Consider the following 230,686-nt stretch of genomic DNA (forward strand, 5'->3'; position numbering starts at 1 on the left):
CAAACCCGTATAACTACCGCCATTCAAATAAGCCTTAACAAGCCTAAGCTTAAAATTCAAACTGTGTTTTTTGTAATTAACCATAAAAATGCCCCCAAGAAGTGTCTAACTTTTTGGGGGCAGTGCACCGATAGGGGCGGCTCTTCTTTTATTTGTATCTTTGCGGAAATTTTGATTCATCAGAATCGCTGAAATCAGTATCTCAATTCTACATGAGTAATATAGAGGAAATAAAAAAACGCCGCACATTTGCGATCATCAGTCACCCGGATGCTGGAAAAACAACCCTCACGGAAAAGCTGCTTCTGTTCGGAGGCGCAATACAGACTGCGGGGGCGGTGAAGTCCAACAAGATCAAGAAAACGGCTACTTCCGATTTTATGGAAATCGAGAAGCAAAGAGGTATTTCGGTCGCTACGTCCGTGATGACCTTTGAATATAAAGACCTGCTGATCAATATCCTGGATACGCCGGGCCACAAGGATTTTGCGGAAGATACTTACCGGACTTTGACGGCTGTCGATAGCGTAATCCTGGTTGTGGACTGCGTAAAAGGTGTGGAGGAACAAACTGAAAGGCTCATGGAAGTGTGCCGGATGCGTAATACGCCGGTTATTATTTTCATTAATAAATTAGATAGAGAAGGCCAGAATCCATTTGAATTGCTGGATGAATTGGAAAGCAAGCTAAGTATCCGCGTTCGTCCGCTCACGTGGCCGATCAATATGGGTGCTAATTTTAAAGGCGTTTACAGCTTGTACGAACAAATGCTGTACTTCTTCAAAATCAATAAAACGAAGATTGAAAGCAACGTCGCGAAAGTAAGTTTGGACGATGAAAGCCTCGCGGAACTGGTTGGTGAAAAAGACGCTGAGCAGCTCACAGAAGACGTGGAGCTTGTTGAAGGTGTTTATGACGTATTTTCAGAAGAAGCTTACCAAAAAGGGGAGCTGGCGCCTGTATTCTTCGGTAGTGCTATTAATAATTTTGGTATCAAGGAGTTACTGGATACATTCTGTGAAATTTCACCTATTCCGCAGCCCCGCCCGACCGACGTGCGTGAAGTAGCTCCGACGGAGCCAAAGTTCACCGGTTTTGTTTTCAAAATCCACGCGAACCTCGACCCGCGTCACCGTGACCGTATTGCGTTCCTGCGCATTTGTTCGGGGAAATTCGAAAGGGGAAAATTTTATAAACACGTCAGATTAGGCAAAGACGTACGTTTTTCAAGTCCATTTACATTTATGGCTTCGGATAAAAGTGTGATGGACGAAGGTTTCCCCGGCGATGTGGTTGGTTTATACGATACCGGCAGCTTCAAAATCGGAGATACCCTGACAGAAGGCGAGCTCCTGCAATTCTCAGGTATCCCAAGCTTTTCTCCTGAGATATTTAAGGAATTGATCAATATGGATCCGATGAAATCCAAGCAATTGGAAAAAGGTATCCAGCAGCTGACCGACGAAGGTGTAGCGCAACTATTTACATTGGATTTGGGAAACAGAAAAATAGTAGGAACAGTAGGAGAGCTTCAATTCGACGTAATTCAATACCGACTTGAACACGAATACGGCGCGAAATGTCGCTGGGTGCCTATGAGTACTTCACGCGCCTGCTGGCTTACCGCCGACGAAAAACCGGCCATGGACCAGTTTATCAGATTAAAAGGAAACCAGATCGCGTATGACAAAGACCGCAACCCGGTTTTTCTTGCAGATTCCGAATGGATGATCCGCATGAACCGCGAAAACAACCCCGCCATACATTTCCACTTCACCTCGGAGTTTAAGACGGAGATGGCGGTGTAGTGGAATGATTGAATGATTGAATGACTGAATGAGTGAATGTTGAAACTAATATTCGCTCACTCACTCATTATTACTATTCAATCATTCGATCATTCAATCATTCAAAATTAATTTTCCCTCGGTTCCCGCTCGCCTCTTCCTCCCGCTCCCCTCCGATCTTCCAGCATCGTCTTATACTTCTCCTGCTGCTCTACGGTCAGGATTTTTGCGATTTCAGTGTTGAATGTTTCCATTGATGCGCGCATTTCTGAGCGGTCGCCGTTTGATTTTTCACGCAATTCCTGCATTTTTTGAGCTCTGGCCAGGCTTAGGTTGTAAACTTGCTTTTTCTGGTCTTCGGATAAGTTCAGATTTTCAGTCAGCGTTTTCGTTTGGTTTTCGGCGCGTTGCTCCGCTGTCATATTCCCACCGCCGCCCTGCCGCTGCGCAAATGCAGTTACTGTGGCGAAAGTCAATAAAAAGACAAACAGTATTTTTTTCATGGTCATCAGGTTTTGATACTCCGGTTAGAGTATGATTTTGGGATTTAGTTTAATCGTTTCTCTGAGATTTCAATAAAACATCCGCACCATGAGCGCAATAGCGATTGCGCAAGTGTAGCTCATCAGTGTTCCTACCAGTACATATTCTGATTTTTTACTGATGTAGGCGGGAGAAGTTTCGGGTGCTGGTGCCTTGTCGTTGTACCTGAGCAGCGATTTGGCGGCGATCAAAAATCCGATCGCTGAAAATTGGTTAGCCAGTACGAACACAAAAATCAGCAGCCTTTCCGACATTCCGATCCAGCGGCCGGCATTGGCAAGATTGTCGTCGGCTTCCGGCGCTAGCTTGCTCAGTTCTTCACGCCACGGGCGGGTGAGGATACCAACCAGAAATGAGACGGGTGAAAGGGAAGTTAATGCGCCTGCCATTGTTGCCAGGGTTTTGGGAGTATCCAGCCACGTTAGGAATTGCTTGAAACCAGGTTCGATAGTATTGGTAAGGAGCAGTGCTGCAATAGCAATAGTGAGAATGTGGGCAATCTGGTCGGTGATAAACCAGGCGAGCGAACCTTTTTTGTCGAATGAGATTTTGACTACATCAATAATCCCGTGTGCAAGTCCCAGGAGCAATGCGGGCATCGGATTGTCCCATTGGTGTAGTATTACGTAAGAAACCACAATTACCAGCAGGATATGCCAGTAGAGGTATTTTGATCTGAAAGACTTTTTCTTCTTGTCTGTTACCCAGCTGGTTGGCTGCCAGTAGAAATCTACTAATACATGAGCAAGGAGCAGCAGCAGAAATTCAGTCATCAGAAGTTAGCGTTTTGTGTATAGTGATAATTGCTTTGGAAAAGTACTAAGAAAATTTTCAATCGCCCACCATTTGGCGGCTGCAATTCGCTGGCTCGCCGCTGACTGGCTGATCGATAGCTGCTCGGCTATCTGGGTCACTGTTTTTTCTTGCAGCAACGCCGTGATTACCTGGCTTTGCGACATCGTCCAGCCTTCTATCAATGTTTCGAGCAGCCCAAGTGTAGCAGTCAGCGGCTCTGAGGGTATAGGCAGTGCAATTGCAATGCGGGCTTTTTGCTGACGAATTGTGTCGGCAAGGCGGCCGGATAACCGAAACGCTTCTCCGTCGGAAGTGCCTGCCCGCTCGGTCAGCATTTCAGTTTGCCCGATCCCTATCGCAATGCGCAGATCTGCATTTGGTGCGTGAGAACGCATGATAGCACGGGCTAAAATAGCTACGCGCGCCGCCTGATCGGCATTTTTGAGTACTCCCTGAAAGCTGTCGCCCCGGTAAATTTCAGGTTTCAGCAACCACTTAAATGACTGATGGTCCCGTAAAGTTTGTGTCAATTCTTGCAGCCACAGTGCAGTGTCTTCTCGCGTAAAGCTGGTCGAATTGACCATATCGGCGGTAAAAACGGCGTGATGCTTTTTCATTTATATAAGCTTTTTACCTTATAACAGGTGAATATAAGGAAAAAACCTTATATCTGGCACATATAAGGTAAAAGCCTTATATATTTCGGGGGTAAAAATCGAAAAGATATGCTCTTTCCTCGTCAAAAGATCCATTAAATACCTCTGAACCAGCGCGTTTATACCAGTATCCTGCATTCCAGGTGTCACCCTCTACCCGGTGTAAATAGGCGTGTAAACGATCATAATTTCGGGTGCCTTCTGCACTCTGTGCGATATTGTGCGCCGCTTCCCAATCGCCTTTTGCGTCGTACCAAAGTGCTTTTATGAGTTCAGGAAGGCCAGTTGGCGGAATTTTCAGTGAAAGAGATTCTTGAAATTGGTCGTAAGTCATAGGTCTGAATTGCTGTTAAAGTATTTGAAAAAGTACCACAAAATGTGAAAAAAACAAGCAACATGAAAATTCGCAGCGGCAATTGTAACTTCCGGAGAATATCATGCCTGCCGGGCGTTTTGCTGATTTTCATTGTATATTGTAAAGTTGAATCTGAACCATTAACCGATATATGTTTAAACAATTATCAACCTTATTTTCAGGGCTGGTTGTTAGCATTTGCTGTCAGGCGCAGCAGACTTTCCCACAAAATGGCGCTTACGATGAAAGACCAGGAAGGTATGCATTCACCAATGCCACCATCGTCGTCGATCCCAAAACAACTATCGAAAACGGTACTTTACTGATTGAGAACGGACTGATCAGCCAGGTTGGGAAACAGGTGAAACTGCCCGCCGGGACTGTGGTCGTGGACTTGAAAGGTAAGTACATTTATCCTTCGCTCATCGACCTGGATTCTGATTACGGCATGCCGGAAGCAAAGCGCGACAGGCCGGCGGGCGGCAGACAAACGCCGCAGCTGGAATCCAATAAAAAGGGCGCATTTGGCTGGAACCAGGCGATACAATCGGAAAATGACGCCAGTCTGATCTTCACCCCGGATGCTAAAAAAGCGGCTGATCTGCGTAAAATCGGTTTCGGTACTGTGCTTGTGCATTCACACGACGGGATTGTAAGAGGAAACGGCGCGCTGGTCACGCTGACTGACGAAGCCGCCAACAAAGCACTTTTGAACAGAAAAGCTTCCGCACATTTCTCTTTTAGCAAAGGTATTTCCTCGCAAACGTATCCTTCGTCCACAATGGGCGTGGTGGCGCTTTTGAGACAAAATTATTACGATGCAGAATGGTATGCCCGCACTCCGAAAGCAAAAGAGGCTAATCTGTCGCTGGACGCATTTAACCAGATCAAAACACTGCCTTCTTTCTTTGAAACCGGTGACAAATACAGCGTATTGCGGGCTGATAAGGTAGGAGATGAATTTGGTGTTCAATATATTATCAAGGGCGGAGGTGATGAATATCAGCGTATTAATGAAATAAAAGCGACCAAAGCTACGCTGATTTTGCCGCTCCAATTTCCGGAAGCTTATGATGTAACCGATCCCTGGGACGCAGATGTGATCAGTATGGCGCAGTTGAAGCACTGGGAACTCGCGCCTGGAAATGCTTCGCTAGTAGCTAGGGCGCAGATTCCGTTTGCATTTACTTCGGCCGGAATGAAGAACAAGGCTGACTTTTGGAAAAGCATTAAAACCGCAGTGGAATATGGTCTCCCAAAAGAAAAAGCACTGGAAGCGCTCACGACTCTGCCGGCCAGCCTGATCAAAGCGGAAGGCCAGATAGGAAGTTTGAAACCCGGTTTGCTCGCCAACTTCATTATTACTTCGGGTGATCTTTTTGATAAAGACAATATCATTTATGAGAACTGGGTTCAGGGAAAGAAATTTATCCTTGCGCCGATTAATGCACCGGATATTCGGGGTACCTATTTGCTGACAATCAATAATCAGCCTGGCGGAAAGCTGGAAATCGCCGGCTCGCCAGAGAAGCCGGAATATAAAGTGATTGTTCAGGATTCAGTGAAAATCACTCCCAAGGCTATCCTTTCCAATGAGTTATTGACATTAAGTTATCAGGCTGACAAAAAAGTCACAGGTACGACCCGCCTCACAGGCTGGCTGACTGGAACTACCTTATCCGGGGAAGGCATTTTGCCTAATGGCGCCGCAGTGCCATGGAATGCAACATTGACCCAGAAATTCCAGCAAACTGCTGCTGCCGATACTACTACCATCAAACCAAAAGAAACAGGGCCGATCCTGTATCCTTTTGTAGGTTTCGGGAACGAGCAGCTGCCTAAATCAGAGACGCTACTGATTAAAAATGCGACTGTTTGGACGAATGAAAAGGAAGGTATCCTGCAAAATGCAGATGTAATTGTTCAGAATGGAAAGATTACCAAGGTTGGGAAATCGCTCGCTGCGCCTTCCGGAGCGAAAACCGTTGATGGTACAGGCAAGCATTTGACCAGCGGTATTATTGACGAGCATTCGCATATTGCGCTTTTCACGATCAACGAAGGTGGTCAAACGAGCTCGGCGGAGGTGAGGATGAGCGATGTAGTGAATCCGGACGATGTCAATATTTACCGCCAGCTCGCGGGTGGGGTTACTGCTTCGCATTTGCTGCACGGCTCGGCTAATTCGATCGGTGGCCAGAGCGCGATGATTAAATTGAAATGGGGCGCCAGTCAGTCGGAAATGGTACTGCCGGATGTGAAGACGATCAAATTTGCATTGGGTGAAAATGTGAAGCAATCCAACTGGGGCGATGTGGCTAGAGTACGTTTTCCACAAACCAGAATGGGCGTGGAGCAGGTATATTTCGACCATTTTCTTCGCGCAAAGGAATATGCAAAGAGCTGGAAAAGTTTTAACTCAACCTCTAAAAAGGTGGCTGCAAATGCGCCGAGAAGAGATATTGAGCTGGACGCACTGGCCGAGATTCTCGACAACCAAAGATCCATCACCTGCCACTCTTATGTACAGTCGGAAATCAATATGCTGATGCATGTAGCTGATTCACTGAAATTTAAGATCAACACATTTACCCACATTCTGGAAGGTTACAAGCTGGCAGACGGAATGGCAAAACGGGGTATCGGCGGTTCTACGTTCGCGGATTGGTGGGCTTATAAAATGGAGGTAAAAGAAGCGATTCCTTACAATGCGGCATTGATGTATCACCAGGGCGTGACCGTCGCGATCAATTCTGATGATGCTGAAATGGCGCGTCGGTTGAACCAGGAAGCTGCAAAAACGGTCGAATATGGTGGCGTGCCGGAAGAAGAAGCCTGGAAAATGGTAACACTTAATCCGGCCAAATTACTGCACGTAGATAACAGAATGGGCAGTATCAAGGCTGGAAAAGATGCGGATCTGGTACTCTGGAACGCACATCCGCTGTCTATCTACGCCCGTCCCGAATTCACGATGGTGGAAGGTGCGGTGTATTTTGACAGAAAAAAAGACGAGGAAAAGCAAAAATCAATGCAGCAGGAAAGAGAAAAGCTGATCCAGAAAATGCTGAATGATAAAGCAGAAGGAAAGCCTACTCAAAAACCGCAGGCGGCGCAGCCCAAAATGTGGCATTGTGAAGATATAGTGGGTGTGCACACCGAGCATGAAGGACACAGATAATAGCTATGACATTTTACCAAATGACGATACATCATTCATTTTCCAAGACATTTCTGTTTCTGATCTCGCTTTTTGCAACAGCAGAAACTTTTGCCCAAAACCCGGCTCCTGCGTTGCCGCAAAGCCGCCCGGTCGTGATCACCGGCGCCACAATTCACGTGGGCAACGGGCAGGTAATCCAAAATGGCGTAATTGCTTTTGACAAAGGTTTGATCACCTATTTGGGCGCGGCAGGTTCTAATCCTACGGGTGCAAATGCAGAGACGATCGACGCGAAAGGAAAGCATATTTTTCCGGGTATAATTTCGCTGAATACCACGGTAGGTTTGCAGGAAGTTGCTTCCGTGCGGGCCACGCTCGATTTTAATGAAGTAGGAGAGATCAATCCGCACGTTCGCGCGCTGGTGGCTTATAATACTGATTCTGAGGTAATACCAACTTTGCGGGGAAACGGGATCCTGGTTTCTCAGGCTGTTCCACAGGGTGGTGTGATTTCTGGTTCGTCTTCGGTTTTTTACAGCGACGGCTGGAATTGGGAAGATGCCGTTTTGAAAAAAGACGATGGTATCTGGCTCAGCTGGCCGCCATTTCTGGCCAGTACCTTTAATTATGAAGATTTTTCTGTTTCGGTTAAAAGAAATGAAAAAAGACAGGAAACAATCGATCTGATCAAATCCACTTTCTCTGAGGCCAAGGGTTATATGGAAGTGGCGGAGCCTGCGGCTGTAAACCTGCGACTGGCTGCAATGAAGCCACTCTTTGCCGGCACAGCCAATCTTTACATTCGTGCGGATTACGCAAAGGATATTGTTGAAGCTGTGAAAACGGCGCGGGAGGCCGGTATCAAAAGAGTAGTGATCGTGGGCGGTGACGAGTCTTACAAGGTTGCTGCTTTCCTGAAAGAGAACCAAGTTCCGGTGGTTTTGAACCCCACGCACAGACTGCCTGGGCGCGTTGATGAGAATGTGTACCTGCCTTATGAACTGCCAAGTATGCTTCACAAAGCTGGCGTGAAAGTGGCTATTACTTACGCGGACGAATGGTGGCGGACAAGGAATCTGGCTTTTATGGCAGGTACTTCGTCAGGATTCAGCGACGTTTCTCCGGAAGATGCACTTCAATTTGTAACCAAAAACGCTGCCGAAATTATTGGTGCCGAAAGGGAAGTAGGGACGCTCGAAAAAGGCAAACACGCCTCACTGATCGTTTCCCAGGGCGATATCCTCGATATGCGTGGCAATTCAGTTGAAATGGTATTCGTAAAAGGCGGGAAAGTGAATCTCGACGACAAGCAAAAGCGGCTTTATGAGAAGTATAAAACGAAATACGGGAAGAATTGATCTTCCCGTATTTTAATCCGAATTCACCAAATATATCCCATCTTCCGCAATCCGGATCAGGCCTTGTTTGTAGAGGCCGCCGATCGCTTTTTTGAAGACTTTTTTGCTGATTTGCAGTTGTTTATAAATATCCTCCGGCGAGCTGCTGTCTGACAGATTCAGGTAGCCTCCGCCCTTTTGAACCAGCTCCATAATTAGTTTGCCCGATGGCTCGATCGTTTCTGCAACGCTTTTTTGGAGGCTGATATCCAATCTGTTGTCTTCCCGGATCCTTTTTACAAAACCTTTCAGACTGTCTCCAACTTTCAGTTCCCGGAACACTTCGTTTCCGTAGATCAAACCGCGGTGAAATTGGTTCACGATCGCATTGTAACCCAGATCAGTTTTGTGGAAAATCAACAGATCCACTTCGTCTCCTTCCTTAACGGTCAGCCTTTCATTATCAAGAAAACGGTCAATTTTTGTGGAGGCCAGCAGCCTTGAACTTTTCTGGTCGAGATAGAGAAATACCACGTGCCACTCACCGATTTCCATCGGCGTGATCTGCTCGCGAAAAGGCACGAAAAGATCTTTTATCAAACCCCAATCCAGGAAAGCACCATATTCCGAAACGTCCTTCACTTCCAGGAATGCAAATTCGTTGCGAATGATCTTTGGAGTTTGTGTAGTAGCCACCGGCCGGTCTTCCGAATCCAGGTACACGAATACCCTGATCTCGTCGCCAACCTGCATTTCGTCTGTAAGATATTGGTTGGGCAAAAGCACTTCTTCACCTTCTACGTCGCTGAGAAACATGCCGACGCTTGTTACTCTTTCAATAGTGAGGTGATTATATTTTCCGATAAAAAGCATTATGATTGTTCAGTTGTAAGTCGCAAAGGTAATGTTTTCGTCGCGACTATCAGTCTTCGTCACCGCCACCGTCGCCTTGTTTGTCCAAACTCGGCCTTTCTTTCGAGCGGTTGAGCCGGTAAGATATCGTCACCAAAAACTGCCTCGGGCGCCATTGGAATTCCGATCTTGAATAGTATCCGGCATTTTCGATGATACTCCGGCGCTTGTTGGAATTGAGCAGATCACGGACGCTGGCCGTAACCGTTCCCCTGCCTTTGAGAATATCCTTAGAAAGCCCCAGATCGATGAAATAGATCGATAAATCCCTTCCCTGAGTAGTACGACGCGGCGCGCGGTAGTTGAAAGAAGACTGGAAATCGACCGATTTGAATAGGGTAAGCCGCGAAGAAAGCCGACTGGTCCACGAATATGTGTCGCTTTCATACAACTTGTCATTATAAAAACCCTGGTTCATCGCCCGGAACACATTCGCATTGGCGGTCAGTTTCCACCAGGGGGCGGGATCGTACGTAAGGTTGAATTCAAATCCGTAAGAGTCTCCGGTTGAGAGGTTGATCGGAGTTACTGTTGTAAATCCTGTCGAATCTACCGAGGTTATATTCTCTACCACACCAAGCCGGTGGCGGTAATATACACTCGACAGCAACGTGCCTTTTTCCATATTCAGTAAATGTCCCGCTTCAAATGAATGCGTAAATTCCGGATTTAATAGGGGGTTACCCGAGCGAAAAACCCTCGAATCGCTGAAATTTGAGAAGGGAAGCAGATCCCGGAAATTAGGGCGGCTCAGCCGGTAACTATAACTCAACTGCAAAGTCTGCGCATCTTGGAGCTTGTAGGAAAGGTGAAGGCTAGGGAAAAGGTTAAAGTATTTTCTGTGATTGGTTACTGCCGTTTTTTTGAGTTCAGTCAAAATGTCCGTGTATTCTCCGCGCAAACCCGCCTGCACGAAAACCTTCCCGAACTGGCTGCTCGCCATCGCATAACCCGCGTGTATCCTTTCATCGTAGGCCAGCATGTTGTCGAAATTGGGCAGGATAATCCAGTTCATTTCTTCGTTTTGCTGATGCACTGAAAAATCGTTGTCTAGCTGGCGAATGGAGCTTTTTAGCCCTACTTCCATTTTTCCATCTTTCCCGAGCGGGTGAATGTAGTCGAGCTGCGCCAGGAAATTTCGTTCGTCTTCCGTATTGAATGCCCGCTGTACGATCCGCGTCGCATCGTTATCGGAAAATTCATTGTATTTGGCTGCTTCCGTTTCGTCGCTCAATATGTATTTAGCATCAAAAGAGAGACTTTGTCCTTTTCGTTCGAAAGTCTTTTTGTAGTTCAATGCGGCCTCGATATTAGTTCTGGGCTCAGTTTCCCGTTCTTCCCGTACCACGGTGCTGGTGAGGATATTGTTAAAATCAAAATCCCGGTATTGCAGGGTAGACCTGTTGTCATTCTGCGAGTTACGATAGGAGAGGGTTCCAGTTAGTGTGTTGAAATTGTTGATAAAATAATCCATTCCTACCATGACACTATTCGAGTAGCCCGACCTGTTCCTATTGGTATTGGATTCATAAACAAAACTGGTATCGGCGCTGCTGTATTCCTGGCGGGAATTTCCCCGGCCCGGGCCGTCGCGGTACATTAAGCCGTAATTCGCGATGAAATTGACTTTTTTGCGACGGTAATTAAGGTTAAAGGATCCGCCAAAATTGGAAGGATAACCCGCAGTTCCCGTGAAAGAACCGTTGAGACCATACCTGATATTTTTCTTCATCACAATATTCAGAATCCCCACTTCACCTTCCGCATCGTAGCGCGAAGAAGGATTGGTGATGATCTCAATGCTTTCGATCAGGTCGCCTGGTATCTGCCGCAATGCTTCCGCCGGATTCAGCCCCACCATCCCAGATTGTTTACCATCGATCAGGATCCGCACATTCTGGCTCCCGCGCAATGCCACGTTACCTTCCACATCCACAGTCACCGAGGGCATATTATTAAGGATATCAGACGCATTGCTACCAATATTGCTCAGGTCTTTTCCCACATTAAATACACGTTTGTCCAGTTGCAGGTCCATCTGACTTTTCTCACCTCTTACTACCAGCTCTTCCAGATTTCTGGCATCAGAAACCATGGCAACCACACCTACGTCCACGCTGTTTCCGGCCACATTAATATTCTGAACCAACTTTTCGCGCAATGCAAGAAATGTGATCTTGATGAAGTAATTCCCCGGATCAGCCGCGATTTTGAATATCCCGTTTTCATCGGAGGTACTTCCCCCAATCAATGTAGAATCCTTAGTTCCGTAAAGCGCAACGTTTGCAAATGGAACGGGACGTTTGTCTGCGTCCTCCAATTTGCCGGAGATCGTGAATGCAGCAGGCTCTTCCTGCGCGTACCCGACGTAAGCAAAAAGCGTCAAAAGGAGAATAGGGAGCAATGATCTTAGCATAACGATGGAATTAGTGCGACAGCAAACAAGTGCCGCCACTCAGTAAGTTGAAAGTGGTAATTGAATTAGATAAGAAAATTGCGTGGAGGTTTAACAGAAAATTTAATCCTGTTGAATTTTACTGTTAAAAAGCTATGCCAGAGAAAGTTAGAAGCCCCACTATTCAGCAGTAACTGAATGCGGGGCTTCCTTATTAGCTTTTATTAAAAGGTTATTGAAGATTATTGCTCAGTCTTTTTAGCTCGATTTCTGCGGCTTTAGCTGCATAGTTCAGATTGATAAGACGATATCCCGCGTCTTCAAAACTACGTTGGGCTTCTCTTACGTCGATAATAGTAGCTTGAATCAGCTCAAACCGCTGTAATGTAAGATCAAGCAGTTGCCTGCTGAGCGCATAATTTTGCTGTTGCGTTTCGAGTTGTTGCAATGAGCTCAGGTAAGTCTGGTACATTTTGACAACACCCGCATTATAATCTCTCAAAATTACATTCTTCTGAATCTTCGCAGTGGAAGTGTTGATCTCCGCAGCCTGCTGCTGTCTTTTAAATGAAGATCCGTTGTAAATGGGAATTGCCAGGGTAACACCGGCATTGGGTCCGAGCGAGCGGTTAAGCAAGGTAAAACCTGCCGCTGTCTGGTTGCGGGAGTAGTTGTAAGCCGTATTCAAGCGCACGGAAGGATAACGCAGCGCCGCAGTTTCGCGCACGATCAGCTCGTTAATCCGGATCTGGTGGTCGGCAGCTTTTACGTCCGCATTCAATGCAAGCCGGTCAAGGATCGGTTCAAGTTTAAGATTGAGGTCGACCGTGATCGTATCTCTGATCGTCACTGCTGCTTTGGTATCCAGGGTCAATATGCGTAGTAATTCCGTTTTGGCAACCTGAGCGATCATTTCCTGATCCCGGAAGGTCTGATTAAGGGTATTGACGTCAATCTGCGCTTGAAAAATATCTGCATTGTTGGCCATACCTGCCTCTTTTCTAACCTGCAAAATCTCTAACCTCTTTTCGGAAGCCTGAATGGAGGCGCGTAAAGTATTCAGGTAACTCAACTGACGAACCACATCGTAGTAGCTTGTCATTACCATAGCTATCGTATTCTGTATCTGCGAGTTAAGTAGCTCCTGGCTCTGGTATTGCAGCTCAGCCAGACGCTTTTTGGTAGAACGAACCCTTTTTCCATTATAAAGTAAAATACTGGCCGACACGCTCGCCTGCGTATTGTTACCCGCCGCCGCACTCCGGTTGATCTCCGTACCGTTGTTCAGTTTTTGGTTAACCTCCGTAATTTGTTCCGTATTAGAGGCATTCGCTGCTACCAGCGGCAGCCCGCCGGCGACACCGTAATGGTTCAGTACCGTATTTACTTCCACATTGTTTTTTGCAATCTCAATCTCATAACTGTTTTTCAGTGCAGTAGCGATCGCAGCGTCTAGTGTAAGCGACAGACTATCAGGCGACTGGAAACAAAATGCGTTGCTTCCGCAAAGCAGGATACCAATCAGAAGATGCGTTTTGTTCTTAAAAATTTTGAGCGGGTTCATGCAAAAACAAATGGATTTTTATAAAAAGGAATAGGAAAATAGCCCGGAACTAGACTGCCAGCTCTTCGGCCATTTTTTCTTCTTCGGTCTTTTTGTGTTTTTTGGGTGAGATGAAAGTGTAAACGGCGGGGATCACAAACAGCGTCAGGATCAGTGAGAACATCAAACCGCCCACGATTACAACCCCCAGCGGTATCCGGCTGGTAGCAGCAGCTCCAAGACTTAATGCAATAGGCAATGCACCGAATGCAGTCGCAAGGCTCGTCATTAAAATTGGCCGCAAACGTTGCGTAGCCGATTCGACCGCAGCCGCCATTCTTTCCATTCCCTGTTCCCGTTTCTGGTTGGCAAACTCCACGATCAGGATCCCGTTTTTGGTTACCAGACCAATCAGCATGATCATCCCGATTTGAGAGAAGATATTGATCGTTAACCCAAACAAATACAAGCTCAGTAATGCACCTGCAAGTGCAAGCGGCACGGTGATCATGATGATGAACGGATCTGTAAAGCTTTCAAACTGACCTGCCAATACGAGATAAACCAATAGCAGCGCGAGACCAAATGCGAAACTGGTATTTGAAGAGCTTTCTTCAAAGTCACGCGACGGTCCGGTCAATGAAGTCTGGAAAGATTCGTCCAGCAACTTATTGCCGATTTTTCTCATCGCCTCCACGCCGTCGCCGATCGTTTTGCCTTCGACCAGAGAAGCCGAAATCGTGGCGCTTTTGTATCTGTTGTAGTGATAAATAGTTGGCGGGCCGCTCTCTTCCTGCATTTTTACAACGGCAGTCAAAGGAATATTCTCTCCACGGTTATTTCTAACATACAGTTTTTCAATGTCAGCCGGTCTGTCCCGCTCCGATTTTTCAACCTGCCCGATCACCTGGTACTGCTGCCCGTTCATGATAAAGTAGGCTAGCCGCCGGCCGCTGAATGCAGATTGGATTGTGGCAGCGACGTCGGTTGTGGAAAGACCCAAGTCGCGCGCTTTTAGTCTGTCAATGGTTAATCTGATCTCAGGTTTATTGAATTTCAAGTTGACATCCACATTCTGGAAAGTCGGATCCTGTCTTGCTTCTTCGAGGAACTTGGGAAGTACATCGTAAAGTTTTTCAAAATCAAGGTTTTGCAAAACAAACTGGACAGGTAAAGAACCTCTTGAACCAATACCTACCGAAATAGTCTGTTCCTGCGTTCCGAATATCCTTGCGTCATTAAATCGGCTGAGCTTTTTGTTGATATCCTGCGCAATATCATTCTGGCTTCTGATCCGCTCGCCGGCAGGAACCAGCCCGATACGGCCGGTAGCACTATTCATCCCTCCACCTCCAAAACCGGGCGTCGCTGAAAATGTAAACGCTTTTTCAGGGACGGAATCGTTCAGGAAGTTGCCAAGTTCATCGGAGATCTGCTGCATCTGGTCGAAACTGGTCCCTTCCGGTGCAGAGAGATTGAAACGAATACTGTTCCTGTCTTCCATCGGGGCCAGCTCACTTTGCAGATTGGTATAACTAAACCAGATAATAACCCCGCAGGCTACTACCAATACCCAGGCTGCCCATCTAACCCGCATAAATGCTTTCAAGCCCCGGTTGTAACCATTTTCCATTCCTTCGAAAAACGGTTCCGTCTTATTGTAAAACCAGCCGTGACCTGAGTTTTTCCGGTTTAAGAATACGTTGAGAACTGGTGTGATCGTAAGTGAAACGAATGCAGAGATCAAAACGGCAGACGCTACCACGATACCGAATTCACGGAAAAGGCTTCCTACAAAACCTTCCAGGAAGATCACAGGTAGGAAAACGACCGCGAGTGTGAGGGAAGTTGAGATAACCGCAAAGAAAATTTCTCGGCTACCTTCCAGCGCAGCCTGCCTGATCGGCAGTCCGCTTTCAAGCTTTCGGAAGATATTCTCCGTCACAACAATACCATCATCGACCACCAAGCCGGTCGCAAGTACGATTCCCAGCAGTGTCAAAATATTGATCGAAAACCCGAAAAGGTACATGACGAAGAACGTCGCGACCAGGGAAATCGGAATATCGATCAACGGACGAACTGCGACGAGGAAGTTTCGGAAAAAGAAGAGAATTACGATCACCACGAGCCCAAACGCAATGAAAAGCGTTTCTTCTACTTCTTCAATGGACTGCCGCACCAGCCGGGTGTTATCTATTAAAACACTGAACGTAATATCCGATTTGTTGGATTTCTGAATCTCCGCAAGCCGCTTGTTGAATTCATCGGAAATTTGAACATAGTTGGCGCCCGGCTGCGGAATTACCGCCAGCCCGACTGCGTAAACGCCATTGTATTTCCAGCTTTGTTCTTCATTTTCAGGACCTAACTCAACTTTCGCGACATTGCCTAACCGCACGAGCCCGGAGCTGTCATTTTTAATTACCAGGTCTGTGAAATCCTTCTCGCTGGTAAGCCGCCCCATGGTGCGGATCGTCAATTCGGTATTGTTACCGTAAATTTTTCCGGCAGGAAGCTCTACGTTTTCAGAAGCCAGCGTGGCAGAAATATCGTTGAAGGAGATATTGTATGCGCTCATTTTGTCGGGATTAAGCCAGATGCGCATTGCATACCGCTTTTGCCCGAAAATATTGATAGCACTTACCCCGTCGATGGTTTGCAAACTTTGCTGCAATACATTTTCTGCATATTCACTGAGTTCGAGAAGACCTTTTGACGGGCTCTGCACGGCCAGCAGCAATATAAAATCACTATTCGCATCAGCTTTACTCACGACAGGCGGCGCGTCAATATCCTGCGGGAGGTTCCGCTGCGCCTGGCTTACCTTATCGCGTACATCATTTGCGGCACCTTCGAGGTCCGATTCGAGGTTAAATTCGACGGTAATGTTGCTGGAACCGATCTGGCTGGAAGAGCTGATACTTTTAATACCCGGAATACCATTGATACTCTTTTCGAGCGGCTCGGTAATCTGACTTTCGATGATATCCGCATTTGCGCCTGTGTAGCTCGTTCGCACATTGACGATAGGAGGGTCAATCGCGGGATAGTCGCGTAAGGAAAGAAAATTGTAACCTACTATCCCGAAAAGGATGATCAGCAGGTTCATTACAACCGCAAGAACGGGCCGTTTTAAAGATAATTCCGATATATTCATAACGTGGGTTTCGAATAGTCAATTTGAACCGCTACTTAACTCCAACTTTCAAGTTCCTTACACTTCTCACTTTCACAGGAGCATCGGGACGGGCAAACAATACACCCGAAACAACCACAGAATCACCAACATTTAAGCCGCTGGTAACCTCAACCACATCAGCAAGGCGGTCGCCCGTAACAACAGTCACAAATACCGCTTTGCCATTTTTAACCACCACCGCCTTCTTACCCTGCGCCTCAGGAATAATACTGTTGGTAGGGATCATAATGCTGCTTTTATTCGAATTGGTCTTTAAATACACCTTCGCAAACGAGCCGGGACTGGTATCGCCGGAATTAAGCACGGCACGCACGGTGATGTTTCTGGTAGTCTGGTTCACCTGTGGTTCAGTCGCGATCACGCGTGCGGTTACGAGCTTTTTGCTGTTTTGATCCAGCAAAACGTCCACGTTCTGGCCTTTGGTAATGTATTTTTGATAAGTTTCAGGAAGAGTAAAATCGATGCGCAGATTAGAAAGCTGCTGCATGGTAGCAATAATGCTATTTGGGGAAACGTAAGAGCCGGCACTCACTTTCCGGAGTCCGATCACACCAGTAAAGGGCGCGCGGACGATGGTTTTGTCGATAAGTGCTTGCGTGTAAACCATATCTGCTTTGAAGGTATTGACCTGATTGGCAGCGAGATCGTAGTCAGCCTGGTTGATACCGTTGATTGCGACCAGTTGTTTTAATCGCTTCTCAGTTGTTTCAGCAAGTTGCAGCTGGATCTTTATTTTGTCGAGTTGGGCTATCAGATCTGCATTATTGATCCTCGCGATCACCGTTCCCTTTTGAACTACTTTCCCCTCGGGAACATCCAGAAAGGTAAGCAGGCCGCTGACTTCAGGCCGGAGTTCGGCAAATTCGTTGGCGACGATTGTTCCATTCACTTCCACTTTATCACTGACAGCTTCTGACTTTGCAATAATCACGTCGACGGTAACAGGCCCGCCGCCACCTTTCTGCTGAAAAGTGTCTTTTTTTTCACCGCAGGAAAGCATTAGGAAAATCGTACCCGAAATTGTTAATAGAGAGAAGGGATTAACTAGGAAGCGGTCTGAGCGCGCAGACTTTTTGATAGAATTCATAAGTAGGTAAAATCCGGACTTGGTGGTTTAGGGGTTATTCGGATCTATATATGTGCTTTATGTGCACTTTCAAAATTATATATTAAATCTCAAACGGATTAGACTTTTTTATATTAAGAAAGTTTAATTATTAAAAATATTTTTTATAAACCCCGCTCGATCACTTTCAGGAGCGTGTCACATTTCAGCTCGGTTTCTTCCCATTCTTCACTAGGAATTGAATCTTCTGTGATCCCGGCTCCGGCGAAGAATGTAGCTTTACCGTCTTTGAACCGTACCGTGCGGAGGTTAACATACAAGCTGGTCGTTTCGCCGATTTGTGCAGGTCCGATAAACCCGCTGTAAAAGGAGCGATCGTAGCCTTCGACATCTAAAAGGAATTGCAGGCTGGGTTCTTTGGGTACGCCGCACACCGCGGAGGTAGGATGCAGCAGTTTCAACATTACGGAACCGAGTTCGGGGAAATTGGCAGAGTCGGTATCTACCTCAAAATCAGTTCTCAAATGGTACAAATTGCCAGCCAGAACCGTTTTTGGCCCCGTTTCTGTGTATTCGCGGAGCCGGATCTTTTTAAAACACTCCACAATATACCGGCTTACCAATGCATGCTCTTCGATCTCTTTTTCACCCCAGCGGATTTCATACTTAGGTATCAGTTCGCCGGAAGCTGTTCTTGCGCGCTGCGTACCGGCCAGCGACATTGTTCTGAAAACGCCCTGCGCATTCTGCTCGACAAGCAGCTCTGGACTCGCTCCCAGCCACATTTCATTGAATTCCGGCAGGTTGACAAGCGATACAAATGCGTGCGGATATAGTTTCGAAAGCTCACAAAATGCCTTTGCAGGCTGGAAATTTTCGGAAAACAGAAGGTCTTTGCTTCTTGATAAAACCACTTTCTTAAACTGCTTCTTGCGAATCGCCGATACCGCAAGTTCGACTGTCCGCTCAAATCGTTGTCTGGAATCGAAGTTATCGACTTCTGTCACGAGCGAAGTTGTATTGACTGAGGTTGGAGCTGTTTGATTTGCGTCGATTTCTCCCGCCAGTTTCAAAAGTCGTTTTACTTCAATATGCTCTTCTCCGGCAGTATTGATTGCGTCTTTTAGTTGGGTTTCAGGTCCGAAAGTCAGGATAATATCTCCTTCCAGAAAAAGAACATCCTGGTCGTCTTTCCAATGGAAACTACTTACTATAAATCCCGGGGAAAGTTTTTCAAGTTCAGGCTGACATTTTCTGATTTCCTCGCGAAGAGAAATAAGCAGTTTGATCTCATTGGTATGTGGCAGCCGCCAAAGTGCCGATGGAAAACCCAACTGCCTGGCTGCGGCCCATAGTTGCTGGATCTGCAAGCCTTCAAATACTGATAGTGAGGTGCTGGTTTCTACTGAAAGCATTTATTGAGAATAACGATAATTCGTGTTAGGTTGATTGTTATGCAAATTAATGTCAGCGGTTTGCATTCACAATAGCGACTGTAAGCCTGCTGATGCATACGAGCTTCTCTTGCTCATTCGTAATTCGTATATCCCAGATATGCGTTGTTTTACCCAAATGAATCGGCCTCACAGTTCCATAAACAAAACCTTCTTTGACGGGCCGCAAATGGTTGGCGTTGATTTCCAGACCTACCGCATGTTTCTCATCCGAATCGGGCAATGTAAGAAAGGAAGCGATGCTGCCCAGCGTTTCGGCAAGTACCACCGAAGCGCCTCCGTGCAGAATGCCGAAAGGCTGGTGTGTCCGCTTGTCGACAGGCATTCTGGCAGTTACAAAGTCGGGGCCAACCTCGATAAACTCGATTCCAATGTGTCCTGCTATGGTGTTCTCACTAAGCGATTTAAGTTGCTCAATCGTGGCTGTTTTAACAAACATATCTAAAAATTGTATAAATTTGTTAGTGCTTTAAAAGCTCAAAACAAGGTATTTGTAAAAATAATATTCAAATAATCCTATTACGTTGAAAAGAAAATCTATATACATCATTCGCCACGGCGAAACGGATTTCAACCGCAGGGGAGTAGTACAGGGCAGTGGAGTTGATTCCTCGCTTAACGAATGGGGCGAAGCTCAGGCAGCTGCTTTTTTCAATTCTTATCAACATGTACCTTTTGATAAAATATATACCTCTGACTTAAAGCGAACACACCAAACTGTTCGCGGGTTCATCAAGCTGGGCATCCCGCATGAAAGTTACTCGGGCCTCAATGAGATTTCCTGGGGAGCTCGCGAAGGACGCGAGCCTAATACCGGCGATAACAACTATTACAGAGAACTCGTAACTGCCTGGCGCAATGGGCAGACCGAACTTGCAGCCGAGGAAGGCGAGAGCCCGGTCGAAGTTCGGGCAAGGCAGATCCCGGTGATCGAAACGATCCTTTCGCGCCCCCACGAGCGCAATATCCTGATCGCTATGCACGGGCGGGCAATGCGCGTGCTGCTGACCACACTTTTCAAGCAGCCGCTGGTCAATATGGACGATTACGAGCACAGCAATCTTTGTTTGTACAAAGTCAATTACTCCTACGATCTTCAAAAATTCGAGCTGGAAGTTTCCAACGATATTACCCACCTGCTCTCCCTCGAAATTCCGCAAACTTTATAAAAGCCGTTTGTGTAGGTTCGTTTCCATTGATGTATTTATGCGGAAAGGTTAATTCCGTGTAAATACATTTGTAATTTTCGGAACAATCAACGCAGCATTACTTCATGTCCAAAAAACGAATTTATTGGACTCTTCAAATCCTGGGCTGGACATTGCTGATCATGTTCGAGTATGTTCCTTATGTACTTGAATACGGTTTTGAGATCGGCGAATTTTACACAGCGCTGGCTAATATCCTTCTTGGGATCGTTTTAACGCACGTTTACCGGCTGGTTATCCGCAAATGGAACTGGTCTTCGCTGCCGCTTCCGAGGCTTGCGTTGCGCGTGATCGGTTCCGTACTCTTACTCGGTCTTATTATGGCGATGATCAATCAGCCGATGGACCGCGAAATGCTGGAACATAACCTGCTGAATCAACCACTGGTCTTTTGGAGTTACTACGCAAACTGGTGTAAAAACCTGCTGGCCTGGATATTGTCATACACTGTTTACCATTATGTAGAGCAGACACGCCTTGCGAGTTACGAGAAGATCATGCTGAAAATGTCAATGCGGGAGGCGGAAGCTAAGGTTTTAAGGTCGCAGCTGAACCCGCATTTTACCTTCAATGCATTAAACAGCATTCGCGCGCTGGTGTTCGAAGATCCTTCAAAAGCACAGCTCAGTATCACGCAGCTTTCCAATATATTAAGAAATTCCCTTCTTGCCGACAGACGGAAAACGGTTGATCTGCAGGAGGAGCTGCGGACTGTGGAAGATTATCTTGAACTTGAAAAAGTACGGTATGAAGACCGGCTCCGATACAGCATAACTGCCGATCCGCAGGCTATGTACTGGCAGGTACCTCCCATGATGCTGCAAACTTTGGTCGAAAACGGCATTAAGCACGGCGTTTCCAAAGTAATGGGTGGTGGATTTACCGATGTAAAAGCAGAAATTGCTAATGAACTGCTGGTAATTCATATCACCAATTCGGGTAACCTCGGTTCAACCGAGTCGGGTGGGGTAGGGTTAAAAAATACAGCGGAGCGGCTTTCGATCCTTTACGGAAAGGCGGCGACTTTCAGGATTTATCAGCAGAGCGATAATATCGTGTGCTCGGAAATTAAAATACCAATGCTTTCGGAAGGAGTTTTGATGGCGGGGCAGGAATCGGGAGCAAGCAATTGACAACATTTTAGTCCCCGGACTGAAGTCCGGGGCAATTGATTTCATCGAATAAAAAAACTTATAACTTTTTCCTAACTGATCTGCCATGAGAACTCTTATTGTTGACGACGAACGTCTTGCCAGGAATGAATTAAAGCGGCTGCTTGAACCTTACACCAAAATTGAGATCATAGGCGAAGCCGCCAATGCGGAGGAAGCGCTGGTGATGATTGATGAATTGCAACCGGAACTGCTTTTTCTGGATATTCAAATGCCGGGTAAAAACGGTTTCGAGCTGCTCTCCTCCATTGAGGGGAAAACGCCGGAAGTGATATTCACCACTGCCTACGACGAATATGCTATCAAGGCATTCGAATACAATGCGCTCGATTATCTGCTCAAACCTATTGATAATGAACGGTTGAAAGAGACTATTCATCGGATCGAAGAAAATCAGGCGCAGCCGGAAGCGCCGGCCCAAACGCACGAAAGAGCAGAGAAGGTGTTGGGAGGAAATGATCAGGTTTTTGTCAAAGACGGAGAGAAATGCTGGTTTGTAAAATTGGGCAAAATCCGCCTTTTCGAATCAATGGGCAACTATGTGCGACTGCATTTCGACGATCAGAAACCGCTGGTACTTAAATCTCTAAACAATCTGGAAGAGCGGCTCGACCCTAACACCTACTTCCGCGCCAACCGGAAGCATATTATCAATTTGGGCTGGATCGAAAAGATCGAACCATGGTTTAGCGGCGGTTTGCTGGTAACATTGCAAGGCGGCGATAAGATCGAAATTTCACGTCGGCAGGCGATCCGGTTTAAAGAACTGATGAGCCTGTAATTCAACTTATTCAATATATGATGCTTATTCGGAAGGGATTATTTTTGATTGCAGGGCTGGTTATCTACGGTTGCACGCAGTCTTCCAAAAATGAACAGGAGGCGGAAACATCCCGGTTGACCAAAGGAAGTATTGAAAAGCAGTCTTTTGGCGGTTGCGATACTGTCGGCTATGGAAATGGAGTCGCAGTAAATGTAGCTGTCTGGAAGTCGCAGGATTCGAGCCGGGCTGGTATTGAGATTAATAAAATTCTCTCTGAAAAGCTTATTAACCGCGTCAACCAGCACGGCGACTCCGCACATATTGCGTCCGACCCAGCTGCATCGAAGAGCCTTCAAGGCGCATTCAACCTGTTTCAGAAAGACTATACCGGTTTCAAAAAGGACTTTCCCGACGCGCCGGGATGCTGGGAAGTCGACCTGAAAGGAGATACGGTGATGGTCACTCCCAAAGTGCTTTTTTATCAGCTCGATCACATTTACTTCACCGGCGGCGCGCATCCAAATAGCTTCCGTTCCTTCCACGCATTCGACGCTGCGACTGGGGCTGAGGTGGAAATGGAAAAGTATATAGCCGATTCGTCAGCACTTTTGAAACTGGTTGAAACGCATTTCCGTAAAACCGAAAAGCTTTCTGCTGAGATTAATCTAGAAACAGCCGGCTACTTTTTGTCAGATCACCGGTTTTTCCTGCCAGCAAATTATGTTTTCACACGTGAAGGGTTATTCTTCTACTATAATCCCTACGAAATAGCTGCCTACGCACGCGGCGCGGTCAAGTTCACGATCCCGTATGCTGAGTTAAAAAGCATTATAAAAGAGTCGGAAGTATTCTGATCACAGCTCGCCGGAATCTTTGAAACTGTAAAAGCCCGCGTCTGTAAATATCATGTGATCCAATATTGGCATATCCAGCAGCCGCCCCGCGTCCCGGATCTGCAAGGTCAATATCTTGTCGGCGTGGCTTGGGGTTAGCTGGCCGGAAGGGTGATTGTGAACGAGTATAATGGAACTTGCCAGATTTTCCACGGCAATTTTTAGGATCAGCTTAACGTCCACAGAAGTCCCGGAAACACCGCCTACACTCACCAGTACAGTACGTAATAACTCGTTTGCGCGGTTCAGTAACAGTATCCAGAATTCTTCTGTCGGTTTATCAAGAAGGTATTGCCGCATTTCTTCATAAACCGATTCCGGGCCGGTGATCTTCTTTTTCTTCAAAGGCTGGATATCGCTCCTCCGCCGCCCAAGTTCCAGCGCGGCCACTATTGAAATAGCTTTCGCTTTTCCCATACCCTTGTATTTCAGGAAATCCTTGAAGTCCAGCTTGGCCAGATCATGAATACTGTTTCCCGCGCTTGCCATAATTACTTTCGCAAGATCCAATGCCGACATTTCCGTCGTGCCGGCCCGGATGAGAATAGAGAGTAGTTCCGCATCGGAGACAGCTAATCTGCCCTTCATCATTAACTTCTCGCGTGGCCGGTCTTCTTCTGACCAACTCTTGATTTTTCTCGGATTTTCTGGTTTTGTGTTTTCGGGCATTTTGATTTTGTGACAGCGTCTGCTTTTTTAGACGCAGACTTGTGCAAAAAGTCACAAATTATTCTCCCAAATCCGTAAGTGCAGCTCTCGCTTTATTATCGATACTGTTTTTGTATTCGTGCTTTTTGAAAAGCATTGCCTTTTTAAAGTAACTAGCAGCCTTTTGCTTTTCTTTTTTATCAAGATAAATATATCCCAATTGCAATGCAGAAGAGGCGCCGAAACCAGGGCTAGTATTCCCAGAAAGTTGCAGGCAACGCTCAAAGTAATGAATTGCAGGTACAGTCTGCCCGGTTTTATGCATAATCCGGGCTTTTCTGTAATTGAACTCTGCTTTTTCAGCCGGGATTTTAAAAGTGCTTTCTGAGACATTTTGTAAAACTTCCGTCGCTTCTTTTAAATAACCTCCGTCGAAAGCATATCTGGCTTTGTATAATATTTTTTGCTGCGCCCCAATTTTCCCTGCCAAATATTCTTTGCCAATTCGCTCTGCCAGCTGGTCGGCCTCTATGATCGTTTCTCCCGTGCTGCCGATCTTTTTCGCAAATGCGGTAGCCTCCGCATCTTTCCCTGCGAGCCAGCGGCACATGAAAAGCTTGAAATTTGTATCCTTGACATAATTAAAGCCACGGTATTCCTTTTGAAAAAGCAGGTATTGTGCAGCGGCGCCGTCGTACTGACCTTTTTGAAGTGCTATTTCACCTTTCAGGTATTTCAAAAAAGGAAAATCAATGTAGGCGTCGCCTGCTGGCGCATTGTTCAGATATTGAAGTACCTCTTCACTTTGGCCTTCTTTCATCAAAACAGTTGTGGCGAAGAAATGGAGGAGCAGATTGTCTGGCTGTTCATTTGGCCACTGACGGATCTTTTTTTGCTGGTCAGGCGTCAGTTTCAGGGTGTAAGCGTGGATCAGCAGATCGATCAATTCTGCTTCCTGTTTAAAAAACGGTTCTTGTTGCTGTACTGTCCTGAGCTCCCGGATCCCGTTCTGAATGTTTCCTCTCAAACCTACGATTTTGGCGACCCACGCATAATTGTCCGGAATAGAGCCGATCAGAATGTGTAGTAAGCCGAGCGATTTGAGCGTCGGAATAAAGTCAGGAAACTTCTTTCTGTTCTCTTCCAGCAGTTTGTATGCCTTGATAATTTCCCATGAACCGCTCGCCTGGTCTCCGTATTTCAATTTGGCAAAAGCCCAATGAAGCCGGATTTCCGCAAGCAGGAACCGTTTGTAAGGCGATTGGTCCGACAACTTCGCAACCTGGTCGAGCCGTTTGCTTTCCTGAGAAGACAGATTTTTATACGCCGCTTTATCTTCCGCGATCAGCAGGTAATGCAGGTCGGCGTAATTATCCAGATACTGAATAAATGCATTGTCCGGGTTTTCCTTCCTTTCGATTTCAATCAACTTACGAGCCGCGGGAAGCCGCAGTTTTTGTATTTCAAAATACGCTTTCTGCAACCTCGGCGTGAAGTCTATATCCGCTGTCAGATCATTTTTGGGCGCGGCAAATGCAATAGAAGCGAACAGGAAGACTGGTATCCAAATCGACAACAGTAAATTTCCGTTTCGCTTTTTAAGAATTTTGAGCATAGTAAAGGCATAAAAAAAGGTTGCCTTCATCAGACAACCTTTTCAAATTCATTCAATGATATTAGCGGCGCTGATGAACTGGTTCAACGCTTTCAACGTCTGCCAGAATTCTTCCGCAATGCTCGCAAACGATCAGTTTTTTACGCTCCCGGATATCTGCCTGGCGCTGTGGCGGAACAATGCTGAAACAGCCTCCGCAAGCTCCTCTTGATACGTGAACAACTGCCAGACCGTTCATTGAGTTGTCGCGGATTTTCTGATAAGATTTCAGCAGACGATCCTCGATTTTCTTAATGTGTTTCTCGCGCTCAGCGATCAATCCTTTTTCATCCGCTTCGCTTTCGCTTGTGATGACAGACAGCTCGCCTTTTTTCGCTTTCAAATCTTCATTTCTCTCGTTCAGAACCGATTCGGCGCGATTTGCATCCTCTTCGATCAAACGGATACGGGCTCTGGCCTCATTGATTTTCTTATCAGCCAGTTGCATATCAAGCTCCTGTAATTCAACTTCTTTGGTGATTGCATCGTACTCGCGGTTATTGCGGACGTTCATTTGCTGATCCTTATATTTCTTGATCAGCTTTTCACCATCTTTTTGTGCGTTTTTGAAATTGTCAATTTCAGTATTCAAATTCGCAATTTCACTCTTAAATTTTCCCAAACGGGTCTCAAAACCGATGATCTCATCTTCCAGGTCTCTTACCTCTTCAGGAAGATCACCGCGTGTTTTAAGTATTTCGTCAAGGCTTGAATCAATTTCCTGCAACTTCAGGAGAGCATCTAATTTTTGAGCGATTGTGTTTTCCATGTATGTCTTTAATGGACTTGTTTCAATGCGTAATAAGTGAAGGCAGTCAGCCGAGGATCTTCAATAGTGACCGGAGAATATTTTGATTTACACTAATATTAAACAAAATATCGAACCGGATTGGTATTGACCTGCGACAAACAGAGTGCAAAATTACTAAATTTTCCTGACAAATATTTATATAGTAGATTTTTAGTATACACTTCGCTTTCATAATGCCCGATATCGCAGATCATAATCTGACCCTCAGCATCAAAAAATTCGTGGTATTTGTAATCGGAAGTTACAAAAACATCTGCGCCCGCACGAATCGCATCTTTTAGTAAAAAGCTTCCAGCTCCTCCGCAAACGGCTACTTTCTTCACTTTTTCTACACTTTCCGTGTGTTTGATCACTTTTAAATGCATTTGGCTTTGAAGGTGACGCAGGAATTCATCAGCTGTCATTTCAACTTCCAGTTCTCCCACCGCGCCTGCACCCACTTCCTGATTTTCATTTTCAAGCGTCGTGAGATAATAGGCTACTTCTTCGTAAGGATGCATTTTGCGCAGTACCGACATCATTTTGGATTGCAGGTAAGACGGAAACATCACTTCTGACCGATGTTCAGCTACTACCTCCTGCGTGCCTCTTTCGCCGATCACTGGGTTCGCTTGCTGGTTAGGCATAAATGATCCCATACCTTCGGTCCGAAAGCTGCAATTTTCATATTGCCCGATCCGACCGGCTCCTGCCGCAAAAAGTGCATCCAGTATTTCCTGCGTATTGGCGACGGGCGAGAAGAAAGTCAGTTTGGTTAAAATCTGCGATTTGGGAGCTAGCACGCGCAAATTGTTGAGACCCAGCAATTCTGCGATCTGCCAGTTTACTCCTTGCGGTACGTGATCCAGGTTGGTATGCGTCGCATAGATCGCAATATCGTTTTTAATAGCCTTGATCACGGTCCTTTCCACATAATTGCTCCCATTCAGCTTTTTCAAACCCTTGAAAATAATAGGGTGGTGAGCGACGATCAGGTTGCAGTTTCGCTCTATCGCCTCTTCTACTACTTCTTCGGTCACGTCAAGCGTCAGTAGCACGCCGGTGACGGGTATATCGGGAGAACCTACCAGTAAACCTGCATTGTCGTACCCTTCCTGGTAAGCAAGTGGAGCGAGATATTCGAGCTCCTGAATTATTTCTTTTACAAAAGTCATTATAAGTCTGGCTACAACTATTTCATTTTCAGAATTTTCCTTTTGCAGGATATTCTTTTCACAAATAAAATAACTAAATTGAAGTCTCAGCTATTGTTATGGTAAATAATAATACTAGTTTTGCACCACGTTTTCAGTAAATGTACTGGAAATTATACCTTGGTTTGGTAGTTCAGTTGGTTAGAATACATGCCTGTCACGCATGGGGTCGCGGGTTCGAGTCCCGTCCAGACCGCGAAAAAGCTCAGAGAGATCTGGGCTTTTTTTTGTTTTAACCATTACAAAGAAAAACCGGCCCTTGAATAGGACCGGCTTTGTCAGGACTATATTGCTTAAACAAATTATCAGAACCCAGGATTTTGCTTCATATTCGGGTTTCCTTCCATTTCTCTGGCGGGAATAGGCCAGAGGTAATCTTTCGCTTTAAATGTGCGCGTTTCCACGTTTACCGGCTTTTTGGTTCTCGGGTCAATAGCGCCTTCCACTACACCGTTCATCACCTTCTCCGCGATCTTCCAGCGACGGATGTCAAATAGCCGGCTGCCTTCAAACGCGAGCTCAACGCGCCTTTCACGCTGGTAAAGCTCACGCATTTTGGCTTCGTTGTTGTAGACTTTAATATCAACATTGGGCATTTTAGCTCTGTTGCGGATCATATTGATGTATTTGATCACGTCCGGATTGTTCCATTGTCCGCTTTCCACCAATGCTTCCACGTACATTAAAAGCAGGTCACCATACCTGTAAACCATATAATCCAGCGAGCCGCGGCCTCTTCCTCTGTCAGCCAGATCAACGTACTTTCTCAGCCAGTAACCGGTTTTCGAAGAATAGTTAGCTGCAAGCCTGTTCGGATTGTTAGGCGAATCGTCCCATGGATTCAGGTCCCCATAAAACGTAGAGCCGGGATAAGCGATCGTCAACTCCATTCTTGGGTCGCGGTTGGATCTGTAATTCGGGCTGGCTTTGTAAATAGCGGCGCTGTCGGGTGAGAGTTCGGCCAGCGTTTTGCCCTGCTTTGTTTCGTATGTATTCACCAGCGAGCCGGTTGGGTTAAGGCAGGCATTTCCACCAATATAACCCGGCGCACTTCTGTAAAAGGTATCGTCATTTCCACTCTGACGAATGAAGATCCGCTCCTCGTTTACTTGTCCTTCGTAGTTGAAAAGCGCGGCGTAGCTGGGATGGAGCTTGTATAAATTCATATCAATCACCTGTTTTGCAGCTTTGGCGGCCTCGGCATATTGCAGGTTGTTGAGCAATGCTACGGTTTTCATCGTGTAGCAAGCGCCCCTCGTGATCCTTTTGATATCATTCACGGCGTATAGATTCGGCAGATCGGCAGAAGCTGCGTCGAGTTCGGCGAGCACAAAGTCTACAACTTCCTGCTTTGTGTTTTTCACCAGATCGGTTTCTGTCGGCAGTACCACGGTGGTCACGATCGGTATCTCTCCATAATAAAGCATGAGGTCCAGATGAAACCACGCACGCAATGCCCGCGCTTCGGCGAAGTAGCGCTTTTTGAGAGCCGGCTCGATCAATGCTTTGCCTGCATGTTCCAAAAAGCGGTTCGCACGTCGGATCGCCGTATAGTTCTCCTGCCAAACAGGCTGAATCGCGGCCCACTCCGTCGCCCGCATTTGCGAATTGGAGTTACCAAGTGCAATGGTATTTACCTCCCCAAAAAAGTTGGCATACCAAACTGCATTGTCGGTCATTCCCTCAAACGTAATGCGGGTATTGTTCTGGTAGCGAAAGCCACCGGTTGGTACCTGATCATACAGGATATTCAGCGCGGTATTAATTTCGCCTTCGGTGTTCCAGAAGTTGAGGTCGGTGGTGGCCGTTGGATGGTCCCTGGTCAGAAATTCTTCCGCGCAGGAAGAAAGAAAGAATGTGCTTATTGCTAATATAATGATCTTCTTCATGGTCGTGGATTTAGAATTTAATGTTCAGCCCTGCTGTGAATACCTTCATTAGTGGATAGTTAGCCTCACTTCCGCGCGTCTCCGGATCGAAATATTTCATTTTACTGAAGGTGATCGCGTTTTGCGCATTCACGAAAATCCGAAGGTTATTCAGCTTGATCTTTTTCACCAGTTCAGGGCTAAAATTGTAGCCCAGCTGAATATATTTCACTCTCAGGAATGCCGCATTTGTGAGCCAGTAGTCAGAAGGTAATGCATTGTTACCAGGTGAAGGTGCCAGTCTCGGGAACATTGCATTCGGATTCTCCGGAGTCCAGTAATCCGTTTGATATTGCATCGGGGTTCCGCCGTCGAAATTTGAGGTAACGTTCAGCACAGTCTGGTAGCGACCAGTGTAATAAGCCAGACTTTGGGTGAAACCATTCAATTGCGTTTCAAGACTGAATCTTTTGAACACAAAATTCAAATTGGCAAAGTAGCTGCCCTGCGGATTCGGGTTACCCATGATCTGCTTGTCTGCTTTATCAATATTTCCGTCACCATTCACGTCAATGTATTTGATATCTCCGATTTGCTGTCCGGGTAATAGTGGAATCCCGCCGTCGATATCGGCCTGCGTTAGCAAACCCGCTGTTTTGTGCAGGTAGTAGCTATTAATAGGGTAGTTTATTTCGTTGATATCCAGACCGCTTCCTCCGATGTAAGGTCCGCCGCGGAGTGAGATGATTTTATTGTTATAGTAGGAATACCCCGCACTTCCGCTGATCTCCATCTCTTTTCCAAGCGAGCGGGAGTAATTGACCATGAACTCCCAGCCTTTATTTGATACCGATCCTGAATTCACAGGCAGCGAATTGACGCCTGACGAAAGCGAAAGTGGTGGAGAAAGGAGAATATCGTCCGTCGTTTTGCTAAACCAGTCAATCGTAATTCCCAGGTTATCAAATAGCCTGATATCTGCTCCAATGTCCAGCATCTTAACCGTTTCCCAGGTTATTTCAGGATTACCTATTGTAGTTTCAACGCCATTGCCACCATCGATCAGACTTTGGTACCGATAACGTTCCACATTACCGTTGTTACCCATAAGTCCGTAAGAACCGCGAAGTTTAAAGCTGGTAAGGAAATTCACATCTTTCAGGAATTCTTCATTGTGTATATTCCATCCAACTGCCACGGAAGGAAATGTGCCCCATTTTCTATCTGGTCCGAATTTGGAAGAACCATCGGCGCGCACAGTACTTTCGAGCAGGTATTTGTTGTTAAAAACGTAGTTGAACTTCACAAAATAGGAAGCCAGTGTCATCTGGTCGAAGTTGGAAGGGTTATCCGCTTCACGCGATAATCCGGCAATTCCGTATACAAAGTGTTTTCCATAGGTTTGAGAGAATTCCAGATTTGATGCCAGGTAGTTGTAAGTGCTTCTACCTACGCTCGAGCCTTTGGAATTCCCATAGGTAAACACCAGGTTTCCAGTGTAGTAGTCGAGAAAATTGTAAGAGTCGCGATTGTCAAGAAACCCATTCGAGTTAATCCGGTACAAATACTGGCCGCGAATTTTGAGCTCAGGGGTAATCTGCCAGGTCGGCTGAAAGTTGATATTGATCTGGTCGGATTTGTTTTGCGCATAACCGCCTCTTTCAAGTTCTGCCATTGGGTTCATCATCTCTCCGAAGTTCCCGTAAGCCTGGTACCCGTCGTCTTTGACAGGATATTTCGGTACTATATTGGGCGGAGTGGAATAGATCAGGTGAAGCGAATTCCCGAAGCGAACCAGCTCTGATCTGTTTCTCCCTCTATTCGCAACAAGGTCAAGTAGCATGGATACATTTTTCGTAAGCGTCACCCCCGTATTGGCGCGGAACGAAAATCTTTCATAATCCCGTTTTGGAGTAAGTCCATCCTGATATAAATAGTTACCGCTCACAGCAAACCGCGCCAGCTCGTTACCTCCTGAAATACTCACAGAATGACTATGGATCGCTGCATTTTTATTGAGCATAAGCTCCGACCAGTTCGTGTTTGGATACGAAATGGGATCACTTCCTTCCCGCGTTTTCTGAATCGCCTCGTCGCTGTAAGGTTCCAGTCCGCCAATGTTTGAATAGGCTTCGTTGACCATTTCCATGTACTTCGGCCCGTCTACGAATTTGGGCAGGTAAGTGGCATTCTGCACACCGGCGTAACCGTCATAGGTAACCGATAATTTCCCCGGAATACCTCGCTTGGTGGTCACCAGGATAACCCCGTTTGCCGCCCGCGCACCGTAAATGGAAGCCGCCGCCGCATCTTTCAGAACCGTAATACTCTCCACCGTAGTTGGATCTACGGAGTTGATATCAAATGGAACACCGTCCACGAGCACGAGCGGTGAAGAGTTACCGATCGTGGAAATACCGCGGATCAATATATTAGACCGGTCTTCGCCCGCCATGCCGCTACCCTGGGTTACCGTTAGTCCGGTAACACCGCCTTGCAGCGCCTGCGAAAGCTGGGTGATCGGCTTATTGGCAACCGCAGCTTTTACGTCCAATTTTCCAATCGCATTGGCCAGGTTACGCGCTTTTTGCTCTGAATAACCCGTTACAACCACTTCGTTCAATGCATTATCTTTCTCTTTGAGAGCTACTACCATGTTTTTAGTACTCAATACGGGCAGCTCTTTAGGATCCAGTCCTACAAAACTAAAAACCAGTGTATCACCCAGGACTGCCCTAATTTCAAAGTTTCCGTTGGGATCGGTGGTAACACCGCGGTCTGTTTTCTTGACCTGCACCGTAACACCCGGCAATGCTACCGGCGGTTCGCTGCCATCAAATACCTGCCCCTTCAAACTGAGGGTATCGGCCGCAAATGCAGATGGTTGTGGGTTAATTGAATTAAAATTACTTGCTGATGCTGTGCCGATGAGCAGAAAAAGGGCTGAGCAGAATGCAACGAGGAAAGCGCCCGGCTGCACACCGGGCGGACTGATTAGTCGCTGTTTTTTCATACTTTTGAATAAGGATTAGGCTTGTTTAAGCAGTGAGTTTATTCCTTTTGTGTTTGCTCGAAACTGGTTTACCAGACCAGTGAACGAGCTCATTCTCGGATCGACGGTGTTACCAGCATCGTCGATCTTTTTTTGTAAATGGATCAGGTCATAGGCATTTCGTGAGCATGAGTTGTAGATTAAATTCGATGAATGTGCTACGATGAGTAGGAGGCTCGAAATTAGTACCCATGACCTGAGCAAAAAATTTGCATTCTTTTGCTACTTTTTGTCATTATATCCTCAGCTATATCCGGTTACGGTGTAAAAAAAATAGCAGGTTCAGTACAAAGCCTGACCTGCGAAGTAACTGATTTTCAAAAATGAACCGGGATAAAAGGTGCCTCCGGGGGAGCCAAATAGCGGATGAGTACGGAGGAGAATTGAGGCTTTAAGGCTGGGGAGTTGTTGGTGGTGGCTGTAAAATAAAAACACGCAGGTTTCAAAATGAACCCGCGTGTCAAATTACACTTCATCAACAAACTAAAAACCAAATAAAACTAACACGAAAAAATTCGCTTGTCAAGTTTTTTTTGCTGTAGGAGGGGGATTCGAACCACCCACGGTGCGGTTAGCTACGGTACAAATACTGTTGGTGGTCCACCCCAGTCGACGTTAGTCGGCATTATGCCGCGTTTATCCCTTATTCACCACCCCCGAGACAGGAGGGCATGGCTGCCAATTTCATCACCCTACAATAGTGATTACCAAATTAATTATGGAACATATTAACGGTTCCTTCCTTGATTTGGTTCTGCAAAATTATATTTTCCAGATTTAATTATAAAATATTTTCATTAAAAATTGTCAAAATTTACAATAATCTCATAATTTGGTCAGTAAGATTGCGAAAAATTCAAACTTTCAGACTGAAATGCAGAAATATTCAGATATTGACAGCACCGATTTGCGTATACTTTCCCTTCTGATAGAGAATGCTGCGTTACCGTACACGGAGATAGGCAAACGCGTTTTTGTTTCCGGAGGAACGGTTCATGTACGCATGAAAAAGTTGGAGCAAATGGGCATTGTGAAGGGTTCACAACTTGTAATTGATCCCGCAAAACTTGGTTGGGATATCAGTGCATTTCTGGGTATCTATCTCGATAAAAGCTCACTCTACGAGCAGGTCGCTACTGAGCTGGAAGGTATTCCGGAGGTCGTCAACATCCATTATACGACGGGTATTTATAGTATTTTTTTAAAGATCGTTTGCCGCGACACCGGACATTTACGCGAAATCCTTCATGACAAAATTCAAAAGGTAAATGGGATCCAGCGGACAGAGACCTTTATTTCACTGGAAGAGCGGATCAGCAGGTCAATTCCCCTGACAGAAAGTTAAATTTCGCATTTCGGTTGACTTCGGAAAAAACTTCTCCTACTTTTGTATTGTATATATAAAAAACTTATATATATTCGCTTAATCAAATTTTAACTCATGGATAATAACACAACAAGTAACGAATATGTCCGGGGCACCCTCAAAACCATAGTGCTGAATTTGCTGGCCGAACACGATCGGATGTACGGATATGAGATAACCCAGGAGGTAAAAGAGAGAACAGGCGGCGCCATTGCTTTGACGTTCGGCGCGCTTTACCCTGTTTTACATAAATTGGAACAGGAGGGAATGTTGCTAACCGAGTCGGTGGAAGTCGATGGTCGCCTTAGAAAATATTATTCACTGACCAGCCCGGGAAGTGAAGCCGCGCGTAATAAAACCAATGACCTTGAACGTTTTATAGACGCTGTCAGACTCTTACTCGCTCCTAAAAATCTAGCAACGGAATAAATTTGTTACATGGCTGAAATCTAAACAGATGGTTCTATGAAACGCCTTCACGAAGACCGGATCGATTTAATTAAATCATACCTGAAGTCAAGAAAATTAAGTCCGGAATTGCTCCCGGAGATACTTGATCATTTGGCTTGCGAGGCTGAGGAGCGGCTGTGGGACGGGAAACCGTTCGAGCAGATATATAGCAGCATTGTTGAAACCGCAGATAACGAGGTAGTTCTGAATCTGAATGCGGATCATAAGAATCTGTTAGCCATGGAAAAATCCCTCAATGACATTGTGTTCGAGGGGAGAAACAAATTGTACGGAGCGTATGATCTTCGGAAATCATACGGGCAGACTATTCAAAAATCCGTTTTAATGGGCGTCGCATTGTTTGGAATGATTGTATTTTTCCCAAACCTGTACGCCCGGCTTGTCCCTGATCCGAAGCCCGGTGATATTGCTTATATCGTTGAGGCGAGGCCGATTGATATCACAAGGGAGCTTCCGAAACCAGCGCCGGAAAAGCCAGAACCTGCGCCGGAAGCTAAAACGGTGCGCTCGCTGCCTCCGGTGGTCATGCAGGATGATGAGGTGGCAATGGAAAACCTGCCCCCTGTATTAAAAGAGCTGGAAAACGCTGCTCCGGCGGCGAAAACGCTGGAAGGAATCGAAGACCTTGAAATCATCGTGCCCCCGGCAGCGGAATTCGGCAATGCGAAAACAGCAGCCGCGGATGTGAAAACGAGAGAGGAAAGTATCTTTTTACACGTTGAGCAAGCGCCGGAGTATATGGGAGGGGTTCAGGCAATGGCGGCTTTTTTACAGAAGAATTTAAAATATCCCGTTGCTGCTGCGAGGGCCGGTATTCAGGGAAGAGTATTTGTGCAGTTTACTGTGGGATCTGATGGAAAAATTGAAGATGTAACTGCGTTGAAGGGAATTGGTTTTGGCTGTGACGAGGAAGCTGTGCGGGTGGTGAAAATGATGCAGAACTGGATGCCAGGCCGTCAGGCGGGAAATCCGGTGCGCGTAAAGTTTACATTACCGATCGCATTTCAGATCAACTGACACTGAATGTCATTACGTAAATTGCCTTCCGCTATTGGAAAATCCTCGCTTCGGTGAGGATTTTTTTGTTTTTTTGTTTTGTTAAACTCAAAAATACTTCAGAAAAGCGGTTGCGTAAAAAGGCAACTTGATAAAGATACATGTACGCAATCGTTGATATTGAAACTACCGGAGGAGGAGGCGCGGCGCGGATTACTGAGATTGCAGTTTTCAGGCACGACGGTCTTAAAACGGTCGATTTTTTTCATTCCCTTATCAATCCTGAGATTTACATCCCACCCTTTATTACGAAGCTGACCGGGATAGATAACGAAATGGTAAAGGATTCTCCAACATTCTACGAAGTTCAGGATGCAGTGCGGGCCGTGACCAAAGACGCTTATTTCGTCGCACATAATGTGCGTTTTGATTATGGATTTATAAAAAGGGAATTCGGGGCTTTTGACGAATACTTCCAGCGTGATCTGCTTTGTACCGTGCAGCTTAGCCGGAAGATATTTCCCGGCTTGAAATCGTATTCCCTGGGAAATCTTTGCCAGAGCCTGGAAATAGGTATTGAAAACCGCCACCGCGCACACGGCGACGCAGAGGCGACGGTGAGGTTATTTGAAAAACTCCTGGTCAATGATAGGCAGAAGCTGATCCCGATTGATTTTTACCAATAACAGCCTACTTGCTGGTTTGGAATGATTTTTTAAGTTATTACTTCAAAGTTTTCAACCTAAACAGTACTTTCCATGAAAGCCTACCTGAGTTACCTGATTGTTTTCCTCCTGACATTTTCCCTGACAAGCTGCGAAGTAGTAGGCGGCATTTTCAAGACCGGTATGTGGGCAGGTGTGATAGTTGTAGTAGCGGTCATTGCAGTTGTAATCTGGTTACTTTCCAGAGTATTTGGCGGTGGCCGGCGATAATATGTCAATCCAGCGACTGGCGATATAAAATTCCTGCCGGGCTTGTTTATCATGATTCTCCGTTTAATCTTTGCACTCGCTGAGCGCCTACTCAGATTGAACGGGGGATTAGCTCAGTTGGCTAGAGCGCTTGCATGGCATGCAAGAGGTCGTCGGTTCGAATCCGATATTCTCCACAAACTTATTTTAAGCTTAAAAACCTTCCACACCGGAAGGTTTTTTTGTGTTAGAACCGTGCTAGTATCTGACCAACTCTGTTTGCCAACTTTTTACACTGGTTAAAAGTTGTTCGGAAGCCTCGATTTCTAATTTTCTCGCAGAGACACTCTCAATATTAAAACCGAACGGGACATTCTTTTGCCGACAGAATTCCGCGATATCCCTTGCAATATCAAGACAGATATGAATGGATTTTTCCAGCATGTTTTCACTCTGGCTGAGCTCTTCGGAAAGATGATCGGGAACATTAATTCCGAGCCAATTCAGGAACTGAAGGGTTTTGCCCGAGCCACAAGGTGTTAATGTAAATATCATATATGGTACCTGCTGTCCCCTTGTTTCGCACTCGGCTGATAAATCAGTGACGAGTTTTCGCATATATTCCAGGTTATAGACGCACTGGGTTATGAAATAGGAGCAGCCTTCAGAGGCTTTTTTTAGCAATCGAATATGCTCTGCGTTATCGGATGAATGTCTTTCTGCAATTGCTACTCCTCCCAGCACTCCTCCGGTCCGAGCTTCATTCCAAAGGTTATACGCGTCTTTCAAATGCATAACAGCCTTTTCTTCCCGGGAGGGAAGGCCAACGAGGACAAGTGAATCGGCTGCGGATATTGACGACATGATATTCCGCATTTGCTCTGGATTACGCTTGCCTACTGAACAGTAAACAATCTTGGAGATTCCCGATATGTGAATGTACTGATCGGCAAATGTCCATGCATCCAATGTTGGTGTGAATGGGAATGGGCGTTGCTGCGAAGTCCGGGATGTTTCATCCTGCAAATCGTAAATGATAAGTCCATCGGCACCAAGCGCCATAACCCTGTCACTCTGCACTTTACCAATTTCACTGATTCTCTCTTCCGGACTTTCCAGTCTTGGAGGTGTAATGCCGTACAGGATAATTCCAGATTCCCGATTGGCTAATTTGGTTATAAACATTGCATAAAATTTAGTCATGCAATTTAACCCGGGAGGTCGGAAAAACCTTGGAAGTGCCTGTTAGGTTCGATTTTGAGGCTCTCTTGGCAGTGAGAAATGTGCGTCTAAATACGTCTGGAATCGTTCGAAACGGGGTAACGTATCGCCCTTTTCCAGACATAGGACAAGCTGTTTAAGTGCAGCGGCCACTGGCTGAGGTCAGTCGGTTTTACCATATAAGCGTTCGCATAACGTTGATAGCATGCATTAATATCTTTTTTGTCAGGCGAGTTGCTAAAAACGATTATCGGGGTTTCGGGAAGATTGTTGATGGAAATAAAGTAACGGATCGACTCGAGTAAAGTCAGCCCTTCTTTTCTGGTGGGTAGGTATAGATCCAGCAGGATCAGCTGCGGAGCGGGCCTCAGTTCCTTGTAACATTTGTCAAGAAATTCAAGCATGCTGCTCTTATTTCTAAGCCTGATCAGATTCAGGGTGGGCCTGCTATATTTAAATGCTTCGTTCATCAACGCCCAATGATCATCACTGTCTTCAATAATGATGATCGTTTCTGATTGATTGTTTGGAGCTACCGGAGGGAAGTGCGATATATTTAAATAGTTAAGGAAGCACAGATTCACTGCCTGAGCTGCCAGTTCGTATTCAGCAGGTGTAACCGGCTTTTTAATGAAAGCATTAACCCCAAGCCTGTACGCTTCGCCAACCAACTCCTGTCCGAAGAAGTGGACATCATGACGACCGGTATCATCCTATTGTCAAGGTCTTGTTTTAGCGATGAAAGCACGGCTAGTCCGTCTAACCCTGGCATATTCATGTCAAGCAATATCAACGAAGGCTTTTCGAGTTCTGCGCTGGATATTAGGTTCAAAAGCTCGAAACCGTTGCTGACTTCTCTGATCTCCAGGTAATCTATCAGGCCCAACAATGACTGTGAGATGAGCATTCGGTCATCTTCATCATCATCGACCAGAAAAACAATAGCCTTTTCCATATTTGAAGTTATTTGCTGTAATACCTCCTCTACACATGATGTATTCAGTCAGCTTGCCAAACCCAGACTTCAATATATGATAAGAAATGCCAGGGGGGCCTTTAAAATTATGCCAAACGTTTAATAAAGCCACATTTTCATCTGTATGCTGGCCCAGCAAGCAAACGCGCGAACGATAGTTTAACGGCCAGGCAGTCGCACGCCCAGCCTACCTGCAACCGCTTTGGAACGGTTTTAATAAAACCGTGCGCTTCATGCAAACACGGTTTAAGCCTGAAAAAAATATGACAAATCCTTATGTAATTGTGATAGGTTCTTCTGCAGGGGGCGTTGCTGCGCTGCAACAACTGGTAGCCGGCCTGCCTTCGGATTTTCAGGTACCGATTTTTATCGTCCAGCATGTTGCTGCTGATTCAAAGAGTCACCTGCCTGATATCTTGACCAGGACTGGGCCTTTACCTGCGCGGCATCCCAAAGATGGACAGCCCATATTGCCAGGCAACATTTACCTGGCCCCACCGAATCAGCACATGCTCATTGAAGACGGGCGTATCCTGGTCAAACATGGCCCAAAGGAAAACCGGTTTCGTCCGTCCATTGATGCCCTGTTCCGGTCTGCCGCTTACAGTTATGGAACCGGGGTGATCGGTGTCGTGCTGACAGGTATGCTCGACGACGGGACCTCAGGCATGTGGTCGGTGCAGCGAATGGGCGGGGTTACTATCGTGCAAGAGCCTGCCGACGCACTGTACGCCAGTATGCCTTCGAGCGTATTACAATATGTCAATGTTGATCATGTAGTACCGCTTGACCAGATCAGTGCATTGCTGGTTGAGCTAACAACAAAAGCAATGAGAACAGAACAATCTGCGAGTCAAGAGGAAAAAGAGCGGCTTAAATTGGAGACAGACATTGCTGCCCAGGATAATGGGTTTGAAAAAGGCGTTCTAAAGACCGGAGAGCCATCCCATTTCAGCTGCCCGGACTGCGGCGGGGCTATGGTTCAAATCAATGAAGGGAAAATTATGCGGTTCCGCTGCCATACGGGACACGGTTACTCGTCAGGGTCGCTTTTACATGAAATAAGGGAAACAATTGAAAAGAAATTATGGCAGTCTGTTCGGAGCCTGGATGAATCCATCATGCTGCTCAATCTGACTGCAAATAACCTCGCCCGGGAAGGGGATATGTCGGCAGCTACTGAGTTACAAGCGAAGGCACAATTGGCCACTAAAAGTGTAAATGGGCTGAGAGCTTATATCTATGAGCAGGTATTCGAGCAGGGCAGTGCTGACAATGCGCCAAGCGACAGAAATTCCCAGGACGCTGCGTAAGAGAAAACGGAGGCTGTGATAAGTTGCTTTCATAAATATGCTGCGTTGATAACAGAAATGAGGCGGCTAGTGAACCCAGCCGCCTCTGCGCTAAATGGACTGAAACAAACTAACCTGTGATAATGTCTTTCACTTTATCCAGAAAGTCTGCGTCAGGCTTTACACCTTGCTCAATTTGTCCATGAATCTCCTTGTCAGCTGGCGCCAGCATAGGTTCGCCTCCGGTAGGGACCGCTTTTTCCAATGTAAATATTCCTTTTCCGTCGATAGAAGTGCCTTCCGTCCACCGTCCGCTGGCCGTGGTGCCGTCCATGCTTGTGCTAATGAAGCTGTAAGCCACGTTTTCATTTTGCAAATTCGCCGGGAAACTGTTCGGAATGGGGTGGGTATCTGGTCCAAGCTCTTCCAGTACCGCCATCCATTGGTTCTGGTGCATGGTGTCACGTGCAATCAAAAACGAAAGCATATCCTTCATACCTGCGTCGTCGGTCATTTCATACAGACGTGTTGCAAGCACCCTTCCCGTCGCTTCGGCCATTACATTTGCGTGCATATCGGCTGCGATATTCCCGCTGCTTACGACCCAGGAACCATTGAATGGAACACCATTGGCATCCGACGCCATTGCGCCCAAGCCGGCAGACAGGATATGTCGCGGGTCGCGTCCGCCCATTACAGCTTCCACCATCGGGTTACTCATCGCCATTTCGTCTTTCAATGCACTGGACGAGCCTTCCAGGTTCAGGCATACAGCCGTGGCCAGCATTTCAATATGCGCAATTTCTTCGGTCCCTGTTTCCAGGAGCATGTCCCTGTACTTCTTGGGCCCCCGCGAATTCCATGCTTGAAATAGATACTGCAGGCATACACGCATTTCGCCTTCTATCCCTCCGATAGCTTGCTGAAGAAGTTTTGCAAATTGAGGGTTTGGTTTGTCAACCCTTACATTGTACTGAAGTTTTCCATCATGATAGAACATACAAGAAAAAATTTAGGTGAGAAATGGCGCGGGCTACATAAAAATTGTACCAGTGTCCCTCAGAGTGCTCATTTCTCTTTTTTTCTTTTAATTAAATTTATGACGAGCTGAACCGCATAGAGCAGGAGCAAGCCGATGATGATGAAATTGAATACCTTTCCCACCGTGTCAAAAGCTCCCTGGTATTTGTTCCCAAAATAAAAAGCGGCGAAAAAGACGAGCGACGACCAGATGAGCGTACCAGCAAAGGTGTAAATCAGGAACTTAACAGGTTTCATCGCTACCAATCCTGCGGGGATCGATATGAAAGTTCTGAAAGTTGGTACCATTCTTCCCCAGAAAACCGCCGCGGTGGCGTGCTTGTCGAAGAACCGGAGCGCTTTTTGGTAGGATTCTTCCGAAAGTCCGACCCACATACCCTTTTTGCTGATCCACTTTTCCAAACGATCATGGCCAACTTTATTTCCGACCCAATACCAGAAACCTGCACCCGCCAATGAGCCGATAGTCGCGGAAAGGACTGCGAGAAACGGGTTTAATTCATCCTGAGCTGCGGTAATGCCGCTGATTGACAGTATGATTTCTGACGGCAGCGGAGGGAAAACGTTTTCCAGAAGCATCAGGAGAAAGATTGCTAAGTAACCTGCTTGGTTAATAAACTCTTCGATCAGGGAGGTCATATTTGGGAGCGATACAAATTTCAAAATGGTGCCTGATTTAAAAATGGTGCCACTTGCATTTTCGACTATGTATAATTTTATTCATCAAATTGAGAACTATTGCTGCCCGCCTGGCCTTGCATAGTTACGTATCCATATAACAAGTATGTTCTGGTGATAATTAACAAATCATATATAAGCCTGGTTACTGCGCTGCTGGCGTGGCTGCTGTGGACACCCTGTATAGGGCAAAAAAAGTATGAACGTGAGTTCAGCATTAAGTCGGACGCAGTTCCGCAAGCAGCAGCCGATTTCGTTTCTTCTGTGTTCAAGAAATCAAAAATCCACTGGTACGGGGAAGAAAGTCTTACTGGGAAATCGATAGAGGCGAAGCTGAAATATGCGGGCAGGCGGTATAGTATCGAATTCGATGAATCGGGGAATATTCAGGATGTTGAAATATTGTCGGGTATCAATGAAATGCAGCCTGATAGTCGGGAGAAATTGAAGGAGAACCTGAATAAGGAATTTTCGCATTATAAAATCGTGAAAACCCAGCTTCATTGGAAGGGACCGGTGGAAGCATTGAAAGAATCGGTGATTCAAAACATCGCTGCAAAGGGTGTGATGACCAGATATGAGCTGGTATTAAAGGGCTCCAAAGATAAAACAGAAACTTATTATGAAGTACTGGCTGAGGAAAACGGAATAATTGTAAGTGTCCACGAGATCGTTCAACGCAACACTGATAATCTGATTTTTTGATGTACAGATCTGGTATTCCCTCTATTTTGCTTCTGCTTATATTACCGGTAGCCGTATTTGGTCAGGCCAATTTCCGCACCGGTACGATTCCTCAATTGAATGTGAATATAAAAATTGCAGAGAGCTGGAAGCTGAACACAAAACTGGAAGCCCGACAAATATTTTTCGAAAAGGAGCCCGGATCAGCCACCAGCCGCCAATTACGATACGAAAGGACCGATTTGAGCACGGTACTCACCAGGAAGGTCTCGGCCGACAACACTGTCGGGGCGGGCTATCTGGTCAGGCGGGAAGGCAGCGAATTTACTCACCGCCTTATTCAGCAGTTCAGTAATGTCAAAAACTTCGAAGTAATAAGCCTAGCGCACCGGATCGTGACCGATGAAACGTTCAGTCCGGCCGAACCGGTGGAATTCCGGGCGCGGTACCGTTTGGGGATAGAAATGCCGCTGAACGGCCGGCAGATCGACCCCAGGGAATTTTATAGTAAAGTTAACAACGAGTATCTCGGGTTGTGGTCAGATGGCGAAGCGGACCTTGAAATCCGGGGCTTACTTGCTTTGGGATACAATGCCACCGACAGCAATAAAATAGAGCTGGGTTTTGAATACCGGGTGAATGAGTTCGATAATCCGGCAAAGGCCCAGCAGTTCTGGCTGACAATCGGATGGTTTGTTAGTATTTAAATTAAGCCCGAAGAAAATGCAGAAGGATGTAGGCGAGAAGAAATTGATGAAGATAAGTCTATAAAATCAGTAAGCCCGGTCGTAGTTCGGCCGGGCTTACTGGTTATGCGTCTTTTCTGATTTTAGTCATTTGTGGTACCTGCACCACTTCCGGTATTGCTACCTTGTTTGTTCTTCCGTTTTTTCGATTTTTTAGAATCATCCGTGGTTCCTGTTCCTCTGGAATCCTGGCCCACAGTACTCTGACTGCCAGAAGTTCCCGATGTTCCTGCGCCAGAGGTACCGGTAGTGCTACCTGTCCCTGAGCTGCCGGTGGAGGTTCCTGATTGGCTCTGACCGCCAGTAGTTGATGAACCTGTACTGCCCGATGTTCCGGTTGTACCCGAAGTTCCGGTAGTTCCTGTTCCCGAGCTGCTAGTGGAGCTACCCGACTGGCTCTGACCGCCGGTAGTTGATGTACCTGTACTGCCCGATGTTCCGGTTCCGGTAGCGCCAGAAGTTCCTGTAGCTCCGGTTCCCTGTACCTGGCTGCCGCCGGTTTGTCCGGTTCCCGAAGTGCTGCTGGAACTTCCTGTCTGGCCCTGACTACCCGTAGTACCTGATGTTCCGGTAGTACCTGATGTGCCGGTGTTACCTGATCCCTGGACCTGGCTGCCGCTGGACTGTCCGGTTGTTCCGCTGGTAGATGAACCGCTCTTGTTTTTGTCTGTACCTTGCGTCGAACTTCCGCCTTGATTTGTTGTCTGGTTCTGCTGAGAACTTGTTCCGGTCGATTGTGCGTAAGATGTGCCCGCTGCAAGTAACAGGAACATTGAAACACTTAGGATTACCTTTTTCATTTTCTTTTAGTTTTTGATGTGACGAATACGCTTCAAACTTGAAGCGGCAACGCATTTATAAAAACTGTTCCCGCAAAATCTGTGGATAAAAATCTCATCGCAGATTTATCTTTCTCGCATTCATCCTATTGTAGAAAACCTGAGACCAGGTATCTGCTTCTAAAAAGAAAAATTATAACGCATCGAAAACGCTCTGCCCGGCAGGTTATAACCGCGTTTTTCGTAGTAATTCTCATCCGTCAGATTGGCGATTTTCAGGCCTAGTGAATGATGTGCATTGACTTTGAATGATGCCGCAAAATCCATCACGGCATAGCTTGGATATTCAATTTCCGGGTTGATCGGGTCGGTGTAGTCAATGTCTTTGCGCTGGCCGACCGATCTTCCGGAAAGGCGCAATTGCAGCCATTTCCGATTGTCATACTGAACGCCGTAGTTGAATGTATTTTTAGCCACATTCTGAATGTCACGTTCCACCGCAGAAGCGTCTGTTCCAACGATCAGTTCCTTCGCTTTTAGCAAGGATGAGCCCGTAACAAATGCTTTGAATGAATAGCGATAATCCTGAAACACACCAAAATCAAAAGAAACTTCCGTCTCAATTCCCTGGATCGCCGCGTCCGCCGCATTCACAAATGTTGCTCTCGAAACAATGACCTCGCCATCGCCCTGCGGCTCATTAACCACATTAATAATCTTAGCGATTCGGTTGTTAACCTTCGTTGAAAAGTAAGTAAGCCCTGCTGCGAGCCCGGAACCTGGCTTGCTATATTGAAATCCAAAGTCCCAGCTCAAACTGCTTTCATTTTTCAAATCCGGATTCCCAGCCGTGACCGCGATCCTTCCTTTGGCATCTTTAACCTCATTATAACCCGCCACCGAGTAAGCGTCCGTAGTGACGAATGCTCTGCCCGTTGCCACTTTCAGCCGAAGATCTGAGGTAAGCGCATAGGTGATTCCCAGGCTCGGGCTAACGAATGGCGTCGTTTTTTTGCCAGCCTGATAAGTGGGCAAAAGCGCTGTTTCCTTTACATTGAATGTAATGTTGTCATAGCGCACACCCGGTTGCAGCGTCCATTTTTTATAGTTCAAAAGCGCTTGTGCGTAAAAAGCCGACGAAGTGATTGAATAGGCAGGCTGCGTCGGCGCCCGCTCGGTCGTGTCATTGCTCCATCTTCGGCTGCTCGTTTGGGCGTTCAGATAGTCATACCCCAGCATGATCGTGTGCTTCCCGATCTTCCAGGAGTCCTTAATTTGTGCCCCAGTCCACTGGTTTTCTCCTTCGGCCGAGCGGAAAGGCGTTACCGGTTTTCCCGCAACATTCAGCGTGAAGTTTTTTGTATTTTCCTGTGCATGAAAGACTTTTACGCTTGGCTCATGATTTCCGATTATGCCTGAAACAGCCACGTCAACCGCATTTCTGTCATTATTTTTTTTACTCGCCTCCGCACTTCCGGATGATATTTCGCCGGGAGATTCCACGTTTCTCGCAACAAAATTTTCTCCGCTTACATCCACCCGCCAGTTTTTGCTCAATTGATAGCCCAGCCGCGCCCGGCCCGTGTAATAATGCAGGTTTGTAAATGGCCTGCGCTGTCCGTCCATAACCGTTTCATCCACCTGCTCGACCGGAATATCCGTGTAATTTTTCTGTGCATTTTCAAACCCAAACAGATCCCGGAGCAGATTATTCTTTCCTATTTTATAATCCTTCGCACGCTTAAAATATGCGAACGAAACATCATAGTCGAGCTTTTTGGTCAGGTTACCGCCTGCATTAAGCCCGGCCTGCATGGTCGTAAAACTGCCATATTCTACAAATGCATTTCCCTTGGTTGGGCCTTGTGATTTGGTGCGGATAATGTTGATCACCCCGCCCATTGCCTGCGAACCATACAAAGAAGATGCAGGCCCTTTCAGCACTTCAATGTGCTCGATGCCATTCAAATTGATCTGCGATAAATTAGTAACACCCGCCGGACGGCCATCGATCAGCAGCAATGTCCGCTGATTTAATCCTGAAAATTGCGGCCGGAATCCGCGGATCCCGATGCCGGAAGACAAGTTTGGATATTGAATCACGTCAACGGCCGCCAGCTTGCGCACAATGTCGGTAATGTCAGCGGCCGGGGTGAGTTTTAAGTCTTCACTGGAAATGATCGTAAGCTGCTGCGCGAGATTTTCCTTCCGCGTTTCAAAGCGTGTTGCCGTGACAACGATGGGATTCAGCAAATTGGTTTTGCTTGAATCTGCAACTGGATTCTGTGCTTTTGCACAAAGCGAAATCGTCAGCAATGCTGCGATCTGGTAAGTAAATGTTTTCAATATTAAAATGAATTGGAGAGCGTGATTGCTCCGATGACAATAGAAAAAGCGCCTACGAGATAATTGACGATCCTGAAAAACTGCTCACGTTTGGAGACATACCGGCTGATTGATAAAGCAAAAAAATAGCCATAAGCGGACATGGAAAGAATGATTCCCAAACTTTGAATGATGATGATCCAGACAGCAGTCCGCGCATCACTCGCCGCCAGGGTAAGCGCCACCGCACAAGCCCCGCCCGTGCCAGCGAGCCCATGCACCATGCCCACCCAAAAAGAGCGGCTAACCCGCTGCGGCGGATTCCTGTAAATTCGTGCGTCCCGCGGCAAGAAATTTCGCCTGATCGCCACAATCCCCAGCCAGATCATCAAAGGCCCGACGAGCATTTCGACTTTTCCGGAGACTTCAAGCGAAAGCTGAGATTTAAGCAGCAGCACCAAAACCGCAAACAAAATGAGGCTCAAAGAATGCCCCAGCGCCCAATGCATCGACCGCCAGATCAGCTTCCAGCGCCGCGCCGGACCCTGCTTTTCGTCGATGGCCAGCACAGAAACGGCCGCCATATGATCGGGTTCAAAAGAATGCTGGATGCCTAAAAGAAGGGAATCGACAAGTAAGTAATTGACCATAACAATCGAATAAGGTTTCGCCCAAAAGGCACTGAACTTATCCGGATTGGAAACAGGAGCATACAAGAGGAGGGGCAAAGACGCACACGCCCTGCCAACATCCTATCGCCTTTCTTCCCGAAAGCAAAACGGATATTCTCAACTGGCAGGTCTTCTGGCTCGTTCAACTTCTAACGCCTTCCCAGGTCAATTTTGAATTTTGAATGAGTGAATGACTGAATGTTTTTATTCATTCATTCTATCATTCTATCATTCAAAATTGCACCCCAGTGGCATTATGTCAGAAGCTTGTAAATTGAACTTACAGCAGCGGGAACTGCTCCGGAATTACACCGGATTCCCTTTTAATTCCGCCAAAGGCGGACACCAAATGAAGCGGCAAAGCTAGATCTTTTTAATCTACTTTGTTAACATTTACCATATCTTTGGCCCAATAACGAGTTCTTTACATTCTTTTTTCCAACAGAAACAGGTTTTACAAACCAGTAAATTAATAGGGAATCGTGTGAGAATCACGAGCTGTCGCGCAACTGTAAGTAACGCAAACAACTGCCGTTCATAAGCGTCCACTGGAATAATAAATGAATGAATGACTGAATGATTGAATGATTGAATATTCAGTCATTCAGTCATTCAATCATTCAAAATTCTGGGAAGGACGAACGTCAGGTTACAAGCCAGGAGACCTGCCTTTTTCAAAGTTGACGATGCTTTCGCGAGATGAAGCAAGTCGGTCCGGATATCTGTTTTTCGTGGTTTTAACAACCCGGAACTGCAACAGGCGTGCTCCTGCACGACATGCTGGCTTCCTCTTCTGATCGCATCGTGAAAATGATGCAAGGAGCTTTTAACACATTCAATGTCAGTTAAAAGAATGGAAGCAACGGCATGAAATCACACTTTCTGATCTCAGCACCATCAAGCAATTCGGGTAAAACGACGGTTACCCTGGCACTGCTGCGCGCGCTGAAAAATCGGGGATTAACCGTGCAGCCCTTTAAATGCGGCCCGGACTACATCGACCCGACCCACCACGCGCATGCTTCGGGAAATATCAGCATCAATCTGGACACATTCATGGCTTCTGAAAGTCATGTAAAGGAACAATATCAGTCCTATTCCCAAGCTGCGGACGTATCGGTTACCGAAGGCGTGATGGGTTTGTTTGACGGGGCCGACAAAATGAGAGGAAGCAGTGCGGAAATTGCCGGGCTGCTCGACATTCCCGTAATCCTCGTGATGGACGCAAGATCCATGGCCTATTCTGTTGCGCCGCTTCTTTATGGATTAAAAAATTTCAGAAAGCAGATCAATGTTGTCGGTGTGATCTTCAATTTCGTAAACACAGCATCGCATTATAGTTTTTTGAAAGATGCCTGCGCAGATGTCGGCATTGAGCCATTGGGTTATTTGCCAAAAAATGAAGCGCTTCAAATTCCTTCCCGGCATTTAGGGCTACATATCTCATCAGAAACTGATTATGAAGTAATTATCGAAAATGCAGCGCACGCGATTGAAGCAACCATTGATATAAAACGCCTGCTGGAAATCACTCAATATTCAAAGCCTGACACACATTTTAAAACCACTTTTTTACCAAAACAAAACTTGCAAATAGCAATCGCCCGCGACGAGGCATTTGCATTTACTTACCACCAGAACATTCAGGTGCTTTCCACTTTTGGCCAAATCAAATGGTTTAGTCCGCTGCACGATGACACAATGCCGCCGGCTGATTTTCTGTATTTGCCCGGTGGCTATCCGGAGCTTTATTCAGCGCAGCTCAGCAATAATCACAGCATGCGTGAAAGCATTAAGGCATACTGCGAAAGCGGCGGACTGACTTACGCTGAATGTGGCGGGTTAATGTATTTAGGGGAAAATTTAACAGATAATAATGGACAAACATTTGCTATGGCCGGCGCGCTCAAATGCAGCACGACCATGCAAAACACGAAAATGACATTGGGTTACCGCACTGCCATTTGGGAAGATTTTTCATACAAAGGACACGAGTTTCATTACTCAGATTTTCACACCAATGAGCTGGAAAAACTGCCCGTCCAGTTCCTAAATGCAAAAGGAATTGAAACACACACCCGGCTTTACAGACACAAAAACACCTTCGCTTCCTATATGCACGTGTATTGGGGCGAGAACGAACATTTCATCAATAAGCTATTGAAAATGAAAGGCTTGACGCGGTTATGAAAGAAATCAAACGCCAGCGGATTACCCGCGCCGACGGAAAGTCGATCAACCTCGTGCAGCGCCGGGGACATTTATCCTATTGCTATAATGCGTGCTGCTGCGGGCGGGTGGATAGGGGATATGCGCCCGTTCCGGTGGAGCTTTACAAAACCGAATGGCTGAAACGTAAGCTTCGCAACAAGGTCCACATGACCAAAGGCGGCTGCCTCGGACCGTGCACGCTGGCTAATGTGGTAACGCTGCTGTTCGACGGACATTCAGTCTGGTTTCATTCCATTAATAATGACTGGCAGATCCTGGCCATTTTTGATTACATCGAAAGCATGGTTCAGGCCGATCGCTATCTCGTGCCACCTGCTGACCTAGCCGAATATGTGTTTCAATTTTACACCTGGAAAGGCTCCGAAAATGCAACATTGGCCGGCATTGTCGCCCAACCCACAGAAGGCATTGTATTCCTGACCCACGCTGACACTGACCTGCTGGCCCTCGACCGCACGATTCAAATTTTACCCGAAGATTTTCCCAAAACCATGGGCATGAGCCTGACCGGGATCAGAAGTGAAGAACAAATGGCGCAATTGCTGGAACGTGAACTGGCTGAGGCAAAGATCATTGTCGTCCGCGTTCATGGCAGGCTAAGCACGATTCCAGGGTTCAGTCAGCTCGTCCATCTTGCCAATCAGCGCGGGCAATATCTGATCGTCGTCAGCGGGACAGGCGAATTCAACCCCGAATTTGCCGCCGTATCCACGGTTACGCCTGATGTTTTGCAGGAAACATTGCATTACCTGAATGCAGGTGGTTATGCCAATTTGTATTCGTTATTATGCTATCTGTCAGACCATTTGCTCATCACCGGCTTTGGTGCGGAGCCGCCGGCAGCATTGCCTGAGCACGGTATTTATCATCCCGATTTGCCCGAGAACGCAGACATTTCTGACTGGCTGAAATATCACGATTACGCGCTCCCGACGGCCGGATTAACATTCTATCGTGCACATTGGATTAGTGGAAACACCGGTTTTGTGGATGCCATGATCCGCTCGCTGGAAGATCAGCGGCTGAATGTCCTTCCCGTTTTTACATCATCATTAAAATCCATAGATCCGAACACCGGCAAACCGCAGGCCTTTCAATATTTCGAAAATTCCGTGAAGCTGGATGTGCTGGTGAATACAATATCTTTTGCCATGACGGACTTACAGCCTGCGGGGACGGTCAGCAAACCGCAATCGTCCCTGACAGCGCTGGACGTGCCGATCTTACAAGCCATTACGAGCGGCATGAGCCGCGGCCCCTGGGAAACTTCCTCGTGCGGATTGAATCCATTGGACACCGCCATGAACGTCGCTATTCCTGAATTCGACGGCCGCATTATCACGGTTCCGGTTTCTTTTAAGGAAAAAGGCATCACAAATAAAGGTTATCAGGCCGTTGAAAACCGTGTTGACCGCGTTGCAGGGCTGGCGGCCCGATTTGCAAGATTGAGACATTTGCCCAACAGCAAAAAACGTATTGCTTTTATTTTTACCAATTCAAATACAAAAGCTTCGCAGGTTGGTAATGCAGTCGGGCTCGATGCGCCGGCCTCTTTAATGAATATCCTGAATGCCATGATGGCGGAGGGTTATCAAATTTCGAATCTCCCCGAATCAGGAACGGCGTTGATCCACGAATTGATCGACCGCTGTTCGTATGATGAAAATTATTTGACGCCGCAGCAGCTTGCGCTCGCGCCGGGCCGTGTTGCAATTGATCAATATAAACATTGGTTTGAAGAACTTCCCGAGCAGGCGCGACAGAAAATGGTCAAACAATGGGGGCCGCCGCCGGGCGAAACTTATGTGCATAACATGCACATTGCATTGGCCGGACTGGATCTGGGCAATGCATTTGTGGCTTTGCAACCGCCCCGCGGCTACGGCATGGATCCCGACGCCATTTACCACCAGCCCGACCTGCCGCCAACGCACCATTATTATGCATTGTATCGCTGGCTGCGCGATGACTGGCAGGCTGATGCAATCGTGCACGTAGGCAAGCATGGCACATTGGAATGGTTGCCGGGCAAAGGAATTGGCTTGTCCGAAAATTGCTTTCCGGATGCATTTCTGGCGGATATGCCACTTTTTTATCCGTTTATTATCAACGATCCTGGCGAAGGTTCACAGGCCAAAAGACGTGCCCATGCAGTCGTGGTTGACCATTTAATGCCGCCTATGACGTCTGCGGACACCTATGGAGAGCTCGCGCAGCTCACCCAGTTGGTGGACGAATATTATCAGGTTGAAAGTCTGGACCCTGCCAAGTTGCCATTGCTGCAAAGGCAGATCTGGGAACTGATCAAGCAAACCAATCTGGACGCAGACCTTTCGGCGATGCTCAGCCGCGATCATGGCGATCACAAACACGATTGGGATGATGAAATGACGCCCGAAGGCGTGCCGGTCAGCATTGCCGAAATGGATGGAAAAGATGTAGCGCATTTGATCGAAGACATTGACGGCTATTTGTGTGAACTGGGTGCTGCACAGATCAGAAATGGTCTGCATACGCTGGGTGAAATGCCTTTGGATCAATCACTTGTGGATATGCTGCAAGCGCTGACGAGGTTGCCTAATGCCGACGTGCCAGGTTTACAGTCGGAGCTGGCCGCATGCTTTAACATTGACCTCGAATTGATTCTGGCAAGAAAAGGCGAGCGACTCACGCACGTTTCTCCACAATTACAGGAACTCGCAGGCCGCCCGGTTTTGACGGGCTCAGATGCGCTGGAAACATTTGACGAGCTGTCGCAGCATTTGTTTACCTTATTAATGAAATACGGATTCCAGGTTCCTTCGATTAACCAGACATTGTTTGAAACATTCAACATTCCCCCCGCAGATCGCAGACTTTCGGGCATTTATCAGATCCTTGAATTTGTTTGTAAACATTTGGTTCCTAATCTCGCGCAGACTGAAAATGAGATCAATAACCTGCTGCATGGACTGAGCGGTGGTTATGTTCCTGCTGGTCCGAGCGGGGCGCCTACGCGGGGAATGGCGCATATTTTGCCGACAGGCCGCAATTTCTACGCAGTCGATCCACGGGTTTTGCCTTCCAAAGCCGCGTGGGAAGTGGGCCAGCAGCTCGCAAAAGAAGTTCTTGACCGGCATTTAAAAGAAACAGATCGCTATCCCGAGCGTGTGGGCATCAGCATATGGGGCACAAGCGCCATGCGGACACACGGCGACGACGTGGCCGAAGTGCTTGCATTGCTGGGCGTAAGGCCGGTTTGGCAGGCCGAAAGCCGCAGGATCACGGGTGTAGCAATGATCCCGCTTTCCGAATTAGGCCGTCCGCGCATTGATGTTACGATTCGCATTAGTGGCTTTTTTCGGGACGCATTTCCGCATTTGATCGAGCTCATGGACGAGGCCGTGCAAATGGTGATCACAGCGGATGAGCCGCTTTCTCAAAACTTTGTAAGAAAGCATTATTTCGACGATCTTCTTGCATTGCAAAAGGACAATAATCTCTCAACCGACGAAGCCGAGGAGCGCGCTGCTTACCGGATTTTTGGCGCAGCTCCCGGAAGTTACGGCGCTGGAATTCTGCCACTTATCGATGAAAGGAACTGGGAATCAGATGCTGATTTTGCCAAAGCTTATCTCAACTGGGGCGGTTATGCTTATTCGCGCAGTGCGGCCGGCGTTGATGCGCGGGCGGAATTCAGCACGCAGCTTGCGGGTGTCGAAATCGCCTTGCATAATCAGGATAACCGTGAGCACGACATCTTCGACAGCGACGATTATCTGCAATTTCATGGCGGCATGATCGCCACCATCCGCAACCTGACCGGGAAGCAGCCGCGCCATTATTTCGGCGATTCGCAAGATCCCGCCCGGCCGGTTGTCAGGGATTTGAAAGAAGAAACATTGCGCGTTTTCCGCACCCGCGTAGTGAATCCCAAATGGATTGAAAGCATCAAAAAACACGGTTACAAAGGCGGCCTCGAATTGACGGCAACGGTGGATTATCTTTTCGGTTACGACGCCACAGCCAAAGTTGTGGATGACTGGATGTATGAAAAAGTGGCCGAAAGCTATGTATTGGACGGTTCTATGCAGGATTTTCTAGCCGAAAGCAATCCGTGGGCGCTCCATGCGATCTCGGAGCGATTGCTGGAAGCGGTCCAGCGCGGCATGTGGGCGGAGCCTTCGGAAACGGTTTTGGAAGGGTTAAAAGATTTGTATTTAAAAAGTGAGGCGGAAGTCGAAACGAGAACAGAATAATGCAGCATTATCCATTTACGGCCATTGTCGGGCAGGAAAAGTTGAAGCAAGCATTGCTGCTTTGCGCGGTCAATCCGGGCATAGGCGGCGTGCTCATCAAAGGTGAAAAAGGCACGGCCAAAACAACGGCAGCACGTGGTTTACAGTCGGTTATGCCGCTGGTTAGCGAACTCGAAACAGCGACTTCAGTGCCTTTTGTTGATCTGCCCATCGGTGCTTCCGAGGACCGCGTATTGGGCAGCCTCGATTTGCAGGCCATTCTTTCGGAAAAAAAGAAACAGCTGCTTCCGGGGTTGCTGGCGGCTGCACATGGCGGCATTCTTTACATTGACGAAGTGAATTTGTTGCCGGATCATCTCGTCGATATTTTGCTCGATGTGGCTGCTTCCGGCGTGAATACGATTCAGCGGGAAGGCCTTTCGGCAAGTCATCCTGCGAAATTCATTTTGATTGGGACGATGAATCCCGAAGAAGGCAACCTGCGTCCTCAGTTTCTGGACCGGTTTGGTTTAATGGTGGAAGTGGGCGGGGACTTTGATGTGCTGTCAAGAATTGAAGTCGTCAAGCGCAGAATGGCTTTTGAAGCAAATCCGCATTCTTTTTGCCAAGATTATGAAAATGAGCAAAATGTGCTGAAAGTCCGGATAGCAAACGCTCAAAACTTGCTGCCGAGTGTTGAAATGCCCGACGGACTACTTTCACTAATTAGCCAATTGTGCATTGAATCGGGCATAGCGAGCTTACGTGCTGACATTGTGATGTACAAAACGGCCATTACAATTGCCGCGCTCGAAAATCGCTTGCTTGTCAATACGGCGGACATCACTCAGGCAGCGGCGCTCGTGCTGGCGCATCGCAGATCTAAAAGAATGCAGTCTCCAAATCCAGGAAGCCAGTCGCCCAATGGTGAAAGTGAATTGCAAAATTCTGATAATCAATCTGCTAATCCCAAGAACAATAATAAACCGAAAGAGGAATCTAATGTCAGCCCTGAAAGTGAGCCGGGCAACGACGAATCGAGCATAGACAAGTCAAATGCTGAGGGCGAATGCGGTGAGGGGAAATGTGCCGACTCTCCGGACGAAAAAATATTTGGAATAAATGTCAATGTGGAGGCGCCAGCGCTGCAAGTAAAACCAGCCGGCAATGTCAATGATTGGCTTGAAGGGCGAAGAAGCAAAGCGTCGGGCACGCCACAAGGATTTAAGATTCGCACGGAAGCGGGTTTTGCTGGAAAAAATATCGCTCCGACGGAAACTTTGCTGAACGCCATTATTCGTAATCCGGATAACATTTCAATTAAAAAAGAAGATGTGCATTATGCCATTAAATCTGGTAAAACAGGGCATTTGATCCTGTTTGTAGTGGATGCATCGGGCTCGATGTCAGCGGGAAAGCGGATGGAAGCTGTGAAAGGAAGCGTGCTGAGCTTGTTAAATGACGCTTACCAAAAACGAGATGCTATCGGCGTCATTGCGTTTCGGGGTGTGGAAGCAACTGTGTTATTGTCGCCCACTTCAAGCACGGAAATGGCCGAAGCGGCATTAACAAATCTGCCAACCGGCGGCCGCACGCCGCTCGCCCACGCATTGCAGCTAGCCAGTGACATATTGCAGCAACACGCAAGAAAATCGGATTCAAAGCCTTTGCTCATCCTACTTAGTGACGGAAAAGCCAATGTCCCGCTTCCGGGCGGTGGCGACGCATGGGCGCAGGCGCTGGAATGCGCAGTTGCGATCAGAATGTCAGGTGTTGAGGCGATGGTGATGGATACGGAAAACGGGTTTTTACGGATGGGCAGGGCGGCGGAATTGGCTGCTGCATTGGGTGCGGAATGCGTGTCGCTGGACACATTGTCTGAGCAGAATTTGACCAAGAAAGTTTCTTCCAAACTCAATCTGCAAGCCAAATGAATGAAATAAGCGCTAAAAATAAAGATAGAAAGCTGCGGCCGATCATGTTTGTCGGGACGGGCTCTGATGTAGGCAAAAGTGTCATAGCAGCAGGATTTTGCAGAATTTTTAAACAAGACGGGTTTAGTCCAGCACCGTTTAAAGCGCAAAATATGTCCTTAAACAGCTATGTAACTGCGGAAGGACTCGAAATGGGACGTGCGCAGGTGGTGCAGGCAGAAGCCTCGGGCATCCCGTGCGAATCGGATATGAATCCGGTGCTTTTGAAGCCCACAAGCGATCAGTCTTCTCAGGTGATTTTGAATGGAAAACCGGTGGGCAACCAGTCTGCCCATGCCTATTTCATGGCCAATGATCGTCACGAATTATTCGCTGCCGTGAAAGCCGCATTTGACCGACTTTCGCAAAAATATCACCCAATTGTTCTCGAAGGCGCAGGCAGCATTTCAGAGCTGAACCTGAAACATCGGGACATTACCAATCTCAGAATGGCCGCCCACGCCGGAGCCGCGACTTTCCTGGTCGCTGACATTGATAAAGGCGGCGTTTTTGGAAGCGTTTACGGAACGATCGCATTGCTTTCAGCGCAGGAGCGCGCGCTGATGCAGGGAATTATCATCAATAAATTTCGGGGAGACAGCCGCCTTTTTGAAGACGGCAGACGCATGCTGGAAGAGCTGACAGGCTTGCCGGTCGTAGGCGTGTTGCCTTACTTTCGGGACATTCACATTGAAGAGGAAGATTCAGTTTCGCTTGAAAAAAAATACCGTCTGGCAGCAACAGGCAAAGTAAATGTGGCCGTCATTCTGCTCCCCCGACTTTCCAATTTCACGGATTTCGACAGGCTGGAAAGTGACGAGCGGGTCACTTTATTTTACAGCCAGGATCCGGCCGAAATTGAAAAAGCAGACATTATCATCATCCCCGGCAGCAAAAACACTACCGAGGATATGCTGGCCATTAAGAACAATGGCATTGCCAGCGCCATTCTGAGATCGCACAAATCTGGCAAAACGGTGGTGGGCATTTGCGGTGGTTATCAAATGCTTGGCGCTGAAATTTCAGACCCGCAAGGCGTGGAAGGCAGCATTGCCTCGATCCCGGGATTGGGCATTCTCCCGCTGACTACTGAGCTGCAAACCAGAAAAACCACAATGCAATGTTCCTTTTCATTTTTAAACAATCCGGCCAAATGCACAGGTTATGAAATTCACATGGGCACGACGAAAATTCATGGCCAGCCATCACCTGTGGCCGTTTTCGAAGACGGTCGCCAGGATGGTTTTTTATTGAATGAAAAAACGTGGGGCTGCTACATTCACGGCATGCTCGACAATGATCATATCATTGATTATTTGCTAAAACCATATGCCGCCAGCCTTGAAAAACCACGCATTTCCATTCATGATTTTAAAGAAGAACAATACGATAAGCTGGCGAACATGATCCGTCAGCATGTTGATATAAATTTGATTTACAATAGTTTATATAAAGAACCACGCGTATGCTGACAGGTCACGGAGACGATGCTTACCGATACGAACGCGAAATCATCGCAGATTTCAGCACCAATGTCTGGCATGGCGGAGCACCGGCTGGGTTGAAAGCATATCTGTTTGAAAACATCGACCGGGTTGAGCGCTATCCGCAGGTTTTATCAGAAAACCTCACTCTGAAAATAGGAAATCACTACGAACTCCCAGCCAGTAACGTGCTCGTTTGCAACGGAACCACCGAGAGCATTTACCTCATTGCACAACTGTTTTCGGACAGCAAAACCACCATTATAACACCCAGCTTTTCTGAGTATGAAGATGCATGTCAGATTTTCAATCACGAGCTGACTTACCTGCCTTGGCAACAGGCACTGGTAATGCCGCAGCTTCGGTCGGACGTCGTTTTTATTTGCAATCCCAACAATCCCACAGGCAGCTATTTTCCTGATTTGCAATTCTGGATTAAGAGAAGCCCCGGTTGCATTTTCGTCATTGACGAGGCATTTATTGATTTTACAATGGGCATCGAAAGCGCGATAGATCTGGTGAAAAAGTACCGCAATGTCATTATCCTTCGCTCGCTTACTAAAACCTATTCGATCCCTGGATTGCGGCTGGGTTATCTGCTGGCCAACGATGAAATCGTCGCGCAGCTGACTGCTATCAAGCAACCCTGGACGGTGAATGTAATGGCGCAGGCGGCGGGGGAATTCATTTTTGACAACCTTAATGTATTGCAGCTTCCTATTTCGGCAATGTCGAATGCAAAGGAAGATTTTGTCAGACAACTTAAAGAAAATGACGCCCTTGCCATACAAGATAGCGCGACGCATTTTTTCCTCTGCAAAACATTGGTAAGGAATGCTGCACAGCTCAAAGATTTCCTCATTCAACATCACGGCATTCTGATTCGCGATGCAGGTAATTTCCGCGGATTAACAAGGCAGCATTTCAGACTCGCAACGCTGACTCCCGAAAAAAATCAACTCCTTATCGACGCGCTCAAAGCATGGAACAAGCTGCATTACTGATCGTTCCGCTGCTGGCCGGATACGCGCTCGACCTTTGGCTCGGCGATCCCGAAACTTGGCCACACCCGGTAAAAGTCTTCGGAAACCTGATCGCCTGGGGCGAAAAGCGACTAAATAAAGGTTCATTCAAATTCATAAAAGGAGCCATCTTGACGGTAATTCTTGTTGGGGCTGTTTTAATTTTTTTTTATTGTATTCGTGCCTTATTTGCGGCCGCCGATGCGGCTCATTCGTGGCTAGAAATTGCATGCAACACAATCCTAATCTGGTACGGCCTTGCGAACAAAACCTTAATCCAGGAAGGCAAAGCCGTATTCCACCAACTCAACAAAAACGGCTTAACCGCCGGCAGAAACCAGCTCTCACGCATAGTTGGCCGTGAAACCAAAAATCTCACAGAAAACCAAATCCGCATCGCGGTCCTGGAAACAATGTCCGAAAACCTGAGTGACGGCGTCGTCGCACCGCTCTTCTATTATATGCTAGGCGGCGTCCCAGCCATGATGGCCTACAAAATGATCAACACGCTCGACTCGATGATCGGTTATAGCAGCACCCGTTATGAGCAATTTGGAAAATTTGCAGCCAGGCTGGACGACCTCGCAAACCTCATTCCAGCCCGGTTAACTGCATTATTAATGGTTTTGGTCACATTCAGCGGACGCGGAATGCAGCACATTTTCAGGTTCGGGAACAAGCACAAAAGCCCAAACGCCGGTTACCCGGAAGCTGCACTCGCAGGCATTCTGGATTGTCGTTTTGGTGGCCCGAATGTGTATTACGGCATGTTGGTTCAGAAGCCTTTTATAGGTGAAAATGAACGTGAGATTGAACCCCACGAAATTGAATATGTCAGTCGCATTAATCACCTGGTTTGTCTGGCAATGGTGTTGATATGCTGTTTATGGTTTGTATTAAAATATTCGTAATGCCCTCATTTATAATCACCGGCGGACCAGGATCCGGAAAAAGCACATTGTTGAATGCACTTGAAGCATCGGGATTTCAAACCATTCCGGAAGTTTCCCGCGAGCTGATCCGCGCGGAAGTGGGTGCTGGCGGAATGTGTCTGCCCTGGATCGATTTGCCCTGTTTTGCCCGGAAATGTTTGGAGAAAATGCAGGCTGATTTTCTTGCTATTAGCACAACTGAACCAGTCTTTTTTGACCGCGGATTGCCCGATATCATTGCCTATTTAAATGTTGGAAAAATCACCGTCGATCCCACGCTGCTCGAAGTCTGTTCGACTCATCGCTACAACACAAATGTCTTCATCGCGCCGCCCTGGGAGGAAATTTATGTCAACGACGACGAGCGCTGGCAGACTTTCGCGGAAGCCTGCACATTGTACAAAGCCATTAAAGTTGCATACACAACGCTGGGTTATCGGCTGACTGAACTTCCCAAAGTTTCCGCAGCGGAAAGGGCCGATTTTATCATTAAACAAATAGCCGGATGAAATTGAACTTGCAGATTTTGCTCTTCCTGCTCACGATTCTAGCCGGTTGCAGCAGTTCTTCGGCGCTCTATGAAAAAAATGAACTGCGCAGAGAGGGCAATGCGACATTCAAAGAGCGCGTGCAAATCAGGCACGCCAAAGGGTTTTTGATCACTTATCATAAAAATTATAAGCTGCTCCAAATCATTAGTCCTTTTGAAAAACAGGCTGATACTGCCACTTATCTACTCGTTCCGCGCGGTAATGCGCGACCGAAAGGTTATCCCGAAAGCCAGGTGATCGAGATTCCGGTCAGGAGTTTGGTGGCCATGTCTTCGATGCACATTGGGCTCATCGGGTTTCTGGAAGCCGAAGATGTGCTGACGGGATTGGGCAATGTGCAATATGTTTCTTCACAGCGCGTGCTCGACCGCATCAAGGCAGGGAAAATTAAGGAAGTAGGGAAGGATCAGGGACTTAACGAAGAATTGCTGCTGACGATGCAGCCCGATCTGGTGATGGCGACAGGGACTCCGGTTTCTAAAATGGACCGGTTCAATGGGCTTAAAGCTGCGAAAATTCCAATCCTGGTTAATTCTGAATGGGTGGAAACGACGCCGCTGGGACGGGCAGAATGGGTGAAGCTGATGGGCGCGCTGCTTAATAAGGAAGACGAAGTGAACAGGCGTTTTGATAAAATAGAAAAAGAATATAATCGCCTGGCCGCAGTAGGCACAAATGCAGCCACAAAAACAAGTGTGATCACCGGGATGCACTCGCGTGACGCATGGTTTGTACCGAATGGAAACAGCTATGTCTGCCGGTTTTTGAAAGATGCGGGTGCAAGTTATTACTGGGAAAAAACAAAGGCAATGGGCAGTCTGCCGCTCAATTTTGAAACTGTATATCCGGTCGCGCTGGATGCTGATTTTTGGCTGAATGTGAGCATTAGTAATGTGAAATCCAAGCAGGAGTTGCAGGCCAAAGACAGTCGTTATGCCGATTTCAAAGCATTTAAAACAGGAAAAGTTTACGGTTATCACCTCCGGGCAAATGACCAGGGCGCCAATGATTATTGGGAGTCCGGCGCCGTTAACCCGCAGGATGTGCTGGCCGATCTGATCAAAATTTTGCATCCGGAGCTTCTTCCGGATCACGAACTCATTTATTATAAACAGCTGAAATGAAAATTTACACCAAAAAAGGAGATAAGGGCACAACGGGGCTGTTCGGCGGGAGCCGGGTCGATAAAGATGACGTTCGCGTGGAATGCATGGGCACGCTGGATGAAGCGAATTCGACCATTGGTTTGCTGCGCGTCAAGCTTGGCGTGGAACATGAATGGCAGGCTAACCTGCACAAAGTTCAGAAGGATCTGATGGATATGATGTCACATCTGGCCCGGCCGTCTGATGCCAAAAAAGAGAACAAAAACCCGATGCCGGTCGACGGCGCTGAATTTTGTGAAAACTGGATCGATGTGCTGGAAGCGGGCATGAGCTCGCCTTCGGATTACTTTCTCTTGCCGGGTGGAAATGAAGTTTCCGCGCTTTGCCACGTTGCCCGGACCCAAATGCGGCGCGGCGAACGAAGACTTGTTTCGCTCATGAAAACCGACGAAGTCCACGAAGCCATTCCGGCTTACATTAACCGCCTATCCGACCTGTTTTTCACCCTCGCACGCGGTGAAATGGACAAGGCAGGCGTGGCGGAGGAAAAGTGGCAATTGTTTTTGTACAAACGTTTTAAAACGGCCGAATAGATGATCATTTATGTCAGTGGTGGCGTCAGGAGCGGTAAAAGCCGATTTGCGCAAGAGCTTGCATTACAACGAAGTGCAAATCCGGTCTACATCGCCACCGCCAAAATCTGGGATGATGATTTTGCAAAACGCGTGCAAATGCACCGGAATGAGCGCGGGCCGGAATGGACGCTTTTTGAACGGGAACGGGATCTGCATTTATTGCCGCTGGAAAGCCGCAATGCCGTCATTGATTGCGTAACGCTTTGGCTGACAAACCTTTGGATGGAGCATGGTCAAAGCATTGAGCAAACATTAACTGCATTCAAATCCGAAATTGATGCGCTTTCCAGAATTGACGCTACGCTCATCATTATATCCAATGAAATCGGGATGGGCGTGCATCCGGAGACGGAAATGGGAAGAAAATTTGCGGATCTGCAAGGGTGGGCCAATCAATATGTTGCCGCCAAAGCGGATCAAGCGGTTTTTATGGTTTCCGGGCTGCCTCTTCAACTTAAATAATGGTTATGTCACAAACAGATCTCGAAGCTCAGATTCAGCAGAAAATTGATTTTAAAACAAAGCCGGCGGGTTCGCTGGGAATGCTGGAACACATTGCTTTCCAGATTGCAAATGTTCAGCAAACGCTGTCTCCCGAACTCAGTAAGCCGCATATCGTCGTTTTTGCAGGCAGTCACGGCATTGCCAAAGAAGGCGTGAGCGCTTATCCTGCCGAAGTAACCGCACAAATGGTTCTCAATTTCCTGAACGGGGGAGCGGCCATCAATGTCTTTGCCAGGCAACACGAGATTGAGCTTGTTATCCTAGACGCTGGGGTTGACTTTGTTTTTGAGAATGATAAAAAACCGGTTGACGCAAAAGTAGGCTTTGGCACGCAAAGCTTTCTGGCGGCAGAAGCAATGACGGCGGAACAATGTGCCGAATGCTTTACCAGTGGAGCCGCGATTGTGAAAGACATTAGAGAAACGGGCTGTAACGTCATTGGATTTGGTGAAATGGGCATCGGTAACACGTCTTCCGCCGCAGTCATCATGAGTAAATTGCTCGACCTTCCTATTGCGGAATGTGTGGGAAAAGGAACAGGATTGGATGCGACGCAATTGGAAAACAAGCTTTCTGTTTTACAAAATGCTTTAACATTTCATGAGCAAGTCGGAAATGATCCGATGCAGATTTTGCGAACGTTCGGCGGATTTGAAATTGCGATGATGTGCGGTGCGATGCTGGAAGCGCACAGGCAAAATATGATCGTGCTGGTCGACGGGTTTATCGCTTCCGTCGCGTTTTTAGCTGCATTTAAAATGAATAATAAGATCATCGAAAACGCGGTTTTTTGCCATCAGTCAGACGAAAAAGGGCACAGGCTTTTGCTCCAAAAGTTGAATGCAAATCCGGTGCTGCAACTCAATATGCGGCTGGGCGAGGGGACCGGATGTGCGGTCGCTTACCCATTAATAAAAAGTGCCGTGGCTTTTTTCAATGAAATGGCCAGTTTCGACAGCGCGCAAGTGAGTCAAAAAACGGCATGATGAAAAAGCAACTGACCTTGTTTTTTGCGGCGTTGCAATTTTACACGCGGATTCCCATTCCTGCTTACATTCAACATGATCCTGATAATCTCAATCCGGCAACAAGGTTTTTGCCGCTTGTGGGCTGGATCGTCGGCGGCGGGGCTGCATTGGTTTGGATGTTGATAGCGCTCGTGGATGTGCAGGTTGCGATTATCTGTTCCATGATCGCTTCCGTGCTGATCACCGGCGCTTTGCATGAAGACGGATTCGCGGATTTCTGTGACGGATTTGGGGGCGGGTGGACGAAAGAGAAAATCTTGCTGATCATGAAAGACAGCCGGATCGGAGCCTATGGCGTCATTGGATTAATTGGAATGTTAGCCTTGAAATTCAGCCTTTTAAATGCACTTTCTAATTCTACAAATGCTGCAATTATTGGTTTCTGTATGATTACAGCACATGCATTAAGCCGGTTTATGTGCGTCATAATCGTTTATTATTTTTCCTATGCGCGTGAAACGGAGGATAGTAAAGCTGCATTTGTCGCTAAAAGAATGCTTGTTTCGACATTCGCTGTTGCAGGTCTATTTGGTGTAATGCCGCTTTTTTTTCTTGCTTTTACATTAAAATCTGCTGCGGTTTTCATGGTCATTCCGGCGCTGGCAGTGGTAACGTTGTTAATGGGGGGCTATTTCAAAAAATGGATTGGCGGTTACACCGGAGATTGTCTTGGGGCCGTGCAGCAGGTTTGCGAAGTATTGTTTTACTTTTTCCTGTTGATCGTATGGAGGTTTATCTAATCAGACACACCAAACCATTGCTTACACCCGGACTGATTTACGGACATTTGGAAGTGGAGCTTGCAGCGGGATTGGAAACGGAATTAGACAACATCAGGTCGCAGCTTCCAATCCATTTCGACGCCGTTTATTCAAGTCCGTCGACGCGGTGCACGCTTCTTGCCAAAGCCATTAACCCAAATTATCGAGTCGATGAGCGGTTACGCGAGCTGCATTTCGGTGATTGGGAAGGGAAAACGTGGGATACGGTTGATCAGGCGGATCTGAAATTTTGGATGGAGGACTTTGTAAATGTGCGCATTCCGGGCGGTGAAAGTATGCTGGATTTAAAAGGTCGTGTTGAAGACTTTTTTACAATACTCAATCATAGTCCAGATGAGAAAATTGCAATCGTTACCCACGGCGGCGTGATCCGGCTATTACTCACATTACTAGCTGATAAACCCCTCCATCAATGCTTTGAAATGAAAGTCGATTATGCATCGGTTTTTAAAATAGATAGGTTGTCAACTGATCGCATTTACAGCTCTAATGCAAACAGGGTTTAAGAAAGACCATTAAAAGCTTATCCCGCAGGCGATTTTCCCTTATTATTGCACTGACTTTATTTTAGACGAATTTATGATGTCAGATAACATATTCGATTTTGGAATGATAGGGTTGGGCGTTATGGGCCGCAACTTTTTGCTGAACATGGCCGATAACGGCTTTTCAGTGATCGGTTTTGATAAAGATGCAGCCAAGAATACTGCGCTTGAAGGCTCCGCCACTCCCGGTACCACCGTGAAAGGTGTTTCCGAACTATCCCAAATGATCAGCCTGCTGAAAAGGCCGCGTAATGTCATGATGCTGGTGCCTGCGGGACAGCCTGTTGACGACGTAATTGCCTCACTATTACCGCTTCTTGAAAAAGGCGACGTAATTATTGACGGTGGTAACTCGCATTATACGGATACCCTCCGCCGCGTGAAGTACCTGCGTGAAAAAGAGATCCATTTTATGGGAATCGGGGTTTCGGGCGGGGAAGAAGGAGCCCGTCGCGGACCTAGTATCATGCCGGGCGGGGATTTGGCAGCTTATGAAAATGTGCGGCCCATGCTGGAAGCAGTCGCTGCGAAAGTAGACGGTACTCCTTGTGTGGCGTATCTGGGAAAAGAGGGCGCCGGGCATTATGTCAAAATGGTCCACAACGGAATTGAATATGCGATCATGCAATTGATCAGCGAGTCTTACGCGATCCTGAAAGCGGCAGGTTTAAGCAACCAGCAGCTGCATGAGACTTTCAAGACGTGGAATGAAGGAAAACTGAAATCGTTCCTGGTTGAAATTACAGCCGATATTTTCCTGCAAAAAGATGATAAAACCGATGCGCACCTGGTTGACGTGATTTCTGATAAAGCGGGCTCAAAAGGTACCGGTAAATGGACTTCTCAGGATTCGATGGAACTTCCGGTTGCCGTGCCGGTGATCGATACTGCGGTTGCAATGCGCACATTATCAGGTTACAAGGATGAGAGAATCAAGGCTGCTGCGCTTTACAGTACAACAACAGCTGCCCAAATCGTACCAACCCAGGAACTGATCGATAAAGTTTACGACGGACTGTATTTCGCGACCATATTGAGCTACGCGCAGGGACTGGCCATGTTGTTTCAGGCTTCCAAAGATCTGCAAATGGATATCCCGCTCCCCGAGGTGGTAAGTGTGTGGAGAGGCGGCTGTATTATCCGTGCTTCGCTGCTGCCGGTGTTTGTAAATGCCTACAAGCAAAACCCGGAATTGTCTAATATTTTGCTGAACCAAGAGGTAGCTGAACTCGTTAAATCAGCGGAAGGTAATACGCGTGCATTGATCGCGCACGCTGCCCAGGCTGGTATTCCGGCCGCAGGTTTAATGTCATCACTTGCCTACTTCGATGCATACAGGTCGGAGCGCATGCCGACGAACCTGATACAGGCTCAGCGTGATTATTTTGGCGCACATACTTACCAGCGTATCGATATCCCCGGTACTTTTCATACAGAGTGGGGTCAACAATAAATCAGAAGTTTTATGCAAACCAATAAACGTCCTCCCGCCTCAGTCCTTTTTATATTCGGAGGGAGTGGGGACTTGAATTACAGGAAGTTAACTCCGGCGCTCTATAATTTATTTTTAGATAACTGGATGCCCGACCAATTTGCGATAGCCGGAATTGGAAGAAGTCCGTACACCAACGAGGCTTACCACGAGCATTTGCTGGACGGAGTTACCAAATTTTCAAGAAGGAAGGGGAAACAAAACGGGCACTGGACGGAATTCGCTCAGCACGTTTCTTACCTGCAAATGGACGGCGACGATGCCGCTGCCTATCATAAGATCACGGATCTTGTGAAGCAGAAAGAGGAAGAATGGGGCGTACATCCCAACGTTATATTTTACCTCGCGGTAGCTCCCCAGCTTGTTCCTTCGATCGCTCAGAAGCTCGGTGCGCTTAAAATCTGTTCGGATAAAAGTACAACCAGGATCGTCGTGGAGAAACCTTTTGGTCACGACCTGGAAAGTGCGCATAAACTGAATATCCTGCTTTCTGAAATGTTTGCCGAAGAGCAGATCTTCCGCATTGACCATTATCTGGGTAAAGAAACCGTTCAGAATATCCTGGCGCTGCGTTTTGCAAATGAGATATTTGAGCCGATCTGGAACCGTAATTATATCGACCATATTCAGATCACTGCTGCTGAAAGTGTAGGTCTGGAAGGTAGGGGAGGCTATTTTGAAAATGCGGGTGCATTGCGGGATATGGTTCAAAATCACATTTTGCAGATCCTTTGCATGATCGCGATGGAGCCGCCGGTTTCCTTTGATGCCAACGAAATACGTAATAAGAAAGTAGACGTACTGAATGCGATCCGCCGGATTACGAAAGATCAGGTTCACGATTTTGCTGTTCGCGGTCAATACTCGGGAGGCTGGAAAAAAGGTGAAAAAGTAGTGGGTTACCGCCAGGAGCAGGGAGTTGATCCCCAATCGGCGATTGATACCTTCGCTGCTGCGAAGTTCTATATTGACAACTGGCGCTGGCAAGGGGTACCGTTCTACGTTCGGACCGGTAAGTACCTCAATCAGAAAGCGACGCATATTACATTACAATTCAAGCCCGCTCCGCATTATGCTTTCCCTAAGGAAGCCGCGGAAACCTGGCGCTCAAACCGGCTGACGATCAGTATCCAGCCAAATATGGATATCAGTATCCGTTTTCAGGCGAAACGCCCTGGGCAGACGATGACGCTTGATCCGGTGGATATGACCTTCGATTACGACGCAGTAGCCGGCGAACACGCTCCCGAAGCTTATGAAACTTTGCTGTTGGACGTGATGGAGGGCGACGCTACACTATTCATGCGGAACGACCAGGTGGATGCTGCCTGGAAGGTAATTATGCCGATTCTGGAAACCTGGGAGGCAAGGTCACCGCAGGATTTCCCTAATTATGCACCCGATTCCTGGGGACCTGACGAAGCCGATGCATTGATCGCGCGCGACGGTCATACCTGGATTAACCTGCCACCGGCACCCTGATCTATGGAAATACACATTGAAAAAGATGCAAAGCAGTTGAGCGAAAAACTCGCAGCGTGGCTGGCAGATTATATTCACGAAGTGGTGGCTAAAAAAGGCCAGTTCACATTTGTTCTTTCCGGCGGAAGTACGCCTAAGCAACTGTATGCGCTGCTAGCCGAATCGCCTTATCGCGAGTCCATTCCGTGGGAAGACGTAATCTTTTTCTGGGGCGATGAACGCGCAGTACCATTTGAGGATTCGAGGAATAATGCGAAAATGTGTTATGAAGAATTGCTTGACAAAGTGCCTGTGCGCGAGGATAATATCTTTATCATGCGTACCGACGTCGATCCGGAATCGGCAGGGGGCGAGTATGACGATATCCTGAAAACGCATTTCGAAGGTCTGGACGAAACATTTGACTTTGTACTATTGGGAATGGGCGACGATGGCCACACGCTTTCATTGTTCCCCGGTACCGAGGTAATACATGAAGAAGAGAAATGGGCGACTTCGTTTTTCCTGCCCGAACAGGATATGTACAGGATTACGCTTACGGCCCCTGTTGTAAATCAGTCGGCGTGTGTTGCTTTTCTGGCGGTAGGAAGCGGAAAGGCCGAAACGTTGAAGCATGTACTTGAAGGCGAGCGGAATATCGACCTGTATCCTTCACAGATTATCCAGCCGCTGCAAGGTCAGTTGCACTGGTTTGTAGATGAGGCTGCGGCCGCATTATTGACAAAATAGCAGGACTTAAGTCTTGAATCCAGAGCGTCCCGTCTAGCGGGGCGCTTTTTTTTGTGTATCAAATTCTCGCCTTTAAAATGTCGGGTAACCATTTGATAAAAATAATCGAGTGTTTGCAGATGCTGCGATTACATTTATCCCAACAAACCTCGATCAAATCATGCAACACATCCTTAAAGTACTCGCGGCGATCGTTGTGATCACCTATTCGCTTCACCTAGTCAATGCCGAGAGCGATCTGCTGGTTTTCAGCGGGCTAGCGGTAATCTTGTCGGCGCTTTACTTCCTCTTTCGGGAGCTTGACCTAATTTTCGAACAACTTAAATCTAAACTATAATCAGAATGAGAAGAAACATTTTACTTGGCCTGGGCGGTTTTATCCTTCTGACAATTATCATCGTCGTACAACCTTTCAGCTTCGAGAATATTGACGCGGGTAATGTGGGTATCCGTATTAATCTCTATGGAAGTGACAAGGGAGTTGACAATATTACCATGGTAACCGGGCGCGTCTGGTATAATGCGTGGACAACCAAAATCATCGAATTTCCGACCTATACGCAGAGTGTGGACTACGATTCATTTGTGATCACGACCAAAGATGCGGCGGAATTTAAAGTGGATCCGAAGTTGAACTATCACATTAATCCTGACAAAGTCCCGCAAATCTACCGCCAATACAGGCGACCGTTAGGCGAAATTCAGCAGGGATTTATGAAGAATACCATTTACGACGCCTACCGGATCGTTGCCAATTCATTTACTTCCGATAGCGTAATGTCCAACCGGGAAGTTTTTGAAGACCGCGTCCAAAATGTATTGACCAAAACACTTGGCAAAGACGGTTTTATTTATGATCAGCTAACCTCCGCCATTACTCCGCCGCCTTCACTCCGACAAATGATCGACGAAAAGAATACCTCGATCCAGGCCCGGTTGAAAGCCGAGAATATGGCAAAACAGGCGGAAGCTGAGGCGAAAGTAATTATCGCCCGCGCCGAAGGTCAGGCGAAAGCTACATTGATTAAAGCAAGGGCCGAAGCGGAAGCGAATCAGCTGCGCCAGAAAACGTTAACGCCGCTGCTGATCCAGCAGGAATGGGTGTCTAAGTGGAATGGCGTGCTACCGACAACCAACGCAGGCGGAAGCACGAGCCTGATGCTGGGGATCAAGTAATTGAGCTTAAAACGTAATTAAATTTAGCATCCATTTCTCGCGGTTGAGTCGGAGAAATGGATGCTTTTATTTTAAAGAACAGACTTATCAATCAGGCTGCCGGGCAGGTTAATGTGCGCCGAACTGTCCACCTTCATTTTAAAGGAGCCGATTATATCCTTTTCAATGGTGAATGTGCTGTTTTGTTTTACTTCAACAAATACTTCTCCCAGCTTATTTTTCTCATCGATTTTAGTCCAGGCTGTTCCCTTTTGGCTCAGCTGTAAATTGCGGAATTCATTTCCGGAAAAGAGCACTGCTCCGTCTGTAATATCAACCGATAACTGATCCGAATCCCAGTTAGCCACTTTGCAATTCACGTCGTTTACTTTAAGTCCCACCAATTTAGGGGACATAATATAAAATGAAGGCATACTGCGTATTTCGTATTCTGCCGCAATATCATCTTTTGGCCAGTCCCGGTGGTAAGTGAATATGATGGTATCCGATTTCATTTTCCAGCTCAGGTATCTTGCATCCGGCATGATCCTCAATTCGTGCGTTTTGCCGGGTTGGATCTGCGTTACACCAAATGCATCGCCTTCGAGTTTGATGTGGTTGAAAGCAGGTAATGCTTCTTTCCGGTGCCCGGCGAGCGCGTCATTTTTATCGAGTTTGTCGTATTCTGCCTTTAAAATCAGGTTTGCGCCTACTGTTACAACCAGGATCAGGGCGAGTAAGGCTGTTAAAAATATACTGCTTGGTTTCATAAACGACTGCTATTTGATGACGGGAAAGTGTTCAGCAATGAATTTTTCATATCGCACACCCAACTCTTCCATACTGATATTGAGAATGTGAAGTGTGCGAAAAACTTCGGGCATTTCGATTTCCAGAAACCGTTCTTTCCGATAAGCCAAAATTTTGGCCAGTGCATTTTCATCAGCTGAATATCCGATTCCCCTTTTATTATAAATGATCTCTTTGTTCTGAAGAAAATCATAGGTGCGCATGACGGTATTCGGGTTTACTTCCAGCATACCCGCCAGGTCGCGCACGGAAGGGATCCGTTCGCCGGGCGGCCACTTGCCAAGCAAAATCTGCTCGCACAGGTAGTCGGCTATTTGAAGGTATATCGCCTGTTTATCTTTAAATTCCATGGGATATTCGGTTAAATTTCCTTTTCACGAAGTCTGAGAAAAGAAGCAATCCAGAGTACAAGAACGATGACCGCGGGGAAGCATTGAATGAGAATAAAAATGGTTGGAGGGAAGTCTACCGTGAAGTAAGTCGCCGCCATTGCCGCGCCCTTTCCACTCACATCGCCGTGTGTCCAGACCTGCCAGTTGGAGATCGGAAAACTGACGACTTTGGCAGGATAATCAGTGAAATAGGAGGCCAGCGAAATGTGGATAATGCCGGTTACCAGGTACAGACCGACCAAAGTCGAAGCTGTTTTTACATAAGATGCTTTTTGAAAAAACAATGAGCCCAGAAAGGCAGCGCCATTGATGATAAAGTAAAAAAGGAATGAATACCTCAGCGGCATTTCGGGTATCGTGTGAAATTTCCGGGAACTTGCCGGAAGCTGCATATTGGCATATTCAATTGTCCACACATGCATTTTATAAAACAGCAATGCGAATGGGACGACAAAAATGAGGTTTAAGAATAGTGAGCTAAGAAACTTCTCGGTCGCCGACGCTGGTACCATTATCGCGGCAATTCCGGTGGCAGCCGAGGCATACTGGCTAAATGCGAAGCTGCTATACAGGCTTGAACCGAAGAGCACGATCATAAAAAGCGCCAGAATATGTAACAGCTCTTTGATATTGCTGTATTCGGTAGAAAGTCCCACCGGCGCCATTAGTAGCAATAGTAAAACAAGCAGGAGCGAGGCGATAAGCAGATAGTTCCTGCCTTTTTCGGCAATTTCCAGCTGGACCGTGAGCACAAAACGGTGAAGGTCAAAAGTCTGATTCATCTTGTTAAAAAGTTTGCATGGCTAATAGTTGAATATCTTCTGAATGCGGTCCGGATTTTCCATCACGGCATTGAACAATTGTTCCAGATCTACGCGACTTTCTTCGTGCCCGGAGTTCTCGAAAACTGCTTTATAGCCGCGCAGCGAAGGTTCTGAGTAAATAACCCGGTCGTCGTAAGCGATGGTGGAAAGCGTACCGAAGCAAAGCCGCTCGGTCACTACATCCAGGCTGTGTTTTAATAAGATCCGGCTGTCTTCGAGGATAATAATGGAATCGATCAGATTGTCGAGGTCGCGGACCTGGTGCGTGGAAATCAGGATCAGCCGGTCTTTGTTCAATGCGCAGGAAACGAGTTTGCGAAACTGGCTTTTCGAAGGAATATCCAGCCCATTGGTTGGTTCATCCATGATCAGAACCCGGGTATTGGCGGCTAATGCAAATGCGATCAGAAACTTCTTTTTTTGGCCAAAAGACATTCCGGTAAGCTTATTGTTTTTCGGCAGGTCCATTTCTGAAATGTGTTCCCGGAATTGGTGTTCATCAAACTTCGGATAAAACGGCGCGAGCATTTGAAGGTATTTCTCGATGGTAACCGAAGGCAGATAAATTTCTTCGGGAATAAAGAAAACATCCTGTAAAAATGCCGGAAAGCGCTTCCGGGGCTCGAATCCTGCTACTTTAATTGTACCTGCCAGCGGAAAAAGCAAACCCACCATATTGCGCAGCAAGCTGGATTTGCCAGCCCCGTTTTTGCCCAGCAACCCATAAATATGCCCCGGCAAAAGCTCCATACTCAGGTCTTCGAAAAGCAATTTTTGTTTACTATAACCAAAAGAAACACGGTCGAGGTGGATCATATTCTAAATTGTTTTAGTGTTCTAGTTAAATAGTACACTGCAAATGTAGACGCGCAGATTTAGAATCCAATACTTCCTGGATTTTATTTTCTAAAAAAGATAAAAACGGTTGAATCAGCTCGTTCTGAGCAGGTTTTGGTAATCTTCCTGCGTGTCGATATCGACAGTTCCGAGTGGAAATGGGAGAGAGTGTACTTCGGACTTGTGCGCCACGATCAGCTTTTTAGCACCTTCGGTACCTTTTAGCTGCAACAGTTGCTCGAAGTAAGTTTTCGTAAAAAATACGGGCGTCCCAATGGTATTTCCGTAGGAGGAAGCCACGATCGCGGCACCGGATTGTGCCCCGACAATGAGATCCTGGAATAGCTCAGCAGTAACAAAAGGCTGGTCGCTCACTGCGAGGATACAGCCAGTAATATCAGGGTAAGTTTCTTTTAATAAAGTAACTCCCTTAACAATCGACGACGCCATTCCTTCCTGCCAATGTCCATTGTAGATATGCTGGCAGGGAAGTCCGGCAAGCTCATTTTCGATCAATGCAGCCGAGGAGCCGGTCACAACGATCACTTTTTCACCGGCAACTTCCACCGCAGTTTCTGCAATATGCCGGATCAGGGTTTTGTTCTGGAATGTCAATAATTGCTTGGGTTCGCCGAGGCGGGAGGAGTTGCCGGCGGCAAGGATAATGATGCCAACGTTCGGTTTGCCGGTTTCCATCAGGTGGTTACGGGTTGTATAGCGCAAAGAAATTCTTCCTTTTCATCCTTACTATATTCAATTGGCTTTACGGCGCGATTGTGGATCGGTTCTACTTTCTCCCTCAGTGAGTTACCCGACTTATCATTCAATACCGCTTTGATCTCGGCCAGCACCGACAATGCAATTTCTTCCGAAGTCTCGGCGCCAATATCCATTCCCACCGGCCCGTAAATCCTGGCTTTTTGCGACTCACTTACTTCAATACCGTCTGCCAGCAGATCGGCAAACATTCGTTCAAGCTTCTTTTTGGGCCCTAATGCACCGATGTAGCGATATTGATCCTCAATCAAAAGGCTTTTTAAAAGTGCGAGATCGTAATTGTAGTTATGCGTCATCAGCAGAAAAAACGTTCTGCTATCAGTTTGCACGTGCTTTAAAACGTCATCCGCTTTGGAAACAAGTACCTTGGTCGCTTTTGGAAAACGTTGTTTCGTAGCGTGACTTCCGCGACCGTCCACCACAGTGATTTCCCAGCCCAAAACGGCCGCCATATCTACCAGCGGTATCGTATCGTTTCCAGCGCCGGCGATTACCAGGGAGGGTGGTGTATTAAAATACTCAATAAAGCCTGTCAGCGGTTGTCTGTCAGACTCAAAAAGCTTGAAAAATGAGTCTCCGATTTGGTAGGCCAGTTTTGATTCGGCCAGCAGCGTTTCAGCAGTTAAGAGATCCTGCCCATTATTTATGAGAATTTCATCGTCCTGCAAATGCAGAAAACATGTACCAGGCTGCTTTCCTGTTCGGGATAGTAATGAAAACAATGTAATCACCACGGCGTTCTGCCTTTTTACCAAAACCTTTTTTAATAACTCGATCGGATTGTCTGGCTGCGTCGCATTAATAGGTTCGAAAAGAATATGAATAATCCCATTACAGCCCAGCTGTACGCCCAGTGTGGTGTCGCTTTCGTCGGTGGTATCGTAGGTGACAAGCTTATTTTTTTGCTGGGAAATCGCCAGTAATGCTTTTCGCAAAGCGTCGCCTTCTAGACAGCCGCCGCTGATCGCGCCCGTTAACTGCCCGTCGTCGGTTACCAGCATCCGCGCGCCCGGCCTCCGGTACGAAGAACCTTCCACGTGCACGACCGTCGCCAGCGCCATTCTTTTTCCCTCAACAATTGCCTGCTGGTATGATCTGATGATTTCAGTTATTTCTTTCACCGCGATGCGCATTTACAATTTTGGATATTACCAGGGCACTGTGCCTCGCCTGATCTTCCGTGGAAAACCGGCCGAAACTAAAACGAAAAGAGCTGTGGATCAATTCATCCGGCAGCCCCATTGCTTTGAGTACATAGCTGGGTTCGAGCGTGGCAGAAGTACAGGCCGAGCTTCTGGAAAAGGCGACATCATTACCAGCCTCAAATATCATTTTCTCTCCATCCACACCTTCAAAGGCGATATTGGTCGTATGCGGCAGCCGGAGTTCGCTGGTCCCATTGACGCTGATCCCGGTCAGTTCCAGCAGTTCGGTTTCAAACTGGTCCCGGATTTTCGCCAGCCGCGCCGATTCAGTTTCCATTTCGTCCTGACATAGTTCGCACGCTTTTCCAAGTCCAACAATCCCAGGTACATTCAATGTGCCGCTGCGCATATTCCGTTCGTGTCCGCCCCCGTCGATCTGCGCTGCCAAAGATACGGCCGGGTTCTTTTTTCTGACATATAATGCACCTGCACCTTTTGGTCCGTACATTTTGTGCCCGCTGAATGCGAGCAAATCAATACCATCGTCGTGCACATTGATCGGGATCTTGCCCACCGCCTGCGTCGCGTCGGTCATAAACAATATATGGTGACGTTTTGCGATGGAAGAAATCTCGGATACCGGATGCATAACGCCGGTTTCGTTGTTTGCATACATTGCACAAATCAGTACGGTATCTTCTGTGATGGCGGTTTCCAGCGTTTTCAAATCAATATTTCCGTCGTTTCCAACAGGTAAATAAGTTACATGAACCAGCTCGCTTTCCACGCGCCGGCAGGTATCCAGTACGGCCTTATGTTCTGTGCAAATGGTAACAATATGCTTTCTTGGCCGCTGATCGGCTTCCAATACACCTTTGATCGCCAGGTTAACTGCCTCGGTGGCACCCGAAGTGAATACGATCTCGGTGGGATGTGCGCCTATCAATGACGCTACCTGTTCGCGCGCGATGTCCACAGCTTCCTCGGCTTCCCAACCGTAAGAATGTGTTCTGCTGGCTGCATTGCCAAATTTTTCGGTAAAATAGGGGAGCATTTCTTCCAGGACGCGCGGGTCCATTGGCGTGGTTGCATTATTATCAAGGTATACAGGCAGCCTGACAGCCATAGTTAGTTATTGATGAAGGATCGAATATTTCCTATTAACCAAATTAAACAAAAAACCATCCCATTTTACGAGGAGCGGCATCGAACAGTATAAAACCGTTCCACTCTGCTTCGAAACATGTTGCCTGAACTGAAACTATTTGCTTATTTTTGTGTTAAACTCTATAATATCAGTAGATTAAAATACTGTCCACTTAAACTTAAAAACTATGTCACTTCGACTTGGAGATATTGCCCCTGACTTTGAGGCAAATACTACACAGGGACCTCTTAAATTTCATGAATGGTTAGGCGATAGCTGGGGTTTGCTTTTCTCTCACCCGGCAGATTTTACTCCGGTTTGTACGACTGAGCTTGGCAAAACGGCACTTTTGCAAGGTGAATTTCAAAAACGCAATGTGAAAGTGCTGGCAGTAAGTGTAGATGATCTTGACTCTCACAACCGCTGGATCCCGGATATCAATGAAGTAAATGATACAGAAGTTAACTTCCCGATCATTGCTGACGAAGGTCGCAAAGTGGCTCAATTATATGATATGATCCACCCGAATGCGAGTGAGAAATCAACCGTTCGCTCGGTATTTGTGATCGGACCTGATAAAAAAATCAAGCTGACATTGACTTATCCTGCTTCGACAGGCCGTAATTTCAATGAAATCCTGCGCGTTGTGGATTCGTTGCAGCTTACTGCCAACTATTCAGTCGCTACTCCGGCGGACTGGAAAGATGGTGACGATGTGATCGTGGTACCTGCTGTGAGCACAGAGGATGCAGAGAAGAAATTCACAAAAGGACTGAATATCGTGAAGCCGTATCTGCGGTATACGCCACAGCCGAATAAGTAATCTTATCAGGCTTAATATAAACGAAACGAGGCCGTTGCATTGCAGCGGCCTCGTTTCGTTTATTAAAATATCAGTCTTCCTCCTGTATTATTTTCTCCGGAATTATCTTTTCCTCCCCGTAATACGTCATGTGACGCGCGCCTTTGTAGTAGTACCAGATAGACGCGGCCATCGCTATGTGGCTGATATCGTTATAGTTGAACCACGGGCCAAAACTGAATTTGAGTGCGTGAAGTCCAGCGGCAAGCGCGCCCATGAATGTGGCAATGAAAATATTCACGCTCCCCGGATCTTTCTTTTTCCGGTACACATATACTTCAATCGAAAACAACATCAGGAACAACCCGTAGAAAGCGTGGATCTCGACGATCAGGAAGTTGAGTGTGATAAAGGTCAATATAAAGAATACGGTCAGCTCAATATAATTTAACCAGCCCAGGATCAGTCCGTTACGTTTTTGTAGCAGGGGCTTAATATGCCAGATTGCGGCTCTTTCAAAGAGTGCAACTGCGATCATACTGGCAAACCAGCCTGGAATCTTTCCCTTCTGCCCCGTCAAATACAGGAAGCCGTGACCTAAAACGCCACCTATCGCTGTCGCGATCGCCATAAAAAGGAAGAAGTACTGGATCTGCTTATACATTCTGTGCGCCCGGCCCAGTTTGTTGAGATGGATAAATGCATAAATGCAAATGGCAGTCATCGCCAGGCTGGATAATACCGTGGAAGGTTCGAGGATAGTAATGCCGAAAACTTGTATCTGGTGGACTTTACTAAAATCAATTACAACATCATTCATGAATAGAAGAGCGTTTGGTCGCGGATGGAGTGAATGTCATCTGATGATATTCAATGCCCAAAGTAAACCACAAATGGCTTAAAACGGATACGAAATCAATATTGAAACTCACTTTACCAAAATTATACCAGTCTTTCCCCGGAGTTTGGAACGGACAAACCGGGCAATTCGACGATGAAAACCGCCCGGCTGTCTATTATCACTTTGGATGTGCCGGTTATACTTTTCCTTTGTATCAGTAATTATAATTTAAACAGGAAAAATCACTCCGGCTCTCTTTTTATACCGTGTTCTGAAATCATGAAAAAATCTACGCTGTCACTTATCAGAAATGCCTCATTATCGCTACTTACATTGTTTTTGGTTCAAAATGTGAATGCGCAGGTTGGTGCTCCGGCAGGCGGGCCGATCTTGGAAACCGCTCCAAAGGGGAATTCTAAAATATCCGGAATTGTACTGGACTCAGCTGCTGCAAAAGGAGTGGAGTTTGCAAGTATTGCATTATTCAGTGTCGAGGATAATAAAGCGATCGACGGAACTACGGCGGACGAAACGGGGAGATTCTCGATCACCAAAGTGGCTCCGGGAAACTACAAACTGCTGGTCTCTTTTATCGGATTCAAGGACAAATCGATTGATAATATCAAAATTGAAAAAGGCAGGGATATTGACCTGGGTTCGGTTCAGCTTGCTTCCACTGTGCAGAATTTGCAGGAAGTGACCATTACGGGTGAAAAGTCGCTGATTGAAGAAAAAGTGGACAGGCTCGTTTTTAATGCTGAAAAAGATATTACTTCCAAAGGCGGCGACGCGGCAGACTTGTTGCGTAAAGTGCCAATGCTTTCGGTTGATCTGGATGGAAACGTCTCGCTGAGAGGAAGTTCTAATATCCGTGTACTCATCAACAACAAACCTTCGACGATCATCGCCAGCAACGTGGCGGATGCATTGAAACAAATACCAGCCGATATGATCAAAACGGTGGAGGTGATCACTTCTCCCTCTGCGAAATATGATGCCGAAGGCTCAGGCGGTATTATTAATATCGTTACCAAAAAGAATAATCTGCAAGGTTTGACCCTCAATATCGATTCCGGCGTGGGTAACCGCGGAACGAATTTAGGCTTGAATGGAAGTTACCGCAAAGGTAAAATGGGTTTTACGCTGGGTGGATTTGGCCGCGCTTTTTATAATAAGGCTACCTCTTCATTAGATCAAACAACTTTTTCAGAAGGTTCTTCATTTTTAACCAAACAAACTTCTGACGCGAAAGACAGGGGTTTGTTCGGTCAATATTCGTTGGGCTGGGATTATGACCTGGGTAAAAATCAGGCACTGTCGGCTGGTCTGAGATATGGGACCCGGAATTTTATCCAGAAGCAAAACCTGACGATCAATCAATTTGAAAACGATGTGCTGGATCTTACCTCGCAGCGCAAAGTGAACCGCAAGGATCTTTCAGGAACGGTGGATTTCAATATTGACTATATCCGGACTTTTAAGCCGCAGCAGGAGTGGAGCATTTCTACGCTTTACAGCCGGACCGGTTTGACCAATAATTTCAATACCGATCTGCTAACAGAATCGAATGCAGTGGCCAGCACATTAAAAAATGAGAATAAAAATCGCAATTCCGAGTTTACGATCCAGACCGATTACCAGACTCCGATCGGTAAAAACCAGTTGATTGAATTTGGTGCAAAAGGGATATTCAGGACAGTGGACAGTGATTTCAGATATCTTACTTCGACTGAATCGGGTGATTTTATATTGAGTCCTGCAAATCCTTCCGGCGTTTTGAATTACAGCCAGAATGTTGCGGCGGGTTATGTTTCCTATACTTTGACCACTAAAAATAAATATACATTCAAGGCAGGTACACGCTACGAATTCACGGGAATTACGGCGGATTTGGGAGAAGAAGGGGCGGTAAGTATCCCGAATTATGGAAATCTGGTGCCGAGTATCAATGTTTCGAAAAGTATCTCAGGCAGCACAACGTTGAAAGCCGCTTATAATCGCAGGATCCAGCGGCCTGGAATTCAGCAGCTTAACCCAAATGTAAACTTGTCTAATCCGCAGAGTATCAGCACAGGTAACCCCGCATTGAGCCCGGAACTGACTGACAATTTTGAGATTGCGATGAGTACCAATATCAAAAAAACTTATCTGAACATTTCTGCATTCGCCCGCCAGACCAATAATTCGATCACGCAGGTCAGGAATGCGGTGGATACTTTGCAGGGAGCTATTGTGACCACTTTTGACAATATCGGAAAACAGCGCGCATACGGGATGAATGTGTTTGCAAACGTATATCTTACTCCGAAATGGACTGTAAATGGTAGTTTGGATATTCTACACAGCTACCTCGAAGGCCAGACTACCAGCCTGGAAGGAACTTCGGTAACAGCCAGTAACTCTGGGTTTAATTATGGTGGCCGGTTAATGTCACAGGTTACACTTCGCCAGGGTTGGGGAGTGCAGGCTTTTGGTTTCTATCGCGGAAAGGAAATCCAGCTGCAAGGAACCCGGACAGGCTTTTACATGTATTCGCTGGGCTTTAAGAAAGATCTGCCGAACAAGAAGGGAAGTATCGGATTCGCTGCGGAGAATTTCATGACAAAAGGGGTAAAATTCACTTCTGACCTTACTTCTCCACAATTTAATCAGGTTTCCCAAACCCAGCTTTATAACAGGAATTTCAAGATCACATTCAACTATGCGATCGGTAAAATGAGTTTTGACGCGCCGAAGAAAAGGACGAAATCTGTTAATAACACGGACGTAATAGGCGGCGGAGAGCAGAAGTAATATTCAAAGATTTTAAGAGAAACCGATGCAACCTCAGCGTCGGTTTTCTTGTTTTGCTTAGAGTGGGATATTAAACTGTATCTTTGTTACGTTAATTTGAAAAGATATTATAGCATTATTGCTATATTGATTTCGGTTGACGAAGTGTATAAACCTCATGAGATGAAATGGACTTTTGTAATTCAGAGAAAGTTTAGGGCTGCGGCTTTGCTTGGTGGTATTATGTTGGTTGTGATCCTGGGAACGGTACTTTTGCAGCGGAATGCACAGGGGATCGACCAATCGTCAGCTTCAATCTATAACGACCGGCTGATCCCGGCAACTACGATCCTTTACATTACTGAAAATTTGTACAGTAAGCGGCTGACTCTTGAAAATCACCTGTTTACGAGCGAAGGAACCAGCGAACTTCCGGTTTCTGAGCAGCTTAAATCGTATGATAAGAGCATTGATTCGCTGATCCGCGTTTTTGAAAAAACCTACCTGGTAGCCGAGGAAGAGAAAAGCCTGACTGCATTTAAAGAGCAGAATAGCAGATATGTGCATTTGGAGCAGGAAATACTAAACCAGTGCGCGGCGGGCAACGTGGAAGGAGGGAAGCGGGTATTTGCACAAAACGGCGCGTTGAAGTTCAAGGAAGCGGTAGCTAGTCTGAATGCGCTGACGAATATTCAGTCGGACGTGGGCAAGGATTTGATGAAGGAATCGAAAAGTAATATGGCCAGTTTCGGCGTGATCACCTCGCTGCAAATCGGACTGGCAGTGATTATAGGATTGATGATCCTGGTTTTGATCTACGACTCCAAGATTATCGAGAAGCCGGCATTAAAAGATAAAAGCCAATATTTTAACCTGAACTGATAAGCAACAAAAAAGGCCAGCATTTGCTGGCCTTTCGCTTTATATGCTATTTCTTATTGACCAACTTTCCGGCCCTTCAAGGTTTCTCTTGAATTTTTAACCTGCTTCAAAAGGTCTTTCTTAACAAACAGCCGCGCTCCGTTACCACTCTGCAAATCGAAAGTACGCTCCTTGTAATCGAATTTATTGTTAGGAAGCACATCCAAAAAGTAATTCTGACCGCTGAGGTTGAACTTCATTCCTTTTGTATCCTGCTGAGTATCATCCCACGAAACGCTGATCGAGCCGGATTCTGAGCCTAATGCAACGCCGGGAGTGAATGGCAGCACGTTGATTGTCTGGATGGATTTTCCATTGCTCATCGTAATCTGACCTTCCGGATTTACCTTGATATCGTTCGGATCGGAAACTTCTCTTCTGATATTGATCGCTTTATCATTGAAAAACTGCACTTTTTCCAGCGGGATACTTGCCGCTTCCAGATCGCGCCGCAAATCCTCTGTGAAAACTGTGTAATTGGACAGAGGTACCGAGTTCATGGTGGTACAAGCCGAGATTGTGCAAAGGAAAAATGCTCCCGCAAATGCTTTTTTAATGAGATTCATGTTTGAAATTGGTGTTCGTGTGGAACGGTTTTGAGATTCTAGCTGGGTTGTTTACCAATCGCAATATTAAGAAAAAAGCCATTCACATACCAACCGGATAGTTAAAGGCTTTTATCGGTTCACAAACTGACAATGTGTCAGCCAGCGCGTATTTTGATTGTAGTTGGAACGCATATTTCAGTCGGGTATTGCAACAGCCGAAAACAATTCTAAAAATATAAAAACAAAAAATAGACTATGGAATCAGTGATTCAGGAAAAAGGGAATCTTAGCATCCACACCGAGAATATCTTTCCGATTATCAAAAAATTCCTTTATTCGGACCACGAAATCTTTTTAAGAGAATTAGTTTCAAACGCAGTCGACGCGTCTCAGAAAATCAAGAAACTGGCATCTTACGGCGAGTTTAATGGCGAACTGGGCGAACTGAAAGTGGTAGTGAAGCTGGATAAGGAAGCGAAAACGATCACGATCAGCGACAACGGTATCGGTATGACGGCCGATGAGATCAAGAAATACATCAACCAGATTGCATTCTCCGGTGCGACTGAATTTGTTGAAAAGTATAAAGACAAAGGCGAGGACGGAAAAGGTGATAAAGGCATTATCGGCCACTTTGGTCTTGGTTTTTACTCGGCGTATATGGTTGCCCAAAATGTAGAGATCATCACAAAATCTTATAAGGAAGGTTCCGAGGCAGTACGCTGGCAGTGCGATGGTTCGACGGAATTCGAACTTTCTCCGGCTGAAAAAGAGAGCCGCGGATCAGATATTATCCTGCATGTAGCCGCAGATTCAGAAGAATTCCTGGACGAGCACAGATTGCGCGGGATACTTGAAAAATATGGCAAATTCCTGCCGATCGCTATTGAATTTGAGGAGAAAACGATCAACAATCCAAACCCTGTCTGGACTAAAAACCCTGCGGACCTGACAGACGAAGATTACCTCTCATTCTATAAAGAACTATATCCTTACAGCGAAGATCCCCTTTTCTGGATCCATTTGAATGTAGATTATCCGTTCAATCTGACGGGCGTTTTGTATTTCCCAAAACTGAAAAACGATTTTCAGGGACAGCGTGAAAAGATCCAACTGTACAGCCGCCAGGTATTTATTACGGACGAAGTGAAGGATATTGTTCCTGATTTTCTTCAATTAATGCATGGTGTGATCGATTCGCCGGATATTCCTCTGAATGTTTCGAGAAGCTATTTGCAGGCGGACGGAAATGTGAAGAAGATCAATGGATATATTACCCGCAAAGTGGCTGATAAGCTTTCGGAGATATTCAAGAACGACCGAGAAGGTTTCGAGAAGAAATTTGATGACATTGGTTTGTTCGTAAAATACGGGATTATCAGCGACGACAAGTTTTACGAGAAGGCGAAAGATTTCTGTTTGCTGAAAAATACAGATGGTAAATTCTTCACTTTCGAAGAATACCGGACGCACGTCGGCGAAAATCAGACAGACAAAAACGATACCCAGATCTGGCTCTATACTACTGACGAGAAAAAGCAGGATGCGTTCATTCAGTCTGCCAAAAAACGCAGCTACGATGTATTGGAACTTTCGAGCATGATTGATTCGCATTTCATAAATGCATTGGAACAAAAGCTTGAAAAGATCAATGTGAAGCGCGTAGATGCGGATACACTAGATAAGCTGGTTGAAAAAGATGTGCAGCTGGAAAGTATTCTTTCAGCAGATGATCAGGAAAAAGCGAAGAAGATTTTTGAGGAAGTGGCAGGCAGCAAAAGTGCAAATGTACTGGTTGAGCCAATGCCGGTTGATGAATTGCCGGTTGTAATCACTTTCCCTGAATTTATGCGCCGGATGACGGATATGCAGGCATCTTCTGGCCAGCGCTCGATGTTTGGCGATATGCCTTTGATGTACACGGTTTCACTCAATTCGAATCACCCTGTAATTGGTCGCATTTTGTCGACGGAGGATGAAACGGCTCAGAAATCACTTGCAAAACAGGTTTATGATCTGGCATTGTTGTCTCAGGGACTATTGTCTGGAAGCGATCTGACGCAGTTTATTCAGCGCACCGTTACAACTTTGTAATAGGATTGATATAAGTCTTAAAGCAGAAAACCCGCCATCGAGCGGGTTTTCTCTTTTTATATTGGAATAACACTAACCTTTCCGTGAAGCAAGTTTGCCTATAAACTGTTCCAATTCTTCCCATTCCTGATTTTTCGCCAGTTCCGCTTGTTTTGGCCATGAAGACGGATCCTGAATTTGAAACCTCGGCCCGGCTTTTTTTAAGATACCTACCATCCTGATCACAGAAGTTTCGGACAGCTGCTCGTAGGTGTGGATTCCTTCCTTATTGAAAAGCTCCTCTATTTTCGGGCCTATTCCGTCAATGCGTTTCAGGTCATCGGGCGCGTGATCGGGGCTGGTGACAGGATAAACCGTTTTGGAAGCATTTGTTGCTACTGGTTGGTGGTTATTGTTTTCCATTGAAGTTCGAAATTCGGTCAATTCATATTTTTTTTCTTCCAGCAATATACGCATTCTCCTAATCCGCGTTTTCACGATCGTTTTCGCCAACCACCAGCCAAGTATCGCGGAGAGAAACAGCAGGGAGGCTATTTCTCCGATAGCAATTGCCAGGCTCTGAGATTCTATCGGAAAAGACAGCTGATTCATTGTTTCGATTTTGAAAAAGCCAGTTCACGGCTGATCTGATTTAGCTTATATTTCAATTCCCGCGTTTTCCTCGTTTCATAACTGCGTGCTGGGAAAAAGCCCAAAACGAATGTGACCAGCAGCATAATGGAATACTGGATCAGCAAATTAATGTTGATCTGAAATTCGCCGGCGCTGACCCTCGGGCCCGTCAGATTGTACGAATATAATCTCTCAGAAAAAATGCCGGTAGCAGGCAATTGATCACAAAGCTGCTTGATCTGGCAAATGTGCCAATATATAGCGCCCAAAATCCAGATAGCCAGACAAGTCCACCAAAGCGGTTTGCTTTTCAACATATATGCATTGGTTAGCTATATAAATTGGAATATTCTAAAAGTAGCTTTCGGGAGGGGAATTTGCAATATGGGGGAACATGAAAAAGGGTCTGAACGTTGATTCAGACCCTTTCTTATTTATCGGTTCATCGAGATCAGGAACTCTTCGTTGTTCCGTGTCCCTTTCATATGTTCGAGCAGGAAATCCATTGATTCCATCGCATTCATATCGGCCATGTGCTTTCTTAGTATCCACACTTTTTTCAGTGTTTCTTTGTCGATCAGCAGATCTTCGCGACGGGTACCGGAAGCGACAACGTCGATAGCCGGGAACACACGCTTGTTGGAAAGCTTGCGATCCAGCTGCAATTCCATGTTACCGGTTCCTTTGAACTCTTCAAATATAACTTCGTCCATTTTAGAACCCGTATCGATCAGTGCAGTAGCGATAATGGTCAGAGAACCGCCGTTTTCGATATTTCGGGCAGCACCAAAGAACCGTTTTGGTTTGTGCAATGCATTCGCATCCACACCACCTGAAAGGATCTTACCGGAGGAAGGTACCACTGTGTTGTAAGCACGCGCCAAACGTGTGATCGAATCAAGCAAAATCACTACATCGTGGCCGCATTCAACCATTCTCTTAGCTTTTTCCAGAATAATGCTGGCAACTTTCACGTGACGGTCGGCCTGTTCATCAAAAGTAGAAGCAATTACCTCCGCACGTACGCTGCGCTGCATATCGGTAACTTCCTCAGGACGCTCGTCGATCAGCAGGATCAGCAAAAATACCTCAGGGTGGTTACGCGTGATCGCATTTGCAATTTCTTTCAATAAAACTGTCTTACCGGTTTTAGGCTGCGCCACGATCATACCGCGTTGTCCTTTTCCTATCGGAGCGAAAAGGTCAAGAATACGGGTTGAATACTGGTCCGGTCGGGAGCTCAGTCTGAGGCATTCGTCTGGGAATAGGGGAGTTAGGTATTCAAAAGGAATACGATCCCTGATTTCTTCCGTCGTTTTGCCATTTACAGTTTCAACCCGCAGCAATGCAAAATATTTCTCGCCTTCTTTCGGAGGACGTATCTGACCTTTCACGGTATCGCCCGTTTTAAGACCAAAAAGCTTGATTTGCGAAGGAGAAACGTAGATATCGTCGGGACTGGCGAGGTAGTTGTAATCAGCAGAGCGCAAAAAGCCGTAGCCTCCATCCTGCATAATTTCCAATACACCTTCATTAGTGATCAGCCCGTCGAATTCTCTTACGTAATTATTATAGTTCCGTTTAATTTTTGTAGACGGATCTTCACGTGGCGGTTGTGGCGCAGATTGTGGCTGGCGCTCAGTATTTTCGTTATTCTGGCGTGCCGGTTTTTCTTCTCTCGGAGCTGAAACTACATCCTGAATATCAGTAACAGTGGTTTCTTCCGTATTCTCAGGAGCCGAGGCTGGTTCGTTTTGAGCCTGTGCCACCACTTCTTCCCGACCAAGATCATTCAGTGTATCATTGTCTGAATCGTCTTCGTCGTTTATATCTGTATTATTGGTTTTTGGTCTTTCGTCAAATAACCGCGGGCTTTCGCTTTTCTCAGGGGTATTGAAAAGGGGAGTTTGCGAGCTGCGCGGCGAGTTATCTTTTTTACCCTTCCCAGACCTTCCGTTGCCCGCCTTTACGGTAACCGGAACAGGTTCAGCTGGTCTGCGCGCCCTTCTCTTCTTGGGTTCGTCGCCATCTTCCGAAGAATTGTCGTCTGAACCGGAATCCGTCGAAGTGGCTTCCACAGAAGTAGCACTTTCCTGGGTAGCTCCTGAAAATGCAGGTTCTGAAACTTGCGCAGGTGTTTCCTGTGTATTCAGAATCCGGTTAATTAGTTCTTTTTTAGAGAGTTTAGTATGGTCAGGTACGCCCAGGCTACCTGCTATTTCTTTAAGCTCGGAGAGGAGCTTAATGTTTAATTCATCAATTGTAGGCATAAAAAAGGAAGTAAAGTGACACTTTACCGGTGGGATAATAAGTTGTGAATGTGTTTGGATTAAATTCGGGGATAGGCCGAAGTCATGTGATGGTCATTGATATTGGAATAGGTATATATTGTAGAAGCCCTGGAAAGTGACTTTACTAACTGAAAGCTTTGATGGATCAATCGTGAAAATTTGCAACTTGATAATACAGAAGTATTGACAATAATAAATCGGCAAGATTTGTAAACCTAGGTAACGCAGGGAATGGTGGTTACCGATAGATGGATTCTGGATTTAAAAGTCGATACTGACTTAGATGGACGAAGGTGCAATTTTTTTAGTATAAATGCAAATAATTGGAAATAAAAACATTTTAAACTTGATAATGTTCAGATAGTCAAGTGTTTATCTGTGAGTGCGGACAAAGAAAGCTACCTGATTTGAATGCGTATTTCATTTTATGATATTTGCAGCCAGTTATTAACGACCCTCATTTAAGTTTTAATATGAATATTGTCATCGACTCCGGGAACACCTATTCGAAGGCTGGCTGGTTTGAAAATGAAAAACTGTTACGCTATACGACAGGTTTGAGTTTCGATGAACTGATCCGGACGATCCGCGAAGAGCAGCCTGAGCATATTCTGTTTTCATCTGTAAGTTACACGGAAGCAGAATTTATAGAAGCGCTTCAAATGCCTGTTCGCGTGCACAGCCTGTCGCCACAAACCCCTCTCCCTATATCTAAATGCTACGATACGCCCGAAACACTTGGAGCGGACAGGATCGCAGCGTGTGCAGGAGCCAATTTTTTGTTTCCCGATGAAGATATTCTGGTGATAGATATGGGTACCTGCATTACCTATGATCTGATCGATAGCAGTGCTGCGTTTCAGGGCGGATTAATTTCTCCTGGTGTAAGAATGCGATTCAAAGCAATGCATTCGTTCACTAAAAGGCTTCCTATGATCGACCCCGAAACAGTGTCGGAACTGGTAGGTAAAAGTACCAGGACAGCAATGCTCAGCGGGGTGATGAATGGCACTCTCGCAGAAATTGAAGGAATTATTCAAATGTACCGACACAAATTCCCCGAATTGCGCGTAGTAATATGTGGTGGAGATATTACTTTTTTTGAAAGTAGCTTGAAACCACCCATCTTTGCGGTGCCGGAATTGGTTTTAATAGGCTTGAACAGAATTTTAACATATAATGTCTCATTACAGTAAAGTTTTATTACTTACACTTACAATTACACTGGGATGGAGTTGTGACGGCCTTTTGGCGCAAGGTCTTGGTAATTCGCCTTATTCCTCGCTCGGTATGGGCGAATTTTATGGCGACGCATACTCCGATAATTCAGGAATGGGACAGTCGGGAGTCAGTACTGCGAGCGGGTTTCAGGTCAATAATCTTAACCCGGCACTTTGGGTACGAAACCGGTTTACTACACTGGATATCGGTCTGATCGGGCAATATAAAAACATCACTTCTGGTCAACAATCTCAGCGGAACGCCGGAGGAAATCTGGGCTACGTTTCTCTCTCTTTTCCGGTAAGTTCAAGGTGGGTGATCGGAGCGAACCTGAAACCGTACAGCTTTATCGATTATGAAAATCAATCGTCGCGCCCGGTTATCGGAACAGCTGCAAATGCAAGGTATATCACTTCGGGAAAAGGCGGAATCAACAAAGCGTCTATTACAAACTCTGTGCAGATTCACAAATATCTCAGCCTTGGGCTTGAAACAAGCTATTTCTTCGGCAATGTGCGCAGGGCTTCGGAAGTTACGGTTGAGAATGTGCCGGGTACCACTATTATTAGTGAAGAAATGGTTAGTCTTAACCAAAGAACAACTTATTCTGATATTGCTTTCCGTGCAGGTGCGGCAGGTCGCATTCCGCTTAGAAAGGATAACAAACTGAACCTGAACCTGGGCGGTGCTTACAGTTTTAGCACCAGGTTGAATGCTGCCAGTACCACTTCATTTGATCTGACACAGAGCTCATTTCCTATCACAACGGATACCCTCGAAAATAACCTGAACGGCGGGCTGACAATTCCTGAACAGTTCCAGGTAGGCGCCAGTCTTGAGTGGCCTTTCAAACTGATCTTATCAGCAGATTACAGCCGCCAGAATTGGTCGGGTTACCGCAATTTCAGCAACTCGTCGGAAGGTCTGACAGATGTGAACCGGATTCACTTAGGCGCCGAGTATTTGCCCAAGTTTACTTCACTCAAATACTTTGACCTTGTCAGATATCGCGTTGGTTTTAGCTATGGAAATACACCTTACGTAGTAGGTGGGACTAATGTAAATGATGCTAATATCAGTCTCGGATTTACGTTCCCGATGGGACGGGGTTATCAGAACTTCCTTTCTGTTGCGTTAATTGCAGGGCAGCGGGGAAGCTCAGGATCCGGCCAGATCAAAGAACAGTATGGTCGCGTGGTGCTCGGGATAACTTTATTGGAAAGATGGTTTATTAAACAAAAACTAGACTAATTCCTTACGAATGAGGGTTTTAATACTAGTACGGTATATTTTAAAAGGAGATAAAATTTTATCTCCTTTTTGTATTGTAGCCCTGCTGGCGGTCCTTTTATCATCTTGCGAGGATAAGAAAAATAAGGTAGGCGCCTTGTACACAGGCCCGGTGGAGATAGTTAATGATGTGCAGGTTAAATACAGCGAGCAGGGGAAAATGAAGGTATTGATGAAAACGCCCAGATCGCTGCGGTTTCAGAACGAGACACAGATTTTTCCCGACACCGTAAACATCAGTTTCTTCGATTCGCTGAGTACCATCGTAACGAGACTCAGGTCCGACTCAGGCAGGTACGACAAGAGTTCGGACATTTATATTGTGAAAGGAAATGTCAAGGTGGTAATGTCCGAATCCAATCAGATCATGTACACCTCTGAGCTTAATTGGAGCCCGCGAACCAGGAAGATTTTCACCGATAAACCTGTTGCTATCCGCAAAGTAGGCAGCCCGGAAGTTACTAACGGAGTCGGACTGGATGCCGAGCAGGATTTTACAAGCATCAAGTTCAGAAAAGGTACGGGCGTTTACAAATTGAACCCGTCTTCACAATAGCGGGGCGCAATTCTGCAAAGATTTTTGCACCGATTCAATGGAGGTGTAGGTACTGTCTTTTCCCCATTTTATCGTCACGTAAGTCACAAGTTCAGCTAGCTCAATATCCGTAAGCTTTGGATTTCCGGGCATCGGTCTGCTGAATTCTTTCCCTTTGACCATAATCGTATCATTCATTCCATTCCGGATAATACAGGGAAGCAGTTCTTTTTTGCCGAGCGAGGCAGCTCCTTTGAGAGGCGGATACAAATTGGATAGACCTTCTCCACCCGGCTGGTGGCAATTTGCGCAGTTGGTAGTATAAAGCTGAAAGCCTTCCGCGAAGTATTGCTCCGTTTTAAGTTCGTCTTTAGTACTACAGGAGGCAAGGGAAATATAAAGCGCCAGTATTGCAAGCTTGTTACTTTTCATACTCTTTCAGCAACGTCGCAATATCTTTCATGAGCTCTTCTGTTCCCTCTTCGGTGGTTCCGTCGTACATACCCCTCACATGCTTTTCTTTATCTACCAGAATAAATGCGCCGCTATGTAAAAATCCTCCGGCAGCTGCACTATCTTCCTGAACCACAGCCATATATTTTTTCTGACCGATATCGTAGATCTTCTCTTTTTCTCCTGTCAAAAACTGCCACTGGTTCCCTTCCACACCCAGATCTTTTGCATATTTGTTCAATACCTGCGGTGTATCATGCTCAGGGTCAATAGAATGTGAGAGAATCATGAACTCCGGGTTTCCTTTATATTGATTGTAAATTTTAGTCATTTGCCGCTTCATAACCGGGCAAATAGTAGGGCAGGTGGTAAAGAAAAAATCAGTCACGTAAATTTTATTCTCGACGATTTTCTCGGTTACAGTTTCTCCGTTTTGATTCACAAAGGAGAAAGGCGGAATGGTGTGGTAAATCGTATCGACTACTTCTTTGCCATTCACAGTCTTGGTAACCCAGTCACGTTCGCCCATAATAGGTAACTTGTTGTCACCACAACTCATAAGCGCGAGGAGCGCGGATAACGTCAGGAACGGAGTAATGTATTTTCTGAAATGCATAAGTTATTCTAAGAATTTTTTCGCTTCCTGCAAAGACCTCAAAGTCAATTGCTTCACTTGGAGTATCTCATCTTTTTCTGCTTCAAAATAAAGTACTGCCTGCTCGGATTGCAACTTCTTGGCAGAATCACCTTTGTATCCGTGCATCCAGTCCATCATCGACTTGTCGGACTCATTGAGTTTGTTATTTATATCAATTGCTTTAATGCGTTGTTCGGCCAGGGAGTTGCTGCTCAAACCGATATTGTCAAGACTGTCGATCTCTTTTATTTTCGTCGACAGCATTGCTTTCAAAGTCATAATGCTATCCATTTTCGGCATGATCTCGTCGTGTATCGCCAGCACTTCCGTTTCCAGACCGGTAACCTTGTCTTCTCCCGCTTTTTTTTCACAACCTAAAAAGACTGTGGCCAAAATTGCTGTTAGTAAGATTTGTTTCATGATTCGGGAGTTGTTGTTTACGTTTAGAAATAATATTTAAAGATCAGCCTTTCAGGATCAGTTCTCTCGCATTGAGTAATACCGCCTTAGAAGGATTGTGGCCGCCGATCATTTGGGCTACTTCCTGCACACGCTCGTCAATGGTCAATTTTTTGATCTTACTCACGGTTTTGTCCGCCGAATGATCTTTATATACAAAGTAATGCGCGTTGCCGCTGCTGGCAATCTGATGCAAATGCGTGATAGCGATGATCTGGTGGTTCTTGGCCATATTTTGCATCATTTTACCCATTTGTTTGGCAATCTCGCCGGAAACGCCGGTGTCGATCTCGTCAAAGATAATAGTAGGAAGCATGCGTTTGTCGGCCAATATGTATTTTATTACCATCATCAACCGCGAAAATTCCCCTCCTGATGCAACCAGGCGCAGTTCCTGGGGCGTAATGCCCTTATTACCACTGAAAAGGAATGCGACCGCATTTGTCCCGTTGGGAGAGGGGGCAGTATCGGAAAATTGAATGGACAAGGATGCATTTGGAATGCCCAGCTCAACCAATCGTTCCAGAATCAGTTTCTCGATCGGCTCGGCTACCTTCTTCCGGCTTTCAGACAGTATCTCACTGCTTTTAAGCATTTCCTGCTTTGTCCGGATCATCTCGTTTTCAGCAGCCAGCAAATCGTCGTCCAGGTTCAGAACTACATTTAGTTTCTCCTGAAGTTGATTTTCGATAGCGAGCAGTTCGTCAACGGAAGTTGCCTGATGCTTTTTTAATAAACCATAAATCAGGTCCAGCCGCTCCTGAACTTCCAGGCTCCTGCCCGCATCAACATCCACTGAATTGTTAACCTGATCAATTTCGTCAGCGAGATCCCTAAGCTCGATCAATGCACTTTGGGCCCGCTGCCGCAACGCTTCGTACCCGCCCACAAGTCGTGCAGCCTGCGAAAGTGCGGCTGTGGTATTTTTGAGAAGATCCAGTACCGATGTCTCGGGATTATCCAGGTAAGTGTAAGCAAGTTGCAGGCGCTCCTTGATTTCTACTGCATTCTCAAGGATCGTAAGTTCTTCTTCCAATTTTTCCTGCTCACCCTGGCGAAGGTCTGCTGTATTCAATTCCTGGAATAAAAACTGATCGTAATCGAACTCTTTGCGAAGCTGAGCTGCCTTTTTTTGAAGTTCATCGAATCGGGTAGCTGCCTGACGAAAAGCCTGATAATGTTGTGAATATGTTTTAAGGATAGCTGCGTTTTTAGCAAACGAATCAATTACTTCCAATTGAAAATTATTGTTACCCAATAAGATCGAATCGTGCTGTGAGTGAATGTCGAGCAGCTGGCTGCCAATCTTTTTTAATGTATCGAGATTGACAGGTGTATCATTGATAAATGCGCGTGACTTACCTGAGACTACAATTTCTCTTCTGATAATGCATTCATCGGCGAAATCCAGATTTTCATCTTCAAAGTTCGGACGTAAGTCATAGCCAGCCAGATTAAAGCTCCCTTCTATCACGCATTTTTCGCCGGAATCGTACAACGATTTCACATCCGCACGGTTTCCCAGCAACAGGCCAATCGCACCAAGCATAATGGATTTTCCCGCTCCGGTCTCCCCGGTAATGATGTTGAGACCAGGATCAGGCGACATTTCCAGTTGCTTGATCAATGCGTAATTCTTGATAAGTAAATTAGAAAGCATGTGATTTGGAGAGCGGTCAGGTTTTAATTAGCGAAGCGGAGTTTGCGTCATAGACGATCTCATATAATTCAGTGAATGCAAGCGTATGTTCGTGCCTGCGAGGATCTTGAATAACCAGTTGGCTGGTTGTAAACGAAATCAAAACGCCAAAATACGTTTTGCCATTATTCAGTACACCATGGATTTCGTGTTTCAATAATCCTGTCAGTTCCTGATCGGACAGCCGGGAAGATGCGATGCGGGTCAGTCTTTTGCTCATTATAAAGAAAGGCGCTGGTACAGCTGCGTCTTGGTTGGATCCAGGCTCACAAGCAACGTATATGCCTTAGCGCGTTCATCAGGCTGGGCTTCAATTAGTATTTTAAAAAGCTCCTCAGACTTGGCATCGAAAAATGAATTGATCACGACACTCGCGGGCCTAAGCTGATTTACTTCCTTCAAAGTGGTAAGAAATTCCAGCACTTTCGCCCTTGTCTCGACTGGGTTTTCAGTTGCTACGTCCAACCCTTGCCGGTAGTATTTATACATTCCTTCCCGAAAAGGCGTGAATTGCTGACTCATGAGATTTTCAATCAACCAATACCGGTTCCGGGATTCACCGCCCGAGTCCCAGCCCCGTTTGTTTGGAGATGAATTCCTAGCCTGGTTAACGAGATTAAAAGCCCGCTGCACGTAAGGAGACCCGCCCATTTTACTGAAAGAGTCATAATCGAATATCAGCGCTACATTCGCATAAAAGGCGAGAATATAAGGTAGCTCCTCGGTGTAGCTGTTTTCGTTAAAATATAACTGGGTATTAGGTAAATAAGTAAAAGTGAAGTTCTTATCTACATATGTGAACAGTACCGATTCGTAATTTGAGTTGTAAACCGGCCTCGAAACAACCAGCTGTGCATTACCCTCGTAGCTGCCCTGTGCCAGCGATCTGGTCAGATTGACATTCAGCTTGCACTTAATTTTCTCTTCTTTCGCAAACTGGTCATTCGTCCATCTGGTATTATTCAAAAACTCATTCATGTAGTTTTGAAGCTGGTTCATGGACTGCGGGTCAGTTTTCTGCTGCGCCACAAGCTGCTCATAATTCAAATTGACAGTAAATTGCAGCTCCTGCGCGAAAATGCTACCAGCATTTAAGGTCAATAAGAGAATAAAAATTGCGGCAAGTTTTTTCATACCTTTTTCCATTGATCAATCACAATTTCCAGAATATCCTGCGCGACTTCTTCTTTTGATTTTAATTCGAAGAGCCGCTTATTTCCTTTCCTGTCAATAACGGTTATTTTGTTCGTATCGTGCGCGAACCCTGCACCGGCATCATTAAGTGAGTTCAATATAATGTAATCGAGGTTTTTGCGGTTAAGCTTTTCCAGCGCGTGGGCTACCTCATTTTCAGTTTCTAGCGCAAAGCCGATCAACAATTGTCCGTCCCGCTTTTGTTGTCCCAAAGTGCCCGCGATATCGGCCGTTTTAATCAGTTCAAGCGCCATTTCTGAACCTTGTTTCTTAATTTTTTGATCGGCTACAAACTTGGGTGTATAATCGGCCACTGCGGCCGCGAAAATGACCACATCCTGCTCGTTAAAGTGCGCAGTAGTAGCGTCAAGCATTTGCTGCGCGGTTCCAACCTGTATTCTCCGGATCGACGGTGGGACACTTTTTATGCTAGTTGGGCCGCTTACCAATGTTACCTGAGCACCAGCCGCAGCAAATGCAGCAGCGATCGCATAACCCATTTTTCCAGACGAATGATTACTGATAAAACGCACGGGATCAAGCGATTCTACGGTTGGCCCGGCTGTTACCAGGACTCTCTTGGTAAATGCGAGAGGCTGCCTGGCAAAATGATCTTTAAGCCTGGAAACGATCGTTTCGGGCTCCGCCATTCTTCCATCACCGGTCAACCCGCTTGCCAGCTCCCCATATTCCGGCTGAATAAAAAAGTTGCCGAACGATTGTAGCGACGCGATGTTCCGGGTGGTGGAAGGGTGATGAAACATATCCAGGTCCATTGCCGGAGCAAAGAATATCGGGCAGCGTGCAGATAGATATACGGCTGTCAGCAGGTCGTCGCAGTTGCCTATTGCGCACTTCGCAAGCGTCTTCGCTGTCGCCGGTGCAATTATGATAGCATCGGCCGCAAGTGCCAGGTCAACGTGGTTATTCCATTCGTCCTGGCCGCTGGTAAAAGTTGTGTAAACGGGATTTTTGGAAAGTACTGAGAGTGTGAGAGGCGTAATAAATTCGGTGGCTGCCTGCGTCATTACAACCTGTACCGTCGCGCCGGCTTTAATTAATAGCCTTACCAACAATGCAGACTTGTAAGAAGCGATACTTCCGGTAACTCCGATGAGGATATTCTTGCCTTTCAGGTTCAACGCTTGTGAATTTATAGCTGGCTGAAATAGTTTGTTTCGAATGCAAAGTAAGAAGAACTTCCTCCAAATCTTACGGATATAAATGAAAAACCAGCCACAATGCAAATTGAGGCTGGTTTTTCATTTATTCTAATTTATTCTTCGTCGCTTGTAGTCCGGAATGCGTGGTAAGTTTTACCTTCAATAAATTCGTCGATTGAAATGCTTCCTGCTTTTGGCATACGCTCGTAGAATTTAGAAATTTCGATTTGTTCTCTGTTTTCGAACACTTCTTCCAGATTGTCAACACCAGAAGCAAATTCAGCAAGCTTGTTGTTAAGCTCTTCTTTCATTTTGCTTGAAATCTGGCGTGCTCTCTTTGAGATAACTGATACAGATTCATATAGATTTCCGGTAACGTCCGCTATTTTATCGGTATCCCGGGTAATGATCGATGGATTAGTTGCCATGATTGTCTTATATAGTTTGAAAAATTTTAAAACATTATAATGTGGATTACTGACCTTTCGGTTCCGCAATCGCAGGGGTAGTTACTTTTGTAGGCTGGTTCTCAGGATCTGGTTTCGCCTCTTTCAATTTCTGTCTTTCTAATTCCAGTTTCGCAATTTCTTCTATCTGCTTCTGGCTGTTATCAAACATTCTCTCCGCATCGCGGCTGAACTTTCCCGTAGGATATTTATCAACCAGTTCCTGATAAAACTTCACTACATCCTGGTGTCTCTCTTTCTGCTTGTCTATAAAGCTATTGGTAGCCAGGTTGTATTGCGATTCCACTTTCAGGAAGGCAAGTTCTTCGTTATACTGAGAATCTGGGAAATCCTTCTTAAAGTTTTCGATAGATATTACCGCAGATTTTAGCGACATCAAATTGAAGTCACTGATCTTATGGTAAAGCTTAGCCCGCTCGTAAGCTTTCTTTTCCAACTTGGACCTCAATTCCAAAATATACTTGGTACACTCGTCACGAAACGGACTTTCAGGATAAGTATTGATGAAATCCTGCATAGCCGAAATGGCGGTATGTGTACTCGTTTGGTCTAAATTATATGGAGAAGAGTCCTTATACAGCGAAAACGCGTGCATATAATATGCTTCCTGCGCATAATCACTCCGCGCATAGGTATCATAAAATTTCTTGAACAGAAATTGGCTCGTGTTGTATTGACTTTGCTGGTACTGCGTGTAAGCGTAATAGAATTGCGCAAGTTCCGATTCTGTACTGCCTTTTAACAAAGGGATAAGTTCCTCGAACAGAATACCAGCCTTGTAAAAATCTCCCTTTTTGTAATAGGCCATCGCAGCATCATACTTCTGCTGATCTGTACCTGTTTTCTGTAATCGGGAGAACTTGCTACACGAAGTAGTACAAAGAAGGATTGCAATAAAAAGCAAGAAATAGCTTGCTGGACTGTTTTTTCGCATATTGGCTGCAAAGGTAATAAAAAAAGCTACACCATCCATAACGAATGCGTAGCTGATCTAGTGTTAATTAGAAGCCTATTGCTGATGGCGAACGAGCATTTTTTTAGTTGCTACTTTCTGACCATCAATCGATAGCTGGTAAAAATAAAGACCGGTTGGCATGTCCTTCGTATTGACACGCAATTTCTTATCATTTTTATTCAGCGTCAGCTCGCTCATTCTGGAACCAAGCACATTATAAAATATTAGCTTGGCTTCTCTAACAGACGGAGCGATCGTAAAATCAAGCTCTGCATATTCGCTGGCAGGGTTCGGATATATATTCGATACCGAAATCCTGTCACTAACGTAAAGTTGCTCTTCTACTTTCAGATGCGCTTCCAAAGCCACCGATTTTCTTTCTCCAGATCTTTCCACAACATCGGCAGCGAGATTTGCATTGCTGTCAGCATTGTTGGGGTTAGAGAACAAAAATGAGGTGTAGAATTTATTAAGCGCTTTTGGATTTTGTAAGGATAACGGTTTGTAACTAAGCCCCGAAGGCATTACCGAAAACTTGATTTGCTCTGAACTGGCTGGCTTCTTCTTTCCGACTATATTCAGCCGGCTGCCTCCCGATGCAGATTGTGCTTCTACGCCGTCCATAGACAGAATAGTTGCGATAAGTATATTCAAAAAGAGTACATATTTTTTCATAGCTTCAAATAATACTTTTGACTAATGTTCAATAATTTAGCTAAAAAGTACACTACAAAAATATAGAGAAATAATTGGATCCTCAACATATATTGTGCGAACGGCTAACTTTATTTTTCAAAGGTAAAAAACCATGCCGGTTAGACAGAAATTCTTACCTGAACATTAAATTTTTTATAATTCCGCCCAAATCGTTTTTTCACGTGTCGGTTTCTCTGAAATGCGCCAGTTAAATCCCTCAAGTTGCCGCTCCGGCTGCTTGATTTTCATGGGTGGGATCAGCTTTCCGTCCGGTTTCCCCACAAAGGAAATTTTCTCTACGCGGTTTTCTTTGAACAGCAGGTTCATCCGCCCGCATTCGACCCTATTCAGACCAATATTTTTCTGTTTATCGTCAACAGCGTAGTACGCACTTTCACCATTTCCCTCCACCAGAACCTGTTTTAATTGATTTTTGGCACCGAAATAAGCATTGATAATCCTCCCTTTGACCTGATTGAACTGCCTTACCAATGTGTCTTCCGTAATCACAAATGCCTTCCCTTTTAAAAGCATCCGGTTAATCTCATTATTGACCAGAAAAGCAGTAATTGTGTCCGCCTCCATCTGATAATGCTGATCGCTCCACAAGATCGGCTGACGGAAAAATCGGATCACAGAATCCGCCGTATTATAATTGATCGAGTCGCATTTACCCTGAAAGTCAGACTTGTAAATAAACACATTTTTATGTCCGATCAGCTTCCGGGTCGAGTCCCTCGCGTTTTCAAAAGAATAAAGTGTATCAGCCCGAATGTACAGTGTATCCTCTGAGACTACATTTCTTACGTATGCGTGACCATATATTTTGGAGTATCCTCTTGATTTCCAGTAATATCCCTCATCACCATTCAAAACAGTCTTATCTTTTTTCGCAACAATCACCACATTGCCTTTTCCCTGCCCGTCGTTACTTTTTCCATCGACGATCAGCGAGTCTGCGGTTAGTGTATACGTTTCGTTATCAACCGTTGTTCTTTTGTGAAAACTGGATTGCGTCGTCTCTGTATTATACTGCCCCTTCGTCCCTACAACCGTACCATCTTTATTCACAATTTTGGTAGGCCCATTGAAATAGGACCACTTGGTTATCGAATTGTAAAGCAGCGTATCAGTGGTGAGCGTATATTTTTTATTGACAAGCTTCACATTTCTGTAATAGGTGAATTCTTTCGTCGATGTATTGTAAAATCCCTCTTTACTAGTCAGCACATTTTCTTCGTCAACTGTGCGGCCCGGCTGCTTGTAATAAGCAATTCCGTTTCCCATTTCGTATTCAATTTTTCGGGTCGTCAATGTTCTTTTGCTGTCTTTCAAAACAGTTTTTCGTCCGCTGACAATTGCGAGTCTGGTGTTGCCATAATAGTAGAGCGTATCACCAGTCACCGTCACAGTATCTCCTTGTACGATTTTCACATTTCCAAAAGCCTCGATCACATTGGTATTGATATTCTGAATTGCCAGATTACTATATAAAAAGGCTCCCTTGTGTTTAAAAACCCCATTGATAACCCGCCGCGACTCAATACCGTTTGCATTGAGAATTTCAAGCTCATCGGACTTCAAAATCTCAACCAGATCTTCACTGGAAGCTGTATTATTTTGAGCCAATGCATTGACGCACAACATGCTAGGTAAACAAATCAGTAAGGCAAAGAACGTTAGATAATTAATATTCCCTTTGATATTGATGACGCGTGAAAGTTTAAAAGAGTTGCAGCCTGACTTGTAATTATTTTTATCCATGTTCTTTTCTTTCTTTTACCTTTGAAACCAGCACCTGCAAAATAGTTGCTTGCGTGCAAAGGCCAGGTATTTTTGAGCCTGCCAAAAAGATGATCCGGCTCTGACATGCCAAAACTACACCAAATACATCTTAGAGGTTCTTTGTGGATTCTTTTTTAACTTTTATTAACCAACAAGCTTGGGAGCTGAATCAGAAAAGATCACTGCTGACTGTGAGTGGGGGAGTGGATTCTATTGTTTTGGCGCATCTGTTTTATTTACAGGGATTTAGGGCCGGTATTGCGCATTGTAACTTCAAATTGCGAGGCGATGAATCCGATGCAGACGAGCAATTTGTGCGCGAAATCGCAGCATTGTACGGGTTTGAATTTTTCGTTACAGAATTTGATACAAAAAGGTTAGCCGGGGAAAAGGGTATTTCTACTCAAATGATTGCGAGGGAGTTACGTTATAAATGGTTTGAAGAAGTCCGGAATGATAATCAATATGACTGGATCGCGACTGCCCACCATGCCAACGATTCACTTGAAACTACATTATTGAATCTGGCACGAGGTACTGGCTTGCCAGGGCTCAAAGGAATCGCGCCGCATGTAAATGCGATCATCCGGCCGCTACTCCAAACGACGAAGGAAGAAATCCTGACTTATGCTCGCGAAAATAGTTTGCCGTGGCGAGAGGATAGGTCTAACTCGTCACTGGATTACAAGCGCAACCGTATTCGCCACGAGATTATACCTGTACTGCAAAAGCTCAATTCCTCCATTGAGACTACGTTTATCAACACATCTGAGCGATTGCAGGCTGCCGAAAATCTGCTGGAAGAACTTCTTGAAACGTGGAAGCGCAGCGCGGTATATCAAGAAAATGGCTTGATCTATATCGACAAAGGAAAGTTACTTACTTCGACGGAGCCAGCGTTCAGGTTGTGGTCTGTTTTGCAGGAGTATAAATTTAGTTATGCGCAGGTCAAGCCAATCCTTACTGCCTTGAATGGAACTGTCGGAAAAACTTTCAGTTCTGCGTCATACGAATTGTTGCTGGATAGAAATCATCTGATACTCCGGCGGCGCACTCCACAGGTTTCTGGGGATGAGATAACAGTTTGGGGACCAGGATCGGCTATCTCAATAGGCAACTCAATATTGTTCTTTGAAGGAATAGCGCAAGTTCGGATAAACGAGCTTGGTAAAGATAAGTCACTAGCCTTCATTGATTTGGAGAAAGTGCAATGGCCGCTGACAATCCGCAAATGGAAAACAGGTGACACCTTTTTCCCATTTGGTATGGAAGGGATGAGAAAAAAGCTGAGTGACCTGTTTAGCGACCTCAAAATGGACCGTTTTCAAAAAGGAGAAATACAGGTTCTTGTAAATGGAAACGGCGAGATTATTTGGGTGATAGGTATTCGCTCAGATGAACGTTACAAAGTATCAAATGCAACTTCCAAAGTGCTGAAAGTGGCTCTGATAAACAAATTGAGCGCATTATAAGAATATTGCCCTGCACAAAAAGTTAAACAAATTTCAACTCATATATTGCGCATACAAATTTTGTTTTTACATTTGCACCACGTTTCGCATCCGGCGAAACATTTAGAGAGATGGCAGAGTGGTCGATTGCGACGGTCTTGAAAACCGTTGACTGTAACAGGTCCGGGGGTTCGAATCCCTCTCTCTCTGCCAAAAGGTAAAAAAAGCTTAAAGTATTGCAAGCCTGGCCCAGCCAGGCTTTCTTTTTGGAGTCACAGTGACGTTTTTTGAAAAGCAGGCATTAATCGGTTTTTTATACCATGTTATATACCATTCAGGTATGGTATATAAGTTATGCTGGTAATTGCTTTCCACTAAACAATTTATCTATGCTGTACTTAAAAAAAACATCAGAATGCGCGTTCGTTTCATTTTACGAAAAGCCCGCCTAAACAAGCTAGGACAATGTCCTCTGGACTGCCACATCCGTGTCAATGGTATTCCGTCAACTCCTTTTTCGACTTCGGTATTTGTAACTCCTGCTAAGTGGGATGCTGCGTTACAGCGGGTAAAGGGTTCATCCGACCAGGTCTATTCGCAAAACAAAAAGCTCGATCAAATCAGAACTGAGCTGGAATTGATTAGGGACAGCCAGATGGCCAGGGGGAAAAGACTCACCGCCCGTGAAATTGTGGACATCTATCACGGTAAACGTGAAATCTCCTGCACCTTTCAGGCGCTGAGTGAAAAAAAGATCGAGGCTCTCAAATCCTTGAACCGCTCGCCCGCTACTATCGGTATCCACAAAAAATGTCATCGGTATTTGCTGGCATACCTAAAAGAAAACCTTCCCGTCCATGAAATTCAACGCAGGCACGTCGAGGATTTCTGGGATCACTTAAAAAATAAGGGCTACGACCATGACTATGTCAACAAGACGGTCGCGAATTGCATGAGCCTTTTCAAATTTGCGGTGGCAAAGGGTTTTACAGACTCAAACCCGTTTTCGAGTTCTTCGTTCGTCTGGGAAAATAAAATTGATCTGATCTGTCTTGATGAAGGAGAAATTCAAAAGCTTAAAACAACTGTTTGGAGCGAATCCCTGCAACAGGTTGTGGACAGCCTTTTGTTTATGTGCTATCAGGGCATGCACATTTCAGATTATAGAAAGCTGGGGGACAATAACATCTCAATCATCAACGAGGTGAGATGGATCCGGATAGGACGGACGAAAACAAAGGTCGAGGCCATCATTCCCCTTCATTCGGAAGCATCCAGGATTATTACTAAATACGGGACACTGTCCAAACTTCCGAAGCTGTCAGGCAAGACCTCGAATGCATACCTAAAAATAATTGCCGAGCGTATAGGCACAGCAAAACATTTGACCAATAAAGTGGCCAGAAAAACTTTCACAAACATGTGCATCAATGAGTACGGCATGAGTGATGAGTCTGTCGCAGCTATGCTTGGTCACACCTCCACCAGATTTGTTAAAAAATATGGAGCAGTCAAGCAGAGTAGGATATTGGCTGAGTGGAAAGACAAATTCAAATTAGCGTAAGTGAAATCATGATAATCTCAACGTTCCTCGATTAACTTCTTTACAAAAAATGAAAGCAACTTCTAATCCGGAATCGGAAGCTATTAGAAATAGATTTTTTGAAGCGATCGGCGAGCTGAAAAAGAAATATGGATTGACATTGGCTGCGTATTCCCGCCGATACAATCTGGATCCAAGCAATGTTGCCAAATTGAAGGCCGCAGGAAGACAGCCAATCCCTGGTTGGTACCTGGCCGTTCTCGTAAAAGACTATGCAGTTTCCTCTGAATGGCTACTGCTGGGAGAAGGAACAATTTTCGGTCAATAATCATTGTCAAAGTAGCTTTTGATATACCAAAAGCCATCGATGTAAGTTATTGTTATTACCGCACCTCCCGGAACCTGAACCACTGGTTTTCCCCTGATTGTCTCCACGATCAAAAAACCCAACACATCGCTGTTACTCATTAACATGATCTCCTTGCCATTATACAAGGTATTGGCATGCCCAGATGAATCCATTTTAACGCCCGCCGGCGAACCGTTAGGCGGAATCACAGTGATAACATCCCATCTGGTTGGATCAAAAATCATCGTTGTCGCGGCCGGTATCCCTATCGTAGTTGATTTTCTCCCGTTAATAAGCGCTTCCCCAAGCATCGCAATCCCGACCCCTGCATAAATGGCATAATTCATTGCCGTTCCGTGCGATCCTCCCGAGGCTTCAAACACAGCAGCTATCTTATTGTGTCCCGGGCTCGGGTCCACCTCATTATTTTCAAACCTGGCAAGAATTGAGATATCCGCGGTAGCGGGTGCCAGATTCGTGCCTATGCCGGCAAACACGTCCCGGGCATCATCCCTGAGGATAATCGCTGCGTCGCCAGTGAAGTTGTGGTTTTCATCCTGGTTAGTAAGGCTTCCCTGGCGGATCTGCATATTGGTTATCTGACCTGTTTCCAGCCAGGCAAATCCACGGCCATCTACCCTAAATGGCGCGATGTCTCGATTGTCGTAGTCCTGGCCAGCATAAATGCGGATACCCGAATCGTCTTCGATCTCGCTGCCGGCCAGCCCAGCCTGCCCTTTATATCCATCCGGATCAGAGCTGTCCACGCCCTCTACTTCTATGCGCGTGCGGCCAATCATTTCACCGGACTGCTTTACCCGCCATGGCGCTGTAAATCTATTTATATAGGATGCTCCTGCCCAGAACCGCACAGAATCGTCTGCGGTACCATGCCCTGTGATACCCGCCCACACCGCATTCTTGTCTCCGGCAAGCTGGATAGTTCCTGAAGTAAGGATCCCAGCGTCGATCGCGGTTGCCGTATTATCGAAGTTGAAAGGCTCGACCCAGTCATTTGGATCGAAACTCTGCCCGATAACTTTGTTTTTAACGCTGCGACGTATTCCTTGCTCAGACATCCAGAGATCTCCATCAGAATATTTAGGGACGGGCAGCGCCGTGAAGAGCTGAATATGCTGATTGTTCCCTATTCGAGTGTATTGTTTGATGTAGGATTTCAAGGTTTCAGGATCAGATATGGTAACCCATCCGCCGCCAATACGCCTTGACACCGTGACAGTGCCCGAATTAAACCACATGTCCCCTTCATGAAAAGCCTCTTCTCCGCCGGGCCAGGTGGCCGGGTTGGTCGACTGGAACCATGCCGTAATTTTACCATTCAGATAAGAATCGAGAGGCTCGATGACAGAAAGTTCGTAAAACCGGTCCGTTGCCGCACCGATATCTGATAAATCCCGGTAATTCCCCTCCGAGTCAATGAATTTTATGTATCCTCCGATTGCAGATAGGTCCAAATCGAAAAATGTACGTCCATCAAATGATTGCAGCCGGCCCGTCTTGATGAATCGGCCATTAATCGCGGTGGCGCCATAAGTCAAACTGATCCACCGCACGCCTTCCATAACCGAATGGAGCGTGCCTACAAGAAAATGATAGTACGCCGCATCATCGTCGACCTTAATCTTATCAGTACTGAAAATGATATGTCCGTCAGTATATTCAGACTTGCTGACCTTCGCATAAATATACCTTGCTGCATTGTCAGGGATGGTATGCATTGATGCCTGAATATTCCAGGTCAGGATTTCCTCTTTCAATGCATAGTGGATCAGTAGGCCCTCGGACACATCGACTACGTTTGGATTTCCCTCAAAATTGGGTTGAAACACCACGTCCTGTAATATGAATTGCTGGGACTTCGCGCCCACTACCAACATCATCGTCTCAATACTCTCCGGCTTGATCTTGCCACCATCAAAGTATCCGTCAGTGTCAAAGATCATCGCCAGTAGTTCCAGAGTAGTTTTCCATCCCATCCTGGCGCGGTTCGGGTCCCGCAAGTCATTTACTTTGATAATCGTCTGGGCATCCTTGATTTTATCAATGATCTGGATGATCGTTGACACCTGGTATGTGTCATCGATTGTCAGTTCATATTTATAAGGGCGAAGCACGTCCCGGCGCAATCCAATGACGCGACTGCTTTTATCTATGTTCAAGTCAGGATCGAGTATGTGCAGATAATCGCCTATTCCGTAAAAATTGACAATGCTACCATCGCCTGCAAGTTCAGACAGGTACATTTCATCCACTTTCAGGGCGTATTGGACCTTCGGATTTTTGACCTGGTCCAGGTATTGCTCAGCTTCTGCAAGCAGGTCTAGTTCGGCTGACTCCACATAAGCCTCCGGCAAAACGATATCAAGGATAACATACTCGTCGCCGACCTGCATCTGGAATGCCAGGTGCTCGGGGCTCGGCAACTCCAAATCCCGTTCATCTTTGAATGGGATCAGCGTGAAAGTTTTTGTGGTATGAACGTACCCTGTTTTTGCTTTTAAACTAAATTCAAAACCAGCCAGGTTGCCAGTGTTGAATTTGATCTTCGGCTGCGCTCCATCTAAAATCCACTTTGTTCCACCACTGCCATTTGACTCTGCCAAGTCAAAATTCATCGTAGAGTCTTGGAAGGTATTTATGCCGGTGACGGCCGTGACAACGCCTTTTCGGTGCGGATAAATGTCTTCCCAAACATGGGTGTTCTCAATAATTCCAAACGCTGCAATAGCCTGCGCGTCTTCTATAAACCCCGGATCGGGAATGCGGAGTCGCTGACTGAAATTCCGGTAATTTGATTTCAGATTTTTGCTAGCCCCAAAAGGGTAGAGCCGCGTCACTATGTCGGAATCGGTGACTGTTTGCCTTTTTAGCTCGTAAAGCCCGTAGCCACGTCCGTATTGATAAGTATGTCCGAGGATCTGACCCGCTTTCCTGATATGCAGCGTATGGGTGTTGCCAGTTTGGACGATATCAAATTCGGTTTCGAATTCCTTACAGATCGTTTGCAGGGCGGCCAGGCAGTTATTTTCACTGAAAGTGATTGTCTTAGCATTGGTCGTCGGGAACTGGCCTTTGATCCATTTGCCAGCACCGAATACCCGGACGAGATTATTTATCAATACATCCAGGAATAACTCGCAGTCACCAGTGAGTGGGAAGTCTGAGCTTGTATTGAAACCTGTAATATCAGCATTGAAGAATACTGCTTTGCGCAATGTATACTGCGGTCCTTCGAATGTGAGATCGTACTCGAAATGCCGCTCACCTTTGACTTGCGCTGTGGGCAGTTGGTTGAGAAAATAAGTTTTCCCTAAGGCGGTCACCCGCTGGCCGATTGTCAGATCGAGCGGATCCACGGATGTAACCGAAATATTAAGTATATCCTGCCCAAGAAGATCCTGAACTTGCTCTGCCTTTGTTACAGTACGCAATGGCTCTCGCAGGAATAGGGCGATTACATCATTATCAGCTTTAATGACCTCAATTTGATCTGGCATAGTGTGTATTTTCAATAAATATGTACCTTTTCAGGCAAACCCGATTACAACTATGAAAAGGCTTCCCACCATCATCGTCACATCGTTTTTCCTTATCATCATTCTCTGTTTTATTGCTGGTTGGGCATATTTCGAAAAAATTGGTGACGGGTCCTGGAACGAGGAGATATTTGTTTGGAGTACCAGCGGAATGCTCATCGCAATGGCAACTTTCGGTATTTCTCTCATTCTGCTGATTATAAAAGTATGGTGACGATTAGTCAACGTTTTAACCTTAATTCAATCGAGCCTTTCAACGGCACACCGAGTAGTACTTCCGCTGTGCATTCTCCATTTAAATAATCCACGGCCAGCACAGCAATGGCACGGCCTTGCACGGAATGCAATCTATCAATCCCCTGATAAGTACGTCGGTCGTCTGCCAGGATATCAACGGATTCCTCATAACCCTCTTTGACTGCCGCGTTTGCCGGCATAGACATTTCCTTACGTTCTAGGCGATCCTGGACCTTTTGAAGCGTCTCTTCGATCTCGTCCTCAGTAGGAGGCAGGATGCTTTTTTGCTGTTCCATATCTTGAATTAAATTTTAGTCCAAACGATTACCGCATCCGTAGAGAATCCAGTGATATCTTCAATATTACCAGAAATGACTACATACTTATCGCCCCCGCCGGCGTAGTTATGGCTGACATTCACCCCATTTCCGTAAACGTTCATGGTCTTCTGCCCATCCCCCCAGGATATGGAGAGAAGCTTCCGGCTGGTTAAAGTGATGCTGACTGATGATCCGGAGACCTTCAAAACACGTTTGACCGGCTCTGGCTCTCGTAGTTTCAATGTGAAGCGGATAAAATACGGTCCCGAGTTTCTCCACTTATTCGATGGTTGTAAGCGTTCCCGATGATACACGTCAAATAGCAGCGGCTTGGCGCCAGCATCAATTTGAAGACGCTGCGTACCGGCAGACTCAAATATCTGGCGTAATTGCAGCCACTTTGAAACCAGCTCGTCCTGAGTGGCCGCTTTCATCCAGCAACGCAATTCGATTTCTCGCGGGCCGAATACTGGTTTCATCAGATCAACCACTTCCCCATGATAATCTTCCCAATCAACTGTGAGCGGGTCTTTTCGGTCTGGCATTTCCAAAATGCTGTCCAGGTGTTCTACGATGACGCCCAGGGATTGAAAGTTGATGTTATTTATATGAAACTCCACGGGTTCTAATGTGTGTTGGATGTTATTATTAATATCGTCTGGAGTAAGCGCTTCTGTATAACTCCGAGCCCCGTCCAGTGAACAATACCCGCCAGTATTATGTAGTGCATTGTTGATAATGGCAAAACCGGTCATATTTCCTGATCGGATGAAAGTTCCTTTTTGCACGCCATCGACGTAAACTTTTACCGTGCTACCCTGCTGAACAACTGCCAAATTCTGCCAATACTCCAACCTGGTAAAAAGCTCTATCTCGACAAAGTTTGTCTTGCCTAGAAACTTGAACACAGCCCACGTCCGGTGCGGGCCTTCTGCCTGCATTTCTACCTTCGCCCAAACCGTGAAACTGAAATCCTGTGAGAAGTCGATTACAGGCCCAACAATCTCCGCTTTTCCTTCCCCAGGAAAGTATACGCAGTTCCCGAACTTGCCGGGGACGAATCTCCCTGATTCGATCGCAGCATGATGCGCACCCGGACCGTAATCATAAGCCATTGTCGATCCGTCGGGCTCGTCGAAAAGAATGTCCAAGACTGGGTTTGCCATGGATAAAGATAACTATACAGGTATATATTACCTCTAAAATATTCCGCAAAATAATTAGCTATTCTATTTGGGTAAAATCGTAACAATATTCACTACATTTAACCACGCTCATCTTTTGATATATTGATGACGTCGAGTAGTAGAATTTTCAACTGCGGTGCTTAAATCATCATATACTCAGAAATACGCCGTTATGCGCAACCTATCGCCCTGTAGACCTGCAAAATTACTCTTAACTCATCACGGATATTGCTCCCCCCGACTCACTTTCAGGGATTCTGCCATACCCAGATTCGCGGTGTAGCGAATTTTTTTTGGTGTAGCTGCGTTTTCGGTGTACCTTTGCACGCTCAAATGAAAACATCTCGAATTGAGATACGCCAACATCCCCAAATTGTGTACCATCCCGGTTCCCTGTTTAGTACTTTCCTATAATGTTGGAGAAATCAAAACAAAGTTTTAACAGCGCAGTTATCCTGAAAGATCAAGGAAAAGTATGCTATTGTATGTCTGCGCAATGTGCCTATTACAGCGGACTTCAACTCGCTATGACACTGTTAATGACGATAAAAGGATTAGACGCTGCGGGGCTTTTTGAGTGGTACATTAGTGACAAAAACAATAAGTCGACCACGCAGTCGGGCGGTAAAGCCGATGAGGGCAAAGGGAACTCGCACGCTTTTTATATTGACCAGCTAGAAAAGGCAATCGAACAAATTACCGGAAGTGAACGAGTGGCATTCAACGTGAGTCAAAGGCTCACGTCTCTAAAAGGCATTCGTGTTAAGGCTGCCTATAAAGAACATCAGGTTGAAGAAGATGAAATAAAAAAAGTTATTTCTAAAGCTAGTTTGCTACAAGAGTCAATACCCGCATACATTACACAATATCTGAACAAAAGAAAATAGTATGAGCAATATTCAAGAAATCATAAAATCCCATTTCGAAAATTTATACGGGGTTACTGTGCTGTATGAATATTCAAGTTTATATGAGTTACACCTCTTAAAACTTATACCTTATAAATCAATTCTGAAAGATGAGGTATTTAAGGCGATAAGAGCAGTCATTAGAGAGTGTACTCGTAACAATCCAGATGAATCGTGGTATTTGGTAGAAGATGATGACATGATCAAAATGACATGTCCGACTTTTCTATATTGGAAAGAAGAGAATGTCGTATCTAACCACGTCGATGTTGACGCATCATACAATGGAAGATATTTGCCTACGCCTGGCGTTTTGATTGCAACCGACAATTTCAAAAATTTAATGTCGCCAAGAAAATTAGCTAAAACCGTCGATGTGATAGAGGAAGCTACTTTGAATAACTATGAATACGCATTTGCTGCGTAGAATTGACCGATAATTATGGCATCTTTTTCAATCAAGAAGGTTTATTTAGTTGAAAGCGACTTTAAGTACAATCCCGAGGTAAGCACTTCAGAATCCGCAAGGTTTGATTTAGAAGTAACAATGTCAAGGATGGATACTGACAATGGAGATACATTGATATCTCTGGGTGTCAAAGTAATAGCCTTCTCTGGCGACGCCAGTCTTTTAACCGTCACCGCAAGAATGGATGGTATTTTCGATTTCAATTTGGATGGGGCCGGTCCAGCAGAGGATTATTTGGCTAATGTGAATGCTCCAGCTATAATTTATCCATTTGTTAGAGAGCATATAGCAAGTCTTACCGCCAAGGCGGGAGTTGATGCGTTACTAATACCGCCATTTAACTTTGTTGATCATTATCAGCGACTGAAAGAGAAAACTACGTCCGAATCTGACGAAAAATAACAGCGACATTCTCAGTCGATAACTAAAAAGGGCCTCGGCCCTTTTTTCATACCCTCTAAACTGATATCCTATGATTCTTGTCACAAACGAACTTAAAGACCAGATCATCGAGCATATTCTACAAACCTCCAACGGAGATATGTTCCAAATTAAGAACTCTGATGCTGAAAAACTGTTCGGAATACCTGGCGGGAAACTTTACAGCTTCCTGATGGAGTTGAAGGATCTTCAGTATTTACGAGAAGTAAAGGGGTATAAGTCGGGGGTAGTAGGCTTCACAACTACTGCACTGGATTCATTTTATGTAGATGGCGGTTTCGTAAAACACTTCAGCATCAAGAACCTGCTCGAGAACAAGGTGATGTACGAAGTAAATCGAATTCTCGAAGTTGGAGAAAAAGCTGACAAATCTGAAATACTGGGCAAAGTGGAGAAACTCCGCCCATACATTGATACAGCGATAAATCTCGCGAATGCAGCCGTGACCGTAAAGTCATTTCTTAGTGGTGGCTCAGGCTCAGGAGGCCACGGATAGCGGGAAGAATCGGTAGAACCACTACCGGAACCGTAAAGAGCCACAAACGGAACCGCAAATCTTGCATGCGGCTCCAAAAATGTGCCTGTTTATCAGTCGTTTAAATACAAAGTGCCACAAAATACTGTATAACTAAAATATTATACTTAGGGAGTACCCATATAGAATCCTTACATATAAGCATTCCCTAATTAGCATAATTAATCGATATGGCTTTTTGCGGTTCCTGCGGCTCTTGCAATTCCATTTAGAAATAGACCTTGTAAATATTTCGCGGAATTGATAATATTGCGATTACATAACTGCCTCTACTTTGATTCGCTTTTTGCTGTTTTTCCTTTTAATTTCCTCCGGCGCTTTCGCGCAAACCTTTTATGTCGAACCGACTGAAAAGGGCTTCGAAAAGAAAATTATTGAGAAGCTAAAATACGACAGCTACAAAGTGACCGCTGACTCTTCTGCATACGATTACAAAATTGAATGTCTCATCCGGCAAACAAGCAAATTCAATTCGATGTACAAAGGCTATATCCGTATCAGTGATAAGACTGGAAAGGAAGTCGCAAGATCTGAGGAAGTTCGCAAGGGTGCTGTTGCTGTTAATGGATTCAATGCAGCGGATAACATTTTTGGAGTAATTGCTGAGAAACAATTGCCCCAAATAATCAAAACCCTTTCCAAATAGTTAGAGCCCAAATCCTCGCAGGGAAGTCTGATTTAGTCTTTCGAGCCGATCAATTACATCAACAAGAAGATTTAACTGAGACAGGTGTCTTGTGTTAATTTCAATGTTGCTGAGATAAAGCAGCGATGATCTCACATCAAAAGCCATTTGAGCCTGATATATGCGGATCGCATTGGCTTGTCCAATCAAAACGGACACAGTCTCTTCTGACACACCTTTGATGACGCCTTGCATCGCCTGATCCTGGCCCTGACTTCTGCCAAAAACATCTTCAAAACCTTTATCCTTTGCCCATTTGTCGAACTCTTCAAGACCTTGAAAATATTTTTCGACAGCTGGTAAGCCGTATTCGTCAAATCTAACCAGGTCATCAACGATGGCGCCATCACCAGCAGTGAGCGACTGGGTCATTTCTTGAACCAATTGATCGAGTGCTGGCCCCACTAGTGAGGAAAAAAGAAGTTTTGATGTAATGTCGGCTATTATCGAGCTGACTGTTTCGTGCAAAGCTTCGGCCTCGCTTTTGCCAGCGCGGAACGCTTCTACAAGTGCATTCTTCAAATTATCGCCAACCTGACCAGAAAGGTCTATCATGGTATCTTCTATTTGCTGATTTGCTTCTTGCATCGCCTCATTTAGTGCTACGGCATTTTGAATTAATTCCTTCGTCTTGTCATCTACCTGGTTGTTAGTCATCAGTGCATTAGCCATTTCAACATTTAATTCTGCCCAGCCGGTCGCCGTTTCTTTAACCAAATCGGGGTACTGTTCCATCAGGGAACCGTATACGTCCTTTTTCTTTTTAGCAAATAACCCTCCAACAAACCCAACTACCCCGCCGACAACAGCACCCACGGCTGCTGCCGGAATCGATAATACGCCTGCCCCGGCCGCGGCTCCAATCACGGCTCCTGCCGCCGCGCCAGCCCCGACCATCCCGAGTGTAGTCTTCCCGTCAATAACATTTTTTTGTCGCTCCTTTGCTTTGCCTTCTTCCAACTTATCAAGTGCGTCCTGGTACTTGCCCATTGCGTCTGCATACTGGTCCACACCAGCTTTGATCATGCCATCATAATCCTGATAAAAAGGGTTGTCTTTGTAGTTGGAGCCAAGGCTTTTGTTTAATTGCAGCGCATACTCGTTCTCAAACCCTATCCGCTCCGCTTCAAATTGGCGCTCGGCATCACGTCTACGTTTTTGAGCGTCGATAATACCGGTGATGATTTGGATTACGTTTTGGGCTGCCGCGGCATACCCATCCATCGACATTTTCCCATCAGTAGTTTTGTAGCTGTCCATATTGGCCAGGGTGGAGCTAACCCTGCTGGCGGCAGACGAAAGACCAGACAGCGCGCCGCCTATCTCTCCAAGCGTACCCCCGTAACCTTCAAGAGAAGCGCCGATCTCGCCGACCATGCCAGCGACAGCACCCCAGGTCTCCAGACTTTTCCGGCGATGATCTTCCTCCGCCTCCTGTACTTCTTTAAGTTTTTGTGCGTACTCGTCTGTTCCATTAGTCAGTTCGGCCAGCTGTTTCCTGAGCAATTCAAGCCTGCGGCCGGTGTCATTCCGCTTGGTAATCGCCAGCGCCTTTTCAAGCTCTTTGTAGCCCTTGGAAGCCGTAAGCGTTTCGGTGGTGAATGCTTCAAGCTCTTCCTTTTCCTTATCATCGATAGCAGCAAGCATCTTTTTGTAGCCTGACGATGTCTTGTCCAGGTTCTTATCTTCTAGGGACGCGCGCAGGTCTGCGTAATGGGCAGTTATTTCAAGGCGCTTCTGCTCAGATCCAGCCACCGAGACAAGAAAATCACGTAAAAGCTTCTTACGCTGTTTCTGAACTTCGATTTCTCGTTCAGCCAGTGCCTGGCGCTGAGCTACACCGGTCGTGCTGTTGTCATTTGGATTCAGCTCTGCCTGGATCGCTTTCAACCTGAGCAGCTCGTCAGTCAAACTTTCGGAAGAGTCGCGCACAGCATCAAGCTTATCCCTAAATTGGTCAACAGGCGACTTCCCGCCCATTGCAAACGTGCGTTCGCTTAGCAAGGATGAGAGGTCAGCAGCATCTGAATATGACATCTCCCCGGCATTTTTGACGGCTTCCATTCGTGCGATTTCCGAATTCAGATAAGTGAGATAATCCGCATTGCGTTTTACCAGGGATGAGAACTGTTCATCAGCTGACTGCTTTCCATAAGCGAGCACCCATTTTTCGTAGGTTTCATATAGTCGTCGTTTCTCTTCAAGTTCCTCATGAAAGGTTTTTACATTTTCCTCCTTCGATGCTTTTGCTGCCTTGCTTGCGTTGGATTTCTGCTTACCCCCAGCGATCCGGTCCCGCGCGGATTCCAGAGATTTAATCTGCTTCTCGATTGCGTCGAATTCTGCACGAGTGCCTGACTTCTCCTGCTTGTCTTTTAAATCCTTGATTTCATCGTTGTAGTCGCCAACGGTTTTACGGACCGCTTTGGTTGTGTTGTCTGCTGATATCGTTGTGGCGGCGTCAACTCCGGACAGAGACTTAACCCTCTCCCGCAGTTTTGCTTGTACTTGATCTTCATTTTTTATGATCTGATCATTCAATCTCTTTCTCTCAGAAGCTGATGATTTGGAATAATCCATGTCTCCGGCAGAAGCAGCAGCGGACAAGCTGAGCCTATCCCAGAAAGAAAGATCATTCTCTCCGCGACGCGCCTTATTCTGATTAGTGATAGATTTTTCGAGCTCAACTTCTATTTCCTTTAACTCGATCTGTCGCTTTTTTGCTTCGATGTAGTCGCCGAGCAGTTTCGTCCCTTCCGCTGTCGCGAAATTTTCGAGCGTTAACGCATTAAGATGTTGCGGACTCAGGGCGATCAGATCTTTCAGCTTTTTATTACGCTCATCCCGGGACTTGGTTTCGTCCTTGATCTGCGCTGTGAGCACTTGGATTTTAGCCTGTTCAGAAGCGGCGGCGTCTTCCGCCTTCTTCATAGCCTCGTTCATCCGGTTTTGCAGCTGTTCTGCTTCGCTGGCTTCATCGCCGAACACAACAAATGCTGTAACGAGGCCGGCTAATGCCGTAGCAGCTAATACGTACGGGTTCTCCCGCACTGCGAGGTTTAGCAGGGCTTGAGCATCGGCTGCTGTTTTAATCGAGCGGGCAAGGGCAAAAAATGCCTGAACTTCTGCGAGAATGATAGAGCTTGATTGTGCTGCTGCCGTTAGAATAATCGCAGCCCGGTATGCGCCCTGGGCCGCAATGAGAACCTTTAAAGTATCGATTATAGGCTCATAATTCTCTACAACCAGCGTTCCGAATTTTATCGAATCAGCTAACAAGCCTTCTTGTTCTTTTCCAACTTTATTAAAAGCCTGAGATATGGTGTCTTCGAAATTTGAATACAGACCCGTTAGAGATTTCGCGTTTTCTTCCGTCAGCCCTGCAAACATCCCTCCTGTATCGGTCAGTTTTTTTATAGCAATTTCAACTTGCTCAAAACCGACTTTACCAGATTCCACAAGGGCTTTTACATCTTTGTCAGCAACTTTAAATTGCTCCGCTAATAATTGAATTAGCGGAATCCCCCGATCAATGAACTTGTTAAAATCTTCCGCGTACAATCTTCCTCCGACCCTTGCTTTGCCGTAAATTTCAGTCAATTCATTAAGCGGGATATTCAATCCGGAAGATATATCCCCTAGTCTACGAAGCGTGGTTAGCACTTCACCGCTTGCAAATCCGTAAGCTAATAATTGCTTAGTCGCTCCGGCGACCCCTGCAAGATCAAACGGCGTCGTTGCTGCAAATTTCACAACATCGGCCATCAACTTATCGGCTGCCGCCTTGCTACCGAGCATAGTTTTGAAACTTGTCTCAAGTTGCTGAAACTCGCCTCTCACTCGAATCAGTTCACCTGGGAGCTGGGCCAATCCGAACCCAGCGAACGCGCCGGCCGCCAACCTTCCTAAATTTGAGAAAGCCGACTCCATTTTCCGGGACTCATCAACGGTCTTATTTGTAAGGCCTTCCAACTTCCGGTTCATGGACTGGATTGTCCTGTTGAAATCAGTATCGCCGATGTAGGCGTCAAAGCTCAATGCGCCGTTTCGATTATTCATAGTGTGTGGTGGTGCGGATCATCCGCGCTTGATGGCGTTGATTTTCGCCATGAGTTTCTCATGGTCAGACTCTTTTTCCCCTTTTTCGCTGCCATAGTCAGGACCGTCTGCCAGCATGCGTTGGACGATCGGCCACTTGATCCCCCAGAGCAGGTACTCCCAGGTCCAATGGAAGTGGGCGAGTATCGCCCCGCGAGAGCCAAAAGGGCTCTTTAATCCTCTATCGCCTGCGGAGCTGTCGTCCGGTTCACGGACAGTAATGCGATAGAGGCGCTGAAATCCGTTAAGTTGGATGCTCTTAGGATGATGGAAGTAAGTTTCATCAAATCAGAAGGCTTGACCGACCACAAGAATTTTTGTGCGTAGTACTCGGTCAAAAACCGGATCTTCCATTTTTTGTTAAGAACTGCGATCGCCACAATCCTTGCGCATCGGCGGGCGTTGGGGGCCACTATACGCTTTTGCTCTTCGAAAATCTCCAGCGACTCTTTGGATTCAAGCTTTTTTAGATCCACGTCGAGCCTTAGAAGTTCAGCGGCCAAATAGTCGAGGGTGCCAAGATATGGCTGCTCAATCAGATATTCTTTGCGGCCGGCTTTGAAGGTGAGCCCCTTGTCGAGCAGAACCTGTTGCTGCTGGACTTCTGCCGCGATGTAATCGAAATTCTCTTCCATATCCGTGTGTGTTAAAAAAGCCCGATCGGAAGTCCGGCGGGCTTTGATTACTCTTACTCTACACTATAAATACTAAGCTTGCGGACCCCAGATGATAGGGTCGGTATCAGCTTTTGTGGGCTGTTGCGGCTCAACAACCACATCGATGGCCACTTTACCGGCTTTCGCCCAATCAGCATTGATCTTGCCATACATCGCGCCATTGACAATGGTGACGATCAGGCCCTTTTTCGGGGTAATCTTGACGGTTTGCTTTTTGATCACCTTTGTTCCCGGCATCGAATAAGTTGCAGTGCTACCCGAACCAGAAACGGTACCACCAAAAATTTCCGCCATTGTATCAAGGTCAGGATCCACGACAGTAAAAAGAAAAGGACTTTCACCGCCAGTCACCTCTGTATCGAGAGGAGTGTCAATTTCGTGGGCATAAAGACGATCAATCGTCGGGTCTGCTTCCACCATAGTTACAGGACTGTCACGGTCGGTAAAGCCCAAGGTGGCGAGTGACGTACCTGGCCCACCGTCTGCGGCTACATTGCCTACCTCGATCTTGTCGAGCCCTCTGGTTATTTTTCCCATGGGATAGTGTGTTTAATGGTTAATGAATTGAAATTCTATTCGAATGTTCATAAAATGCTGGTTGATTTCTGGCTCAGCAACAGGCCTGGTTGATTCAATCCAAAGAGCAAAGCTGTCGCCATCTGTTTCCTCCAAAAAAGGTTTCACAAGGTTGGTCAATGTTGCGAGTCTTGCGGTGTTGGTCAAGAATTGTTGTTTGCCTCCGATCATGGCCTGAATATCCTTCACATAGATATTAACATTCGAAACCCCGAACTGGCGCGTACCCTCACCAGTCGTAATCGTATTGATGACAATGTCTTCGAGCTCAGAATCCGATGGACGCCTTCCCTTGTAAATTCCGCCGGTGATGACGCTGGTAATATCGGGTACATTCAGCAGCCTGAATATCTCAGTATCCTGGTCGAGTGCGGTTTTCATTTCATGGTTTGGATCTGCAACTTCAATTTGGCTTTCATCAATGGCATTTCCTTTTTCGCAAATTGTTCAGCGGATGAAAGCACATCGTAACCCATTGTTTCTACATGCTCAGCATACGCCATTCCCGCTACAACAATCAGGATGTACCCTCTCTTTGTACCAAGCAACACTTCCATCGCAAGCGCCTCGCCCGCCTTTAAACCATCAGATGACCCTTTGGTGGTCTTAGGTTTCCCGGACTGTGTTGTGCTGGTGACCGATGCCGATTTCCGGAAATTGTTGCTAACCACACGTCCATCCTTTGCAATGATATACCCGACCGAATTTCGAAGATTTCCAGTCTGATCTATATAAGTATCGAGGCTTCGAGCCATCGCTACACATTCTTCGCCCAGATATTGTAGCCTGAAAAGTATTGCCTTCTCTATCTTTTTTGCATCAGCTTCGAGCTTTGCCCGAATATCCGCAAGTTTATATGTTGGCCTTACACCCATAACCTGGAATGCAATTGATCTTTTTGGAATCGCTTCACCGTGCCTTTCACACGGACAACATTCTCCTCCATCACACGGATCCGTGAACCGACATCGATCGGCAATGGGCCTTTCGGTAATTGAATGAGTGAGTCGAAAACGTGCGCAGAGCCATCAACCAGATTTATTTGGTTTCCACCGCTATTGGCTTCATCCCGACAGTTGGCATACTCGACATATTCTTCGATAGAGGGAATTGGGTTGCCATCTCCGTCAAAACCGCCACCGGTCAGTTGCAAAACCTGCAATGTGTAGGGATACTGTCGGACTACCATATACTGGACTTGCTTTTGATTTTTGGTTGTGGATTGAGCCTGTCATCGATTCCGAGCTGGGCACATAGCAACTTATAATAAGCTGTCACAGCCGCACGGTCAAACTTGATCGAATAACCTCCTTCGGTGATGTCAGGAGCGAGAAGCAATTCGGGAATCACGCTGGCAATTACTTTCAGTGATGATTTGGAGGCGGATGACGTGTATTGATCTGAGGATACTAATCCCTGATCAGTAATAGCGGCGTCAAGCTCGGCCTCGGTCAGATCGATGTTGTATCGTGAAAGTTTTGCCTGTATGAATTCCCGAATTGTTGCCATGCTTCTTAGTCTGGGTTTTCGTCGCCAGCTCCACTATCCTCAGTGAAGGGCGGCTGAATAAGCCCCCTCTCAACTAGTGAGTCGAGACGGTCCTGATCGAAGTGACTTACATCATCGCCAGCCTTGTGCTCTAAATCCCAGTTGTTGATATCCCGGAAAGGTTTTATAACTGAGTAGGGGGCGGCTGCTTGCTCTTCTGCGGAAGGAGCGACTTTTGGTGCCTGTTGTTTTGCCATTATGCTTGAACGGTTTTAGAATCCAACAGATAGATCTGATCAACTTTCCCAATGACAGGTACTCCCGCAGCTTCCGACTTGGTAAACTCCTTAATGGAGGGCCTGTTTTCGCGGAATTTGGAAACCAGTATATAGTCGTCCGCAGTCTGATAGCGAGTCCCTTCAACAGGGCTGTCCATCTCGGCAATACGAGTATGTACAAGACTACCTACTTTTGGGCCGGTTGTAGCCAGACCAACAACTGCACCCTCTGCCCATGGTTTAACGGTCGTTTTTGTGCCATTCTTCTCATAACGGGTTGCCCAGTTGATGATTCGGATTGATCCAATTTGAAGACGATCTTGAAGTACGTCAACAAGCTGCGACTGTTTGAGGGCAGGTATTTTGGAGTAGTCCCCGCCGAAGTTTACGCCAACACCATGCAAGTCTTTCAGCTGCGCTGATTTGATAAGGTTGTTATAAGCAAACTTATCCATTAGCAGCTCGCTGATCGTGTTCCCTTCAAGCGTTGCCTGATCCTGCATGCGCTGGAAATCGTCAATTGGCGTTGAAGTTGCGGGATTTGACCAAAGAACAAATACACCAAACTTGTGATTTGTCGGGTATTTGTAATCCAGACGAATACCGGTACCCGTGTTATCAGAATCAGCAATTGCTACTCCGCTTGAAAGGCCCTGCAAGAACATAAATTCGTTACGCTCGTATACAGCTTTGATGACGCGGGGAATGTCCTCAAACACACGTTTGGCGATCTCCGCTTTTTGCCCTCCCTGCTGGCTTAGGATTTGCAGCTCGCGAAGTTGTTTCTCGTTGAGCCACAGTTCCTGGCCTTGTTTGGAAATATCGCCGCTTGCCTGTCCCAAAGAATCACGGGTTTTCAAAGGCAGGGAAGAATCCAATGCCACGTAGTCGGCCATTACGGTACCGAAGTCACCTGACAGCGATGTCCACTTCCCGTCGACTGAGTACTCTTTATCGAGCATCAGTTGATGAAGGTAAGGGCTCGGCTGCTCGGTGCTCCCGTTCAGACGGATCACGGTGCGCAACACTAGCTGGGTCATGTACTCATCGATCAGCTGAATAAATTGTGATTGTGCCATGGTTAGTCTTGTCTGAAATCAATGTGTGGAAGAGCGGTTTTCACAGCAGCTAGAATGCTGGTCATTACGAATGGCGCAGCGGCAGGGTTCACCGTCCCCTGGGTCAATATTCCGGCAAAAGGCTTTTTTGCTAAAATTGAAGCAATCAAAATGCCGGCGTAGGTATGATCGGCTGGCAGCGCTGCGTAAGCAGTAGCCCCGCCGTTCAACGGCATCGGCTTGTGCGTGCCTGTGGCGGTTTCCACGATGATGACATGACCTGCCCTAATTACGGCCGGAGTAAACCCGGTCACGTCCAAGGATCGTCCACCTCTGATAGAAGCAAAAACATCGACAATGACGACGTTGTCTTTGGAGGTGTCAATGGTGTCAGCATCGTTAACGAGGTTAACTGTAACTCCCATGTTATAAAACTTTGTCTAAGATTGCGTCGGCCTCCTCCGTGGAAACCTGTTTTTTCTGCCCGCCTTTGCCTTGCACAGGCGTTTTGAACCCGCCCAATCCTTCGTTCGCTTCAATTTGAATGAACTCCTTGGCGTCTTCTGCTGCCTCAGTTTTAAATGCTTCGAAGTCTTCGTCCGTTTCAAATTTCATCCTGCCAAAGTGTTTCAGCACAGACTCCTTATACTTAGGATTTGTGTCCTTCAATAGTTCTTCTAACTGAGATTTGCGCGAGTCGCCAATCTTGCCTGTTTCGAAACTGTTGATCTTCTCCACCAGGGGAGCAATAGCAGCAGCAACGATTTTGGCAATGTCAGTCGACTGAGGGTCGGGTTTTGGATCTTCCTCGGATTGTTTCGGGTCTGGGCTGTCCGGCTGCTTGTCTTTTTTCTTTTTTGCCTCAATTTCTCGCTGACGATCGTCATGACGGGCGATATCGGCAAAAGGAAAAATATCATTTAGCTCGTCCAGCTTTTCGTCGATAGCATCATCATCGGAATCATCCGGAAGTTTGAGTTTTGCCGCCGTTGCGTCAATCCTCTTTGTAGACAAGTTTACGCCAGGAAACTTAATTTCCAGTCGCTCCTTGACCTTTGCCTTTGGTAGTGCCATGTGTGATCTGCGGGTGAAATTTCAGTAACAAATGTAGGTTATATATACTTAAATAACGGTAATATATACCTTTAAAATTTTATATTTGCTGCGTATTTTATTGAAATATGGGGCTAATTGTTTCATTCGGTGATTATGGGGTTGGCGATATCGTTCAGGACGCGCAGGATTTGTATGACCTGCTACTTGACCTTTGCCAGGATCAACTTGAATGGAAGAACATTCTCAACAAGCCGGAGCTTTATTTAAAAACCGAGCTATATAACCGGCAGGAAATAGATCAAAAACTTGAAGACATCGCTCCCGGCGCGCATACACACACGATAGCCGACGTCGACGGGCTGCAAGACGCCCTCGATGATCGGTATACGCAGGAGCAGGTTAATAATTTTCTTAGCGGTAAGTCTGACATAGGACACATTCACCCCACTACCGATATCGAAGGCCTGCAAGAAGCGATAGCCGCTCTGGGAGTTCAGATAGTTAATATTCTTCCAATGCCGGTCCAGAACGGTAAGGTGTACATGGTGCATATCGAGGGAAGTGCCAGCTTTTCCACTTTCATCACCGTTAACGGCCAGTATATTCCACTCGATGCGGTCACATACGCTGCTTTGGCGACTGCTCTTTCTGCTAAGCAAAACAAGTTGACAGGATCGGCCTCTCAATATGTACGCGGCGACGGATCCTATGGAGAGATGAATAAAGGCGCGGTTGGGTTAGGGAATGTAGCAAACCTGAGCGCTGCAAATCTCCCAATAAGCGATGCGCAAGCCGCTGTGAACGCTCAGAAAGCCGATGACAGCACGGTTCTTCATAAAACGGGCAATGAGACCAAGTCTTCGGGTGTTTTGACCTTCGCGCTATCGCCGGTAGTGCCGATGCCAACTGCTTCAAACCATGCTGCTAGCAAAGCCTATGTCGATTCGATGTCTCATACATCTGATATGGAGTTTATCTTCGATAACCCCTCAGAAGAATGGATCATCACGCATAACCTGAATCGAAAACCGGACACGAACATTGTGATCGGTGGCTACAAAGTCATTAGTGATGTGCAGTATATCGATAACGATGTCTTGAAAATAATACACACGAAACCAGAAATTGGTTTGGTGATCTTAACCGTATAACCTCGCCGAAATGAAATTTCTAAATAATGTTGATTTAGATAAAAATCAACTCTTGCAGGTTGTTATCCATTCTGCTGCTGTCGCGCCGGGTTCCCCTGTTGATGGTCAAATCTATTATAACACAGCAACCGCTCAGTATTATTACTACCGCGCCTCCGATACGACCTGGGTACCATTCGGTGGGGGGAATATCATTGGGGGTGATGGTCTGGCGGAGTCGACCGTTGCAGGGATCACGACATTATCTGTAAATGTTGACGGCGTTGGGCTGGAAATCAGTGCCGACATCGTGCGTTTAAAAGATCTCGGTGTCACTGCTGCGAAGCTGGCCAACAACGCCGTGACCACAGTCAAGGTGACCGATAAGAACATCACCTTCGCTAAAATTCAGGATATTCCAACGATGACCGTAATTGGTCGCGTCGCGGCAGGCAGCGGAGTTCCGTCCGCTATTGCCATTATTAATGATAATACGATGGCCTCCGCATTGGCTACGAATCTAGCGACGGCAGGCTCAATAAAAGCATATGTCGATAGCCGTATCACTGAGCTTGGTTCTTTGCAAGGCGCATTCAATGCGACAACAGCGACTAACTTTCCAGGTGGAGCGGCAACATTCAAGGGACATTACTGGTACGTAACTGTTGCCGGAACTGTGCAAAGCGTAGTAATGAACGTGGGCGACGTGCTGATTGCTAACAAGGATAATCCATCCGTTACATTGGCCGCTGACTGGATCTTTCTTGAAAGTAACAGGGACCAGGCGACTACAACCATTCTCGGTGTTGTTTCCCTTGCAACAGCTGTTGAAGTTCAGACTGGAACAGATACCAGTAAGGTTGTGACGCCCTCTACATTAAGCCAGAGAACTGCCACTACAACCAGGACCGGTCTTGCTGCCCTTGCTACCCAGGCAGAAGTGACTGCCGGTACGGACAATTCCAAAATAGTTACTCCACTCACCCTAAAAACCGTACTCGACGCGGCGCTGGTGGCATCGGGTTTCGCGACAAATGTCGGTGATGCTTCTGCATTGACTTATGTGGTAACACATAGTTTCGGTACCAAGGATATAGTCATCGAATTGTTCGATGCCACTACCGGGGCAACCGTCTATGCAGATGTAACCAGGCCAACTGTCAATACGGTCGGCATTGCGTTTGCAAAAGCTCCCGCATTGAACGCATTCCGGGTAACAGTGAAAAAGAATTGACATGAAGTTTCTAAGCGCAGCTGATTTTGACGATGCAGTCACGGTAGCCTCCAAGGTGAGAGCCGCCGGTAGCTATGTCATGCCATCGGCAGGCTCTGTTAATAGCGCCTACAATAGCGGGTCTTTCGAAGCCTACATTGCGCCGGGAGCCTTTACTGCTGGTGTCAGACCAGGCTACGGATTTCATGCAGCAAGTAGTTTTGGGCTTTTTCTTTATGCACAATCAGCCACAGAATTGCGTATCCGGTCCAACAGCGGTCTTGATTATATGTTGTGGCATTCGGGCTCTCTGCGCTCTAATTCAGAAAATGACAATGTGTATGCACAGCTTGGCCATACACATGCGATCCCGGAAGTAACCGGGCTCCAAGCAGCCCTGGATGCAAAAGTCCCGACTTCAAGGCTGGTGTCGACGGGAACTGGGCTAACAGGAGGTGGCACGTTGGCGGCGGACCGGACGATTTCGGTAGCATTTGGAACTACCGCCGGGACTGTTGCGCAGGGAAATGATATTCGTATACTCAGGGGGGAGAATGCTTATAACAGATGGGTATCTACCCCTGTCAACTTCTCTACCGTTACCGGCATTACTTCTTCTGGTGTCTCCTCCTGGGGCAATACGGCGGCCGACCGGCCCGGATCTTACGGAACGATACTGACATTTATTGGCGCTTCTCCCAATGGAGAAATGGCTTCCGGCCTATGGTTAAATCAGATTATGGTGACCACAACCGGCGATTGGTTTGTACGTTATGGCGACGGTGCGATCTATCAGGCCTGGACTGCCAAGCAGTTTTCGGTCACAAGTATAAATAATTGGAACACATCCTATGGCTGGGGTAATCACGCTGGCGCAGGATACGCGTTAAACAGCTCGTTGGCAGGTTACGTGCCGACCACAAGAACAATTACCATAAATGGTGTCACCCATGATCTCTCCTCTGATAAGGCATGGACAATAGCCGGTGGAGTAAATGGCAGCGGGACAACCGGGTCCATTGCGAAATTCTCAGCAAGCAATTCTCTCGCCAGCAGCTCGATATCTGAGGATTCCACTTATGTCAGTACTTCTCTTGGCCTGAAAGCAGGTAATAATGGGACTAGCAAATATTTGCAGACAACTCATAGTGGTACAGTCGCCAGTATTTCCTTATTGGATTTCTCCGGCTCTTCCGGATGGAATATTTCGTATGAGGGCAGTGATTTGAAAATGACGTATGCCGGTACTACCTACACATTCGATTCAGCTGGCCGCTTCACGGCCCCGCTGCAAATGGGTATTGATGTGCCTGCAAATGCAAATGCAAGGGGATTCGTAATGCTGGCCGGTGGAACCAACCGGTGGACAATAGGTAAACAGGGTCTCGAAACCGGATCAGATTCCGGCGCCGATTTCGTCTTCAACAGATTCAGTGATGCCGGTGCCCTGCTTGGCACTGCGTTTAGTATAAACCGTGCTACTGGAAATACAACTTTCTCAGGAACAGTTACCGCCAGTAGCAGTAACTCTGTAAACTGGACCAGGGCACATTCAAGGTGGATATCAACGCCAGTCAACTTTTCTGACATATCAACAATAATCAATTCTGGGGTTGACACCTGGGGAAATACCGCGGCGAACAGACCAAGCCCTTACGGAACGATATTGACGTTTGTGGGAAATACCGGCTCGGGTGAGTATGTGCCCGGCGCATATGTGAACCAAATCATGGCAGCGACTACCGGTGACTGGTATGTGAAGCACGGAGGAGCAGGGACAATATACCAGATATGGACTTCAAAGCAATTCACGGCCGCTGACAAAAATAATTGGGACTCTGCTTACGGCTGGGGAAATCATGCGGCCGCTGGTTATGCGGCGAGCAGCTCGCTTTCCGGATATGTCCCGACTTCCAGAACTATCACCATAAACGGCACTGCCTACGACCTGTCTGCGAATCGATCCTGGACAATCACGGGTGGAGTGGGCGGCTCGGGTACCATTGGTACGATCCCTGTTTTCTCGGCGTCAAATACCCTCGCCAATAGTTCGATAAGTGAGGATCCAGACTATGTGACCATAAAGAAATGGCTTAATGTCGGAAAAAACGGGGTAGACAAATACATTACGCTATTGTCGGATGCATCAACTGCGGCCGCGTATTTTCTGGACCCGGCAGGTTCTTCCGGTTGGATATACGGTTACATAGGCAACGATTTCAGGATCGCATATGGAAGTACTGCATACGTTTTAGATCAGGCTGGCCGCTTTACCGCCCCTCTCCAAATTGGTATCGATGTGCCCGCCAATGCCAATGCACGTGGTTTTGTAATGCTGGCCGGTGGTATTAACCGGTGGACAATAGGTAAGCAGGGACTTGAAACGGGTGGGAATGCAGGTGCGGACTTTGTATTTAACAGGCACAATGACGCAGGTGGTGTTCTCGGTACTGCGCTGGGTATAAACCGCGCGACGGGCAACGCCACATTTTCAGGCAACATTAGCGCCAGCGGCGGCAATTCCACCAACTGGAACATTGCTTATTCAAGGTGGGTCTCACTTCCTCTTAATACAAGTGACATTGATACAATTGTTGACTCAGGGGTCAATACCTGGAATAATACAGCGGCAAATCGCCCGTCATCGTTTGGTACAACTTTCACCTTCGTAGGAAACTCTTCGACTGGCAATTACAGTGCAGGTACATTCGTCAATCAGATATTGGCCGGTACGACCGGCGATTGGTATGTGCGATACAACGGTGGAACCATATATCAAGTCTGGACGACCAAGCAAATCTCATCCAACGCTATTTCCAACTGGAATACGGCATACGGATGGGGCGACCATGCTGCTGCGGGTTACGTGACAAATGGGTTTTTAAATACCAACTATTATACACGTGCTTACCTGGACTCTGAAATTGGTCTCCGCGCATATAATGGTATATCAATAACTGGTCAAGTCAGTCTCTCAGGGGGAGGTACTCTAAGTTCGAATCGGACGATCACCCTGCTGAATGATAGCGAAAACCCGGGCGCCAATAAACTATATGGAACGAATGGAGCTGGTACAAAGGGTTGGCATAACCAGCCTTCGCCGGGAGGCCTTTCCGGAAGCGGAACAAGTGGCTATCTGGCATTATGGAATGGGGGAGCTTCTCTCACAAATAGTTCCATTTATGATTTTGGTTCTTACATGACAATCAGCAAGCCTGTATCATTCTCCCAGCCTTTTATAGTAAAAAACGGGACCCAATCGCAGCGCACATCTTATTCAATAATAGGAGTTGGTACGCTCTGGATGCAGACGGATGGAACCCAGGGGATATACTATTCAAACAGCGGTGGCGGATGGACTTATTTAGGGTAACATATTTTTCAATAACCAATCATAAACAATGGAGACCAGTTACAAGAAGGCTTTCAGATTTACAGATGTTGCACGGACATTCATTAACGACCAGGAGGATCAGGAAACAAAACTAGTTTACGCCCTGAACTCGGTTGTTGAACAGATTGATGAGCAGCGCGAAGCGTATTCAAAGAAGGTCACAAAATTACAGCGTAAATATGCAGCAGAAGATAAGTTCGGCTGTATCCTCCGAGATGACAAAGGAAATTACCGCTACAAGAAAGACCAAGAGGAGGTGTTGGAGGAGAAGCTGGACGAGCTCTTCAACCACGAAGACAGTGTTGAGTTTGAACCTGAATACGTCGATGTGGCTTCGCTACCAGAAAAGCTTCCCTCATTCCTTCGTAAGACTTTTTCGGGTTTTGTCATTGAGCCCTCAGAGCCCGAATCGCCTTCGCAAAAGCTTAAATCATTACTACACAAAACAACCTGAGCATCATGAAAAACGAAGTAAAAAACCAAGGGGCAGCTTTCGAATTCGATTACGTGAGCCTCAATTTCTCAGTATCTGGTAGGGATACCAGCACGGGAGAACAGAAATCATTTTCTTATAACGATTCTGCTCAGCTGAATTTTAACGATGAGAGTGAACTGAATAAGACCTTGAAGGATAAAAGCTATCTGCTTGAAGTTATTCCAAGACTCGTCCAGCGCGCACTGAATTCATACGATCCGGAGAACCAGGACGCCAAGAGATTGCGGGAAGAGATCGGTCTTTTGTTACAATAGTTTCACTTAAATAAACGCACACTGTGAAAAATTTAATCTTTCTGCTGCTGAGCTGTATCCAGTTCGCAGCCTTATCGCAGCATATTCCAGTTTCCGGCACTGTCAATTTATCCAACTACTATACAAGGCCGCAGATCGACAGTCTCTTTAAAACTAAGACTGTCGATCCCCCAATTGTCCGGATACCCGTCTGCAAACGCGGGCCAGCGATCGAGTCGATTAGTAAGATCACCAATACGTCAGCTGTTCTGAGGTTTGATGCCGAGAGCGTGTTTGTGATTAAATATTGGATATCCATACTGCCAAAAGGGCAACCGGTTTATCTGGATAGCCTCCGGCCAGAAAGTAATACAGTCACCTTCAACTTTCCTGGCCGGCCGGCCGGTTCCTATTACCTAAACATCACCGGCAAATCCTGCCGAAGCGATACGGCGAGCCGCAGCTTCACGATCGATTCCGGAACTGGCGGCCCGATATTGCCGCCGCTCCCAGTACAAAATGGAAAAAGCAAGGTGCTGGGTGCAAACACTGCCAGGGTCGGCCAGAGAGAGTACAGCTTCAACCGGACACCTGAATTGGTAATCAAATTCAATGATGACGGTACCATTTCGGATATCACAGAAGGCATTGACAATTCAGGCGGTATTACCAGGTTAGCAGGATATAACGTCTTCTACATGATCGGCAACGGCTGGTTTGAGAATGCAGAAGGGACTTACGAAAAACTGCAAAATATCAAATTGCCTGATGGCGTCCGTACCATAAAGCAGTTTGTCTGCAATCCCGCACGAATACCCAATTACGAAACTTTCAAGCAGCATTTGAACTCATACGGAGAGGCAGGGGTAAATATGCTCAATGGCCGCATGTCACAGATAATGGTGTCAATCCATTCGGATCAAAAAGTTGGACAGGGGCTCGAACCAAAATGGCTTGTTGTTTCCAGGGCGCTCAACTTTCCAAGCGCGCTTCCAGCAATTGATTGGAGACCGTACAACAAATGGATAGCAACGGCAGGCATAAACAAGGGCGACGATCAGGACACTTACAGGCGGGTCGGCGTAATACCTGATGCCCGCTTCGGCGACCCAAACCAGGCCATGACTTTTAATACTGTAAAAGTTGAGCAGAACCGGGTTTTAACGAGGGACGAAGCATACAGTATTGGCCGGGCCTTTGCAAATTATATGGGGTCGAGCCCATATTCCTACATCACAGAAGAGCTCATTGAAAATGGCCAGGGCCAGTACGACAAGACTGATCCGTCGACCGGCGCTGAAATAACGGCGCCTGGATATGAGATCACCAGAATGTTTGCGAAAGGTAATCTGGATGAAATCCGAACGAAATATCCAAACATCGACAAAAGGAATACTGGCATCAACGGAGGTTATGGCGGGGACGACTATCACTCGCTGATTGATCAATGGCTTCTGTATGGTGACAGGCAAACCTACGAGCAATCACTGACCGATAAGCTCTATAAGGGACACAGCATACACGGTTTCACCGCAGAAGATCACCCATATTATGCCAGAGGGCACATTGATGTAAGGAATGTCAATGCCAAGTACTATTTCTGGAACCGCATTTACAATCTTCCGTATGAGTTCATCGCATTGAACGAACGCGTCAAACTTGCCAGTAAAACCTATGAGGGCAAGGATCGTGAATCCAACTTGACAATTTTCAGCTGCCCATTTATAGAGAGTTTTATTTCTGATGATCGCGGTAATAAGATCAACATTGAGCAAGCGAGCTCAGGAGAACTTATTGAGTATCCAAGCGGCACCCTTCTAACCAAAATGAACACGCAGCCGGCTGCTGCTTGGGACGAAGCGTTTACGGGTGGGTTCTGGTCAACGCTGGTTACAAGTGGAATGGCCATGTGGGACGCGCCACGCAGCACATTTGGGACAGACAGCACAAAGGCGCACGTTTGGTCAGATCAAACCTTCCTTTGGAAAAAGAAAGGAGCAAATGATTTTCAACGCTATGAACCTGGCAAAGATGGTGCACCCGAAAACAGTTCAGATGGATTAAAACATTCCCTGTATGCGCCTGTCATCGACGCAATGGCTGCGGGCATGGAAGCCGCCTGGCAGATCAGGGATAGAACAACAAAGCTTTCATTTTCATCCTACTCGTCCACCAGAGGTGATTTCATTGCCAAGCCAGGTAGTGCCGGTCTGCATCTTAACGGATTTGGAGTTCCCAATTACAACTCATTTGTCGTAAAGGACGCTTTCGATCAGAAAAGGGCGATCTGTTTAATCGGTGAAGGTCCAGGCGGAGCGATCATCATTTACTACAATGGCTTTCTCTCGGCTCATCTTTTTGAAGATAACGTTACTGTTCACTACAAGGGAGCGGCGTACAATATTGGCCGGGTTTACGGAAGACAGACGGTCGTTAAAAAGCTATAAGTATCATGTAGCTAAGCATCGCGCTGGCATTGGTTGTATTGGGGTTGGCGCCATACTTCTTGCTGCTTGGTTGCTTTGAATCCACAACAGAAAAGTTAGATGCAGAGAGAAGATAAATTAACAGAACTGGCTGACAAAAAGCCGCGCGTCGCAATGGTTTATGGTATGGCCATTGCAATAGGTGCCCTATTTAGTGGTGTCATTTCTCTTCTTATCTATATCAAGGTCCTGGTTGCCGATATGCGGGCGTTAGAAGTGGCTCACCGCCTGGAACTGACTGAAATCAACACAAAGAACCAGGAGCGGAACGACGCCAGAGATTCAACGAGCACGGCCAAAATCGAGGGGCGGTTTGAAACCCAGGCAGCCATTCAGGAAGAGAGAATAAAAGAATTGCAAAAAACAGTTGAGTCCCTTCTAAATCAATCAAGTGCCGTCAAAACGCAATTCCAAAAAATGGAGAGCAAAGTTGATCAAGTATCAGGGAACACTAAAAAGATCGAAGAGGTCATCAATCAATGAAAGCAAAACTAATTTCCTACTCAATTTCCGGCGCGCTTGCTTTTGGTATCATGGGGGTTGTAATCCCTGCCATTGTTCTCTTGGGAGCTATGATAGCAGCTCCCACCAGGGCACAGCGGACCGATTCCGCCCCTGGCGAAAAACCTGTCGCCATTGACTCGGCAGCTGTCTTATCTCCGATTGACAGCGCTATTAATATCGTTACCGAGAAGGCGAGGCAGGCGGGAGCGAATTTAGATAAAGTAGAGACTGGCGTAGACCGAGTCAATACCAAACTGAACAAACTTCAAACCCGTCAAGCCCGCATTTTGGATATGATCACACCTGCCGACGCTCCTGTTGTGGCTCAGTGGCCCTTACCGCCGCAGGAATTTCGGGTAGACCCCGATACACCTCAAATCAAACCCGTAGAGCCAGAAAAAGCGGGCTGGTGGAAACGGACATTCAGAAAGAATTAAGCGGTTCAAAGATGAGAAAGATCAAATATTTGGTCGTCCATTGTACAGCATCTCCACAAGCGACGAGTGTGGATTCGATCAAAAGGTATTGGAAAAATGTGATGGGTTGGGAGGATCCAGGATATCATGTGATCGTCAAGCCCGACGGAGAAGCGACTGTCTTAGCTCCAATAGAGCGCGTGACGAATGGCGTAAAAGGTTACAACTCCAAATCCATACATATATCCTATATCGGTGGTGTTGATAAAAATGGTAAGCCGATCGACAACCGGACGACAGAGCAGAAGGAAACGCTGCTTCACTACCTGAGAAAATGGAAGCAAATGTTTCCAGAGGCGGTCATTTTAGGTCACAGGGACTTTTCGCCAGACAAGAATGGCAACGGCCGGGTTGATCCGTGGGAGCGCATTAAAGAGTGCCCCTGTTTCGACGCGAAGATCGAATATGCCTCTCAGGGGTTCAATGCAATTACAGAATATCAAAACATTTAGAATCAAATCATGTTCACAGACATATTAGATCCGGAAGACAAGACAGAAACCATTGTAGTTTGTAGCGGTGGCGGCTCACGCGGATTGTGGCAGTGGGTTTTGCTATTGCTAATAGCTTCCAGGTTCCGCATATCAATGATCTGTGGAACCAGTGCTGGAGCTTTGAACGCATATGGATTTGGGAAAGGAGCTGCTGCGCAGCAATATGTAAGCGAGAACTACAAGAAGGTTTTCGCAGAAAATGCATTACCGATTACCCTGCCTGGTCTGGCAGAAATACAGAATGGTAAGTTGACTTTCAGTCTGGTCAATATCAAAAAGTATCTGCTCAAAGGGATTAATCTCTGGGATACATTTAAACTGGTTACTGAGAAAGGGCAGCGAAACTTGATCAAACAACTGCTTAAAAATGTACTATCCGCTCCCGCATTACTTAACAACGCCCCGCTGTATGACCGTATCAGAGATTTACAGGCGATTAATCCAGGTTGGACCATACCAACTTACTGGAATCGGGTTGATATGAAGACCGGCAGTCTGGACGAATGCGGATGGGACACTGGGCTTGCGCCTGCTGAGGAAGTAGCTAGCGTAGTCGCGTCGACGACAATACCACTTCTATGGCCATTGGTAGCTGACCGTTGGGCCGATGGTGGATTACGTGAGGGAACCCCGCTTGCCCAGATTATCGAAAAAGTGAAAGCAGCTGTTCAGCTAAATCCGTCAAGGAGATTTCGCATCATTTTACTTGAATGCACCAAGGATGAAATGCCCGAAGATGCTTTGCTTGCTAACCCTATTGATGTGATCTCGCAGATGGTTTCCATTCAAATGAATGAGAGCCGCCGCAATGATACAAAATGGATCATCGAGAAAAATCAGGAAGCGCTTAATGCCATTGCAGCCGGCTTACCGACTGACCTGGTCCCGTTTGAGCTTTACCGTCTGCGATATCCCGGCGCAAAGAGCTCATTGGATTTTAGCAAAGAAGCGGAAGCCGATTTCACCAAATCTGCACACGAAGTTTTTGAGACATTCATTAAGGATTTTGATGAAGCCGCGTAACTAAAATGGTATATATTACCATTTTTTCGGTCTGTTTATTTTTGTTGAAAGGCACACACAACTCTATTCATGGATCCTAATATAATTGAGTCCGAGATTCAAACTGGTTTACTTCCAAAGCAGCAACTCTTCTGTGAGGAGTATATCAAAGATTTTCATGGAACAAATGCTGCAATAAGGGCTGGTTATGAAGATCGAAATGCGGCTGTTACCGCGTCAAAGATGCTGGCCGATGATCGGTTTCGAAAGTATATCAAGACTCTATTAGATGCGATTGGACTGGACGAGCACGAAACCAAGAAGCTAATCGCAGACATTGCACGCAGTAGCCTGAATGATTATTTCACGTTCAAAAAAGTATTGTACACTCCGAAGATCGAAAAACCGCTTTCCGATTTGATTTCAGAGCTCCGCGCTGAAATGGATTTTGAGAACGAATATGCATTGGCGGCCAGTTTGAAGGGCCAAGATTTAGAATTGCATCAAGTTGGCCAATGCCGGCGAGAAAGGCAGCTGCTACGGTACGAGCTCGAACTAAAACGAAATTCAGATGCAGTCAGAATTGTTGATGGACCGGCCAGATTGATTGATGTCCCGGAACTGGATATGGCAAAGCTGGTTGCTGATAAGGAGAAAGGAAGAATCAAGTCGATCACACCTGGACAGTTCGGGACGAAAGTGGAGTTGTATGCCGCCGATGCTGCACTGACCAACCTGGCCAAAATGCACGGGCTATTTGAAAAAGATAATAGCCATCGGCATGAGCATACCGGCAAAGATGGTACCCCATTAAAAGCGCCGGTAACGTTCATCAGCGCCGACGCATTAACTCCCGAGCAAATAGAAAAGTACCTGAACGGTGATAGGACTAACGACGAAGGTTTTTGAGGGATTATACAATGCATATTTATCCAGGAAATACAATGTTTTTGTTCTGGAAGGCGGTTCACGATCGTCAAAAACGCACAGTATTATTCAATTTTGGATCATTTGGGCATGGATGAACCAGGGCAAGAGCCGGCGCGTCGTCGTTGCCCGGTTAAAGGGTACATGGCTTGCCGGCACCGTTTACAAAGACTTTATTGATGTCTTGAAGGTATATGCGATCTACAATAGAAGGTGCGAGAACAAGACCAATAAGATATACACCATGTGGGGGACCGAGTTCTGGTTTGTAGGCTTAGATGATCCGCAGAAAATCCACGGTATGCAGACCGATGCATTTTGGATTAATGAGGCCGTGGAAGCAAGTAAAGACAGTTATGATCAGCTGATGCAGCGGTGCAAAGGCTTTGCGATCCTTGATTACAACCCGAGCGAAGAAGAGCATTGGATTTACGATTCAGTTTGTAAACGGGAGAAAAGCTGGTATTCGCATTCAACAATGCTGCACAATCCGCTGATCCCACTCAATGCCAAAGAGCAAATACTGTCTTATGAGCCTACGGAGGAGAATTATCGAAATGGTACCGTAGATAAACGCAAATGGCTAATCTACGGCCTGGGAAAGCGAGCGAAAATAGAAGGGTTGGTTTTCGAAGATTGGGAGATTGTAAAAGACATCCCGTCGGGAGCTACCATGTTTCAAGGTCTTGACTTTGGTTATACAAATGATCCGACTGCTTTGGAAGATGTCGGAATCTGGAAAGGGCAAAACAGTCTGTACATACACGAGCTCTGCTATAAAACGCACATGACAACCGCCGACATCATTAAGGAATTGAAACAGGTGAATAAAGGTCGGAAAATCATATCTGAGAGTGCGGATCCTCGTATGGTGGATGAGATTCACAATGCCGGGTTCAATATCCACGCTATCAAGAAGTATCCGGGCTCTGTGGTTGCTGGGATTGACAAAATGAAATCCATGAAAATCTATGTCACCGAGTCCTCTGTGAACGCGATAAAAGAGCTTAGAAATTATACTTATCAGCAAGATAAAAATGGGAAATGGCTTAACGAGCCAATAGATGACTTCAACCACATACTCGACGGTAGCCGCTATGTAGTCCTGTCAGAGTTGCTCGGACGAAGGGAGCCAAAACGAAATTTAGGAGCTTACATCAGATAATTACACGCACATGAAATACCGGGATTTGAAGGCAATTATTGACGGCGACCAAATAGAGAAAGCTATTCAGGCGCTGACTTCTCAAAAAAAGGATATCGATATTGACAAGCTCAGAAAACAGTGGAATGTCGATGAGCATGAGGTATTGGACAAAGCGAGCAGAAAGGATCGCGATGTGGCCTACGAGCAAAAAGTCGATATCGGGGGCGGCGAAACGCGCATCGACATCAAGCAAAAGACTGAATCTGTTGCACGGATCCCGATCCCGTTTCAAAAGAATATCGTTGGTAAAGCTGTCTCTTTTCTCTTTGGTAATCCGGTCAAAATAACTTCATCTGCTCAGCAAGAGCAAGAGCTATCTGTTCTTGAATCTGTAAATAAGATCCTTGATGACAATAAGACAGACAGTCAGAATAGGGTAGTAGCAAAACAGCTTTTTCGAAGTACCCAGGTAGCTGAGTTTTGGTACCCGGTAAAGGTAACGGAGGTGCACGAAGAATATGGCTTTCCTACCCAGTTTAAGCTGAGAATGTCAGTGTTCAGTCCATGGTCGGGCATTGAGCTGTTCCCGCTGTTTGATGATTTCGGTGATATGATTGCTTTTTCCAGGCAATACACAGTCAAAGACGAAGAGAGCAAAGACGTCGCACATTTCGAAACGTATACAGCAGAGGACTATTACCTGTGGAAAAAATCGGGTGAAGGCTGGGAAGCGCTCGAAAAGGAGCCGAATGTTATAAAGCGGATCCCCGTCGTGTATGCAGAACAGGAGCAGGCCGAGTGGGCAGACGTCCAGTACGCAATCCAGCGGCTCGAAACACTGATTTCCAATCATGCCGACACGAATGATTACAATGGATCTCCAATTGCGGTGGCAGAAGGAGAGATAATCAGCCTCGGACAAAAAGGCGAGCGGGGAAAAGTCATTGAAATGGAGAAAGGTGGAAAGCTGTCCTATCTATCCTGGGATCATGCGCCAGAATCAATCAAAATGGAGATTGACAACCTCTTTAAGATCATCCTAACCTATACCCAGACACCCGATATCAGCTTTGAATCTGTAAAGGGAATTGGCGCCATTTCAGGTATTGCTTTGAAGCTGCTCTTCATGGATGCGCACTTGAAAGTGCTCGACAAACGCGAGACTTTTGATCCATACCTAAAACGCCGGATTAACATCATCAAAGCATTCGTAGCAATGATGAACACCTCCGTTTCCGCGATCGCTAAAAAGCTTAAAATCGATGCCGAGATCACTCCATACATTATCCAGGACGATATGGAACGCATGGAAGTATTGCTGGCAGCAAATGGGGGTAAAGCAGTGCTATCGCAACGCACATCGGTTGCTCAGTCTGGTTTGGTGGACGATCCGGAGGCCGAGTACGATCAGCTTCAAATGGAGTACGAAAAGGCGAATATGACGGGAATTACTGAACCGACGGAATAGCACAAGGCAGGAAGGCCCCTATTAGGTTTCTTCTGTCAAGCCAAGTCCTTTTGCCCAACTGATTTTGACCTGACCGTCTCCAAGATCCGTCACTTCAAAACCATGCTTTTTGAGTTCGGGAATGCTAAACGCTTCCGTGTTTGGCGTCATACTCGGTGCAAAGCAATTTTCCTTGCTGCTAGAAAACTCAAATTCCCCTTCCATCAGTACGTGGTGAATCATTTCTAGGACAGTGTATAATTCAGCTGGAGCATCAAATTTTTTCTTCTCGAATGCCTTGGCAAATACCGGACTAATTACAGCTTGGAGCCCTGATTTATTTAACTCATTCAGCTTTTGATATTGTAAAGTTTCTGCATGAACTTCTTTGGCTGTAAGCATAACGATCTGTTTTTTCTGAATAAGAGCCAAGCACACTAATAATACTCATGGGAAAAGGAGAAGAAGATTACGCCCGATTGCACATAGGCCGAATTGATGCCTTCGCCCTAAAAGTGCAAAAACTGTATCATCAGGCCTTGGCCGATGCCATCCGTATAGGCGTAAGTACTAAGCATGATCCTAAAAAGCCATTTCGGTTCTCCGACTACCCCAACTTGCAGGAACGTGTAAACTGGATGTTGGTGAATCTAACCAACGGTATAGTGAAGGTGATCAATTCAGGATCAAACGATGAATGGCTGCTGGCCGAACAAAAAAACGATGATCTAGTAAACCGGCTTTTCGGTAAAAACTTGCCTGCCGCTGTATCCGACCGGTTCCTCGGTCGCAATCTCGAAGCGTTGGCAGCTTTTCAAAATCGTAAAGTGAACGGGCTTGACCTTTCAAAACGTGTCTGGCGCCATACAAAGCATTTCAAAAGTGAGATGGAAATGGCTCTGGATGTAGGATTATTGGAAGGGAAGTCGGCGCGGCAGCTAAGCCAGGACACGCGCGCATTCCTTGACGAGCCTGCGAAACTTTTCCGAAGGGTTCGTGACGCACGAGGACAACTTCACCTTTCAAAGCGCGCTGCTTTGTACAAACCTGGGCAAGGCGTGTACCGTTCATCGTACAAAAACGCAATGCGTCTCACCAGGACCGAAACCAATATGGCTTATCGTGAATCTGATCACGAGAGATGGCAGTCCATGGATTTCGTTGTTGGTATCGAGATCAGGCGTTCGAACCATCCCTACGAATGCCCCACTTGCGGACCTCTGGCAGGTAGATACCCTAAGCAATTCAAATTTACTGGGTGGCATCCTCAATGCCGCTGCCATGCTGTGGCAATCCTTTCCTCAAAAGAGGAGCGAGATGCCATCGTCGACAGAATACTTGCAGGTGAAGAGACGAGCGCAGTTGTGTCGAAGAATGAGGTGCGGGATATGCCTGACAATTATAATCACTGGGTTGACAAAAATCGTCAGCGCCTGTTACGCGCGCCAAGCAAACCCTATTTCATCCGAGACAACTACGGCAACGCAACAGCGCTGAACCTCTCACTTGACCTGCCAAAGATGCCAGAGTCAGTGATCAGGACACGTGCGTGGGTGCCATCCTTTGGAGAGCGCTCCGCAGCGATTGCAAACGAGCTGAATGTAATTGTGACGCCGGTAAACTTAAAATCTGACAAGAGGATTTTGGAGAAAGCCCGGCTCGACTACGGCGGTGATGTGACGAAAGTGAAAGATATAATACGGAATACATTTATCGCAACCAATGACGAGAAGTACGACCAAGTTGTTGCCAAGGTAAAATCCACATTCAGCGTAGATAAGGTTAAACAACAAACTCCTGATCGAGACCCGATGGGATACAGTGGTACCCTTATGCAGATTAAAGAAAATGGGATTTTTGCCGAGGTACAAGTCAATACCGCGCAAATGATCTATGGGAAAGAATCGGCCGCCGAAGCTATTTTGGGTAAGGGGCTATTTGACTTGATCAAGCAGAAGTCTGGGATGCCACATGGACTTGGTCACAAGTTTTACGAGGAATTCCGTGTGCTTGATGAAAAACGGCCAGGAGATTTGCAGAAAATTATTCGTTTGAAAGCCGAATCGAGAGCTTATTACACAAAGCTTCGGACGGTGCAGATTTAGAATGCTTCGTATTCCTCCCTGGTGATAGTTGCGTTTTCAAGAATAGCGTCGGTCACCAGCCGGTGGCTTCGCTCAACCTGAAATTCTTTTTCTCCTTTGAACTTCAAGAACCAAACGTTTTGGCCCTCGCGATCTTCGAAGCGGATTGCAGCATCCTCATAGTCATTCAAGAGGTAGCCAGCGCTATCACCGCCTTTTAGGTTAGTAACTTGGTCGTGGGTGCCTTTCATTCCATTAATGGGCTGTTTGATATTGCTTTACTTAACTGTTATCAACCTTTTTCTCTGCTTGCTCTTCTGTCGAAGCATCTTCTTTAACCACTGTCGTGCTAGGAGCTGCTGATTCCACAGATGCGTCAGCTGGTACTAAGACTGCGGCTGGCTGCTTCGCTGCGTTATCAGGTTGGGCGTTTTCGGGTTTTTGGGCGACATTAGTTTCACTATTATTGCTGAGATCAACAACCTCGTTCGAACCGAAGAAGCCGATATTCCGATAAATACCTTCGTTCTTTCTAACTACTTGCCGTAGCGCTTGTGCAGAACTATACGCATCTACTTTTTTCCAATTAAAGGCGTCTTGCACCTCATGGAGATCAATTTCATAGAATATTCCCCAAACAGCTCTGCTCTTGAAATCGAAGATTTTATCAATGGAAACAACAAGCCCTGGTAGGCCCGCAATTACCGCAGTAATCCATCTATACTCTTCCTTGAAAGGGTCTGCCACGGTCAGAATAGCGGAAGTAAAGCTAGCAATTAATGATATCCATACAAACCAATGAGCAAGTTTGAAGTCGATGTTAATCCACTTTTTTCTCTTATTTATTTCAGCAGCAATCTCAGCTTTTAAATCGTTTTCGACCTGGGTAGAAACCGTATTGTCCATAGAACAGGGAGGTTAGTTTAAATAACGGGAAAACCTGGCAAGGATGTGACTACTCGCTACCTTGCTAAGGTACCCATCTAACGCCCTCAATGCTAACCGTTTACTAAGACAGATGCACCATATTGAAATCTGGTAGAAATCCAATGGCTGCATGCCGCAATGCTTCCTAGTTTACTTTGGATTGCCTTGAAAAATGTTAGCCAATGTTAGCCAATGTTAGCCAGTGCGGCCGGCATAGATGGGAATATTTAATTTCTACCGCCCAATTCCAAGGTGCGGGCTGATGGCTCTGCACAAGACTTGTTGTTGGAGTGTTATCTTGCAGACGATGTGATTGTTAGATTTCTGAATGATGTGCCTTTTATGCTAAAATTCACCCCCTCGAAGTACTATGCATCGTTTTTCTATTCTAAAAAGACAAACTATTGAAGTTTGGAGGCGTTTTAAACTTTTGTTTATCATCTATTTTCTATTTTGTATCTGCTGGATTGTTTCTGAATATTACCGGGTAGAGCTGGAATGTGCCGTCGAAGGTACACTAGGTGAAGGGTTCGTTCTGTCATGGCAATCGTCACTGTTTCAGGATCTGTTATTTTTCGGACTGACCGGCTTCCTGGGACTCGTTCTAAGTACCCGTTTACCTCATGAAGAAAACTTTGAAACTCGGTCTAACGTGCTGGCCAACGCTTTGAATGTCGGTCCCGAGGCGAAAAGGTTTGTTCGGGAAGCTCTGGGGGATTTGATGGTATTTAACAAGACTACGACAATTACAATCCATGTAGAGAGATTTAATGCCGAAGATCAGATCGCAGCTGTGTTCTGTACCCATGAAAATACTCTGCGAAACATGTGCTCAGATCAGCCATTCAAATTTCCGGTAAGTGCTTATGTTATACCTGGTCCCTCTCAAAATGGCGAGTACGGGTATCTGTCAAAGCTCTCTTTTGAAGATAAGGTGAACATGCAAAACAGCATTTCGGTTCATGGCGGAGGCGTGCGTCATTTAGATAAGACCGGATTTGAATACGATAATAGGTTGGTAATTGCTCCCGATGGAACACTGGTCCAAAAGTTGGAATATCTTATATATTGCAAGACTGACAATGACAAATCCAATCCCGATAGTACACTGTTTTTCAAAAGCCAGATGTTTACTGAGAAGTTTACTGTCCAAATAGTTAACAAAACCGGGATCGATTTACGGTATACCTACTCTTACCCGGACAGGCGGCGCAGAAGCGATGATACCAACCTGAAGCTGATAACAGAATCTGGAAAGGTTTCCGCGAAGAAAAAAACTGGTAGACCTAGTACCCAGAACGATCGTGTTCATCTTGTTGTTAACAATAAGTATATGCATCGGCAAGACAGATTCGAAATTTCTTTATATGTATGATAGAGCTCAAATACGTTTTTTCAATGCGTTTGCGTTTTTTGCGAAAGAATGATGTAAATTTGTATAGTAAACATGATAAACATAACGAAAATGCCAGGAGGCGGTAATTAATATAATTTAAAATACCTGCTTAGATTGTTCGCAGGTTGTGCTCAGACGGGCTCGTAACGTTCTTTCACATTGAAAAGAATGCTACCCTTAGGACTTCACAGCCCCACTCATTGCAAACTTCAATGCTCAGTTCAATATAAAAATCACCGGCGTCATTGGATTGAAAAGCGATCCATGCTGATCAACCACAGGCGTAAGCCTGATCCATGCAGTTTGAATGATATCTCTGTTCTTGCATTTGAATGAGTACCATTGTTGACTGTTTTCGAACAGGTACCGCATAAAGTTTGTGTCGTGAGAAACTAAGCTCCATTTGATCGGATAGATCTTTCCCTTGCTTTGATATTTCATGTTTGACAGGTGGGGACAGGCAAAAATTAGATGATTTGATCGTCTGTTGATATTTGGTAGTCCCTGCCTTGAAAAGGCTCATACTTTACAATTTCACCACTTTGGGTATCCCACCATTCCCACTGCTTCTTTTTAACGTTGCGACGCTTTTCGCAATACAGGGAGTGGAATATGTAGCCGTCTTTAATATTTCCAGAGAGTAGATTGATTTCAGCCTTCTTCGTGTCGATTTTGGCTTTGTAGCTTGAAGTAACACTCTTCTTTTCATCTTCGAGCGAATTCATTTCTATCTGCTTTTCCGCGAGAGTAAATGCCATGTCGTTGCGTTCATCCTGAGTCAGGATGTGCTTAATATTCACGTATTCCATTGTTGCCATTTTAGGAGTTATTAAAGGTTGAAAATAGATTTACAGGCTTTGACAATACCGCCGACTATCACAAATGGCAAGACAGCAATGCAAACGATAGATGTGGCAAAAAGCCAGACGATGGCTGCTGCTATTTTTAAAGGATATAACATGATGATCAGGTGTTTACCGTTAAATCGATGTGTCTTTTACATTCGAATATTATTTTCATTATTTGATCAATCCTTAGCCTGTTCACATGAGAAAAATCAAAATGCCTGGTCTTCAAAAGTTCAGTAACTTCACATTGAAGAAACAGATCATTCGGCGGTCGACGGTGCTATCCAGCACATATACCAGAGGCGTTTGGCACGGGATTGTCACTCCTGTGCGATTTGCAAACCCGCAGGTGCGGAGCTCAGATAACGTCTGGCGGCGCGTTACTAAACCATACCCTAATTCTGATCTTTAATACCGTGAAAATGTTGGTCAACCAACTGCGCGGCAATTGTATAGGTGTCGCCCGGGAAATTGCTTCTCATCATCCATTCCAGGAAATCAATGTGATTTTTAGCTGGGTTGCCCCGGTGCTTGCCGAAGTTCAGCAGCAGCTCACCCTCTTTGTTGTAGACGAACTTGCCTGACAGGTCAGCGACCTTGTTTCCGTAGTTGGTGTACAGAGCCAGCTCATCCGGAGTCTGCGGGAATCCTGCTTTGTCTCCATACTTTTCCAGCATGGCAAGAAAGACGTCGAGCGTCGCTTCGATATCTGCCTGCGCGCTGTGAGCATCTACCAGCTCTCTGCCCAGGTAAAGCTTTACCGCGGCGGTGAGTGTGCGCGGCTCTTCAATTTTGAACAGGTTCCCGGCGTCAAACATTCTGAATTGTTGGTAGTCCCAATAATGACCCGCCCGGGCAAATTCATGAAATAACATCGGCACATCATAGCTGTTGCTATTGAAACCGGCTATATCACAGCCCTCTATCAGATCGAGCAGGTCTTTCGCCAGCTGTTTGAAAGTGGGCTCGTTTGCCACATCTTCATCTTTGATTCCGTGAACATCAGACGCGCCGGCTGGAATGGGAATGGTTGGGTTGACTCTGCGGCACACACTATTAATCTGGCCAGAGTCAGGATCGAGCTTGCAGACTGCGATTTCAACGATGCGGTCGTTTTCCCGGTCCACGCCGGTGGCTTCGAGATCGATAAATGCGATTGGACGGTCAAATTGAATTTTCATCTTTTATTCAATGATTTGAGGTAACACTTCACGTCTGCTCCATTCGGGCAGGGACATCCGGACAATTCCACGATCACCACTTTCGGCGAAAGAGTCGAAGCCTGGCCATAGGTCTTTTGCCATCGCTTCTTTCACATTTCGTAGGGCTGTCCGGTACCGGTATTTTCCATTGGCAAGATCGTCCGGATTGTATATGAAAACCACAGGCAGGTAGGGTAGGACTGTTTGCAGCATGATGCAGATCACAGCTCCACACTTTCGGCCGGTAACATTCTGGAAAACTTCTGCGTACATGCCCTCGGTCAGGTAGTACATGTATTTTGCAGCGTCATACTGCATTTTGCCCAAGTTATCAGCGTGGGTGGTCTTAAAGCTGATAATTGCATTACAGCCGATATTCTCTTCGATCTGGAAAGCGTCAGGCCTGATCTTCACCGGCAGGTCTGTCTCTTCGTCCGTTCCATAAATGCTTACTTCCGGTACGCAGCCCTTCAATAATTCAGGGATGATTCCATCGCCGTACCGGTAATAGTTGCGCTTGATCAGGTCTACGATCTGGTAGCTTTTCCGGTCGACTGAAACTTTGCCGGTCATACGTTTCAGGTGTGAGAGATAGCAACGCATGCCGTCGATCTTGTCGACATTCAATCCGGACGCGATCGCCTGGATATACGCTTCGGTTTTGATCAGATCATCTTTCTGATCTGCCAGATCTTCCCAGAATTCGATTAGCTTCTGAACACCTTCTTTACTGGCAGCGGTGGCGCCTTCTGGTTCCTGTGCCAACGCGTCGAACTTTTCAGGTTCAAGGAATGCGGTATGGCAGAACGTACCCAGCTCGAAATGACTTTTGTCCGGCCGTACCTGCTTTTCCTCAGTTGTTATCAGGTAATGCAGCGGTGATTTCAAGGCCTCCTTTAAGGATCCGGATGAGCATGCTTTTGTGTTCAGATAAATGCTCATGTCTTCTTCCAAGACACGGCCATTCATGCTCATTTGCGGCAGTAGTGGGCGAATGTCGGTTATCTTTTTCCGCTTATTGATGAAGGAAACGATGTCTTGCAGCTCGCTGTATTCGTCAGGATCCGTGAAGGTCGGATTCAACTCGGGCCCTTCCTGGGCGTTGATTAGTAGATCAAAGTTCATAGCTGAGAAGGGCAGGGTAGTAGTCCCTGCCCGATTTAGATGTTAATGATCAACGGCTTAACAGACCAGTTGTCTGACTTGAATGCATTACTGCGATTCTTCTTTTTTCCCATGTAGGTAATCTTCAAAGCAGTTCCTCGCTGTACATTCTGTGCAAGCAGCGCGCCTACAAGCCTTTTTGATCCGTTGCGAACAGATTTGATTTCCCTTTTATCATCTTGTTCGAGGAAATACGCGCATTCCAGATCGATCAGGACGGGGGTTTCATCCTGCGTGAGTACCTGGGAAACATCAATTCGGTCGAAAAAGACATTCTTAAACTCTCCTGCATTTTCCGGCGTCCAATAATCCGACATTAGGTCGAGAGGCATTTCAGTCGCTTCGGACAGAATGGGAAGATCGACAATGGATCCTGTCAGGTCGAATACTTGGCCCATCGGGCGAGATACAGCTACACCTGTTACTTCTTCGGTTTTTACGAGTTCACTCATGATTGTTTTGGTTTATGAATTAGAATTAGACTGGCTTAATTACTTGAGTGCGGTTATGCTTATACGTCAACCAGTATCATCAGGCATTTGATCAGATATAGTAGGGATTCCAGGAACGACTGATCTGGGCCAGTACCCGCAATGGCAACAAGGATCACCGCAGCTACAAAAAATATGATCAGCACTCCGATCAGGGTTAAGACATTCATCGCATGTTCCGCAACGTCTGGGGATATTCGAATCGGATTCCATTTTATTGGGGATTGTGCAGTCATGATGGTGAAAACTAAAAAGCCTGAAAATATGGTGAGGGCAATACCGGTGAGAGCTGGCCATCCCAGGGAGTCAATAACAGATTCCAGAAATGAACCTGCCATTGATGCCACTGCGAGTACGAGTATAATTGCGGCTTGGCGCATTATTCAGCTTTTGAAAGGGTACTTGATTTGATCAGCAGCTCAATTCCTGTGAGAAATGAGGCTTGCGCTGATTTGCCTTCTTCGGTCTTGAATTCGAATGAATTAACAACCTTCAAAACATCGGAAGTCATGTCAACAAACTTCATCAAGTCAGGTCGGCGAGCTAGCCTTTTTACCTCCTTTTCCTTGGCGATCCGGTCAGCTTCTGCTTTTGCTTCCGCTTCCTGCTTGGCTTTCAATTCAGCTTCCTGGCGGGCTTTTTCTGCGGCTTCTTGACGTGCTGCTTCCAGATCAGCCAAGCGCTTTTCTTCGGCAGCTTTTGCATCGGCTTCCCGCTGAGCGCGGCGGGTTTCCGCATCTTTTTCTTCCTGCTCACGCTTTAATGCAGCTTCATGCGCAGCTTTTTCATCGTCCAGCCTTTTGCGCTCGGCAGCAAGCTCTTCCTGCTGACGTTTCAATTCGGCGGCGGCGGCTTCCTGTTCTTTCCGAGCAGCTTCCAGGCGGTCGGCTTCTTCCTTAGCGATACGCTCAGCTTCAAGACGAGCTTCCAGAATTGTTTGATACTTAGCTTCGAATGCTTCTACCTTGGTTTGGAATGCGTCGTCCGACAGCTTCTCAATGCCTTCCGCATCGATCGTGACATCCTGCAAAATGTAGGACACTCCGTCGAATAGCACATCTGGGATAGATGCGATCACCAGACAACGCGCCCGCAGCTTTTCCAGGCGCTGGCGTTCAGCTTCCTGCTTCTGACGTTCGCGCTCAGCGATAAAGTCATTTTCTTTTTGCTGTAACGGCTCTTCGATAGCTACGAGCTGCTCAGTGATGCCTTTGGCTACTTCGTTCACCTGACGTTGCCATTTTACGGCATCATCAATCAGAGTTTTTCTTTCCTTGTCTACCTGAACACGGAGCGCTTTTACTTCCTTCCGGGCGGCAGTCACCTTTCCGAAGCCTTCTTTATCGTTCGTGTCTTTAATGGTCAGACCTGAATATGCTTTTCGCATGCGAACGATTTCAGTTTCTACCTTGGTAATTGGGGCCAGCTTGTCAGCTTCAGGCAATTCGAGTACTTCTACGGACATAACGTATAGTGTTTAGAGTTAATATTGAATTTGGTTGGTAGGGTAGCTCATATCTACCATTGTTTCCCTCCCAGCGCCAGCCAAAGCGGAATATTGAGGGTATCGCGGAGCATCCTCCAACCAATATTTATGCAGCCTTATTTTCTTCAACTTCCTCACAGATCTTTCTGGCAAGAGTTAGATCTGAAAGTGCTGAATCAAACATTTTGAAGTCAACCGAGGTCTTTGTGCCTGATTCAAATTCGAGAATTTCATTTGCAGCCAAGACCAGGTCAGGAAACTGATTGATGTCAAATGTTACTTGCATAGCTGCGGAAAAGATTAGCACGTGAGAGAATCAAAGGCGCGACCCTGAGTAACTGATGGGTGTTCGTAGTTGTCGCGCTCCCAGCGTCCCATATAGTCGCGATATTCGTATTCCTGGTCTAACAGGCTATCGAAGCGATCTTTCATAGATTCGACGTTGTCATCGAACTGAACCGCTACGTTCAATTTGAAATCTCCATATTCGGAGTCGACAATAACGGTGATCAGGTTGCCCGATACTGAGCTATCCTTTTCGTAAAGCAGATGCAGGTCCTGATAAAGCTCCTGCGTGAAGTCTGTAAGGCTCAATGCTTGCTGGGTGGTTGTGTGTATTTTTGTCATCGAATTAGAAATAGTACATCCGGTTCGGCACTTGCTGGCCGGGTGTCTTTATGGTTTAGTGCTTTTCGTTTCCCGAATTGCTCGATACAAATATACACTAATAGTTGTATATTAGTCATATTTTTAAGCAAAAATAAGTGTACTTTATATACATTATTTAGTGTCTTATATACATCTATTTGAGTGTCAATGTTTTACACTAAAAAGAATTTTGATATTATTTCAGGTTTTTGTAAGATTACTCTCAGTTACAACTCAACCTCTATCAATAATTCATGCGTAAATACCTCTACGTTCTTCTTTTTCTGATAAATCTTACAGCCTGCAAAGACCCAGTTGAGAATCCAACCTTATTGTCAGTCACAGATGACAGGGAACTTGCGGACTATCTTGTCGGTACATGGGACTATTCCATTGTAGGTCCAGGTAAAAAATTATTCGCTGACGCGATTACCTTTTCAATCGACAGCGATAGGATGTCGAGTACTACTGCCATAAATAAGTACGAAACAATTAATGATACAAAGTTTGAGACGTCCACATTTCGGATTAGGATCGCCTCGAAAATACTTAGCACAACTGCGGACGGTAAGACTTACGAGAAGTTCGGATTAATTGAGAAGGTGGGCGATGATAGCATGAATATTTACCCGTATCTCGGCAATTATAAGGGAGATGCTCGGCTATATAAGCGCCGAAGTTGAAGATAATGTTGCCTTCCGAGTGTAATGGCAGGAGAAGTATTCATAAAACAGAATTTCAAAACATGGCAAGAATTTACCCGATACATAAATTGGATGATTTGTACAGGCTATCACCACATATAGTTGATTCAGAATTCGAATCTATGGAGCGAACCATTGAAAATGGAGAAAGTATCAAATTTGAAGGCCTGGGATCACCTGATATTGAAATCACCACTGTTGATCAATTGCGCGAATTCCGACAGCGCTTAGATGGAACAGATCCGAACTCTAATGATCCTGAGAATACGAAACAGCATGGGTAAATTCATCATCAAAAAACGATCAACGGCGAATACATGTTCAATCTTCTCGCCGGCAACTGCCAGGTGATTCGCACGAGTGAGGGGTATCATACTATGGAAGGTTGTATGAACGGGATTTTGTCAGTTAAGGCTAATTCTCATCTTCACAGCCGGTATGAACGATTGCAATCCGCGGATGGTCAGTACTACTTTGTGCTGAGATCTTCCAACGGCGAGAACATCGGTACCAGCGAGCTGTACCGCACTGCTGGGGGGCTGATGGCCGGGATTGAGTCTGTTATGGAGAATGGGCAGGGGGAGGAAGTAGCAGAGCAGGATTAGAGCCATGGCTCTGTTTCATGTATCTCATCAAGATAGCAAATTTCAATTACCATCTTTTATAATGTATTACAAAAAAACATATAGGATCCTCTCCATGGGTATAATGGCCGGCATCACGATTATTATAGCTGTTTCTTATTTCTTAGGCGTGATTAAGGCAGTTTGGTGGCCGGTTATCGGAACAACTTCACTGCTAATTACAGTCGGGACTTCAATATTTTCGTATCTGGAAAATCGGACTGATCGATTTATGCAAGAAGGCAGCTGGGAGCGAGAATATCATAGGAAGTTATCGAAATATACCTCGCTTGCTGGAGATGTGTCATATATGTCTTTTCTAGATGATGCGGATAAGATCGAGATTTTAGCAAAAATAAAAGCTGGGTATAAAGATTCTATAATAGAGGAACTCGAATCTGAGAGAGACGATGATTCCGAATCAATGAGCGCAGATGATATCCGTAAAGAGCAAATTAGCGAAACGTTTGGCGTTCTAGAAAGCTTAACGAGTAGGATATCTGGCGAGATATCATCTCTCTCAACCAGAGCGAATGTTAATCTAGTTATTGGTTGTGTGACAACATTATTGAGTGCTGGTGTTTTAATTTGGTTTACGCAAGGCCTACCTGATAGTTTTGTGAATTCTGTCGAGTTATTAAGTTATTATATACCAAGATTGTCAGTAGTGATTTTTGTTGAAGTTTTTGCATTTTTCTTCCTACGATTATACAGGAGCAACCTTAACGAAATTAAGTACTATCGCAACGAGGCAACCAATATTGATTTACGACATGCAGCGCTCAGAAGTGTGCTAATTGATAGCAATCCAGAGGCTTTAAAGCTTGTTGTTTCAAGCTTTCTAAAAACTGAGCGAAATGCCATATTAAAGCGTGGTGAAACAACTGCTGAAATCGAGACAACCAAACACCTACATCAATCTGACAAGTCGTTTGTAGAAAGTTTTAAAAGTGTCTTTAATTCTTTACAAAAATTTAGGCTGGTTGGAAATTCCAAGGAGGAAGGTGTTTAGCTATGTAATTTATAATGTATTATATATGGGCGACGTTGAGCGAGAAGGGCACAATAGCGGTTTAACAAAGTTAATAGGTGTTATAACGGATAGCTTCGGCACTTTCAGCGACTCTTTTCTAGGGAAAAAGAACCCTGATCAAAAGAAATCCTTTTTGGAAGCCATGACACGGCTCGAAATTAGTACAGGGAAGTCAGAGCAATACGACTTGGCTGGTGGCAGATTTACGGATGAAAGAACTGATGTGCAAAATAATATAAATAATCCATTAGAAGACGTAGCGTTGCGGGCAGAGCGAAGACAATTTTATCAGCGAGTTGTTGGTCAACAAAACTTAGAGAATATCACATCGGTGGCGTCGGAACAATTAAGTGAGGAGACGGATGTTTCAGACGAACCTGTCGATTCTGATTGGTTGAATCGCTTCTTCCAGCATGCCGAAGGAATTTCAAGTGAAGAAATGCAGTATGTATGGGGTCGAATCTTGGCAGGTGAGATCAAAAAGCCAAATACCTACTCGTATAGAACACTCGAAGTTATAAGATTGCTAACAAAAGCCGATGCTGATGAATTCACAAAACTTTGTAGCCGAAGTCTTACTAGTTTAGTGGATGACATTCATTTTTTTCCGTATACTGATAAGGCAGACGACATCAAGCTTCCAGCATTGTATCGATTAAGAGAAGCTGGCTTATTGCTGGAAAGTGACTTTGCGAGTATTAATTTCAAGGCGAAAACTAGTGCACAGATGGTAGTTATGTATGGATTTCAACATGTGCTTAAAGTAGAATCGCCTGTGGGTAATAACGAATTTATCTTAAAGATTAGACCTTTCACAGTTGTGGGAAAAGAGTTATCAAAATTAGTTAGTCCAGTGGATGACTTTGATGCGATGATTTCTTTAGCAACAAAGATAAGGAACGCGGGAAATATTGTAGAATTTGGCCCAATTAGGACCCGCGATGAATTCGGAATACCTGATACTTTTAAGAAAATGGAAGAATGGTAGTACAGTCGACTTAATCCTGCCGTCGATTTTAGGAACTCCACTTGGAAACCGCCAATGCCGCTGAATTCGCTGAAATGGATCATTATCTATAATGGTGTAAATAGCATTCCTGACAGTAGTTTAATTTGTAAAACATATTATCGACGAAAAGTTAGTCTCAATGATAGAAATACCGACTTTGATTGACACTCGCGATAGGGGCGTTATTATACAAGATTTCGATGTTGTTGTACGGGAGCCTTTGTCAGGATTTGATTTTAATATTCGAATGTCGAAAATATTCTTTACTCATAAAGTCGAAGTGGGGGTTATGAAATATACTGAATTCGATACATACGCCCCTGATGACAGGACGACCAACAGATTTTTAGCAATGAGAGAATATGTTAAGATATGTGCTGATAATGCAGAAGATATAAAGTCTGACCTAACTCAAATCAACTTGTCGATGCCAGGGGTACAGTTGAAAGATGGGCTCAGAATAATGGCGATGGATTTCTTAGTGCTAAAAGACAATTTCATGGATCTTTTGAAAAAAGATGATAAAATAAAAAAAGTTGACAAGTTTAGTTCGAACCAGAGGTTTAAGCCTTTGCGGAAGGATTTTGAAACATTTATAAAGCTGAGAAATATCTATACACATGGTCGTTTATGTATGAGATTCCCTGAAAAAGATTTTGTTATTTCTTACATTGAAAAGGGAAGTAAATTTCGCAAGTATGGTATTTTAACAATGGAAACATTGAAATCTTACAATTCATGTTATAAAGAAATTAATGAATTGTTCACCGCTTTCAAAGATACTAGGTAAGAGATGTTTTCTGTAATAGCTGGCTCATCTTTGATGATTTCTAAATTTTAATATGAATACAGATAGATCTCTTGATTTAAAAAGAACTTATTTTCAGATCTCAGAATTGTATTTAACGGGGAGGAGCATGGTGATGGATGTGATACAGTGCAATAGTTTATATATTCTTGTAAAGGACTCAGAACCACCGAAGTTAACTTTCCTGTTTAACATTAGAGAAAATCCGACCCTAGTTGGAGGTGCTACGGAATTGCGCAATTTTGTTACAGATTTGGATAATTTTTCAAAATTGCATTTGAGTGATGATTACATTATAAATCGAACGAGAGGCTTTTTTGAGAAAAATCCAAGATGGCGTAAATATCCTAGGTATCTGAGGTTCTCATTTGAAAGATCTGGGTTAACAAAAGATTTTGGGATCGATGTGTCAAACAAGGAATCAAGGTTAATATTCGAAAGGAATTTATAAATTAGTGATAACAATAAAACGTAATAGATTTTGATGGAAAGTATAAGAATATTTTCGGGAGAACTGATTGACAAACTGTTGGATGCAAAAAAAGAGGCGTTTAAAGCGAAACTTGATACAGTGTTAACAAAAGATCAGTTTGCTTTCGATCGAGACATAATTGAAAATATGATTGCTGAATTTCGAGTGGACAATTTGAGATTTCATTTTGATAAAGTGGAATGGCATCGGATTGACAAAGAGAAACAGTTTGTTCCAATGGATCAGATTTCGCATGCAGTTAGATTCTACATACCTTTTACTGGTAACTGGATCATGTTAAAACACGTTCCTCGTAATAGATCCGCGTTTGGTTTCCAGCTATTTATTAACGAATCTTATGACGAATTAATTTACGATCTGGTCATTGGAGAAGCAGAAGGATCTCAAATAATGGACCACTTTACGAAATTAAAGGATTCGATTGGAACAAATTTGAACGAGTTTGAAAGCTCTATTGCCGAACACAATCAGTCTCTGAATAAAATTGCCGAGCAGGTGATTGAAAAGAATCTTCAGGTATTGGATAATCAAAAGAAGCTCTCAGATTCTATCAAATTCCCCGAAAGACGTTTCAGTAAGCCGTAACGCTTTCCGGTCCACGTTAATTCCCTTCTGATTCTCCGTATCTACAACATATCCATCACGAACTACCTGCCGAACAGTCACCGGAATTCTTATTTCCTGCCCTGTTCGGTGGGGTAGGTGGACGAGTTCGGCGCAGTCGCCGATGTTGAAACGGGCGATCTCTCTTTTAATAGCAGGAATCAACATAGGACTGGATCGATTTAAATATTTGAAAAGCAACCCACGGAACAATAGCATTACCGGCCGCTTTTATTGATTCCGTTCTCCAACGGGTTGTGTGTGAGAATCTTCGTTTCCCGATTTCGTCGGGCGCAAGAATGGCAGCTCTGTCCAATCTGCGGGAAAGCCCATCATTTCCAAAACAAACCGGGGGTTGAGTTGGGAAGTTTTGCCAGGCTGACCCACCATCCCGTGAATCGAATGCGCAAGAGTATCGTTCTGTCGCTTTTCGTTCGAACGTGTGCAACCTCCCTTCGAGTCGCTGCTGGCTGTCGGAGTAGGCAGCATTATCGAAGAGTAATCCGGTCTTTTGCTGCTGTGATGCTTTGCCTGTTCGAAATCTTGATAGGTCACCATCGAATTGGTTGGCGTTGGCAATAGTCCATTCAATGCCATTCCCGGAATACCGTTCCTCGGGTCTGATGATATTTGACCTCTCTTTTCCGAGTCGTTTGCTCTTGGTGTTGGGAGTAAGGCCATATGCGCGTAGTCTTTCAAATCCCCTCTCCAAGAGCCGGGGCTGTTTGGATCTCGCCTGCCGGTTTTGAGCCGAAGGCTCCGCCCCTTTCCTGACCCGTCGATCGCTTGTGGAGTCGGTAGCAGCTTCGCCACATGCTGTATCTTCGCTCCAAACTCCGTCCCTGTTGACTTGCTGATCCGAACGAACCGGCCCTTTTTCAAGCTCACCGTGTCCGTGTCGCCTCCCTCTGTATCGCTTACTGTCGGCGTAGGCAATAAACCATACTCGGTCGCGCCGGTGCGGTGCATCGACGGCACAAGCTGGAAGTAAAAACGGGAGGACTTCATACCCGAGAGCTTCCAGGTCAGCGCACACCTCGTTGAATACCATCCCTCCATTCCAATTAGTAAGCCCGCGAACGTTTTCGCCCACAACCCAGGTCGGCTGAATCTCCTGAATTGTTCTAAGCATCTCTGGCCAGAGGTGACGGTCATCTTCCTTTCCAAGGCGCTTACCTGCTGAGCTATAAGGCTGGCACGGGAAGCCGCCTGTAAGGATGATGTCATCGTTTCTCCAACCGGATCCGTACCGGCTTGAAAGTTCAGTGTCAATTGTTGCATAAGTCAGTGTTTTGATATCCGTGTGGTGATAGGCATTCGGCCAGTAATAATTGAGAACTTTGTTTCCAAAAGGATTGATTTCGCAGCTTAGATAATTGCTCCAACCCATCATTTGTGAGGCAAGGTCAAAACCTCCTATTCCACTGAATTCGCTGAAATGGATCATTATCTGAAATGTAAAATCGTGTAAATAGCATCCCTGACGTCATCATTCATCCGGTGGGATAACCCAGATTCTTTTTCTATATATTGACGGCCGTGTGATGACCAGGATCCGTCGAGGTCTTTGAAGATTCCCTTTTTCAGAGGTGAGAACTCATTGACCGCGTATCCCGCCTTCCGAAGGATTTTAGCGATCAGCTTGCCGGTCGCGTGGTTCTCGCCAACGTTGCGGGCCTTTGCCTGTGCTGTCAGATAATTGCCACCGCGCAGGTTGTGCTTTTTGATCTTCCAGCCGGCTTCTATGTAAATCGTCGTTTCCTCTGGGGGCAGTCCAACCAGCGCTTCAAGAATGCTTTCAATGCTGACGGACTTAGCAAATAGCCATTCTCTGGTTTTTGTGTTCCAGGCAGCTACGCCGGAAGCGTTCAGGTCTGGATCGATCGCTACCAGATAGGGGGTAGGGCAATTTAAGCGGGGGATGAATTTCATAGCTGTGTATTTTTGGAACTTATGCGTCGCCATTTTTCCGCCGCATCGTATCGCAGGTGGCATATTTGGCAGAGGGCTTTTAGTCGATCATCCAACACTTCGTGATTGTCTTCGTCGTGATCCAGATGGGCGATGGTCAGCACAACCTTTACCGGTCGTACTTCCCGCCAGTCGGTATTTTCGCGTACCGCGTCGCGCATGCTGCTAAACCAGATACAGCGAGCCTTATAGCGGCCGGCGTCATCCTTTACAGTTAGTTTGATCGAGAAAACAGTGGCGCCATGTTCAAGTCCGCATTGTTCGCAGAGATTGTTTGCCCTGGCCATGATCCGCGGCCGTCTTCCTTTTAGCCAGTCAGGCGGGTATCTTGAATAATCAATTGGCATTGGCTGGTGAGGTATTTAGGGATTCGATATATTCTTTCACCTTGAAATTGACGTTTTCCAGAAAATCGTTTGCGTCGTCCAATGTTCGGCAGATGCCTTTCAGTTTGTCAAAAACGATCAGCCGCTGGGCAGTGGCGATAACTGACTCATCTTTGCGTCTGGCCTTTGTAGATAGCATCAGCTCTGACATCAACTTCACCCTGCCGCTATCCTTCGCTTCAACCGCCTCGTGCAGCATGATTTGATTCGCTTTTTGCATATAGCCCCACTTCGCTTCGCAATCCAGGTTCAAGTATTCAAATTGATCCAATAGACTGTAAACAACCCCTCCATAATCCTGAAAACCTTCGCTCTCGGGCCCCGACTTTGTAAGTGCTGTCCGAAGGATCATTAATTTGCGAAGGAGTGTTTCCCCGATAGTCGGAACATAGTCGACCTGATCCACCTGGTGATTGAGCTGAGCAAAGATTTTTATAGCCGGCTTCTTTTTCAGTTCGATATAGCTCTTCACCCAGATCACAAAATTGGAGGGGCTGAAAATCACGACGTTCTTTTCAGCAAATTCTCCGTCTAATCCCATTTCCAGCGCGAAGAAGATTTCAAGCGTCGTCTGATTAGGGAACTTCATCAGATCGGAGTCAATCTCGTTAATCAGCGCTTCCTGATGAAGGTCGTCTTTGTCCTTGCTGCCAAGGCGGGTTTCTGCCTTGATCACAATTGTGGAAGCTGTTCGTAAACGGCGACGTTCATCCAGCTCGCAAATCCGAGGGTTCTTTTCCGACGGGATTGAAACGGAGACGATCCGAAACTCTGACTGCGTCAGTTTCGCCTTGATTTTATCAGGAATCGAAAGCTCGATTGATCTCTGGATTGAAGTATTTGATTTGCTTAGAGCTGTCATAGCCGGTCAGTTTAAGCCGCGTTTTTGAAGAATTCTTTGTTCTGCTGTCATCACACTTTCGTAGTTCTTCTGAATATTGCCTTTTCCGGCTGGAGCATTCGGTTGCCAGTGATTTTCTGATCGAAGTTCATACACGATGCCGTGCCAGCCCTTTTCGACGGTTTGCAGGATCAGTGCAGTTGCGGTGGCCTCGTCAAATGAGCTGAGCTTTTTAAGTTGCTGCCCGACGGCCGTTTCGGTCAAGGGCTTTTTGATTTCTTGCCGATGTTTTATCCATGCAAGCCAGGCTATGGAGAATCCTTCGCCACTGAAAGGCAGTTCGATTTTAGCCGGGTCAAATTTGGGAGAACCTTTTCGCGGAACTTTTGGAGAGGCATTTTTTTCTTCATCAAGAAGACGATCTTTTAAACTTTCCAGAATCTCGACGCGATCAGCGTCAATAGTTTCTTTGTTTAAAGGTTTAAAGGTTTGAAAGTTTAAAGGTTTATCTATGGTTACAGTGCTCGACTCAATGCCTAACTCAGTGCCCGACACAATGCCGGTACGGTGCTGGTCGCTATGCCGGTACAGTGCTGTACTCAGTGCCATACTCAATGCTTGTTCATTTTCGCACCAGCATAATTTTACGATGCATGATTGATATTGATTTTTTGCCTCTTGCACTATCTCAATAAATCCCCATGATACCAAGTCCCGTAAAGTGTTACTGTAAGTGGTTTTGTTGCCGATGCTCAGACCTTCCATAGTCGCACTCATAGGTAGACCAAAGGTAGATTTCCAGCCGAGTCGGTTGTTTAATTCAACGATCCACAGATACAGTGCGGTGTGCTGTACCTTGCACTCCTGCCGTTCAAAAGCAAAGTCAAACCACTGTCGCGAAAGGTCATATCCGTTCATACGGGTAATCAAAAGAGGGTTAACGCTGACATTTTAGCGTCAGCAGACTTGGCATGTCGAATGCTATCTTTCCAGTACTCAGTTTTCAATTCACAGCCGTCGCCGAACCTTCCCATCTTCACAGCCTGGTAAACCACAGATCCGATTCCGTTAAAAGGATCTGCTACCACATCGCCTGGGTTAGAATACCGTTCAATGCATCGCTCAATGATATCGAGCTGCAAAGGACAAATGTGCTTTGTGAGGTTCTTCCGTGTTTGTGTGCCGTTCAATGTGTTTACCCGGCTGACATCATCCCATATCTCGGTGCTTAGCGCTTGCGGAGGTATGGCCATGAAAGTACGTGGTAGCATTTTGACCTGATCTAGCTTCTCACAGATTTCAATGTGCTTATGATAATCGTAGCGCTCGGTGGTGTCAATGGCTTTCCACGCCTTCAAAACATCAGATAGGTCGAGCTTTTTAAGGTATTCAGGGTCGATTAAGCGCTCGCCGGATGTCTTCCAATGAGCATGCGCGTCGAGCTGCCAGCGGGCAAGTGTGTACTGATCCTTGGAATGCTGCACTGGTTCGTCGGCATAAGCGTTTTCTGACCCTGTGGGCGGCTTTCGGAAAATTAGCACATATTCAGGCAAGCCCGCGCCCATCTTGGTCATGTCCTTGCAAGCTTCGGACCAGGATAGCCGGTAAGTGCTGTTATTCTCCTGAACAACGTCGGTGTCAATGGTGATCCGGGAAAGCAGGTGGAAGCCATGCTTTCGGAAGCACTGCGTTGTATCATCACTGAAAGGATCAATCGAAGTGAAGCCAGTACCGTTCATGTAGCTGTAACGGATCCTGTCCTTCACATGGATCGCCGCGATGCGCCCGGGTTTCAGGCAGCGGTACAGGTGAGGTACCAGGAAATCCATTTGCTCAAAGAACTTCTCATTGGTTTCATTGTGCCCGAAGCAATTGTAGTTTTCTGAATATTCATAGTGATTTCCGAACGGAATGCTGCTAACGATAAGGCCTATACTACAGTCTTTTTTGCTGGAATATTCATCAACCGAGTCGTTGTTGACCTGAATCCAGTTCGGGCCCCGCGCTTCCTGTCGGCCTGTGAACATTTCACGTTTCAGCTGATATTCGTACAAGTCGGAGTTGAGACCAAAATCCTGAATGATCGAAGTCATTTCAGATTGAAGGTTGAGATGCTCTTGCCATTTCTCTTCAAGCGTCCGCAAGATTTCAAGTTCCGCATCGGTAAAGATCAGGTGCAGGTGGCATTCGTGCAGCTGCATAAAACGGTATACCCGAAAAACCGCTTGAATGAAGTCATTGAATTCGTAATTAATGCCTACGAAAATGGCGTTGTGGCAATGATATTGAAAGTTGCAGCCACTTCCCAAGATTGACGGTTTACTGGAAAGGTATTTAAAAGCGCCTTCCGAAAAGCCTTCGATATGCTTTTCCTTTTCATCGATGGATTGAGAGCCGAACACGGATTTGCAGTCGTCACCAAGTATCTTCTGTATTTCGGTTCGCTCATGTTCAAGGTGGTGCCAGGTGATAAAATGATCATCGGGGCTTTCATCGATAATCGCTTTCATCTTGGCAACCCGGTGCGGCAAGCTTAACCGCTTCTCCTTGGCCGCTTCCGGCAGACTGCTCGAAGAGTCGGGAATGAAAGTAGATTGTCCCGTTTTCCTATCAACCTTGGTCGCTCGGTCAAAGCTGACCATGTGGCGATGAATAGTGAGTGGAGGCAGCACATAGCCGGAGTCATCATATCCCAGGTCAGACGGCTTTGTGATAAATACCGCCCAGCTCGACATCCAGAACCAGAATTCCTTTTCCCTCTTTTTGTATAGGGTGAGGTTGCCGGCCGTTGTAGAATCTCGCTGGAAGAAGCGGGTGAGTGCCTGTCCGCGGTCCATGATACCCAGATACTCCGCATAGTTGATCAGTTCCAGGTACCGGTTTGGTGACGGAGTGGCTGTATGAACAAATCGGAAAGGCACATGACCAAACGTATCAAGTATAGCGTTCGTAGTATCCGTTTCCAGATTGCGGAGGCATGAGGCTTCATCAAAGGTGACTGCAATGAATTTGGATGCATCGATATCTCCCTTCCGGATCCTTTCATAGTTGGTGATGTAGTAGGGAAGACCTTCTTCAAGCTGATCGGTATTGGTAATATATTTAATCCGGCCAATGCCCAGCTTCTTGCCATCTTTTACAAATTCCCTTTTAACCCCTAGCGGACAGACAAAAAGGACATTGCCACCTTTGTACATATGGATCAGCCGGTTCGTTTCCAGCTGCATGATTGTCTTGCCGAGTCCGAAACTGGCAAATATCCCGCGGCGGCCACCTTTGATGGACCACTGAACAATGTCGCGCTGATGCGGTTTGAGAATAGGGTGGAGGTCTTCCGGATGGATATCAAAGCCCGTTTTTTCGGCAATACGGATTTTGGCTTCCAAAAAGTTTTGGTAGTCCATTCTGAGTTTGGTTGCTTGAGTTGAGCGGATTTGCCATATTGACCTATCCGGTCAACTCAAAAATTTCTAATCAATGAGATACTTATTTCAGAATCGTTTGAATTTCCAGGCACACGCTCAGCTAGTTGTGTCAGATTCCCACGAAAAGCCTGCGTATACCTTCGAGATCAGGTCTGATACCAATCCGGGCGACTCACGGACATATCAACTGAACGGCAAAGAATTGTTGGAGCTGAGAGATCTTCTCACACAACTTATTGGAGCAGGGTCGACGATTTCGATATCTCCGACAGATATTCAACAAGCCGATGTAGTGGAGTGATATCTTGTTGAATATTATTAATATCTACGGTTAATACGCCGTTGTCAAACACAACGATATGCTTGTCGTTGATCTTTATTTCAATTTTTACGTTGTCCATAGTTCTTTATTAATGTTGATTCACTTCTTTCAATTTTCTTCGAGGTCAATACCGGGTAAGATTTGCGTCATTGGAAAGCCTAAGCAGCCACCTCGGAATCTTCAAACTCAGTTACTAATTTTTGCATCTCCTCTAATACTTTTTCGTTAACGGTTCTGTGACCCCTCACCATTTGATAGATCTGCTCTGACTTAATGTTAACTCCTTGATCATTAAGTTTCTGGGAAATTGTTTGAGCGAATGAACATCGGCTGGGAAGCTTGTCCCTAAGCTCTTTCAACTTCTTAATTCTTGTTACATTCAGAAATTTCGAATTCATACAATTGATTTTTGGCTAATGGTTGTATATTAGTCGTGTAATAGACACAAATATACAACTATTAGTGTATATAAACCAAATATTTAACACCATTTAGTGTATGAAAGAACAAGAAAAGTTCGAAAAGCTAATTGATGCGCTTGGGGTTACAGTTTATCAGTTCGGAAAGGATTTGGGCTTTGCGCGAGTTGAGCCCATTTACAAAATAACACGAGGAGATACTAAGGATCCGGGAGTGTCGATTTATGGCAAGATTAAGAAAGCATATCCAAAAGTAAATTTGGAATGGCTTGTGACAGGGGAGGGGTCAATCTTTGTCGATGAATCGCAAAAAGAAGAAAGCGAGTTGTCCTCGAGGGTTCAGCAATTGGAGTCAGAAAAGAGGCTTTTAAAAGAAATGTACGAACAGGCAGTAATTTCAAAAGCCGCAAGCCTGGGAAAATCTAAGGACGCGGCTATGTCAAGCCCAGAAAGAGATCGTATTTTAAGAAAGGACGCTGCAAGACAGGCAATCAGAAATGTGCGTCGCGGTGGTCGGAAAGAAGCTACGAAACCTCTCTCGGGTCGCGTCCAAGGAGCAACAGTTCCAAGCTTACTTGAACTCTTCGAGTAACGAGCTGGCTCCGAAAGGGCAATACTTTAAGTGGTTTACCTACCATTTTACCTACCATAAGGTGAATGCAAGCAGTAGAGGCAGATTTCCAAGACCCTCTCTCTCTGCAGGACATGATGTCAAAACATTCAAAAACCCCGTTTAAACGCTTTAAACGGGGTTTTTGCGTTTTTGGCCTGTACCAAAATATTCAAAAATTCCCGATGTTTTTATGCGCCAATCGTGGAACTCGACAAGTCCCACGAAATGACGCACAAAAATGAACTTAACTAGCTGGTTAGTAAGATGTTTACCCCGTAAACATCTTGCGTTTCAATGATAACAATTCGATTTTTGTTCATCTTAAACATTTTTACCATGTTAGAAACAAGCTTCGGGTTGAACTTCTTTTTGAAGACCCCACGCAATGAAAGTCCAGACGGAATCAGGCATATTTATATGCGGATCACCGTAAATCGCCAACCCAGAGACATTGCCACAAAGAGAGCATGGCACCCGTCCAAATGGAACATTCGGGCAGGAAGGGCCACCGGAAACAAGGAAGATTCCAAGGAATTAAACAGCTACTTGGACTCACTCAGCGCAAAAGTTTTTCAGGCTAAAAAATTACTGCTGGAAACGGACAAGGAAGTCACCGCGGATGCTATCAAGAATTTGCTCCTTGGAAAAGATGAGGACAGAAGGACAATTCTGACAATTTTCAAGGAACATAATGATCAGATCGCCGCATTGGTCGGGGCCGATTTTGCGGCGGGCACACTTGAACGATATGAGACTTCTCTGAAACACACGCGGGAGTACATCAAGTGGAAGTACAACGAGGAAGATTTCGATATCAAAAAATTGGACTTCGAATTCATCTCACAATTTGAGTTCTGGTTCAAAGCCAAAAAGAAGATCAGTCATAATACGACAATGAAGTATTTGGCTAACTTCAAAAAGATTGTTTTGCTCTGTGTCAAAAGAGGATGGCTTCTGCGCGACCCTTTCTACGCATTTAAATTTTCAAAGCGCGAGGTTGACCGGCAGGCTTTAACTGAAAGCGAACTAAAGAAGGTTTGGGACAAGGAAGTGGGCGATGGGCGTTTGGCATACGTCAAGGATATTTTTCTTTTCTGCTGCTATACCGGTCTCGCCTATGCTGATGTGTATAAGTTGAAAAGGACAGAAATAGTTGAGGGCATTGACGGCGGCAAATGGATCACCACCAAACGTCAGAAAACTGACACGCCTTCCAGAATTCCACTTCTACCGATGGCGCTGGAAATTATGGAGAAGTATGAAGACCATCCCCAATGTGAGAATGAGAACAGAGTGCTGCCGGTGCTGTCCAATCAGAAGATGAATTCTTATTTGAAGGAGATTGCGGATTTATGTGGGATCAAGAAGAATATAACCTTTCACTTGGCTCGGCATACTTTCGCTACTACGGTGACTTTGACTAATGGGGTGCCTATTGAGAGTGTTTCGAAGATGCTAGGGCATCGGAATATTAAGACTACTCAGCAGTACGCGAAAATTGTTGATCGGAAGATTAGTGATGATATGGCTAGGCTGAAGGATATCCTGCAACGATAGAAATGAGTTTCAAAACTTGAAATAGCCTAGGCAGGTATCAATTTGTCTGGGCTATTTTGTTGACAAACGGCTTGTGGAATTTCATCAAAAATTTACCGTTAAATAACTTTTTCTAAAAAATACAATAATTAAAATATTTTGTAACCGTAGAAGTAGTTAGATTTAGCTAGTCAGTCGCGTTAACCCCCTTTAAAATTTCTTGGAATCAGTAAAATTTATCCAGGAAATAACATAGTATGATAAATTCTTTACTTGCTAAGCTCGAATCAGCCCGAAAAGAGCTTCTTGACTTGGGGATGCGAAATTCCCTACTAAATTATAAAGTTCCGCAGGCTCGCGGGCTACACATTGTCCAAGAGAAATCCAGTTCAATTTATAACTTATTAGTCAGGCAGTCCAAGCCAATGTCCTTCTTAGGGCGTGCGGGAAAGGAGGACGAGCTCGACTTTGGTGACTTACCTGAACTTTCAGATGAGGAGCTGTTGGATGCCTATAATGATACACGACTTCAGACCAATGAAACTGAAAAAAAGCTTCAGACGAAAATCCTAAACACCTATTATTTCGCTAGGACCAGCATTGAGGAACAAGGTGTCAATATCTTATACCTTTCGCTCGGCATGCTTAAATGGTTTGAGGAAGGTAACAAGGAAAATGTAAGACAAGCTCCTTTGATCCTGATTCCTGTTTCTCTTGAAAGGTCGAGTGCAAATGAGCGTTTCAGAGTTCGGTATTCTGGGAGTGAAATTGGCGGCAATCTTTCTCTGCAAGCGAAATTATTGGCAGACTTTAATATTACCATTCCGGATCTTCCAGAAAGTGATGACCTGGATATAGATGCTTATTGTGCCATAGTCTCAGAAAGAGTTGCCCATCTACCGGCATGGTCGGTTGAGAAAGACGCCATTGAACTTGGCTTCTTTTCCTTCGGAAAATTCATGATCTATAATGATCTGGATAGCACCAAATGGCCAGATAGTAAAAAACCATATGACAATTCCACTTTAAAATCACTCTTTGAGACAGGCTTTCGAGATACTCCGCCTACATCAACTGAGGAGCATAATCTTGACACAGAAACGAATGCGGAAAGCTTGCTCAGTGTGGTGGATGCTGATAGCTCCCAGGTACTTGCAATGCTAGCGGTTCAGGAAGGCAAGAACATGGTAATTCAGGGACCTCCGGGGACAGGGAAATCTCAAACAATTACCAATATAATTGCGAACGCCATTGGACAAGGTAAAAAAATACTGTTTGTCGCTGAAAAGATGGCCGCATTAGAAGTAGTAAAGCGGCGTCTGGATCGAGTTGGTTTAGGAGAAGCATGTCTAGAATTACATAGCCACAAGGCAAATAAAAAGGAACTTCACGAGGAGCTTAAAAGAATTCTTGATCTTGGAAAGCCAATGCTGATGCACCTTGAGAGAGAGGTTGCGCTTTTAAAGGAGCATAAAGAAGAGCTTAATGCATATTGTGAGGCGATAAATTCAATTGTTTTAGAAAGCGGACTTTCGACACAGCAAGTCCTCGGTCATTTACTAAGAATAAACGAGGAGTCTGAGGGAGTCAATTTACTAAAATTGAAAGTCGATTATATACAAAACTGGAACCAGGCGACAATGTTGAGAGCGGAAGCAATGTGCGACCGGATCCAAGCTAGGCTATCCGATATTGGAATGCCAGTACACCTACTTTTCTGGGGTAGTAAATTAAAAGTGTTGCTTCCTAATAATGAGGAAGAGCTTCGAGATGCATTAAATAAAACCCACGAGAACCTTTTTGATCTGAATTCTGAAACAATCAGAATAGCTGCGGAATCTGGATTACAGATACCAAGCAATCTACAATCCGTGGATACCTTGCGCAACTTTGCCGATTTGGCTGCTGAAAGTCCGAATCTGAAAGAATTATCAATAGACGACTTAGGCTGGTTACAAAACAGGGTCGATCTGATTGAGCTTTTGGATAGTGGTGAAAAACTCGCAAAGATTCGCGCTGATTACCAGAGCATTTTCTTGCCGGAAGCGTGGGAGCAAAATGTCCTGGAAATAAGACAAGATCTTATCGAACATGGCTCGAAGTGGTACAAGTTTGTAATTGGCTCTTACAAAGCAAGTAACAAGCGACTTGCATCCTTCTGCATTTCTAGTCTACCAGATAATTTACAAACAAAGGTTGCATATACTGATGCTATCCTGGAAGCCAAACGCCTGCAAAATGCCATTAAGGACTTAGAGCCAATCGGTCATCGACTATTTGGTAGCAGGTGGTTGCAACATAGATCAGATTGGTACGGTTTGCGCAAAAGCGCTGACTATTTAAAGACTGTCCATGAACTGGTTCAGTCAAATGGTATCGATACTTGCATTTTCAATTTTCTGAAAAAGGACAATGCATCAGAAACTGCTCGCAAAAGTTCCACCTCTATCTCGGTAAGGGAGAAAAATTATACCGAAAGTATGCGATCGTTAAACGCTATGCTTCGGATAGATGAAAACGTTGCTCCTTCCAATTCAGAGCTGTTCCAAACGCAGCTTAATCGGTTAGAGCAATGGAATAATCGACTTGCCGAAATACATCAGGTAATTGCGTGGAATACCCTGGAAGAGACTGTTGCATATGAGAATTTACATTTCCTGACGGAAGCATCTCTTTCATGGCCAGAAGCATCGTCTCATTTAAAATTAGCACTTCAAAAGACCTGGTATGTAAAGCTTTTAGAGCTATCATTATCATCCAGCATGGCTCTGAGGCGGTTTGAACGCACTAGTCACGAGGAGGTTGTTGAAAAATTCAGAAAAGCAGACAATCTGAAATTTCAGTACAACCGAGCCTTAGTTGCATTACGGCACTGGGAAGGAGTTCCAAAGGGCGAAGCTGGCGGACAAGTGAATATCCTTCGAGCTGAATTTAATAAAAAGTCCAGACATAAGCCGATTCGAAAATTAGTGCAAGAGGCAGGCCTAGCAATCCAGGCAATAAAGCCTGTTGTGATGATGAGCCCTATGTCAATAGCCAACTTTATTCCTCCCGGAGCAATACAATTCGACCTGGTGATTTTTGATGAAGCTAGTCAGGTCAGGCCGGTTGAAGCATTGGGTGCATTGCTAAGAGGTCGACAATTAGTTGTTGTGGGGGATACCAAGCAATTACCTCCGACAAGCTTTTTTGACAAAATGACCGGCGAGTCCGAAGACGAAGACAACGTTACTGCTGATATGCAAAGCATTTTAGGAATGTGCAATGGGCAGGGAGCTTCGGAAAGAATGCTGCGCTGGCACTACCGAAGTAGACACGAATCGTTGATTAGCCTTTCCAACAAGGAATTCTATGAGAACCGTCTGGTTATCTTCCCTAGCCCTGGTGCGAAAACACGTATGGGACTTAGGTACCACTACTTTCCAGAAACTGTTTATGAGAAAGGCACTACCAGTACAAATCCAAAGGAGGCGGAGCATGTCGCAGACGCGGTTATCGAGCATGCATTAAAACATCCGAAGCAAACTTTGGGCGTTGTCGCATTCAGCTCCAAACAAATGCAAGCCATTCAGTTTGCACTAGAGATTAAAAGACGAAAAAATCCTGCCGCCGAAGCCTTCTTCACTAATCACCCGAATGAGCCTTTCTTTGTCAAGAATTTGGAGAACGTCCAGGGTGACGAAAGAGATGTCATCTTGATCAGTGTAGGTTATGGACGGATTGAGAATGGATCTGTTCCACAAAGCTTCGGCCCACTCAATAATGAAGGTGGGGAACGCAGGCTTAATGTACTAATCACCAGAGCAAAGCTAAGATGCGAAGTGTTCACAAATTTAGTTTCTGATGACATCGACGCCTCGGGTAAGAAGTTTGGTGTTAAAGCACTCAAAAGCTTCTTGTACTTCGCTCAGCATGGAAAGTTCAGCGAAGCCAAACCGATAAGCTTTCCAAAATCAACTCCTTTCGAAGACTTCGTAGAAGCAGAACTGACTAAATCAGGTTATACGCTTCGGCGACATGTAGGATCAGAAGGTTACAATATTGATTTAGCGGTTGTTGATCAGCAGAATCCCGGACGCTACTTGCTTGGCATTGAGTGTGACGGAGAAACCTACAAGAATGCCAAATCTGCCAGAGACCGTGATCGTCTTCGCAAGGAAGTGTTGGAGGCAATGGGCTGGAAAATGTATCGTGTATGGAGTACCGACTGGTTTCGAAACCCCGAGCGGGAGTTGCAAAGGCTTGTTGACGCAATCGAGAAGGCTAAAGAACAAGTCATTCTTGATGATGTCGTCGAAGAAGAAATCCAGAAAGACCTGGCATCTCTTATAAGAGAGGATGTAACAATTGAATTCCTTCAACCTTTTTACCAGCTCGCTGAACTTCAGGCCGAAATCGGCAGTCAGGAATTGCATACATATCCTGCTGGAAAATTGGCGAGCTGGATTCATGAAGTTGTAAAAGTTGAAAGCCCGGTTCATTTTGACGAAGTCGCCAGGCGAATTACTGATGCGGCAGGTGTGTCAAAAGTTGGTTCAAGAATACGACAATCATTTGAAGGCGCAGCAGTTTATGCGGCAGGAGCTGGTCTAATTACTATAAAGGAAGGGTTTCTCTGGCTTCCTGACATGACAATCCCGGTTGTTAGGGAACGGAGTAATATTCCAGCCGCTTCAAAAAAGTTACACCTAATAGCTCCAGAAGAAATTTTGCAGGCCATTCAGCGAGTAACTGAAACCTCGCTGGCAATTCAGCCTGATGCTTTGGTCCCGCTCGTTGCAAAAATGCTCGGCTTTCTGCGGGTTACAGAAGAAATGCGAAGAGAGATCTCAGAGAAAATTGACCACGCTGTAAGGAAAGGAATGATAAGGAATGAAGGTGGGCACTTAACCACTTAATAGTCAACGAAATGTTTTGCCAATATAACCTAACAATAAAATGTCAAAAAATTGGATTTGCGTTAATGATTCGCAGCATGTATTCGATGCTCAAACCGCTGCAAGTAACGGATATTTCTGTCCTACCTGTGCATACGGGGAGGGGATTCTAGTGGAGGGAGGTTCTGTAACATCGCAGGCCACAAGCGATCTTGGTTTATGTATTATGGTGCTGGATTGTTCAGGTTCAATGAACGATGCTGCCTTCCAAAACAGTCCTATTTCTAAGAACGAATTGGTTGCACGAAGCGTGACTGCGGGAATATATTCATTGATAGGCAACTCTTCCAAAGAGTTTGCATATATGTTGATTATTGGATTTGATCATGAAATCGACATACTACTACCGTTTACAAATCTCGAAACGATTTTTAGAGATTATCCAGAATCAAAGGTTTTTGAACAGGAACTTTTGAGTAAAATGAAAGTGAAAGGCGGCGCGACTGACATAAACGAGGCCCTGAAGATTGCATTTAACTTTACTCAACAGTTCATTAATTCGTCGATATCAAGTCTTGGGAATTATGCTCCACGAGTACAATCTGTAATGGATAATAATTTTGAACTGCATAATATCCCGAACGTTAGAGTATTACTGTTTACGGATGGAGGTCAATATACAACGAGCGGAGAAAGGATATTGCCTAGTCCTTTCAAAGATCTTTCATTTGATGGAAAAAACTTTGATTTGTTAATGAGTGCTTACTATGGTGAGGTTGGTGAAAAAGGATACTCCCAACTATTGAGTCTTTCGAGCAAATGTCCATCGCACTTTGATACCGACCAATTCTTTCTCTTCGATGATCCTAAAAAAGTTGCAAATCTAAAAGGCCTTTTTCGAATGGCTAGTGGCGCTAGCGGTTTCTGTCCAAAGTGCTTGGAAGAAGCAAACACAGTGACGACAGACAACAGACAGTAGTAATAACGAGGATATTATTATGCGTAAAACAATACAGAAAAGTGACAGTAAAAAGAACGTGAATGCTTGGCGGCCAAACTCGCCAAGCATTCTTTCAGAAATTTTCATGTCCGCGGGCCCTCGGAAAAACTCATCCGATGACACAGAATTGGGAGAAGATGTTGTCGGAATCTCATCTGGATTTAATCGAACTTTTTTTTGGCTAATGGACGGCACTTCGGAAAGTAGTTCGGTTGGTAGTAGCACGGAAGAGGATGAGCAGGAGATCAATTACGTTTTTTCTAGTCGATTGTTGGCTCAGGAATTATCCTATTTTTTTCAGCAGAACTGTGAAAAAGAGCGTATTGCGAAGCTGGTTACTTCTGCCATTCGAGTAATAAAAATAAAATGGTTAGAAGAACTCAATAAATTGCCAGAGCAAAAAAGAACGGATATAAGTGATTACTTATCAAAAGGACTTAATATTCGCTGCTCTTCAACGCTTGTATTTGGTTATTTTAGTTCCGCAGGAGAATTGCAGTACGTTAATTACGGAGACTCTAACGTAATTCCAATTAGTAATGCAAAACATCTAAACATACCAATATTAGAGCCTACTGCAAATAGAATTATTCTCCAGCTATCAATTAAAAATGGTCTATTTGACATAGAGAGCAATAATATTGATGATATAGAAGAGCACCTTTATTTTGTACGCAATATTCGTATCGTCTATGTGTTTTCTGACGGTATTGGTAAGCTTATGCAGTCTCGACTAAAGTCATCACTTGGAAATAATGAAGCTCTTGTAAGAGCTGTAATGGCAAAGGCGCCTCATAAGACGTATGATGACAAGTCGCTAATCATCTTGAAAAGAAAACTTATTGGGAGGTGAAAGTAAATATTACTGGATTTGTCGCTGATTTTATTTCAGACTTCGACCCGAAAGACCTGGAAGCAAATATCCGGCGGGGATGGAAAGTTTCTGCGGGAGACTACTTTAAATTTCCGGTCAAAATTGGCAGCAAAGAGGTTTTTGTAAAAAGGTTTCAGAAGAAACCCAAGGAGATATCTGGATTTCAGTTTCTCAAAAAGATTGTTGGCCAGAAATTATCTGGTCTCCCTCAAATCTATGACTTAGTATCTCTAGTCGAGGACGGTAAGGAGACACATTATTTGTTTACTGAGCTTATTGTAGGTGATACCTTAGACAACCTTCACCGCTCTGGATTGAGTCTCAATCCTAAGAAGTTAGCGACGGACTTGAATTTAGCTCTTGAAGCAATTAATAGTCATGGATTTTGGTTTCCTGATTTTGATCCCAAAAATATATTCGCCTCTAAAAGCGGTGAGTTTTACCTTATAGACTTAGATAGTACATATCCCTTAGCTGTGTATCCACAGAGTTCTTTATATGGATCAAAAGATTATTGGAAACCAATTTATGAATATTGCACGCAGAATTTTCCGCATGTTGACAGGAAGATAATAAGAGGAGATGTCCTAAATTCTCTCAATTTGACGTATTTGTTAGCCCTTTATTCTTTTTATGTTAATAGAGATTCAGATGATTTTACAGCAAGATCTATCACTCATTTGAATACTTTTTTAGTTGAGGTTGCAGCGCCTCAATTGAAATATATATACAATTTTTGCTTTCCCGTATCGGCCGTGGGGAATAATTATCAGAGGAAGGTTACAGTCGCAATAATTCACGAACTGATTGACAAGTTTCTGTTTGTAGGGTATGAGAAATTTGATATTTGTCAACTTCAAGAATCACCTCAGATCCTATATTTTTTAGCAAAAGAATGCACTGTACCTTTTGGAAAGCATGGCAGTGCGCACGAACTTAGTTGGTCTGTTAAAAGGGCTGCCAATACAGTTATAACGAATGTTGGCAAAGTGCACCACAGAGGTTCATCGGTGATTACTGTTACAACAAACCAAGAATTCAGATTAGTTGCTGAGAACGCCAAGGGTAGGCAGGAACTGGGATTGCATCTTAAAGCAGAGCAGTTACCTATTATTAAGGAATTCTCTGTGAGTAAACAAACAATCAAAAAAGATGAGGAAATCGAAATAAGGTGGCATGTAGATCATTCAACCTCTGTGTATCTTCATTTAGGCGCAAACTCAAGACGAGTAAGTATCAGCGGCGTTTTTAAAAAGAAGATAGATGATACAAGCTTGATCAAATTGGTCTGTAAGGCGTCTGACAATAGTGTTGAGGTTGTTGAAGGAAATATTCAAGTGAACGTACTTAAACCAGCTGACATTATTAGATTCGAAGCAGATAAAAAGGTAGCACTACTTGGGATGGAGGTCAAGCTCAGTTGGGAAGTATTAAATGCGACCAAGGTTACACTTCTGCCTTTAAATATAGATATTTCGAACACCTCTCAATACAGAACTATTCTTTCTAAAAATACGACATTCATTCTTGTGGCGCAAAATGCCGCATTCACTCAAACAGCTACTGTTGCTGTGCAAGCCCAAGAAAAGCCGAACATAGTTGAGTTTAGAGCGAAAAAGCAATTGATTGAATTAGGTTCATCGACAGAACTTGTTTGGGATGTAAAGAATGCACATTCTGTCAAGCTAGATCTGGGGAATTCCTCAGTTGAAGTTTCGATGAGAGGCTCGAAAATATTCTCACCGTCAAGATCCCAGGATTGCAAAATAATAGTGACAGGGTTAGATCAGCTTACTCGAATCGAAAAAGTTTCTAGCGTAACAGTTGTCCAACCTGTGATAATCCGTCTATTCAAATCAGATAGTAGCTTTATTTACGGAGGACAATCAACACATCTCAGCTGGGAGGTTGATAACGCAACCGACATCACCATTCTACCGGACAACGTAAAGGCGACTGGACTGAATAAGCTGGAAGTTAACCCTGGCAATACTACGATCTATACACTCACCGCAAAAAATGCACTGCATTCTGTTTCAAAAATCTGCCAGATCGATGTGGGGCGCGCTCCGACGCCATTGTGGAAGCCAGTGTTCGTATTGTTGGGAATAATTGCATTGACCGTAATAGGGTCGTTCTACTATCAGTATTATAACAATAGATTGATTGTAAACGAAGTTTATAAGTACTATCACGACGGTCAAAAACTTGCATTTACCGATTGTGACCGCGCTGCCTATGCTTATCGGCAGGCCTTTGACCTAAATTCCACCTTACCACCGGAACTTCGTTTAGATTCGCTGAATATTTCCGCCAAACGGTATGAAATAAACGGTAATAAGAGGTGTGAGGCATATGGTCGCAAATCCTCTAAGATTAGATATATCATAGAATGCAATTACAATTTATCTGCCGCTCTTCGCGGGAGCGGACAACCCCAAACTTGCAAATGAGAATACTTTACCTCGTCATTATCTTATTTCTGGTCAATTTTGAAATAGTTGCTCAGGATAGACTTGACAACTGGCAATGGGCTGAATGGGAACAGACGGCCAAGCACTTAGACGAAGGTGATTTTAATTCGGCAATGGCTATCTGTAAACTTCATCCACGTAATCGAGGTTTTGCTGAACGACTGAAACAAATTCAAGATTTGAAACAACTGAACTCGGAAGGAGAGCAGCAACAAAAGGCGGGACGATATTTTGAGGCAATAGCCACCTACAAAAAACACAGGACCAGTTCTGGGGTTGGCAGTTTAACTTACTTCGAGAAAAAAATTGATCAGTGTGTAGCAAAAGTTGCCATGTCAAATTTGTCCCGACTAAAAATTCTGCAACGACAAGTTTTCGCCTCTGAGTTAGCCGTTCGTGCTCTTCGAGAGTTGGAAGATCAAAACGCATCAAGTGCCCTTAAAGATTTTACCCAAGCCCAAATCGTGATCGGTAAGACTCAAGGCAATTTAAAGATCCTAATAGACCGAGGAGTTACAGCTTCTAAGGCATTTATGATTTGGGATAAAAAATACCAAATTGCAAAAAATAACAATGTTAGCCTCGAAGGCGAGCAAGATCTTTTAGTTGAGCTAGGATACATTCCGCTTGTCAAAATCCCCTCACTGAATCGCCGGTTGGCAACTGTTATTGAAGAGATTGCTGGGAAGAATTCTATTGAAGAAGCGCTTAGTAGTTGCGAGCTAGATAGGCTTATAGAAACCTTATCAGCCAGTTCCGAAATTGTTTCTTCACAGATTTTGGACAGAAGAAATGTATTTAAAAGCACTTACAGTAAACTGCAAGTATTGAATGGTGATAGGAAGCATGACTCTACCATTACTAGTGGATATCGAAGTCTTTACGTACTTATGGCGGCTTTTCCAAAAGAAATACAATTAGGCTTGAAGCGATGTCTCGACGATGGAAGAATAGCTGCTTTAAAAGCTTTTCTTGCGCAGGCAATAGCTGAAGGAGATACACGTGCGGCAACTTCATATAGAAAGACACTGTTAGAAGAGATGGGGATTCAGGAAAATGTTCAGGAAGATTGTGTTGATGTAGCTGCTTTTAATTCTAATATTTCGAAAGTGAGAGACGCACTGCTAAAATGTAATTTGAGTGAAGCGCAGCAATTATGGAATGAGCTGGAAAAGGCCGCTGATTGTAATGATAAAAGGCTGAAGCTCCAAGCCAATACCGATCTAGGTAAAAGAATAACTCAGTTGATCGCAGCTGATCGCCAATATAACAGGCTGCTAAACGAAGCAAGAGATGAAATAAAGCGAGGAAATTTCAAAAATGCAAAGGCAAAATACTTGCAGTTATCCAAGACGGATGTGTGTGACCTTTCCAAAAGGGATACCGACCTTAAAGTCGCACTTGACCAACTGAGCGAGTTGGAAGGTAAGTATAAAATCACTCTCGAACTGGTTGGTGGAGTTGGAGGCAACAAGCCGCTATATAAGGTCAATTCAGAAAGTCGTCCAATGAACTATGGGATAACATTTGGAGCAGGTATTCAGGTCGCATATGTAAACCCCGCAAATTCAGCTGCCCTTGTTTTCGGAATTGAGTATATAAGCACGAGCTATTATTCTGCAGATAAGAGCAGCTATTCATTGGAAAAATTTACCGTGAATGGGTTGAGTGGGTCGTTATCTATAAAGATGAGTCCATTCAAAGAAGCGAGGATTAAACCTTACATGAAAGCAGGAGTCGAGGGAATAGTTCCCTTGTCTAACCAATATGAAAGATACTCGTCATTAGGAGCTATTGGCAACAATGCCCAATTGAAGCACTTTCTTCCATCTGTACTTGGAGCGCTGGGAGTTGAATTCAAAGTGGCGAATGTCCCAATTTTTCTTGAAGTAATGGGGTTCACAAGCGTTGAGAGTGTTTTAGATAGAAATCAAAAAAATATTTTGTCACCTGGAAATCAGGAAGTTGACGCGCGATTTCGGAGAGCAAGCATACGGCTTGGTGTTAAGCTGTTCTAGCGCTTCCTATTTCACAGAATGTCACCAGCTCCCTAGAAAATTGCTCTCTCTTTTGCAGGACTTCTAAAACAGTCTAAGTTTACCAATTATGTCAAAACGACTTTTTACGACTTTTACCAAATTCTATGAATAACGCAGTACACAATAAGCTTGTTTCTTTTATCTGGTCCATCGCGGACGATTGTTTGCGGGATGTTTATGTGCGGGGAAAATACAGGGATGTCATACTTCCAATGGTGGTTTTGAGGCGGTTAGATGCGCTGCTTGAACCGACCAAAGATGCTGTGATGGAGGAGTTGGCGTTTCAAAAAGACGACGCTGGTTTCACGGAATGGGATGAAAACGGGCTGAAGCAAGCTTCCGGATATGTGTTTTATAATATCAGTCCGTGGACTTTGCAGCGGCTGCATAACACTGCTACCAACAGCCAGCAGATATTACAAGGCAATTTTGAGGAATATCTCAATGGTTTCAGCGCGAATGTGAAGGAGATCATTGAAAAGTTTAAGCTTAAAAGTCAGGTGCGGCACATGGCGAGTAAAGATGTGCTGCTGAACGTTCTAGAAAAATTCACTTCGTCTTACATTAATCTCACGCCTTTTGAAAAGGTGGATCCGGATGGTCGCAAGTTGCAGCCACTTTCCAACCTTGGAATGGGGTATGTTTTTGAAGAGCTGATACGGAAATTCAATGAGGATAATAATGAGGAGGCCGGGGAGCACTTTACGCCGCGTGAAGTGATCGACCTGATGACGCATATCATTTTTGATCCGATTAAAGACAAATTGCCGCCTGTGATGACGATTTACGATCCGGCTTGCGGAAGTGGTGGTATGCTTACGGAATCACAGAATTTTATCAAAGATGAAGAAGGCGAGATCCGGGCCAAAGGTGATGTGTATCTGTATGGCAAGGAGATCAATGATGAAACATATGCGATTTGCAAGTCGGATATGATGATCAAAGGGAACAATCCGGAAAATATCCGGGTGGGCTCCACGCTTTCTACGGACGAGTTTGCCGGAACGAGTTTCGACTTTATGCTGTCGAACCCGCCCTATGGTAAATCCTGGGCGAGCGAGCAGAAGTATATCAAAGACGGCAAAGAGATTATTGATCCACGTTTTCGGATCAAACTAAAAGATTACTGGGGCGTGGAGGATGATGCAGACGCAACGCCACGTTCGTCGGACGGGCAGTTGCTATTTCTGATGGAAATGGTTTCTAAAATGAAATCGAAGGAGAAAAGTCAGAGCGGCTCACGCATTGCTTCGGTTCACAACGGTTCCAGCTTGTTTACCGGTGATGCCGGTGGCGGGGAAAGTAACATTCGTCGGTATATCATTGAAAATGACTGGCTGGAAGCCATCGTGCAATTGCCTAATAACTTGTTTTACAACACAGGAATTACGACTTATATCTGGATTTTAAGTAACAATAAAGTGCCGCATCGCCGCGGAAAAGTGCAGCTCATCGACGCCGGGCAGCTTTACCGGAAGCTTCGTAAAAACCTGGGTAACAAAAACTGCGAATTTGCTCCTGAGCATATTACAGAGATTGTGCGGGTTTATACCAGCCTTGAGGAGATTGAACGGGAAGGCGATGACGGCATTGCTTCACAGATTTTTGACAATGCAGATTTTGGTTATTACAAAGTGACCATCGACCGGCCCAAACGCCTGAAAGCACAGTTTACCGAAGATCGTATTGCAGACCTGCGGTTTGACAAATCCTTGCGCGAACCGATGACCTGGGCTTATTCAGAATTTGGAGACGAAGTATATTCCAATATCGCTGCCCACGAAAAGGCAATTTTGGATTACTCTGAAAAAAATGACCTCAACCTTAATACCAAACAAGCCAAAGCGCTCACGAGTAAAGATACCTGGCAAAAGCAGCTGGACCTGTTAAACATTGCGAGCGCATTGCTAGCGGCGATGGGCACAGAAGAGTTTAATGACTTCAATGTATTTAAAGACAAAGTCGATGCTGCGCTTAAAAAGCAAGGTGCGAAACTCACTGCTTCTGAAAAGAACTCGATCCTGAATGCGGTGAGCTGGTATGATGCTTCGGCAGAAAAAGTGGTAAAAGGAATTACAAAACTCACAGGAGAGAAATTGGAAAAGCTGTTGGATTATTTGGATTGTACGGAAGACCGTCTGGCTGATTACGGGTATTTCCCAACCAATAAAAAGGGTGAATATCTGCAATACGAAACAGAAAGCGATTTGCGGGATACGGAGAATGTTCCGCTCAAAGAGAACATTTACGAATACTTTTTACGCGAAGTAAATCCCCACGTCGAAGAGGCCTGGATCGCATTGGACGCTACCAAAATCGGTTATGAAATCAGTTTCAACAAGTATTTCTACCGTCACAAGCCTTTGAGAAGTATTGAAGAAGTTGCTAATGATATCTTGGCTTTGGAGACGGAAAGTGATGGGCTGATACGGGAGATCTTGGCTATGGGTGAAGGTGTGGACGTTTTAAATAATAGTATTTGATGTTTGAGAAATATAGTGAGTATAAGGATTCTGCTGTCGATTGGATCGGTCATATTCCAGCGCATTGGAAAGTAGTGCCCGGGTTTACAATCGTCCAAGAAAGGAAAGAGAAAAATATTAAGTTAAGAGAAAAGGTTGTTCTATCCCTAAGTTATGGAAGTGTAATTGTTAAATCAGAAGAGAAGTTAACGGGACTAGTCCCTGAGTCATTTGAAACTTATCAATTGGTATATCCCGGCGACATTATCATACGTCCAACGGATTTACAGAATGATAAAACTAGTTTGAGAACTGGTTTGGCAAAGGATAACGGAATCATTACTAGTGCGTATATCAATCTCAGGGTAGAAAAAGGATATTCAGTAAAGTTCTATCACTACTTCTTGCACAGCGTTGATATTTCCAAAGTGATTTATAGCCTGGGATCAGGACTTCGTCAAAACTTAGATTTTGGAGATTTTAAGAGGTTCAAATTTTTAGTGCCCGGGCTTGTCGAACAAAACACCATTGCCAATTTCCTCGATCGCAAAACGGCCCAAATTGACCAGGCCATTTCCATCAAAGAAAAACAGATAGAATTACTCAAAGAACGCAGGCAAATACTCATTCACAATGCCGTAACGCGCGGGTTGGATCCGGATGTGAAGATGAAGGATAGTGGGGTTGAATGGATTGGGGAGATTCCGGAGCATTGGAAAAAGATAAAAATGAAAACGATTTCTAAGTTTATTTACGACGGAACGCATGGATCATATCCACGAGTTGAAAAAGGTTACCGGCTTTTAAGCGTTAGAAATATTATCGACGATGAGTTTGTCTTTAGAGAAGATGACAGTTTAGTTTCTGAAAAGCATTTCAAAGAGATTAGCTCAAAATTCATTATACAAGAAGGAGACATTCAACTAGCAATTGTTGGAGCAACGCTTGGTAAAGTGGCAATTGTGAGAAATTTTGGAGAACTATTTGTAACTCAACGAAGTGTTGCGACAATTAGGGTTGATAGAACCCGCTGTACTTCGGAATTCCTATTTTACTTTATGAAGAGTAATTCTTTTCAATCGTATCTATGGCAAAGCGCTGGTTTTTCAGCCCAACCAGGAGTTTATTTAGGGACAATTCAAAATAGTTTTATCCCACTACCTACGGTAGGCGAACAGATTCAAATAGTTAAACATCTAAAAAGATGTTCTCAAAGCATCGCTAACGCTATTTCTCTGAAACAAAAGGAAATAGAAAAGTTAAAGGAGTACAAATCGACTTTGATTAATAGTGCGGTGACGGGGAAGATAAAGGTCGCCTAGAAATTCGCTAGCAATTACAAACCCTCCATAACACTATCTTTAAAATGCGCATTAAATCTCTACGTCTTAAAAACTTCCGGGGTTATTACAATGAAACCTCCATTGACTTCGATGACTTGACTGTGATTGTTGGGAAAAATGACATCGGCAAGTCCACCGTACTGGAAGCTCTGGATATCTTCTTCAACGATGGTAAAGGCGTTGTGAAACTTGACAAAGACGACGTAAATAAGACAGCACTAGCCGCTGGGGATAGTAATATATCCATTGCCGTGATCTTTGATGATTTGCCTGCATCGGTGGTTATTGACAGTACCAACGAGACCACGCTTGCGGGAGAATATTTGTTAAATGCGGCCGGTCACCTTGAAGTCATTAAAAAATATACTAACGCCGGCACAGCAAAAGTATTTATCAATGCCAATCACCCTCAGAATCCAGCTTGTACAGATTTATTGCTCAGGAAAAATGCTGATTTAAAAAAAATTCTCAGAGAACATGATATAGAATGTGACAATAGCTCTATAAATGCAAAAATACGTGCAGCCATTTGGAATCACTTCTCCTATGACTTAGATCTGGAAGAATTTGAAATGGACGTTAAAGAAGGTGAAACGAAAGACATTTGGGAAAAACTGCAAGCTTATTTGCCGCTATACACCTTGTTCCAGTCAGACCGGAAAAATAGTGATAGCGATAGTGAAGTACAGGATCCACTTAAAGAGGCTGTGAAGCAGATCATGGCAGACACTGAGATTACAGCTTTGCTGGCAGATGTAGCTGAGCGGGTGGAGCAACGACTGATAGACGTTTCCAATAGCACTTTGGAAAAGTTACAAGAAATGAATCCGGAAGTTGCTTCTTCGCTAAAGCCAGTAATTCCGTCCGCCAGCGCCCTAAAATGGGCTGATGTGTTTAAATCAGTGTCGATAACCGGTGATGAAAATATTCCAATTAATAAAAGAGGAAGTGGAATCAAACGACTTGTACTACTAAATTTCTTCCGGGCGGAGGCAGAGCGAAGACAGCTGCAAGGTCATACACGATCAATCATTTACGCTATCGAAGAGCCAGAAACTTCTCAGCACACAGATCATCAAAAAATGCTGATTAGGGCTTTCAAGCAGTTGGCTAGTGCGGCAAACACACAGGTGTTACTAACGACTCATAGTTGCACAATTGTGAAAGGACTTGATTTTGGTAATCTGAGATTGGTTTCAGTCGATGCAGGTGGAAACAAATGTATTGAAAGTATAGTACCTCATCAATTACCCTATCCGTCATTAAATGAGATTAACTATATCGCATTCAGAGACTTGACGGAAGAGTACCACAATGAATTATTTGGGTACATTGAAGCAGAAGAAATGCTGACGGATTATAAACTAGGAAGGACTACGGTCAGTTATCATAGAAGAAGGAGAAGTGGCGATGTTGTAATAGAAAGTATCACTCTTACTGAGTTTATTAGGCATCAGATACATCATCCAGAAAATACGAATAATACGAGGTACACATTTGACCAGTTAACTTTCTCGGTTGATTCGATGAGAGATTTTATTGTCGCCAGTCGCGTGAGTATTTAAAACATTGGAAAGGTTGATACCTCGGATATAAGGGTTGACAGTTCTACAAAATAAGGTTGCTACTTCTACAACAAAGGTTGACACCTAAATCAGAAAGGTTGATACCTCGCAAGTCGTTCAAAGAATACAAATCAACTATGCCCAGCCAGACCAACGAAGCCGCACTTGAAGCAGCCATTGAAAAAAAGCTAACCGGTTCTACGCTAGAAGAGCATTTGAAGCCTATCTCCAATGTCCCATATTTTGAAGAGCGAAGGCCGTTGTACAGAAGTGGCCAAGGATATTACCTGGGATTACCCGGTGATTTCAATGCGCGCTATGCGGTAGACACTGTTCGGCTTTGGGATTTTTTGGAAACTACTCAGCAGGAGGAACTGGCCAAGTTGCAGAAGCAAAGTGACTGGAAGCTCAAAATACTGGAACGGCTGGACCGAATGCTGAAAAAGAATGGCATCATTCGCATTTTGCGCAAAGGTCTGGATGTGGAAGATGCGCACTTTACATTACTGTATGTGCTCCCGCTGGCCAGCAGCAGTGAGGCCATCAAGCAGAATTTTGAAAGCAACCAGTTTAGCGTTACGCGCCAGGTTCGTTATTCGCTTACCAAACCGGGCGAGGAGATCGACATGGTGCTGTTTGTGAATGGCTTACCGTTTGCAACCATGGAGCTGAAAAACCAGTGGACGGGCCAAAATGCCAAGTTTCATGGGCAGAATCAATATAAAAACGAGCGGGATATCACCCAGCCTCTACTGAATTTTGGTCGGTGCCTGGTGCATTTCGCAGTGGATACCGATGAAGCCTATATGACTACGAAGCTGGATGGGAAGAACACTTTCTTCCTTCCATTTAATCTGGGCGATGATTTCGGCAAAGGCAATCCACCAAATCCATTCGGGCATAAAACCGCCTATCTGTGGAATGAAGTATTGACGCGCCAGAGTGTAGCCAACATCATGCAGCACTTTGTCCGTTTTGATGGAAAGGATACTGACCCACTGACCAAAAAGCGATTGTACTTTCCGCGTTATCACCAAATGGATGTGGTAAGGAAGCTTATCGCAGATGCCAGTAGATATGGCGTCGGAAAAAGCTACTTGATTCAACATTCAGCAGGTTCAGGAAAGTCCAACTCCATTACCTGGGCGGCTTACCAGTTGATAGAAACCTATCCGGAAAACGACCAGATTCCGGGAGCAAAAGGCATTGAAAATCCGCTTTTCGACTCAGTTATTGTAGTGACCGACCGGCGATTGCTCGATAAGCAGCTTCGCGAAAATATAAGGGAGTTTTCGGAAGTAAAGAACATTGTCGCTCCGGCATATTCATCGAAAGAACTGAAAGAAAGCCTGGAAAGCGGCAAGCGGATTATCATTACAACCATTCAAAAATTCCCATTCATAGTCAAAGGGATAGATGATTTAAGCGACAAACGTTTTGCGGTGATCATCGACGAAGCGCACGGTAGCCAAAGCGGTTCAGCTGCTGACGATATGAACCGGGCGCTGGGAAGTTCATCAAACGAAGAAGAAGATCCGGATCCGCAGGATAAAATTCTTGAAGCGATGCGGTCACGCAAAATGCGGGGGAATGCATCGTACTTCGCTTTCACGGCCACACCCAAAAACAGCACGTTGGAAAAGTTTGGGGTGCCGAAAGAAGGTGGCGGTTTCCGTCCGTTCCATTTGTATTCCATGAAACAAGCCATTGAAGAAGGATTTATCCTCGACGTGCTGGCAAATTATACGACCTATCGCAGCTACTATGAAATTGAAAAATCAATAGAAGATAATCCTCTTTTTGATACCGCCAAGGCACAAAAGAAATTGAAAGGTTTCGTTGAACAGCACCGGCAGACAATTGGCACAAAGGCGGAAATCATGCTGGATCATTTTATTTCGAAGGTTGTAAATACCAAGAAATTGAAGGGTAAGGCAAAAGCCATGGTGGTTACACAAAGTATTGAGTCGGCGGTGCGATACTATTTTGCACTCAAACAGTTGTTGAATGACAGAGGCAATCCATTCAGTATCGCCATTGCGTTTTCTGGAAAGAAGGAAGTAGACGGTAATGAATACACAGAAGATACAATCAACCATTTCCCCTCAGCACTTGACACGGCGAAACCGGCCGACCCGGGTTACATCAGTGATAAAATCGCCAGGTATTTTAATATGGACGAATACCGTATGCTGGTAGTAGCCAACAAATACCTGACCGGTTTTGATCAACCAAAGCTTTCGGCAATGTATGTTGACAAAAAATTGCAGGGTGTTCTGGCAGTTCAGGCATTAAGCAGGTTGAATCGGTCTGCAGATAGTCTGGGAAAGAAAACGGAAGATCTGTTTGTATTAGATTTCTTCAATTCAACTGACGAGATCAAAGTAGCATTTGATCCTTTCTACACATCCACGACGCTCAACTCCGCGACGGATGTGAATGTACTGCATGATATCAAAAGTACATTGGACGACAGCGGCGTATATGAATGGGCGGAAGTTGAAGATTTTGTCCAAAAGTATTTCAGCGGCGTTGACGCACAACAATTGAGTGCGATCATTGATGTGGCTGCCAAACGCTTCAATTCTGACCTGGAATTGGATGACAATGGAAAAGCAGAGATCAAAATTTTGGCCAAGCAGTTTGTGAAAATCTACGGGCAAATGGCTTCCATTCTTCCCTATGAGATTGTTGCTTGGGAGAAGCTGTTCTGGTTCCTCAAATTCCTGATCCCAAAACTCATTGTTAAATCTGGCGAAGAGAAACTTTACGATGAACTGCTGGATTCGGTAGATCTTTCAACGTATGGGCTTGAACGTGTAAGACTAAACGCATCTATTGGCTTAGATGCATCAGAAACAGAATTGGAGCCGCAGAACCCAAATCCCCGCGGCGCCCATGAATCGGAGGCAACCGAAGATGCACTGGACTTAATCGTCAACAGTTTCAACGAACGCTGGTTCCAAGGATGGGAAGCAACACCAGAGGAGCAACGGGTCAAGTTTGTAAGTCTGGCAAAATCAATGCAGGGCCACCCCGATTATGAGGATAAGTATCTGAGGAACCCGGACGTTCAAAACAGGGAGCTTGCGTTCAGGCGGATTTTCGAAGAAGTAATGGGTAAGCAACGGCGAAACGAGCTCGATCTATATCGGGCGATTTCGAAGGACGACGCTACGAAAATGGCGTTTATTGATTCGCTGAAACGGATTTTGGGCGCGGCTTGAAATGGATTATCTAAGAATATAAATAGGTCACCCTTATCTAAAAACTCATTATGATTATCAGGAAAGGAATTGCGAGGATTAAGGAACAACTTGGGGAGAAGAATCATGTCGTTACGATCCCATTGATGAAAGCAGGTCAGTCATTTACAGCAAAGTGGGACGATAGGGGTGTATGGGTTGATAATTTGGATAAACAGCCGTTGTTACCCTGGGCTGTATTTGAAACGGCGATTGAATTGATGATCGAAAAGGATTCGAAGAATAGAGGCGCTCATGTTTTGAAAGGAAATGCTGTGGGACATAGACTTGGAACTTCTGCATTTCCCTTGGATTCCATTGAAGGTCGCGTGGCACACGTAGTTTTTGGAAAAAAGATCGAACAAACCGCCTTCCGTAAAATCTCAGCGATTGTCGGGGTTCTCAGCTTTGCAGGTATATGCACGAACGGGAGAGGTTACGTCACATTGAATCAATTCTAGTATAATAATTTCAATAGCAGAGAGATGCCCAAATTTTACGTTTGCAGTGCAGGAAAGCGATCTGAAAGTTACGCCAAGGAAAACTTTGACAGAATAATTGCCAATTCGGCTTATATCTTAGATGAGAAAGCTGAGCAGAAAGGACCTTATGATGAAATTCTGCCGGGAAGTATTCTCTTATTGAAATATAACGGACTGCTTGTAGCATATGGTAAGGCAATCAAGTTGGTAAAGCAGGAAAATGAATCTTGGAATCTATGGGTCTTAGTAGATAGGTGGTTTTTTAAGAACCAAGATGATAATGAACAAGGCGTTCCATATGATGGAATAAAGCAATCTGCCATAACCCGATCAAATTATAGCGCAATAAAAGAAGTCAGCATTGATTTTGGTTGGCAGAAATTACAACAAATAGACAATACCTCTACGCTATTCAACGAAGTTAAAAACAGTTCTTTTTTGGAAAGAAACGATATGCAAGACATTATAAAGTTGCTTGAGTACAAAAAGCAGATCATTTTGCAGGGCCCTCCCGGAACTGGAAAAACTTATACGGCGAAGGAAATTGCAAATGCCTTAGTATCGATTGGAGAGCATGGTGAAAAATTGTTTCCTGACGTACAGGAAATTAAGAAATTGTCGAGAGAAGGAGACAAATTGCCAGTTACAAATGGAGTGCATGAGTCAGTTGTAATCGCAAAGCTTGATGCTGATACTTTTAGGTTGCAAGGAACGGGAAGAGAAACTTTCGGGGTTTCATATGCCAAAGTCGCAGATAGTATTTTGACTATGAATCCGAATCCAGTGGGCAAGGACGTATATCCAAGCGCATTGGCAAAATACATAATTCAGAAATGGGTCGCTCACGGTAATATCTACGAAGAAGGGAAGGAATCGGCTTCTGAAAGAATTAAGCTAATCCAATTTCATCCGGCCTATTCGTATGAGGATTTTGTGAGAGGCATCACAGCGAAGACTAATGGAGTGACGGTAGAATACAGGACAGAGAACAAAATTTTGGCGGATTTTGCGAGCAAAGCTTTAGTTAACTACTTGGATAGCAAAAAAGAGCCATCGGTGATGTCAAATGAGATTTGGATAAAAAATCAGTTTGAACAATTTATCAGACATATAGAACCAGAATTTGAAAAAGATAGAGGGTACTTACTAAATGACGCAGTTTCCATTTTTGATCTGGACGATGACGGTGCTCTGCGTTATTCAGGGCATAACTGGATCGTGAAAACAATGCATCGAATGAAAGTGAGTGACGTTGTAAATATTTATCTATCAGGGGTTAAAACAAATTTAGAGGTTAAGAAACTAGCAAATGTCAATGGATCGGCTAAACAGCACGCAACCTATTATTTGATATTGGCAAATCATTTCAGGAAGTTTATAGCAGGTAAGAGTGCTCCCGCGGCATCCAAAAATGGGATATCTGAAAAAAAATTCGTTTTAGTTATCGATGAAATTAACCGGGCAAATTTACCCGCTGTCTTGGGTGAATTGATTTATGCGTTGGAATACAGGGATGAATCAGTTGAAACTATGTACGATATTGATGGTGAGAGAAGTTTGAGGTTGCCTCCTAATCTATACATCATCGGAACCATGAATACAGCCGACAGAAGCGTCGGCCACATTGATTACGCAATTCGGCGGAGGTTCGCATTTATGGATGTTCTTCCATCTCCCGTGCCCGTACATGTGGCTGCTAAGAAGCTTTTCAAGCAAGTTTCTGAATTATTCGTAAGTAACTACGATTTGATCGATTGGAAAGATCCCAAACCGATAAGATCGGAGTATGTTGCAGCGGATTTTCGGCCCGAAGATATCTGGATTGGCCATAGCTACTTTATGTCAGAGAAGCAGGATGAGGAGGAGGCAAAAGCAGACCTTGAGATCAGACTTAAATATGAAATACTTCCGTTGCTGAAAGAATACATCAAAGATGGTCTCCTGGTACCCGACGCTGAAGTGAAGATAAAGGAGCTACATGTGTAAGATCTTTCATTACTTCGAGCATTTTGATGGCATAATAGAGGGTGCATTTCCATTTTTAACATCGGATAGCTATAAATACGATTTCCTAAAAAAACGAGGAGATCAAAATTGCTACACCATCGCTAAAAAAGGAGAGGAACATCACTGCACACTCTCTTACTTCATCGGTGTTGACTGGATTGTTGAAAATGACGTAGCACTCTATGTTGCCCCGAAATTAAATCAATCAGATCGAGAGACTGATTATTTGAAAATGCTTTTTTCAGCATTGAAGCATAATGATGTAGCAACGCATGCCAACGAGCTTTTTGAAATTAAGTTTGATGCGCCCTACATCGAAATATCTCAGCAGCAGGACTTGTTGACGCCACTGTTGATTGTGCAATTTCTCAGAGTAACCCAGCAAATAGTCAGGAAGGGGCTTAAAAAATCATATTATAGGGTCACTGAAAATTTGCATTCCAAGGTTAAGGGCAAGGTAATGGTAGGACATACTATCAAACACAATGTCCTAAAAAACAAACCTTTGCACACATTCTGTTCTTATGACGAATTTGGTGTAAATGGGCTGGAAAATCGGCTTTTGAAAAAGACTTTAATTTTCATTCAGCAGTATTTGCCGTCATGGAAAGTTCCCCATGCTACGGAATACGCATCGCAGCTTCTTAATTACATCATGCCCGCGTTCGGATCAGTCGATGAAGATATTGAACTAGCCGAAATCAAACATTCTAAAATTAATCCGTTCTATAAAGAATACACAGAAGCGGCCTCCCTGGCTCGCTTGATCCTTAAAAGATTTGGTTACAATATCGCGAATGCTAACCAGACCCTCGTCGTAAAAACACCACCCTTTTGGATTGACATGAGTAAATTGTTTGAGTTATACGTTCTTGGGTTATTAAAGGATCGGTTCCCGGATATAAGTACCGTCAGCTATCAATTTTCCACAAGTGGAAGTAAACTCGACTACCTCTTAAATTCGAAACAGTTCAAAATGGTAGTGGATGCCAAATACAAAACGAAATACGAGAATCATGTTGATCATCTCGATATTCGACAAGTCAGCGGATATGCGAGGCTGAAAAAAGTATATGCTACTTTGGGGATACCGGAAGACACCCTCATTGATTGTCTTATCATTTATCCGGATCAAACAAATGGGTTAGAGGAATTACCACTAGACCTAAAAAGTTCTGCTATAAAAGACTACGTTGGTGTATACAAGATTGCCGTCAAACTGCCAATGCTGACTCCATCAGACATACTTTAATTGATAGGAAAATATTGATTGAAGGAATCTTTCGAAATGTAACGTAAATTCTTGCCGAAAGTCACCTACGAAATATCTATAAGGCAGATTCGGCTGGTTTTTACAATACAAATTAGGTAGATCCCATCGGGCGTGAATTGTAAAAACTTAGCATTATTCGCTAATACAAACGCCAAACCCCTCCCGAGCTCATCTCGAAAAGTTGGTAGCCTTCCGCAGTTTTCTAGACTCTGTAACTAGTGGAAAAATCATAACAAACTGGATCCATCCCCGAAGAAAAGCACAATCACAGGCTTGAATTAATAGATTACGAGAAGCAAGCACAACTTAAAAAACAGATTTTTCATAACACAGCAAAGTAGTGTAACTAATTGCAAATCAACATGTTTACCTGGTAAACATCTTGTTTTGTATTGCTAACAATTCGACATTTGTTCTTCTAAAACAGTCGTAATATGTTAGAAAACAATTTCGGATCGAATTTTTGTTTGAAGATCCCAACTGCCAAAATTCAAGATGGGACGAGAACAATCTACATGCGTGTCACATTAAATCGTCCCAGGGATACCATTCCTGCACAAATCTGCCACTCATATCATTGGGATGTGCAAGCTGAAAGTAAAATCAAACACAAGAAAGCCAGCACGGAGTCGAGGTTTAGATTAATCGTCACTGCAAGAATCATTGCGGGATGAAGGTTAATAAAGAAATTCTTATTGACCTGTTCGAGCGGAAGGATAAGAAACGGAGAAAGATCCTTTATGAGCTTTATGCAGAGTTGGTGTTGACATCGCTCTCAGCGCATTATGTCGCAGAAATAATCAGTTCAGATTTGGCAAAACCTGAGCTGATCGGTGCCGACGATGTGCGCTATTGTCGATATTATTTTCGGAAAACGTCCGTGTCGCTTAAAAAACTTCCAGTGAAAACGGAACCGCTTCCTCCTTCAGCTCCTGAACCCCGGCCGCAACACGCTCATAATTTGAGTATGAAAAATTCTGTTAAAGCACCCTGGTCTGATGGGGATGCAAAAGATATGCAAGACAAGATTTCAGTAAAAACTAAATTCATTAACAAAAATGAGACGTAAATTCAATTTAATACTTCAAGCAAAAGGTGGAGTTGGTAAAAGCCTGCACACCTATCTCCGGGCTTTGTCTGAGAAAGATAAGACCTCGCTTTTCGTCGATCTGGATAGTTCAACTCAAACATCCACCCGTCAATTAGCTTTTCTGGGAGATGAGCGGTTGGAGACCATTTCGCTGATCGACAATCGCGACATGTTGGTCCGGGATCTTTTCATCGGATACATTGAAAGCCTCATGCAGACTCCATTTTACGAAATCTTTATGGATTTTGGTGCACCGGAAAGTGAGCAGTTCCCAGCGCTTGTTTCGAGAGATCTGGACTTTAAAGAATGGTGTGATGAGGTAAATGCAGACGCTGTGTTCCATATCATAATCGGTGGTGGCGGTGCTTACCGTGCTAGTGTCGAGTATTTGCAAAAAATGATTGAAGTCCTGGAAGGTAAGTTCCGGATACTTGTCTGGGAAAATGTGTTCAGTTTCCGGCAATTCTCGCGTCTGTCAGAAGAATTGGCTAATAACTGCGCGGCACTTGGGTTGGAACACATCAGGTTTGGTGATTTCGAGGCGAACTCTTTGCTCGGAAGCCAGATTTTGGACGGTATCAGGAATGGATCTCCTTTGGAAAATTATGGGCCGGGTGCGAGACTAAGGTTGAAAAAAGAAATCCGAGAAAGCTTTTGCCATGCATAGTAGAACCGAACTCAATCACATTAAGGGAAAGTACGCGCAGAAATACGCCCAGGAAATCGATGACTGGTCTGCGTTGTTGCTAGCCGAGGTCGAGGAAAACTTTGAACGCATTAAGGCAGAGGTCGATCAAACCGTAGATGCAATCGACAAAGCGGCAGCTGCAATTAAAAGCAATCAGCGACCAGTTCATTTTTCTGACAGAAAGCAAGCTTTCTATTATGGCTTGGCTCAGAGTCTTCCATGGTCTGTTGTTGCGATAGTACTATCGATTTTATTTTCTTGGCTAATCTCAACAGACGAGGAATATCGAGAGCGTCTCAGGATTGTTGAAGCTTACGAAAATGCACCAGCCTATCGTCTTCTAATGCAGAATGGCGAGATTGTGCAGGATGAGCGTGGGAATTTTTTAAAGCTTCGACCTCAGGGGAAGAAAGGGGATGTGTTGATCGGTCAGGAATACATTTTAGACAAAAAGAGTAAGGAAATGCTAATCCCACTTGGGCGGAAGTAACGCCCCGGTAAGTTTGAAATCAAGCTTCGAACATTTTCAAACAAAGACAAACAAACTCAAACATTTTCGGGAACCACGGTGGTTTTTCCAAAGCCAGCTATCGCCGGTACGTCGCAAAAAGCGACTCCCCGGCGGCTGGCCATGGGAAAACCCCTGGACCCCTGCTATTCGCCTCGCGGCTCATAGCTTAAATCGTAGACATTATGGAAAGCAAAAGAAAAGTAAGACCACAGAAAGAGGAGAAGGTTGTGCGAAGAGATCACTTTTCTGTATGGGTTACCAAAGACGAAAAAATCAGGATCAACCAGCTGGTCGAAAAGAGTGGGCTTTCAGCAAGTCAATTCCTTTTGACACTGGCACTGGACGTCCCCATTAAACGACCGCAAAAGAAAACATTGCCCGCCCGAACAGCCGAAATGATCCGGACGCTCGAACAACTCAGCGGCATTCTGTCGCTTGCGGTTTTGAAAACAAAGGATCATCAGATGCAAAGTCGGCAATGGATGCAGAGCAGTCAGCACCTGCGCTTACTTGCACAGATCATCACGCTCTGGATATTTGAAGATTTTGAGATCAGGACATTTCATAAGACACTCAATAATGTGCAGGAGTGGATGCACCAGTTGACGCTATACATTCAGCGGATCCTGCCGGAATCTCAAAACAAGAGCAGCATTCTTGAAACGACCGAAAACATCTTTCGTAATGTACAAGAGCTACTGGCAAAGTATGAGAGCTACTATCAGCCAACTGAGCTGGCCGGACAGCTTCGGGTATGGAAGTCGGATGTGTCGGATCATCCCGATCAAGTGCATAGGATGATTGAAGAGAAGGTCACGGCAATGCTTAAACGTTTAGACTTATGATAGGGAAAGTGGGTTTGGGAAACTTCGCGAAGGGAATATTGAGCTACTGTTATTACGAAAAGGAGTTGACAGCAAAACAATTGAAAGAAGTTACGATTGACGACGTTCGAGGAGAGCTTATTTACATTCAGCATCTTGGCATAAATACAATGCAGGACGGAAGGCTGGACTTGGACTATCTTGCCAAGCAAATGCTGGATAATAGGGACAAAAACAGAAATCTCAATAAATATGTTTGGCATCAATCGTTCAGCTTTCCCCCAGGGGAAGATCCGTCCACAGAGAAGCTCACCAGCTTGGTCGTAGAGTTTGCAAAGGAATTTGGTTTTGCAGAAAATCAAATGCTTGCCTTCAAGCACAACGATACGAAGCATAAGCACATTCATATTGTCGCAAACCGAATCAACTATAACGGCAAAAACACCGCTGATCATTTTAAGAACTATGCGCGGACGGGCGAATTTTCCCGACGAATGGAATTGCAACTTGGACTCACTATAACTTCTGACATGAGCTTAAATCAAAAAGGAAAGCAGCAAGCGCCAAGGCAGGATACAGCAATCATTAACCTCAGGAGTTTGGTAGACCAAGTTTTAGCAAAAGCATCTTCAATTGATGAATTTGCGAAGCAAATGCAAACGAGCGGTTTTAAGACGTATATAGGAAGAGGTGTAGCTTTTTTCAATATGCAGAATCGTATGAAAGTGAAAGGTTCTGAGTTGGGGAAAGACTATTCATTGCAAAATCTTGAAAACCGAATGGGCATGGAGATGTCGCAAGCTTTTGTGCCTGTAAAACGAAAGAAAAAGTCTCGCCGCAAACGACAAGGATTGAGCATCTAATGAACGAAAAATAGACCGACAGCGGATAATATGTTTTCAGAGTACAAAACCACGCGCACACTTGTCAGTCAGTGCAACGAAAGTTACGAAAGTAAAAAGTGACGGCTGCAAAGTCTCCGGCTATTTACCGCGGCCATTGCCGCTCCTTAAACCACCTCCCGACTTTGCACCGAAGGGGCGAGCCCCGTCACTTTTTATTCGATCGGAGAAAGCGATTGCCCTGAGCACAAAGCTGGGGCTCGTAACTTTAAAGACTTTCAATTATGAAATCATCAGAAAATGCTCCAAAGATTTATGTAGGCACTTATGGAATGTACAACAGCGGTTCACTCTTTGGGAAATGGTTTGATTTGACGGACTATGCTGATGCAAAGGAGTTTTATCAGGATTGCTATGAATATCATCGGAATGAGTTTGACCCAGAGCTTATGTTTCAGGACTGGGAAAATATTCCGGATTTTCTGATTTCAGAATGCAGTTTGGATGATAAGGTGTTTGAATACTTCCAAGCGCGGGACGAGATGGACGATGATACAGCTAAAGCGTTCAAGCTTTACTGCGAACAGATTAGCAACTGGCCAAGTAATGGAAAATCAATAGACGAACAAGCAGAGAGTTTTCAGGAGAGCTACCGTGGATACTTTGGAGGATCGATGATGGATGCGAAGGTGGAGTATGCTTATCAGTACGTTGATGAAACTGGAATGCTGGCTAATGCCTCTTCGGTGCTCGAACGGTATTTTGATTATGAGGCTTTTGCGAGGGACTTGTTTTCGGATGGGTATACTGGGCGCAGGGTATGTATTGGCTGATTACTGAAATTATGCTAGATAACCGACCGATAGCAGGTTATCTAGCGTAATTTCAGTATTGCAATGACGAGATCAGTTGACGTCCTAAACATGGATTGCTTATTTGCGTCGGTTGCCGACAACGTAAGCAACACCTGATTGCCCCATATGCTTCTTCTAAGTTCAATTAGCTTCTCCTACATGACCATCTCAATAGATAAATCACCTTGGCACAACGACTTCAAGTTTTCCTACATTTGAACCGTTTTTATAGTTTTTTGAGATATAAAAATATTGGGTTTTGTCACTCAATACATTATTTGCCAAAACAGAATAAGTCTCAAACAGATAGGACGTTGATGGTTTAATTCCATCAACTATAGCAGCTGTCAACCCCGATAAGGAATTTACCTTTATCGAATTTTTAAGCAATGGAGTAATTTTTTGGCTACTTGCATCAAGCACATTCAGATCAACTTCTTCATATGCTGCAAATACAGATTTCTCTTCATTTGCGGCAACGTCTTTGACTCTAATAAGATGGCCCTTCAAACCGGAAAACTTCTCGACAGGGCTAAAGCTAATCCATAATTTATCTGAATCCTGGCGGATTTCTCGGATAACGGGAACAAAGTTAGTAGCGAGATTCTGCCCGGGATTGTTTATTACTCTGTTTTGAAATAAGCTATGTCGATAATATCCTGGCATGAATTGCAACCGCATTCTTTCGATTTGACCTTTTGAAAAAGAAGAAAGACAATTGTCTTTATTGTAGTTCATAAAATTCATGAACATTATGGGCTGTTTAATATCACAACTATGTTCGCCAAAAGTTTCACAGTTGAAAGATATCTTTTTGTGAAGTGGAGTGTCAAGAACGAAGTCATCCGAGTCGCAACAATTCTCGGAAACTCTACTGCACTTGGAACCAAATGTATGATAGAGTCCTAAATAATGTCCAGTTTCATGAGTTAGGGTCTGGCCACCATCTTTTTCTGGAACATTTGCCAAATTATTACATTCTTTAGTACCAAAGCATGTAATATTTATGACAACACCGTCATATGCAACTGGCCACTTTGGAAAGGATGAGTACCCCGGAAGTGTTACTTCTGGTGCTGCAATTTTTCCAACCCATATATTGAATTTACCGCTCACATACTTGGAGCCACCATCCCGCTCGAGCTTTATATTTCTCTTCTCATTGCCTTGGTATTTGTACTCATCTTCAATAAAATCGAATAGCTCGGTTTCTGTTGGCACACGTTTTGTTTCCACTAGCTCGAACCTAATACCAGCATCGATACCTGCGTAAATTTTAAATAACGGAAAAATATCTAGATTCGACCTGTTAGGATTTTGTCCTGAAAAGTCACGATTAAGTACTTTAAGCTGTTCGCTTATTATTTGATCACTGATGTATCCCTCTAACTCCTCATGTCGGCCTTTGTAACTATTTGGCACATAGTATACATTATGCACAACTACGGGAATTGTTATTACCTCAGTAAATTTAGATACATTATTATGCTCATTCTCAGTCAAAGGATTGTTTATGGGAATCACCGATCCAGCTTGATAAATTGAACCAACTTGATCGTTAACTGATGGGCAAAATATGTCTTGCGAAAGCACCGGCCTTACCAAAGCAAATGACAAGATTAAATGTCCGATGAACATTCTAAAATCCATAACAATCAGCTTTTTGAATTTGATCAATGAAGCCATCTCGTTTTGTAAGATAAGCAGTATATTCATCGGGTGTATCAGGGGCGTCCTGAATATTTTTTAACTGCAAAATAATACCGTTTAAGAGCGTATAACATCCTGTTGTAGCTTCAGTCTTTTTATCAATGCCGAAGCTTGCAACTAAACCAGCCGATGCTCCTGATACAAGACTAGTAATTGAGGATGCGGTGGCACTATTCGAGAGGGCAATGCCTAGTATACCCCCTCCTAGTCCAATAACGGCGCCAGAGATTTTAAAGATTGTGGATGCAGTCCGATTTTTTTTTCGCGCTTTTTCATTGTTATCCCTGTATGTTTCAATGAGTTCTATAAACTCTTTATGATTCTTGTTCCATACTGCCTCACTGGGAAGCCCGATAGCTGATCCGCTAGGGGTTGGTGGTATTTTGTAACTAGCTATGGACTCTGCGTCAGATTTCAGCTTTTTCGAGCTAGAACATGAACAAAATAAAAGGATAAAAAATAAAGTGGAAGGGAGAACTGCTTTCATAGGTAAATGTTAGTTTGATAGGATTAGAGTTTAACCCTCCTAAAATCGGAATTATGCCTCATTGGATAAGAACATTTTTCGAAAAAAACTTACAAAATTTATTTAACGGTATCTGCGACAATTTACAGTCACAAATTGGGATATGAAACACCTACAAGACATCAGTATTGGAATTGTAAATTAGAAACAAAAAAATTCATTTGATATCCGAACCCCATCCTTGGTAGTGGGTAGATTATAGCGCACCTTTTTCGAATCAGTCTTTGCAAAACCTATTTTAAATTTGGAGTCAGAAAGTCGATAAACACTAACGAAGATTTGTGAACGTAGGCAGCAAACGAAAAGAGAATTTCAATCGCGATGTACTGGTATGTGTTAGCAGGGAAAGATCAAATGAGGTTCATAATACATGATCCGCTCGAGAAATTTAACGGACCAATAAAATCAGGTGCTACAAAATCAATATTGGCTAAGTTTGTGCAATGATAAATTTCAATCGTGCCAAGGGTAAGATGGCGACGAAGTTGAAGTTCGAACTTGAAATACATTGTGAGTTATCTCAAAGGGCAGTTTTACTTGCTCCTTAGCTGGTAGTTGTTATAGTTTGTGTGAATTGGAAAAACGCTCTTCCCTTGCTGCATCTATGACAACTAGCAAAACCGCGCACTTCGGACAAAGTCAATGCGCAATGTATTCACTACTTGTTCGATACTAACTCGTGTTATTAGCAATGGCGCATGTAAATAGCCATATTTGAACAGATATTGCGTTTTTCTTATGATCTCTTGCCAGTCTGCCAGTAAGAGTCGATTGAAATAATTGCGCGATTTCGGCAATTTTCCTAAGCACGTTTTCTTCCGCTGGTTTAGATACTCAATCTCACTAAGTTTTTTGCCAATTGCCGAATGTCTCTCAGAAAACACCATTTTGCCGAGTGATTTCGGCTGATTGCTTTCAGAATCTAAAAATTTGATAATTTCGATGAGCTGTGGAATGTCCCCCTTAATAGTAGGTCAATTTAGCGGAGTTGCAAATTCTCCACAATAGTGTTTTTGGAGATAGTAATGCTATTCGAAGATTTTCGGAAAATTTTATCAAAATTAATCTTCAATTGCAAACTTAGTCACCAATATATTCTTTTTAGTGTCTAGTATAAGAATATAAATCCCCTTCGACAAATTATTAGTAATTATATCTGAATACTTACCAGGTATTAAATTGCCGTTATTTAACGTTTGAACAACATTTCCGCTAGAATTAATAACATCTATTACAACATTACTGACTTCTTTTAGCTCATACTCAATATGCAGACGATTTTTAGACGGGTTTGGGAATACTAGAAGTCGTTCAGACGATAGATGCGGTTGCACACTGGTGATAATGTCTAAACTTACAGAATACATAGCAGTATCGCTCATGCATCCATCGATGCTTGTTTCAACTAAGGATAATTGCCCGTAGCCACTAGGGTTGCCAAACCAAGTAACATTAATCTCATTTTTTCCATTACCTTCGTTAATTTGGCCGTTTATTATGTTCCAAGCATACTTAGAATTGGGTGTATTTTCTACCTTATAAGTGAGTCGAACGCTTTCATTATTTATAATTACTATATTTTGGTCTTGGCCTGATATCACAGGCAAAGTTGGTTTCGTACCAGTCTTGACAAGAGAAGAACGGTTACCGCTCCTATCATAGGATAATTTATATACTGTTTGCCCTAAACAAAGGTTGCAAAGACATATTGGCAATAGTACAGTAAGAAGATGTCGAAACATAATGCTATTTGGGGATTAAGGTTTGGTTCACTAAGCTGTCCACAAAAATATTCACCGTGAAACCTACGCCCACAGCTGCACCAGCGGATATTACGAAGGGGATCGCAGCTGTGCCAGCAGCGACAGAAAGCAGTGCAGTTGTACCTGCGGCAGCCAAAGTTCCAAAACCAATACTCAAGCCTGCCCTGGCAAATGCGTTGGCTGCATTTGTATAGTTTTCTGTTACGAAAAGATTATATCCGCCCTCAACAATACCCGGAAGCCCATTTAACATTTCGCCATATCTTTTGAATACCATCTGATATTTTGGACTAATTTCTTCAAATGCAGAGGCTGACGCCCCTGCTACTGTGGCTGCATTGCTAGCAGTTTCTGAATTGCGATTAATTTTTTCTTGAAGTGCATGCGCTTCACTATTAAATAGTTGGACATACGCACCTGTTACTGCCCCATTTACAAATTTCCCTCCGTTTATTTCTGAAGTTGTCCCTCCAAGCGCAGCGGCAGTTGCAACTCTGCCTAGTTCCGAGCTTATATTGGCATTCACTGGTTCAAATCCACCCGTAACAGCACCGGAATAAAAACCATGAGCAAATTTACCTCCTTGAACCTTCGCCATGCCACCTTGTACCAAACCATGTCCCATTATCTTTACCGAATAGCCAGCAGAGCTAACTTGAGCTTCCGTCACGGCGCTAGCTGTGGATCCAACTCCATAAGTTAACCCCGCTGAAACCGCGCCGAGTGCAGCACCTTTACCCCCTGATTTAAATGCGTCCCCTAAAGTGCCGCCACTCATGAGTGTACCGGTAAATCCTCCAGCAAAGCCTCCGACCGCCCCCGATATTACTGCTCCCCAAAGCGCATATGGTCCTCCAGCTGCAAAGGCAACGCCTAAGGCGCCTCCAGTCAACGCTGATGCAGCAACGACAACTGCGACAATTAACACAGTTTTCCAATTTTCCTTAAGCCATTTGCTACCTTTCTCCCAAGCCCAGTCTGAGAAAGCAGCAATACCTACAAGCGGAGCTGCAACATAACGAGCGATATCTCTAATTGCGTTGAACGGATTTGGGAAACTAAAACCGCCAATGTGAAAATACCCACTAGGATCTATGTAGGTGAGTGGGTTATTTAAGGCGTAACTGTACCTATTAAAATTTTGCAAATTCGAAATATCTTGAATGAAGGGATCTGGTGAAAGGAATCTTCCTAGAGTAGAGTCGTAAATCCGGCCATTCATATCAACTATATCAAATAAATCATAATGTTCATGACTCGTAAACCCACGTTCATCACCGGCTCCCAAAGTATACACACTGCTTGCAGGTGCCCCGTTTAACTCACGCCGTTTGCCCCAAGCATCGTAGCTAAATTCTTTTACCAAGCTCCCTTGTTCATCACTCACTGCAATCAATGAGTTTAGATTATCTTTATGCCAATATTGAGTGCTAGATTTACCTTGATTGTTTTTTATATATACACCAATAACTCCATTGGCACCTCTGATATAATGCACAAGACGTTTTTCATTTAAGGTAATTTCAACCTCAAAATTACTATTTACATAAATTTTTGTTTTAATAAGCACACCCTTTATGAACATTTTCTGCATAACACGTTGTTTTGCAACACCATAGGCAAATTCTACATAGGCGGTGTCATTTGAAATTTTCTTAACTTTATCAAATGAATTATATTCTGTTTGTAGGTTTAAAGATGGGATACAAATTAAGGGATCAACATTAGAAACCGGAGTTATTCGTACAACCTGATGTGGACCATTATTTAATTTTCCATACTCATATGAACCGACGTCTGATTTATAAACGATATTTCCTAATAGGTCATAAGATACCGTGACGTCATTAACTCCGTTTATTGCGCTGGTAAGTCGGTTTAATCTATCATATTTAAATGCCTCCGTTAAATCTCTAAGCACATCTGTACGACTGACTAGGTTTCCAAGTTTGTCATATTCATATTCGTGATTACTCAAAAACTTACTACCCTTCGACACCTCAATTTTCTCTAATAGATTGGTATGTGAATTAAAAGAATACTGTGTTAATATGCCGTTCCCAAATTCTTGTAGTGTGAGCTGATCTCTTGCGTTATAATTCTTAGCTCTCCAAAGTATAATTTTATCGTCTAGGCGCTGTACATACTCTAAAAATCCAAGTTCATTGTACCCGTACCTAATCTGAAAACCAGAAGGATAAGTGTATGTGTTTGGCCTACCTTTGGAATCGTATTGAGTGCTACTTGTATAGCTCTCACCGTCAATGTTTTGAATCTCACGGGCTAATCTTCCGAGACTATCATACTGATATTCAACTCCTATGTTACCCGCAGAATAGGATATTGCTATCACTTTTCCTATCGATGCCCCAAGACCTGAATCGTAAGTCCAAACTGTTTTGCCCTCGGGTTCAATTTGTTCAATCATTCTTCCAAGTTTGTCAGTCTTAAATTCAGAAACTAATCCTTGCGGGTTGGTTTGTTTGACCAACTCACCGAAGCCATTGTATTCATATCGAAAAGTTCCGACGTTTGGATCTGAAGTTGAAGTTTTTAAACCTCTTGAATCGTACTCATTATAAATAACGTTACCGAGGGGATCGGTACTTTTCAAGAGATTACCATTTGCATCATAGTCGTACAAAACTGCATTTCCTTCATCATCTGTGACTTTAGTGATTTGATCTCTGACATTTTTCTCAAATAGTTTTTTTTGCCCAAGCGCATTTATGTAAGTAGTAATTTTGCCATTGTACTCGAATTCACTGATTCTGCTATCAGGAGCTATCGTTTTAATATGCCTTCCAAACTCGTCATATAGTAAGATTGTCTCTTGGGGAGTTTCATCATCTGTAAAGGCATTATATTCAACGTTAATCTCAGAATCATTGATAGGCGAGTGCCTTCGATAACTAGATACATTTTGGCCGTTGAATCCGGTTGTTCTTGATCCAACATTCCTTCCCAGTTCATCATAATATTCGATGATGGGTGGTGCAATCGAAGATTGTTTGTGAATCACGAAGCCTATGTATGGCTTAGGAAAGACATCGGGGCAATTTTCTTTACACTCGTACGGTGTTCCAAAAAAACGAGGGTCATAAAAATAATAATCCGTCGATTTCCAATTACCATCAGGGAATAGCTCCATTCGTCTCCTGCCCCATTTATCATATTTATATTTAGTAACAAGACCGTTTAAGTCTTCTGTTTCCAGAATATTCCCGTTTCGATCATCAAAACGACTTGTTGAGGTATGACCCAAAGCATTAGTTATCCTAATAGTAAAACGCCCGAGGCTATCCATGTAAGATTTCAATGTGCGAGTTTCTCTCTCGCCATTATTCCAAGCTAGTTTACTACTTTCATGTATATTACCATAGACATCATATGAATATTTCTTTTCAGTTTGCAGCTCTTCGTTCCCACTTCCCGAATTTGTGATTTCCTTAATCAACAGTCCGGATTCCTCATCGTATTCAAATAAAGTGGAGCTTGTTTGCAATGGCTTGCCGGGGATCAGCTTGTATACCGTTGCACGCACTAGTCTTCCCAGATGCCATCTTTCTTTGTCATTTTGATAGACATTGACCACAGAATCTATCATACCCTCCCCGTAATCGGTTGTCAATACAGTTAGATTTCCGAAAGAATCAAATCTCTGTCTAGTAATCGTATTGTCTTTCATCGTTTGATTGCTAGGTTCAAACCGCGTAGTCTTTGACTGTTTAGGGAAGGGGAAGTAAGTTAGCGAAATGTTATCGGCAAGATATGCTTGTTCAATTGTTGTACTTGTTAAAACTTTTCCATTACTATAAGTGGCAACACTAAATAATGGATCTATTCTCGAGTTAACAGAGTATTTGAAGGACTTCAATTCATCTAAATTCTTCCCAGAATCTTTTGTCAAGATGCTTTCAAAACCTCTAAATCCCTTTCCCCTTAAATCCACGACAGACCCAGTGTAGGAGTACCGAAAGGTGTTGAATGTTAAGTTTGACTGCATAAACAGCTCTTGTACCACTGTAATTGGAACATAAGATTTTGTTAAGGGGTAATCGTACGCTACTGATTGATTAATATTAAATACATCTTGGTTGAATAATGTGCTATAGGTAACACTATACTGTTTTGTCGTCTCTGCTATCTTATCGATCGTAAGTTCATACCCCCCGGAGCTGAAGTTGTAGAAGTTCTCACCAGTGTCGTAATTATAAGAAAAGTCATAACTGGGGCCTGTTGTCAAGTAATTTGCCCTTTGTTCTGAGTTGTTTGAATCGAAAAACATTTTTGGATAGTTTATCGGCCCAACGAACTGAAAATTTCCTTCATTAATAAAGGCTATAATCAAATTAGATGCCTCAAATACTAGATCGGGATAATTGTCTCGATTAATATCTGTTATAGAAAGTTTATTCGATAATGTCTTGGCCAAAATAGCGGCTAGTTCAGTACCCGCTAGAAGATTAATTGGATTCTTATCTGGCTTTTCAAACTTGAAATTGCCTTTATTAATTTTAAAATTAAAGTATGGCACTCCCGCTTCAATAGAGTAAATGAGAATATCTAGCAGTCCATCCCTATTGAAGTCATTCAAAAAGATTTCTTCGTAGTTCTTGCGAATAATAGCCGGGGTTCCCGGCTCATTATAGAGCCTAATGATGGGCAGCTCAAAAGGAGTAATTCCTAATGAGTCGAAATCAAATTCATGCGTGAAGTATAATTTACCTTGCTTAGTGACTTCGTAGTTTTTTTGAGGGAATATTTTTACATTACCTCCTTTTAATGGTTCCCCGACAGCGAGGCTTTGTGGTTTTCGTTCATCTAAACTGAGAACATCAACTAGTCCGTCATCATTAAAGTCCTCAAAGAAGACGCGCGACGTATCGGATTTAGCTATTGGTATATTCCATCCGGCAGCCTTTTGATTCTGCCAATCCCAAGTTTTAAAAGTACCAACATTTAAAGAAAGACTTGAAATTGTTGGCGTACTGGGCGGTTCTGTTTTGTAAAATTCCGATTTTATATAGCCCTCCCCATTCTTAGAATAAAAAATTAGATCCATCAATCCATCGTTATTAAAATCACGAGGTATCAGCTGAAAATTATTTGTAAATAAAGAATTAGATATGGCTGGCGAGGTCTGACGAATAAATTTTATATCGGAAGGTGTGGAATTATTTATATACATATAATGCTGTCCATCTCGAGGACGATACCATATCAGGTCACTTCTGCCATCAGCGTTGAAGTCTAAAACTATGAAATAAGAGATATCTGTATAATCTTGAGCAGGCGGTGGCAAGTCAAATGGTGATTGCCCATATTTTTGAATCTTGTATCCATTAGTTGGGCGCCACTCATCCTCTTCCGATGCACCAAGATTTTCGTAGAAAGTAGCAACTTTGAAAGGTTCTTCTCGGCTGGTGTAAAATATTGGATATTTGTGATCCGATTTCAAAACGTGTATCAGCATATCTTGTCGTCCATCTCCATCCCAATCCCCAAAATACGCTAGTCGCGGCTTTAGAGGGTCCATTTTGAGTGCTTTATAGTTAAACACACCTATCCGCTCAGTTGAATTCGGGTTTACTGGTGTATTCCAAGAAAATCTTATAGGCTCGAGAGTATCTTTGTCTACTGATTCAGAAATAGACTTCAAATAGTTTTTGGAGGTCCAATCGCCTTGATCATATTTGAAGGAGTACGATCTAACTATTTGATTTTCAAATTTACAATCAATAGAAACTAAGAGTTTGGAAAGATTAATTTGCGAGCCATAGCTGTAAACGATACTTACTTTTGGAGAAGTCTGATAGTTAAAGTTAACGGAAGCATAAGGGGCTATTCCGGCCTTATCGTTTCCAGTATATTCAATTGTTAGCGGGTAATATTCACCTGTTTCATTGTTTTCAGCGTACTTAAATGTTATATAGTTCCCTTTTGTATCGGAAATTTTATTGATTAGCCAATGAATAGGAATTTTTCCTCCTGGAGCTTCAATTCGAGAATCTATTGTATTCCCAAACTCCATGACAAGTCCCGATTTTGTCTTAACTTCAAAATACGTTGGGGCACCATTTAATGTGTCTTTGATAACCACTTTTGAAAAGTCATTTTTTTCGGGGAAATAAGTGGTGTTTGGCTCGCCATAGTTGACTTCGAAAAAATCACTTGGGTCAGTCGAAATGTTCTCTTCCGATAAAACTAAGTTTTGTCCGTCGAGTGAGAATCTGTCATTTTTATCGAAGAGCAAAGCTTTTGCTAATGAATTTCTGTAAGAATCCTCATACAAAGTCTTGGACCGGGGAATTCTCGAAATGGTTGACAATCCTTGGATATTCCAACCTATTCCCATCATTCCGTTTCCTGATTGATGATTGTAAGCGATATTTAAACTTGGTTGCGTGCCAGAACTCCCGGGAACAACTTGGATGGGTACTAGGTAGGTTAACGAGCCGGATTCGGAAACTTTAATCTTTCCTTGTGATAATCCAAGTTCTTTGACAGGAAATTTCTTCTGAGCAATGATATTATGACTGGCCAAAACTACGAGAAGGATGACAAATGTAAAATGTTTTCTCATACGTTGCGAGTTAATTAGGGTGACCTAAAACAATAAATTATAAACTTGGTTGTTTAGCGCTAATCACTTTAAAGTAAAGGTTACATTTTGCCCTATATAGGCGGCTTTGAAATTCATAACTGCTTATGGTGAGGAAGTTAAGCAATTATTTAAATAGTTTATTATTCGAACGCAAAAACATATTTTGCGGCATTGACATCTGCAAAGGCAGTGCATTCTATTGCCGTCTGGAAGTTAGCATAGATGATAATCAGTTGGGATTGTAAATTTACTGAATTTTGGAATTGGCGAAAAGAGCGAATTTTAGCTGAGATACATATTATTTCGATCCTCAACAAAAAGAAGCAAGCTTTGTCTCCGAGAAAATTTGTAACAGCATTCCATTTCCGAAGTTACTTTTATTAATCACTAATATCGTTGCTGCGGCATCCGAAGCCCGCACGTGAATGAACTTGACACTTCAATACCCAGCATCAAGTGGAGCTTCAGGACTTGTGCCGTGACAATTCGACTCCAAGATGAAAACCAACTTAAAACGGGCTAAATTGAAAAGGTTCGACCCATATATTGTGGATCGGTACTAGAACTCAGTTATTTCTTCCATTGTGATTAGCTTAGCTAAGTAACAGCTGACCGGACCGAACCCAGGGCCTAACGAGTAAGATGTAGTCAAAAACATCTTTATTCTGTGCGATCTAAGCTTGCGTAATTTGCGTTACCAAGATGATCTTCGTGAATCAGTTTCTTGTTATACTTAAAAGAGTAAAGGTGTGTCTCAAAAGCTGATTCAAGAAAAATGCCACTGGGTAGGCGTGGCTGTTTTGACTTACAAAATCAATGTCGTAACTTTAAAACGATATTGAGTTGTTATGAATTGAAAATCAGACATTTCGGTAATAGCTAGTACCGGAATTTTTGAATGCTTCGTGCATCGTGGAAAGGTAAATTGAGAAAGAGTCATGCTGTTGACTTTGAGGTGGTTAAGTCAATCGTTCGAATCCCTCTCTCCCTAATTCCAGTTTCAAAGTTGTTGTCCTTCCAATAATATGCGGTTACTTCTTAATTTAAGGTTTTAATCCTTTGTAGTGTGAGAAAGCTAACATCAATTAATGATGTGATACCGAATATTAATGCCTTCTAAGTTCCGTCACTGACTATTTGAAGTTTCCTTGTAAGGAATATCTAATATGATAGTCGAACCCCCTTCGCTGGTTTCCGTTTTTAACGTTGCGCCGATGTAATCTGCCCTCAGAATACAATTTCTTAATCCTATTCCCGGAGATTGAGGTGCCATTTTCCGAATACTATTCCCGAGCCCGTCGTCTTCTACCACAATTCGTAGAAAATTTTCAAAGTAAATCAGCTGAATTGCTGCCTGCTTCGCGCGGGCATGTTTGAGGATATTTTGTATTAGCTCGGAAACTATTCTATACGCATTCAGCTCAATATCTCTTCCCAACCTTTGCTCGGTACCTGAGCAGAGGTATTGAAACCGGGTAGGGGCTGCCGGTAATGCAAGCACAAGTTGCGACAATGAATTCGACAAGCCGATCCTGTCAAATTCAGGTGGCATTAAGTTGTGCGAAATCCGCCGCAGATCTTCGCTGCTTTTCTGTATGAGTGGTTCCAGGTTTTCAAACTTTCTAACCGTGTCGGGATCCTTCGACTCAGTCATTAGATCTGATATACTTCTCCTGATAGTGGCTAAGGTGCCGCCTAAATCATCGTGCAAATCTGCCGCGATACGTTTGCGCTCCATATCTTGAGTTTGTAAAATGGAAGAGGTAAATTCTTTTTGCAGACGGTTTAGTTTTAACAGATATTCGTCCCGGTCGCGCACGAGCTTGTAGCCGATGCCAGCTCCCAGAACAACGATTTCGAACAGCGAAGAGTAGTGGCTCGCTTCAAAAAATAGCCAGGTACGGGGCATGCCCACCAGTACAGCCGTAGCAAACCAGACTGACATAACGAAGAGGGGGCCGATTGCCACCAAGTAGAGAAAAGATTCGTACTTGCGCCAAATTATGCCGTAAATGATCATAGCGGCGACTGTTAGCAAAGTAACGAGGCTAAGCAGGGACGATAAAGTCGCATTGAAACTGCTGAAAGGAGTAAGCCAGGCGTAGAAAATGAATGCCAGCGAGAGGTAACACAGCAGTTTTGCGAACGTAACCAGCCATTTCGGTGCGTAGGAACCTATTTGTAAAAAACTGATTGAAAACTGCGTCATGAAAAAGGCAACAACTGCTATGAAAACGATGTTGGTGTTTTCATCCAGATACGGAATGTTGATCTTGAAGTTTGGCGTCAGGATACCTTCGAGATTTGCCAGTGACAGTCCGTAAAAAAGGGTATACCCCGCATAATACAAGAGCAGGCGGCGACGGGTGACGACGTATAGAATGCCTGTCAGAATAGCTGCAACCGCCACAACTCCCAGTGAGAAATAAAGCAGAAAATCGGCGGTGAACATGTATTTGAAAAAACCTTCTTTACTATACAACCTCAGCGGCATTAGTACCACACGATGTTCCCGCTGACCGCACCAGTAGATCGTCAACCGCTGGCCCGGCTTGATCCGGATTGGAAACGCAAAATATCTGGTCAGGATCGGTTTTTTAGAGATAGGAGTTTTTTGGGAGAAATTCTCCTGACGAAACAGGATATTGTTCCGCTCGTCGACTAAGTAGAATGATATATAATTGAATTCTTTAAAATGCAGATTTGAGATTAGAAACTGCGTTTTATCACTGGCATTTCTGATCGCAAATCTGATCCAGTGGTAGCGGCTGTCCATACCCAGATCCGGCAACTCCTCTTCGATGCGGTAGAACTTCTCGTAGCCATTTAAAATCGCACTGATCCCGATTGTACTGTCTCGTGTACTGAATTGATATAGGTAACCTGACATGTTGCTCCGGACAAAACCAGCTTTGATCGCCATCGGCCGCAAGTTATTTTGCTGAGCGTGTGTAAATTCTATAGTCGGGTCGGCCTGGGCATGAAGCGGCTCAGGGAACAATACTATTGCTGCTGCCCAGGCGGTCAGCAGCAATAGTACCCGGACATAACTTCTCTTTCGGTCCACAGGCGGAAGGTGGAAATGGTATTAAAAACGCAGTAAAGCACACTAAATCCCATTCTTGACTGCAAAATCAATCAGTTCGGTAACCTTGGTAAGCCCGAGTTTGAAATGTATGTTCTTGCGGTGTGTTTTGATAGTGAAAAAGCTCAGATGCAACTGATCCGCGATCTGCTCGTTCGTGTAGCCGTTTTTAATGAGCCTGATGATTTCAATTTCCCGGAATGTCAGATTCAGTTTTTGGGCAAATGTGTCCGTGAATTGATCTTCCTGCTGGGGAGTGCCGAGGATCGCTTCGTCGAAGTAAGATCTGCCTTGCAGCACAGTTTCGATACCATTTAAAAGTTTAGCCGTCGTAGCGTCTTTCAGCAGGTAGCCGTGCAGCCCTGTTTTTCTGGATTCTTCCAGCAGTTTCGACTGGTTGTACATCGTCAGCACGATCACTTTAATAGCCGGGTAATCTTTGATGATCCGTTTACCAATATCAATTCCATTCACACCCTTTAAATTGACATCCAGCAGGATCAGGTGTGGCCTGAGATTTTCGATAGCCGGAAAAATGTCTTTGGATTGATAAACCTGTCCGCAAACGCTGTAACCTGGTTGTTCGTTGATCAGGCGTTTCAGGCCTTCATTGAATATATGGTGATCATCTACCAGCAGTATCCTGGTTTGGCTCGTCAGCGTCATTTGAAATGTAACGGTAAGGAATATCGAGTATAACAAATGTACCGGCTTCTCCGCTCTCTCTCAGGAGACTGGCGCCAATGTAATCCGCTCTCAATATACTGTTTTTTAACCCCATACCTGAGGCCAAAACCGACGATTTTTCAACTTTGTCTCCATTACCGTCATCTTCGATCACAACTCTCAGAAAATCAGATTGATAGAGCAGCTGAACCGACGCCCGTGCCGCATTAGCGTGTTTGAATATGTTCTGTACCATTTCCGATACGATCCGGTAGGCATTCAGCTCCACTTCCAAGGGCATTTTCTGCACATCCCCGCTAACTACAAACTGAAATTTTGTGGGCTGTGAAGGGATCTCAGTGACGAACTGTTTAAGTGAATTTGCAAAACCTATGCGTTCAAATTCAGGCGGCATCAGGTTGTGCGATATCCGCCTCAGGTCGTCGCTGCTTTTCAGGATAAGCGGATCCAGTTCGTCCAGTTCCTTTGCCAGATTTTCATTATTGATCTTAAACCGCAGGTCCCACAACCTGCGCCGGATCGTAGCGAGCGTTCCACCCAGATCGTCATGCAGGTCGGCCGCAATCCGTTGCCGCTCAGCGTCCTGGGTGTTGACAATGGAGGAGGTGAACTGTTTCTGCAAGGTATTCAATCCAATTAAATAATGGTTCCTGTCTATGATTAGCTTGTAGCCCAGCCCGATACCCAATACGATCATTTCAAAGAACGGGAGAAATGGAAATGACTGGTAGAAAAACGCTGTCCTGGTCACGCCGAAAATGATCGTTAATATCATCCAGGAAGCGCTCACAAACAGCGGCGACATGGCGATCAGATAGAGGATAGCGATCCTTTTTTTATACAAAAGAGCAGTGATAACAAGGCTCAGAACCAGCAGCATATCGAACATAGCGACGGCCGAAAGAATGAGTGAGGTAGTGCCCGTAAAAGGCGTCAGCAGCAGATAAACGCCAAACAGGAGAACGAGTGTAGCCTGGGCAATGCAAAGCCGGTAAATCTTCCTGCCAAGAAACGATCTGATTTCCAGAAAATGAACTGCAAAAAGGATCACGAAGAAGTTGAGGCAGCAGAAGAATACATTCTTGGTATTGTCTTCCAGAAGTGAAAAATTCAAATGAAAATATTGGGTCAGAATCCCTTCCATACTCGCGATCGAGAGCCCGTAGAAAAGCGTGTATCCCGAGTATAGGAGCAGGAGCCGGTATTTGGTGAAAATATAGAGGAGCAGACTGAGCAAAAATGTAAAAGTAAAAACGCCCAGACTCAGGTACAGGAAAAAATCATAGGTCGCATTAAAAGTAAAAAAGTACTCCTGATCAAATAGTCCGGCGGGTACCACGATGAAACTTTCCCTGCGATACAATCGCCAGTATACGCTGACAGTTTCGCCGGGTTTGAGCCGCAATGGAAAGGAAAAAAACCTGCTGTGTACCGGCTTTTTACTGATGTGGGTTTTCCGGTTAAAATGTTCTCTCGAATAGGTTACCTGATCAATGCTGTCCAACACATAAAAGCACACATCATTTAATTCATTGTACCGAATGTCGGCGATCAGATTTTTTGTATCCGGGCTTGCATTCCGGACCTGGTATCTGATCCAGTGAAACCTGCTATCCATACCCAGCGTGGGAATTTCATCGTGCAGCAACGAGAAATCTTCCTGCCGGCGCTTTACTTCATCAATGCTGATATTTTCTGCCGTAGTGAGCAGATACACGTGGCCGGTCAGGCTGCTAGTACTGAAATTTTTACCAACCATAAACAGCCGGTAGGAAGACGATATTTGTGGCTTGGCGTTGCTATATGCCTTTTGGGAAATACCCGGTACGGTCAATATGAGCAGAAACGGAAGTAAAAATTTAAGCATAAGCAGCAAATTCACTGTCGCATCCTCGTGTGCCGTGTGTGCAGAAAACCGAATTCAATAGGGTATTTCGGCAATTATAAATATGCCTGAATGACTTACTTCAAGGTAGAAGTTTCCATCGAGGTAATTTACAAGTAACGAGTAGCTTGACAAATCTTTTCGCACAATTTCATCCGTCTTAGTGACCGACCCAATTTTTTCATCGGCTTCAATCACGACCCGCAGGTGTTCGTCGCAATAAAGGAGTTGTGCCGAGCCGCGGGAAACCTGGTCCCGGCGGCAGATATATTGAACCATTTCTGTGGTAATGCGATAGATAGCCAGTTCTTTTTCCGTGTACAGATTTCGCTTTTCCCCTGCTGTGAGAAATGTGAATTTGGCATTGTGAGCGGATAACGAATCGACAACATGCTTGATGCTGCCCGCTAATCCGATCCGTTCGAATTCGGGAGGCATGAGCGTTTGGGAAATACGCCGCAGGTCATTACTGCTCTTGTGAATCAATGGTTCAATTTCCTCGACATCCTGCATTTCCGGCTGCGCGATATTTTCTCTGAGGTACAAGCCCCTTTTTAGCGAAGCGAATTTAAGACGTATAGTAGCCAGCGTTCCACCGAGTTCATCGTGCAGATCCGCCGCAATCCGTCTCCGTTCTGCGTCCTGCGTTTTCAAAATGGAAGACGTCAGTTCGCGTTGCAGGTCATTTAGTCCGCGGTAATATTTGTCCCTTTCCCGGATCAGCCTGTTGCCAAGCTCAATACCAAGCACTACCATTTCAATAATAGGGATATACAAAATTGAGGTATAGTAAAACCAGGTGGTCGGAACGCCAAACAGTATAATCAGCGCAAACCAGATGCAGGAAGCGAAATACGGGCCCGCCGCGATAAAATAAAAATAAGCCGCCCGCTTCCTGTGGATCATGCCAACGATGATCATCACAAAGATCAGGATGATCGAAAACATCCCCATCAGAAAAAAGATGGACACGAAAAGCGTATTGAGCGACAGCACCGCGATTGCAATAGAGAGGACCGGCAGGATGTAAGCAAGATATTTAGCCGTTTTTACCACCCAGCGCCACAGCAAATGGTCGGCACTCAGAAAGTATCTGGAAAATTGCAGCAGAAAATACATCATGAGTCCGGTCGTTACCAGCCGTACGCCGATTGCTATCTCAAACGGATCAATATGGAAGTATTGCAGGATGATCCCGTCATTTGCGATACACAGAATAAAGTAGAAAAGGCAGTAGCCTGCGTAGTAAATAAGCAGCTTGTATTTCGTTACAAAAAACAGAATAAAACTGAGTAGGAAGGCACTCAGTATCACACCCAGGCTTATAAACGCAAGTGAATCGTAGGTGACCAGGAATGCGTGAAATGCATTCCGCTGATATAGTTTGAAGGGAAGTATGACACTGTTTTCGTCTCTGAAAACGCGCCAGTAAATGGTAACTTCCTGTTGCGGCCGGATATCCACAGGAAATGCAAAGTAGCGCGTGATGATCGGTTTTTGGTTAATGTAAGTCCTTTGACTGAAATGTTCCTGCTGGTAAGTCACTTCATTTTCGTCGTTGACAATATAGAAAGCGATATCTGACAATTCGTTCTGATGCAGGTAAGAAACAAGCTGATTAACCTGTGTGCCATTATTTATGATGGTTGCGCGTATCCAGTGGTAACGGTGGTCATTGCCAAAATGCGGTATCAGGCGTTCCAAAACGGTGAAAGGCAACTTTTTTGATAAAATATCCTGAATCCTCAGATTACTGTCGACAGTGCTGAATGCGTACAGATAGCCGTGCAAATCCGTCTCCCGAAACTGATCGTCAATGGGAAAAGCATACGGTTTACCCGGCAATGTATCCGGCGGGAAAGGAGTCCGGGCTATACATGCAGCGCCGAGGTTGGCTAGAAAGGCCAATAGCAGGAGGGTTTTGCGCATCAGAGAATTTTTGCGAAAGATACACGAAGCCGGTACTAGTAAAAATACCCCGATGGGGGTATTGCCAGCGGCGGGGAATGCAGTGAGATTTGTTGTACGTAAACCTCTCTAAAATCAGTTCGTATGAATTCAATTCTACGTTACAAAAACATTCTTTCTGTCCTCGTCCTTTCACTTTGCATTTCTGGTTGTGAAAGCGAATTGGAACAAAGCATGAACGAGTACTATCCCGTGCGCGGTGTGAAGGAAATGACTATTGGCAAGCCTGCTAAGACCGATTATTTTATTGGAATGGAAGACATTTCAATTCCGCTGACGGCAAGTGCTTTCGACGCGGCAGGCGAGCAGCTTGATGTTCCGGAAAAGCTGATCTATTTTACCCAGGGAGATAAAATCATAGAGGAAAGTGAATTTACAATCGCAGCCGAAGGTACCTATCAAATTGTAGCGCACCTGGGAGAAATACGAAGTGATACCCTCACTATACGCGCACTAGATCCATCAAAACTATCTCTCCATTTGTCCATCGACCAGGCGCAGCAGGAGATTTTCGTCGCTGACGGAAAGGCTGCTCTGGACTTCAAAATCGCGCTTTTTCATCATGGCGTGGAGGTGCCGCTATCATCGGAGTTTGTCCTGTATTGCAACAACGAGGTATTAACAAGCGAGTCGTTTTCGACCAGAAAGGCCGGGCAATATAAATTTAAAGCGACTGGCGGAAACCTGACAAGCAACGAGATCACTGCGGAAGCATTAAGTCCCGTGAAGAAGCTCAGGCTTTCTAAGCAATCAACCGATGCCCGTTTTTTTGGCTACAACATTTCTGAAACCGGTTTTGTATTGGAAGGGTTGAATGCTGCCAATGAGCCGGTGCCACTTAGCGAAGATATCAGGCTTTTCAAGGGCACGAATGAGATTGATGCTGGTGCCAAATTCAAAACGAGCGAGTTGGGTAAGGTGACTTTTCAGGCCAAGGGATACAAGATAGAGAGCAATTCGCTGGACATAGAGGTGATGAGTCCGGTCAAAACGTTGAAATTGAGCTATACACAATACGGTAATACCTTTTGGGCGGACGGATTTTCGGAGGTTTCGTTTTCGGTGGAAGCACTGGATTTCGACGGCAAGCCGATCACGCCGACGGCGGATGTAAAACTGTATCAAGGCACCGATATCATCGACTATTCAAAGCGTTTTACAACCAGGAAAACCGGGGACCTGACTTTCCAGGTAAAAGGATTTAATGCAGAAAGTAATATAGTCACCATTACGGCTACTGCGCCAAATACATTCGACATCGTTCGCATTCCCGTAATTTTTCATGAAGTGAATACAGAAAACCTGACCCAGGCCAAAGTCAACGAGTTGCTGGAAGGGGTTACAAAGGCTTTCAGGAATCAGTGGAATCCTACGGGCGGCCCGAAAGACCCGAATTCCAGCGATTTGTTTATAGAAGTTTACGCGGCTGAGCGTGATCCGGAGGGGAATATCCTGCCGATAAAAGGTTTGCACCGTGTAAAATCTGCTAAGTGATCGTTCAAAGTCGACACGGATGACAATGTTAATGAGGCGGCGGATGATGCTTTCAGCTACTTCTGGACACCGGAATACTTCCTCAATATTTGGGTGTATCCCAATATTGAAGGCAATTATGCCAATGCCAGCTGGGCCTATTATCCGATGGTCACACGAGATTTGGAAGGCGTAGATGTTGGTGGAAAGGGATCCAGGCCCCACTATGCCTATGGTGTATTCCTGAATGCGAAGCATCTGGGCCCGGGCGACGGGGTGGAAGTGACAGCTCACGAGATAGGTCATGCGCTGGCGCTTGCGCACGTCTTCGATGGAGGCCTGGATACTCACTTCGGATGCAATAAGGGAGATCCTGACTACTGCGGCGATACGCAATACTATGATCGCAATGCGTATGAAAAGAATTACCAGGAAGAACGTTACAACCGCAGGAATTGTGAAGGAGAAGCGTACATCGCGAACAATTTCATGGACTACTATTATAGTCACGACAATTCGTTTACGGTTGATCAGAGAAAACGGGTGCGGCATACCATCAACTACGGACTTTGGCTACCGACCCCATTCAACGGATTTCAGAATGGCCGTGTGATACGCAATGGCTACGTCGAAAAGCCGGAAAAATTCATTTACCGGGAGCCGATACCGTGTTTCTTTTCAGGGTTGGGGGATGAAAGCAAATTCGAGAAACGAATCCAACCAGATGAATAAAGGAATCGACATTACACTCGCGTATATAGCTGACCGTTCCTAATGTGTGACCGTAGAATACCCCGATCGGGGTATTGAGCGACATGATCTGACAAGTGCAAATTTGTCTTACAAACGCGGACGTATCGCTGTAGGCCAGGCTACTCATATCCGACGTAACCCAACTCTATCAAAAGATCCCGAATGAAAAAACGTTTACTATTACTGTTCTTTTACCTTACTCTCATTGCATTCAGCTGCACACGCGAAGTTTCGGTGCAGGTGGGCGGCCCGATCGTGGAAGAGGGCCAGATTACGGGAAAGGTCATTTTGCCAGTTAATACCAAAGCGGATACTTCCGGGCTGGTGGTACTTTCCGGGGCAGGCAGCAGCATTCCTGTCGCTTCGCAATTTGCAATCGATACCACTGGCAAAGTTTCAACAACGGTGCTCAATAATAGTAAAGGTGAGGTTCTGCTGCTCGGCTATAACTATCCTGGGCAGACCAATCACAGCATTTCCGCCGAATCGACTGCACTGGCGCTTTTAATGAATACATTGACTTTGCGCTCACTCTCAGTTTTCGGGAAATTGGAAATGATCGAAAAAATCAAGAAAGATCCATCTTACCAGGAGCTTGCCAAGCAAATTTCGCTTGGCTTACAGTCCGGCCGGGCAGTGACCGATACGACTAATACTGAATTGATAAAGGCCATTGCTTCTATGTTCAAATCCACTACCGGTTTGAGGACAACGGCGACAGCAGGATACAAAGATCCCATCAAAATCACGACTGCCAATACCGAGGTAATGCTCCAAAACAACAATGTAGCGCATACTTATGTGGCTGGGGTTTACAAGGACAACAAGGCTGTCGGCCCGATGTATGTAATTGGCGGCCGGACACTTTTTGCGACCAGCCTGGCAGAAGCTGCGGCTGGTGTATTTGGTGATGGTTATGGAATGCCTTCACCCGCACAGTTCACGCTGTCCGGTAATGGGGAATATACGATCAAGATCCGGTCTGGAAAGCCCTCGGAAGGAGACGAAACGCTGGAAAGCAGATTTGCCAGAAATCATAACGTGCACCGGTTTCTTTATGGAATCCTGAGAGATGTCTTTCCAATCGCTAATGATTGTGGTTCGGCCATTCTTGAATCGATACCTGTGAAGCTTAAAAGCATTATGGACAAAAGGGAATCCGTGTTGGCAACTGCTAATTCTCCGGAAGTTTTTGCGGCCCTTGCGCTCGACATTACCGGCGAGGCGCTGGAAACTGCCACAGACCTTTTGAAGGAGTGCGACGCGGGCGAGGACTCGTTCAAATTCCTGAGAAGTCTGGGCAAGACGTTTTCGCTGCTGGGCATCGCCACCAAATTCATGACCGCAGCCAACATTACTGCTCACACGAACGATTTGTTCCAGGCAAAAGCATCCATCGACAGCTGTTTTCAGGTGGTTGGTTTGAAACTCGTTAAATGCGGGGAACAGCCTGTTTACCTGGTGGATTCGGTGAGTGGCGGTAATCAAAAAGGGGAAGCCGGTAAAGCTTTGCCATTGCCATTGGTTGTCAAGGTAAGGACCGAAGACGGAAAACCGGCGATCAAAGCGATGGTGAGCTGGGTTGTTAAATCGGGTGGGGGAAAAGTAAGCCTGGAAGAGACAGAAACCAGTTACGACGGAATAGCCCAGGTTACCTGGACACCCGGGCCGGGAAAAGGAGTGCAGCAAGTGGAAGCTCACGTCAACAAAACGAAAGGCTCTACAACGGCCACATTCAAAGCAACCGCATTCGATGGCAACGACCGGAAAGCAGAAATAGCCTCAGGAAACAGCCAAACCGGCCAATATGGCAAAGAGCTAGCCAAGCCACTGACCATTCGCGTGCTGAACGGAGAAGGCAGGCCGGAAGCTGGTGTAGAAGTAGCCTGGAAGATCCTGGCCGGGGGAGGAGACTTTGGGAATTTGCAGCGCATCACGAATGTAGAAGGGTTGGTTTCGGCCAACTGGAAGCTGGGGCCGTCCGGCGGACAGAATGTGGAGGTGATTGTGAAGAAGAAGGATGGGACGCCGGCGGCGGGTTCGCCGGTGGTGTTTTCGGCGAGTGGGGGTAAAGAGGGGAATTTGGCTAAATTAATATTAGGAAATTGGAAATTGGTTAAGGAATATGGTATGGACAGGCCGGGTCCATACAGCTACACCTTTGACGGGCCTGACCATTTTTTTTGGATTTTTAAAGGGGGCGGGGATTATGAATACCGGACATTTTACGATCAGAAGTGGAGTACAGGAGATAATATTTATAAAATTGACGAAGAGGAAAAAGTGCTGTTCTTTTTTGATCCCTCAGATAAAGAATGGTGGGGCAGGCGCATTGTTACGCTAAATGAAAATACGCTACTTCTATATGAAGAAGAATTAGATGTAGTACTCCAAGGGGTAAAATTTGATTACACCACATATACTGAATTCGAGAGGATATCTGAAATTCCAAACCTAAGAGTAGGTAGCAACTCTACAAAGAGAATCACCCCATCCGCAAAAGGTAAGATTGGCGGTATAAGATCACCCTTTCAAAAATCTATTAAATGATGGCTATAAGACTAGTTTACTCGGTCATATTCGCTCTTCTGGTGCTTTTTGATACCAGCTGTACCAACGAAATCAATATTCAGCAGGCGGGGCCGGTCGTAGAGGAAGGGCAGGTCGGCGGTAGCATCAGTTTGCCGGCCGGCATCAAGATAGATACCGCCGGATTGAAGGTGTTTTCGGCATTAAAAAGCACGACGCCGGTCAACTCATCTTATGCAGTTGACACAGCCGGTAAAACTTCTACCACGCTGTTGATGAACAAAAACGGCGATATTGTACTGATGGGTTATAACTATCCCGGGCAAACAGAGAGTGATCTTTCGCCAGCATCCACGGCACTGGCGATGTTGATGAATTCGCTTATGATCAGTTCGTTAACCACAGAGGGTAGGGTCGATGCCATCCAAAAAATAAAGGCCGAACCGGCATTCAATGCGTTCGTTGATGAAGTATCCGCAGTGTTGCAAGCTGGTAAATCCGTAACTGATACCACCAATACTTCCTTGTTCCGCTCAATGGCTGCGGTTTTTAATGATGTGACCAATCTGAGAACAGCCGCGGTACAGAGTTATGACAAGCCGATTACCATTAAAACTGCCAACACGGAATTATTGCTGCAAAATAGTTATGTCTCACATACCTATGTCGCCGGGATTTATAAAGACGGAAAAAATCTGGCACGGCTCACGATCGACGGCAGAAGGATATTTGCTACCAGCCTGACAGATGCTGTTATGGGCAAATGGGGCGATGGTTATGGCATGCCGGACCCTGTTATGTACTCAATGGCGGACAATGGGGAATATTCCGTAGTGATTCGCTCAGGGAAACCATCTGAAGGGGACGATAGCGAAGAAAGCAAACTGGCGAGGAGGCAAAATGTATATTTTTTCATGCTTAATCTGGTCCTGGATCATCTGCCTATCCGGGCTGGTTGTCTGAAAACAACGGCGCAGGGCATCCAGAACCTGTCGAAGAGTTTGGTTGAAAAAAAAGAGTTGGTGCTGAAGAAAGCCAAATCTCCGCAAGAGTTTGCAATTATTGCTCTGGAACTGGCAGGGGAAATGTTTGCATTGTCCAATGAAGCGGTGCTGTCGTGCAGTGGATTGACAGATCAAACAAATTTCTTCACAAGGGGACTGGGAAGATTGTTTCGATGTGTGAGCGTGGCAAGCAAATTCATGGTACTGGGCAATGTGATGTCTCACACCAATGATCTGTTTCAGGCGAGGGCTGCCATGGATACCTGTTTTCAGGTAATCGGTTTGCGGACATTCAGATGTGGGGAGCAGCCCACTTACCTGGTAAGCTCAGCTGACGGGGATAAGCAAACAGGCGAAGCGGGTAAAGAACTTGAAAAGCCGCTCAAAGTAAAAGTGACAGATGATGACGAAAGGCCCGCCGGTAAAGCGAAGGTCGTCTGGATCGTGAGATCCGGGGGTGGGTCGGTCAGCAACATTACATCCGAAACCAATAATGAGGGGTTCGCGGAAATGAAATGGAAGCTCGGCGCTGCCGCTGCACAGCAGGTTGAAGCTTATGTGAATAAAAAAACGGAATCGAAATCAGCCATGTTCACTGCCAATGTTGCTGTTGCATCCGCTTTTAAAGTGGAGATCATCAGCAAAAATGCCAGTGGAAACTTCTATACCAATCCGATTAAAGTGCGGGTCACCGACGCCAGTGGAAATCCGTTGCCGCAGGTAGAACTTAACTGGGCACCTGAGTCGGGTGTGAGGCTTACCAATTTTGAGCAGTTTACAAATTACGACGGAATCGCCCAGGCGTCAATTGTCCTGACGGGGGGAAAGATTGCTATGCAAGTAGCCGTTAAGAACGACGATTCGAAATCGGTGACGTTTAGCCCGCAGCAATTTGTCTCGGGAGTACCTTATGACCTGTTCTGCTTTATCGATATCAACGATAACCGCGAATCTTTGCCGAATCCTTTCAAGCTTATTTTCGTAGACAAGCATCTGATCCCATTTCCGGGTCTGGATGTCATAATCGGGCCAGCGAACAGCAATAGCATCGATGGGAGTGGTACGAACGAACGGGGGGAAATGACCGTTACGCGCAACAATCCCAGCATTACGCAATATCGTCTTAACATCAATGTTAATGGCCAAACAATAGCATCATGGGCCAACATCATAATAAAATGAGATTTTTCCATTTTATGAATCACATGAAAAAAACATTTATTGTCCTTCTGCAATTGCTGCTCATCACTGCCGGCTGCAGAAATGAAATTGATATAAAAAGTCCTGCCGGAGTTACAGAAGAAGAGATAAAGGCGGATGCTGCATTCAACAATCAGATTGTGGAAGGGGTCGGGAATGTAATCTATGCTCAAAAATTAGAGAGAAACACTTTGTCACAATTGGTATTGCGCGTTGCCTATCAAGGGGATACGGTGGCCTATTTCGGAAAAATCAATGCGGAGGGTAAGCTGGAATATATCCACACCTCGGTGTACGCGAGAGAGAACAACTCCAAATTGTTTGTACGTCAAATTTATCCGGACGAAGGCACGGGCAGAATGTATACCGTCAGCAATGGCGTCAAAAGCAGGTTTGTAATCGAATCCGTCAATTATAACGAAACCGATAAGCAAATTTCTATTCTGGATTACGACTGGACCACCGGGAAGTACAAAACACTGGGCAGTGTAGTCACCAGGGACGGAGAGATCATTGCCGACTATTCTTCGGAAAGAAAAATGGCAAGCGAATGCGAGAAAAAAGAACCTACGGATGAAATAGATAAGAATTTCAACAGCCACGCGCAAAATATCGCCTGCGGAGGAGTAGCGCTTGATTCTTATCCGGTGCTTGCAACTCTGAAAAAACTTGTCGAGTCTGCCTTGCAGTCGGGCGAGGGCGGCGCCAATAATCCGCAGGCTGCAAAGGAGTTAACTGACCTGGACGAATCGATCATCAAGCAATCCGATTATGAAAAGAAAGTAACTGGAAAGGTGGAAGATCTTGAATCCTTGGAGACCGATGCACCTTCTTTCTGGGATATAGTCGAAAAGCTATATGACAAAGTCACTAGCCCAGCTGGTGTTCCGTTGTTTTTGGTGCCGTTCAAAGAGGCGTCGGACCTTGACTATAATGAATTGGAAGACGATATGGTGAAACTGGCCTTTACCGTCATCCACCAGGAGACAAAATTGCCGTTTACTGAACTTCCTGTTCCGATTGATATGCGTATTGTTGTTCCTGGAACCAGTACAGTCCTTTATAATTTGCAGCCTAAGTTCGCCCACAGGGCTAACGGGCAGGTTGTTTTCAGGTTCGATCCGTACATTCTCCCGTTAACCGACTTAGGCGAAACTTATCCAAGGGTCGAAGTGCAGTATAAGTTTGGTTTTGACAGTTGGTCCCACTTCGAAAAGCAGTTTGTAAATATTAAGCACAATGTCCCCAGGGTGGTTGATGAGCAAAACAACCTTCTCAAATTCCCCCTGGACTTTGAGGAATATAAGCCCAAACTATTCAAACTTGTACAGGCCGACGGAAGTACACCCATTGATCCGAAGAATTACGCTCATATGAAACTTGGGAAAGGCGCCAACTCAAAGATAACGGCATCTCTGGAAACAAGCAGTAATGGCTTTTATATCAAAATGAGCACCTCTGATCTGGTAACTCCAAGCCAGCTCGGCATTTTTAGGGTGACTTACAAAGATCGTGTATTAGATGAATTGAGCTTCCGGCTCAAACTAAACACACCCACGAAGATTGCTTCAGTCAGCGGCAATGCGCAGACTGGGGCAAAAGGAAAACTTTTACCTAAGCCGCTCAAAGTACGAATAACCAATAAGGATGGCGAAGGAGTGTCAAACGCGATTGTGAATTGGGTTGTTACTGCTGGCGAAGGCAGATTGGAAAATGCAATGGTTGAATCGGATGACGATGGTTATGCCGAAGCAAATTGGGTACTGGGAGATAATGAGCTGCCTCAGGAAGTACTAGTCGGTTCCGTTAACCGTGCAGGCGAAGCCCTGGCGGGCTCACCTTTGCAATTTAGCGCCAAGGTTGGGCCAGACTATAAAATTGAAATCCTGAGCAAGAATGTCCTGGGAGGCTATGGCAACCCCTTCCAGGTGAGAGTCACTGATATGGAGGGAAAGCCGATACCGCAGGTCGAAATCAACTGGCAGGCTGTTAAGGGTTTCGAAATAAAATCCAGTGAGAACTTCACCAATGCGCTTGGTATCGTAGAAGCAAGGGGCGTGATCACGGAATTCAGGGGCTATTCATTAAAAGCTTCACTTAAAAATGAGGAATCGGTAGCTGTAAGCTTCAATGCGTCCGAATATATTTCAGGAATGACATATGAAGGAAGGAAGAGCAATGGGTTTGTCATTGACTACGATCCAAACGTCAGGCGACCCAATCCCTTTTATATTTTTTTCCATGACGAAAATCTGATTCCCACGGTAGGCATGCTCGTGGAATGGCAAATTGGGACTGAAAGAGCTCAGGTATTGACAAATGGAGTAGGTGCCATTGAGGTTAAATGGTCAGACCCGGAGGCCAAGACGGTGAATTTCAAAATACTCGGGAAAGGTAAAGTGCTTGGAAGTTGGTCAAATCTTCCACTATAATAATGTCTGACAGCCGGATTCAAACTGAAACAACTCGAACTTCTACTATGAAAATAATCTACCTGATACTACTCGCTGCGGCATGCAGCATCCCCGCCCAGGCTCAGGAAACCCTTTACTGGTCCAATGGCAGCAGCTTTCCGTTCAAGCTCGTTGAAGCGACCGAAAGCATTGTGAAGGTCGCCGAGCAAAAGGGCGAGCGGGTGATCAAGCGGAGTGTGCCAAGGGAAAATGTGCTGGTTGCATTCAATGCGCGGGGGGATTATCTGCTGGTGGCGGACCTGCCGGCGGACCCGGCGCAGGCTGCACAGCGGATCATTGATTTTTATAATGCCGCTGGTCCTTCGAGTGATCTGCTCGTACAAGCCAACCCGCTTAAAGTGATCGAATGCAGTATCAGCTACAAAAGCGACAATGTGGTGAACTATAATACGCCGCAGGGAAGTACCGCGTCCATTAACAGAAACGAACTTGCGCTGATCATTTTCAAGGACGGGCACCACGAATTTGTCCTGCCGCCGGCCGATGCTGCTAGTGTGCTGGCAGGTGCGAAGATGCAGGTTCAGAAGGCAATTGCCCAGCCTGCGAAAACTACTGCTCCCAAGGCAGAACCGAGGCCAGTTGCTGAAAAGGTTGCTGAGCCAGCCGTGGAAACTGCCACCCCGGCACAAAGATGGAACGAGCCGGTAGCGCAGACACCCGCGGCTGAACCTGCTGCCGCGCCAGTGCGAAAATCGGCCGAGAATGCAGCGCCGGTAATTGCTGCCCGGAAAGGTTTAACCGACGAGGAGGTTAGTTCTTATGGGAAAAAAGGGATCCGAAAAGTGGACGAGTTTGTGCAGTACCTGAACATTATCAGCGACAAGAATATTGACCCGGATAAAAAAGATAATGCTATTGAGCAGGCAGTAAAGCTATTTCTGGCAGATGCGACAATTGAAGTTTCTTCTTCAAACAGGGAGGGCAAGCGTAAGTATCCCGTCAAAGACTACCTCACCCGGCTCAAATTGCTGCCTTATAGCTCAACTAACATTGCATGGAATGAGGTGAATTATGTCAAGGATCTGACCCAGGCGAGCGACGGAAATTACTATGGAACGATCACCGGATCCCAAACTTTTACAGGATATAGCGCCAACGGGCAGGATGTAATGTACAGTGACGTGACCCAAAAGAGCGTAAAAGTGAAACTGGAATCTTACAATAAAACGGTGGACGGCCAGCAAACTACCAACTGGGATATTTTGCTTGGTAATGTGGGTATCAGTGTAAATCAATAGGAAATGCTGCGGGTGATTTTTTGCGCAATCGGGTTATGTATGACCTTCATGGTCAGGTCGCAATGCGTGAATATTTATGGAAATGTTACAGATGCTTACACAGGTAAACCGGTCGCAGGTGTTTTGATCAACCAGAAAATGAAGGGAAAATCCCAGCCACTTTCACGAACTTCCGCCACGGGGCAATATCAGGTGTCGCTCGCTTGCGGTGCAGAAAGTCTTACTTTGGAAGCAAAGGGATTTCGCTCTCAAAACTTACCCGTTAATCCGATCGGGCAAGCAACTGGAAATGGATTCCAGGTACCTGTGAAACTTGTACCAATTGACAAGCAGGCAAGCGATCAACCGTATTTCCAGGAGCAGCAACAGTTTGTTTCAATTTCCAATGGACTGTCAAAATCAGTGCAGCGGGCTACGAGGTTGTTTGAGGTGACTGACGCTTTGACGGGCAAAAATGTGGCGGCTGAGTTGTGTTTGTTTTATACCAAATCGGGCAAAAAAGACTGTCAGCAGCTTTCCGCCGGAAAGTCGGGCTACGAAGTTGATTTTACCAGTTCTGATATTGTGGCTATTGAGGTGAAGGCAAAAGGGTATCAGGATTACCTGGGAAACCTGATTATGGATCAGCTTGACAATAAAAGAAGCAAATATCAGATCCGGCTAAGTGCTCAGTTTAATATTCTCTCGGTAACTGTGAATGCAGCTGGACAAAAAGTGGATTGCCAGCTTTCGGGAAGTAATCCGATTGCCTTGGCTTCCACGGACGGAATCCACTTTTCTTCCGAAATACCTGTGCCCGGTAACTATAAATTGGCTGTGAAAAGTGAGAGCGGAGCTATACTGCATTCAAAAGCATTGACAGCTTCCAATGGGATGAATCTTTACGCGGTGAAAGTCCATTCGCCGCGCATTGCAGAGAAACCAGAGCTACTGGTGACCGCTATCGAAAGCAAGCCCCGGACGATCTATTTCGACAAGAGCGATTACAAGCTGCGGGCAGAAAGCAAACCCGTACTGGATACGCTGGCCAGCTGGCTCAATCAAAATCCTTCGGGATACCTGAAGATTATCGGGCATACCGACAATGTAGGCAATAGCAAATTGAACCTGACGCTTTCCGAGTACCGTGCGAGACTCGCTTATTATTTCCTGGAACAACGAGGGGCGGACGTAAGTCGGGTTACGTATACAGGTAAGGGTGACGCATTTCCTGCGGCTCCAAATGATATTGAAGCAAATAAGAAAAAGAACCGAAGAGTGGAAATACAGTTATTTAACAAACCCTAAACCGAGACGGATGTGCGAAACTTATACCTGACAATACTACTTCTTTTTACTGCGCTCGCATGCTTTGCGCAGAATGTGTCCGATACGATTTACCAGGTTGACAGATCGAAGATCGCGGCTATGATTGACGAAGTGGCTTCGGAAGAATTGATTTACTTTTTGCCGACAGACAAGGCGCAGAAGAAGATTAAAATAGCGCGGGCGAAAGTTTGGAAGGTGATTTATGTGAATGGAGAGACTGAGATTTTCAATTCCCCAAATCCGCTTAAAACCGTAGGTGACCAGCTCTTTTTAAAAAATGGAGAGCGCATTGTGGTCGGTGTGCAGGAAGTGACTACTGATTTAGTTAAGTACTCGCTTGCAAACAGTGAAGAAAAGGAGCTTGCGTTGTCTCAGGTTGAAAAGATTGTCTACGCAAACGGAATTGAGCATAGTTATTCGCAGGAGCCGGAGGTTAAGGCTGTTCAGGTGGAGGAGAAAGCGGGCCCGGTAGCAGTTGTGGAAAAGAATCAAGCACCTGTTGCTGCGGCACAAAAGCCGGTAGTAACACCAGCGGCACAGCCAGCGACACCTATCGAACCGGCAGCGACTAAACCCAATGAAATCATTATTAAAATCCAGCACGAACACGCTCCTGACAATTCAAACAAAGAGCCGCGCCGCGAGTACAAAAATTACGTCGGTATCCGCGTTGGAGGTGCTATTACTTCTTTTTACTCCGAAAAAGTTTCGTTTCCAAAAAAGCCATTTTACAATTGGGAAGCCGGGCTTGGATTCAGTCTATACAACAGCAAACATTACAATGCGCGGTTGGAATTGGTGTATGCCAATAAAGGCGCACGGGAAACATTTTCAGACCAACTTAACACACTTACCAGCAGAACTAAAATGACTTACGGACAGGCAAATCTGCTTCCGCTCATCCTGAAAGCGGGTGCCCGCAAACTGAATCCTGCGATTGGAGTGGGAGGCTATTACGCCTATCGGATCAAGCACATTTCTGAATTTAAGGAAGCTGACAGTGAATACGAGCCTGATGATCTCACGCAGGATTTGATAGACGAAAGCCGGTTTGATTATGGTGTCTGCGTAATGTTAGCCTTTTATTCCGGGCACAAACCTCTGCTTGAATTTCGGTACGAGCACGGTTTGGCCGATGTGATGAAAGGCTTGAAAGTTAAAAACAACGGACTTAGCGTATCCCTTTTTCTCTCACTTTAGAACATGTAAAATATTAACCTATGCGTTACTTTATACTTTTACTTTTGACAACGTTTGCCGGCTCAGTGAGCGCGCAGACGGCCTCTGACCAGATTTACAAACTGGATAAAAGTACTATCCAGGCAGTTGTGGACGAGATTGGCGACGTCGAGATTATCTATTTTTTACCCAAAGACACTGCAAAGCGCACCGCCCTTCGTATTCTACGGAAACAGGTTTGGAAGATTGTTTACGAAAACGGCGAAACGGAGTTGATAAACGCACCTTCGGTCGCTTCGCCAGTGGCGGCAAAGGCGCCGTCTGAGATCCGGGAATCAGCAGTGAAGCCCGACAGAATCTTCCTTGCTAACAAAACAATGATCACCGGCAAAATCATAAAAGTGACCGAAGACAAGATTGAATACACCCGCCAGGAGTCGGGGCCGATTTACGAGGTAGCACGGAAAAATCTAGCCAGAATCGAATATGGTAACGGGCAGGTAGAAGATTTTGGATCGGCTAAGCCGGTAAAAGCTGCGATAACGCAGGAGGAGGTTGTGAAGGCGAACACTGAGGCGGAAGTTACTGCAAGTAAAACGGCCAAACCGAGCCCGTTGGCAAAACTCTCTGTAACTGTGGGAGTTGACGGAAATTATTTGCTAGGATCCAAGGTCTGGACGGATCGGGAAGAAGGTGCAGGATTAATGACTCTATTGGGCGGGAGCATAAGAGGCAATTACCAGCTTGGGAGATCCGTTGCGGCTTTTTTGACAATCGGTTATAGCCAGGCCTCTGTACAGAAAAACTATTTGGCAGGCGAGGAGCTGATCTACAAGCAAAAACTGAACCTTGCGGGGCCGAGCGCGGGAATAGGTCTTAAGTATTTTATCAAAGAATCGCTTTACGTGATGGCGCAGGGAAAAGGTAATTTCCTGAAAGCAAAGACAGTTGTTTTTGAAGATGGGGAAGAAACTAAGGACCAATTGTCCGCAACGTGCCCTTCTTTCAGCCTTGGGCTGGGCTTTACCAGGAAAATCACACGGGTCATAGTAGAGGCAGAGGTGCATTACCAGTTGATGCAAAGCACCTTTGACTCAATAACAGATCCGTTCCACATGGTCGGCGCCAGGGTGGGCATTGGAATGGCGGGTTTTGGCAAGAAATAAAGGTTTAATGGAGAATGAAAATGAATACAAATTTGACTGAGGTTCGCGTAAGTGCTCGTTTTGTGTTACTGATTTTAGGTGTGCTCACTATATCATCACCCGCATTCGCGCAGGATTCGCTGACTATTCGTGACGAGCAGGAAATACAGCTTTTGGCACAGCGCAAAGTAGAAAAAGGGCTGAGCGATTTGCTTAATACGATCGCATTTGAGGATTTAGGTGAATTTGAAAGAAAAGCATTAAGAGCAGATAGTTACGGAAGCTCGCCGAACAAGATCTTTTTCAACGAAAAAGTGATCGTCGAAGATGATGTGAATCCGGAGCATACTTCCAAGCATACCGGTGCCGATGTACCCGTGGAGCGGTATCTAGCCGATTTTGAATTATTTTACCCAAAAAGCATAGACAGAACAGTTTCATTTTCAGGGTTTAAGGTTTCAAAACTTAAAAAATCAGACTATTATTATGTGAAGGTTTATTTTCAATCGCGCTTTGGCGGCGTGCATTCTCAGATCAAAACGCCTTACAAGGAAACCAACCGGGTTGCAGAGGTCAGGGCGGAGCGGAAAGGGAAGAAATGGCTGGCCTACATAACCGGCCTGGGATTCGCGACGCCCGCGGATTCGGCAGAAAGCACATTCAACGATATAACTCTTAGTATCGTACCCGCTCCGGCAGATAGCAGTCAGGAGAAGCAAGAAATCAGTCCAGAGGAAATCGCCAGACAGAAGGAGCGAGAGATCGAGAAAAAGGCGCTGGAAGAATACAACAAGTGGCTGACCGATGGAGATAAGGCTTTCGCGGCCAAAGATTACGACAAAGCATTGGAGGCTTACACCGAAGCGGAAAAGCGGAACGATTTCGACGATCTGTTGCCAAGAAGAAAGATTTATCAGGTAAAAAGGGCATTCGAAAAGGAAAAGCAAACGCAGGTGGAGCTGCTGAGAGAATACCTGGCAAAGGCGAACATAGCGCAGAAAACAAGAAGCTATTCCGAGGCGGTCGGTTACTATAAAAAGGCGTACGAGTTAAAGCCTGATTCGGCGGCGCTGGGAGAAGTAATCAAAATGCTTAACCAAAAATCCAGTATCAGGACTGAGCTGGATGAAAAGTATAACCTGGGTAAATATGCCGAGGTAATTAAAGATTATTCACGCATTTTAAAAAAGGAAAAAAACAATTCTGACCATTACCTGGGAAGGGGGCTGGCTTATGCAGTTACCAATGATCACGACAAGGCGTTAAAGGACTTTACGCAGGCAATAGAACTGGACTTCGCCAACCTGGCTGCATTGCTCGCACGGGCTGAGTTATACGCTTCCAAAAAAGATTATCCAAAAGCCGCAGCCGACCTGACCAGTTATTTGAATATAGATCAAACTGCTGTTGATATTTTGACAAGACGCGCGAGATTAAGGACATTGACCAACAATAAGAGCGGCGCATTCGAGGATTATTCCAAAGCAATCGAACTGGGCCCGACTAATGCACAGAGTTACTGTAACAGAGCATTGTTCTATATTCAGCAGGAAAATTATTCAGCCGCAGTAACAGATTTAACTAGTGCGATTGAAAAGAATCAATCGTATAATGAAGCGTATTACCATCGCGGCCTTTGTCAGATTAAATTAAGCCAGCCGGAATTGGCAGGAAAGGATTTTGCCAAAGTAAGAAAACTAGGTATTACTGACGAGCAGAACAAAGAGATAACTGCAATTGCACTACAATATTTTCATACCGCTTTCGCGCAATTGAGCGAAAGAAATTATAGTCCTGCAATTGCTGGATTCGATGAAGTGATTCATATTCTTCCAAATCATTCACAAGCCTGGTATCATCGGGGCAGGAGTCTGGAAAAAGTGAGCGATACGCTGGCCGCTATGGAATCTTTTGATATGGCTATTCTTCATTTACCAGATTACGGGGAAGCTTATTTTGACCGGGCTATTCTTTGGTATAATATGGGCAAGTATGAAAAAGCTGAGAAAGATTTCAATAGAGTGGTACAAATACAGCCGACCAATTACCTGGCGGTGAAAGGTGAAGGCGATGCTTGTTTTGCGATGAAAGCTTACGACAGGGCAATTGCTTCTTATGAAAACATCAAAACTAACGAAAAGAAAATAGGGCAGTCGCTTTCTCCCCAGCAGTTAGCCAGCGTTTACAACAACCTGGGTTCTTCTTATTTTTATACTGAACAAACGGAAAAAAGCATTGAAGAATTCGACCGGGCGATCAACCGAAATGCAACCTTTTCGGACGCATATTATAATAGGGGACAGGCTTATGAAAGTACTAAAAACCTGCGCCGCGCCATTTCCGACTATAAAAAGTCAACTACACTTGATGTTACAAATTCATTTAAATATGATGCGCTGGGCAATGCATTGTTTAATGAACAGGATTATGAGGAAGCGAATCGCGCATTTTCCGCAGCCATTGAAAATAGTACTAACAATCAATACGGTTTAGCCAGATCAACCTCGCGCCGCGCCGAAAGCTTCCTGGCAATGTCGCAATACAAATATGCTGTGGCCGATTACCTGAATGCATTTGCACTGGATTCTACTACGCAAACTTCCGACGCGCGTTACCAGCTGGGGCTTGCGCTATTGTACCAAAGGCAGTCGGAGGAAAGTTTGAAATACCTGCTCGCAGTGGGGAATAAGGACAATATAAAAGGCCAATCCTATTACGCAATCGGTTGCGCCTACGTAATGCAAAGCAAGCGGGAAGAAGCTTTAAAATGGTTTGAAAAATCATTTCAAACGGGGCTGATCACCAGGTCCTATATTAAAAAAGATAAGTTATTGGAAAGTATTGATAAGGCATTCGCTAATACAACTGCATTTAAAGAGTTGGTAAATAAGAATGTGATTAAGTGAAGGCTGCGCACGTCGATCAACGGCAAACAGTACACTTTGAAATGATAAAGGAATGATCAGATTATTGACACCGGTCAAGAATTTAAGGAGTAAGGATATTTCTGTGATTTTATTGGAAAATTCCAGATTCGTTGTGAATGCTTTAGGAGGTGTTTATATTGAACAAGAATGGAAGAGAGATCTTGGTATCTGGGTAAATGAAAACGATAATCAAAGCCGATGATCAGATGTCAATTGTGTTTAGCCTTATTTCTTTACCCCTACGGTTGTATGGGCCAGAAAGACACGCCGCTATTGCCTGCTGAATGGGATAAACAACAGGCCGTTTTCATTAATTACTCGGGCAATTCAGATGATGCTGTAACCACTGAAAAGGTTCATGTCGTTTGTCGCGATATCATCCGTGAGTTAGCCGCGGTTACACAAGTATATGTCTTAATCAATGAGGAATTCAGGCCGGACTCATTAAGGCAGCTATTTGATGCCAACGGTATACAAACCAAAAACATATATCTCCTCCCGGTTTACAGACTGTTCAGCATGGGAGTTCCGAGAGATTATGGACCGATGGTCGTGAAGAACAGAAGTGGTGGAAATAAGATAATCCGGTTTGGTTGGGACTATGTGGGAGCAGATTTCATCAATCCTGACACAATTTGGTCGAAACGGAGAGAAGTGATCAGGGATAGGTATTTTGCGCAGATGAAGCAGCTTCTGAAAATCGAAGTTGAATCCTCGCCGCTCGTTTTGGAAGGAGGTGAAATTGAAGTAAATGGCAGGGGAACCGCAATGCTGGTCGATTCTTTTCACCTTTCCAGGAACCCGTATTTAACTAAAAAACAGCAGGAGGATTTACTGGCCAGTAGCCTTGGAGTCAAAAAAACGATCTGGTTACGTGAAGGGCCTGCCGAAGATCCTGGCGTAGGACGAAAATCGAAAATTATCGAAAATGTGTATGGCAACGGTGTGGGCGGGCATGTAGACGAATTCGCCCGTTTCGTCAATGGTAACACGATATTCCTTGCAATGCCGTCGAAAGCGGAAGCTCAGGCTGATCCTATAAAAAAGATCACTTACGACAGGATGAAAATCAATGAGGCTATTTTGAAAAAATCGGGGGATCAGGATGGTAGGCCTTTCCACATCGTGCATATCCCCGTCCCTGATGTTATTCCTGAAACGCATAGGATTGATACCACAAATTTTCAATTTCCTATCAGCGCGCTGCGGCACGACTTTCCGGAATGGAGGCACGGTGACAGCATTCAATTTATGCCGGCCATTAGTTACCTCAATTTCCTGATATTTAATCAGTTGGTACTTATCCCCAAATATTGGCGTCCAGGATTTTCGGAAAGATGCAAGGAAAAGGACGAAGAGGTGAGAAAAATATTTGCCAGCTATTTTCCTGATAAGAAGATTGTTCAAATAGATACATGGGGCATGAATCTGGTCGGTGGTGGTATTCATTGCTGGACACAACAGGTACCTGCGGATTAGCTTATCCTTCCTATTTCTGGTATACTATCTAAAAAAAAATATTACGAATCGACGCTCGCAGGTGGCAAAAGAATGCTTCCAGAGAGTTGCTGAAGCAACAGTAATTATTAATATTTTTAATATTAATGCTCATATTTGTTGGCCAGAAATAATCATCGCACAGATTATTGTCTGGCCTTTTTCATTCTTTGGTTTGCACAACGTCTCGAAAAGTATAGCTCTTGATGAATTCAAATACGACAAGAAAAATCAGTTGTTTGATCATTGATGACGAAGAACCTGCTCATGAAGTGCTCAAATTCCTGATTGCGAAAATTCCCTGGCTGGTTTGTGTGGGAAGCTGTTACAATGCGGTCGAGGCGCTGGAAGTAATTCCCGACAGCAAGCCAGATATCCTTTTCCTGGACGTCAATATGCCCGAACTGACGGGCCTTGATTTGTTGAGTATTGTAAAGGCACCCAACTCGCATGTGATCATGACCACCGCTTATTCTCAGTATGCAGTGGATGGATTTACCTTTGATGTTACCGCTTTTCTATTAAAACCCATCGGTTTCGACCGTTTTCTGAAAGCTGTTACCAAAGTACGGGGGTTAGTTACTGGTAATAATTTGCCCGATGAAAAGACGCTTGCAACAGCCGCAGAGGAAATGTCCGGGTCACAGCCGGTACAGACCGATCAGGCCTTGGCAGCTAGGCCTATGTTACAGCCAATCAACGATTGGCGGGATGAAAACGCAGTCCAGGAAGAGTATATGTGGATCTGGGCCGAGAAAAACCGCATGGGCGGAAGATAGGGGCAAGTCGAATGGCAGGATCATTTCCAGGAACGACTGAAGCCGGAAGAGATGAGGGAATATAATGGTGTGGAGTAAATAGCGGGGCACTTGGTATGCTTTTTTATGATTTAAATCAAGCTGTGCCTGAATGGTCAGGTACATTGAAATTTATCACCACTTAAACAGATCACTAAAATGAAAATCGCATCAACATTTCTGACACTCGCAACCGTAGCCATGTTATGGAGCTGTGGATCTAAATCGACCGAAACAACCGACACGACTGACTTCGCAGACAGTACCAACGAAGCAGTAACGGATAATGCAGCCTCCGACTCAGCATCCGCCGTTGCCGAAGATGACGCAGAGTTTGCAGTAGAAGCTGCCAATGGCGGAATGGCGGAAGTCGCATTAAGCAAAATTGCCGAAGAAAAAGCGACTGACCCGAAAGTGAAAGAATTTGCAAAACAAATGGTAACAGACCATACGAAAGCAAATGATGAACTGAAAACGCTGGCGACGAGCAAAAATATTACGCTTCCCGCTGCTCCAAATGAGGAAAAACAGAAAGCGGCATCAGACCTTGGCGCTAAAAGCGGAAGCGATTTCGACAAAGCTTACATAGCGCAAATGAAAAAAGATCACGACAAAACGGTGAAGCTTTTTGAAGATGCGCAAAAGGAAGTGAAAGACACCGAGCTGAAAGCTTTCATCGACAAAACTTTACCTGTGCTTAAAGCGCACGCTGAGCACGTGAAAAGTCTTGATAAGACGAAATAATTTTTCGGTTAGCATATTGAAGCTGGCGGCCACAACGTGGCTGCCAGCTTTTTTGTTTTTATGCAAAAGCGGTTTCCACAGAAAGCTTTTTCCAGGTCGCTATCTCATTCTGAAAAGCCTTGATCTTTGCCTCTGCAATGTCGTTTGCATCCTGACCAAGCAGGAAATGGACCGGCGGATTTTCAGCGTCAGCAATTGCAATGATCGCGGTTACACCTTTAACAGGATCGCCCGGCTGATTGCCTTCGAGCTGCTCGTGGTACGCTTCCGAATCGCGGATTAGATGATATTCCTGAATCCTTGTTTCGGGCAATCTCAGTGAGCCTGATTTCAGGAAGTTGGTGCGGAAATAGCCGGGTTCCACAAGCGTGACTTTAATCCCGAACGGCGCCACTTCGGTTGCCAGCGATTCAGATAAACCTTCCACGGCAAACTTGGTAGCGCAGTAAATGCCCCAGCCAGGGAAATTTCCGCTGATGCCCGCGATGGATGAAATGTTAAGGATATGTCCCGATCCCTGTTTGCGAAGCTGCGGCAAAACGTGACGTATAATATTTAGCGTTCCAAATACATTTACATCAAAATTGCTGCGGGATTCGGCGTCGGTCAGTTCTTCGATCCCGCCAAGCTGGCCATAGCCGGCATTGTTGGCAACTACATCAATGCGGCCGAAGCGCGAAACTGTCGTCTCGATTGCTTTGGAAACAGCGGCTTCGTCTGTGATATCAAGTGCCAGGGGCAGAAAGCTTTCCGATTCGGTGCCAGCTGCATCCTGCAATTCGGCCAGACTCCGCGAGGTAGCCACTACTTTGTGGCCGAGTTGTGATAACTGATTTACTAATTCCAAACCGAAGCCTTTCGATGCTCCGGTGATAAACCATACTTTTTGATTGTCCATCTTTTCGATTCGTTTGTTTGACGAATACAAAAGTAGAGGAGCGGACAGGGGAGGTGTTTACGAAAATCAATGCGTTACTTACCAAATTCAAACAATGCGGAAAGTAGAGGGCGTAAGGCCGGTTCGTTTTTTGAAGAAGTAAGTAAAGTGGGCCGGCTCGTCGAAACCGAGGCTGTACCCGATCTCGGCAATGTTCCAGTCTGAATGCATTAATAATGCTTTGGCCTCGCTGGCCAGCCGGTCGGCAATGTGATCGGTGGTAGTTTTGCCGGTAGTGTCGCGCACGCAGCGGTTAAGGTGGTTGACGTGCACGGCCAGCTGCGATGCAAAATCACTGGCAGAGCGCAGGCTGAACCTGCGCGAAGGCGTTTCAATAGGAAACTGCCTTTCCAGCAATTCGATAAATATGCCGGTGAGCCGAGAACGCGCATCGGTATGTTTGTGAAGCGTTTCGGCCGGACTCATTTTCAGGGCGTAATGGATCAGCTCGAATACGTAATTTCTCACAAGGTCATATTTAAGGGGATAGTCGGAATTAATTTCGGTCAGCATCTTCTCGTAAATACTGCTTACTTCCTTATCCTGCTGCTCACTAAGCGGATAAGAAGGAGTGGCGCCGGGCTTGAAAACGGGCAGGTCGCCGGGACCGTTGTCGAAACGTCCCTGGAAAAATGCCTCCCTGAAAATGCAGAAAAAACCGGTTGTATCGTCAGAAAGCGGCTCCCAGGTGTAGGGTACCTGCGGGTTGAAGAAAACGAGTGTGGGTCCTTTGATCTCAATGCTCTTGTCGGCGTAGTGATACACATTATGGCCGCGGATCAGGGTTATTTTATAAAAATCCCTGCGACTGTAAGGTTTTTCACCACAATCCGGCGCCATCCAGTCTTCCAGACGAAAAACGTTGGCTTGCCCGATATCGGCTTTCAGCGATGAAGGCACATCCTGAAAATGAAAACGGTAAAACTCTTCGAGGCTTTCTGATTTCTGCATGCGGTAAATTTACCAAATTCAAACTATATTAAACTGAGCCAGAGAATAATTAGTGTTTTATAAGGGTAGGAAGCTTCATAATTGGTTCTTAATATTTAATCAATTAATCCTATACCCTTATATGACCAAACGGACGTTTACTTTCTCTCTTTGTTTAATTTCCTTCCTCACTTTTTTGACGTTTACCTATCAGAAAATTCGCAGCAAGACCACCACAGACCTGGTGATTATCGATGAATCACTTCAAGATTACCGCACACTGGCAGCTGGCCTCGCTCCCGGCTCGCAGGTGATCTACGTTGCCAATAGTCCGGAAGGTTTTGAAGAACTTGAACAACAACTGGCCTCTCACGGAAAAGCCGAGCGCGTGCACATTATGACCCACGGTACGGAAGGTAATTTTATTCTCGGGCAAACCCAGCTCAATGGTGCCAATATCCGCGAGCACGAACGCTTCTGGCAAAGCCTTGGGAACGTACTCGTAGCCGGCAAATCCAACCTGCTGCTTTACAGCTGCCAACTTACTGCCACCCGTGAAGGAGAAGGTTTCGTGCAGCGCCTGCATAAAATGCTTGGTGTGCCCGTGGCCGCTTCCAACGATCAGACCGGTTCGGAACGCCGTGGTGGCGACTGGGACCTGGAATATGTTGCCGGGAAAATAATTAAAAAGCACATATTGAATCTATTGGACTTCAAGGGCCTGCTTGTGCCCACCTTCGCGCAGCTGACCGGCGGTTCAAGCCCCTTCAATGCTATGACGATTTTCACTGACAACCAGCTGATCTACGGGGATTTTGACGCTGATGGGGATATTGATATTCATTTATACCCCGGAGGAAATGTTAACCAATTCTGGCAAAACAATGGCAGCGGATCATTCGCAAGGGTAACCGGAGCTGCGGACCCTTTTGAGAAGATCAACGAAAACGCGGTCTTTTATGCCGCTTCGAATGCATTTGTGGCAGACTGGGACAATGACGGCGACGATGATATCTACGTCCCGAGGCGCAATGGCAATACAGAGAAAAACTTTTACTACCGCAACGACAACGGAAAATATGAATTGCTCAGCGGAGATTCGAGCCCGTTTAACGGCATTAATATAAGCGGAGATAATCAGCTGATTTTTGGTGATTTTGATGTTGACGGGGATATTGATTTGCATAGCTACCCAGGTAGCCAACTTGATAACGAGTTCTGGCGAAACAATGGCAGCGGCGCGTTCAGCAAGGTGACCGGCACGGAAAATCCGTTCGATGGCCTGGCCGGAAAAGCGGCTTTTTCGAGTGCGCAGTTTGCCTACGTGGCAGATTGGGACAATGATGGGGATGTTGATATTCTAGTGAGCCAGATCGGCGGTACTTCGGTGAGGAACTACTACCGCAATGATGCTGGCGTTTATTCACAGCAGACCGAAGGGGCCAATCCGTTTAATGGGATGGTAATAGCCAGTGACAACCAGATTATTTTCGGCGACTTTGATGCAGACGGTGATATCGACCTGCATACTTCCGACGGCTCGGAAACGCTTGTTTTCCACAGGAACAATGGCAGCGGCGTGTTTACACAGGTTGCAGGCTCCGGAAACCCTTTCAATAGTCTGCCTAACTCCGGCGCTTTTTACAATAATTCGCTAAGATCTTTCGTCGCCGACTGGGATAATGATGGTGATGTGGATGTGTTCACTACCAACTACGACGGCGCAAACCAGAAATATTTCTTCCGGCAGAATGACGCTCCTCCCCGGATTACTGCTACCAGCCCCGCCAACACCGCAACAGGTATTTCCGTGAGCAGCGACATTTCGTTTACATTTGACCGGGCGGTTACCGGTGCAGCAGGCAAGTACATACAGATCCGGCGATTGTTTGACAATGCCGTCTTTGCCACCATTGAAGCGAACAGTGCACAGGTGACCGGCAGTGGCTCAAATACCATTACGATCAATCCGGCAACTGACCTGGAGGGCGGCAGGGCCTATTATGTTGTAATTGACAAAGCCGCATTTTTCGATACTGAGGGTCGTATTTTCGCGGGTGTGGGTAGTGATGCTACCTGGCTGAGATTTACCACTGGCATACCTGTCGTTGCGCCAACTGTGACCACGGCTTCGGCGAGTGAAATTGCACTCACTACCGCAAATGTCGGTGGTGAAGTGACGGCCGATGGCGGCGCGGCCGTAACGGAGCGTGGTATTGTGTGGGGCACTTCAACAGCGCCTACTACGGCGTCCAATAAAGTGGCGATCGGTTCCGGGACAGGTAGTTTCAGTACCACCGTGACCGGGCTTCCGGCGGGTACGCGGGTCTATTTGCGTGCATATGCCATCAATTCTCAAGGGACTTCCTATGGTAGTGAGATCGATTTTTACACGCAAACGAGTGTAACGTCCATTACCCGGCAGTCTGCCAATCCTACCAGTGATGCTGCTGTCACCTACCAGGTTGTCTTTGCGCAGAGCGTCACCATTGAAGACGCTTCTGTGTTCTCACTGTCGACCAGCGGCGTTTCGGGCGCATCTGTTTCCGGAGTTTCCGGTTCAGGCACAACCTATGATGTTACTGTAAATACCGGCAGCGGTAATGGAACAGTCAAACTGGAAGTTACTGGCCTGACCAGCACAACACCGAATCTAAATGCGGCATTCACCACAGCAAGTGCCTATACTGTCTACAAAGTTTCAAATGCCGGCGATTATTACAGGGCCGCCGCGGCAAATGGCACGTGGACCACACCGGGCGATTGGCAGTCCTCTCAGGACAACAGCTTCTGGATTGCCGCAACATCTTCGCCGGGTGCCGAGGCAATTGAAACGATTATTGCGAGCGGGCAAAGCATGCGGATTCCGAATGGAACAAATTTGGATATCAGCAACCTTGCGGTGAGCGGCGAGTTGTACGCCGGGGATTCCGAGTTGCAGATAGGCGGAAGCTTTGACAATAGCGGCATAATTCGGGGAAATGCCACATTCTATTATTCATCATTTTCAAATTCCGGTACCCTCGCTCCTGGTGAATCACCCGGCATTTTGCGTTTCACAAATAACCTGGACAACGCCGGCACAATGCTGATGGAGATTGGTGGTACAA

Annotated in this window: 198 protein-coding genes, 3 tRNA genes, 1 pseudogene and 2 riboswitches (1 of these 204 cut by a window edge); of the genes and pseudogenes, 112 read left to right on the forward strand and 90 right to left on the reverse strand. The window is 45.2% G+C overall.

What is annotated here, in order from left to right:
• Positions 1 to 192 (forward strand): hypothetical protein (locus KOD92_RS21090; RefSeq protein WP_215235594.1); only part of this gene is annotated, 192 nt, incomplete at its 5' end.
• 20 nt (positions 193 to 212) lie between these two features.
• Positions 213 to 1,808 (forward strand): peptide chain release factor 3, encoded by a 1,596-nt coding sequence (locus KOD92_RS21095; protein WP_215235595.1) that lies wholly within the window; start codon positions 213 to 215, stop codon positions 1,806 to 1,808.
• Positions 1,809 to 1,915: 107 nt separating this feature from the next.
• Here KOD92_RS21095 and KOD92_RS21100 read toward each other — a convergent pair whose 3' ends face one another.
• The 4 genes from KOD92_RS21100 to KOD92_RS21115 form a co-directional block, all read right to left on the reverse strand.
• Positions 1,916 to 2,290: a DUF4890 domain-containing protein gene (locus tag KOD92_RS21100; protein ID WP_215235596.1), complete on the reverse strand. Its 375-nt coding sequence runs from the start codon at positions 2,288 to 2,290 to the stop codon at positions 1,916 to 1,918.
• A gap of 69 nt (positions 2,291 to 2,359) precedes the next feature.
• Entirely contained in the window at positions 2,360 to 3,103 is a 744-nt protein-coding gene (locus KOD92_RS21105; RefSeq protein ID WP_215235597.1) for a DUF3307 domain-containing protein, read from the reverse strand.
• A 6-nt stretch (positions 3,104 to 3,109) separates the two neighbouring features.
• The gene (locus tag KOD92_RS21110; protein WP_215235598.1) at positions 3,110 to 3,742 is read right to left on the reverse strand and encodes a SatD family protein; all 633 of its coding nucleotides are present in this window, start codon (positions 3,740 to 3,742) and stop codon (positions 3,110 to 3,112) included.
• A gap of 76 nt (positions 3,743 to 3,818) precedes the next feature.
• Positions 3,819 to 4,115: a hypothetical protein gene (locus KOD92_RS21115; protein ID WP_215235599.1), complete on the reverse strand. Its 297-nt coding sequence runs from the start codon at positions 4,113 to 4,115 to the stop codon at positions 3,819 to 3,821.
• 172 nt (positions 4,116 to 4,287) lie between these two features.
• On the opposite strand from KOD92_RS21115, the gene KOD92_RS21120 reads away from it, so the two are divergent.
• Both KOD92_RS21120 and KOD92_RS21125 read left to right on the forward strand, forming a co-directional pair.
• The gene (locus KOD92_RS21120; RefSeq protein WP_215235600.1) at positions 4,288 to 7,317 is read left to right on the forward strand and encodes an amidohydrolase family protein; all 3,030 of its coding nucleotides are present in this window, start codon (positions 4,288 to 4,290) and stop codon (positions 7,315 to 7,317) included.
• Between the two features lie 20 nt (positions 7,318 to 7,337).
• Complete coding sequence (locus KOD92_RS21125) at positions 7,338 to 8,657, forward strand: amidohydrolase family protein (protein WP_215235601.1); 1,320 nt, start codon at positions 7,338 to 7,340, stop codon at positions 8,655 to 8,657.
• Between the two features lie 12 nt (positions 8,658 to 8,669).
• On the opposite strand, the gene KOD92_RS21130 is transcribed toward KOD92_RS21125, so the two are convergent.
• From KOD92_RS21130 to KOD92_RS21160, 7 genes are all read right to left on the reverse strand, one after another.
• Positions 8,670 to 9,509: a CvfB family protein gene (locus KOD92_RS21130; RefSeq protein ID WP_215235602.1), complete on the reverse strand. Its 840-nt coding sequence runs from the start codon at positions 9,507 to 9,509 to the stop codon at positions 8,670 to 8,672.
• Between the two features lie 49 nt (positions 9,510 to 9,558).
• Positions 9,559 to 11,964: an outer membrane beta-barrel family protein gene (locus KOD92_RS21135; RefSeq protein WP_215235603.1), complete on the reverse strand. Its 2,406-nt coding sequence runs from the start codon at positions 11,962 to 11,964 to the stop codon at positions 9,559 to 9,561.
• 211 nt (positions 11,965 to 12,175) lie between these two features.
• Positions 12,176 to 13,507 (reverse strand): TolC family protein, encoded by a 1,332-nt coding sequence (locus KOD92_RS21140; RefSeq protein ID WP_215235604.1) that lies wholly within the window; start codon positions 13,505 to 13,507, stop codon positions 12,176 to 12,178.
• 49 nt (positions 13,508 to 13,556) lie between these two features.
• A complete protein-coding gene (locus tag KOD92_RS21145; RefSeq protein ID WP_215235605.1) occupies positions 13,557 to 16,646 on the reverse strand; it encodes an efflux RND transporter permease subunit in 3,090 nt (1,029 codons plus the stop codon).
• 31 nt (positions 16,647 to 16,677) lie between these two features.
• A complete protein-coding gene (locus tag KOD92_RS21150; RefSeq protein WP_215235606.1) occupies positions 16,678 to 17,775 on the reverse strand; it encodes an efflux RND transporter periplasmic adaptor subunit in 1,098 nt (365 codons plus the stop codon).
• Between the two features lie 143 nt (positions 17,776 to 17,918).
• Entirely contained in the window at positions 17,919 to 19,169 is a 1,251-nt protein-coding gene (locus KOD92_RS21155) for a chorismate-binding protein (protein ID WP_215235607.1), read from the reverse strand.
• Between the two features lie 52 nt (positions 19,170 to 19,221).
• Positions 19,222 to 19,647, reverse strand: coding sequence for a hotdog fold thioesterase (locus tag KOD92_RS21160; RefSeq protein WP_215235608.1), 426 nt, complete (start codon positions 19,645 to 19,647; stop codon positions 19,222 to 19,224).
• Positions 19,648 to 19,732: 85 nt separating this feature from the next.
• On the opposite strand from KOD92_RS21160, the gene KOD92_RS21165 reads away from it, so the two are divergent.
• The 4 genes from KOD92_RS21165 (at position 19,733) to KOD92_RS21180 (ending at position 23,205) form a co-directional block, all read left to right on the forward strand.
• A complete protein-coding gene (locus KOD92_RS21165) occupies positions 19,733 to 20,377 on the forward strand; it encodes a histidine phosphatase family protein (RefSeq protein WP_215235609.1) in 645 nt (214 codons plus the stop codon).
• Between the two features lie 104 nt (positions 20,378 to 20,481).
• Positions 20,482 to 21,549 carry a sensor histidine kinase gene (locus tag KOD92_RS21170; protein WP_215235610.1) on the forward strand — a complete coding sequence of 356 codons (1,068 nt, stop codon included), beginning with the start codon at positions 20,482 to 20,484 and terminating at the stop codon, positions 21,547 to 21,549.
• Between the two features lie 85 nt (positions 21,550 to 21,634).
• Positions 21,635 to 22,369 (forward strand): LytR/AlgR family response regulator transcription factor, encoded by a 735-nt coding sequence (locus KOD92_RS21175; RefSeq protein WP_215235611.1) that lies wholly within the window; start codon positions 21,635 to 21,637, stop codon positions 22,367 to 22,369.
• A gap of 17 nt (positions 22,370 to 22,386) precedes the next feature.
• Positions 22,387 to 23,205 (forward strand): DUF3298 and DUF4163 domain-containing protein, encoded by an 819-nt coding sequence (locus tag KOD92_RS21180; RefSeq protein WP_229254787.1) that lies wholly within the window; start codon positions 22,387 to 22,389, stop codon positions 23,203 to 23,205.
• On the opposite strand, the gene radC is transcribed toward KOD92_RS21180, so the two are convergent.
• The 4 genes from radC to KOD92_RS21200 all read right to left on the reverse strand — a co-directional run bounded on the left by radC (position 23,206) and on the right by KOD92_RS21200 (position 27,511).
• Entirely contained in the window at positions 23,206 to 23,913 is a 708-nt protein-coding gene (gene radC / locus KOD92_RS21185) for a RadC family protein (protein WP_215235612.1), read from the reverse strand.
• 58 nt (positions 23,914 to 23,971) lie between these two features.
• Positions 23,972 to 25,537 (reverse strand): YfgM family protein, encoded by a 1,566-nt coding sequence (locus KOD92_RS21190; RefSeq protein ID WP_229254788.1) that lies wholly within the window; start codon positions 25,535 to 25,537, stop codon positions 23,972 to 23,974.
• 31 nt (positions 25,538 to 25,568) lie between these two features.
• Positions 25,569 to 26,315 (reverse strand): zinc ribbon domain-containing protein, encoded by a 747-nt coding sequence (locus KOD92_RS21195; RefSeq protein ID WP_215235613.1) that lies wholly within the window; start codon positions 26,313 to 26,315, stop codon positions 25,569 to 25,571.
• A gap of 98 nt (positions 26,316 to 26,413) precedes the next feature.
• Positions 26,414 to 27,511, reverse strand: coding sequence for a Nif3-like dinuclear metal center hexameric protein (locus KOD92_RS21200; protein ID WP_215235614.1), 1,098 nt, complete (start codon positions 27,509 to 27,511; stop codon positions 26,414 to 26,416).
• Between the two features lie 161 nt (positions 27,512 to 27,672).
• On the opposite strand from KOD92_RS21200, the gene KOD92_RS21205 reads away from it, so the two are divergent.
• A tRNA-Asp gene (locus KOD92_RS21205) sits at positions 27,673 to 27,746 on the forward strand.
• 109 nt (positions 27,747 to 27,855) lie between these two features.
• Here the strand turns inward: KOD92_RS21205 and KOD92_RS21210 are convergent.
• Positions 27,856 to 29,439 (reverse strand): RagB/SusD family nutrient uptake outer membrane protein, encoded by a 1,584-nt coding sequence (locus KOD92_RS21210; protein WP_215235615.1) that lies wholly within the window; start codon positions 29,437 to 29,439, stop codon positions 27,856 to 27,858.
• A gap of 10 nt (positions 29,440 to 29,449) precedes the next feature.
• Positions 29,450 to 32,431 carry a SusC/RagA family TonB-linked outer membrane protein gene (locus KOD92_RS21215; RefSeq protein WP_215235616.1) on the reverse strand — a complete coding sequence of 994 codons (2,982 nt, stop codon included), beginning with the start codon at positions 32,429 to 32,431 and terminating at the stop codon, positions 29,450 to 29,452.
• Between the two features lie 913 nt (positions 32,432 to 33,344).
• Here KOD92_RS21215 and KOD92_RS21220 point away from each other — a divergent pair.
• The 6 genes from KOD92_RS21220 (at position 33,345) to KOD92_RS21245 (ending at position 36,414) form a co-directional block, all read left to right on the forward strand.
• Positions 33,345 to 33,815 (forward strand): Lrp/AsnC ligand binding domain-containing protein, encoded by a 471-nt coding sequence (locus KOD92_RS21220; RefSeq protein WP_215235617.1) that lies wholly within the window; start codon positions 33,345 to 33,347, stop codon positions 33,813 to 33,815.
• A 96-nt stretch (positions 33,816 to 33,911) separates the two neighbouring features.
• On the forward strand, positions 33,912 to 34,265 hold the full coding sequence (locus KOD92_RS21225) for a PadR family transcriptional regulator (RefSeq protein WP_215235618.1): 354 nt from the start codon (positions 33,912 to 33,914) through the stop codon (positions 34,263 to 34,265).
• A gap of 36 nt (positions 34,266 to 34,301) precedes the next feature.
• Positions 34,302 to 35,324 (forward strand): energy transducer TonB, encoded by a 1,023-nt coding sequence (locus tag KOD92_RS21230; RefSeq protein WP_215235619.1) that lies wholly within the window; start codon positions 34,302 to 34,304, stop codon positions 35,322 to 35,324.
• Between the two features lie 140 nt (positions 35,325 to 35,464).
• Positions 35,465 to 35,989, forward strand: a complete 525-nt coding sequence (locus KOD92_RS21235) for a 3'-5' exonuclease (RefSeq protein ID WP_215235620.1) — start codon at positions 35,465 to 35,467, stop codon at positions 35,987 to 35,989.
• Between the two features lie 72 nt (positions 35,990 to 36,061).
• Entirely contained in the window at positions 36,062 to 36,238 is a 177-nt protein-coding gene (locus KOD92_RS21240; protein ID WP_215235621.1) for a hypothetical protein, read from the forward strand.
• Between the two features lie 102 nt (positions 36,239 to 36,340).
• Positions 36,341 to 36,414, forward strand: a tRNA-Ala gene (locus tag KOD92_RS21245).
• Between the two features lie 61 nt (positions 36,415 to 36,475).
• Here the strand turns inward: KOD92_RS21245 and KOD92_RS21250 are convergent.
• The 3 genes from KOD92_RS21250 to KOD92_RS21260 form a co-directional block, all read right to left on the reverse strand.
• Complete coding sequence (locus KOD92_RS21250) at positions 36,476 to 37,402, reverse strand: methylenetetrahydrofolate reductase (protein ID WP_215235622.1); 927 nt, start codon at positions 37,400 to 37,402, stop codon at positions 36,476 to 36,478.
• 104 nt (positions 37,403 to 37,506) lie between these two features.
• Entirely contained in the window at positions 37,507 to 38,022 is a 516-nt protein-coding gene (locus KOD92_RS21255) for a response regulator (protein ID WP_255567398.1), read from the reverse strand.
• A complete protein-coding gene (locus tag KOD92_RS21260) occupies positions 38,019 to 38,393 on the reverse strand; it encodes a response regulator (RefSeq protein ID WP_215235624.1) in 375 nt (124 codons plus the stop codon). Before KOD92_RS21260 ends, KOD92_RS21255 begins: the two co-directional genes overlap by 4 nt.
• A gap of 254 nt (positions 38,394 to 38,647) precedes the next feature.
• On the opposite strand from KOD92_RS21260, the gene KOD92_RS21265 reads away from it, so the two are divergent.
• A complete protein-coding gene (locus KOD92_RS21265) occupies positions 38,648 to 39,727 on the forward strand; it encodes a chemotaxis protein CheB (protein WP_229254789.1) in 1,080 nt (359 codons plus the stop codon).
• A gap of 109 nt (positions 39,728 to 39,836) precedes the next feature.
• Here KOD92_RS21265 and KOD92_RS21270 read toward each other — a convergent pair whose 3' ends face one another.
• Both KOD92_RS21270 and KOD92_RS21275 read right to left on the reverse strand, forming a co-directional pair.
• Positions 39,837 to 40,706: a manganese catalase family protein gene (locus KOD92_RS21270; RefSeq protein ID WP_215235625.1), complete on the reverse strand. Its 870-nt coding sequence runs from the start codon at positions 40,704 to 40,706 to the stop codon at positions 39,837 to 39,839.
• 68 nt (positions 40,707 to 40,774) lie between these two features.
• Complete coding sequence (locus tag KOD92_RS21275) at positions 40,775 to 41,410, reverse strand: DedA family protein (RefSeq protein WP_215235626.1); 636 nt, start codon at positions 41,408 to 41,410, stop codon at positions 40,775 to 40,777.
• A gap of 129 nt (positions 41,411 to 41,539) precedes the next feature.
• Here KOD92_RS21275 and KOD92_RS21280 point away from each other — a divergent pair, with 129 nt between their 5' ends.
• Together KOD92_RS21280 and KOD92_RS21285 are read left to right on the forward strand one after the other, a co-directional pair.
• Positions 41,540 to 42,130: a hypothetical protein gene (locus KOD92_RS21280; protein ID WP_215235627.1), complete on the forward strand. Its 591-nt coding sequence runs from the start codon at positions 41,540 to 41,542 to the stop codon at positions 42,128 to 42,130.
• Positions 42,130 to 42,816, forward strand: a complete 687-nt coding sequence (locus tag KOD92_RS21285; RefSeq protein ID WP_215235628.1) for a DUF2490 domain-containing protein — start codon at positions 42,130 to 42,132, stop codon at positions 42,814 to 42,816. Before KOD92_RS21280 ends, KOD92_RS21285 begins: the two co-directional genes overlap by 1 nt.
• Before the next feature lie 122 nt (positions 42,817 to 42,938).
• Here KOD92_RS21285 and KOD92_RS21290 read toward each other — a convergent pair whose 3' ends face one another.
• The 3 genes from KOD92_RS21290 to KOD92_RS21300 form a co-directional block, all read right to left on the reverse strand.
• Positions 42,939 to 43,655, reverse strand: coding sequence for a hypothetical protein (locus KOD92_RS21290; protein WP_215235629.1), 717 nt, complete (start codon positions 43,653 to 43,655; stop codon positions 42,939 to 42,941).
• A 159-nt stretch (positions 43,656 to 43,814) separates the two neighbouring features.
• On the reverse strand, positions 43,815 to 45,980 hold the full coding sequence (locus KOD92_RS21295; protein ID WP_229254790.1) for a TonB-dependent receptor plug domain-containing protein: 2,166 nt from the start codon (positions 45,978 to 45,980) through the stop codon (positions 43,815 to 43,817).
• 2 nt (positions 45,981 to 45,982) lie between these two features.
• A complete protein-coding gene (locus KOD92_RS21300; RefSeq protein ID WP_215235630.1) occupies positions 45,983 to 46,609 on the reverse strand; it encodes a cytochrome c biogenesis protein CcdA in 627 nt (208 codons plus the stop codon).
• A gap of 127 nt (positions 46,610 to 46,736) precedes the next feature.
• A riboswitch (cobalamin riboswitch) is annotated at positions 46,737 to 46,995 on the reverse strand.
• Between the two features lie 67 nt (positions 46,996 to 47,062).
• Positions 47,063 to 47,317: riboswitch (cobalamin riboswitch) on the forward strand.
• Between the two features lie 180 nt (positions 47,318 to 47,497).
• On the opposite strand from KOD92_RS21300, the gene KOD92_RS21305 reads away from it, so the two are divergent.
• The 18 genes from KOD92_RS21305 (at position 47,498) to KOD92_RS21390 (ending at position 68,520) form a co-directional block, all read left to right on the forward strand.
• On the forward strand, positions 47,498 to 48,820 hold the full coding sequence (locus KOD92_RS21305) for a cobyrinate a,c-diamide synthase (RefSeq protein ID WP_215235631.1): 1,323 nt from the start codon (positions 47,498 to 47,500) through the stop codon (positions 48,818 to 48,820).
• Positions 48,817 to 53,100 (forward strand): cobaltochelatase subunit CobN, encoded by a 4,284-nt coding sequence (gene cobN, locus KOD92_RS21310; RefSeq protein ID WP_229254791.1) that lies wholly within the window; start codon positions 48,817 to 48,819, stop codon positions 53,098 to 53,100. The genes KOD92_RS21305 and cobN overlap by 4 nt, the downstream gene beginning before the upstream one ends.
• The gene (locus KOD92_RS21315) at positions 53,100 to 55,013 is read left to right on the forward strand and encodes a magnesium chelatase subunit D family protein (protein WP_215235632.1); all 1,914 of its coding nucleotides are present in this window, start codon (positions 53,100 to 53,102) and stop codon (positions 55,011 to 55,013) included. Before cobN ends, KOD92_RS21315 begins: the two co-directional genes overlap by 1 nt.
• Entirely contained in the window at positions 55,010 to 56,524 is a 1,515-nt protein-coding gene (locus KOD92_RS21320; protein WP_215235633.1) for a cobyric acid synthase, read from the forward strand. Before KOD92_RS21315 ends, KOD92_RS21320 begins: the two co-directional genes overlap by 4 nt.
• Positions 56,518 to 57,540: a pyridoxal phosphate-dependent aminotransferase gene (locus KOD92_RS21325; protein ID WP_215235634.1), complete on the forward strand. Its 1,023-nt coding sequence runs from the start codon at positions 56,518 to 56,520 to the stop codon at positions 57,538 to 57,540. The genes KOD92_RS21320 and KOD92_RS21325 overlap by 7 nt, the downstream gene beginning before the upstream one ends.
• Positions 57,519 to 58,469, forward strand: a complete 951-nt coding sequence (gene cbiB, locus KOD92_RS21330; RefSeq protein WP_229254792.1) for an adenosylcobinamide-phosphate synthase CbiB — start codon at positions 57,519 to 57,521, stop codon at positions 58,467 to 58,469. The genes KOD92_RS21325 and cbiB overlap by 22 nt, the downstream gene beginning before the upstream one ends.
• Positions 58,469 to 58,999, forward strand: coding sequence for an AAA family ATPase (locus KOD92_RS21335; protein ID WP_215235635.1), 531 nt, complete (start codon positions 58,469 to 58,471; stop codon positions 58,997 to 58,999). The genes cbiB and KOD92_RS21335 overlap by 1 nt, the downstream gene beginning before the upstream one ends.
• Positions 58,996 to 60,165, forward strand: coding sequence for an ABC transporter substrate-binding protein (locus KOD92_RS21340; protein WP_215235636.1), 1,170 nt, complete (start codon positions 58,996 to 58,998; stop codon positions 60,163 to 60,165). The genes KOD92_RS21335 and KOD92_RS21340 overlap by 4 nt, the downstream gene beginning before the upstream one ends.
• Positions 60,162 to 60,740 carry a cob(I)yrinic acid a,c-diamide adenosyltransferase gene (locus KOD92_RS21345; RefSeq protein WP_215235637.1) on the forward strand — a complete coding sequence of 193 codons (579 nt, stop codon included), beginning with the start codon at positions 60,162 to 60,164 and terminating at the stop codon, positions 60,738 to 60,740. Before KOD92_RS21340 ends, KOD92_RS21345 begins: the two co-directional genes overlap by 4 nt.
• Positions 60,741 to 61,244, forward strand: a complete 504-nt coding sequence (cobU, locus tag KOD92_RS21350; protein WP_215235638.1) for a bifunctional adenosylcobinamide kinase/adenosylcobinamide-phosphate guanylyltransferase — start codon at positions 60,741 to 60,743, stop codon at positions 61,242 to 61,244.
• A gap of 5 nt (positions 61,245 to 61,249) precedes the next feature.
• Positions 61,250 to 62,272 (forward strand): nicotinate-nucleotide--dimethylbenzimidazole phosphoribosyltransferase, encoded by a 1,023-nt coding sequence (cobT, locus tag KOD92_RS21355; RefSeq protein WP_215235639.1) that lies wholly within the window; start codon positions 61,250 to 61,252, stop codon positions 62,270 to 62,272.
• The gene (locus KOD92_RS21360) at positions 62,269 to 63,054 is read left to right on the forward strand and encodes an adenosylcobinamide-GDP ribazoletransferase (protein WP_229254793.1); all 786 of its coding nucleotides are present in this window, start codon (positions 62,269 to 62,271) and stop codon (positions 63,052 to 63,054) included. Before cobT ends, KOD92_RS21360 begins: the two co-directional genes overlap by 4 nt.
• Positions 63,039 to 63,602 carry an alpha-ribazole phosphatase gene (cobC, locus tag KOD92_RS21365; protein WP_215235640.1) on the forward strand — a complete coding sequence of 188 codons (564 nt, stop codon included), beginning with the start codon at positions 63,039 to 63,041 and terminating at the stop codon, positions 63,600 to 63,602. Before KOD92_RS21360 ends, cobC begins: the two co-directional genes overlap by 16 nt.
• 73 nt (positions 63,603 to 63,675) lie before the next feature.
• Positions 63,676 to 65,094 carry an NADP-dependent phosphogluconate dehydrogenase gene (gene gndA, locus KOD92_RS21370; RefSeq protein WP_310589450.1) on the forward strand — a complete coding sequence of 473 codons (1,419 nt, stop codon included), beginning with the start codon at positions 63,676 to 63,678 and terminating at the stop codon, positions 65,092 to 65,094.
• 12 nt (positions 65,095 to 65,106) lie between these two features.
• A complete protein-coding gene (gene zwf / locus KOD92_RS21375; protein WP_215235641.1) occupies positions 65,107 to 66,615 on the forward strand; it encodes a glucose-6-phosphate dehydrogenase in 1,509 nt (502 codons plus the stop codon).
• Positions 66,616 to 66,618: 3 nt separating this feature from the next.
• On the forward strand, positions 66,619 to 67,344 hold the full coding sequence (gene pgl / locus KOD92_RS21380) for a 6-phosphogluconolactonase (RefSeq protein ID WP_215235642.1): 726 nt from the start codon (positions 66,619 to 66,621) through the stop codon (positions 67,342 to 67,344).
• Positions 67,345 to 67,504: 160 nt separating this feature from the next.
• Positions 67,505 to 67,681, forward strand: coding sequence for a hypothetical protein (locus KOD92_RS21385; protein ID WP_215235643.1), 177 nt, complete (start codon positions 67,505 to 67,507; stop codon positions 67,679 to 67,681).
• A gap of 5 nt (positions 67,682 to 67,686) precedes the next feature.
• A complete protein-coding gene (locus tag KOD92_RS21390) occupies positions 67,687 to 68,520 on the forward strand; it encodes an SPFH domain-containing protein (protein WP_215235644.1) in 834 nt (277 codons plus the stop codon).
• Between the two features lie 71 nt (positions 68,521 to 68,591).
• On the opposite strand, the gene KOD92_RS21395 is transcribed toward KOD92_RS21390, so the two are convergent.
• The 7 genes from KOD92_RS21395 to KOD92_RS21425 form a co-directional block, all read right to left on the reverse strand.
• Positions 68,592 to 69,269, reverse strand: coding sequence for a hypothetical protein (locus KOD92_RS21395; protein ID WP_215235645.1), 678 nt, complete (start codon positions 69,267 to 69,269; stop codon positions 68,592 to 68,594).
• A gap of 9 nt (positions 69,270 to 69,278) precedes the next feature.
• Positions 69,279 to 69,659 carry a GntR family transcriptional regulator gene (locus tag KOD92_RS21400; RefSeq protein WP_215235646.1) on the reverse strand — a complete coding sequence of 127 codons (381 nt, stop codon included), beginning with the start codon at positions 69,657 to 69,659 and terminating at the stop codon, positions 69,279 to 69,281.
• Positions 69,660 to 69,670: 11 nt separating this feature from the next.
• Positions 69,671 to 70,483 carry a hypothetical protein gene (locus tag KOD92_RS21405; protein ID WP_215235647.1) on the reverse strand — a complete coding sequence of 271 codons (813 nt, stop codon included), beginning with the start codon at positions 70,481 to 70,483 and terminating at the stop codon, positions 69,671 to 69,673.
• A gap of 21 nt (positions 70,484 to 70,504) precedes the next feature.
• On the reverse strand, positions 70,505 to 71,341 hold the full coding sequence (locus KOD92_RS21410) for an ABC transporter ATP-binding protein (protein ID WP_215235648.1): 837 nt from the start codon (positions 71,339 to 71,341) through the stop codon (positions 70,505 to 70,507).
• 114 nt (positions 71,342 to 71,455) lie between these two features.
• Positions 71,456 to 72,058, reverse strand: a complete 603-nt coding sequence (locus KOD92_RS21415; protein WP_215235649.1) for a nucleotidyltransferase family protein — start codon at positions 72,056 to 72,058, stop codon at positions 71,456 to 71,458.
• Positions 72,058 to 73,260 carry an XdhC family protein gene (locus KOD92_RS21420; protein ID WP_215235650.1) on the reverse strand — a complete coding sequence of 401 codons (1,203 nt, stop codon included), beginning with the start codon at positions 73,258 to 73,260 and terminating at the stop codon, positions 72,058 to 72,060. Before KOD92_RS21420 ends, KOD92_RS21415 begins: the two co-directional genes overlap by 1 nt.
• The gene (locus KOD92_RS21425) at positions 73,244 to 74,410 is read right to left on the reverse strand and encodes a cysteine desulfurase family protein (RefSeq protein ID WP_215235651.1); all 1,167 of its coding nucleotides are present in this window, start codon (positions 74,408 to 74,410) and stop codon (positions 73,244 to 73,246) included. The genes KOD92_RS21420 and KOD92_RS21425 overlap by 17 nt, the downstream gene beginning before the upstream one ends.
• A gap of 208 nt (positions 74,411 to 74,618) precedes the next feature.
• Between KOD92_RS21425 and KOD92_RS21430 the strand changes: the two genes are divergently transcribed.
• The gene (locus tag KOD92_RS21430) at positions 74,619 to 75,254 is read left to right on the forward strand and encodes a peroxiredoxin (RefSeq protein ID WP_215235652.1); all 636 of its coding nucleotides are present in this window, start codon (positions 74,619 to 74,621) and stop codon (positions 75,252 to 75,254) included.
• A gap of 70 nt (positions 75,255 to 75,324) precedes the next feature.
• Here the strand turns inward: KOD92_RS21430 and KOD92_RS21435 are convergent, their stop codons facing one another.
• Positions 75,325 to 76,053, reverse strand: coding sequence for a DUF6962 family protein (locus KOD92_RS21435; protein WP_215235653.1), 729 nt, complete (start codon positions 76,051 to 76,053; stop codon positions 75,325 to 75,327).
• Positions 76,054 to 76,106: 53 nt separating this feature from the next.
• Between KOD92_RS21435 and KOD92_RS21440 the strand changes: the two genes are divergently transcribed.
• The 3 genes from KOD92_RS21440 to KOD92_RS21450 all read left to right on the forward strand — a co-directional run bounded on the left by KOD92_RS21440 (position 76,107) and on the right by KOD92_RS21450 (position 79,728).
• Positions 76,107 to 76,295, forward strand: coding sequence for a hypothetical protein (locus KOD92_RS21440; protein WP_215235654.1), 189 nt, complete (start codon positions 76,107 to 76,109; stop codon positions 76,293 to 76,295).
• A 58-nt stretch (positions 76,296 to 76,353) separates the two neighbouring features.
• Positions 76,354 to 78,867: a TonB-dependent receptor domain-containing protein gene (locus KOD92_RS21445; RefSeq protein ID WP_215235655.1), complete on the forward strand. Its 2,514-nt coding sequence runs from the start codon at positions 76,354 to 76,356 to the stop codon at positions 78,865 to 78,867.
• Between the two features lie 162 nt (positions 78,868 to 79,029).
• Positions 79,030 to 79,728: an MCP four helix bundle domain-containing protein gene (locus tag KOD92_RS21450; RefSeq protein WP_215235656.1), complete on the forward strand. Its 699-nt coding sequence runs from the start codon at positions 79,030 to 79,032 to the stop codon at positions 79,726 to 79,728.
• 53 nt (positions 79,729 to 79,781) lie between these two features.
• On the opposite strand, the gene KOD92_RS21455 is transcribed toward KOD92_RS21450, so the two are convergent.
• Entirely contained in the window at positions 79,782 to 80,333 is a 552-nt protein-coding gene (locus KOD92_RS21455) for a hypothetical protein (protein WP_215235657.1), read from the reverse strand.
• Positions 80,334 to 80,570: 237 nt separating this feature from the next.
• On the opposite strand from KOD92_RS21455, the gene htpG reads away from it, so the two are divergent.
• Positions 80,571 to 82,409 carry a molecular chaperone HtpG gene (gene htpG / locus KOD92_RS21460; RefSeq protein ID WP_215235658.1) on the forward strand — a complete coding sequence of 613 codons (1,839 nt, stop codon included), beginning with the start codon at positions 80,571 to 80,573 and terminating at the stop codon, positions 82,407 to 82,409.
• 72 nt (positions 82,410 to 82,481) lie between these two features.
• Here htpG and KOD92_RS21465 read toward each other — a convergent pair whose 3' ends face one another.
• From KOD92_RS21465 to rho, 3 genes are all read right to left on the reverse strand, one after another.
• Entirely contained in the window at positions 82,482 to 83,000 is a 519-nt protein-coding gene (locus KOD92_RS21465) for a hypothetical protein (RefSeq protein ID WP_215235659.1), read from the reverse strand.
• The gene (locus tag KOD92_RS21470) at positions 82,997 to 83,338 is read right to left on the reverse strand and encodes a hypothetical protein (RefSeq protein WP_215235660.1); all 342 of its coding nucleotides are present in this window, start codon (positions 83,336 to 83,338) and stop codon (positions 82,997 to 82,999) included. The genes KOD92_RS21465 and KOD92_RS21470 overlap by 4 nt, the downstream gene beginning before the upstream one ends.
• A gap of 117 nt (positions 83,339 to 83,455) precedes the next feature.
• The gene (rho, locus tag KOD92_RS21475; RefSeq protein ID WP_215235661.1) at positions 83,456 to 85,291 is read right to left on the reverse strand and encodes a transcription termination factor Rho; all 1,836 of its coding nucleotides are present in this window, start codon (positions 85,289 to 85,291) and stop codon (positions 83,456 to 83,458) included.
• 494 nt (positions 85,292 to 85,785) lie between these two features.
• Here rho and KOD92_RS21480 point away from each other — a divergent pair, with 494 nt between their 5' ends.
• From KOD92_RS21480 to lptC, 3 genes are read left to right on the forward strand one after another with little or no spacing between them, the layout of a single operon-like run.
• Complete coding sequence (locus tag KOD92_RS21480; protein ID WP_215235662.1) at positions 85,786 to 86,508, forward strand: type III pantothenate kinase; 723 nt, start codon at positions 85,786 to 85,788, stop codon at positions 86,506 to 86,508.
• Positions 86,492 to 87,784 (forward strand): hypothetical protein, encoded by a 1,293-nt coding sequence (locus KOD92_RS21485; protein WP_229254794.1) that lies wholly within the window; start codon positions 86,492 to 86,494, stop codon positions 87,782 to 87,784. The genes KOD92_RS21480 and KOD92_RS21485 overlap by 17 nt, the downstream gene beginning before the upstream one ends.
• Before the next feature lie 10 nt (positions 87,785 to 87,794).
• Positions 87,795 to 88,379, forward strand: a complete 585-nt coding sequence (lptC, locus tag KOD92_RS21490) for an LPS export ABC transporter periplasmic protein LptC (protein ID WP_215235663.1) — start codon at positions 87,795 to 87,797, stop codon at positions 88,377 to 88,379.
• On the opposite strand, the gene KOD92_RS21495 is transcribed toward lptC, so the two are convergent.
• From KOD92_RS21495 to KOD92_RS21545, 11 genes are all read right to left on the reverse strand, one after another.
• Complete coding sequence (locus KOD92_RS21495; protein ID WP_215235664.1) at positions 88,371 to 88,790, reverse strand: c-type cytochrome; 420 nt, start codon at positions 88,788 to 88,790, stop codon at positions 88,371 to 88,373. The two genes, lptC and KOD92_RS21495, sit on opposite strands and share 9 nt — an antisense overlap.
• Positions 88,780 to 89,427, reverse strand: a complete 648-nt coding sequence (locus KOD92_RS21500) for an SCO family protein (RefSeq protein ID WP_215235665.1) — start codon at positions 89,425 to 89,427, stop codon at positions 88,780 to 88,782. The genes KOD92_RS21495 and KOD92_RS21500 overlap by 11 nt, the downstream gene beginning before the upstream one ends.
• Before the next feature lie 3 nt (positions 89,428 to 89,430).
• Positions 89,431 to 89,868: a viral A-type inclusion protein gene (locus KOD92_RS21505; RefSeq protein ID WP_215235666.1), complete on the reverse strand. Its 438-nt coding sequence runs from the start codon at positions 89,866 to 89,868 to the stop codon at positions 89,431 to 89,433.
• 43 nt (positions 89,869 to 89,911) lie between these two features.
• A complete protein-coding gene (gene recN, locus KOD92_RS21510; protein ID WP_215235667.1) occupies positions 89,912 to 91,567 on the reverse strand; it encodes a DNA repair protein RecN in 1,656 nt (551 codons plus the stop codon).
• Positions 91,568 to 91,583: 16 nt separating this feature from the next.
• Positions 91,584 to 91,826, reverse strand: coding sequence for an LSm family protein (locus tag KOD92_RS21515; RefSeq protein WP_215235668.1), 243 nt, complete (start codon positions 91,824 to 91,826; stop codon positions 91,584 to 91,586).
• Complete coding sequence (gene porD, locus KOD92_RS21520; protein WP_406566172.1) at positions 91,826 to 92,752, reverse strand: type IX secretion system protein PorD; 927 nt, start codon at positions 92,750 to 92,752, stop codon at positions 91,826 to 91,828. The genes KOD92_RS21515 and porD overlap by 1 nt, the downstream gene beginning before the upstream one ends.
• On the reverse strand, positions 92,737 to 93,942 hold the full coding sequence (gene coaBC, locus KOD92_RS21525) for a bifunctional phosphopantothenoylcysteine decarboxylase/phosphopantothenate--cysteine ligase CoaBC (protein WP_215235670.1): 1,206 nt from the start codon (positions 93,940 to 93,942) through the stop codon (positions 92,737 to 92,739). The genes porD and coaBC overlap by 16 nt, the downstream gene beginning before the upstream one ends.
• A 134-nt stretch (positions 93,943 to 94,076) precedes the next feature.
• On the reverse strand, positions 94,077 to 94,391 hold the full coding sequence (locus KOD92_RS21530; RefSeq protein WP_215235671.1) for a DNA-directed RNA polymerase subunit omega: 315 nt from the start codon (positions 94,389 to 94,391) through the stop codon (positions 94,077 to 94,079).
• A gap of 46 nt (positions 94,392 to 94,437) precedes the next feature.
• Entirely contained in the window at positions 94,438 to 95,364 is a 927-nt protein-coding gene (locus KOD92_RS21535) for an outer membrane protein assembly factor BamD (protein WP_215235672.1), read from the reverse strand.
• A gap of 75 nt (positions 95,365 to 95,439) precedes the next feature.
• Positions 95,440 to 96,060 carry a T9SS type A sorting domain-containing protein gene (locus KOD92_RS21540; RefSeq protein ID WP_215235673.1) on the reverse strand — a complete coding sequence of 207 codons (621 nt, stop codon included), beginning with the start codon at positions 96,058 to 96,060 and terminating at the stop codon, positions 95,440 to 95,442.
• 174 nt (positions 96,061 to 96,234) lie between these two features.
• Positions 96,235 to 97,845 carry an OstA-like protein gene (locus KOD92_RS21545; protein ID WP_215235674.1) on the reverse strand — a complete coding sequence of 537 codons (1,611 nt, stop codon included), beginning with the start codon at positions 97,843 to 97,845 and terminating at the stop codon, positions 96,235 to 96,237.
• Between the two features lie 143 nt (positions 97,846 to 97,988).
• Here KOD92_RS21545 and tilS point away from each other — a divergent pair, with 143 nt between their 5' ends.
• From tilS to KOD92_RS21565, 4 genes are all read left to right on the forward strand, one after another.
• Positions 97,989 to 99,338, forward strand: a complete 1,350-nt coding sequence (gene tilS, locus KOD92_RS21550; protein ID WP_215235675.1) for a tRNA lysidine(34) synthetase TilS — start codon at positions 97,989 to 97,991, stop codon at positions 99,336 to 99,338.
• A 104-nt stretch (positions 99,339 to 99,442) separates the two neighbouring features.
• A tRNA-Ser gene (locus KOD92_RS21555) sits at positions 99,443 to 99,530 on the forward strand.
• Between the two features lie 202 nt (positions 99,531 to 99,732).
• The gene (locus KOD92_RS21560) at positions 99,733 to 100,881 is read left to right on the forward strand and encodes a site-specific integrase (RefSeq protein WP_215235676.1); all 1,149 of its coding nucleotides are present in this window, start codon (positions 99,733 to 99,735) and stop codon (positions 100,879 to 100,881) included.
• 49 nt (positions 100,882 to 100,930) lie between these two features.
• On the forward strand, positions 100,931 to 101,188 hold the full coding sequence (locus tag KOD92_RS21565; protein WP_215235677.1) for a hypothetical protein: 258 nt from the start codon (positions 100,931 to 100,933) through the stop codon (positions 101,186 to 101,188).
• Here KOD92_RS21565 and KOD92_RS21570 read toward each other — a convergent pair.
• Positions 101,182 to 104,727 (reverse strand): phage tail protein, encoded by a 3,546-nt coding sequence (locus tag KOD92_RS21570; RefSeq protein ID WP_215235678.1) that lies wholly within the window; start codon positions 104,725 to 104,727, stop codon positions 101,182 to 101,184. The genes KOD92_RS21565 and KOD92_RS21570 overlap by 7 nt on opposite strands.
• Positions 104,728 to 104,779: 52 nt before the next feature.
• Between KOD92_RS21570 and KOD92_RS21575 the strand changes: the two genes are divergently transcribed.
• Positions 104,780 to 104,980, forward strand: a complete 201-nt coding sequence (locus tag KOD92_RS21575) for a hypothetical protein (RefSeq protein ID WP_215235679.1) — start codon at positions 104,780 to 104,782, stop codon at positions 104,978 to 104,980.
• A gap of 7 nt (positions 104,981 to 104,987) precedes the next feature.
• On the opposite strand, the gene KOD92_RS21580 is transcribed toward KOD92_RS21575, so the two are convergent.
• Complete coding sequence (locus KOD92_RS21580; RefSeq protein ID WP_215235680.1) at positions 104,988 to 105,299, reverse strand: hypothetical protein; 312 nt, start codon at positions 105,297 to 105,299, stop codon at positions 104,988 to 104,990.
• 8 nt (positions 105,300 to 105,307) lie between these two features.
• A complete protein-coding gene (locus KOD92_RS21585; RefSeq protein ID WP_215235681.1) occupies positions 105,308 to 106,489 on the reverse strand; it encodes a LamG domain-containing protein in 1,182 nt (393 codons plus the stop codon).
• A gap of 434 nt (positions 106,490 to 106,923) precedes the next feature.
• On the opposite strand from KOD92_RS21585, the gene KOD92_RS21590 reads away from it, so the two are divergent.
• The 5 genes from KOD92_RS21590 (at position 106,924) to KOD92_RS21610 (ending at position 109,509) form a co-directional block, all read left to right on the forward strand.
• Positions 106,924 to 107,397 (forward strand): SET domain-containing protein, encoded by a 474-nt coding sequence (locus KOD92_RS21590; RefSeq protein WP_215235682.1) that lies wholly within the window; start codon positions 106,924 to 106,926, stop codon positions 107,395 to 107,397.
• A gap of 1 nt (position 107,398) precedes the next feature.
• Positions 107,399 to 107,845: a hypothetical protein gene (locus KOD92_RS21595; protein ID WP_215235683.1), complete on the forward strand. Its 447-nt coding sequence runs from the start codon at positions 107,399 to 107,401 to the stop codon at positions 107,843 to 107,845.
• Positions 107,846 to 107,860: 15 nt separating this feature from the next.
• Positions 107,861 to 108,289 (forward strand): protein-export chaperone SecB, encoded by a 429-nt coding sequence (locus KOD92_RS21600; protein WP_215235684.1) that lies wholly within the window; start codon positions 107,861 to 107,863, stop codon positions 108,287 to 108,289.
• 70 nt (positions 108,290 to 108,359) lie between these two features.
• Positions 108,360 to 108,824, forward strand: coding sequence for a hypothetical protein (locus tag KOD92_RS21605; protein ID WP_215235685.1), 465 nt, complete (start codon positions 108,360 to 108,362; stop codon positions 108,822 to 108,824).
• 313 nt (positions 108,825 to 109,137) lie between these two features.
• Positions 109,138 to 109,509 carry a hypothetical protein gene (locus tag KOD92_RS21610; RefSeq protein ID WP_215235686.1) on the forward strand — a complete coding sequence of 124 codons (372 nt, stop codon included), beginning with the start codon at positions 109,138 to 109,140 and terminating at the stop codon, positions 109,507 to 109,509.
• Here KOD92_RS21610 and KOD92_RS21615 read toward each other — a convergent pair whose 3' ends face one another.
• From KOD92_RS21615 to KOD92_RS21665, 11 genes are all read right to left on the reverse strand, one after another.
• On the reverse strand, positions 109,510 to 113,607 hold the full coding sequence (locus KOD92_RS21615) for a tape measure protein (RefSeq protein ID WP_215235687.1): 4,098 nt from the start codon (positions 113,605 to 113,607) through the stop codon (positions 109,510 to 109,512).
• Between the two features lie 212 nt (positions 113,608 to 113,819).
• On the reverse strand, positions 113,820 to 114,281 hold the full coding sequence (locus tag KOD92_RS21620; protein WP_215235688.1) for a hypothetical protein: 462 nt from the start codon (positions 114,279 to 114,281) through the stop codon (positions 113,820 to 113,822).
• Between the two features lie 72 nt (positions 114,282 to 114,353).
• Positions 114,354 to 114,860: a hypothetical protein gene (locus KOD92_RS21625; protein ID WP_215235689.1), complete on the reverse strand. Its 507-nt coding sequence runs from the start codon at positions 114,858 to 114,860 to the stop codon at positions 114,354 to 114,356.
• 12 nt (positions 114,861 to 114,872) lie between these two features.
• On the reverse strand, positions 114,873 to 115,280 hold the full coding sequence (locus KOD92_RS21630) for a hypothetical protein (protein WP_215235690.1): 408 nt from the start codon (positions 115,278 to 115,280) through the stop codon (positions 114,873 to 114,875).
• Complete coding sequence (locus tag KOD92_RS21635) at positions 115,277 to 115,774, reverse strand: hypothetical protein (RefSeq protein WP_215235691.1); 498 nt, start codon at positions 115,772 to 115,774, stop codon at positions 115,277 to 115,279. Before KOD92_RS21635 ends, KOD92_RS21630 begins: the two co-directional genes overlap by 4 nt.
• The gene (locus tag KOD92_RS21640) at positions 115,765 to 116,088 is read right to left on the reverse strand and encodes a hypothetical protein (protein WP_215235692.1); all 324 of its coding nucleotides are present in this window, start codon (positions 116,086 to 116,088) and stop codon (positions 115,765 to 115,767) included. The genes KOD92_RS21635 and KOD92_RS21640 overlap by 10 nt, the downstream gene beginning before the upstream one ends.
• Entirely contained in the window at positions 116,082 to 116,408 is a 327-nt protein-coding gene (locus KOD92_RS21645) for a DUF6706 family protein (RefSeq protein ID WP_215235693.1), read from the reverse strand. The genes KOD92_RS21640 and KOD92_RS21645 overlap by 7 nt, the downstream gene beginning before the upstream one ends.
• 5 nt (positions 116,409 to 116,413) lie before the next feature.
• Positions 116,414 to 116,644 carry a hypothetical protein gene (locus tag KOD92_RS21650; protein ID WP_215235694.1) on the reverse strand — a complete coding sequence of 77 codons (231 nt, stop codon included), beginning with the start codon at positions 116,642 to 116,644 and terminating at the stop codon, positions 116,414 to 116,416.
• On the reverse strand, positions 116,644 to 117,744 hold the full coding sequence (locus KOD92_RS21655) for a major capsid protein (protein WP_215235695.1): 1,101 nt from the start codon (positions 117,742 to 117,744) through the stop codon (positions 116,644 to 116,646). The genes KOD92_RS21650 and KOD92_RS21655 overlap by 1 nt, the downstream gene beginning before the upstream one ends.
• Before the next feature lie 2 nt (positions 117,745 to 117,746).
• Entirely contained in the window at positions 117,747 to 118,148 is a 402-nt protein-coding gene (locus tag KOD92_RS21660; protein ID WP_215235696.1) for a hypothetical protein, read from the reverse strand.
• Position 118,149: 1 nt separating this feature from the next.
• Positions 118,150 to 118,797: a hypothetical protein gene (locus KOD92_RS21665; protein ID WP_215235697.1), complete on the reverse strand. Its 648-nt coding sequence runs from the start codon at positions 118,795 to 118,797 to the stop codon at positions 118,150 to 118,152.
• A 107-nt stretch (positions 118,798 to 118,904) separates the two neighbouring features.
• Here KOD92_RS21665 and KOD92_RS21670 point away from each other — a divergent pair, with 107 nt between their 5' ends.
• The 13 genes from KOD92_RS21670 to KOD92_RS21730 all read left to right on the forward strand — a co-directional run bounded on the left by KOD92_RS21670 (position 118,905) and on the right by KOD92_RS21730 (position 133,749).
• Positions 118,905 to 119,930, forward strand: a complete 1,026-nt coding sequence (locus tag KOD92_RS21670; protein ID WP_215235698.1) for a phage tail fiber repeat family protein — start codon at positions 118,905 to 118,907, stop codon at positions 119,928 to 119,930.
• Between the two features lie 10 nt (positions 119,931 to 119,940).
• Complete coding sequence (locus tag KOD92_RS21675) at positions 119,941 to 121,143, forward strand: hypothetical protein (protein WP_215235699.1); 1,203 nt, start codon at positions 119,941 to 119,943, stop codon at positions 121,141 to 121,143.
• Position 121,144: 1 nt separating this feature from the next.
• A complete protein-coding gene (locus tag KOD92_RS21680; RefSeq protein ID WP_215235700.1) occupies positions 121,145 to 124,495 on the forward strand; it encodes a hypothetical protein in 3,351 nt (1,116 codons plus the stop codon).
• A 28-nt stretch (positions 124,496 to 124,523) separates the two neighbouring features.
• Complete coding sequence (locus tag KOD92_RS21685) at positions 124,524 to 124,970, forward strand: hypothetical protein (RefSeq protein ID WP_215235701.1); 447 nt, start codon at positions 124,524 to 124,526, stop codon at positions 124,968 to 124,970.
• 5 nt (positions 124,971 to 124,975) lie between these two features.
• The gene (locus tag KOD92_RS21690; protein WP_215235702.1) at positions 124,976 to 125,266 is read left to right on the forward strand and encodes a hypothetical protein; all 291 of its coding nucleotides are present in this window, start codon (positions 124,976 to 124,978) and stop codon (positions 125,264 to 125,266) included.
• A gap of 23 nt (positions 125,267 to 125,289) precedes the next feature.
• Positions 125,290 to 127,692: a hypothetical protein gene (locus tag KOD92_RS21695; protein ID WP_215235703.1), complete on the forward strand. Its 2,403-nt coding sequence runs from the start codon at positions 125,290 to 125,292 to the stop codon at positions 127,690 to 127,692.
• 99 nt (positions 127,693 to 127,791) lie between these two features.
• The gene (locus KOD92_RS21700; protein ID WP_215235704.1) at positions 127,792 to 128,214 is read left to right on the forward strand and encodes a hypothetical protein; all 423 of its coding nucleotides are present in this window, start codon (positions 127,792 to 127,794) and stop codon (positions 128,212 to 128,214) included.
• A complete protein-coding gene (locus KOD92_RS21705) occupies positions 128,211 to 128,672 on the forward strand; it encodes a hypothetical protein (protein ID WP_215235705.1) in 462 nt (153 codons plus the stop codon). The genes KOD92_RS21700 and KOD92_RS21705 overlap by 4 nt, the downstream gene beginning before the upstream one ends.
• 11 nt (positions 128,673 to 128,683) lie before the next feature.
• Positions 128,684 to 129,163, forward strand: a complete 480-nt coding sequence (locus KOD92_RS21710) for an N-acetylmuramoyl-L-alanine amidase (protein ID WP_215235706.1) — start codon at positions 128,684 to 128,686, stop codon at positions 129,161 to 129,163.
• Positions 129,164 to 129,172: 9 nt separating this feature from the next.
• Entirely contained in the window at positions 129,173 to 130,228 is a 1,056-nt protein-coding gene (locus KOD92_RS21715; protein ID WP_215235707.1) for a patatin-like phospholipase family protein, read from the forward strand.
• A 69-nt stretch (positions 130,229 to 130,297) separates the two neighbouring features.
• The gene (locus KOD92_RS21720) at positions 130,298 to 131,116 is read left to right on the forward strand and encodes a terminase small subunit (RefSeq protein WP_215235708.1); all 819 of its coding nucleotides are present in this window, start codon (positions 130,298 to 130,300) and stop codon (positions 131,114 to 131,116) included.
• Positions 131,088 to 132,299 carry a PBSX family phage terminase large subunit gene (locus KOD92_RS21725; RefSeq protein WP_215235709.1) on the forward strand — a complete coding sequence of 404 codons (1,212 nt, stop codon included), beginning with the start codon at positions 131,088 to 131,090 and terminating at the stop codon, positions 132,297 to 132,299. Before KOD92_RS21720 ends, KOD92_RS21725 begins: the two co-directional genes overlap by 29 nt.
• 10 nt (positions 132,300 to 132,309) lie before the next feature.
• The gene (locus tag KOD92_RS21730) at positions 132,310 to 133,749 is read left to right on the forward strand and encodes a phage portal protein (protein WP_215235710.1); all 1,440 of its coding nucleotides are present in this window, start codon (positions 132,310 to 132,312) and stop codon (positions 133,747 to 133,749) included.
• A 21-nt stretch (positions 133,750 to 133,770) separates the two neighbouring features.
• Here the strand turns inward: KOD92_RS21730 and KOD92_RS21735 are convergent, their stop codons facing one another.
• Complete coding sequence (locus KOD92_RS21735; RefSeq protein WP_215235711.1) at positions 133,771 to 134,130, reverse strand: hypothetical protein; 360 nt, start codon at positions 134,128 to 134,130, stop codon at positions 133,771 to 133,773.
• Between the two features lie 47 nt (positions 134,131 to 134,177).
• Between KOD92_RS21735 and KOD92_RS21740 the strand changes: the two genes are divergently transcribed.
• Positions 134,178 to 135,833: a hypothetical protein gene (locus KOD92_RS21740; protein ID WP_215235712.1), complete on the forward strand. Its 1,656-nt coding sequence runs from the start codon at positions 134,178 to 134,180 to the stop codon at positions 135,831 to 135,833.
• On the opposite strand, the gene KOD92_RS21745 is transcribed toward KOD92_RS21740, so the two are convergent.
• Together KOD92_RS21745 and KOD92_RS21750 are read right to left on the reverse strand one after the other, a co-directional pair.
• Positions 135,830 to 136,063, reverse strand: a complete 234-nt coding sequence (locus KOD92_RS21745; protein WP_215235713.1) for a hypothetical protein — start codon at positions 136,061 to 136,063, stop codon at positions 135,830 to 135,832. The genes KOD92_RS21740 and KOD92_RS21745 overlap by 4 nt on opposite strands.
• Before the next feature lie 31 nt (positions 136,064 to 136,094).
• A complete protein-coding gene (locus tag KOD92_RS21750; RefSeq protein WP_215235714.1) occupies positions 136,095 to 136,718 on the reverse strand; it encodes a hypothetical protein in 624 nt (207 codons plus the stop codon).
• A gap of 391 nt (positions 136,719 to 137,109) precedes the next feature.
• Between KOD92_RS21750 and KOD92_RS21755 the strand changes: the two genes are divergently transcribed.
• Positions 137,110 to 138,114 (forward strand): hypothetical protein, encoded by a 1,005-nt coding sequence (locus tag KOD92_RS21755; protein ID WP_215235715.1) that lies wholly within the window; start codon positions 137,110 to 137,112, stop codon positions 138,112 to 138,114.
• A gap of 237 nt (positions 138,115 to 138,351) precedes the next feature.
• Here KOD92_RS21755 and KOD92_RS21760 read toward each other — a convergent pair whose 3' ends face one another.
• Together KOD92_RS21760 and KOD92_RS21765 are read right to left on the reverse strand one after the other, a co-directional pair.
• Entirely contained in the window at positions 138,352 to 138,576 is a 225-nt protein-coding gene (locus KOD92_RS21760) for a hypothetical protein (RefSeq protein WP_215235716.1), read from the reverse strand.
• A gap of 26 nt (positions 138,577 to 138,602) precedes the next feature.
• The gene (locus KOD92_RS21765; protein ID WP_215235717.1) at positions 138,603 to 138,953 is read right to left on the reverse strand and encodes a hypothetical protein; all 351 of its coding nucleotides are present in this window, start codon (positions 138,951 to 138,953) and stop codon (positions 138,603 to 138,605) included.
• A 229-nt stretch (positions 138,954 to 139,182) separates the two neighbouring features.
• On the opposite strand from KOD92_RS21765, the gene KOD92_RS21770 reads away from it, so the two are divergent.
• Complete coding sequence (locus KOD92_RS21770) at positions 139,183 to 139,395, forward strand: hypothetical protein (protein ID WP_215235718.1); 213 nt, start codon at positions 139,183 to 139,185, stop codon at positions 139,393 to 139,395.
• Here the strand turns inward: KOD92_RS21770 and KOD92_RS21775 are convergent.
• The 7 genes from KOD92_RS21775 to KOD92_RS21805 form a co-directional block, all read right to left on the reverse strand.
• On the reverse strand, positions 139,379 to 140,164 hold the full coding sequence (locus tag KOD92_RS21775) for a 3'-5' exonuclease (protein ID WP_215235719.1): 786 nt from the start codon (positions 140,162 to 140,164) through the stop codon (positions 139,379 to 139,381). The two genes, KOD92_RS21770 and KOD92_RS21775, sit on opposite strands and share 17 nt — an antisense overlap.
• A gap of 3 nt (positions 140,165 to 140,167) precedes the next feature.
• On the reverse strand, positions 140,168 to 141,310 hold the full coding sequence (locus KOD92_RS21780; protein ID WP_215235720.1) for a PD-(D/E)XK nuclease-like domain-containing protein: 1,143 nt from the start codon (positions 141,308 to 141,310) through the stop codon (positions 140,168 to 140,170).
• A 35-nt stretch (positions 141,311 to 141,345) separates the two neighbouring features.
• Positions 141,346 to 141,801: a hypothetical protein gene (locus tag KOD92_RS21785; protein ID WP_215235721.1), complete on the reverse strand. Its 456-nt coding sequence runs from the start codon at positions 141,799 to 141,801 to the stop codon at positions 141,346 to 141,348.
• 59 nt (positions 141,802 to 141,860) lie between these two features.
• A complete protein-coding gene (locus tag KOD92_RS21790; RefSeq protein WP_215235722.1) occupies positions 141,861 to 142,220 on the reverse strand; it encodes a hypothetical protein in 360 nt (119 codons plus the stop codon).
• Entirely contained in the window at positions 142,220 to 143,305 is a 1,086-nt protein-coding gene (locus KOD92_RS21795; protein WP_215235723.1) for a coiled-coil domain-containing protein, read from the reverse strand. Before KOD92_RS21795 ends, KOD92_RS21790 begins: the two co-directional genes overlap by 1 nt.
• A 127-nt stretch (positions 143,306 to 143,432) precedes the next feature.
• Positions 143,433 to 143,612: a hypothetical protein gene (locus KOD92_RS21800; protein ID WP_215235724.1), complete on the reverse strand. Its 180-nt coding sequence runs from the start codon at positions 143,610 to 143,612 to the stop codon at positions 143,433 to 143,435.
• A 14-nt stretch (positions 143,613 to 143,626) separates the two neighbouring features.
• Positions 143,627 to 143,953 carry a hypothetical protein gene (locus tag KOD92_RS21805; protein ID WP_215235725.1) on the reverse strand — a complete coding sequence of 109 codons (327 nt, stop codon included), beginning with the start codon at positions 143,951 to 143,953 and terminating at the stop codon, positions 143,627 to 143,629.
• Positions 143,954 to 144,228: 275 nt separating this feature from the next.
• Between KOD92_RS21805 and KOD92_RS21810 the strand changes: the two genes are divergently transcribed.
• From KOD92_RS21810 to KOD92_RS21840, 7 genes are all read left to right on the forward strand, one after another.
• Entirely contained in the window at positions 144,229 to 144,657 is a 429-nt protein-coding gene (locus tag KOD92_RS21810; protein ID WP_215235726.1) for a hypothetical protein, read from the forward strand.
• Positions 144,658 to 144,719: 62 nt separating this feature from the next.
• Entirely contained in the window at positions 144,720 to 144,962 is a 243-nt protein-coding gene (locus KOD92_RS21815) for a hypothetical protein (protein ID WP_215235727.1), read from the forward strand.
• Between the two features lie 33 nt (positions 144,963 to 144,995).
• Positions 144,996 to 145,283, forward strand: coding sequence for a YegP family protein (locus tag KOD92_RS21820; protein ID WP_229254795.1), 288 nt, complete (start codon positions 144,996 to 144,998; stop codon positions 145,281 to 145,283).
• A 103-nt stretch (positions 145,284 to 145,386) separates the two neighbouring features.
• Positions 145,387 to 146,313, forward strand: coding sequence for a hypothetical protein (locus tag KOD92_RS21825; RefSeq protein WP_215235728.1), 927 nt, complete (start codon positions 145,387 to 145,389; stop codon positions 146,311 to 146,313).
• Between the two features lie 25 nt (positions 146,314 to 146,338).
• Positions 146,339 to 147,322, forward strand: coding sequence for a DUF2806 domain-containing protein (locus KOD92_RS21830; protein ID WP_215235729.1), 984 nt, complete (start codon positions 146,339 to 146,341; stop codon positions 147,320 to 147,322).
• 160 nt (positions 147,323 to 147,482) lie between these two features.
• Positions 147,483 to 148,133, forward strand: a complete 651-nt coding sequence (locus tag KOD92_RS21835) for a hypothetical protein (RefSeq protein WP_215235730.1) — start codon at positions 147,483 to 147,485, stop codon at positions 148,131 to 148,133.
• A 502-nt stretch (positions 148,134 to 148,635) separates the two neighbouring features.
• Positions 148,636 to 149,229 carry a hypothetical protein gene (locus KOD92_RS21840; RefSeq protein WP_215235731.1) on the forward strand — a complete coding sequence of 198 codons (594 nt, stop codon included), beginning with the start codon at positions 148,636 to 148,638 and terminating at the stop codon, positions 149,227 to 149,229.
• A 166-nt stretch (positions 149,230 to 149,395) separates the two neighbouring features.
• Here KOD92_RS21840 and KOD92_RS21845 read toward each other — a convergent pair whose 3' ends face one another.
• Genes KOD92_RS21845 through KOD92_RS21870 form a run of 6 tightly spaced genes read right to left on the reverse strand, consistent with a single transcriptional unit; the run spans position 149,396 to position 155,849 of the window.
• A complete protein-coding gene (locus KOD92_RS21845) occupies positions 149,396 to 150,694 on the reverse strand; it encodes a DNA cytosine methyltransferase (protein ID WP_215235732.1) in 1,299 nt (432 codons plus the stop codon).
• Entirely contained in the window at positions 150,694 to 151,179 is a 486-nt protein-coding gene (locus tag KOD92_RS21850; RefSeq protein WP_215235733.1) for a hypothetical protein, read from the reverse strand. The genes KOD92_RS21845 and KOD92_RS21850 overlap by 1 nt, the downstream gene beginning before the upstream one ends.
• The gene (locus tag KOD92_RS21855) at positions 151,176 to 151,565 is read right to left on the reverse strand and encodes a hypothetical protein (protein WP_215235734.1); all 390 of its coding nucleotides are present in this window, start codon (positions 151,563 to 151,565) and stop codon (positions 151,176 to 151,178) included. Before KOD92_RS21855 ends, KOD92_RS21850 begins: the two co-directional genes overlap by 4 nt.
• Positions 151,555 to 152,466 carry a hypothetical protein gene (locus tag KOD92_RS21860; protein WP_215235735.1) on the reverse strand — a complete coding sequence of 304 codons (912 nt, stop codon included), beginning with the start codon at positions 152,464 to 152,466 and terminating at the stop codon, positions 151,555 to 151,557. Before KOD92_RS21860 ends, KOD92_RS21855 begins: the two co-directional genes overlap by 11 nt.
• 6 nt (positions 152,467 to 152,472) lie before the next feature.
• The gene (locus tag KOD92_RS21865) at positions 152,473 to 153,363 is read right to left on the reverse strand and encodes a hypothetical protein (RefSeq protein WP_215235736.1); all 891 of its coding nucleotides are present in this window, start codon (positions 153,361 to 153,363) and stop codon (positions 152,473 to 152,475) included.
• Between the two features lie 8 nt (positions 153,364 to 153,371).
• Positions 153,372 to 155,849 carry a DNA methyltransferase gene (locus KOD92_RS21870; protein WP_215235737.1) on the reverse strand — a complete coding sequence of 826 codons (2,478 nt, stop codon included), beginning with the start codon at positions 155,847 to 155,849 and terminating at the stop codon, positions 153,372 to 153,374.
• A 73-nt stretch (positions 155,850 to 155,922) separates the two neighbouring features.
• On the opposite strand from KOD92_RS21870, the gene KOD92_RS21875 reads away from it, so the two are divergent.
• The 21 genes from KOD92_RS21875 to KOD92_RS21975 all read left to right on the forward strand — a co-directional run bounded on the left by KOD92_RS21875 (position 155,923) and on the right by KOD92_RS21975 (position 187,189).
• Complete coding sequence (locus tag KOD92_RS21875; RefSeq protein ID WP_215235738.1) at positions 155,923 to 156,171, forward strand: hypothetical protein; 249 nt, start codon at positions 155,923 to 155,925, stop codon at positions 156,169 to 156,171.
• 519 nt (positions 156,172 to 156,690) lie between these two features.
• On the forward strand, positions 156,691 to 157,203 hold the full coding sequence (locus tag KOD92_RS21880) for a hypothetical protein (RefSeq protein WP_215235739.1): 513 nt from the start codon (positions 156,691 to 156,693) through the stop codon (positions 157,201 to 157,203).
• 357 nt (positions 157,204 to 157,560) lie between these two features.
• Positions 157,561 to 158,781, forward strand: a complete 1,221-nt coding sequence (locus KOD92_RS21885; RefSeq protein ID WP_215235740.1) for a site-specific integrase — start codon at positions 157,561 to 157,563, stop codon at positions 158,779 to 158,781.
• Between the two features lie 236 nt (positions 158,782 to 159,017).
• Positions 159,018 to 163,658, forward strand: a complete 4,641-nt coding sequence (locus tag KOD92_RS21890; RefSeq protein ID WP_215235741.1) for a DUF3320 domain-containing protein — start codon at positions 159,018 to 159,020, stop codon at positions 163,656 to 163,658.
• Positions 163,659 to 163,698: 40 nt separating this feature from the next.
• Positions 163,699 to 164,616 (forward strand): vWA domain-containing protein, encoded by a 918-nt coding sequence (locus KOD92_RS21895; RefSeq protein ID WP_215235742.1) that lies wholly within the window; start codon positions 163,699 to 163,701, stop codon positions 164,614 to 164,616.
• A gap of 19 nt (positions 164,617 to 164,635) precedes the next feature.
• The gene (locus KOD92_RS21900) at positions 164,636 to 165,490 is read left to right on the forward strand and encodes a hypothetical protein (RefSeq protein WP_215235743.1); all 855 of its coding nucleotides are present in this window, start codon (positions 164,636 to 164,638) and stop codon (positions 165,488 to 165,490) included.
• Complete coding sequence (locus KOD92_RS21905; protein ID WP_215235744.1) at positions 165,487 to 167,964, forward strand: hypothetical protein; 2,478 nt, start codon at positions 165,487 to 165,489, stop codon at positions 167,962 to 167,964. The genes KOD92_RS21900 and KOD92_RS21905 overlap by 4 nt, the downstream gene beginning before the upstream one ends.
• Positions 167,961 to 170,003 carry a hypothetical protein gene (locus tag KOD92_RS21910; protein WP_215235745.1) on the forward strand — a complete coding sequence of 681 codons (2,043 nt, stop codon included), beginning with the start codon at positions 167,961 to 167,963 and terminating at the stop codon, positions 170,001 to 170,003. Before KOD92_RS21905 ends, KOD92_RS21910 begins: the two co-directional genes overlap by 4 nt.
• A gap of 125 nt (positions 170,004 to 170,128) precedes the next feature.
• Positions 170,129 to 172,507, forward strand: coding sequence for a type I restriction-modification system subunit M (locus tag KOD92_RS21915; RefSeq protein ID WP_215235746.1), 2,379 nt, complete (start codon positions 170,129 to 170,131; stop codon positions 172,505 to 172,507).
• The gene (locus KOD92_RS21920) at positions 172,507 to 173,808 is read left to right on the forward strand and encodes a restriction endonuclease subunit S (RefSeq protein ID WP_215235747.1); all 1,302 of its coding nucleotides are present in this window, start codon (positions 172,507 to 172,509) and stop codon (positions 173,806 to 173,808) included. The genes KOD92_RS21915 and KOD92_RS21920 overlap by 1 nt, the downstream gene beginning before the upstream one ends.
• A 44-nt stretch (positions 173,809 to 173,852) precedes the next feature.
• The gene (locus tag KOD92_RS21925; RefSeq protein WP_215235748.1) at positions 173,853 to 175,394 is read left to right on the forward strand and encodes an ATP-binding protein; all 1,542 of its coding nucleotides are present in this window, start codon (positions 173,853 to 173,855) and stop codon (positions 175,392 to 175,394) included.
• Between the two features lie 137 nt (positions 175,395 to 175,531).
• On the forward strand, positions 175,532 to 178,621 hold the full coding sequence (locus KOD92_RS21930) for a type I restriction endonuclease subunit R (RefSeq protein WP_215235749.1): 3,090 nt from the start codon (positions 175,532 to 175,534) through the stop codon (positions 178,619 to 178,621).
• A gap of 50 nt (positions 178,622 to 178,671) precedes the next feature.
• On the forward strand, positions 178,672 to 179,100 hold the full coding sequence (locus tag KOD92_RS21935; RefSeq protein WP_215235750.1) for a hypothetical protein: 429 nt from the start codon (positions 178,672 to 178,674) through the stop codon (positions 179,098 to 179,100).
• Between the two features lie 24 nt (positions 179,101 to 179,124).
• The gene (locus KOD92_RS21940; RefSeq protein WP_215235751.1) at positions 179,125 to 181,107 is read left to right on the forward strand and encodes an AAA family ATPase; all 1,983 of its coding nucleotides are present in this window, start codon (positions 179,125 to 179,127) and stop codon (positions 181,105 to 181,107) included.
• The gene (locus KOD92_RS21945; RefSeq protein WP_215235752.1) at positions 181,100 to 182,380 is read left to right on the forward strand and encodes an McrC family protein; all 1,281 of its coding nucleotides are present in this window, start codon (positions 181,100 to 181,102) and stop codon (positions 182,378 to 182,380) included. Before KOD92_RS21940 ends, KOD92_RS21945 begins: the two co-directional genes overlap by 8 nt.
• A 691-nt stretch (positions 182,381 to 183,071) precedes the next feature.
• Positions 183,072 to 183,470, forward strand: coding sequence for a hypothetical protein (locus tag KOD92_RS21950; RefSeq protein WP_215235753.1), 399 nt, complete (start codon positions 183,072 to 183,074; stop codon positions 183,468 to 183,470).
• Positions 183,460 to 184,158: a P-loop NTPase family protein gene (locus tag KOD92_RS21955; RefSeq protein ID WP_215235754.1), complete on the forward strand. Its 699-nt coding sequence runs from the start codon at positions 183,460 to 183,462 to the stop codon at positions 184,156 to 184,158. Before KOD92_RS21950 ends, KOD92_RS21955 begins: the two co-directional genes overlap by 11 nt.
• A complete protein-coding gene (locus KOD92_RS21960) occupies positions 184,151 to 184,669 on the forward strand; it encodes a hypothetical protein (RefSeq protein WP_215235755.1) in 519 nt (172 codons plus the stop codon). Before KOD92_RS21955 ends, KOD92_RS21960 begins: the two co-directional genes overlap by 8 nt.
• Positions 184,670 to 184,872: 203 nt before the next feature.
• Positions 184,873 to 185,535 (forward strand): plasmid mobilization protein, encoded by a 663-nt coding sequence (locus KOD92_RS21965; RefSeq protein ID WP_215235756.1) that lies wholly within the window; start codon positions 184,873 to 184,875, stop codon positions 185,533 to 185,535.
• A gap of 80 nt (positions 185,536 to 185,615) precedes the next feature.
• Positions 185,616 to 186,377: a relaxase/mobilization nuclease domain-containing protein gene (locus KOD92_RS21970; protein WP_229254796.1), complete on the forward strand. Its 762-nt coding sequence runs from the start codon at positions 185,616 to 185,618 to the stop codon at positions 186,375 to 186,377.
• A 263-nt stretch (positions 186,378 to 186,640) separates the two neighbouring features.
• Positions 186,641 to 187,189 carry an antirestriction protein ArdA gene (locus tag KOD92_RS21975; RefSeq protein ID WP_229254797.1) on the forward strand — a complete coding sequence of 183 codons (549 nt, stop codon included), beginning with the start codon at positions 186,641 to 186,643 and terminating at the stop codon, positions 187,187 to 187,189.
• 201 nt (positions 187,190 to 187,390) lie between these two features.
• Here KOD92_RS21975 and KOD92_RS21980 read toward each other — a convergent pair whose 3' ends face one another.
• From KOD92_RS21980 to KOD92_RS22015, 8 genes are all read right to left on the reverse strand, one after another.
• Positions 187,391 to 188,896 carry a M43 family zinc metalloprotease gene (locus tag KOD92_RS21980; RefSeq protein WP_215235758.1) on the reverse strand — a complete coding sequence of 502 codons (1,506 nt, stop codon included), beginning with the start codon at positions 188,894 to 188,896 and terminating at the stop codon, positions 187,391 to 187,393.
• Positions 188,850 to 189,407: a hypothetical protein gene (locus KOD92_RS21985; RefSeq protein WP_215235759.1), complete on the reverse strand. Its 558-nt coding sequence runs from the start codon at positions 189,405 to 189,407 to the stop codon at positions 188,850 to 188,852. The genes KOD92_RS21980 and KOD92_RS21985 overlap by 47 nt, the downstream gene beginning before the upstream one ends.
• A 1,100-nt stretch (positions 189,408 to 190,507) precedes the next feature.
• The gene (locus KOD92_RS21990) at positions 190,508 to 191,047 is read right to left on the reverse strand and encodes a T9SS type A sorting domain-containing protein (protein WP_229254805.1); all 540 of its coding nucleotides are present in this window, start codon (positions 191,045 to 191,047) and stop codon (positions 190,508 to 190,510) included.
• Positions 191,048 to 191,192: 145 nt separating this feature from the next.
• Positions 191,193 to 197,795 (reverse strand): FG-GAP-like repeat-containing protein, encoded by a 6,603-nt coding sequence (locus KOD92_RS21995; RefSeq protein WP_215235761.1) that lies wholly within the window; start codon positions 197,793 to 197,795, stop codon positions 191,193 to 191,195.
• Between the two features lie 1,147 nt (positions 197,796 to 198,942).
• On the reverse strand, positions 198,943 to 200,883 hold the full coding sequence (locus KOD92_RS22000) for a sensor histidine kinase (RefSeq protein WP_215235762.1): 1,941 nt from the start codon (positions 200,881 to 200,883) through the stop codon (positions 198,943 to 198,945).
• Between the two features lie 42 nt (positions 200,884 to 200,925).
• On the reverse strand, positions 200,926 to 201,567 hold the full coding sequence (locus tag KOD92_RS22005) for a response regulator (protein ID WP_215235763.1): 642 nt from the start codon (positions 201,565 to 201,567) through the stop codon (positions 200,926 to 200,928).
• The gene (locus KOD92_RS22010) at positions 201,527 to 203,455 is read right to left on the reverse strand and encodes a sensor histidine kinase (RefSeq protein WP_215235764.1); all 1,929 of its coding nucleotides are present in this window, start codon (positions 203,453 to 203,455) and stop codon (positions 201,527 to 201,529) included. Before KOD92_RS22010 ends, KOD92_RS22005 begins: the two co-directional genes overlap by 41 nt.
• A 54-nt stretch (positions 203,456 to 203,509) precedes the next feature.
• Positions 203,510 to 205,402, reverse strand: coding sequence for a sensor histidine kinase (locus KOD92_RS22015; RefSeq protein WP_215235765.1), 1,893 nt, complete (start codon positions 205,400 to 205,402; stop codon positions 203,510 to 203,512).
• Positions 205,403 to 205,525: 123 nt separating this feature from the next.
• On the opposite strand from KOD92_RS22015, the gene KOD92_RS22020 reads away from it, so the two are divergent.
• The 13 genes and pseudogenes from KOD92_RS22020 (at position 205,526) to KOD92_RS22080 (ending at position 225,709) form a co-directional block, all read left to right on the forward strand.
• Positions 205,526 to 206,935 (forward strand): hypothetical protein, encoded by a 1,410-nt coding sequence (locus KOD92_RS22020; RefSeq protein WP_215235766.1) that lies wholly within the window; start codon positions 205,526 to 205,528, stop codon positions 206,933 to 206,935.
• A gap of 51 nt (positions 206,936 to 206,986) precedes the next feature.
• Positions 206,987 to 207,646, forward strand: a pseudogene (locus tag KOD92_RS22025) (M43 family zinc metalloprotease); the annotation flags it as partial.
• Between the two features lie 183 nt (positions 207,647 to 207,829).
• Positions 207,830 to 210,217 carry a hypothetical protein gene (locus KOD92_RS22030; RefSeq protein ID WP_215235767.1) on the forward strand — a complete coding sequence of 796 codons (2,388 nt, stop codon included), beginning with the start codon at positions 207,830 to 207,832 and terminating at the stop codon, positions 210,215 to 210,217.
• Positions 210,214 to 212,382: an Ig-like domain-containing protein gene (locus KOD92_RS22035; RefSeq protein ID WP_215235768.1), complete on the forward strand. Its 2,169-nt coding sequence runs from the start codon at positions 210,214 to 210,216 to the stop codon at positions 212,380 to 212,382. Before KOD92_RS22030 ends, KOD92_RS22035 begins: the two co-directional genes overlap by 4 nt.
• 23 nt (positions 212,383 to 212,405) lie before the next feature.
• Complete coding sequence (locus tag KOD92_RS22040) at positions 212,406 to 214,832, forward strand: Ig-like domain-containing protein (RefSeq protein ID WP_215235769.1); 2,427 nt, start codon at positions 212,406 to 212,408, stop codon at positions 214,830 to 214,832.
• Positions 214,833 to 214,879: 47 nt separating this feature from the next.
• Positions 214,880 to 216,112 carry a hypothetical protein gene (locus KOD92_RS22045; RefSeq protein WP_215235770.1) on the forward strand — a complete coding sequence of 411 codons (1,233 nt, stop codon included), beginning with the start codon at positions 214,880 to 214,882 and terminating at the stop codon, positions 216,110 to 216,112.
• A 39-nt stretch (positions 216,113 to 216,151) separates the two neighbouring features.
• On the forward strand, positions 216,152 to 217,399 hold the full coding sequence (locus KOD92_RS22050) for an OmpA family protein (protein WP_215235771.1): 1,248 nt from the start codon (positions 216,152 to 216,154) through the stop codon (positions 217,397 to 217,399).
• Positions 217,400 to 217,411: 12 nt separating this feature from the next.
• Positions 217,412 to 218,620, forward strand: a complete 1,209-nt coding sequence (locus tag KOD92_RS22055) for a porin family protein (RefSeq protein ID WP_215235772.1) — start codon at positions 217,412 to 217,414, stop codon at positions 218,618 to 218,620.
• Between the two features lie 20 nt (positions 218,621 to 218,640).
• The gene (locus KOD92_RS22060; RefSeq protein WP_215235773.1) at positions 218,641 to 219,765 is read left to right on the forward strand and encodes a hypothetical protein; all 1,125 of its coding nucleotides are present in this window, start codon (positions 218,641 to 218,643) and stop codon (positions 219,763 to 219,765) included.
• A 20-nt stretch (positions 219,766 to 219,785) separates the two neighbouring features.
• Positions 219,786 to 222,650, forward strand: a complete 2,865-nt coding sequence (locus tag KOD92_RS22065; protein ID WP_215235774.1) for a tetratricopeptide repeat protein — start codon at positions 219,786 to 219,788, stop codon at positions 222,648 to 222,650.
• A 270-nt stretch (positions 222,651 to 222,920) separates the two neighbouring features.
• On the forward strand, positions 222,921 to 224,150 hold the full coding sequence (locus KOD92_RS22070) for an agmatine deiminase family protein (protein ID WP_215235775.1): 1,230 nt from the start codon (positions 222,921 to 222,923) through the stop codon (positions 224,148 to 224,150).
• Between the two features lie 224 nt (positions 224,151 to 224,374).
• Positions 224,375 to 224,947 carry a LytR/AlgR family response regulator transcription factor gene (locus KOD92_RS22075; protein WP_215235776.1) on the forward strand — a complete coding sequence of 191 codons (573 nt, stop codon included), beginning with the start codon at positions 224,375 to 224,377 and terminating at the stop codon, positions 224,945 to 224,947.
• A 177-nt stretch (positions 224,948 to 225,124) separates the two neighbouring features.
• Positions 225,125 to 225,709, forward strand: coding sequence for a DUF4142 domain-containing protein (locus tag KOD92_RS22080; protein ID WP_215235777.1), 585 nt, complete (start codon positions 225,125 to 225,127; stop codon positions 225,707 to 225,709).
• A gap of 58 nt (positions 225,710 to 225,767) precedes the next feature.
• On the opposite strand, the gene KOD92_RS22085 is transcribed toward KOD92_RS22080, so the two are convergent.
• Both KOD92_RS22085 and KOD92_RS22090 read right to left on the reverse strand, forming a co-directional pair.
• On the reverse strand, positions 225,768 to 226,607 hold the full coding sequence (locus KOD92_RS22085) for an oxidoreductase (protein ID WP_215235778.1): 840 nt from the start codon (positions 226,605 to 226,607) through the stop codon (positions 225,768 to 225,770).
• 87 nt (positions 226,608 to 226,694) lie between these two features.
• The gene (locus KOD92_RS22090; protein ID WP_215235779.1) at positions 226,695 to 227,597 is read right to left on the reverse strand and encodes a helix-turn-helix domain-containing protein; all 903 of its coding nucleotides are present in this window, start codon (positions 227,595 to 227,597) and stop codon (positions 226,695 to 226,697) included.
• 121 nt (positions 227,598 to 227,718) lie between these two features.
• Between KOD92_RS22090 and KOD92_RS22095 the strand changes: the two genes are divergently transcribed.
• Positions 227,719 to 230,686 carry the 5' portion of a DUF4347 domain-containing protein gene (locus KOD92_RS22095; protein WP_215235780.1) on the forward strand. 764 nt of this gene lie beyond the right edge of the window, so 2,968 of the gene's 3,732 nt are visible here — the first part of the coding sequence; its start codon is at positions 227,719 to 227,721; the stop codon falls past the right edge of the window.

The organism is Dyadobacter linearis (assembly GCF_907165045.1).
GTDB lineage: Bacteria > Bacteroidota > Bacteroidia > Cytophagales > Spirosomataceae > Dyadobacter > Dyadobacter linearis.

Excerpts from the sequence above, each read along its gene's own strand:
- KOD92_RS21095 (WP_215235595.1), top strand. The coding sequence starts at position 213 with ATGAGTAATATAGAGGAAATAAAAAAACGCCGCACATTTGCGATCATC.
- KOD92_RS21100 (WP_215235596.1), bottom strand. The coding sequence starts at position 2,290 with ATGAAAAAAATACTGTTTGTCTTTTTATTGACTTTCGCCACAGTAACT.
- KOD92_RS21105 (WP_215235597.1), bottom strand. The coding sequence starts at position 3,103 with ATGACTGAATTTCTGCTGCTGCTCCTTGCTCATGTATTAGTAGATTTC.
- KOD92_RS21110 (WP_215235598.1), bottom strand. The coding sequence starts at position 3,742 with ATGAAAAAGCATCACGCCGTTTTTACCGCCGATATGGTCAATTCGACC.
- KOD92_RS21115 (WP_215235599.1), bottom strand. The coding sequence starts at position 4,115 with ATGACTTACGACCAATTTCAAGAATCTCTTTCACTGAAAATTCCGCCA.
- KOD92_RS21120 (WP_215235600.1), top strand. The coding sequence starts at position 4,288 with ATGTTTAAACAATTATCAACCTTATTTTCAGGGCTGGTTGTTAGCATT.
- KOD92_RS21125 (WP_215235601.1), top strand. The coding sequence starts at position 7,338 with ATGACGATACATCATTCATTTTCCAAGACATTTCTGTTTCTGATCTCG.
- KOD92_RS21130 (WP_215235602.1), bottom strand. The coding sequence starts at position 9,509 with ATGCTTTTTATCGGAAAATATAATCACCTCACTATTGAAAGAGTAACA.
- KOD92_RS21135 (WP_215235603.1), bottom strand. The coding sequence starts at position 11,964 with ATGCTAAGATCATTGCTCCCTATTCTCCTTTTGACGCTTTTTGCTTAC.
- KOD92_RS21140 (WP_215235604.1), bottom strand. The coding sequence starts at position 13,507 with ATGAACCCGCTCAAAATTTTTAAGAACAAAACGCATCTTCTGATTGGT.
- KOD92_RS21145 (WP_215235605.1), bottom strand. The coding sequence starts at position 16,646 with ATGAATATATCGGAATTATCTTTAAAACGGCCCGTTCTTGCGGTTGTA.
- KOD92_RS21150 (WP_215235606.1), bottom strand. The coding sequence starts at position 17,775 with ATGAATTCTATCAAAAAGTCTGCGCGCTCAGACCGCTTCCTAGTTAAT.
- KOD92_RS21155 (WP_215235607.1), bottom strand. The coding sequence starts at position 19,169 with ATGCTTTCAGTAGAAACCAGCACCTCACTATCAGTATTTGAAGGCTTG.
- KOD92_RS21160 (WP_215235608.1), bottom strand. The coding sequence starts at position 19,647 with ATGTTTGTTAAAACAGCCACGATTGAGCAACTTAAATCGCTTAGTGAG.
- KOD92_RS21170 (WP_215235610.1), top strand. The coding sequence starts at position 20,482 with ATGTCCAAAAAACGAATTTATTGGACTCTTCAAATCCTGGGCTGGACA.
- KOD92_RS21175 (WP_215235611.1), top strand. The coding sequence starts at position 21,635 with ATGAGAACTCTTATTGTTGACGACGAACGTCTTGCCAGGAATGAATTA.
- KOD92_RS21180 (WP_229254787.1), top strand. The coding sequence starts at position 22,387 with ATGATGCTTATTCGGAAGGGATTATTTTTGATTGCAGGGCTGGTTATC.
- radC (WP_215235612.1), bottom strand. The coding sequence starts at position 23,913 with ATGCCCGAAAACACAAAACCAGAAAATCCGAGAAAAATCAAGAGTTGG.
- KOD92_RS21190 (WP_229254788.1), bottom strand. The coding sequence starts at position 25,537 with ATGAAGGCAACCTTTTTTTATGCCTTTACTATGCTCAAAATTCTTAAA.
- KOD92_RS21195 (WP_215235613.1), bottom strand. The coding sequence starts at position 26,315 with ATGGAAAACACAATCGCTCAAAAATTAGATGCTCTCCTGAAGTTGCAG.
- KOD92_RS21200 (WP_215235614.1), bottom strand. The coding sequence starts at position 27,511 with ATGACTTTTGTAAAAGAAATAATTCAGGAGCTCGAATATCTCGCTCCA.
- KOD92_RS21210 (WP_215235615.1), bottom strand. The coding sequence starts at position 29,439 with ATGAAGAAGATCATTATATTAGCAATAAGCACATTCTTTCTTTCTTCC.
- KOD92_RS21215 (WP_215235616.1), bottom strand. The coding sequence starts at position 32,431 with ATGAAAAAACAGCGACTAATCAGTCCGCCCGGTGTGCAGCCGGGCGCT.
- KOD92_RS21220 (WP_215235617.1), top strand. The coding sequence starts at position 33,345 with ATGCAGAAATATTCAGATATTGACAGCACCGATTTGCGTATACTTTCC.
- KOD92_RS21225 (WP_215235618.1), top strand. The coding sequence starts at position 33,912 with ATGGATAATAACACAACAAGTAACGAATATGTCCGGGGCACCCTCAAA.
- KOD92_RS21230 (WP_215235619.1), top strand. The coding sequence starts at position 34,302 with ATGAAACGCCTTCACGAAGACCGGATCGATTTAATTAAATCATACCTG.
- KOD92_RS21235 (WP_215235620.1), top strand. The coding sequence starts at position 35,465 with ATGTACGCAATCGTTGATATTGAAACTACCGGAGGAGGAGGCGCGGCG.
- KOD92_RS21240 (WP_215235621.1), top strand. The coding sequence starts at position 36,062 with ATGAAAGCCTACCTGAGTTACCTGATTGTTTTCCTCCTGACATTTTCC.
- KOD92_RS21250 (WP_215235622.1), bottom strand. The coding sequence starts at position 37,402 with ATGTTTATAACCAAATTAGCCAATCGGGAATCTGGAATTATCCTGTAC.
- KOD92_RS21260 (WP_215235624.1), bottom strand. The coding sequence starts at position 38,393 with ATGGAAAAGGCTATTGTTTTTCTGGTCGATGATGATGAAGATGACCGA.
- KOD92_RS21265 (WP_229254789.1), top strand. The coding sequence starts at position 38,648 with ATGCAAACACGGTTTAAGCCTGAAAAAAATATGACAAATCCTTATGTA.
- KOD92_RS21270 (WP_215235625.1), bottom strand. The coding sequence starts at position 40,706 with ATGTTCTATCATGATGGAAAACTTCAGTACAATGTAAGGGTTGACAAA.
- KOD92_RS21285 (WP_215235628.1), top strand. The coding sequence starts at position 42,130 with ATGTACAGATCTGGTATTCCCTCTATTTTGCTTCTGCTTATATTACCG.
- KOD92_RS21290 (WP_215235629.1), bottom strand. The coding sequence starts at position 43,655 with ATGAAAAAGGTAATCCTAAGTGTTTCAATGTTCCTGTTACTTGCAGCG.
- KOD92_RS21300 (WP_215235630.1), bottom strand. The coding sequence starts at position 46,609 with ATGGTCAATTACTTACTTGTCGATTCCCTTCTTTTAGGCATCCAGCAT.
- KOD92_RS21305 (WP_215235631.1), top strand. The coding sequence starts at position 47,498 with ATGAAATCACACTTTCTGATCTCAGCACCATCAAGCAATTCGGGTAAA.
- cobN (WP_229254791.1), top strand. The coding sequence starts at position 48,817 with ATGAAAGAAATCAAACGCCAGCGGATTACCCGCGCCGACGGAAAGTCG.
- KOD92_RS21315 (WP_215235632.1), top strand. The coding sequence starts at position 53,100 with ATGCAGCATTATCCATTTACGGCCATTGTCGGGCAGGAAAAGTTGAAG.
- KOD92_RS21320 (WP_215235633.1), top strand. The coding sequence starts at position 55,010 with ATGAATGAAATAAGCGCTAAAAATAAAGATAGAAAGCTGCGGCCGATC.
- KOD92_RS21325 (WP_215235634.1), top strand. The coding sequence starts at position 56,518 with ATGCTGACAGGTCACGGAGACGATGCTTACCGATACGAACGCGAAATC.
- cbiB (WP_229254792.1), top strand. The coding sequence starts at position 57,519 with ATGGAACAAGCTGCATTACTGATCGTTCCGCTGCTGGCCGGATACGCG.
- KOD92_RS21335 (WP_215235635.1), top strand. The coding sequence starts at position 58,469 with ATGCCCTCATTTATAATCACCGGCGGACCAGGATCCGGAAAAAGCACA.
- KOD92_RS21340 (WP_215235636.1), top strand. The coding sequence starts at position 58,996 with ATGAAATTGAACTTGCAGATTTTGCTCTTCCTGCTCACGATTCTAGCC.
- KOD92_RS21345 (WP_215235637.1), top strand. The coding sequence starts at position 60,162 with ATGAAAATTTACACCAAAAAAGGAGATAAGGGCACAACGGGGCTGTTC.
- cobU (WP_215235638.1), top strand. The coding sequence starts at position 60,741 with ATGATCATTTATGTCAGTGGTGGCGTCAGGAGCGGTAAAAGCCGATTT.
- cobT (WP_215235639.1), top strand. The coding sequence starts at position 61,250 with ATGTCACAAACAGATCTCGAAGCTCAGATTCAGCAGAAAATTGATTTT.
- KOD92_RS21360 (WP_229254793.1), top strand. The coding sequence starts at position 62,269 with ATGATGAAAAAGCAACTGACCTTGTTTTTTGCGGCGTTGCAATTTTAC.
- cobC (WP_215235640.1), top strand. The coding sequence starts at position 63,039 with ATGGAGGTTTATCTAATCAGACACACCAAACCATTGCTTACACCCGGA.
- gndA (WP_310589450.1), top strand. The coding sequence starts at position 63,676 with ATGATGTCAGATAACATATTCGATTTTGGAATGATAGGGTTGGGCGTT.
- zwf (WP_215235641.1), top strand. The coding sequence starts at position 65,107 with ATGCAAACCAATAAACGTCCTCCCGCCTCAGTCCTTTTTATATTCGGA.
- pgl (WP_215235642.1), top strand. The coding sequence starts at position 66,619 with ATGGAAATACACATTGAAAAAGATGCAAAGCAGTTGAGCGAAAAACTC.
- KOD92_RS21385 (WP_215235643.1), top strand. The coding sequence starts at position 67,505 with ATGCAACACATCCTTAAAGTACTCGCGGCGATCGTTGTGATCACCTAT.
- KOD92_RS21390 (WP_215235644.1), top strand. The coding sequence starts at position 67,687 with ATGAGAAGAAACATTTTACTTGGCCTGGGCGGTTTTATCCTTCTGACA.
- KOD92_RS21395 (WP_215235645.1), bottom strand. The coding sequence starts at position 69,269 with ATGAAACCAAGCAGTATATTTTTAACAGCCTTACTCGCCCTGATCCTG.
- KOD92_RS21400 (WP_215235646.1), bottom strand. The coding sequence starts at position 69,659 with ATGGAATTTAAAGATAAACAGGCGATATACCTTCAAATAGCCGACTAC.
- KOD92_RS21405 (WP_215235647.1), bottom strand. The coding sequence starts at position 70,483 with ATGAATCAGACTTTTGACCTTCACCGTTTTGTGCTCACGGTCCAGCTG.
- KOD92_RS21410 (WP_215235648.1), bottom strand. The coding sequence starts at position 71,341 with ATGATCCACCTCGACCGTGTTTCTTTTGGTTATAGTAAACAAAAATTG.
- KOD92_RS21415 (WP_215235649.1), bottom strand. The coding sequence starts at position 72,058 with ATGGAAACCGGCAAACCGAACGTTGGCATCATTATCCTTGCCGCCGGC.
- KOD92_RS21425 (WP_215235651.1), bottom strand. The coding sequence starts at position 74,410 with ATGGCTGTCAGGCTGCCTGTATACCTTGATAATAATGCAACCACGCCA.
- KOD92_RS21430 (WP_215235652.1), top strand. The coding sequence starts at position 74,619 with ATGTCACTTCGACTTGGAGATATTGCCCCTGACTTTGAGGCAAATACT.
- KOD92_RS21435 (WP_215235653.1), bottom strand. The coding sequence starts at position 76,053 with ATGAATGATGTTGTAATTGATTTTAGTAAAGTCCACCAGATACAAGTT.
- KOD92_RS21440 (WP_215235654.1), top strand. The coding sequence starts at position 76,107 with ATGCCCAAAGTAAACCACAAATGGCTTAAAACGGATACGAAATCAATA.
- KOD92_RS21445 (WP_215235655.1), top strand. The coding sequence starts at position 76,354 with ATGAAAAAATCTACGCTGTCACTTATCAGAAATGCCTCATTATCGCTA.
- KOD92_RS21450 (WP_215235656.1), top strand. The coding sequence starts at position 79,030 with ATGAAATGGACTTTTGTAATTCAGAGAAAGTTTAGGGCTGCGGCTTTG.
- KOD92_RS21455 (WP_215235657.1), bottom strand. The coding sequence starts at position 80,333 with ATGAATCTCATTAAAAAAGCATTTGCGGGAGCATTTTTCCTTTGCACA.
- htpG (WP_215235658.1), top strand. The coding sequence starts at position 80,571 with ATGGAATCAGTGATTCAGGAAAAAGGGAATCTTAGCATCCACACCGAG.
- KOD92_RS21465 (WP_215235659.1), bottom strand. The coding sequence starts at position 83,000 with ATGAATCAGCTGTCTTTTCCGATAGAATCTCAGAGCCTGGCAATTGCT.
- KOD92_RS21470 (WP_215235660.1), bottom strand. The coding sequence starts at position 83,338 with ATGTTGAAAAGCAAACCGCTTTGGTGGACTTGTCTGGCTATCTGGATT.
- rho (WP_215235661.1), bottom strand. The coding sequence starts at position 85,291 with ATGCCTACAATTGATGAATTAAACATTAAGCTCCTCTCCGAGCTTAAA.
- KOD92_RS21480 (WP_215235662.1), top strand. The coding sequence starts at position 85,786 with ATGAATATTGTCATCGACTCCGGGAACACCTATTCGAAGGCTGGCTGG.
- KOD92_RS21485 (WP_229254794.1), top strand. The coding sequence starts at position 86,492 with ATGTCTCATTACAGTAAAGTTTTATTACTTACACTTACAATTACACTG.
- lptC (WP_215235663.1), top strand. The coding sequence starts at position 87,795 with ATGAGGGTTTTAATACTAGTACGGTATATTTTAAAAGGAGATAAAATT.
- KOD92_RS21495 (WP_215235664.1), bottom strand. The coding sequence starts at position 88,790 with ATGAAAAGTAACAAGCTTGCAATACTGGCGCTTTATATTTCCCTTGCC.
- KOD92_RS21500 (WP_215235665.1), bottom strand. The coding sequence starts at position 89,427 with ATGCATTTCAGAAAATACATTACTCCGTTCCTGACGTTATCCGCGCTC.
- KOD92_RS21505 (WP_215235666.1), bottom strand. The coding sequence starts at position 89,868 with ATGAAACAAATCTTACTAACAGCAATTTTGGCCACAGTCTTTTTAGGT.
- recN (WP_215235667.1), bottom strand. The coding sequence starts at position 91,567 with ATGCTTTCTAATTTACTTATCAAGAATTACGCATTGATCAAGCAACTG.
- KOD92_RS21515 (WP_215235668.1), bottom strand. The coding sequence starts at position 91,826 with ATGAGCAAAAGACTGACCCGCATCGCATCTTCCCGGCTGTCCGATCAG.
- porD (WP_406566172.1), bottom strand. The coding sequence starts at position 92,752 with ATGGAAAAAGGTATGAAAAAACTTGCCGCAATTTTTATTCTCTTATTG.
- KOD92_RS21530 (WP_215235671.1), bottom strand. The coding sequence starts at position 94,391 with ATGGCAACTAATCCATCGATCATTACCCGGGATACCGATAAAATAGCG.
- KOD92_RS21535 (WP_215235672.1), bottom strand. The coding sequence starts at position 95,364 with ATGCGAAAAAACAGTCCAGCAAGCTATTTCTTGCTTTTTATTGCAATC.
- KOD92_RS21540 (WP_215235673.1), bottom strand. The coding sequence starts at position 96,060 with ATGAAAAAATATGTACTCTTTTTGAATATACTTATCGCAACTATTCTG.
- KOD92_RS21545 (WP_215235674.1), bottom strand. The coding sequence starts at position 97,845 with ATGGATAAAAATAATTACAAGTCAGGCTGCAACTCTTTTAAACTTTCA.
- KOD92_RS21560 (WP_215235676.1), top strand. The coding sequence starts at position 99,733 with ATGCGCGTTCGTTTCATTTTACGAAAAGCCCGCCTAAACAAGCTAGGA.
- KOD92_RS21565 (WP_215235677.1), top strand. The coding sequence starts at position 100,931 with ATGAAAGCAACTTCTAATCCGGAATCGGAAGCTATTAGAAATAGATTT.
- KOD92_RS21570 (WP_215235678.1), bottom strand. The coding sequence starts at position 104,727 with ATGCCAGATCAAATTGAGGTCATTAAAGCTGATAATGATGTAATCGCC.
- KOD92_RS21575 (WP_215235679.1), top strand. The coding sequence starts at position 104,780 with ATGAAAAGGCTTCCCACCATCATCGTCACATCGTTTTTCCTTATCATC.
- KOD92_RS21580 (WP_215235680.1), bottom strand. The coding sequence starts at position 105,299 with ATGGAACAGCAAAAAAGCATCCTGCCTCCTACTGAGGACGAGATCGAA.
- KOD92_RS21585 (WP_215235681.1), bottom strand. The coding sequence starts at position 106,489 with ATGGCAAACCCAGTCTTGGACATTCTTTTCGACGAGCCCGACGGATCG.
- KOD92_RS21590 (WP_215235682.1), top strand. The coding sequence starts at position 106,924 with ATGTTGGAGAAATCAAAACAAAGTTTTAACAGCGCAGTTATCCTGAAA.
- KOD92_RS21595 (WP_215235683.1), top strand. The coding sequence starts at position 107,399 with ATGAGCAATATTCAAGAAATCATAAAATCCCATTTCGAAAATTTATAC.
- KOD92_RS21600 (WP_215235684.1), top strand. The coding sequence starts at position 107,861 with ATGGCATCTTTTTCAATCAAGAAGGTTTATTTAGTTGAAAGCGACTTT.
- KOD92_RS21605 (WP_215235685.1), top strand. The coding sequence starts at position 108,360 with ATGATTCTTGTCACAAACGAACTTAAAGACCAGATCATCGAGCATATT.
- KOD92_RS21615 (WP_215235687.1), bottom strand. The coding sequence starts at position 113,607 with ATGAATAATCGAAACGGCGCATTGAGCTTTGACGCCTACATCGGCGAT.
- KOD92_RS21620 (WP_215235688.1), bottom strand. The coding sequence starts at position 114,281 with ATGGAAGAGAATTTCGATTACATCGCGGCAGAAGTCCAGCAGCAACAG.
- KOD92_RS21625 (WP_215235689.1), bottom strand. The coding sequence starts at position 114,860 with ATGGGAAAAATAACCAGAGGGCTCGACAAGATCGAGGTAGGCAATGTA.
- KOD92_RS21630 (WP_215235690.1), bottom strand. The coding sequence starts at position 115,280 with ATGAAAACCGCACTCGACCAGGATACTGAGATATTCAGGCTGCTGAAT.
- KOD92_RS21635 (WP_215235691.1), bottom strand. The coding sequence starts at position 115,774 with ATGGGTGTAAGGCCAACATATAAACTTGCGGATATTCGGGCAAAGCTC.
- KOD92_RS21640 (WP_215235692.1), bottom strand. The coding sequence starts at position 116,088 with ATGGTAGTCCGACAGTATCCCTACACATTGCAGGTTTTGCAACTGACC.
- KOD92_RS21645 (WP_215235693.1), bottom strand. The coding sequence starts at position 116,408 with ATGGCAACAATTCGGGAATTCATACAGGCAAAACTTTCACGATACAAC.
- KOD92_RS21650 (WP_215235694.1), bottom strand. The coding sequence starts at position 116,644 with ATGGCAAAACAACAGGCACCAAAAGTCGCTCCTTCCGCAGAAGAGCAA.
- KOD92_RS21655 (WP_215235695.1), bottom strand. The coding sequence starts at position 117,744 with ATGGCACAATCACAATTTATTCAGCTGATCGATGAGTACATGACCCAG.
- KOD92_RS21660 (WP_215235696.1), bottom strand. The coding sequence starts at position 118,148 with ATGGGAGTTACAGTTAACCTCGTTAACGATGCTGACACCATTGACACC.
- KOD92_RS21665 (WP_215235697.1), bottom strand. The coding sequence starts at position 118,797 with ATGGCACTACCAAAGGCAAAGGTCAAGGAGCGACTGGAAATTAAGTTT.
- KOD92_RS21670 (WP_215235698.1), top strand. The coding sequence starts at position 118,905 with ATGGGGCTAATTGTTTCATTCGGTGATTATGGGGTTGGCGATATCGTT.
- KOD92_RS21675 (WP_215235699.1), top strand. The coding sequence starts at position 119,941 with ATGAAATTTCTAAATAATGTTGATTTAGATAAAAATCAACTCTTGCAG.
- KOD92_RS21680 (WP_215235700.1), top strand. The coding sequence starts at position 121,145 with ATGAAGTTTCTAAGCGCAGCTGATTTTGACGATGCAGTCACGGTAGCC.
- KOD92_RS21685 (WP_215235701.1), top strand. The coding sequence starts at position 124,524 with ATGGAGACCAGTTACAAGAAGGCTTTCAGATTTACAGATGTTGCACGG.
- KOD92_RS21690 (WP_215235702.1), top strand. The coding sequence starts at position 124,976 with ATGAAAAACGAAGTAAAAAACCAAGGGGCAGCTTTCGAATTCGATTAC.
- KOD92_RS21700 (WP_215235704.1), top strand. The coding sequence starts at position 127,792 with ATGCAGAGAGAAGATAAATTAACAGAACTGGCTGACAAAAAGCCGCGC.
- KOD92_RS21705 (WP_215235705.1), top strand. The coding sequence starts at position 128,211 with ATGAAAGCAAAACTAATTTCCTACTCAATTTCCGGCGCGCTTGCTTTT.
- KOD92_RS21710 (WP_215235706.1), top strand. The coding sequence starts at position 128,684 with ATGAGAAAGATCAAATATTTGGTCGTCCATTGTACAGCATCTCCACAA.
- KOD92_RS21715 (WP_215235707.1), top strand. The coding sequence starts at position 129,173 with ATGTTCACAGACATATTAGATCCGGAAGACAAGACAGAAACCATTGTA.
- KOD92_RS21720 (WP_215235708.1), top strand. The coding sequence starts at position 130,298 with ATGGATCCTAATATAATTGAGTCCGAGATTCAAACTGGTTTACTTCCA.
- KOD92_RS21730 (WP_215235710.1), top strand. The coding sequence starts at position 132,310 with ATGAAATACCGGGATTTGAAGGCAATTATTGACGGCGACCAAATAGAG.
- KOD92_RS21735 (WP_215235711.1), bottom strand. The coding sequence starts at position 134,130 with ATGCTTACAGCCAAAGAAGTTCATGCAGAAACTTTACAATATCAAAAG.
- KOD92_RS21740 (WP_215235712.1), top strand. The coding sequence starts at position 134,178 with ATGGGAAAAGGAGAAGAAGATTACGCCCGATTGCACATAGGCCGAATT.
- KOD92_RS21745 (WP_215235713.1), bottom strand. The coding sequence starts at position 136,063 with ATGAAAGGCACCCACGACCAAGTTACTAACCTAAAAGGCGGTGATAGC.
- KOD92_RS21750 (WP_215235714.1), bottom strand. The coding sequence starts at position 136,718 with ATGGACAATACGGTTTCTACCCAGGTCGAAAACGATTTAAAAGCTGAG.
- KOD92_RS21755 (WP_215235715.1), top strand. The coding sequence starts at position 137,110 with ATGCATCGTTTTTCTATTCTAAAAAGACAAACTATTGAAGTTTGGAGG.
- KOD92_RS21760 (WP_215235716.1), bottom strand. The coding sequence starts at position 138,576 with ATGAAATATCAAAGCAAGGGAAAGATCTATCCGATCAAATGGAGCTTA.
- KOD92_RS21765 (WP_215235717.1), bottom strand. The coding sequence starts at position 138,953 with ATGGCAACAATGGAATACGTGAATATTAAGCACATCCTGACTCAGGAT.
- KOD92_RS21770 (WP_215235718.1), top strand. The coding sequence starts at position 139,183 with ATGAGAAAAATCAAAATGCCTGGTCTTCAAAAGTTCAGTAACTTCACA.
- KOD92_RS21775 (WP_215235719.1), bottom strand. The coding sequence starts at position 140,164 with ATGAAAATTCAATTTGACCGTCCAATCGCATTTATCGATCTCGAAGCC.
- KOD92_RS21780 (WP_215235720.1), bottom strand. The coding sequence starts at position 141,310 with ATGAACTTTGATCTACTAATCAACGCCCAGGAAGGGCCCGAGTTGAAT.
- KOD92_RS21785 (WP_215235721.1), bottom strand. The coding sequence starts at position 141,801 with ATGAGTGAACTCGTAAAAACCGAAGAAGTAACAGGTGTAGCTGTATCT.
- KOD92_RS21790 (WP_215235722.1), bottom strand. The coding sequence starts at position 142,220 with ATGCGCCAAGCCGCAATTATACTCGTACTCGCAGTGGCATCAATGGCA.
- KOD92_RS21795 (WP_215235723.1), bottom strand. The coding sequence starts at position 143,305 with ATGTCCGTAGAAGTACTCGAATTGCCTGAAGCTGACAAGCTGGCCCCA.
- KOD92_RS21800 (WP_215235724.1), bottom strand. The coding sequence starts at position 143,612 with ATGCAAGTAACATTTGACATCAATCAGTTTCCTGACCTGGTCTTGGCT.
- KOD92_RS21805 (WP_215235725.1), bottom strand. The coding sequence starts at position 143,953 with ATGACAAAAATACACACAACCACCCAGCAAGCATTGAGCCTTACAGAC.
- KOD92_RS21810 (WP_215235726.1), top strand. The coding sequence starts at position 144,229 with ATGCGTAAATACCTCTACGTTCTTCTTTTTCTGATAAATCTTACAGCC.
- KOD92_RS21815 (WP_215235727.1), top strand. The coding sequence starts at position 144,720 with ATGGCAAGAATTTACCCGATACATAAATTGGATGATTTGTACAGGCTA.
- KOD92_RS21820 (WP_229254795.1), top strand. The coding sequence starts at position 144,996 with ATGTTCAATCTTCTCGCCGGCAACTGCCAGGTGATTCGCACGAGTGAG.
- KOD92_RS21825 (WP_215235728.1), top strand. The coding sequence starts at position 145,387 with ATGGCCGGCATCACGATTATTATAGCTGTTTCTTATTTCTTAGGCGTG.
- KOD92_RS21830 (WP_215235729.1), top strand. The coding sequence starts at position 146,339 with ATGGGCGACGTTGAGCGAGAAGGGCACAATAGCGGTTTAACAAAGTTA.
- KOD92_RS21835 (WP_215235730.1), top strand. The coding sequence starts at position 147,483 with ATGATAGAAATACCGACTTTGATTGACACTCGCGATAGGGGCGTTATT.
- KOD92_RS21840 (WP_215235731.1), top strand. The coding sequence starts at position 148,636 with ATGGAAAGTATAAGAATATTTTCGGGAGAACTGATTGACAAACTGTTG.
- KOD92_RS21845 (WP_215235732.1), bottom strand. The coding sequence starts at position 150,694 with ATGATCCATTTCAGCGAATTCAGTGGAATAGGAGGTTTTGACCTTGCC.
- KOD92_RS21850 (WP_215235733.1), bottom strand. The coding sequence starts at position 151,179 with ATGAAATTCATCCCCCGCTTAAATTGCCCTACCCCCTATCTGGTAGCG.
- KOD92_RS21855 (WP_215235734.1), bottom strand. The coding sequence starts at position 151,565 with ATGCCAATTGATTATTCAAGATACCCGCCTGACTGGCTAAAAGGAAGA.
- KOD92_RS21860 (WP_215235735.1), bottom strand. The coding sequence starts at position 152,466 with ATGACAGCTCTAAGCAAATCAAATACTTCAATCCAGAGATCAATCGAG.
- KOD92_RS21865 (WP_215235736.1), bottom strand. The coding sequence starts at position 153,363 with ATGAACGGATATGACCTTTCGCGACAGTGGTTTGACTTTGCTTTTGAA.
- KOD92_RS21870 (WP_215235737.1), bottom strand. The coding sequence starts at position 155,849 with ATGGACTACCAAAACTTTTTGGAAGCCAAAATCCGTATTGCCGAAAAA.
- KOD92_RS21875 (WP_215235738.1), top strand. The coding sequence starts at position 155,923 with ATGAGATACTTATTTCAGAATCGTTTGAATTTCCAGGCACACGCTCAG.
- KOD92_RS21880 (WP_215235739.1), top strand. The coding sequence starts at position 156,691 with ATGAAAGAACAAGAAAAGTTCGAAAAGCTAATTGATGCGCTTGGGGTT.
- KOD92_RS21885 (WP_215235740.1), top strand. The coding sequence starts at position 157,561 with ATGTTAGAAACAAGCTTCGGGTTGAACTTCTTTTTGAAGACCCCACGC.
- KOD92_RS21890 (WP_215235741.1), top strand. The coding sequence starts at position 159,018 with ATGATAAATTCTTTACTTGCTAAGCTCGAATCAGCCCGAAAAGAGCTT.
- KOD92_RS21895 (WP_215235742.1), top strand. The coding sequence starts at position 163,699 with ATGTCAAAAAATTGGATTTGCGTTAATGATTCGCAGCATGTATTCGAT.
- KOD92_RS21900 (WP_215235743.1), top strand. The coding sequence starts at position 164,636 with ATGCGTAAAACAATACAGAAAAGTGACAGTAAAAAGAACGTGAATGCT.
- KOD92_RS21910 (WP_215235745.1), top strand. The coding sequence starts at position 167,961 with ATGAGAATACTTTACCTCGTCATTATCTTATTTCTGGTCAATTTTGAA.
- KOD92_RS21915 (WP_215235746.1), top strand. The coding sequence starts at position 170,129 with ATGAATAACGCAGTACACAATAAGCTTGTTTCTTTTATCTGGTCCATC.
- KOD92_RS21920 (WP_215235747.1), top strand. The coding sequence starts at position 172,507 with ATGTTTGAGAAATATAGTGAGTATAAGGATTCTGCTGTCGATTGGATC.
- KOD92_RS21925 (WP_215235748.1), top strand. The coding sequence starts at position 173,853 with ATGCGCATTAAATCTCTACGTCTTAAAAACTTCCGGGGTTATTACAAT.
- KOD92_RS21930 (WP_215235749.1), top strand. The coding sequence starts at position 175,532 with ATGCCCAGCCAGACCAACGAAGCCGCACTTGAAGCAGCCATTGAAAAA.
- KOD92_RS21935 (WP_215235750.1), top strand. The coding sequence starts at position 178,672 with ATGATTATCAGGAAAGGAATTGCGAGGATTAAGGAACAACTTGGGGAG.
- KOD92_RS21940 (WP_215235751.1), top strand. The coding sequence starts at position 179,125 with ATGCCCAAATTTTACGTTTGCAGTGCAGGAAAGCGATCTGAAAGTTAC.
- KOD92_RS21945 (WP_215235752.1), top strand. The coding sequence starts at position 181,100 with ATGTGTAAGATCTTTCATTACTTCGAGCATTTTGATGGCATAATAGAG.
- KOD92_RS21950 (WP_215235753.1), top strand. The coding sequence starts at position 183,072 with ATGAAGGTTAATAAAGAAATTCTTATTGACCTGTTCGAGCGGAAGGAT.
- KOD92_RS21955 (WP_215235754.1), top strand. The coding sequence starts at position 183,460 with ATGAGACGTAAATTCAATTTAATACTTCAAGCAAAAGGTGGAGTTGGT.
- KOD92_RS21960 (WP_215235755.1), top strand. The coding sequence starts at position 184,151 with ATGCATAGTAGAACCGAACTCAATCACATTAAGGGAAAGTACGCGCAG.
- KOD92_RS21965 (WP_215235756.1), top strand. The coding sequence starts at position 184,873 with ATGGAAAGCAAAAGAAAAGTAAGACCACAGAAAGAGGAGAAGGTTGTG.
- KOD92_RS21975 (WP_229254797.1), top strand. The coding sequence starts at position 186,641 with ATGAAATCATCAGAAAATGCTCCAAAGATTTATGTAGGCACTTATGGA.
- KOD92_RS21980 (WP_215235758.1), bottom strand. The coding sequence starts at position 188,896 with ATGGCTTCATTGATCAAATTCAAAAAGCTGATTGTTATGGATTTTAGA.
- KOD92_RS21985 (WP_215235759.1), bottom strand. The coding sequence starts at position 189,407 with ATGAAAGCAGTTCTCCCTTCCACTTTATTTTTTATCCTTTTATTTTGT.
- KOD92_RS21995 (WP_215235761.1), bottom strand. The coding sequence starts at position 197,795 with ATGAGAAAACATTTTACATTTGTCATCCTTCTCGTAGTTTTGGCCAGT.
- KOD92_RS22005 (WP_215235763.1), bottom strand. The coding sequence starts at position 201,567 with ATGACGCTGACGAGCCAAACCAGGATACTGCTGGTAGATGATCACCAT.
- KOD92_RS22010 (WP_215235764.1), bottom strand. The coding sequence starts at position 203,455 with ATGCTTAAATTTTTACTTCCGTTTCTGCTCATATTGACCGTACCGGGT.
- KOD92_RS22015 (WP_215235765.1), bottom strand. The coding sequence starts at position 205,402 with ATGCGCAAAACCCTCCTGCTATTGGCCTTTCTAGCCAACCTCGGCGCT.
- KOD92_RS22020 (WP_215235766.1), top strand. The coding sequence starts at position 205,526 with ATGAATTCAATTCTACGTTACAAAAACATTCTTTCTGTCCTCGTCCTT.
- KOD92_RS22030 (WP_215235767.1), top strand. The coding sequence starts at position 207,830 with ATGAAAAAACGTTTACTATTACTGTTCTTTTACCTTACTCTCATTGCA.
- KOD92_RS22035 (WP_215235768.1), top strand. The coding sequence starts at position 210,214 with ATGATGGCTATAAGACTAGTTTACTCGGTCATATTCGCTCTTCTGGTG.
- KOD92_RS22040 (WP_215235769.1), top strand. The coding sequence starts at position 212,406 with ATGAAAAAAACATTTATTGTCCTTCTGCAATTGCTGCTCATCACTGCC.
- KOD92_RS22045 (WP_215235770.1), top strand. The coding sequence starts at position 214,880 with ATGAAAATAATCTACCTGATACTACTCGCTGCGGCATGCAGCATCCCC.
- KOD92_RS22050 (WP_215235771.1), top strand. The coding sequence starts at position 216,152 with ATGACCTTCATGGTCAGGTCGCAATGCGTGAATATTTATGGAAATGTT.
- KOD92_RS22060 (WP_215235773.1), top strand. The coding sequence starts at position 218,641 with ATGCGTTACTTTATACTTTTACTTTTGACAACGTTTGCCGGCTCAGTG.
- KOD92_RS22065 (WP_215235774.1), top strand. The coding sequence starts at position 219,786 with ATGAATACAAATTTGACTGAGGTTCGCGTAAGTGCTCGTTTTGTGTTA.
- KOD92_RS22070 (WP_215235775.1), top strand. The coding sequence starts at position 222,921 with ATGGGCCAGAAAGACACGCCGCTATTGCCTGCTGAATGGGATAAACAA.
- KOD92_RS22075 (WP_215235776.1), top strand. The coding sequence starts at position 224,375 with ATGAATTCAAATACGACAAGAAAAATCAGTTGTTTGATCATTGATGAC.
- KOD92_RS22080 (WP_215235777.1), top strand. The coding sequence starts at position 225,125 with ATGAAAATCGCATCAACATTTCTGACACTCGCAACCGTAGCCATGTTA.
- KOD92_RS22085 (WP_215235778.1), bottom strand. The coding sequence starts at position 226,607 with ATGGACAATCAAAAAGTATGGTTTATCACCGGAGCATCGAAAGGCTTC.
- KOD92_RS22090 (WP_215235779.1), bottom strand. The coding sequence starts at position 227,597 with ATGCAGAAATCAGAAAGCCTCGAAGAGTTTTACCGTTTTCATTTTCAG.